Source organism: Nocardia sp. NPDC055321 (assembly GCF_053645575.1).
This window is the reverse complement of sequence record NZ_JBSHMS010000004.1, coordinates 1-222754: the sequence shown is the minus strand read 5'-3', so window position 1 is coordinate 222754 and position 222754 is coordinate 1. Positions and strand designations below refer to the sequence as shown.

At 69.6% G+C, this 222754-nt stretch carries 214 protein-coding genes, 4 tRNA genes and 1 pseudogene (1 of these 219 cut by a window edge); 88 read left to right on the top strand and 131 right to left on the bottom strand.

Annotated features, from left to right (window positions below):
- From ACWIGI_RS08185 to ACWIGI_RS08155, 7 genes are all read right to left on the bottom strand, one after another.
- Nucleotides 1-181, bottom strand: the 5' end (the start) of a protein-coding gene (locus ACWIGI_RS08185) for a nitrate ABC transporter substrate-binding protein (protein WP_454201644.1). It extends 983 nt beyond the left edge of the window; 181 of the gene's 1164 nt are visible here — the first part of the coding sequence; the start codon lies at nucleotides 179-181; its stop codon lies beyond the left edge, outside the window.
- Between the two features lie 58 nt (nucleotides 182-239).
- The gene (locus tag ACWIGI_RS08180) at nucleotides 240-1082 is read right to left on the bottom strand and encodes an ABC transporter permease (RefSeq protein ID WP_454201643.1); all 843 of its coding nucleotides are present in this window, start codon (nucleotides 1080-1082) and stop codon (nucleotides 240-242) included.
- Entirely contained in the window at nucleotides 1082-1864 is a 783-nt protein-coding gene (locus tag ACWIGI_RS08175; RefSeq protein ID WP_454201837.1) for an ABC transporter ATP-binding protein, read from the bottom strand. The genes ACWIGI_RS08180 and ACWIGI_RS08175 overlap by 1 nt, the downstream gene beginning before the upstream one ends.
- Before the next feature lie 120 nt (nucleotides 1865-1984).
- A complete protein-coding gene (locus ACWIGI_RS08170) occupies nucleotides 1985-3418 on the bottom strand; it encodes an amidohydrolase family protein (RefSeq protein WP_454201642.1) in 1434 nt (477 codons plus the stop codon).
- A gap of 280 nt (nucleotides 3419-3698) precedes the next feature.
- The gene (locus ACWIGI_RS08165) at nucleotides 3699-4811 is read right to left on the bottom strand and encodes a winged helix DNA-binding domain-containing protein (protein ID WP_454201641.1); all 1113 of its coding nucleotides are present in this window, start codon (nucleotides 4809-4811) and stop codon (nucleotides 3699-3701) included.
- 50 nt (nucleotides 4812-4861) lie between these two features.
- Nucleotides 4862-5836, bottom strand: a complete 975-nt coding sequence (locus tag ACWIGI_RS08160) for an NADPH:quinone oxidoreductase family protein (protein ID WP_454201640.1) — start codon at nucleotides 5834-5836, stop codon at nucleotides 4862-4864.
- Between the two features lie 464 nt (nucleotides 5837-6300).
- Nucleotides 6301-8196 (bottom strand): serine/threonine-protein kinase, encoded by a 1896-nt coding sequence (locus ACWIGI_RS08155; RefSeq protein ID WP_454201639.1) that lies wholly within the window; start codon nucleotides 8194-8196, stop codon nucleotides 6301-6303.
- Between the two features lie 160 nt (nucleotides 8197-8356).
- Between ACWIGI_RS08155 and ACWIGI_RS08150 the strand changes: the two genes are divergently transcribed.
- A complete protein-coding gene (locus ACWIGI_RS08150; protein WP_454201638.1) occupies nucleotides 8357-9130 on the top strand; it encodes an acyl-[acyl-carrier-protein] thioesterase in 774 nt (257 codons plus the stop codon).
- A 161-nt stretch (nucleotides 9131-9291) separates the two neighbouring features.
- Nucleotides 9292-9837: a hypothetical protein gene (locus ACWIGI_RS08145; RefSeq protein ID WP_454201637.1), complete on the top strand. Its 546-nt coding sequence runs from the start codon at nucleotides 9292-9294 to the stop codon at nucleotides 9835-9837.
- A gap of 332 nt (nucleotides 9838-10169) precedes the next feature.
- Here ACWIGI_RS08145 and ACWIGI_RS08140 read toward each other — a convergent pair whose 3' ends face one another.
- Entirely contained in the window at nucleotides 10170-11840 is a 1671-nt protein-coding gene (locus tag ACWIGI_RS08140; RefSeq protein ID WP_454201636.1) for an FAD-dependent oxidoreductase, read from the bottom strand.
- Between the two features lie 228 nt (nucleotides 11841-12068).
- On the opposite strand from ACWIGI_RS08140, the gene ACWIGI_RS08135 reads away from it, so the two are divergent.
- The gene (locus ACWIGI_RS08135) at nucleotides 12069-12560 is read left to right on the top strand and encodes a SixA phosphatase family protein (protein WP_454201635.1); all 492 of its coding nucleotides are present in this window, start codon (nucleotides 12069-12071) and stop codon (nucleotides 12558-12560) included.
- A 92-nt stretch (nucleotides 12561-12652) separates the two neighbouring features.
- Here the strand turns inward: ACWIGI_RS08135 and ACWIGI_RS08130 are convergent, their stop codons facing one another.
- Nucleotides 12653-12853 (bottom strand): hypothetical protein, encoded by a 201-nt coding sequence (locus ACWIGI_RS08130; protein WP_354987532.1) that lies wholly within the window; start codon nucleotides 12851-12853, stop codon nucleotides 12653-12655.
- Nucleotides 12854-13024: 171 nt separating this feature from the next.
- On the opposite strand from ACWIGI_RS08130, the gene ACWIGI_RS08125 reads away from it, so the two are divergent.
- Nucleotides 13025-13474 carry a MerR family transcriptional regulator gene (locus ACWIGI_RS08125; RefSeq protein WP_454201634.1) on the top strand — a complete coding sequence of 150 codons (450 nt, stop codon included), beginning with the start codon at nucleotides 13025-13027 and terminating at the stop codon, nucleotides 13472-13474.
- Complete coding sequence (locus tag ACWIGI_RS08120) at nucleotides 13471-14481, top strand: aldo/keto reductase (RefSeq protein ID WP_454201633.1); 1011 nt, start codon at nucleotides 13471-13473, stop codon at nucleotides 14479-14481. Before ACWIGI_RS08125 ends, ACWIGI_RS08120 begins: the two co-directional genes overlap by 4 nt.
- A 92-nt stretch (nucleotides 14482-14573) precedes the next feature.
- Here the strand turns inward: ACWIGI_RS08120 and ACWIGI_RS08115 are convergent, their stop codons facing one another.
- Nucleotides 14574-15194, bottom strand: coding sequence for a GTP cyclohydrolase II (locus ACWIGI_RS08115; RefSeq protein ID WP_454201632.1), 621 nt, complete (start codon nucleotides 15192-15194; stop codon nucleotides 14574-14576).
- 142 nt (nucleotides 15195-15336) lie between these two features.
- Between ACWIGI_RS08115 and ACWIGI_RS08110 the strand changes: the two genes are divergently transcribed.
- Genes ACWIGI_RS08110 through ACWIGI_RS08100 form a run of 3 tightly spaced genes read left to right on the top strand, consistent with a single transcriptional unit; the run spans nucleotide 15337 to nucleotide 17120 of the window.
- Nucleotides 15337-15807, top strand: coding sequence for a carboxymuconolactone decarboxylase family protein (locus tag ACWIGI_RS08110; RefSeq protein WP_454201836.1), 471 nt, complete (start codon nucleotides 15337-15339; stop codon nucleotides 15805-15807).
- 3 nt (nucleotides 15808-15810) lie between these two features.
- Nucleotides 15811-16122: a GNAT family N-acetyltransferase gene (locus ACWIGI_RS08105; protein ID WP_354987537.1), complete on the top strand. Its 312-nt coding sequence runs from the start codon at nucleotides 15811-15813 to the stop codon at nucleotides 16120-16122.
- Nucleotides 16119-17120, top strand: a complete 1002-nt coding sequence (locus tag ACWIGI_RS08100) for a pirin family protein (protein ID WP_454201631.1) — start codon at nucleotides 16119-16121, stop codon at nucleotides 17118-17120. The genes ACWIGI_RS08105 and ACWIGI_RS08100 overlap by 4 nt, the downstream gene beginning before the upstream one ends.
- Nucleotides 17121-17483: 363 nt before the next feature.
- Here ACWIGI_RS08100 and ACWIGI_RS08095 read toward each other — a convergent pair whose 3' ends face one another.
- Nucleotides 17484-18326, bottom strand: a complete 843-nt coding sequence (locus tag ACWIGI_RS08095) for a helix-turn-helix transcriptional regulator (RefSeq protein ID WP_454201630.1) — start codon at nucleotides 18324-18326, stop codon at nucleotides 17484-17486.
- 102 nt (nucleotides 18327-18428) lie between these two features.
- Between ACWIGI_RS08095 and ACWIGI_RS08090 the strand changes: the two genes are divergently transcribed.
- Nucleotides 18429-19436 carry an aldo/keto reductase gene (locus ACWIGI_RS08090; protein WP_454201629.1) on the top strand — a complete coding sequence of 336 codons (1008 nt, stop codon included), beginning with the start codon at nucleotides 18429-18431 and terminating at the stop codon, nucleotides 19434-19436.
- A gap of 61 nt (nucleotides 19437-19497) precedes the next feature.
- On the opposite strand, the gene ACWIGI_RS08085 is transcribed toward ACWIGI_RS08090, so the two are convergent.
- The 3 genes from ACWIGI_RS08085 to ACWIGI_RS08075 form a co-directional block, all read right to left on the bottom strand.
- A complete protein-coding gene (locus tag ACWIGI_RS08085; RefSeq protein ID WP_454201628.1) occupies nucleotides 19498-19968 on the bottom strand; it encodes a PaaI family thioesterase in 471 nt (156 codons plus the stop codon).
- Between the two features lie 109 nt (nucleotides 19969-20077).
- On the bottom strand, nucleotides 20078-21586 hold the full coding sequence (gene mqo / locus ACWIGI_RS08080; protein WP_454201627.1) for a malate dehydrogenase (quinone): 1509 nt from the start codon (nucleotides 21584-21586) through the stop codon (nucleotides 20078-20080).
- Between the two features lie 135 nt (nucleotides 21587-21721).
- Nucleotides 21722-22240 carry a hypothetical protein gene (locus ACWIGI_RS08075; protein WP_454201626.1) on the bottom strand — a complete coding sequence of 173 codons (519 nt, stop codon included), beginning with the start codon at nucleotides 22238-22240 and terminating at the stop codon, nucleotides 21722-21724.
- Between the two features lie 146 nt (nucleotides 22241-22386).
- On the opposite strand from ACWIGI_RS08075, the gene ACWIGI_RS08070 reads away from it, so the two are divergent.
- Nucleotides 22387-23073, top strand: coding sequence for a TetR/AcrR family transcriptional regulator (locus ACWIGI_RS08070; RefSeq protein ID WP_454201625.1), 687 nt, complete (start codon nucleotides 22387-22389; stop codon nucleotides 23071-23073).
- A gap of 37 nt (nucleotides 23074-23110) precedes the next feature.
- On the opposite strand, the gene ACWIGI_RS08065 is transcribed toward ACWIGI_RS08070, so the two are convergent.
- The gene (locus ACWIGI_RS08065) at nucleotides 23111-23641 is read right to left on the bottom strand and encodes a CGNR zinc finger domain-containing protein (protein WP_454201624.1); all 531 of its coding nucleotides are present in this window, start codon (nucleotides 23639-23641) and stop codon (nucleotides 23111-23113) included.
- A 38-nt stretch (nucleotides 23642-23679) separates the two neighbouring features.
- Here ACWIGI_RS08065 and ACWIGI_RS08060 point away from each other — a divergent pair, with 38 nt between their 5' ends.
- Entirely contained in the window at nucleotides 23680-24660 is a 981-nt protein-coding gene (locus tag ACWIGI_RS08060; protein ID WP_454201623.1) for an EamA family transporter, read from the top strand.
- 12 nt (nucleotides 24661-24672) lie between these two features.
- On the opposite strand, the gene ACWIGI_RS08055 is transcribed toward ACWIGI_RS08060, so the two are convergent.
- Complete coding sequence (locus ACWIGI_RS08055; RefSeq protein WP_454201622.1) at nucleotides 24673-25830, bottom strand: epoxide hydrolase family protein; 1158 nt, start codon at nucleotides 25828-25830, stop codon at nucleotides 24673-24675.
- A gap of 93 nt (nucleotides 25831-25923) precedes the next feature.
- Between ACWIGI_RS08055 and ACWIGI_RS08050 the strand changes: the two genes are divergently transcribed.
- Nucleotides 25924-26883 carry a helix-turn-helix transcriptional regulator gene (locus tag ACWIGI_RS08050; RefSeq protein ID WP_454201621.1) on the top strand — a complete coding sequence of 320 codons (960 nt, stop codon included), beginning with the start codon at nucleotides 25924-25926 and terminating at the stop codon, nucleotides 26881-26883.
- Nucleotides 26884-26993: 110 nt separating this feature from the next.
- The gene (locus ACWIGI_RS08045; protein WP_454201620.1) at nucleotides 26994-27674 is read left to right on the top strand and encodes a hypothetical protein; all 681 of its coding nucleotides are present in this window, start codon (nucleotides 26994-26996) and stop codon (nucleotides 27672-27674) included.
- Between the two features lie 15 nt (nucleotides 27675-27689).
- Here the strand turns inward: ACWIGI_RS08045 and ACWIGI_RS08040 are convergent, their stop codons facing one another.
- From ACWIGI_RS08040 to rplJ, 16 genes are all read right to left on the bottom strand, one after another.
- Entirely contained in the window at nucleotides 27690-28034 is a 345-nt protein-coding gene (locus ACWIGI_RS08040) for a hypothetical protein (RefSeq protein ID WP_454201619.1), read from the bottom strand.
- Nucleotides 28035-28514: 480 nt separating this feature from the next.
- Nucleotides 28515-32468 carry a DNA-directed RNA polymerase subunit beta' gene (locus ACWIGI_RS08035; RefSeq protein WP_454201618.1) on the bottom strand — a complete coding sequence of 1318 codons (3954 nt, stop codon included), beginning with the start codon at nucleotides 32466-32468 and terminating at the stop codon, nucleotides 28515-28517.
- Nucleotides 32469-32605: 137 nt separating this feature from the next.
- Entirely contained in the window at nucleotides 32606-36091 is a 3486-nt protein-coding gene (gene rpoB / locus ACWIGI_RS08030; RefSeq protein WP_454201617.1) for a DNA-directed RNA polymerase subunit beta, read from the bottom strand.
- 723 nt (nucleotides 36092-36814) lie between these two features.
- Entirely contained in the window at nucleotides 36815-37525 is a 711-nt protein-coding gene (locus tag ACWIGI_RS08025; protein WP_454201616.1) for a hypothetical protein, read from the bottom strand.
- An 11-nt stretch (nucleotides 37526-37536) separates the two neighbouring features.
- Complete coding sequence (locus ACWIGI_RS08020) at nucleotides 37537-38316, bottom strand: hypothetical protein (RefSeq protein ID WP_454201615.1); 780 nt, start codon at nucleotides 38314-38316, stop codon at nucleotides 37537-37539.
- Nucleotides 38317-38386: 70 nt separating this feature from the next.
- Nucleotides 38387-39628, bottom strand: a complete 1242-nt coding sequence (locus ACWIGI_RS08015; RefSeq protein WP_454201614.1) for an MCE family protein — start codon at nucleotides 39626-39628, stop codon at nucleotides 38387-38389.
- Nucleotides 39625-40896: an MCE family protein gene (locus ACWIGI_RS08010; RefSeq protein WP_454201613.1), complete on the bottom strand. Its 1272-nt coding sequence runs from the start codon at nucleotides 40894-40896 to the stop codon at nucleotides 39625-39627. The genes ACWIGI_RS08015 and ACWIGI_RS08010 overlap by 4 nt, the downstream gene beginning before the upstream one ends.
- Nucleotides 40893-42149, bottom strand: coding sequence for an MCE family protein (locus ACWIGI_RS08005; protein WP_454201612.1), 1257 nt, complete (start codon nucleotides 42147-42149; stop codon nucleotides 40893-40895). Before ACWIGI_RS08005 ends, ACWIGI_RS08010 begins: the two co-directional genes overlap by 4 nt.
- A gap of 2 nt (nucleotides 42150-42151) precedes the next feature.
- Nucleotides 42152-43159, bottom strand: a complete 1008-nt coding sequence (locus ACWIGI_RS08000) for an MCE family protein (RefSeq protein ID WP_454201611.1) — start codon at nucleotides 43157-43159, stop codon at nucleotides 42152-42154.
- Nucleotides 43159-44247 carry an MCE family protein gene (locus ACWIGI_RS07995; RefSeq protein ID WP_454201610.1) on the bottom strand — a complete coding sequence of 363 codons (1089 nt, stop codon included), beginning with the start codon at nucleotides 44245-44247 and terminating at the stop codon, nucleotides 43159-43161. The genes ACWIGI_RS08000 and ACWIGI_RS07995 overlap by 1 nt, the downstream gene beginning before the upstream one ends.
- Nucleotides 44244-45596, bottom strand: a complete 1353-nt coding sequence (locus ACWIGI_RS07990) for an MCE family protein (protein ID WP_454201609.1) — start codon at nucleotides 45594-45596, stop codon at nucleotides 44244-44246. The genes ACWIGI_RS07995 and ACWIGI_RS07990 overlap by 4 nt, the downstream gene beginning before the upstream one ends.
- Nucleotides 45593-46459, bottom strand: a complete 867-nt coding sequence (locus ACWIGI_RS07985) for an MlaE family ABC transporter permease (RefSeq protein ID WP_454201608.1) — start codon at nucleotides 46457-46459, stop codon at nucleotides 45593-45595. Before ACWIGI_RS07985 ends, ACWIGI_RS07990 begins: the two co-directional genes overlap by 4 nt.
- Before the next feature lie 3 nt (nucleotides 46460-46462).
- Complete coding sequence (locus ACWIGI_RS07980; protein WP_354987578.1) at nucleotides 46463-47170, bottom strand: MlaE family ABC transporter permease; 708 nt, start codon at nucleotides 47168-47170, stop codon at nucleotides 46463-46465.
- 97 nt (nucleotides 47171-47267) lie between these two features.
- Complete coding sequence (locus ACWIGI_RS07975; RefSeq protein WP_454201607.1) at nucleotides 47268-48326, bottom strand: ABC transporter ATP-binding protein; 1059 nt, start codon at nucleotides 48324-48326, stop codon at nucleotides 47268-47270.
- 230 nt (nucleotides 48327-48556) lie between these two features.
- Nucleotides 48557-48937 carry a 50S ribosomal protein L7/L12 gene (rplL, locus tag ACWIGI_RS07970; RefSeq protein WP_454201606.1) on the bottom strand — a complete coding sequence of 127 codons (381 nt, stop codon included), beginning with the start codon at nucleotides 48935-48937 and terminating at the stop codon, nucleotides 48557-48559.
- Between the two features lie 65 nt (nucleotides 48938-49002).
- Nucleotides 49003-49566, bottom strand: a complete 564-nt coding sequence (rplJ, locus tag ACWIGI_RS07965; protein WP_454201605.1) for a 50S ribosomal protein L10 — start codon at nucleotides 49564-49566, stop codon at nucleotides 49003-49005.
- Nucleotides 49567-50000: 434 nt separating this feature from the next.
- On the opposite strand from rplJ, the gene ACWIGI_RS07960 reads away from it, so the two are divergent.
- Nucleotides 50001-50282: a hypothetical protein gene (locus ACWIGI_RS07960; RefSeq protein WP_454201604.1), complete on the top strand. Its 282-nt coding sequence runs from the start codon at nucleotides 50001-50003 to the stop codon at nucleotides 50280-50282.
- A gap of 191 nt (nucleotides 50283-50473) precedes the next feature.
- Here ACWIGI_RS07960 and rplA read toward each other — a convergent pair whose 3' ends face one another.
- The 10 genes from rplA to ACWIGI_RS07910 form a co-directional block, all read right to left on the bottom strand.
- Nucleotides 50474-51184 carry a 50S ribosomal protein L1 gene (gene rplA / locus ACWIGI_RS07955; protein ID WP_454201603.1) on the bottom strand — a complete coding sequence of 237 codons (711 nt, stop codon included), beginning with the start codon at nucleotides 51182-51184 and terminating at the stop codon, nucleotides 50474-50476.
- A gap of 93 nt (nucleotides 51185-51277) precedes the next feature.
- Nucleotides 51278-51712, bottom strand: a complete 435-nt coding sequence (gene rplK, locus ACWIGI_RS07950; RefSeq protein WP_364642821.1) for a 50S ribosomal protein L11 — start codon at nucleotides 51710-51712, stop codon at nucleotides 51278-51280.
- Nucleotides 51713-51918: 206 nt separating this feature from the next.
- The gene (nusG, locus tag ACWIGI_RS07945) at nucleotides 51919-52698 is read right to left on the bottom strand and encodes a transcription termination/antitermination protein NusG (RefSeq protein WP_454201602.1); all 780 of its coding nucleotides are present in this window, start codon (nucleotides 52696-52698) and stop codon (nucleotides 51919-51921) included.
- A 130-nt stretch (nucleotides 52699-52828) separates the two neighbouring features.
- A complete protein-coding gene (secE, locus tag ACWIGI_RS07940) occupies nucleotides 52829-53203 on the bottom strand; it encodes a preprotein translocase subunit SecE (RefSeq protein WP_454201601.1) in 375 nt (124 codons plus the stop codon).
- A 32-nt stretch (nucleotides 53204-53235) separates the two neighbouring features.
- Nucleotides 53236-53308 (bottom strand) — tRNA-Trp (locus ACWIGI_RS07935).
- Nucleotides 53309-53500: 192 nt separating this feature from the next.
- On the bottom strand, nucleotides 53501-54547 hold the full coding sequence (locus ACWIGI_RS07930; protein WP_454201835.1) for a fused (3R)-hydroxyacyl-ACP dehydratase subunits HadA/HadB: 1047 nt from the start codon (nucleotides 54545-54547) through the stop codon (nucleotides 53501-53503).
- A 189-nt stretch (nucleotides 54548-54736) separates the two neighbouring features.
- A complete protein-coding gene (rpmG, locus tag ACWIGI_RS07925) occupies nucleotides 54737-54907 on the bottom strand; it encodes a 50S ribosomal protein L33 (protein ID WP_029925945.1) in 171 nt (56 codons plus the stop codon).
- Between the two features lie 31 nt (nucleotides 54908-54938).
- Nucleotides 54939-55011, bottom strand: a tRNA-Met gene (locus ACWIGI_RS07920).
- Nucleotides 55012-55089: 78 nt separating this feature from the next.
- Nucleotides 55090-55162, bottom strand: a tRNA-Thr gene (locus ACWIGI_RS07915).
- Between the two features lie 253 nt (nucleotides 55163-55415).
- Nucleotides 55416-55498 (bottom strand) — tRNA-Tyr (locus ACWIGI_RS07910).
- 141 nt (nucleotides 55499-55639) lie between these two features.
- On the opposite strand from ACWIGI_RS07910, the gene ACWIGI_RS07905 reads away from it, so the two are divergent.
- Complete coding sequence (locus ACWIGI_RS07905; protein WP_354987572.1) at nucleotides 55640-56131, top strand: YajQ family cyclic di-GMP-binding protein; 492 nt, start codon at nucleotides 55640-55642, stop codon at nucleotides 56129-56131.
- Nucleotides 56132-56190: 59 nt separating this feature from the next.
- Here the strand turns inward: ACWIGI_RS07905 and htpX are convergent, their stop codons facing one another.
- Entirely contained in the window at nucleotides 56191-57087 is an 897-nt protein-coding gene (gene htpX / locus ACWIGI_RS07900) for a zinc metalloprotease HtpX (protein ID WP_454201600.1), read from the bottom strand.
- 81 nt (nucleotides 57088-57168) lie between these two features.
- The gene (locus ACWIGI_RS07895; RefSeq protein ID WP_454201599.1) at nucleotides 57169-58191 is read right to left on the bottom strand and encodes a polyprenyl synthetase family protein; all 1023 of its coding nucleotides are present in this window, start codon (nucleotides 58189-58191) and stop codon (nucleotides 57169-57171) included.
- A 432-nt stretch (nucleotides 58192-58623) separates the two neighbouring features.
- On the opposite strand from ACWIGI_RS07895, the gene ACWIGI_RS07890 reads away from it, so the two are divergent.
- Nucleotides 58624-59898: a geranylgeranyl reductase family protein gene (locus tag ACWIGI_RS07890; RefSeq protein WP_454201598.1), complete on the top strand. Its 1275-nt coding sequence runs from the start codon at nucleotides 58624-58626 to the stop codon at nucleotides 59896-59898.
- Nucleotides 59899-59973: 75 nt separating this feature from the next.
- On the opposite strand, the gene ACWIGI_RS07885 is transcribed toward ACWIGI_RS07890, so the two are convergent.
- Nucleotides 59974-60477 carry a DUF2505 domain-containing protein gene (locus ACWIGI_RS07885; RefSeq protein ID WP_454201597.1) on the bottom strand — a complete coding sequence of 168 codons (504 nt, stop codon included), beginning with the start codon at nucleotides 60475-60477 and terminating at the stop codon, nucleotides 59974-59976.
- Nucleotides 60478-60516: 39 nt separating this feature from the next.
- Here ACWIGI_RS07885 and ACWIGI_RS07880 point away from each other — a divergent pair, with 39 nt between their 5' ends.
- From ACWIGI_RS07880 to ACWIGI_RS07870, 3 genes are all read left to right on the top strand, one after another.
- Nucleotides 60517-61011, top strand: a complete 495-nt coding sequence (locus tag ACWIGI_RS07880) for a DUF3592 domain-containing protein (RefSeq protein ID WP_454201596.1) — start codon at nucleotides 60517-60519, stop codon at nucleotides 61009-61011.
- Between the two features lie 91 nt (nucleotides 61012-61102).
- Entirely contained in the window at nucleotides 61103-61816 is a 714-nt protein-coding gene (locus tag ACWIGI_RS07875) for a demethylmenaquinone methyltransferase (RefSeq protein WP_354991700.1), read from the top strand.
- 186 nt (nucleotides 61817-62002) lie between these two features.
- A complete protein-coding gene (locus ACWIGI_RS07870; protein ID WP_454201595.1) occupies nucleotides 62003-66904 on the top strand; it encodes a molybdopterin-dependent oxidoreductase in 4902 nt (1633 codons plus the stop codon).
- Between the two features lie 137 nt (nucleotides 66905-67041).
- On the opposite strand, the gene ACWIGI_RS07865 is transcribed toward ACWIGI_RS07870, so the two are convergent.
- On the bottom strand, nucleotides 67042-68076 hold the full coding sequence (locus tag ACWIGI_RS07865) for an aldo/keto reductase (protein ID WP_454201594.1): 1035 nt from the start codon (nucleotides 68074-68076) through the stop codon (nucleotides 67042-67044).
- Nucleotides 68077-68159: 83 nt separating this feature from the next.
- Between ACWIGI_RS07865 and ACWIGI_RS07860 the strand changes: the two genes are divergently transcribed.
- The 3 genes from ACWIGI_RS07860 (at nucleotide 68160) to ACWIGI_RS07850 (ending at nucleotide 69784) form a co-directional block, all read left to right on the top strand.
- Complete coding sequence (locus ACWIGI_RS07860) at nucleotides 68160-68792, top strand: TetR/AcrR family transcriptional regulator C-terminal ligand-binding domain-containing protein (protein ID WP_454201593.1); 633 nt, start codon at nucleotides 68160-68162, stop codon at nucleotides 68790-68792.
- 197 nt (nucleotides 68793-68989) lie between these two features.
- Entirely contained in the window at nucleotides 68990-69223 is a 234-nt protein-coding gene (locus tag ACWIGI_RS07855; RefSeq protein ID WP_354990972.1) for a hypothetical protein, read from the top strand.
- Nucleotides 69224-69559: 336 nt separating this feature from the next.
- Nucleotides 69560-69784: a hypothetical protein gene (locus ACWIGI_RS07850; RefSeq protein ID WP_454201592.1), complete on the top strand. Its 225-nt coding sequence runs from the start codon at nucleotides 69560-69562 to the stop codon at nucleotides 69782-69784.
- Between the two features lie 270 nt (nucleotides 69785-70054).
- Here ACWIGI_RS07850 and menD read toward each other — a convergent pair whose 3' ends face one another.
- A complete protein-coding gene (menD, locus tag ACWIGI_RS07845) occupies nucleotides 70055-71755 on the bottom strand; it encodes a 2-succinyl-5-enolpyruvyl-6-hydroxy-3-cyclohexene-1-carboxylate synthase (RefSeq protein WP_454201591.1) in 1701 nt (566 codons plus the stop codon).
- Between the two features lie 89 nt (nucleotides 71756-71844).
- Here menD and ACWIGI_RS07840 point away from each other — a divergent pair, with 89 nt between their 5' ends.
- Nucleotides 71845-72672, top strand: a complete 828-nt coding sequence (locus tag ACWIGI_RS07840; RefSeq protein ID WP_454201590.1) for a siderophore-interacting protein — start codon at nucleotides 71845-71847, stop codon at nucleotides 72670-72672.
- A 173-nt stretch (nucleotides 72673-72845) separates the two neighbouring features.
- Here ACWIGI_RS07840 and ACWIGI_RS07835 read toward each other — a convergent pair whose 3' ends face one another.
- Nucleotides 72846-73292 (bottom strand): DUF6918 family protein, encoded by a 447-nt coding sequence (locus ACWIGI_RS07835; protein WP_454201589.1) that lies wholly within the window; start codon nucleotides 73290-73292, stop codon nucleotides 72846-72848.
- 354 nt (nucleotides 73293-73646) lie between these two features.
- Here ACWIGI_RS07835 and ACWIGI_RS07830 point away from each other — a divergent pair, with 354 nt between their 5' ends.
- From ACWIGI_RS07830 to ACWIGI_RS07795, 8 genes are all read left to right on the top strand, one after another.
- Nucleotides 73647-74540 (top strand): 1,4-dihydroxy-2-naphthoyl-CoA synthase, encoded by an 894-nt coding sequence (locus ACWIGI_RS07830; protein ID WP_454201588.1) that lies wholly within the window; start codon nucleotides 73647-73649, stop codon nucleotides 74538-74540.
- Between the two features lie 139 nt (nucleotides 74541-74679).
- Nucleotides 74680-75072 carry a VOC family protein gene (locus ACWIGI_RS07825; protein WP_454201587.1) on the top strand — a complete coding sequence of 131 codons (393 nt, stop codon included), beginning with the start codon at nucleotides 74680-74682 and terminating at the stop codon, nucleotides 75070-75072.
- Between the two features lie 107 nt (nucleotides 75073-75179).
- On the top strand, nucleotides 75180-76376 hold the full coding sequence (locus ACWIGI_RS07820; protein WP_454201586.1) for an anion permease: 1197 nt from the start codon (nucleotides 75180-75182) through the stop codon (nucleotides 76374-76376).
- A gap of 10 nt (nucleotides 76377-76386) precedes the next feature.
- A complete protein-coding gene (locus ACWIGI_RS07815) occupies nucleotides 76387-76656 on the top strand; it encodes a hypothetical protein (protein ID WP_454201585.1) in 270 nt (89 codons plus the stop codon).
- A 25-nt stretch (nucleotides 76657-76681) separates the two neighbouring features.
- Nucleotides 76682-77032: a DUF3349 domain-containing protein gene (locus ACWIGI_RS07810; RefSeq protein WP_454201584.1), complete on the top strand. Its 351-nt coding sequence runs from the start codon at nucleotides 76682-76684 to the stop codon at nucleotides 77030-77032.
- 105 nt (nucleotides 77033-77137) lie between these two features.
- The gene (gene menE / locus ACWIGI_RS07805) at nucleotides 77138-78274 is read left to right on the top strand and encodes an o-succinylbenzoate--CoA ligase (RefSeq protein WP_454201834.1); all 1137 of its coding nucleotides are present in this window, start codon (nucleotides 77138-77140) and stop codon (nucleotides 78272-78274) included.
- A gap of 189 nt (nucleotides 78275-78463) precedes the next feature.
- Nucleotides 78464-79480, top strand: coding sequence for an ATP-binding cassette domain-containing protein (locus ACWIGI_RS07800; RefSeq protein WP_454201583.1), 1017 nt, complete (start codon nucleotides 78464-78466; stop codon nucleotides 79478-79480).
- On the top strand, nucleotides 79477-80316 hold the full coding sequence (locus ACWIGI_RS07795; RefSeq protein ID WP_454201582.1) for an ABC transporter permease: 840 nt from the start codon (nucleotides 79477-79479) through the stop codon (nucleotides 80314-80316). The genes ACWIGI_RS07800 and ACWIGI_RS07795 overlap by 4 nt, the downstream gene beginning before the upstream one ends.
- 80 nt (nucleotides 80317-80396) lie before the next feature.
- Here ACWIGI_RS07795 and ACWIGI_RS07790 read toward each other — a convergent pair whose 3' ends face one another.
- Nucleotides 80397-84260 (bottom strand): AfsR/SARP family transcriptional regulator, encoded by a 3864-nt coding sequence (locus tag ACWIGI_RS07790; protein WP_454201581.1) that lies wholly within the window; start codon nucleotides 84258-84260, stop codon nucleotides 80397-80399.
- A gap of 660 nt (nucleotides 84261-84920) precedes the next feature.
- Here ACWIGI_RS07790 and ACWIGI_RS07785 point away from each other — a divergent pair.
- Complete coding sequence (locus ACWIGI_RS07785; protein WP_454201580.1) at nucleotides 84921-85376, top strand: SRPBCC family protein; 456 nt, start codon at nucleotides 84921-84923, stop codon at nucleotides 85374-85376.
- Between the two features lie 39 nt (nucleotides 85377-85415).
- Entirely contained in the window at nucleotides 85416-86285 is an 870-nt protein-coding gene (locus tag ACWIGI_RS07780) for a 1,4-dihydroxy-2-naphthoate polyprenyltransferase (protein ID WP_454201579.1), read from the top strand.
- Nucleotides 86286-86314: 29 nt separating this feature from the next.
- On the opposite strand, the gene ACWIGI_RS07775 is transcribed toward ACWIGI_RS07780, so the two are convergent.
- The 4 genes from ACWIGI_RS07775 to ACWIGI_RS07760 all read right to left on the bottom strand — a co-directional run bounded on the left by ACWIGI_RS07775 (nucleotide 86315) and on the right by ACWIGI_RS07760 (nucleotide 87970).
- Nucleotides 86315-86692, bottom strand: a complete 378-nt coding sequence (locus tag ACWIGI_RS07775; RefSeq protein WP_454201578.1) for a phage holin family protein — start codon at nucleotides 86690-86692, stop codon at nucleotides 86315-86317.
- Nucleotides 86693-86762: 70 nt separating this feature from the next.
- Complete coding sequence (locus ACWIGI_RS07770) at nucleotides 86763-87335, bottom strand: Clp protease N-terminal domain-containing protein (RefSeq protein ID WP_454201577.1); 573 nt, start codon at nucleotides 87333-87335, stop codon at nucleotides 86763-86765.
- Nucleotides 87335-87556 carry a helix-turn-helix domain-containing protein gene (locus ACWIGI_RS07765; protein WP_454201576.1) on the bottom strand — a complete coding sequence of 74 codons (222 nt, stop codon included), beginning with the start codon at nucleotides 87554-87556 and terminating at the stop codon, nucleotides 87335-87337. Before ACWIGI_RS07765 ends, ACWIGI_RS07770 begins: the two co-directional genes overlap by 1 nt.
- Before the next feature lie 78 nt (nucleotides 87557-87634).
- Nucleotides 87635-87970, bottom strand: coding sequence for a hypothetical protein (locus ACWIGI_RS07760; protein WP_454201575.1), 336 nt, complete (start codon nucleotides 87968-87970; stop codon nucleotides 87635-87637).
- Nucleotides 87971-88045: 75 nt separating this feature from the next.
- Here ACWIGI_RS07760 and ACWIGI_RS07755 point away from each other — a divergent pair, with 75 nt between their 5' ends.
- Nucleotides 88046-88894, top strand: a complete 849-nt coding sequence (locus ACWIGI_RS07755) for an MmyB family transcriptional regulator (protein ID WP_454201574.1) — start codon at nucleotides 88046-88048, stop codon at nucleotides 88892-88894.
- Nucleotides 88895-88967: 73 nt separating this feature from the next.
- Here the strand turns inward: ACWIGI_RS07755 and ACWIGI_RS07750 are convergent, their stop codons facing one another.
- Both ACWIGI_RS07750 and ACWIGI_RS07745 read right to left on the bottom strand, forming a co-directional pair.
- On the bottom strand, nucleotides 88968-90053 hold the full coding sequence (locus ACWIGI_RS07750; RefSeq protein WP_454201573.1) for a PLP-dependent cysteine synthase family protein: 1086 nt from the start codon (nucleotides 90051-90053) through the stop codon (nucleotides 88968-88970).
- 10 nt (nucleotides 90054-90063) lie between these two features.
- Nucleotides 90064-90372 carry a DUF4229 domain-containing protein gene (locus ACWIGI_RS07745; protein ID WP_454201572.1) on the bottom strand — a complete coding sequence of 103 codons (309 nt, stop codon included), beginning with the start codon at nucleotides 90370-90372 and terminating at the stop codon, nucleotides 90064-90066.
- Nucleotides 90373-90611: 239 nt separating this feature from the next.
- On the opposite strand from ACWIGI_RS07745, the gene ACWIGI_RS07740 reads away from it, so the two are divergent.
- Both ACWIGI_RS07740 and ACWIGI_RS07735 read left to right on the top strand, forming a co-directional pair.
- Entirely contained in the window at nucleotides 90612-90845 is a 234-nt protein-coding gene (locus ACWIGI_RS07740; RefSeq protein WP_354991415.1) for a BldC family transcriptional regulator, read from the top strand.
- Nucleotides 90846-90917: 72 nt separating this feature from the next.
- Nucleotides 90918-91118, top strand: a complete 201-nt coding sequence (locus ACWIGI_RS07735) for a hypothetical protein (protein ID WP_454201571.1) — start codon at nucleotides 90918-90920, stop codon at nucleotides 91116-91118.
- Nucleotides 91119-91296: 178 nt separating this feature from the next.
- On the opposite strand, the gene ACWIGI_RS07730 is transcribed toward ACWIGI_RS07735, so the two are convergent.
- Nucleotides 91297-92184, bottom strand: a complete 888-nt coding sequence (locus ACWIGI_RS07730) for an alpha/beta fold hydrolase (protein WP_454201570.1) — start codon at nucleotides 92182-92184, stop codon at nucleotides 91297-91299.
- 62 nt (nucleotides 92185-92246) lie between these two features.
- Between ACWIGI_RS07730 and ACWIGI_RS07725 the strand changes: the two genes are divergently transcribed.
- On the top strand, nucleotides 92247-92921 hold the full coding sequence (locus ACWIGI_RS07725; RefSeq protein WP_454201569.1) for a TetR/AcrR family transcriptional regulator: 675 nt from the start codon (nucleotides 92247-92249) through the stop codon (nucleotides 92919-92921).
- On the opposite strand, the gene ACWIGI_RS07720 is transcribed toward ACWIGI_RS07725, so the two are convergent.
- Nucleotides 92922-93785 (bottom strand): hypothetical protein, encoded by an 864-nt coding sequence (locus tag ACWIGI_RS07720; protein ID WP_454201568.1) that lies wholly within the window; start codon nucleotides 93783-93785, stop codon nucleotides 92922-92924.
- A 93-nt stretch (nucleotides 93786-93878) separates the two neighbouring features.
- Nucleotides 93879-94433: a hypothetical protein gene (locus tag ACWIGI_RS07715; protein ID WP_454201567.1), complete on the bottom strand. Its 555-nt coding sequence runs from the start codon at nucleotides 94431-94433 to the stop codon at nucleotides 93879-93881.
- A 224-nt stretch (nucleotides 94434-94657) separates the two neighbouring features.
- On the opposite strand from ACWIGI_RS07715, the gene ACWIGI_RS07710 reads away from it, so the two are divergent.
- Nucleotides 94658-94975: a hypothetical protein gene (locus ACWIGI_RS07710; RefSeq protein ID WP_454201566.1), complete on the top strand. Its 318-nt coding sequence runs from the start codon at nucleotides 94658-94660 to the stop codon at nucleotides 94973-94975.
- Nucleotides 94976-95094: 119 nt separating this feature from the next.
- A complete protein-coding gene (locus ACWIGI_RS07705; protein ID WP_454201565.1) occupies nucleotides 95095-95364 on the top strand; it encodes a DUF2277 domain-containing protein in 270 nt (89 codons plus the stop codon).
- 10 nt (nucleotides 95365-95374) lie between these two features.
- Here the strand turns inward: ACWIGI_RS07705 and ccsB are convergent, their stop codons facing one another.
- From ccsB to ACWIGI_RS07670, 7 genes are all read right to left on the bottom strand, one after another.
- A complete protein-coding gene (gene ccsB / locus ACWIGI_RS07700) occupies nucleotides 95375-96343 on the bottom strand; it encodes a c-type cytochrome biogenesis protein CcsB (protein WP_454201564.1) in 969 nt (322 codons plus the stop codon).
- The gene (resB, locus tag ACWIGI_RS07695) at nucleotides 96343-97968 is read right to left on the bottom strand and encodes a cytochrome c biogenesis protein ResB (RefSeq protein ID WP_454201563.1); all 1626 of its coding nucleotides are present in this window, start codon (nucleotides 97966-97968) and stop codon (nucleotides 96343-96345) included. Before resB ends, ccsB begins: the two co-directional genes overlap by 1 nt.
- A gap of 1 nt (nucleotide 97969) precedes the next feature.
- Nucleotides 97970-98803, bottom strand: a complete 834-nt coding sequence (locus ACWIGI_RS07690) for a cytochrome c biogenesis CcdA family protein (protein WP_454201833.1) — start codon at nucleotides 98801-98803, stop codon at nucleotides 97970-97972.
- Between the two features lie 5 nt (nucleotides 98804-98808).
- Nucleotides 98809-99444 (bottom strand): TlpA disulfide reductase family protein, encoded by a 636-nt coding sequence (locus ACWIGI_RS07685; protein ID WP_454201562.1) that lies wholly within the window; start codon nucleotides 99442-99444, stop codon nucleotides 98809-98811.
- Entirely contained in the window at nucleotides 99441-100046 is a 606-nt protein-coding gene (locus ACWIGI_RS07680) for a histidine phosphatase family protein (RefSeq protein WP_454201832.1), read from the bottom strand. Before ACWIGI_RS07680 ends, ACWIGI_RS07685 begins: the two co-directional genes overlap by 4 nt.
- 551 nt (nucleotides 100047-100597) lie before the next feature.
- On the bottom strand, nucleotides 100598-101935 hold the full coding sequence (gene hemL / locus ACWIGI_RS07675) for a glutamate-1-semialdehyde 2,1-aminomutase (RefSeq protein ID WP_454201561.1): 1338 nt from the start codon (nucleotides 101933-101935) through the stop codon (nucleotides 100598-100600).
- A 231-nt stretch (nucleotides 101936-102166) separates the two neighbouring features.
- A complete protein-coding gene (locus ACWIGI_RS07670; protein ID WP_454201560.1) occupies nucleotides 102167-102361 on the bottom strand; it encodes a hypothetical protein in 195 nt (64 codons plus the stop codon).
- A 323-nt stretch (nucleotides 102362-102684) separates the two neighbouring features.
- Here ACWIGI_RS07670 and ACWIGI_RS07665 point away from each other — a divergent pair, with 323 nt between their 5' ends.
- The gene (locus tag ACWIGI_RS07665; protein WP_454201559.1) at nucleotides 102685-103074 is read left to right on the top strand and encodes a hypothetical protein; all 390 of its coding nucleotides are present in this window, start codon (nucleotides 102685-102687) and stop codon (nucleotides 103072-103074) included.
- A gap of 19 nt (nucleotides 103075-103093) precedes the next feature.
- On the opposite strand, the gene ACWIGI_RS07660 is transcribed toward ACWIGI_RS07665, so the two are convergent.
- From ACWIGI_RS07660 to hemB, 4 genes and pseudogenes are all read right to left on the bottom strand, one after another.
- Nucleotides 103094-103549 (bottom strand): hypothetical protein, encoded by a 456-nt coding sequence (locus tag ACWIGI_RS07660; RefSeq protein ID WP_454201558.1) that lies wholly within the window; start codon nucleotides 103547-103549, stop codon nucleotides 103094-103096.
- A gap of 130 nt (nucleotides 103550-103679) precedes the next feature.
- Complete coding sequence (locus ACWIGI_RS07655; RefSeq protein WP_454201557.1) at nucleotides 103680-103925, bottom strand: hypothetical protein; 246 nt, start codon at nucleotides 103923-103925, stop codon at nucleotides 103680-103682.
- 170 nt (nucleotides 103926-104095) lie between these two features.
- Nucleotides 104096-104572, bottom strand: a pseudogene (locus ACWIGI_RS07650) (hypothetical protein); the annotation flags it as partial.
- Nucleotides 104573-105021: 449 nt separating this feature from the next.
- Nucleotides 105022-105999, bottom strand: coding sequence for a porphobilinogen synthase (gene hemB / locus ACWIGI_RS07645; protein ID WP_454201556.1), 978 nt, complete (start codon nucleotides 105997-105999; stop codon nucleotides 105022-105024).
- Nucleotides 106000-106240: 241 nt separating this feature from the next.
- Here hemB and ACWIGI_RS07640 point away from each other — a divergent pair, with 241 nt between their 5' ends.
- Nucleotides 106241-106549 carry a hypothetical protein gene (locus ACWIGI_RS07640; RefSeq protein ID WP_354990799.1) on the top strand — a complete coding sequence of 103 codons (309 nt, stop codon included), beginning with the start codon at nucleotides 106241-106243 and terminating at the stop codon, nucleotides 106547-106549.
- Nucleotides 106550-107061: 512 nt separating this feature from the next.
- Here ACWIGI_RS07640 and ACWIGI_RS07635 read toward each other — a convergent pair.
- From ACWIGI_RS07635 to ACWIGI_RS07615, 5 genes are all read right to left on the bottom strand, one after another.
- The gene (locus ACWIGI_RS07635; protein ID WP_454201555.1) at nucleotides 107062-108624 is read right to left on the bottom strand and encodes a uroporphyrinogen-III synthase; all 1563 of its coding nucleotides are present in this window, start codon (nucleotides 108622-108624) and stop codon (nucleotides 107062-107064) included.
- Nucleotides 108621-109670, bottom strand: coding sequence for a hydroxymethylbilane synthase (gene hemC / locus ACWIGI_RS07630; RefSeq protein ID WP_454201831.1), 1050 nt, complete (start codon nucleotides 109668-109670; stop codon nucleotides 108621-108623). Before hemC ends, ACWIGI_RS07635 begins: the two co-directional genes overlap by 4 nt.
- A gap of 8 nt (nucleotides 109671-109678) precedes the next feature.
- Nucleotides 109679-111064 (bottom strand): glutamyl-tRNA reductase, encoded by a 1386-nt coding sequence (locus tag ACWIGI_RS07625; protein ID WP_454201554.1) that lies wholly within the window; start codon nucleotides 111062-111064, stop codon nucleotides 109679-109681.
- Entirely contained in the window at nucleotides 111061-111876 is an 816-nt protein-coding gene (locus tag ACWIGI_RS07620) for a redox-sensing transcriptional repressor Rex (protein WP_454201553.1), read from the bottom strand. Before ACWIGI_RS07620 ends, ACWIGI_RS07625 begins: the two co-directional genes overlap by 4 nt.
- Before the next feature lie 353 nt (nucleotides 111877-112229).
- A complete protein-coding gene (locus tag ACWIGI_RS07615; protein WP_454201552.1) occupies nucleotides 112230-112490 on the bottom strand; it encodes a glutaredoxin family protein in 261 nt (86 codons plus the stop codon).
- A 146-nt stretch (nucleotides 112491-112636) separates the two neighbouring features.
- On the opposite strand from ACWIGI_RS07615, the gene ACWIGI_RS07610 reads away from it, so the two are divergent.
- Nucleotides 112637-113674, top strand: a complete 1038-nt coding sequence (locus tag ACWIGI_RS07610) for an HAD family hydrolase (protein WP_454201551.1) — start codon at nucleotides 112637-112639, stop codon at nucleotides 113672-113674.
- A 70-nt stretch (nucleotides 113675-113744) separates the two neighbouring features.
- On the opposite strand, the gene ACWIGI_RS07605 is transcribed toward ACWIGI_RS07610, so the two are convergent.
- From ACWIGI_RS07605 to proC, 5 genes are all read right to left on the bottom strand, one after another.
- On the bottom strand, nucleotides 113745-114758 hold the full coding sequence (locus tag ACWIGI_RS07605) for a lysophospholipid acyltransferase family protein (RefSeq protein ID WP_454201550.1): 1014 nt from the start codon (nucleotides 114756-114758) through the stop codon (nucleotides 113745-113747).
- A complete protein-coding gene (locus tag ACWIGI_RS07600; protein ID WP_454201549.1) occupies nucleotides 114755-115840 on the bottom strand; it encodes an NAD-dependent epimerase/dehydratase family protein in 1086 nt (361 codons plus the stop codon). The genes ACWIGI_RS07605 and ACWIGI_RS07600 overlap by 4 nt, the downstream gene beginning before the upstream one ends.
- A 160-nt stretch (nucleotides 115841-116000) precedes the next feature.
- Nucleotides 116001-116102, bottom strand: coding sequence for a 30S ribosomal protein bS22 (locus ACWIGI_RS07595; protein ID WP_003402602.1), 102 nt, complete (start codon nucleotides 116100-116102; stop codon nucleotides 116001-116003).
- 328 nt (nucleotides 116103-116430) lie between these two features.
- Nucleotides 116431-116676, bottom strand: a complete 246-nt coding sequence (locus ACWIGI_RS07590) for a helix-turn-helix domain-containing protein (protein ID WP_454201830.1) — start codon at nucleotides 116674-116676, stop codon at nucleotides 116431-116433.
- 175 nt (nucleotides 116677-116851) lie between these two features.
- Entirely contained in the window at nucleotides 116852-117673 is an 822-nt protein-coding gene (gene proC, locus ACWIGI_RS07585) for a pyrroline-5-carboxylate reductase (protein WP_454201548.1), read from the bottom strand.
- 218 nt (nucleotides 117674-117891) lie between these two features.
- On the opposite strand from proC, the gene ACWIGI_RS07580 reads away from it, so the two are divergent.
- On the top strand, nucleotides 117892-118305 hold the full coding sequence (locus ACWIGI_RS07580; protein ID WP_454201547.1) for a hypothetical protein: 414 nt from the start codon (nucleotides 117892-117894) through the stop codon (nucleotides 118303-118305).
- On the opposite strand, the gene ACWIGI_RS07575 is transcribed toward ACWIGI_RS07580, so the two are convergent.
- The 4 genes from ACWIGI_RS07575 to ACWIGI_RS07560 form a co-directional block, all read right to left on the bottom strand.
- Nucleotides 118302-119201, bottom strand: a complete 900-nt coding sequence (locus tag ACWIGI_RS07575) for a thioesterase family protein (RefSeq protein WP_454201546.1) — start codon at nucleotides 119199-119201, stop codon at nucleotides 118302-118304. The two genes, ACWIGI_RS07580 and ACWIGI_RS07575, sit on opposite strands and share 4 nt — an antisense overlap.
- A gap of 178 nt (nucleotides 119202-119379) precedes the next feature.
- Nucleotides 119380-120249, bottom strand: a complete 870-nt coding sequence (locus tag ACWIGI_RS07570) for a sugar phosphate isomerase/epimerase family protein (protein WP_454201829.1) — start codon at nucleotides 120247-120249, stop codon at nucleotides 119380-119382.
- Between the two features lie 73 nt (nucleotides 120250-120322).
- Nucleotides 120323-122326 carry a hypothetical protein gene (locus ACWIGI_RS07565; protein ID WP_454201545.1) on the bottom strand — a complete coding sequence of 668 codons (2004 nt, stop codon included), beginning with the start codon at nucleotides 122324-122326 and terminating at the stop codon, nucleotides 120323-120325.
- Nucleotides 122323-123315: a Ppx/GppA phosphatase family protein gene (locus tag ACWIGI_RS07560; RefSeq protein WP_454201544.1), complete on the bottom strand. Its 993-nt coding sequence runs from the start codon at nucleotides 123313-123315 to the stop codon at nucleotides 122323-122325. Before ACWIGI_RS07560 ends, ACWIGI_RS07565 begins: the two co-directional genes overlap by 4 nt.
- 65 nt (nucleotides 123316-123380) lie before the next feature.
- Between ACWIGI_RS07560 and ACWIGI_RS07555 the strand changes: the two genes are divergently transcribed.
- From ACWIGI_RS07555 to ACWIGI_RS07535, 5 genes are all read left to right on the top strand, one after another.
- The gene (locus ACWIGI_RS07555; protein ID WP_454201543.1) at nucleotides 123381-124340 is read left to right on the top strand and encodes a hypothetical protein; all 960 of its coding nucleotides are present in this window, start codon (nucleotides 123381-123383) and stop codon (nucleotides 124338-124340) included.
- 103 nt (nucleotides 124341-124443) lie between these two features.
- Entirely contained in the window at nucleotides 124444-125115 is a 672-nt protein-coding gene (locus ACWIGI_RS07550; protein WP_454201542.1) for a hypothetical protein, read from the top strand.
- 294 nt (nucleotides 125116-125409) lie between these two features.
- Nucleotides 125410-125865, top strand: coding sequence for a hypothetical protein (locus ACWIGI_RS07545; RefSeq protein ID WP_454201541.1), 456 nt, complete (start codon nucleotides 125410-125412; stop codon nucleotides 125863-125865).
- A 35-nt stretch (nucleotides 125866-125900) separates the two neighbouring features.
- The gene (locus ACWIGI_RS07540) at nucleotides 125901-126374 is read left to right on the top strand and encodes a hypothetical protein (protein ID WP_454201540.1); all 474 of its coding nucleotides are present in this window, start codon (nucleotides 125901-125903) and stop codon (nucleotides 126372-126374) included.
- A gap of 369 nt (nucleotides 126375-126743) precedes the next feature.
- Nucleotides 126744-127094 (top strand): hypothetical protein, encoded by a 351-nt coding sequence (locus ACWIGI_RS07535; protein ID WP_454201539.1) that lies wholly within the window; start codon nucleotides 126744-126746, stop codon nucleotides 127092-127094.
- 64 nt (nucleotides 127095-127158) lie between these two features.
- Here ACWIGI_RS07535 and ACWIGI_RS07530 read toward each other — a convergent pair whose 3' ends face one another.
- The 3 genes from ACWIGI_RS07530 to ACWIGI_RS07520 all read right to left on the bottom strand — a co-directional run bounded on the left by ACWIGI_RS07530 (nucleotide 127159) and on the right by ACWIGI_RS07520 (nucleotide 129895).
- Entirely contained in the window at nucleotides 127159-127848 is a 690-nt protein-coding gene (locus ACWIGI_RS07530; protein ID WP_454201538.1) for a winged helix-turn-helix domain-containing protein, read from the bottom strand.
- A complete protein-coding gene (locus ACWIGI_RS07525; protein WP_454201537.1) occupies nucleotides 127845-129092 on the bottom strand; it encodes a sensor histidine kinase in 1248 nt (415 codons plus the stop codon). The genes ACWIGI_RS07530 and ACWIGI_RS07525 overlap by 4 nt, the downstream gene beginning before the upstream one ends.
- Nucleotides 129093-129271: 179 nt before the next feature.
- Complete coding sequence (locus tag ACWIGI_RS07520; RefSeq protein ID WP_454201536.1) at nucleotides 129272-129895, bottom strand: winged helix-turn-helix transcriptional regulator; 624 nt, start codon at nucleotides 129893-129895, stop codon at nucleotides 129272-129274.
- Nucleotides 129896-130040: 145 nt separating this feature from the next.
- Between ACWIGI_RS07520 and ACWIGI_RS07515 the strand changes: the two genes are divergently transcribed.
- Entirely contained in the window at nucleotides 130041-130685 is a 645-nt protein-coding gene (locus tag ACWIGI_RS07515) for an NADPH-dependent F420 reductase (protein ID WP_454201535.1), read from the top strand.
- Nucleotides 130686-130829: 144 nt separating this feature from the next.
- Here ACWIGI_RS07515 and ACWIGI_RS07510 read toward each other — a convergent pair whose 3' ends face one another.
- The 8 genes from ACWIGI_RS07510 to ACWIGI_RS07475 form a co-directional block, all read right to left on the bottom strand.
- Entirely contained in the window at nucleotides 130830-132914 is a 2085-nt protein-coding gene (locus ACWIGI_RS07510; RefSeq protein WP_454201534.1) for a CocE/NonD family hydrolase, read from the bottom strand.
- Between the two features lie 161 nt (nucleotides 132915-133075).
- Entirely contained in the window at nucleotides 133076-135130 is a 2055-nt protein-coding gene (locus ACWIGI_RS07505) for a CocE/NonD family hydrolase (RefSeq protein WP_454201533.1), read from the bottom strand.
- A 295-nt stretch (nucleotides 135131-135425) separates the two neighbouring features.
- The gene (locus tag ACWIGI_RS07500) at nucleotides 135426-136163 is read right to left on the bottom strand and encodes a phosphoglyceromutase (RefSeq protein ID WP_354989830.1); all 738 of its coding nucleotides are present in this window, start codon (nucleotides 136161-136163) and stop codon (nucleotides 135426-135428) included.
- Nucleotides 136164-136218: 55 nt separating this feature from the next.
- Nucleotides 136219-136398, bottom strand: a complete 180-nt coding sequence (locus ACWIGI_RS07495) for a hypothetical protein (RefSeq protein ID WP_454201532.1) — start codon at nucleotides 136396-136398, stop codon at nucleotides 136219-136221.
- A 102-nt stretch (nucleotides 136399-136500) separates the two neighbouring features.
- Nucleotides 136501-137385, bottom strand: a complete 885-nt coding sequence (locus ACWIGI_RS07490) for an ROK family protein (protein WP_454201531.1) — start codon at nucleotides 137383-137385, stop codon at nucleotides 136501-136503.
- 74 nt (nucleotides 137386-137459) lie between these two features.
- Nucleotides 137460-137996 (bottom strand): YbjN domain-containing protein, encoded by a 537-nt coding sequence (locus tag ACWIGI_RS07485; protein WP_454201530.1) that lies wholly within the window; start codon nucleotides 137994-137996, stop codon nucleotides 137460-137462.
- Nucleotides 137993-139405 carry a D-inositol-3-phosphate glycosyltransferase gene (mshA, locus tag ACWIGI_RS07480; RefSeq protein WP_454201529.1) on the bottom strand — a complete coding sequence of 471 codons (1413 nt, stop codon included), beginning with the start codon at nucleotides 139403-139405 and terminating at the stop codon, nucleotides 137993-137995. Before mshA ends, ACWIGI_RS07485 begins: the two co-directional genes overlap by 4 nt.
- A gap of 170 nt (nucleotides 139406-139575) precedes the next feature.
- Nucleotides 139576-140400 (bottom strand): alpha/beta fold hydrolase, encoded by an 825-nt coding sequence (locus ACWIGI_RS07475; protein WP_454201528.1) that lies wholly within the window; start codon nucleotides 140398-140400, stop codon nucleotides 139576-139578.
- Between the two features lie 121 nt (nucleotides 140401-140521).
- Here ACWIGI_RS07475 and ACWIGI_RS07470 point away from each other — a divergent pair, with 121 nt between their 5' ends.
- Nucleotides 140522-141256, top strand: coding sequence for an SDR family NAD(P)-dependent oxidoreductase (locus ACWIGI_RS07470; RefSeq protein WP_454201527.1), 735 nt, complete (start codon nucleotides 140522-140524; stop codon nucleotides 141254-141256).
- A gap of 8 nt (nucleotides 141257-141264) precedes the next feature.
- Here ACWIGI_RS07470 and ACWIGI_RS07465 read toward each other — a convergent pair whose 3' ends face one another.
- On the bottom strand, nucleotides 141265-142488 hold the full coding sequence (locus ACWIGI_RS07465; RefSeq protein WP_454201526.1) for a cytochrome P450: 1224 nt from the start codon (nucleotides 142486-142488) through the stop codon (nucleotides 141265-141267).
- 192 nt (nucleotides 142489-142680) lie between these two features.
- Here ACWIGI_RS07465 and ACWIGI_RS07460 point away from each other — a divergent pair, with 192 nt between their 5' ends.
- From ACWIGI_RS07460 to ACWIGI_RS07445, 4 genes are all read left to right on the top strand, one after another.
- Nucleotides 142681-143739 (top strand): 3-oxoacyl-ACP synthase III family protein, encoded by a 1059-nt coding sequence (locus ACWIGI_RS07460; RefSeq protein WP_454201525.1) that lies wholly within the window; start codon nucleotides 142681-142683, stop codon nucleotides 143737-143739.
- Nucleotides 143736-144611, top strand: coding sequence for a hypothetical protein (locus tag ACWIGI_RS07455; RefSeq protein ID WP_454201524.1), 876 nt, complete (start codon nucleotides 143736-143738; stop codon nucleotides 144609-144611). The genes ACWIGI_RS07460 and ACWIGI_RS07455 overlap by 4 nt, the downstream gene beginning before the upstream one ends.
- Before the next feature lie 21 nt (nucleotides 144612-144632).
- Nucleotides 144633-145385: a glycosyltransferase family 2 protein gene (locus tag ACWIGI_RS07450; protein ID WP_454201523.1), complete on the top strand. Its 753-nt coding sequence runs from the start codon at nucleotides 144633-144635 to the stop codon at nucleotides 145383-145385.
- Between the two features lie 218 nt (nucleotides 145386-145603).
- Nucleotides 145604-147127 (top strand): class I adenylate-forming enzyme family protein, encoded by a 1524-nt coding sequence (locus tag ACWIGI_RS07445; RefSeq protein WP_454201522.1) that lies wholly within the window; start codon nucleotides 145604-145606, stop codon nucleotides 147125-147127.
- Nucleotides 147128-147347: 220 nt separating this feature from the next.
- Here the strand turns inward: ACWIGI_RS07445 and ACWIGI_RS07440 are convergent, their stop codons facing one another.
- The 3 genes from ACWIGI_RS07440 to ACWIGI_RS07430 all read right to left on the bottom strand — a co-directional run bounded on the left by ACWIGI_RS07440 (nucleotide 147348) and on the right by ACWIGI_RS07430 (nucleotide 151626).
- Nucleotides 147348-148847, bottom strand: a complete 1500-nt coding sequence (locus tag ACWIGI_RS07440; RefSeq protein WP_454201521.1) for a phthiocerol/phthiodiolone dimycocerosyl transferase family protein — start codon at nucleotides 148845-148847, stop codon at nucleotides 147348-147350.
- Nucleotides 148848-149283: 436 nt separating this feature from the next.
- Nucleotides 149284-150447 carry a L,D-transpeptidase gene (locus tag ACWIGI_RS07435; RefSeq protein ID WP_454201828.1) on the bottom strand — a complete coding sequence of 388 codons (1164 nt, stop codon included), beginning with the start codon at nucleotides 150445-150447 and terminating at the stop codon, nucleotides 149284-149286.
- Nucleotides 150448-150582: 135 nt separating this feature from the next.
- Entirely contained in the window at nucleotides 150583-151626 is a 1044-nt protein-coding gene (locus ACWIGI_RS07430; protein WP_454201827.1) for a UDP-N-acetylmuramate dehydrogenase, read from the bottom strand.
- 92 nt (nucleotides 151627-151718) lie between these two features.
- On the opposite strand from ACWIGI_RS07430, the gene ACWIGI_RS07425 reads away from it, so the two are divergent.
- The 3 genes from ACWIGI_RS07425 (at nucleotide 151719) to ACWIGI_RS07415 (ending at nucleotide 153518) form a co-directional block, all read left to right on the top strand.
- Complete coding sequence (locus ACWIGI_RS07425) at nucleotides 151719-152204, top strand: DUF2505 domain-containing protein (protein WP_454201520.1); 486 nt, start codon at nucleotides 151719-151721, stop codon at nucleotides 152202-152204.
- Between the two features lie 31 nt (nucleotides 152205-152235).
- Nucleotides 152236-152751 (top strand): DUF2505 domain-containing protein, encoded by a 516-nt coding sequence (locus tag ACWIGI_RS07420; protein WP_454201519.1) that lies wholly within the window; start codon nucleotides 152236-152238, stop codon nucleotides 152749-152751.
- Nucleotides 152752-152816: 65 nt separating this feature from the next.
- The gene (locus ACWIGI_RS07415; RefSeq protein ID WP_454201518.1) at nucleotides 152817-153518 is read left to right on the top strand and encodes a class I SAM-dependent methyltransferase; all 702 of its coding nucleotides are present in this window, start codon (nucleotides 152817-152819) and stop codon (nucleotides 153516-153518) included.
- Between the two features lie 206 nt (nucleotides 153519-153724).
- Here ACWIGI_RS07415 and ACWIGI_RS07410 read toward each other — a convergent pair whose 3' ends face one another.
- Both ACWIGI_RS07410 and ACWIGI_RS07405 read right to left on the bottom strand, forming a co-directional pair.
- A complete protein-coding gene (locus ACWIGI_RS07410) occupies nucleotides 153725-155215 on the bottom strand; it encodes a hypothetical protein (protein ID WP_454201517.1) in 1491 nt (496 codons plus the stop codon).
- A 64-nt stretch (nucleotides 155216-155279) separates the two neighbouring features.
- A complete protein-coding gene (locus tag ACWIGI_RS07405) occupies nucleotides 155280-155882 on the bottom strand; it encodes a type IV toxin-antitoxin system AbiEi family antitoxin domain-containing protein (RefSeq protein WP_454201516.1) in 603 nt (200 codons plus the stop codon).
- A 111-nt stretch (nucleotides 155883-155993) separates the two neighbouring features.
- On the opposite strand from ACWIGI_RS07405, the gene ACWIGI_RS07400 reads away from it, so the two are divergent.
- Nucleotides 155994-157295: an LmeA family phospholipid-binding protein gene (locus ACWIGI_RS07400; RefSeq protein WP_454201515.1), complete on the top strand. Its 1302-nt coding sequence runs from the start codon at nucleotides 155994-155996 to the stop codon at nucleotides 157293-157295.
- 88 nt (nucleotides 157296-157383) lie between these two features.
- Here ACWIGI_RS07400 and deoC read toward each other — a convergent pair whose 3' ends face one another.
- Complete coding sequence (gene deoC / locus ACWIGI_RS07395; protein WP_454201514.1) at nucleotides 157384-158043, bottom strand: deoxyribose-phosphate aldolase; 660 nt, start codon at nucleotides 158041-158043, stop codon at nucleotides 157384-157386.
- A 71-nt stretch (nucleotides 158044-158114) separates the two neighbouring features.
- Between deoC and ACWIGI_RS07390 the strand changes: the two genes are divergently transcribed.
- Nucleotides 158115-158660 carry a GNAT family N-acetyltransferase gene (locus tag ACWIGI_RS07390; RefSeq protein WP_454201513.1) on the top strand — a complete coding sequence of 182 codons (546 nt, stop codon included), beginning with the start codon at nucleotides 158115-158117 and terminating at the stop codon, nucleotides 158658-158660.
- A gap of 107 nt (nucleotides 158661-158767) precedes the next feature.
- Complete coding sequence (gene purU, locus ACWIGI_RS07385; protein ID WP_454201512.1) at nucleotides 158768-159658, top strand: formyltetrahydrofolate deformylase; 891 nt, start codon at nucleotides 158768-158770, stop codon at nucleotides 159656-159658.
- Between the two features lie 630 nt (nucleotides 159659-160288).
- On the opposite strand, the gene ACWIGI_RS07380 is transcribed toward purU, so the two are convergent.
- The 6 genes from ACWIGI_RS07380 to ACWIGI_RS07355 form a co-directional block, all read right to left on the bottom strand.
- A complete protein-coding gene (locus tag ACWIGI_RS07380; protein ID WP_454201511.1) occupies nucleotides 160289-161287 on the bottom strand; it encodes an alpha/beta fold hydrolase in 999 nt (332 codons plus the stop codon).
- A gap of 251 nt (nucleotides 161288-161538) precedes the next feature.
- Complete coding sequence (locus ACWIGI_RS07375; RefSeq protein ID WP_454201510.1) at nucleotides 161539-162564, bottom strand: alpha/beta fold hydrolase; 1026 nt, start codon at nucleotides 162562-162564, stop codon at nucleotides 161539-161541.
- Between the two features lie 142 nt (nucleotides 162565-162706).
- Complete coding sequence (locus ACWIGI_RS07370) at nucleotides 162707-163009, bottom strand: DUF2516 family protein (protein WP_454201509.1); 303 nt, start codon at nucleotides 163007-163009, stop codon at nucleotides 162707-162709.
- Between the two features lie 165 nt (nucleotides 163010-163174).
- Nucleotides 163175-163840: a heparin-binding hemagglutinin gene (locus ACWIGI_RS07365; protein WP_454201508.1), complete on the bottom strand. Its 666-nt coding sequence runs from the start codon at nucleotides 163838-163840 to the stop codon at nucleotides 163175-163177.
- Complete coding sequence (locus ACWIGI_RS07360; RefSeq protein ID WP_454201507.1) at nucleotides 163833-164390, bottom strand: helix-turn-helix domain-containing protein; 558 nt, start codon at nucleotides 164388-164390, stop codon at nucleotides 163833-163835. The genes ACWIGI_RS07365 and ACWIGI_RS07360 overlap by 8 nt, the downstream gene beginning before the upstream one ends.
- Before the next feature lie 102 nt (nucleotides 164391-164492).
- The gene (locus ACWIGI_RS07355; protein ID WP_454201506.1) at nucleotides 164493-165839 is read right to left on the bottom strand and encodes a DUF445 domain-containing protein; all 1347 of its coding nucleotides are present in this window, start codon (nucleotides 165837-165839) and stop codon (nucleotides 164493-164495) included.
- 126 nt (nucleotides 165840-165965) lie between these two features.
- On the opposite strand from ACWIGI_RS07355, the gene ACWIGI_RS07350 reads away from it, so the two are divergent.
- The 3 genes from ACWIGI_RS07350 to ACWIGI_RS07340 all read left to right on the top strand — a co-directional run bounded on the left by ACWIGI_RS07350 (nucleotide 165966) and on the right by ACWIGI_RS07340 (nucleotide 169623).
- Entirely contained in the window at nucleotides 165966-166718 is a 753-nt protein-coding gene (locus ACWIGI_RS07350) for a TetR/AcrR family transcriptional regulator (protein ID WP_454201826.1), read from the top strand.
- Nucleotides 166719-166925: 207 nt separating this feature from the next.
- Nucleotides 166926-168359, top strand: a complete 1434-nt coding sequence (locus tag ACWIGI_RS07345; protein WP_454201505.1) for an ABC1 kinase family protein — start codon at nucleotides 166926-166928, stop codon at nucleotides 168357-168359.
- 22 nt (nucleotides 168360-168381) lie between these two features.
- Complete coding sequence (locus ACWIGI_RS07340) at nucleotides 168382-169623, top strand: saccharopine dehydrogenase family protein (RefSeq protein WP_454201504.1); 1242 nt, start codon at nucleotides 168382-168384, stop codon at nucleotides 169621-169623.
- Between the two features lie 61 nt (nucleotides 169624-169684).
- Here the strand turns inward: ACWIGI_RS07340 and ACWIGI_RS07335 are convergent, their stop codons facing one another.
- Nucleotides 169685-171184 carry a hypothetical protein gene (locus ACWIGI_RS07335; RefSeq protein WP_454201503.1) on the bottom strand — a complete coding sequence of 500 codons (1500 nt, stop codon included), beginning with the start codon at nucleotides 171182-171184 and terminating at the stop codon, nucleotides 169685-169687.
- Between the two features lie 298 nt (nucleotides 171185-171482).
- On the opposite strand from ACWIGI_RS07335, the gene ACWIGI_RS07330 reads away from it, so the two are divergent.
- The 4 genes from ACWIGI_RS07330 to ACWIGI_RS07315 all read left to right on the top strand — a co-directional run bounded on the left by ACWIGI_RS07330 (nucleotide 171483) and on the right by ACWIGI_RS07315 (nucleotide 174519).
- Nucleotides 171483-172160 (top strand): ESX secretion-associated protein EspG, encoded by a 678-nt coding sequence (locus ACWIGI_RS07330; RefSeq protein ID WP_454201502.1) that lies wholly within the window; start codon nucleotides 171483-171485, stop codon nucleotides 172158-172160.
- 48 nt (nucleotides 172161-172208) lie between these two features.
- Nucleotides 172209-173060 (top strand): polyphosphate kinase 2 family protein, encoded by an 852-nt coding sequence (locus ACWIGI_RS07325; protein ID WP_454201501.1) that lies wholly within the window; start codon nucleotides 172209-172211, stop codon nucleotides 173058-173060.
- Nucleotides 173061-173197: 137 nt separating this feature from the next.
- Nucleotides 173198-173947, top strand: coding sequence for a DsbA family protein (locus tag ACWIGI_RS07320; protein WP_454201500.1), 750 nt, complete (start codon nucleotides 173198-173200; stop codon nucleotides 173945-173947).
- Nucleotides 173947-174519: a vitamin K epoxide reductase family protein gene (locus ACWIGI_RS07315; protein ID WP_454201499.1), complete on the top strand. Its 573-nt coding sequence runs from the start codon at nucleotides 173947-173949 to the stop codon at nucleotides 174517-174519. Before ACWIGI_RS07320 ends, ACWIGI_RS07315 begins: the two co-directional genes overlap by 1 nt.
- A 22-nt stretch (nucleotides 174520-174541) precedes the next feature.
- On the opposite strand, the gene ACWIGI_RS07310 is transcribed toward ACWIGI_RS07315, so the two are convergent.
- Nucleotides 174542-175663 (bottom strand): S1C family serine protease, encoded by a 1122-nt coding sequence (locus ACWIGI_RS07310; RefSeq protein WP_454201498.1) that lies wholly within the window; start codon nucleotides 175661-175663, stop codon nucleotides 174542-174544.
- A gap of 166 nt (nucleotides 175664-175829) precedes the next feature.
- Nucleotides 175830-176564: a ZIP family metal transporter gene (locus ACWIGI_RS07305; RefSeq protein ID WP_454201497.1), complete on the bottom strand. Its 735-nt coding sequence runs from the start codon at nucleotides 176562-176564 to the stop codon at nucleotides 175830-175832.
- Between the two features lie 107 nt (nucleotides 176565-176671).
- Here ACWIGI_RS07305 and ACWIGI_RS07300 point away from each other — a divergent pair, with 107 nt between their 5' ends.
- From ACWIGI_RS07300 to ACWIGI_RS07285, 4 genes are all read left to right on the top strand, one after another.
- Nucleotides 176672-177724 (top strand): NAD(P)-dependent alcohol dehydrogenase, encoded by a 1053-nt coding sequence (locus ACWIGI_RS07300; RefSeq protein ID WP_454201496.1) that lies wholly within the window; start codon nucleotides 176672-176674, stop codon nucleotides 177722-177724.
- Nucleotides 177725-177807: 83 nt separating this feature from the next.
- Nucleotides 177808-178992: an AI-2E family transporter gene (locus ACWIGI_RS07295; protein WP_454201495.1), complete on the top strand. Its 1185-nt coding sequence runs from the start codon at nucleotides 177808-177810 to the stop codon at nucleotides 178990-178992.
- Between the two features lie 132 nt (nucleotides 178993-179124).
- Nucleotides 179125-179412 (top strand): hypothetical protein, encoded by a 288-nt coding sequence (locus ACWIGI_RS07290; protein ID WP_454201494.1) that lies wholly within the window; start codon nucleotides 179125-179127, stop codon nucleotides 179410-179412.
- A gap of 247 nt (nucleotides 179413-179659) precedes the next feature.
- Nucleotides 179660-182203, top strand: coding sequence for a protein kinase domain-containing protein (locus tag ACWIGI_RS07285; protein WP_454201493.1), 2544 nt, complete (start codon nucleotides 179660-179662; stop codon nucleotides 182201-182203).
- A gap of 14 nt (nucleotides 182204-182217) precedes the next feature.
- Here ACWIGI_RS07285 and ACWIGI_RS07280 read toward each other — a convergent pair whose 3' ends face one another.
- The 4 genes from ACWIGI_RS07280 to aceA form a co-directional block, all read right to left on the bottom strand.
- Entirely contained in the window at nucleotides 182218-182409 is a 192-nt protein-coding gene (locus ACWIGI_RS07280) for an antitoxin (protein ID WP_454201492.1), read from the bottom strand.
- 502 nt (nucleotides 182410-182911) lie between these two features.
- Entirely contained in the window at nucleotides 182912-185227 is a 2316-nt protein-coding gene (gene metE / locus ACWIGI_RS07275; protein ID WP_454201491.1) for a 5-methyltetrahydropteroyltriglutamate--homocysteine S-methyltransferase, read from the bottom strand.
- A 317-nt stretch (nucleotides 185228-185544) separates the two neighbouring features.
- Nucleotides 185545-186429, bottom strand: a complete 885-nt coding sequence (locus tag ACWIGI_RS07270; RefSeq protein ID WP_454201490.1) for a 3-hydroxybutyryl-CoA dehydrogenase — start codon at nucleotides 186427-186429, stop codon at nucleotides 185545-185547.
- Nucleotides 186430-186717: 288 nt separating this feature from the next.
- Nucleotides 186718-188007 carry an isocitrate lyase gene (gene aceA, locus ACWIGI_RS07265; protein WP_454201489.1) on the bottom strand — a complete coding sequence of 430 codons (1290 nt, stop codon included), beginning with the start codon at nucleotides 188005-188007 and terminating at the stop codon, nucleotides 186718-186720.
- A gap of 473 nt (nucleotides 188008-188480) precedes the next feature.
- Here aceA and ACWIGI_RS07260 point away from each other — a divergent pair, with 473 nt between their 5' ends.
- Nucleotides 188481-189611 carry a lipase family protein gene (locus ACWIGI_RS07260; RefSeq protein WP_454201825.1) on the top strand — a complete coding sequence of 377 codons (1131 nt, stop codon included), beginning with the start codon at nucleotides 188481-188483 and terminating at the stop codon, nucleotides 189609-189611.
- A gap of 28 nt (nucleotides 189612-189639) precedes the next feature.
- On the opposite strand, the gene ACWIGI_RS07255 is transcribed toward ACWIGI_RS07260, so the two are convergent.
- From ACWIGI_RS07255 to ACWIGI_RS07240, 4 genes are all read right to left on the bottom strand, one after another.
- On the bottom strand, nucleotides 189640-192648 hold the full coding sequence (locus tag ACWIGI_RS07255) for a molybdopterin-dependent oxidoreductase (protein ID WP_454201488.1): 3009 nt from the start codon (nucleotides 192646-192648) through the stop codon (nucleotides 189640-189642).
- Nucleotides 192645-193463, bottom strand: a complete 819-nt coding sequence (locus tag ACWIGI_RS07250) for an FAD binding domain-containing protein (protein ID WP_454201487.1) — start codon at nucleotides 193461-193463, stop codon at nucleotides 192645-192647. Before ACWIGI_RS07250 ends, ACWIGI_RS07255 begins: the two co-directional genes overlap by 4 nt.
- A 174-nt stretch (nucleotides 193464-193637) precedes the next feature.
- Nucleotides 193638-193871, bottom strand: coding sequence for a hypothetical protein (locus ACWIGI_RS07245; protein WP_454201486.1), 234 nt, complete (start codon nucleotides 193869-193871; stop codon nucleotides 193638-193640).
- The gene (locus ACWIGI_RS07240) at nucleotides 193868-194245 is read right to left on the bottom strand and encodes a hypothetical protein (protein WP_454201485.1); all 378 of its coding nucleotides are present in this window, start codon (nucleotides 194243-194245) and stop codon (nucleotides 193868-193870) included. The genes ACWIGI_RS07245 and ACWIGI_RS07240 overlap by 4 nt, the downstream gene beginning before the upstream one ends.
- 223 nt (nucleotides 194246-194468) lie before the next feature.
- On the opposite strand from ACWIGI_RS07240, the gene ACWIGI_RS07235 reads away from it, so the two are divergent.
- Nucleotides 194469-197111, top strand: coding sequence for a tetratricopeptide repeat protein (locus ACWIGI_RS07235; RefSeq protein WP_454201484.1), 2643 nt, complete (start codon nucleotides 194469-194471; stop codon nucleotides 197109-197111).
- A 128-nt stretch (nucleotides 197112-197239) separates the two neighbouring features.
- On the opposite strand, the gene ACWIGI_RS07230 is transcribed toward ACWIGI_RS07235, so the two are convergent.
- From ACWIGI_RS07230 to uraD, 3 genes are read right to left on the bottom strand one after another with little or no spacing between them, the layout of a single operon-like run.
- Entirely contained in the window at nucleotides 197240-198601 is a 1362-nt protein-coding gene (locus ACWIGI_RS07230) for an 8-oxoguanine deaminase (RefSeq protein WP_454201483.1), read from the bottom strand.
- A gap of 3 nt (nucleotides 198602-198604) precedes the next feature.
- Nucleotides 198605-198925: a hydroxyisourate hydrolase gene (uraH, locus tag ACWIGI_RS07225; RefSeq protein ID WP_454201482.1), complete on the bottom strand. Its 321-nt coding sequence runs from the start codon at nucleotides 198923-198925 to the stop codon at nucleotides 198605-198607.
- Nucleotides 198922-199431: a 2-oxo-4-hydroxy-4-carboxy-5-ureidoimidazoline decarboxylase gene (gene uraD, locus ACWIGI_RS07220; RefSeq protein ID WP_454201481.1), complete on the bottom strand. Its 510-nt coding sequence runs from the start codon at nucleotides 199429-199431 to the stop codon at nucleotides 198922-198924. Before uraD ends, uraH begins: the two co-directional genes overlap by 4 nt.
- A 77-nt stretch (nucleotides 199432-199508) precedes the next feature.
- Between uraD and ACWIGI_RS07215 the strand changes: the two genes are divergently transcribed.
- On the top strand, nucleotides 199509-200186 hold the full coding sequence (locus ACWIGI_RS07215; RefSeq protein ID WP_454201480.1) for a nucleotidyltransferase family protein: 678 nt from the start codon (nucleotides 199509-199511) through the stop codon (nucleotides 200184-200186).
- A 14-nt stretch (nucleotides 200187-200200) separates the two neighbouring features.
- Complete coding sequence (locus ACWIGI_RS07210; protein WP_454201479.1) at nucleotides 200201-201223, top strand: XdhC family protein; 1023 nt, start codon at nucleotides 200201-200203, stop codon at nucleotides 201221-201223.
- A 7-nt stretch (nucleotides 201224-201230) separates the two neighbouring features.
- On the opposite strand, the gene ACWIGI_RS07205 is transcribed toward ACWIGI_RS07210, so the two are convergent.
- The 6 genes from ACWIGI_RS07205 to ACWIGI_RS07180 form a co-directional block, all read right to left on the bottom strand.
- Entirely contained in the window at nucleotides 201231-202328 is a 1098-nt protein-coding gene (locus tag ACWIGI_RS07205) for an ABC transporter substrate-binding protein (protein WP_454201478.1), read from the bottom strand.
- 66 nt (nucleotides 202329-202394) lie between these two features.
- A complete protein-coding gene (locus tag ACWIGI_RS07200; protein WP_454201477.1) occupies nucleotides 202395-203198 on the bottom strand; it encodes an ABC transporter permease in 804 nt (267 codons plus the stop codon).
- A 16-nt stretch (nucleotides 203199-203214) separates the two neighbouring features.
- The gene (locus ACWIGI_RS07195; RefSeq protein WP_454201476.1) at nucleotides 203215-204006 is read right to left on the bottom strand and encodes an ABC transporter permease; all 792 of its coding nucleotides are present in this window, start codon (nucleotides 204004-204006) and stop codon (nucleotides 203215-203217) included.
- Nucleotides 204006-204839: an ABC transporter ATP-binding protein gene (locus tag ACWIGI_RS07190; RefSeq protein WP_454201475.1), complete on the bottom strand. Its 834-nt coding sequence runs from the start codon at nucleotides 204837-204839 to the stop codon at nucleotides 204006-204008. The genes ACWIGI_RS07195 and ACWIGI_RS07190 overlap by 1 nt, the downstream gene beginning before the upstream one ends.
- Before the next feature lie 122 nt (nucleotides 204840-204961).
- Nucleotides 204962-205369, bottom strand: coding sequence for a hypothetical protein (locus ACWIGI_RS07185; RefSeq protein WP_454201474.1), 408 nt, complete (start codon nucleotides 205367-205369; stop codon nucleotides 204962-204964).
- Between the two features lie 51 nt (nucleotides 205370-205420).
- The gene (locus ACWIGI_RS07180) at nucleotides 205421-206365 is read right to left on the bottom strand and encodes a hexose kinase (protein WP_454201473.1); all 945 of its coding nucleotides are present in this window, start codon (nucleotides 206363-206365) and stop codon (nucleotides 205421-205423) included.
- A gap of 406 nt (nucleotides 206366-206771) precedes the next feature.
- Between ACWIGI_RS07180 and ACWIGI_RS07175 the strand changes: the two genes are divergently transcribed.
- On the top strand, nucleotides 206772-207167 hold the full coding sequence (locus ACWIGI_RS07175; protein WP_354990138.1) for a DUF4254 domain-containing protein: 396 nt from the start codon (nucleotides 206772-206774) through the stop codon (nucleotides 207165-207167).
- Nucleotides 207168-207626: 459 nt separating this feature from the next.
- Here the strand turns inward: ACWIGI_RS07175 and ACWIGI_RS07170 are convergent, their stop codons facing one another.
- The gene (locus tag ACWIGI_RS07170; protein WP_454201472.1) at nucleotides 207627-209171 is read right to left on the bottom strand and encodes an ATP-dependent DNA ligase; all 1545 of its coding nucleotides are present in this window, start codon (nucleotides 209169-209171) and stop codon (nucleotides 207627-207629) included.
- Between the two features lie 93 nt (nucleotides 209172-209264).
- Here ACWIGI_RS07170 and ramB point away from each other — a divergent pair, with 93 nt between their 5' ends.
- The 8 genes from ramB (at nucleotide 209265) to ACWIGI_RS07130 (ending at nucleotide 217590) form a co-directional block, all read left to right on the top strand.
- Entirely contained in the window at nucleotides 209265-210674 is a 1410-nt protein-coding gene (ramB, locus tag ACWIGI_RS07165; RefSeq protein WP_454201471.1) for an acetate metabolism transcriptional regulator RamB, read from the top strand.
- A gap of 383 nt (nucleotides 210675-211057) precedes the next feature.
- The gene (gene urtA, locus ACWIGI_RS07160; protein ID WP_454201470.1) at nucleotides 211058-212332 is read left to right on the top strand and encodes an urea ABC transporter substrate-binding protein; all 1275 of its coding nucleotides are present in this window, start codon (nucleotides 211058-211060) and stop codon (nucleotides 212330-212332) included.
- Nucleotides 212333-212491: 159 nt separating this feature from the next.
- Nucleotides 212492-213376 carry an urea ABC transporter permease subunit UrtB gene (urtB, locus tag ACWIGI_RS07155; protein ID WP_454201469.1) on the top strand — a complete coding sequence of 295 codons (885 nt, stop codon included), beginning with the start codon at nucleotides 212492-212494 and terminating at the stop codon, nucleotides 213374-213376.
- A complete protein-coding gene (gene urtC / locus ACWIGI_RS07150; RefSeq protein WP_454201468.1) occupies nucleotides 213373-214593 on the top strand; it encodes an urea ABC transporter permease subunit UrtC in 1221 nt (406 codons plus the stop codon). Before urtB ends, urtC begins: the two co-directional genes overlap by 4 nt.
- Entirely contained in the window at nucleotides 214590-215432 is an 843-nt protein-coding gene (gene urtD, locus ACWIGI_RS07145; RefSeq protein WP_454201467.1) for an urea ABC transporter ATP-binding protein UrtD, read from the top strand. The genes urtC and urtD overlap by 4 nt, the downstream gene beginning before the upstream one ends.
- Nucleotides 215416-216108, top strand: coding sequence for an urea ABC transporter ATP-binding subunit UrtE (gene urtE, locus ACWIGI_RS07140; RefSeq protein ID WP_354991461.1), 693 nt, complete (start codon nucleotides 215416-215418; stop codon nucleotides 216106-216108). Before urtD ends, urtE begins: the two co-directional genes overlap by 17 nt.
- A gap of 32 nt (nucleotides 216109-216140) precedes the next feature.
- A complete protein-coding gene (locus ACWIGI_RS07135) occupies nucleotides 216141-216809 on the top strand; it encodes a GntR family transcriptional regulator (protein ID WP_454201466.1) in 669 nt (222 codons plus the stop codon).
- A 241-nt stretch (nucleotides 216810-217050) separates the two neighbouring features.
- Complete coding sequence (locus tag ACWIGI_RS07130) at nucleotides 217051-217590, top strand: carboxymuconolactone decarboxylase family protein (RefSeq protein WP_454201465.1); 540 nt, start codon at nucleotides 217051-217053, stop codon at nucleotides 217588-217590.
- Between the two features lie 26 nt (nucleotides 217591-217616).
- Here ACWIGI_RS07130 and ACWIGI_RS07125 read toward each other — a convergent pair whose 3' ends face one another.
- Complete coding sequence (locus ACWIGI_RS07125) at nucleotides 217617-218237, bottom strand: GNAT family N-acetyltransferase (protein WP_454201464.1); 621 nt, start codon at nucleotides 218235-218237, stop codon at nucleotides 217617-217619.
- A gap of 313 nt (nucleotides 218238-218550) precedes the next feature.
- On the bottom strand, nucleotides 218551-219441 hold the full coding sequence (locus ACWIGI_RS07120; protein ID WP_454201463.1) for a TetR/AcrR family transcriptional regulator C-terminal domain-containing protein: 891 nt from the start codon (nucleotides 219439-219441) through the stop codon (nucleotides 218551-218553).
- A gap of 123 nt (nucleotides 219442-219564) precedes the next feature.
- Between ACWIGI_RS07120 and ACWIGI_RS07115 the strand changes: the two genes are divergently transcribed.
- Together ACWIGI_RS07115 and ACWIGI_RS07110 are read left to right on the top strand one after the other, a co-directional pair.
- Nucleotides 219565-219942, top strand: coding sequence for a VOC family protein (locus tag ACWIGI_RS07115; RefSeq protein WP_454201462.1), 378 nt, complete (start codon nucleotides 219565-219567; stop codon nucleotides 219940-219942).
- A 172-nt stretch (nucleotides 219943-220114) separates the two neighbouring features.
- Complete coding sequence (locus ACWIGI_RS07110; RefSeq protein WP_454201461.1) at nucleotides 220115-220627, top strand: aggregation-promoting factor C-terminal-like domain-containing protein; 513 nt, start codon at nucleotides 220115-220117, stop codon at nucleotides 220625-220627.
- Between the two features lie 57 nt (nucleotides 220628-220684).
- Here the strand turns inward: ACWIGI_RS07110 and ACWIGI_RS07105 are convergent, their stop codons facing one another.
- The gene (locus ACWIGI_RS07105) at nucleotides 220685-221533 is read right to left on the bottom strand and encodes an SDR family oxidoreductase (RefSeq protein ID WP_454201460.1); all 849 of its coding nucleotides are present in this window, start codon (nucleotides 221531-221533) and stop codon (nucleotides 220685-220687) included.
- A gap of 109 nt (nucleotides 221534-221642) precedes the next feature.
- Here ACWIGI_RS07105 and ACWIGI_RS07100 point away from each other — a divergent pair, with 109 nt between their 5' ends.
- Together ACWIGI_RS07100 and ACWIGI_RS07095 are read left to right on the top strand one after the other, a co-directional pair.
- Entirely contained in the window at nucleotides 221643-222032 is a 390-nt protein-coding gene (locus ACWIGI_RS07100; RefSeq protein WP_354991453.1) for a winged helix-turn-helix transcriptional regulator, read from the top strand.
- A 152-nt stretch (nucleotides 222033-222184) separates the two neighbouring features.
- Nucleotides 222185-222664: a nucleoside deaminase gene (locus ACWIGI_RS07095; RefSeq protein ID WP_454201459.1), complete on the top strand. Its 480-nt coding sequence runs from the start codon at nucleotides 222185-222187 to the stop codon at nucleotides 222662-222664.
- Nucleotides 222665-222754 lie beyond the last annotated feature (90 nt).

Here is a 222754-nt window from a genome sequence, read left to right as displayed (position 1 = left end):
GTTCCCATTGCAGCTGGACCGCGACGGTGGCGGGGCAGATGCCGGACAGCTGCTGTTCGGCGGGTGCGGGCGGGAGTTGGACGGCGGCGGTGTCGGATTCGCTGTCGGAGCAGGCGGCGCCGGTGGCCACCACGAGCAGTGCCAGCGCGGTTGTCCCCAGGCGGCGTAGACGGTTGGGCATTGGTTCTCCACGGGGGTGTCGAGATGTGGTTCGGAAAAGCGGTGCGAGGCGGGCTGATTCAGCGGCCCGAGGCGTGCCAGCGGCCGACGGTGAGGCGCTGCGCGGCGGTGAAGAGGGCGAAGACCAGCACGCCGAAGAGCGCGGCGAGCAGCAGGGCGGCGAGCAGATCCTCCGACTGGAGGCGGGAGCGGTAGTTGTCGAGCAGGGTGCCGATGCCGGGTTTGCCCTTGGCGAAGAACATGTCGCCGATGATCGCGCCGGTCACCGCGAGTCCGGCGGCGGTGCGCAGGCTCGTCATGATCGAGGGCAGGGCGGCGGGCAGTTCCAGGGAGACCAGGCGCCGCAGTCGGCTCGCGCGGCCGAGGGTGAACAGTTCGCGCAGGTTGCGGTCGACCGATTGGATGCCGAACAGGGTCATGGCGATGATGGGATGCACCGCGATCAGGACGCACACCATGGTGCGGGCGGTGAGGCCGTAGCCGAACCAGAGGCCGATGAGAGGGACCACGGCCAGCACCGGAACGGCCTGCAGGACAACGGCGTACGGGTACACCACGCGTTCGACGACCTTGGCCTGGCTCATCAGCACCCCGATCGCGATGCCGATCACCGCGGCGAAGAACAGGCCGGTAACCGCGACCCGGGCGGTGACCGCCAGGGCGCGCAGCATGACCTCCAATTTGGCCGGATCGCTGAGGGATTCGGCGAAGACGGCGTGCGGGGGCGGGAGCAGGAAGCGGCGGTCCGGGGCCAGCAGCACCAGGGAGACCAGGTACCAGGCGGACAGGGCCAGGCCGGCGGAGAGCAGCGGCGCCAGCAGGCGGCGGAGTACGCGCGGGACGGGGACGCGCCGCGGCAGCCGGGGGCGCGCCGGGGCGGCGGAAACGGCGAGACCGACCATCAGCAGGCTTCTTTCAGGGAACGGGACACGTGGGAGACCAGCTCGGTGTAGGCGGGTTCGAAGCGCAGGTCGCGCTCGCGCGGGTAGGGCAGGTCGATGTCGATGACCTCGTGCACGCGACCGGGGCGGGCGGACATGACCACCACGCGGCCGGCCAGGAAGACCGCCTCGGAGACCGAGTGCGTGATGAACAGGGCGCTGAAGGCGTTGTCGCGGTACAGGCGCAGCAGTTCCTCCTGCATGCTCAGCCGGGTGATCTCGTCGAGGGCGCCGAAGGGTTCGTCGAGCAGCATGACGCGGGGTTCCAGGGCGAGCGCGCGGGCCAGTGAGACCCGCATGCGCATGCCGCCGGAGAGCTGACCGGGGAGTTTGCCCGCGAAATCGGCCAGGCCGACCGCGGCGAGGGCGCGGGTGGCGCGCTCGCGGCGGGTGGCGCGGTCGATGCCGCCGAGCTCGGCGGCGAGTTCGACATTGCGCAGGACCCGGCGCCACGGCAGCAGGGTGGCCTCCTGGAAGATGAAGCCGACCGAATCGGACTGCACCGCAACGGTTCCCGCGCTGGGCTGTTCCAGGCCCGCGGCCAGCCGGAGCAGGGTGGACTTGCCGCAGCCGGAAGGCCCTACGACGGCGACGAATTCCCCGCGCCGGACCTCGAGGTCGATGTCGGTGAGTGCCACCACGTCACCCGAACCCGCTCCGGGATAGCGCTTTCCGATGCCCGCGAAGGAAATCTCCGCCTCCGGTCGCGTTCCGGCCGGAGCGCCGATCGGATTGCGCACCATGTCCCGCAAGACCATCGCACTCACCTTCTCTCACTTGTACTGCGTGCATCTTGTGCGTGAGATCAGTGTTGTCGATATGAATTACATGCAATCGTGTCGCTGTTTCGAATTGATTAACTGTTACTGCATGTCATTGAGGAGCTTGACGAGTTCCTGCTCGTCGACGCGGGTGCTGCGGCCGTCGCGGATCACGGCCTCCCCCGCCACCCAGACCGTGTCGACCACGCGCGGGGTCGCGGTGGTGAGCAGGGACGCGCCGGGGTCGCGAACGGGCAGGCAGGCGAAGTCGCGGTCGAAGCGCACGAGGGTGAGGTCGGCGGGGTCGCCCACGGCCACACCGGAATGCGTCGCCGGACCGCCGAGCGCGCGGGCCGCGCCGCGGGTGGCCATGCGCATCATGTCGTGGATGTCCAGCAGGTCGGCGCGGCGGTGCGCGACCCGTTGCAGGTACGCGCCCATGCGCAGGGCGAGCAGCATGTCCTGGGTGTCGTTGCTGGCCGCGCCGTCCACGCCCAGACCGACGCCGATACCGGCGGCGAGCAGGTCGGGGATCGGGGCCACGCCGCTGCCCAGGCGCATGTTGCTGAGCGGGTTGTAGGAGACCGAGACGCCGCGTTCGGCGAAGACCGCGCGGCCGTGCGCGTCCAGGCGGCAGCAGTGCACGGCGAGGGTGCGTTCGCCGAGCAGGCCGCCCGCGTCCAGGTAGTCCACCGCCGAGACGCCCGCGTGCAGCCGGCACATGTCCTCGTCGGTGTCGGTCTCGAGCAGGTGGATGGAGATGGTCTTGCCGGTGCGATCGGAGAAGTCGCGGACCGCCGCCATGCCGTCGGGGGTGAGGCAGCGGGGGTTCGGCACGGCCAGGGCGGTGGTGACGCGCCCGCCGCCCCAGCGCCGGTCGAGTTCGGCGATGTGGTCGAGCGCCTCCGGAAGTGGTTGCAGCAGGCGCGGATCCATGCCCCACTTGCGGGTGGCGTCGGCCCGGTCGGCGACGCCGCGCCCGAACACGACCCGGATGCCGAGTTCGTCCAGGGCGCGCAGGGCCGCGTCGTGCACGGCCTCGGAGCCGCTGGGCCACATGTGCTCGACCACGGTGGTGACGCCGCTCCGCAGCAGTTCCAGCCCGCCCGCCAGGGCCGCGAGGTAGGTCTGCTCGGGGGTGGCGGCGACCGTGAATTCGCCCACGCAGTGCAGCCATTCGAGCAGCGGCAGCCCCTCCCCCGCCCCGCGCAGGATCGACTGCTGCAGGTGCGTGTGGGTGTTGACGAACCCGGGCACGAGATACCCGCCGCCGCCGATACGGGGAATTGCCTCACTCGCACCGAAGGCCGCCGGCGCGGCGTGCTCGCCGCGGCCCCGGGACAAGTCGTCGGCCGGATCGACGCGCGGGGATGGTGTCTCATCACCGGCGGCGCGCCCCGCGCCGGGGCCGATGGCGATGATCCGCCCGTCGCGGATGACGACGTCCTGCCCCGAAACCCATTGCGGCCCCGCGGCGGTCGCGGCGTAGACGGTGACGTCCCCGATGACGGCGGACATGGAAAGACGGCTGCCCATGCGGCATTCCTCCAGGAAATGCGGCTGGTTAGCCCGCCGGTTGTCGACGGTGCGCGCGCGTCCGTTGCAGCCATGAACGCCGTGCCCGCGAGCCTAGCGAGGTCGTGTTTCGCCGGGGTTACCATGCCGATCCGGATCGGACGCGCCGAATCGGTCCGGGTGAACGCCGTCCAACTCCCCCTGCCGCGCATTGTGCACAGGCGTCCACAGTTGGGGAACGTTGTGCACAACGTGTGCGCTCGCGTTCCGGCGGCTGGACGGATCCGGGCGACCCCGGCCGTCAGGGCTTGAGTGTCGCGTCCGGGGTCAGGATCTCGACGCTGGGGGTGCGGTCGGGTTCGGCGAAGGCGAGCAGGGCGGCGGCCTCGGCCTCTACCTCGGCGCGTTGGGTGGGGGTCCAGGGTGAGCGGGGGACGACGCGCAGGCGGGCGACGCCGGAGGTGGTGAAGATCTTGTAGATGCCCTGGAGGAAGCCGTCTATCAGGACCGGGGAGACCTGGTTGGCGGCCTCGCGCAGGGGCGGGGGCGCGCCGTCGGGGATCACGCGGGAGCGATCCTGGTGGGAGAGCAGGAGATTGTCGTACCAGCCGAGCAGGCGGACGGGGGCCGGGGTGTCCGGGTCGGTGAGTTCGGCGTCGGCGGCGTCGTAGAGGGTGCGGCCGCGGTCGTCGGTGTAGGTGCGCACGCGGTCGCCCAGCCGGGTCACGGCGGGTGCGATGCCGGTGAGTTTGGACCAGGTCTGCATGTCCATGGTGGTGGCCGGGCCGAAGGCGCGCAGGTAGCGCAGCAGCAGTTCCTCGAGCGGGTAGTCCGGGTCCGGGGGCGCGCCGAGCCAGGGTTCGATGCGGGACCAGACGGGGCGGCTGCTGTCCTTCCAGCGGCCGCGCGGCGGGGTCTGCAGAACGGGCAGCTGGTAGAGCCAGGTTTGCAGCACCGCGCTCGCGTTGCGGTCCGGGTAGCGGGCCAGGGCCTCGGCGCGCATGTCGGCCGCCGACATGGGTTCCTGCCCGAGCACCTGTTCACCGTGCGCGCGCACCTCGTCGGGATCGAGGCCGACCATGGCGCCGAAGTTGAATCCCTTACGGAACGGGATCTTTTCGAGCTCGGGCTGGATGTGCGGTGCGATCCGCAGCGCGTCCGGCGGCGTGACCAGGTGAATGGTGCCGCGCATCAGGGTGATTCGGACCAGCGAGCGATCCTCGAGCCCGGCCGAGACCGTGGCCGGGTCGAAATCGGCCGTGCGCGACCACAGTGCGAGGAACGGCGGCAGCGTGTCCTGGGCCTGCAATCCGACGAGGTGATCGCACAGCTGCGGCGCGCCGAGCGGGGCGCGCTCGAGCAGATGCTGGCGCGCCAGCAGCGTGCGATTCAGAATCCGGTTGGACAGCTTCACAATTGCCGCACGTTACGGGACCGCGGCGCCGGTGTCGTGCCCACGCACCGTCAGCGGACGGTGATGACGACCTTGCCGGTGGCGGTGCGCTTGTCCAGGGCGGAGACGGCCTCGGCGGTGTGTGCCATGGTGTAGAGCGCGGGCTCCGGCGGCGCGATCTTGCCGTTGGCGAGCAGCGGCGCGACCTCGGCCCACTGCTCGCGCAGGTAGCCGGGATGGGTCATGACCCATTCGCCCCAGGCCGCGCCGACGACCTCGACGTTCTTGAGCAGCAGGCGGTTCACCTTGACCGTGGGGATGTCGCCCGCGGTGAAGCCGACCACGAGCACGCGTCCGCCCGAGGCCAGGGAGCGGATGCTGTCGGTGAAGCGGTCGCCGCCGACCGGATCGAGCACGATGTCGACGCCGCGCCCGCCGGTGATCTCCTTGACCGCCGCCAGCCACCCGTCGGTCAGCACCACGTCGGTGGCGCCGTTGGCCCGGGCGACCTCGGCCTTCTCCTCGGTGCTCACCACGGCGATCACGCGGCCCGCGCCCAGCGCCTGCGCCATCCGGAGCGTGGAGGTGCCGATGCCGCCGGCCGCGCCGTGCACGAGCACGGTCTCGCCCTCGGCGAGCCTGCCGCGCTTGGTGAGGCAGAAGTGCACGGTCAGGTCGTTGAACAGCACACCCGCCCCGGCCTCCAGGGAGACGTTGTCGGGCAGTTCGAACACCATGTCGACCGGTGCGACCGCGATCTCGGCGACGGCGTTGCCGAGCAGGGTCAGCGCCACCACCCGGTCGCCCGCCTTCACATGCGCGCCCTCGGGGGCCTCGCGCACGATGCCCGCCACCTCGCAGCCCACGATGTAGGGCAGCTGCGGCTTCATCTGGTACAGACCGCGGGTCATGAGCACGTCCGGGAAGGCGATGCCCGCGGCGTGCACGTCGATGACGACCCCGCCCGGATAGCCCGCGGGCTCGGGCATGTCGAGGACCTCGATGGTCTCCGGGCCTTCCAGCCTGCTCACCACGGCTGCGCGCATACCGATCAACTCCGATCAATCCCACTTGCGGGTACTCACCCGAACCTAACCGATATCGGGCCCGGCACAACAGCGGGCGAGCCGGGTTCGCTCGCCGCCCCGGTCCGGCCCCTGCCGCCGAGGGTCCGGGCCGGCCACACGAGAAGCCGGCCGACCCGTCTGCCGGCCGGGCCAGCAAAACTCGACCGACCCGACGAGCTCGCCGCGCGCACCGAGCAGGGTCCTGCCTACCGATACCCAGGTCGTTCGGAAACCCGCCGGGCGGGAACTGACCATTCCCACCTTCGAGCCCAACCCGCCCGAATGCACCGGCCGCTGGAACTTCGCCGTGCCGACGGGGGTTTCATACAGCCGCCATGTTCGCGCTTCGGCGCTCGCCGGGCCACGTAGGCCACCCCGGGACGGAATACCGCTCATATCGCCACTCGGCCCGGCGTGGCACGGACCCTCCGCGTGCCGGGCGCTCAGCCTCGGTAGGCGTATTCGACCATCGCCTCGTTCGCGAGGGACGCGCCGTCGCGGGTGATGGTCAGGGCCGTGGCGGTGACGCGGTAGCGGGTGCCGTCGACCTGGTTGACGACCGTGTAGCCGCCGGTGCCGTCGGGGACCGGGTCGTCGAGGGTGATGCCCGCGCCGTCGCTGATCCGGACGCCCTTGTAGTAGAAGCGGCCGGCGCCGGTGCGGCACACCACGACTCGGGACGACGCGGTGCGGCCGACCGCCATCGCGGGATCGTCGGCGTTGCAGCGGGCGCCGGCGGCGGTGAATCCCTGTGCGTCCGTACCGGATACGGAACCGTTGAAGGGGGCGAGCGTCGTGGTCGGGCGTCCGGGCGCGGTGCTCTGCCCGGGCTGGGCGATCTCCGACGTGCCGCCGGAACCACCGGGGCCATCTCCGTTGCCGGACAACAGGAGCCAGCCGACCGCCGCGAGCAGCAGCACGACCACCGCGGCCAGCATGCCCACCACCAGGGGCATCGAGCCGCGTTCGCGCGGCGGCAAAGGCAGTGGCGCGGAAGGATGTTCGGGCCGCGCGAGCGGGGTGGGCCCGGAGTATCCGGACGCCCGGTGCAGCGTGACGTCGTACTCCCCCGGCGTCCCGGCGGCCGGCGGATAACCCGCGGTCTGCGCCCGGGTACCGGAGAAATGTGCCGACCGGGTGTCGGTGCGCGGTGCGGGCGGCATCCGGGTTTCACCGGCCTGCCCCGCGTAATCGCCGGGCGGCGTGCGCGATTCACCTGGCAGCCCGGTTCGATCGCCGGGCGTGCGCGACGCTCCGAACTGCGCGGCGCCACCGGCCGCACCCGGTCGCGGGCCACGGCCGCCTGCCCCGGGAGCCGGCTCGATGCCGGGCCGGGCCGTGAAGCCGCGGGCCGCCGGAGTTCCGCCCTGGCCGGGGTAGGACGGGTGGCCCGGCGCGCCGGGGCCGGGGGGCCGCGGACCGGCCGGGGTGGCGAACGGACCGGACGGGTCCTGCACCCGGGTGGACCGCGGGCCGGGCGGGGTGGCACGGGTCGTATCGGCCGGGTCGGCGCGGAGCAGGGCCGCGCGGGCGGCGCGGGCCAGCTGACCGGCGGTGGCGTAGCGGTCGGGGACGTCCTTGGCCATGCCGGTGGCGATGACGCGGTCGAAGGAGGCGGGGACGCCGGGGCGGTGGCTGGGTCGCGGCGGCGGGGTCAGCATGTGGGCGCGGATCGTGGCCAGGTTGCTGTCGGTCGTGAACGGGATTTCGCCGGTGAGGCTTTCGTACAGCACGCAGGCCAGGGCGTAGACGTCGGCGGAGGTGGTCACCGCGGCGTCGTGTTCGAAGCGTTCGGGGGCCATGTAGGCGAAGGAGCCGATGGCGCTGCCGGTCACGGTGAGCTGGGCATCGGACTCGGTGTGCGCGATACCGAAATCGACCAGGTAGGCGAACAATTCACCGGTCAGCAGGATGTTGGCGGGTTTGATGTCCCGATGCACCAGCCCGCTCTCGTGGGCGGCGTCCAGGGCGGCGGCGATCTGCTCCACCACCGCGACGGCCTGCTCGGGGGTGAGCGGGCCCCGCTCGTGCAGATGCGCCTTGAGGTCGCGCCCGCGCACCAGGCGCATGTCGATGTACAGCACGCCGTCGACCTCGCCCCAGTCGTGCACGGGGATGACGTGCGGCTCCTGCAGGCGTGCGGCGGTGCGGGATTCGCGGCGGAAGCGTTCCACATAGGTGGGTGAACCGGCGAGCTCGACGGCGAGCAGTTTCAGGGCCACGACGCGGTCGCGGACGGTGTCGTAGGCCTCGTAGACCTCGCCCATTCCGCCCACACCGAGCAGCCGTCGCAACTCGTACTGTCCGAACCGCGTACCGGCCCTAGCGCCTGCGGGCACCGGCGTCGCCTCCCCTGCCGTGGATCTACACCAGCAAAGGCTACGGGGCCGCGCGCACACCTGCCATGCCCTGCGTAAAGTCATGTCTCAGCAAGCACCGCACGAAACGCGGCACGCCCGGGTTCACGGAATCCGCGGCGATGCAGCGCGAGGAGCACCAGTGTCACACGATCAGCCGCTCGCCCCGCTTCCCCAGGAGGGCATGGGCTTCGCCTCGGCGTGGCCCGTCCGGGCCGGCGACGTGGATCCCTACCAGCGCTTGCGGTACGACGCCGTGGCCCGCTATCTGCAGGACATCGCCTGGGAGGAAATGCATTCCGGGTTCTTCCACCGCACCGATCCGGCCTGGATCGTGCGGCGCACGGTGGTGGACGTGGTGCGCCCGATCCACTGGCCGGACCGGATCGAGCTGCGGCGCTGGTGTTCGGCCATGTCGACGCGCTGGACCAATATGCGTGTGCGGATCACCAGCGAGAACGGCGGTCTCATCGAGACCGAGGGCTTCTGGATCAACATCAACGAATTCACCAACATGCCCACCCGCATCAGCGACGAGGGCCTGGCCGAGCTGGCCCGCACGACCCAGGAGCACCGCCTGCGCTGGCGGCCGTGGCTGGTCGACCACACCCCGCCCGAGTCGGACACCGATATGCCGTTCCCGGTGCGCGCCACCGACATCGACCAGTACAACCACGTGAACAACGCCGCGTACTGGCAGGCCGTCGAGCAGTATCTGGTGGATTACCCGAAGCTGGTGGCAGGGCCGCATCGCGCGGTGATCGAGTACATCGCGCCGGTGCTGGCGCGCCAGCACATCAGCGTGCGCTCGCGGTACGAGCCGGGTGACCGGACCGGGCATCCGGTGCTGCGGCTGTGGTTCGTGGTGGGCGGGGTGACCACCACGACGGTGCGGATCGGCCCGCTGCCGAGCTGACGGCCCGGCGATCGTGGACCGGGCGGCGATCGGGGTGATCGGCCCGCGTCCCGCCCGGCATATTCGGGACATACCCACCGAAAGTCTCGGTAGCCAGAGGTTTGCCTGACACACTCTGCGGCGAGCCGATCGCATCCGGTGATCGGGAACAGGAGATCGCCATGCGCATCGCCCACCTGGCCCTGCTAGCGGCCGCCCCCGCACTCGTCGCCACGCTCGCCGCCTGCTCCTCGTCGGACGATTCCGCGGACGACCGAGCCACCGGCACCCCGACGACCATCATGACGACGACCACCGCGTCCGCGAGCGCGACCAAACTGGTCGGCCCGTCCGCCGCCCCGCTGCCGCCGCCGAGCCCCACCCATCCGCCCGTGACGACCGTCCCGCCGGTGACCACGACCGAGCCCGTACCCACCACGGCGCCGGTGACCACGACCTCCCCCGTGCCGAGCCCCGTGATCGACGACGTGAACTGCGGACCGGTCACCGACGCGGGCGGCGGCACCCGCCACGTGATCGCCGTGGGCACCGAGGCGGGCCGGGTCGGCTGCACCGAGGCGATCACCGTGGCGACCGAGTACGTCCAGACCATCAGCGACACCGACGTGGCCACGATCGACGGCTGGAGCTGCAACGCCCAGCCCGATCCCGCCGTCCCGTCGATGTGCGCCAAGGACGGCCTGGTCATCGCCCTGCGCGCGAACTAGAGAGTTCCGCTGCGGCGCAGCGGGTTCGGCCGACTCCCGGTTCGCTCGTGCCACTCGCGTCGTGCGCCGCACGGGTACGACCGAATCCCGCTGACCCGACCCGGTATCCGCGCCGATCTCTACGGTCCGGCCGAGCCCCTCGCGTCGTGCGCGCCCTGGGTCGAGCCGGAACCGCCGGTGCGGCAGGGTCTCCCGCGCCGCCCGCGGTCGCCGGGTGGCGGCCATTCCTCGTGGGTGGCCGCCGCACGGGCGCGATTCCCGAACACTCGCGACAGCACTGTGGCCCACCGAGAAACCGGTGGGCCACAGTCGTGTTCGTGCCTGGTCGGGCGTCAGCCCTTGGCGGCCTTGAGGAGATCCTCGAGGCTGGTGAACTTCACGCGGGGGCGGCCGGCGGCCTTGCCCGCGGTGCGCTCGGCCGCGTCGATGGCCTTCCAGCCGTCCCGGCCGATGGCCTCGGGCTGGCGTTCGGCCAGCAGCGCGTCCAGGGCGGCGCGATCCGCCTGGGGCGCGGCCAGTTTGCCCGCCGAGAAGTCCTCGATGAGCTGATCCACGGTTTCCTGCGAATCGACCCGGTTGGAGCCGATGACGCCGCGCGGGCCGCGCTTGATCCAGCCGGAGACGTAGATGCCCTGCAGCGGCTCACCGTCGGCGCCGACGACCCGGCCGTGGTCGTTGGGGACCACGCCGTTGCTCTCGTCGAACGGGATGTCGGCGATCGCCTTGCCCTTGTAGCCGATCGAGCGCAGCACCAGCGAGGCGTCCAGGCTGCCGGTGCGCTCGGACGCGTAGGCGACCGGGCGGCCGTTCTCCTCGACCAGCTCGTTGTGCACGTACTCGAGACCCTCGACCTTGCCGTCGCCGGTGACGGCGGTCGGCGAGACCAGGTACCGGAACACGATCCGCTTGCGGCCCGGGGTGGGCGCGAGGGCGGCGTACTCCTGCGCGAGGGTGTACTTGAGCTGCAGCGAGGGCTCGACCTCGGGATCGTCCAGCTCGGCCTGGCTCGACGGATCGAGTTCCAGCTCGGCCGGATCGACGATGATGTCGACGTTCTTCAGGTGCGCCAGCGCCAGGAACTCCGGCGAGGTGTACGCGGCCTGCAGCGGCCCGCGGCGGCCGAGCACGACCACCTCCTGGATGTTGCTGCGGCGCAGCGCGTCCAGGGCGTGATCGGCGATGTCGGTCTTGGCCAGCACGTCCGGATCGACGGTGAGCACGCGCGCCACGTCCAGGGCCACGTTGCCGTTGCCGACGATGACGGCCCGCTCGCCCGAGAGGTCGAATTCGCGATCCGCGAAATCCGGGTGCCCGTTGTACCAGGCCACGAACTCGGTGGCCGAGTGCGAACCGGGCAGGTCCTCGCCGGGCACGTTCAGGCGGCGGTCGGTGGACGCGCCGTGCGCGTAGATCACCGCGTGGTGATGGGCGACCAGCTCGTCGTGGCTGATGTGCTTGCCGATCTCCACGTTCAGCCGGTACTGCAGCGCGTCGCGCCGGAACGCCGACTCGAACAGGCCCGCTACCGATTTGGTGCCCGGATGGTCGGGCGCCACGCCCGCGCGCACCAGGCCGTACGGGGTGGGCAGCCGGTCGAACAGCTCCACCTCCACGTCGGCGCGGCGCAGCAGTTCCTCGGCCGCGTAGCAGGCGGCCGGGCCCGCGCCGACGATCGCGACGCGCAGGGTGCCGCGATCCTTCGGCGCGCGGGACGGCGGCACCAGGGGCTCGAAGTTCGACTCCAGCGGATGCCGGACGAAGTAGGAAGCGTTGATGTCACGGAACCGGGCCAGCGACGCGCTCAGATCGTCTTCCGAGAAGATCGCGTCGACCGGGCAGGCGTCCACACACGCACCACAGTCGATACAGGTATCGGGGTCGATATAGAGCTGTTCGGTCGAAGCGAACTCACGTTGCTCGGGAGTGGGACGAATGCAATCGACCGGACACTCGGGAACGCAGCTGGCGTCGTTGCAACAACGCTGCGTGATCACATAGGCCATATCTCGCAGATCCTCGAAACAGTCGCGTGGTGCTACTCCGCTCGGGGTTCGAGCAGGGCGGGTAGAACACGTTCTAATATATGCGGGGGTTGAGCGCCAGTCCGCACTAGGTGTGACGCCTCCCCTAGTGTGCCTCGAGTGTGAGTCCCGTCTCTCGCCGGGAGCGAGATCCGGTGTTCCGGGCCCGTCTCGACCGGTGTCGGCCCGGCTGGGCTTACCGTTGTGGCCATGGCACGGACCCTCATCCTGATGCGCCACGGCAAATCCGGCTACCCGGACGGCGTGGCGGACCATGATCGGCCGCTCGCGCCGCGCGGGCTGCGCGAGGCGGCGCTGGCCGGCGACTGGCTGCGCGAGACGCAGCCGCGCATCGACGCGGTGTTCTGTTCGACCGCGGTGCGCACGCGCGAGACCCTGACGGCCACCGGGATCGACGCGCCGGTGACGTTCGAGGAGTCCATCTACGAGGCGTCCCCGCACACGCTGATCGAGCTGGCGCAGCTCGCCGATCCGGGGATCGGGACGCTGCTGATCGTCGGGCACTCGCCCGGAATGCCGTGGACGGCATGGGAGTTGGCGAGCAATCGCGATTCCGCGGCCGCGGAGGAGCTGAGCCGGAAGTTCCCCACGTCCGCGCTGGCGGTGCTGGAATTCGACCGCGACTGGGCAGCCATCGACCCCGGCACGGGTGAGCTGGTGCGCTTCCACATCGCGCGCTGACGCACCGCGGGATCACGCGCCGGGCCGCACGCATCGGCCGTATGCCGCGACGGCACGGCCACCCGGCGGCGGCGACCGCCGTGTCGTGCGTGCTACTTCAGCAGCTTGCCGCGCACCACGACCACGCCGCCGAACACGAGTAGTAGCAGGAGCGCCGGGAAGAACCCCAGCAGCGCCCACACCACACCGAGGACCACCACCACCGGCAGCGCCGCGATGGCGGCGATGACCGGCTGCTCCTTGACGGTAGCCAGCGCCGATCGCGCGCGGACCCGATCAATCTCTTTGGACATGCTCCCCAGAGTAGGCGCGGAATCCATCCACAGCCGTGCACAGGAAAACCTCGCACCCCCGAGCGCGCCCGCGGGTCGCCGCCGAGCGGAAATCTCGGCAGAATCGGGCTTGCTTGGAGTGCACTCCAGGTGGCTAGCGTGATCGTTGTTCCTCAGTGAAAGGCGAGACCGGTGAACGCACCAGCGTGGGAGAGCCCCGACTACGAGCGACCGCGGTACTCCATCGGAGAGGTCTCCGAGCGGTGCGGTCTCACGCGGGACACCCTGCGCTGGTACGAGCGCATCGGCCTGATGGATTACGTGGGCCGCGACCACACCGGGCAGCGCCGCTTCAGCGCGCGCGACCTGGATTGGCTGGCCCTCATCGGGAAGCTGCGGCGCACCGGAATGCCGGTGGCGGACATGGTGTCCTACGCCGAGCTGGTGCGCGCCGGGGATCACACCTTCCCGCAGCGCCTGGACATGTTCCGGCGCACCCGGGCCGAGGTGCTCGACCGCATCGAGGAACTTCGACAGACCGTGGCCGTCCTCGACTGCAAGATCGCTCTCTACGAGGGCAATCCCGGAGCCGACTGGCGGACCGTGACGACAACGCGCGCTAGCGAAGGGAAACCGGCATGACCGACACACAGTTGCTGCCCACCACCGCCCTCGGCGATACCCGGGTCGGTGCGCAGGGCTACGGCGCGATGGGCATCAGCGAGTTCTACGGGCCCACCGACGCCGCCGAGGCGCGGGCCACCCTGGAACGCGCCCTAAAGCTCGGAGTGACGCTGTTCGACACCGCCGACATCTACGGCAGCGGGCACAACGAGGAATTCCTCAGCGAATTCGTCCGCGCCAACCGCGAGCGGATCACGCTGGCAACGAAATTCGGCATCGTCCGCAAGGCGGACGACCCTACCTATCGCGGTGTCGACAACTCCCCCGACTACATTCGCCGGGCAGTCGACGCGAGCCTGCGGCGACTCGGCATCGACGTGATCGATCTCTACTACATGCACCGCAAACAGGACGGCGTGCCGGTGGCGGACACCGTGGGCGTGCTGGCGGAATTGGTTGCGGCGGGCAAGGTCCGGCAGCTCGGGCTGTCCGAGGTGACCGGCGCCGAACTGCGCGAGGGGTATGCGGTGCACCCCATCGCCGCCGTGCAGTCGGAGTGGTCGCTGTTCTCCCGCGACGTGGAGAACACCGTGGTGCCCGCCGCCGCCGAACTCGGGGTCACGTTCGTGCCCTACTCGCCGCTCGGGCGCGGGTTCCTCACGGGCGGGGTGTCCACCAACGGCGCACTGCCGCAAGGGGATATCCGCCGGAACTTCCCGCGCCTGGCCGGCGAGAACGCCGAGCGCAACTTCGAGCTCCTGGCTCCGCTGCGGGCCATCGCCGAGGCGAAGGGCATCAGCCCCGCCCAGGTGGCGCTGGCCTGGGTACACGCCCGCGCGCAGGTGCACGGGCTCCCCGTCGTGCCGATCCCGGGCACCCGCAGCCGCGCCCGCGTAGCGGAGAACGTGGGCGCGGCGACCGTCGCGCTCACGGCCGACGAGCTCGCCGCGCTGGAGCCGATCGCCGGTCAGGTCGCGGGAGATCGCTACGCGGACATGAGCTTCACCTCCGCCGGTCGCGAATAGCACTGCGGCAGAGACCTCCCCGCCCCCTGCTGCTCCCAGCGGGGGCGGGCTCCAGGCGTTCTCGATCGATCACCGGGCGATAGGCCCGGGGTTCAGCCCGCCAGGCTGATGGTGTGGCCGGTGTGCTCCACCTTGGCGCGCAGGTAGCGCAGGTTGTCCGGGGTCTCGTGCACGCCGGTGGGGACCGTCTCACGCACCCGCGCGCCCAGGGCGCGCAGCTGGCGGGCCTTCTCGGGATTGTTGGTGAGCAGATCCATTTCGGTGACGCCGAGCGCGGCGAGCATCTGGGCGGCGGCGGTGTAGTCGCGGGCGTCCTCGGGCAGACCCAGGGCCGCGTTGGCCTCGTAGGTGTTCAGGCCCTGATCCTGCAGCGCGTAGGCGTCGAGCTTGTTGTACAGCCCGATGTCGCGCCCTTCCTGGCGCAGGTACAGCAGGATGCCGCCGTGCTCGGCGATCAACTGCACGGCCTCGCGCAATTGCGGGCCGCAGTCACAGCGGGCGGACCCGAACACGTCGCCGGTGAGGCATTCCGAATGCAGTCGCACCAGCGGGGTGCCGACGGGTTCGCCGAGGATGAGTGCCAGATGTTCGCGCTCGTCGTCCAGGCCCCGGAAGGTGACCGCCTCGGCGGTGGTGGCGTAGCCGTCGGCGAAGGTCAGCGGTATGCGCACACGCGTACGGACCTGCGCGTCGCCGGTCGAGAAGGGGCTCATATGCGCTCCGGGCTGAGAGTGATCATTCCGTTCGATGCGCAACCGCGCCGCGACCGGCGATATTCCACGCCACGCGCAATTACCGGACCGGAGGGCACGGTTCAGCTTCTCGGCTTACGATGCGTCCACTATGCAGTCCCCTGTGCTTCACGACCGCGTCTGGCTGGACAAGCAGACGCCCGAGGTCTATCACGCGTTGAACAGCGTCGCGGTGGCGGTCCGCAATGCCGCCACGGCGGTCGAATTGGGGCGGGCGGTGATGGAACTGGTGAATGTGCGTGTTTCTCAGCTCAACGGCTGCGCATACTGCCTCGACGTCCATTCCCGGGCCGCGCTCGACGCGGGGGTGACCCCGCAGCAATTGGCGGTGTTACCCGCGTGGCAGCGGAGTCCGCACCTCTACACCGAGCAGGAACGAGCCGCGCTCGCGATCGCCGAAACCGTGACTTCGCTACCGGCCGAGAAAATCGTCGACGATGAGTATGCTGCTGCGCGGCAACATTTGTCGGATGACCAGATGTCTGTCCTCATCTGGGCCGCGACCACGATCGGCGCGTTCAATCGCGTGTCGATTCTGAGCAAACATCCGGTGCGGGTGCGGAAGGAGAACTGAACAATGAGCGAACAGGCTGTGGCGGCCGCCGTCGTCCGTAATGAATCACAACACCGATACGAGGTGTGGTACGGGAGCTCGCTCGCCGGGTTCACCGAATATCGCGAGCGTGACGACGACACCGTCTTCATACACACCGAGATCGACCCCGCTTTCGGCGGGAAGGGGCTCGGCAGCGTGCTGGCCCACGACGCCATCGAGGATGTGATCGCGCGCGGGCGGGTCATCGTGCCGCGCTGCCCGTTCATCAAGGCGTGGCTGGACAAGCACCCGGAGTACGACGCGCACGTCGTCGGCAAGGGCATCAAGCGATGAGTGACCTGGAGCCGAATCCGGAGGCCGCGTTCTGCGAGGCCTCCGGACGGCCCGGTCCGCGCGCGGAATTGTTTCCCGCGCGCGAGGTGCCACTGGGCGGGGTGCGCGGGGTCACCGTGTTCCGGACGCTGCCGCAGCGGGACCTGCCCACCGTCGGCGCGTGGTGCTTCCTGGACAATTTCGGCTCCGGTTCCGCCGCCAATCCGGCGGGACACGATATCGACCCGCATCCGCACATCGGATTGCAAACGGTCACCTGGCCCTTGGACGGCCGCATCCGGCACCGGGATTCGGTGGGATCGGATGTGGAGATCCAGCCCGGCCAGTTGAACATCATGACCTCCGGGCGCGGCATCGCGCATTCGGAGTACCGGGTGCCCGGCCACGAGTCCGGCGCGGGACTGCAGCTGTGGATCGCGCTCCCGGACGAGAGCCGCTGGGTGGCACCGCATTTCGAGCAGCATCGGGATCTGCCCGAGTTCGAGCTGAGCAGCGGCGGCCGCCCCGGCGTGCTGGGTACGGTCCTGATCGGGACGCTCGGCGCGGTCACGTCGCCGGCCAAGGCGTACACCCCGATCGTGGGCGCGGACCTGCGCGTTCAGGACGGGGCCGAGGTGACCCTGCCCCTGAACCCCGCCTTCGAATACGCCGTCCTGGTGGTCGAGGGCGCGCTGACCGTCGAGGACGGCCGTGCCAAACCCGGCGGCCTGCTGTACCTGGGCAGTGATCGCACCGAACTGCGCCTGCACGAGACGACGGGCGCGCGACTGCTGCTCATCGGCGGCGAACCCCTCGACGAGAACCTCGTGATGTGGTGGAACTTCGTGGCGCGCAGTCACGACGAGATCGAGGCGGCCCGGAACGACTGGGAGAAGCACGATCTGGAGCGTTTCCCGGATATCGCGGGTCACACCCCGGATCAGCGCATCCCCGCCCCGCCGCTGCCCGGCGGGCGGCTGCAGCCACGCAAGCGGCACACCGGCGTGCGGCACGACTGAGCGTGTAGTCGCGCAAGGAATTTCGGCCTCAGGGCAGCTCTCCGGAGCCGAATACGTTTCTTTGCAAGAAGACTCGCCCGGCCTTCGACAGGCGGCACGCGAGTTCCGGCACAGGTCGCATGCGGGCGCGGCGCACCAAGGAAGCACGCGTTCTACGTGCGGATGCGACTCTGGCCGACATCGGACAGTGCCGCCGCGCGAGGTGCGGTCGGCCGCGCTCCGAGTCGGTCGATTCGGCGACAACTTGTACTCGGCCGGTTCCCGCAACCGACCTTCCAACCGGTTGCATCGCAATACCCGAATGCGCGGTGGGATTCGGCTCGCACGCCGAAGCGCCTTCGGTGACAGCGAGACCGGGTCGAATCAGGTTCGGGCGCTGAGGGTTTGGGTGCCGATCACGCGGAGCAGGTCGAGTTTCTGCTGGGTGTCGGTGCCCGGCTTCGGGTAGTAGACCAGGAGCTGGCGGGTGGAGCTCGGGGTGAGCAGGGGCTCGCAGACCAGTTCCAGGACACCGACTTCGGGGTGGCTCATGCGTTTCACGTAGCCGCCCGGATCGCGGATCTCGTGTTCGTGCCACAGGGCCTCGAACTCGGGGCTCGCGGCGCGCAGGCGGGCGACCAGGTCGGTGATGTCGGCGTCGCCGGAGCGGCGGGCGGCGGTCTCGCGGAGTCCCGCCACGTGGTGGCGGGCCATCGCTTCGTGATCCTCCGCCGGGAAGCGGTCGCGCTCGGCGAGCATGGTGAACCAGCGCCACGGCAGGCAGCGATCCGGGCCCCGGCGGTGCGAGAAATCCCCGGCGAGCAGGGTGTGCATCCGGTTCTGCACCAGGATCTCGCCGAGATCGGAGATCACGCAGGCCGGGGTGTCGTCGAGTTTCGCCAGGACGTGCAGGATGCCGGGACCGACGTGGGTGTCCCCGCCGCGCGCGGGCGGCTGCTGCCCGGCCAGGTGATAGAGGTGGTCGCGCTCGCTGTCGGTCAGGCGCAGGGCACGCGCCAGCGCGGACAGCACCTGGGTGGACGGCCGCGGGCCGCGAGCCTGTTCCAGACGCGTGTAGTAGTCGGTCGACATGCCCGCGAGCAGGGCCACCTCGTCGCGGCGCAACCCGGGGGTGCGGCGGCGCAGCCCCGGCGGCAGACCTACGGCGGCCGGTTGCAGGGCCTCGCGCCGGCGGCGCAGGAAGTCGGCGAGCTCTTCGCGATTCACCCTCACCACTGTCCTCCCGTCGCGCCCCCGCAGCCAGGGACCGGCTATCCCCCGATAGGCCGTCTCTGCCGGTCCCGGGTGTGACGGCGCAGAGTTCGTCCTATGACCAACCACATCGACACCGTCCGGCTCGGCAGCACCGGGCCCACCGTCTCCCGCCTCGGCCTCGGCGCCATGGGCATGTCCGGCATGTACGGGGCCAGCGACGACGCGATCTCCATCGCGACCGTGCACGCCGCCCTGGACTCGGGCGCGAATCTGATCGACACCGGCGACTTCTACGGCGCGGGCCACAACGAGCAGCTGTTGCGCACCGCGCTGGCGGACCGTAAGCGCGAGGACTACGCGCTCAGCGTGAAATTCGGCGCCCTGCGCGCACCGGACGGCGGCTTCGGCGGCGTGGACACCCGGCCCGAGGCTCTCCGCAACTTCCTCACGTACTCGCTGCAGCGCCTCGGCGTGGAGTACATCGACATCTACCGCCCCGCGCGGCTGGACCCGAACGTGCCCATCGAGGAGACCGTCGGAGCGATCGCGGAGCTGATCGAGGCCGGGTACGTGCGGCACATCGGACTGTCCGAGGTCGGCGCGCAGACGCTGCGCCGGGCCGCCGCCGTGCATCCCATCGCCGACCTGCAGATCGAGTACTCGCTCATCTCGCGCGGGATCGAGTCCGAGATCCTGCCCACCGCAAGGGAACTCGGCGTGGGCATCACCGCCTACGGCGTCCTCTCGCGCGGGCTTCTGAGCGATTCGCTGCGCACCGGCGCCCCGCTGGCCGCCGACGACTTCCGGGTGCACAGCCCGCGCTTCCAGGGCGAGAACTTGGACGCGAACCTGCGCCTGGTCGCCGAACTCGCCGCCGTCGCCGAACGGCACGGGGTGAGCGTCGCCCAGTTGGCCATCGCCTGGGTACTCGCGCAGGGCTCCGACATCGTGCCGGTGATCGGCGCGCGCCGGCCCGAGCGCTGGGCCGAAGCCCTGGGCGCACTGGACATTCGGCTCAGCGCCGCCGAGTTGTCCGCCATCGAGGACGCGGCGCCCGCCGATCAGGTCGCCGGAGACCGTTACGCCGCAGCGCAATTGGCCATGCTGGACAGCGAGCGCTGATGTCGTCCGCGCATCGGCCCGGCCGTGGCGGGCCGGACCGCTCCGGACAGCAGCGTGCGAACTACTTGCGGCGCGGGCGGATCACGGCGGTGAAAGCCGCCGAAGCCACCGCTTTTCCGGTCGCGTCGGTGATGGTCACCGGGACGACGAGTTCGATCTCCACGCCCGCGGCAATGTCGGCGCGGGTCTGCGCGATCGACTCCGCGCTCAGCTCCGACGTGGCCAGGAACGGACCGGCCTCACCCTTGGCGCGGGCCAGGTACTCGATCTTCCCGTCCCGGGCGACGATGAAGGTGTCGCCCATCAGATCCACGATGCCGGAGATGGACGCGCCCATCGCGGCGGTCTCGGCCATGCCGAACAGCAGCGCCGCGTGGATGTCGCCGTTGTGATTGAGGTGCTCGGGCTTGGGCGCCATGCTCACCACATTGCGGCCGGAGGCGAACTCCACCCCGTCGATGCCGGTGAACTGGATGAAACCCAGCTTCTTGAAGCCGGCCATCACCAGATCACCCATGGTGGCGCTGTCCATCGCATCTCCTGTCGACCGCGAAAAATGAAACGTGTTCCATTTTCATACCGCGCGCGGCGGAGCTTGTCCACGGTCGGGGCTTACGGTGGCCGGTTGCTGCCGGCCGGCGTCAGTCGCGCAGCGGGGCCGTCAGGCCCAGGATCTCGGCGGTGCGGGACGTCGTGTGCCGCGCCAGGCCCGGATCACCGGCCAAACTCGAGCCCAGCGTAGGAATGAGTTCGCGCAACCCCGGCGCCCAATACCGCTGGTACGACGGGAAACACCGGGCCAGCACCTCGAGCAGAATCGCCGGGGCGGTCGCGGCGCCGGGCTCGGCGCCCAGCACGGCGGCGATCGAACCATCGTGCGCGGCAACGACTTCGGTCCCGAACTCCAGCACGCCGCCGCGACCGGCAACCTGCTTGACGAGCTGCGCGCGCTGCCCGGCGGTGATCATGGTCCAGTCCTCCGGAGCCGCCTCGGGCGCGAAATCGCGCAGCGCGGCCAGCTTCTTCTTCCGGGTGCCGGCGAGCTGTTTGGTGAGCAGCCACAGCAGCGGCAGATTGCCCGCCACCGTCGAGGCCAGCGGCCCGATGTTGTCCGGGCGCAGCGCGGCCGGCGCGTCCAGGATCGAGCCGTTCGTCAGGAATCTGGGATTGGCCCCGGCGTAGGGACCGAACAGCAGGGCGCGTTCACCGTCGATGATCCGGGTGTCCAGGTGCGGGGTGGCCATCGGCGGCGCGCCGGCCGGGGCCCTGCCGTAGACCTTGGCGTCGTGCGCGGCGATGACCTCGGGGTTGTCGCAGCGCAGGAAACGCCCGCTCACCGGCAGCACGCCGTAGCCGCGCGCTTCGGGAATTCCGGCCTTGCGCAGTAGTTTCAGCGCCCAGCCGCCGCCACCGGCGAAGACGAAACGCGCGTCGACCTTGTGCGTGACGCGGTCGTTGTCGGTGTGCTGATGAATGCGCAGCTGCCAGGAACCATCGTTGTTCCGGCGCATGCCGCGCACTTCGCATCGCGGATTGATGGAAACGCCCACACTTTTCAGATAGGTGAAGAGCTGTCCGGCGAGGGCGCCGAAGTTCACGTCGCTGCCGGTCACGTCCCGGGTGGCGGCGATCGGCTCGCCCGGGTCCCGGGATCTCCCGAGCAGCGGGGCCCACTCGCCGATCACGGCGGGATCGTCGCTGAATCTCATCGAGCCGAAAAGCGCGTTCTCGGAAAGCGTTTCGAATCTGCGCCGGAGGAAATCGACATCCTGTTTGCCGTGCACCAGGGTCATGTGCGGCACCGGATTGATGAAAGTCTCCGGCTTGCCCAGGATTCCGGCCTCCACCAGCGCGGCCCACAGCTGCCTGCTCTGCTGGAACTGCTCATTGACCGTGAGCGCCGGGGTGATATCGATGGAGCCGTCCGGCCGTTCGGCGGTGTAATTCGACTCGCACAGCCCGGAGTGGCCGGTTCCCGCGTTGTGCCACGGGGCCGAGGCCTCGCCCGCCAATTCGGGTAGTCGCTCGTACACCGCGATGGTCCAGGTCGGTTCCAAATGCTTGAGCAGCAGTCCGAGCGTCGCGCTCATGATTCCGCCGCCGACCAGTACCACGTCGTAGGGCCGTAGCGACGCGTGCGTTGTCGTCATTACCCGCTGGACCCCCATAGGACTCGAAGAACGTAGGCACGCTAACACCGGATGCACATTCCCGCGCAGGGGCGGGAGGCGGATGACGCGCAATCCCCCGGGGCGCGCATCGAATTCGGTGGCCGCGATGGCCGTTCAGATCAGGGCGGTGAGGATCAGGCCGAGCGCGGCGCCGCCGAAGACGAGCACGTGGCGGACGTTCTGCAGGGTCCAGGTCCAGTCGGGGAAGCCGGCCTCGGCCTCCTTCAGCAGGGCGGGGACGTCGATCCGGGCCAGCATCGGATCGCCCTTCTTCGCGAAGGCCGCGCGCACCGACTGCACGGCGGTGAGGTTGCTGTAGAGGATCACGCCGTTGCCGAGCAGCACCAGCGTCAGCAGGATCCAGTTGAGCGGGCGGGCCAGGTCCGCGCCGGCGAAGTTGAGCCCGGCCAGACCGATCATGATCGCCGCGATGCTGATCGGCGCCGCGCTCTCGTGGCCGCTGGCGTCGAAGCGCATGCCGTTCTCCCGCAGCACGCTGGTGCGCACGCCCTGGCGGGCCAGTTCGGCCTCGGCGCGGGCCATGGCGGGCTTGCCGTAGCGGCTGCGCACGATCGGCATGCTCACGAAGGCGGCGGCGATGGCGAGGGCGCTGGTGGCGATGACGGCGTTCATGTTTCGGTCTCCTGCTTCGCGGCCCGCGGTCTCGGCGGGTCCGACTTGAACTAAGTACAGGAGAACCATAACCGGGTACTTGAACTAAGTGCAAGAGATTTCTTGAACTTTGTGAAAGTGCCTGGTGAGTGCCTAGAGTCGAGGGCATGCCGCGCGAAACGCTCACCCGCGAACAGATCATCGGGACCGCCATCGACCTGCTCGACGAACAGGGCCTGGACGGACTGAACATGCGCGAACTTGGCAAACGGCTCGACGCCGCCGCCACCGCCATGTACTGGCACGTCAAGAACAAGGACAACCTGGTGCGCCTGGCCACCGACGAGGTGTGGGCCGAGATCGACCTCCCCGACCTCGACGCGCTCGACTGGCGCACCGCCGCCGAGGCCCTGGCCACCGGCATGTACACGATGCTGAACCGGCACCCGTGGATCGTGCAGGCACAGGCCGGATATCTGCTCTACGGACCCGCCAAATCCCGCCACGACGAACACGTGCTCGCGGTGTACGAGCGCGCCGGCTTCGACGACGACGCGGCCGACCGCGCCGCGGCGACCGTGTTCATGTTCGTGCTCGGCAACACGGTCGGCGCGGCGGCGAACATCTCGATCGAACGGCGGCTCGGGCGCAACGGCGGCGACCCGGAAGCCAAACTGGGCGAAGCGCTTTCCGAGGCCACCGCGGTCGCGATGGAGTTCCCGCGGCTGCGCGCCCGCATCGAGCGCCAGGCCGCCACCGACTACAACGCCGCGCCGGACAGCAGCTTCGAATTCGGGCTGGCCGCGCTGCTACAGGGGTTGCAGGATCAGCTGGGCGAGCGCGAGACGCCGTAGCGCTGCACGATCCGATATCGATCGCTCGCCCGCGCGATCACTTCTTTCGAGCGCGATACGCCGCGACGGCGTTGCGGTTGCCGCAGGCCACGCTGCAGTAGCGACGAGACCTGTTGCGGGACAGGTCGAGAACGATGCCGTCGCAGGTGTCGTCGGCGCACAGGGACAGGCGGCTGAGCTCGTCGGCGCGAATCAGGTCGATCATCGCCATCGCGGTCTCCACGGCGATCCGCACATCCAGCGGCGCCTCGGGTGGGACCGCGTGCACGTGATAGTCCAGGGCGTCGTGGCGCACCAGGCGCGGCACCGCGCGGTGGCGAGCCAGGATCTCGTTCACCAGGGTCACCGCAGTGTCGCGGTCGGCGGTCAGCAGGGCGCGCATCGGGGCGCGCTGGGCCCGGACCGCGGCCAGTTCGCGCTCGTCGCCCGTGCGCACGCCGGTGTAGCCGTGCCGGTCGAAGAACTCCGCGAGCTGCTCGGTATCGGTCATGGTGTCCGGCGCCTCGGCCGAATTCACCAGCTCGACCGCGGCGGCCATGGACGCCACTGTGTCATGAGCAAAAGACATGTTGACACATTACCGCACGCCGCTTAGCGTCATTAGTCATGGCGACGTTGACTCATGACACCGCGGTATCGAGCCGGCTCCGGAACGGCCTGCTGCTCGCGGCGCTGTCCGCCGCCTCCTTCGGACTCTCGGGCAGCCTCGGCCGCGGCATGATGAACGCGGGGTGGAGCCCGGCCTCGACGGTGATCGTGCGCGTGCTGCTCGGCGCGCTGGTGCTGCTGCCGGTGGCGCTGGTGCAGTTGCGAGGACGCTGGGAACTGCTGCGGCAGAACGCCCCGCTGCTTTTCATGTACGGGCTGGCTGCCGTCGCCGGTGCGCAGCTGGCGTACTTCAACGCCGTCGCCCACATGGAGGTCGGTGTCGCCCTGCTCATCGAATACACCGCGCCCATCGCGGTGGTGCTGTGGCTGTGGGTGCGGCACCGCCAGCGGCCCGGGCGCGCAACGGTTCTCGGCGCGGGGATCGGCATCGCCGGGCTGCTGCTGGTGCTGGATCTGCGCTCCGGGGCCGACACCAGCTGGATCGGAATCCTCTGGGCCCTGGGCGCGATGGCCGGCGCGGCGGTGTATTTCGTGCTCTCGGGCCAGACCGGCGAGGCGCTGCCCGGCGCGGTGCTGGCCACCGGCGGGCTGCTCATCGGTGGCCTCGGCATCCTCGCCGCCGGGCTGCTAGGCATCGTCCCCCTGCGCACCACCACCAACCCCGTGGCCTTCGACGACTTCACCACCCCCTGGTGGACGCCCCTGCTCGCCCTCGGCGTGATCACGGCCGCCCTGGCCTACCTGTCCGGGATCGCGGCCACCCGCCTGCTCGGCTCCCGCCTGGCCTCCTTCGCCGCCCTCACCGAGGTCGTGGCCGCCATCGGCTTCGCCTGGCTGCTGCTCGGCGAAACCCCCGGCCCGATCCAGTTGCTCGGCGGCGCACTGATTCTCGCGGGCGTGGTGGTGGTCCGCCTCGGCGAGCCGGCCACCCGCCCCACGGTCGCCACCTCGGCCACGGCCTCGGCGACCACGGCCTGAGCCACCGGCCTGTCAGACCGGCTCGACCGCGCGGTCCGCCAGCAGCGTGAAGAAGGCGCGGATATCGGCGACGTGAGCGGCCGGGACCTCCATGGCCACGAAGTGGTTGCCCGGGTTGCCCTCGGGCCAGTGAACGATGTCGTTGTGCTCGTCGGCCAGGCGGCGCATCAGGGGCATGCCGCCGCCGTACTGGCCCGTCGGGACCAGGTTCTGGCCCTTGGGCATGGCGAAACCGCCGTCGACCAGGCCGTCGTACATCGGCCACGACGAGGTGGCCGCGGTGTTCGTGAACCAGTACAAGGCGGCGTTGGTCAGCAGGTGGTCGCGCTTCATGACGTCCTCGGGGTGATCGGCCATCGGGCTGAACTCGTGGAACTTCTGCATCAGCCAGCCGAGCAGGCCGGCCGGGGAGTCGGTCCACGCGTGCGCGAGGGACTGGGGCGCGGCGCGCAGCAGGGAGTGATGGTCGGTGCCGCCGGTCATCCAGCCCCGCATCATGTCCCACTCGGCCAGCTCGCTCGGCGACATGCCCGGCACGTCGGCCGCGGTGGGCATCCCGAGGCCACCGTCGACGTGCACGCCGATCACATGATCCGGTGCGACGAGGGCGATTTCGGGGGCGACGTACGCGCCCAGATCGCCGCCCTGGGTGCCGTAGCGGTCGTAACCGAGCCGGTCCATCAGGGTCGCGAACATCGTCGCCACCCGGCGCACCGTCATACCGGTCTCGGTGGGCGCCTGCGAGAACCCGAACCCGGGCACCGAGGGCACCACCACGTGGAAGGCCGGGGCCGGATCCAGGCCGTGCGCGCGGGGATCGGTCAGCGGGCCGATGACCTCGGTGAACTCCACGAACGAATTCGGCCAGCCGTGGGTGAGCAGCAGCGGGACCGCGTGCGGCTCCGGCGAGCGCACGTGCAGGAAGTGCACGTCCAGGCCGTCGATCTCGGTCAGGAACTGGGGGAAGGCGTTCAGCTCGGCTTCGATTGCCCGCCAATCGAATTCGGTGCGCCAGTACTCGGCCAGCTCGCGCAGGTAGGCGACCGGCACGCCGCGCTCCCAGTCCGCGCCCGGCACCTGCGGCGACCAGCGGGTGCGGGCGAGCCGGTCGCGCAGATCCTCCAGATCGGCCTGCGCGATGTCGATGCGGAAGGGGCGAATGGCGGTCATGAGAACTCCTCGGTGTCGTCTTTTCGAGCCGAGAACCACGTTAGGAAGCATCTAGGTCACGGTGCGGCCTAGTTCTGCGGGACCATGGGAACCATGAACGACACACCCGGACGACTGCTGCGCATGCTGTCACTGCTGCAGACCCCGCGCGAATGGCCGGGCAGCGAACTGGCCGAGCGGCTCGGCGTCAGCGACCGCACCGTGCGGCGCGATATCGATCGGCTGCGCGACCTCGGATACCCGGTCGAGGCCACGCTCGGGGTCACCGGCGGTTATCGGCTGGCCGCCGGGGCCGCGTTGCCGCCGCTGCTGCTCGAGGACGACGAGGCCGTGGCCATCGCCGTCGGGCTGCGGGCGGCCGCGGGCCAGGCGGTGACGGGCATCGAGGAATCCTCGGTCCGGGCGCTGGCCAAACTCGAACAGGTGCTGCCCGCGAAACTGCGCCGCCGCGTCCAGGTGCTCGGCACGGCCACCGCGGTGTTCACCGGCAACGGGCCCACCGCCGATCCCGAGGTGCTGACCCCGCTGGCCGCCACCATCACCAATCGCGAACGGGTCCGCTTCGCCTACCGCGACGCCGCCGGCACCGAATCCCGCCGCAACGTCGAACCCATCGGGCTGACCACCGTGCACCACCGCTGGTACCTGGTCGCCTACGACCTGGATCGCGACGCCTGGCGCAGTTTTCGCGTCGACCGCATCACCGCACCGCACCCCACCGCCGCCCGCTTCACCCCGCGCGAGCTGCCCGCCGAGGACGCGGCGGCCTACGTCGCCGGCGCGCGAACCGACTGGGGCACAACGCCGTTCCGGATCGACATCACCGTTCACGCTCCGGCGTATCGCGTTTCGGGACGGCTCGGCGACAACCCGGGCGAGGTGACCGCGATCGATGCCGAATCGTGCCGCCTCACCGGTGAGCGCGATGACGACCCCGAATGGCTGGCCTCCCGGCTCATCGCCCTGGGCTTCGAGTTCGAGGTGCGCGACTCACCGGAACTGGCAGCGCACTTGGACGCGGCCAAGCGGCGGATCACGCGGGCCCTGGGCTGACGGTCCAGCCCGTCACATATGCGACGACGGGGTTCCTATCCCCCGCGCCGCCCGGTACGGTCGTTGCGCAAGATCGCCACAACCCGTTTCGCAGCGCTAGGGGCACCACCATGGGCAAGACCGGATTCATCGCGCCGACATTGGTCTGCCTCGCGGCGACGGTACTCGCGAGCGCGCCCGCGACGGCCGATCCGGCGCCGGAGCCGGTGGGGCTCGGCGTGAGCGGCACCGATCACGGCGTCGACTACCGCGTGGAGTTGTCGCCGGACAAGCGCGCCGCCGTCGGCACCCTGGCCGCCGGCCGCTTCCTGGCCACCTGGGACGGGCAGGCGATCGTCGCCACCGACCCCGACGGGCTCGAATTGGCCACCGTCCCACTGACATACGAGATCTCCGGGAAGAACCTGGAGTTCGCGCCGGTCATCGACGAGGACGGCCGCCGCCTCACCCTGACGCCCAAACTCGCCTCCCCCGTGGCGCTGCGCGACATCAACGCCCAGCAGCACTTCTTCGACACCGTGCAGGCCCACCTGCCCGCCGTCGCCACCGGCGCGGCCATCGGCGGCGCGATCGGCTTCCTGATCGGATTCCCCGCCGGACTCTTCGTCTTCGACATCATCACCGTCCCGATCCTGACGGTGGTCGGCGCCCTGCTCGGTGGCGCGATCGGCCTCCAGCAGGCCGGTGGTCAGCCCGCCGTCGACGCGGCCCTGGCCTACGCCAACTCCCTGGTCCCCGGTGCAGGCCAGGCCCTGAGCCCGGCATTCGACGCCCTCCCCCCGCCGCGCTGACGGTTCCCGCACTCCTCAGCGCATGAAGGTCAGTGAATCGATCGGTGCGCTCCCGCTCAGGTAGTACCAGTCGCCGTTCTGGTTGCCCGCCAACTGAAATCGCAGAATATGACCGGCCGCCGGACCGTCCACAATCGTCCACAGGGTGTTGGGCAGTCCGGTCGCGGTGCTGACGCTCCCGTCGGACCACGTGAACCGCGCCTGCGACCGCGCCCCGAACCCGACCCACGGCAGGTCCGCGTCGAACCGCCCCGACACGACCCCCGGCAACAGCGGACTGACACAGTCCCACACCTCGGCCGTCCGCCGCACCCCCTGCCCCGCACTCCCGCTCCCCGGCACCAACTGCCCCGTCAACATGCTCCCCCGGTAGCACCCGCCCAGCCCCTCCGCGACCGGCGCCGCACCCCCGGCCCCCGCCGCCCCCACCACCAGCCCGGCGGCACACAGCATTACGGGAAATACACGACGACCACGGACCATCGGAAACCCCTTCGCGCAGCACCGACCCAGAGCCTCACGCTATCACTCGAGATCAGGTACGGTCCCCCGTTGCCGAACCGATCCCGGACCACCGCGGCACGCGGCGAACCGGATCCGAGAAACAGCCGCATCAAGGCCTCATCGCGACGGATCGGAAACAGCGACATCGGCCTGAGACCAAGGACAGCGACAGCGGCCTGAGACAGCAGACGGAACTCACTTCGAGGCCGACGGCAACCCGTCCGGGATGCACCGCAACCATGCACAGCGCAGCCGCCGCCCCGAACGGCGAGTGAGCCCAAGCAAACGGCCCCCGCTCCGAAGAGCGGGGGCCGAATGTCGTTCCTGGACTAGAGCTTAGCGGTAATCGCTGAAGCCGTAGTCGTCCAGCGGAACCGCGGCACCGGTCGTGGTGCCGAAGCCGTCCGGGGTGTAGTAGGTGTCGTCGTAGGACGGCACCGCGTACGCGGCCTGACGGGCCTCCTCGGTGGGCTGGACCTGGATGTTGCGGTAGCGGTTGATGCCGGTACCGGCCGGGATCAGCTTGCCGATGATCACGTTCTCCTTCAAGCCGATCAGCTTGTCGGAGCGGCAGTTGATGGCGGCGTCCGTCAGCACGCGGGTGGTCTCCTGGAAGGAGGCCGCCGAGAGCCACGAATCGGTCGCCAGCGACGCCTTGGTGATACCCATCAGGACCGGGCGGCCCGACGCCGGCTCGCCGCCTTCGGCGACGACGCGACGGTTCGAGGACTCGAACTCGGCACGCTCGACGAGCGAACCGGGCAGGAACTCGGTCGCACCCGAATCGATGATGGTCACGCGGCGCAGCATCTGCCGCACGATGACCTCGATGTGCTTGTCGTGGATCGACACACCCTGCGAGCGGTAGACCTCCTGGACCTCGTGGACCAGGTGGATCTGCACCTGACGGGGGCCCATCACGCGCAGCACCTCGTGCGGATCCGCCGAACCCTCCAGCAGCTGCTGGCCGACCTCGACATGATCGCCGTCGGCGAGCAGGCGCTCCGAGCCGTCCTCGTGCTTGAACACGCGCAGACGCTGACGCTTCGACAGCTTGTCGTACAGGACCTCGTCCGACCCGTCGTCCGGGATGATCGTGATCTTGTAGAAGCGGTCGTCGTCCTCGAGCCGCACGCGACCCGAGACCTCCGCGATCGGCGCCTTGCCCTTGGGCACACGAGCCTCGAAGAGCTCCTGCACACGGGGCAGACCGCCGGTGATGTCATCGCCTGCGACACCACCCTGGTGGAAGGTACGCATGGTCAGCTGGGTACCGGGCTCACCGATGGACTGCGCGGCGACGATACCGACGGCCTCACCGATGTCGACCAGCTTGCCGGTCGCCATCGAACGGCCGTAGCAGGTCGCGCACACGCCGGTGCCGGTGGTGCAGGTCAGCACGGAGCGAACCTTCACCTCGGTGATGCCGGCCTCGAGCAGCGCGTCCAGCGCCGGGTCACCGAGATCGTGACCCTTCTCGATGACGACGTTGCCGTTGGCGTCCAGCGCGTCGGTCGCGAGGGTACGAGCGTAGGTGCTCGTCTCCACGTGCGCGTCCCGGATGAGCGAGCCGTCGGCCTGCTTCTCCGCGATCGGCACCACGATGCCGCGCTCGGTGCCACAGTCGGTCTCGCGCACGATGACGTCCTGCGACACGTCGACCAGACGACGGGTCAGGTAGCCCGAGTCCGCGGTACGAAGCGCGGTGTCGGCCAGACCCTTTCGAGCGCCGTGCGTGTTGATGAAGTACTCCAGAACCGTCAGGCCCTCACGGAAGGAGGACTTGATCGGCTGCGGGATGAACTCACCCTTCGGGTTCGTCACCAGGCCCTTCATACCCGCGAGGGTACGGGTCTGGGTGAAGTTACCCGTCGCGCCCGAGTCGACGATCGTGATGATCGGGTTGTCGGCCGGGTAGTGCTCACGCAGCGCGCGACCGACCTCTTCGGTCGCTTCCTGCCAGATCTTGACCAGGGCGTTGTTGCGCTCCTGGTGGTCGAGAGCACCGCGCTGGTACTTCTTCTCGATCTGGTTGGCCTGCTCGTCGTAGCGCGCCATGATGTCCGCCTTGTTCGGCGGCACGAGCACGTCCGACATCGAGACGGTGACGCCGGAACGCGTGGCCCAGTAGAAGCCCGCGTCCTTCAGCTTGTCGACCGTCTGCGCGACCACGATCATCGGGTAGCGCTCGGCGAGATCGTTGATGATCGCCGCCTGACGCTTCTTCGGCATCGGCTCGTCGATGAACGCGTAGTCCGCCGGGAGCAGATCGTTGAAGATGACGCGGCCCAGCGTGGTCTTGACCGTCCACGCGTCGCCCCGCTGCCAGCCGTTCGGGAACAGCTCGGCCTCGGTGTCCTTCGGCGGACGCTGCTCGGTCAGGCGCACCTTGATCAGCGAACGCACGGTGAGCTCACCGCGGTCCACCGCCATCTGCGCCTCGGCCGGCGAGGAGTACACGCCGAACTCGGCGGAATCCTTTGTCGCGGCCTGGTATTCGCCCTTGCCACCCTCTTCGAGGCGGGTCAGGTAGAACAGGCCGGTGACCATGTCCAGACGCGGCATGGCGAGCGGACGACCCGAGGCGGGCGACAGGATGTTGTTCGAGGACAGCATCAGGATGCGGGCCTCGGCCTGCGCCTCCGCGGACAGCGGCAGGTGCACGGCCATCTGGTCACCGTCGAAGTCGGCGTTGAACGCCTCACACACGAGCGGGTGCAGCTGGATGGCCTTGCCCTCGACCAGCAGCGGCTCGAAGGCCTGGATACCCAGGCGGTGCAGGGTGGGCGCGCGGTTCAGCAGCACCGGGTGCTCGGAGATGACCTCTTCGAGGACGTCCCACACCTGGGCACGCTGACGCTCGACCATCCGCTTGGCGGACTTGATGTTCTGCGCGTGGTTGAGATCGACCAGACGCTTCATGACGAACGGCTTGAACAGCTCGAGCGCCATCAGCTTCGGCAGACCGCACTGGTGCAGCTTGAGCTGCGGACCGACCACGATGACCGAACGGCCCGAGTAGTCCACGCGCTTACCGAGCAGGTTCTGACGGAAACGACCCTGCTTGCCCTTGAGCAGATCGCTCAGGGACTTCAGCGGGCGGTTACCCGGACCGGTGACCGGACGGCCGCGACGGCCGTTGTCGAACAGCGCGTCGACCGACTCCTGCAGCATGCGCTTCTCGTTGTTCACGATGATCTCGGGCGCACCCAGATCGATCAGTCGCTTCAAACGGTTGTTGCGGTTGATCACGCGGCGGTACAGGTCGTTCAGGTCGGAGGTCGCGAAGCGGCCACCGTCGAGCTGAACCATCGGGCGCAGCTCCGGCGGGATCACCGGGACAGCGTCCAGCACCATGCCCATGGGCGAGTTGCCGTTCATCTGGAACGCGGCGACGACCTTGAGACGCTTCAGCGCGCGAAGCTTCTTCTGGCCCTTGCCCGTCCGGATGATCTCACGCAGGTTCTCGGCCTCGGCCGGGATGTCGAACTGCTCCATGAGCTTCTGGATCGCCTCGGCGCCCATGTGGCCCGTGAAGTACTCGCCGTACTCGTCCTGCAGCTCGCGGTACAGCATCTCGTCCACGATGAGCTGCTTGACCGACAGCTTGGTGAACGTGGTCCAGACCTCGTCGAGCCGGTCCAGCTCGCGCTGGGCGCGGTCGCGCAGCTGACGCATCTCGCGCTCGCCGCCGTCCTTGACCTTGCGGCGCACATCGGACTTGGCGCCCTCGGCCTCGAGCTCGGCCAGGTCGGCCTCGAGCTTCTGGGCGCGGGCCTCCAGGTCGACGTCGCGCTGATCGGCGACAACCTTCTTGCGGCTGTCCATCTCCGCTTCGAGCGTGGAGAGCTCGTTGTGGCGAGCCTCCTCGTTCACCTCGGTGATGACGTAGGCGGCGAAGTAGATGATCTTCTCGAGATCCTTCGGCGCCAGGTCGAGCAGGTAACCCAGGCGCGAAGGCACGCCCTTGAAGTACCAGATGTGGGTGACCGGCGCGGCCAGCTCGATGTGGCCCATCCGCTCGCGGCGCACCTTGGCGCGAGTGACCTCGACGCCACAGCGCTCACAGATGATGCCCTTGAAGCGGACGCGCTTGTACTTACCGCAGTAGCACTCCCAGTCCCGGGTGGGACCGAAGATCTTCTCGCAGAAGAGGCCGTCCTTCTCGGGCTTCAGCGTGCGGTAGTTGATGGTCTCCGGCTTCTTCACCTCGCCGAACGACCACTGACGAATGTCTTCGGCGGAAGCCAGGCCGATCCGGAGTTCATCGAAGAAGTTGACGTCTAGCACGTAACTTCCTTTCCCCTGTACGGGTTGAGTATGAGCAAAAGTCGCTATATCCATCTCGTGGCGACCGTGTGCGGGTCGCTCGAAAAGGTCCGCCCGGGTGGGTGATTCAACGAATTACCCACCCGGACCGATCGCTCTTACTGCGCCAGGTCGTCGACCGTCGCAGCCTCGTTGCGGGACAGGTTGATACCCAGGTTCGCCGCGGCGCGCTCCAGGTCCTCATCATCGCCGTCGCGCATCTCGATCGCGGCGCCGTCCGAGGACAGCACCTCGACGTTCAGGCACAGCGACTGCAGTTCCTTGAGCAGAACCTTGAACGACTCCGGGATACCCGGCTCCGGGATGTTCTCGCCCTTGACGATCGCCTCGTACACCTTCACGCGGCCGACCACGTCGTCCGACTTGATGGTGAGCAGTTCCTGCAGCGTGTAGGCGGCGCCGTAAGCCTGCATGGCCCAGCACTCCATCTCACCGAAGCGCTGACCACCGAACTGGGCCTTACCACCGAGGGGCTGCTGCGTGATCATCGAGTACGGACCCGTCGAACGCGCGTGGATCTTGTCGTCCACCAGGTGGTGCAGCTTCAGGATGTACATGTAGCCGACCGAGACCGGGTACGGGAACGGCTCGCCGGAGCGGCCGTCGAGCAGCACCGCCTTGCCGTTGTCGTCGATCATCTTCTCGCCGTCGCGGTTCGGCAGCGTCGAGGCCAGCAGACCCGTCAGCTCCTCCTCGCGCGCACCGTCGAACACGGGCGTGGCGATATTGGTGTCGGCTTCCTGACCCAGCATCTCCTCGGGCAGACGGCGGGCCCAGTCGGGCTCACCCTCGACCTGCCAGCCGGTCTTGGCGATGTAACCCAGATGGGTCTCCAGCACCTGGCCGATGTTCATACGACGCGGCACACCGTGGGTGTTCAGGATGATGTCGACCGGCGTGCCGTCCGGCAGGAAGGGCATATCCTCCTGCGGCAGGATCTTGCCGATGACGCCCTTGTTGCCGTGCCGGCCGGCGAGCTTGTCGCCGTCCTGGATCTTGCGCTTCTGCGCCACGTACACGCGGACCAGCTCGTTGACGCCCGGGGGCAGATCGTCGTCGTCGTCACGCGAGAACACGCGCACGCCGATGACCTTGCCGGACTCACCGTGGGGCACCTTCAGCGAGGTGTCGCGAACCTCACGAGCCTTCTCACCGAAGATGGCGCGCAGCAGGCGCTCCTCGGGGGTCAGCTCGGTCTCGCCCTTCGGGGTGACCTTGCCGACCAGGATGTCGCCGTCGCGCACCTCGGCGCCGATGCGGACGATGCCGCGCTCGTCGAGATCGGCCAGGACCTCGTCGGAGACGTTCGGGATGTCCCGGGTGATCTCCTCGGCGCCCAGCTTGGTGTCGCGCGCGTCGATCTCGTGCTCCTCGATGTGGATCGAGGTGAGCACGTCATCCTCCACGAGGCGCTGCGACAGGATGATCGCGTCCTCGTAGTTGTGGCCCTCCCACGGCATGATCGCCACGAGCAGGTTCTTGCCCAGGGCCATCTCACCGTTCTGGGTGCAGGGGCCGTCGGCGAGCACGTGCCCGGCCTCGACCCGCAGCCCCTCGTCCACGATCGGACGCTGGTTGGCACAGGTGCCCTGGTTCGAACGCTCGAACTTGCGCATGCGGTACGAGCGGCGGGTGCCGTCGTCGTGCATGACGGTGATGAAGTCGGCCGAAACCTCTTCCACCACACCGGCCTTCTGGTTCACGACCACGTCGCCGGCGTCGACCGCGGCGCGCAGCTCCATACCGGTGCCGACCAGCGGCGACTCGGAACGGACCAGCGGCACGGCCTGACGCTGCATGTTCGCGCCCATGAGGGCACGGTTGGCGTCGTCGTGCTCGAGGAACGGAATCATGGCCGTCGCGACCGACACCATCTGGCGCGGCGAGACATCCATGAAGTCGACCGCGGACGCGTCGACGTATTCCATCTCCTCGTTGCCGTGGCGAGCGAGCACGCGCTCCTCGAGGAAGCGGCCGTCCGCGTCGACCGGCGAGTTCGCCTGGGCGCGGATGTGGCGGTCTTCCTCGTCGGCGGTGAGGTACTTGACCTCATCGGTGACGCGGCCGTCGACGACCCGGCGGTACGGGGTCTCGATGAAGCCGAACGGGTTGACCCGCGCGTACACCGAGAGCGAACCGATCAGGCCGATGTTCGGGCCTTCCGGGGTCTCGATCGGGCACATGCGGCCATAGTGCGACGGGTGGACGTCACGAACTTCCAGGCCGGCGCGCTCACGGGACAGACCACCCGGGCCCAGCGCCGACAGGCGGCGCTTGTGGGTCAGACCCGACAGCGGGTTGTTCTGGTCCATGAACTGCGACAGCTGGGAGGTTCCGAAGAACTCCTTGATCGCGGCCACGACGGGACGGATGTTGATCAGGGTCTGCGGCGTGATGGCCTCGACGTCCTGGGTGGTCATGCGCTCACGCACGACACGCTCCATACGCGAGAGGCCGACCCGGATCTGGTTCTGGATCAGCTCGCCCACGGTGCGCAGACGACGGTTGCCGAAGTGATCGATGTCATCGACCTCGACCGGAACCTCGCGGCCCTCCGGCGCGGTCATCATGCGATCGCCCTGGTGCAGACGGACCAGGTACTCGATCGTCGCGACGATGTCTTCCTTGGTCAGCACCGAACCCGTGACCGGCTTGTCCAGGTTCAGGCCCAGCTTCTTGTTGACCTTGTAGCGGCCGACGCGGGCCAGGTCGTAGCGCTTCTCCTTGAAGAACAGGTTCTCCAGCAGGGTCTGCGCGGACTCCTTGGTCGGCGGCTCGCCCGGACGCAGCTTGCGGTAGATGTCGAGGAGGGCCTCGTCCTGACCGGGGGTGCTGTCCTTCTCGAGCGTGGACATCATGATCTCGGAGAAGCCGAAGCGCTCGACGATCTCCTCGGCGGTCAGACCCAGCGCCTTGAGCAGCACGGTGACCGGCTGCCGGCGCTTGCGGTCGATACGCACACCGACGGTGTCGCGCTTGTCGACGTCGAACTCGAGCCACGCGCCACGCGACGGGATCACCCGGACGCTGTGCAGCGTCTTCTCGGTGCTCTTGTCGATGGTGTCGTCGAAGTACACGCCCGGCGAACGAACCAGCTGCGACACGACGACGCGCTCGGTGCCGTTGATGATGAACGTGCCCTTGTCGGTCATCATCGGGAAGTCACCCATGAAGACCGTCTGAGACTTGATCTCACCGGTGTTGTTGTTGATGAACTCCGCGGTGACGAACAACGGCGCCGCGTAGGTCATGTCCTTGTCCTTGCACTCTTCGATGGAGGCCTTGACCTCTTCGAAGCGCGGGTCGGAGAACGACAGGGACATGGAACCGGAGAAGTCCTCGATCGGCGAGAGCTCCTCGAGCACCTCCTCGAGCCCACCGAACGGGTTGACGTCGCCACGGGCGATCGCCTTTTCCCGCCACACCGGTGAACCGATCAGCCAGGCGAACGAGTCGGTTTGTAGATCGAGAAGACCCGGAACCTCGAGGGGCTCACGAATCTTCGCGAAAGACACCCGCTTCGGGGCTCCGGGAATACCGGCCTTGGTCTGGGTGGAGACTGCCAAGATGCGTCCTTCCAGCACCTCACGCGCGTCGCGTGGTGGTCCGCGACCGTCGCTTGTCTGCTACGAATTCCGCTGGTGACTACCCGAACGAAACCCGAACAGCAAGCAGCGGAAGTAACACCGGAAGGTGGAACTTTCGACGATGCGATCGAGGTATGGACAGGAGGCAGCCAGCGCAACGTCCAAAACTACACCCAAACCTACGGGGGTGTCAAAGTACCACCCGTGGTGAAGCCCGGAGGGCTAACGCGCCGAAGCGTGTCGTGGCGGTGACCACACCGCATCCCTGCGACGGTTACACCGCATCTCCGCGATGGTCGAACCGCATTCCTGCGATCTTCGGCACCGCGTCCGCGCGGCGGGTGAGGCCGCGTTATGGAACAACAACTCCGTCACACCGTCGGCCGACTGGGCTCCGTTGTCCGCTGGCTGCGATCGCTCGAGCTCCACGTCGGCGTCTGATCCCCTGTGACAGCCGCCGCTGTTGTGAATAGCGTGACGGGTCGGACGAAACTCGTCAAGTGGCGCCAAAAGTTGACAAAACCCGAGTTCGCCTGCCCCAGTAGAAGATCGCCTCGTCAGGCGGCGACCCGGGTCGCGGATACCGCAGGTGGGGCGGGAAATTCCGAATTCGGCGACGCGCGGGTGGCGCGGGCGCCGGTACCGTCCGGCGGGCCGGAATCCGCCCCCGATCAGCGCAGATCCCGCGCACGAGCACGCGGGAAAGCGGGTGGGAACCGATCAGCTGTCGGCGATTTCCGAGGCCAGCCAGCGGCCGTCGACCTTCTGCATGCGCAGCACGATCGGGCCCGAGGCCAGCGGGGCCGGGACGCCGTCCTTGGTGGCGACGATGGCCAGGTTGACCAGCAGTTCGGCGCGATCGCCGGTCAGTAGCGTGACCCCGATGGGGTCGGGGGTGGCCTTGGTGTCGGTCCCGGTCTGCTTGATGGCGTCGATGCCGGTGTCGAGCAATTTGTCTTTGTCGAACTCCGCGAGCATGGTGCCGGTCATCACGGCCCGGGCGTTGTCGCGGAACTTGTCGATGTCCTTGGCGTTGTAGCCGTAGATCGTGGACAGCGCGTGCTGGGCGGCGGCCTTGACCTCGTCGGTGGCGGTGTTGTCCACGTACGCCAGGTTGGCGTCGTCCACGCCGGGGCGCAGCGCGCCCACGACGGCGAAGGCGGCGAGCAGCACGGCCGCGCCGCCGCACAGCAGTGCGGTACGCCAGCTCCGCACGCCGCCGCCGGAGCGGGGCGCACGGGTCCGCGCGGGCCGTTCCGGGGCCGGAGCGCGACGCTCGGCGGCGGCCGAGCGCGCGGCGGCCTTGCGGGCGGCGATACCGCCCGTGGTGCCGTGCCGCAGATCCTCGGCGGTGGTGCGGGCGCCCGCGGCGCGCTGGGCGGGCGGGCGGCGCTTGGGGCCGACGCGATTGACGGGGCGTTTGTTGGCCATGATCGCGTCTCCTAGTTGCCCGGCGGGGCGGGCTCGGTGGTGGGCGTCGTCTCCCCCGGGGCGGCGGGCTGCTGCGCGCCCCCGCCGAGCGAGACGGGATCGGAGACGACCTGGACCTGATCGGCCTTCCACACGCCGTCGTCGAGCACCACGTCCACCGACCAGGTGTAGCGCAGCTTGGCGGCGGGTTTGCCCGGGCCGTTCTCGGTCACCTCGAGCACGACCAGGGCCGCGGCCCGGTCCCGCTCGGAGTTGAGTTCGGTGAGCGAACCGCCGACCACCTTCGAGGTCATGTTCACATTCGATTCCAGGACCTGTTTCTTGATCTGGTCCTGGTTCGCGGTGGAGGCGTCGAGCAGTTCGCCCGTCATGGACGAACGGGCCAGCGACAGCGAACCGTCGACGTCGGCCAGGTTCATCGAAGTGATATTGATCGCCGCCTGCTGGGCGGCGTCGAGCGCGTTGTCGCGGGCCTCGGCCCGCGGGCGGTCCTGCATCAGCCCGCCGACGATCCAGGTGCCGCCGAACCAGGCGGCGGCCACCGCGGCCACGGCCAGCAGGGCGATCGACGCGAGCGTGACGACCCGGTGGGCGTCGAGGGAACGGGTCCCGGCGGGCGGCGCCGTTTCCTCGGGCTCGGTCCGGGGCCCGGCCTTCGGCTCGGCCTCGGCGTCGGATGCGGGCGCCGGCTTCGCGAGGACGGGCGCCGGATCCGGGGTGGACTCGGCGACCGGCTCCGCGGCCGGCTCGCCTAGCTCCGCGTCCTGGTTGCTGTCCTTTTGCTGGCTCACGCCGACACCATACTTTCCACTGTGCGCGACGCGGCCCCGGCTGTGCGCGAACACGCGCCTCGGCGGTGCGTCACCGCTTCGGGGTGACGCCCATGAGCGTGGCCAGCTGGGTCGCGACGGGGTTCAGATTGAGCTTCTCGGGGTCGTACTTGGGCTTGTCGTCCCACGGCTGCGGGACACTGGGATCGGCCAGTTCGGCACGCTCGCCTCCGCGAACCGCGGTCTCACTGCCTTGCGGCACAAGGCATTTCGCGTTCGTGTTGAACGGGAAGTCGTCCCGGCTGTCGTCGAAGTCCGGATTCTGGGCCTTCATCTGGCGGATGATGTCCTGCGTGCCCTCGTACCCGACCGTGCAGGCGGGCGGGTTGTTCGTCTCGAGCACCAGGCCGAAGTGGGTGGTGCCGTCGCCGGGCGCGGTGGCCGAGGCGCCGATCGAGAGCAGCGGCAGCATCTGCAGCAGCGGCCCGAGCGCGTAGAACTTGGGCGATACGGCCAGCAGCATGACCCGCAGGTTCGTCAGGCTCGTGGTCAGCGCCGGGCCGCTCTCGGCCACCAGGCGCTGGATCTGATCACCCGCGTCGGTACCGGTGCCGATCAGCCTGCGGATGTCGGGATCACTCGAACGCAGTTGCGCGGCGAGCAGATCCAGGCCGTTGCTGAACTGGCGAATGCTGCCGGACTGCTCGGCCTGCGTGCCCAGCGCGATCCGGGCGTCCCGGAGCAGGGCCAGGGTCTGCGGCAGCGCCTCGACACCGGTCTCGGTGAACTTGCCGAGCGAGTCGACCAGGATCTCCAGGTCGTCGCCCTTGCCGTCGAACGCCTTGCCGAGTTCGGTGACCGCCGTGCTCAGCGCCGCCAGATCGGTGGTCTGTACGAAATGATCGACGCTGCCCAGCAATTCCTCGACCCGGATCGGCACCTGGGCGCCGTCGATGACCGAACCGTCCTCCAGGAACGGGCCGGCGGTGCTGCTGGGCATCAGGTCCACGTACTGCTCGCCGATGGCGGATCGATTGGCCACCACGGCTTTCGCGTTCACCGGGATCCGGGGCTTGCCCGAATCCATGTCCAGGACGACCTCGACGCCGTCCGGGGTGATGTCGAGCGTGCCGACCCGGCCGACGGGCACGCCGCGGTAGGTGACCTCGGCGCCCTTGGACAGGTTGCCGGTCTCGGGCATCTTCACCGTGACGTGGTAGAGCCCGAAGCCGAGCATGTTGTCCAGGCGCACGTACTTCGCGCCGACGAAGGCGACGCCGAGGACCGCGATCACGGCGAAGGCGATGAGCTGAAAACGCACCAGACGGGTCATCGCGGACCACCCACTCCCAGCTGATCGAGCAAGGCGCCGAGCGGCTCGGGCAGGGCGGGCAGCCCCGGCGGCACCACCGTCGGCGGCAACGGCACCAGCGAGATGGTGGGCCAGCCGTCACGCGGGCCGTTGCCGTTGTAGTACGGGTTGCTCGGATCCACGTTGACCTGCCGGCCTTTCGGCGGGATGTACACCGGATCCGGTTTGCCCACACCGAGATTCGACAGCAGCGTGCCGATCTCCAGGTCCACCGACAGCCAGGTGTTGACCTGACCGCCGAACGCGGACTTGATGGCCTCGTCCGGGAAGGGGTAGGTCGGGATGAGCGGGAAGGCGGTCACCAGGTCACCGGCGGATTTGCCGAGTTCCTGCAGCGTGGGCCGCAGCGAGTTCAGGTCCCGGATCAGATCGTCCTTGGAGTTGTCCAGGACGTCGAATCCGGCCTGGCCCAGCCGATCCAGCTGGGTGAGCAACTGAATCAGTTGCGGCCGTTGCTCGTTCAGGATCTGGATGCCCTCGGGCAGTTCGTCCAGGATCTTGGCGATCTGCGCGGTCTGCTGCCCGACCCGGCTGGAGAGTACGTCCAGCCCGTCCAGCGCGCGCGTGATGTCCTCGACCTGGTCGTTCAATCCGCCGATGAGCTTGTTCGCCTGTTCCAGCAGCGATCTCGTCTTGGCGTCGCGGCCGTCCAGGGCCTTGTTCAGCTCGACCACGATGGGCTGCAACTGCGCGACACCGCCGCCGTTGAGCAGCAGTGACAGCGCGCCGAGCACCTGCTCCACCTCGGTGGCGGTGCGGGTCTGGGCGACGTCGATGACCGCGTTGTCGGTCAGCCGCGCGGACGCGGGATCGTGTGTGGGCGCGGACAGTTCGATGAACTTCTCGCCGAGCAGGTTGGACTGGCGCACCTCGGCCCGGGCATTGGCGGGCAGGTCGACGTCGTTGTTCACGACCGCGCGCACGCTGGCGGTCCAGCCGTCGGGGGCGAGTTCGATGCGGTCGACCCGGCCCACCGCGACGCCGTCCACCTTCACGGTGGACTGCGGCACCAGGTCCAGCACGTCGGCGAAGCGGATGTCGATGTGCAGCGGGTTGTCCCCGACGTTCGGGCCGCCGGGCAGCGGGATGCTGTACGCGCCGTTGCCGCAGCCCGCCGCGACGACGGTGACAGTGCCGAGGGCGAGCGCCAGCGCGGCGGTGCGGCCGTGCCGGGCGATGCCGTCGCGGCCGTGCCCGACGCCGGTGCGCGCGTTCCGGATTCGTCTCATCGCTGTCCACCTCCCTGCGAGGGCGGCAGCTGGTCGGACGGCACGCCGGGCACGCTGCCGGGCACCGGATTGCGCTGCACGTTGTCGCCGCTGAGAATTCCGAACGGCAGCACCAGCGACGGCGTCTTCACTCCCGCGGTGAGCTGGTCGGTGATGATGCCGCAGTTGTCCAGGATCGGCCGCAGCTGCCGCGAGATCGCGTCGAACTGGGGATCGCCCGGCCGCAGCTTGCCCAGATCGAGCATCTTGCACAGCACGCCGAACGGGTTCTGCAGATCGTCGAAATTGGGGCGCATGTCGAGGGTTCCGGTCTCACCGTTGTGCACGTTGATGAGGTTGGAGAGCGCGGTCGGGATCAGCGGCAGCGCGGTCGCCAGGTTGTCGCGCTGATCGGCGAGGGTCTGGGTGAGGGTCGTCAGCGCCTGCGCGTTGGACTGCACCAGTTCCCGGTTGTCGTCGATGAACCGGGCCACGTCGCCGAGCGCGACCGACAGCAGGCTCAGGGCGTCGCCCAGGCTCTGGCGCTCGTCGGCCAGGAAGCCCGCGAGCGAGCCGAGCTGGACGTTGAACTCGCGCACCTGCGCGTCGTTCTCGGCCAGCATGCGCACGAATTCCTGCAGGTTCTTCACCGTGTCGAAGATGTCGGTGCGCGAATCGGAGAGCGTCTTGGCGGCCTTGGACAGCTGGGTGAAGCTGTTGCCGAGCGCCTCGCCGTTGCCGGAGAGGTTCTGCGCGGCGGAGCGCACGAGGTCGTTCACCGCGCCGTCCTTGTTGGCGCCGTTGGGACCCAGGGCCTCGGACAGTTCGGTGATGCTCTTGTACAGCCGGTCGACCTCGACGGGGGTGGCGGTGCGGTCCTTGGGGATGGTGGCCTCGCGGCCCATCTTGGGTCCGCCCTTGTAGGCGGGCGCGAGCTGGATGTAGCGGTCCGAGACCACCGACGGGGTGATCTGGGCGGCCTTGGCGTCGGCGGGCACGTCGTACTTCCGGTCGACCGCCATGACGACCTTCACCTGCTCGCCCTGCGGGGTCACCTCCGTCACGGACCCCACCGGCACGCCGAGGATCCGCACGTCCGAGCCCACGTAGATGCCGACGGACTTGTCGAAGTACGCGGTGATCACGGTGGTGTTGAGCTTGCCGAAGCCCCACCACGCCACCGCCGCGAGCGCCACGGCGACCGCGGCCACGAGGGCGATCAGTTTGGTCCTGGGGCTGCTGTCGCGCACCGCGGTCAGCGGATTGTTCGCCATCCTCAGCCTCCCATCTTGCGGATCGGCGCGCGATCGCCCGGAATCTCGGGCAGGGCGGGCGGAATCAGGTTGGTGATGACCGCGTCGAACCAGCGCCCGGTGCCGAGCACGTTGGCGTACAGACCGTAGAAGGGCGCGGCCAGCTGCAGCGTCTTGGAGATGTTGGCCTGGTTGTCGTTGAGCAGGGTGATGGTCTGCTCGAGGTTGGTCAGCGCCGGGCCGATCTGCGCCTCGTTGTCCGCGACCAGCGCGCTCAGTTCGGCGGCGATGGTCTTTGCGCCGGCGAGCAGCTGCGAGATCGCCTGCTGGCGCACGTTCAGCTCGGCGAGCAGCTGCCCGCCGTTGCCGAGCAGCCGCTCGAACTCGGCGTTGCGGTCCGCCAGCAGCCGCGAGGTCTGCTTGGTGGCGCCGAACAGCTTGCGCAACTGGTCATCTCGCTTGGCCAGCGATTCCGAGAGCCGGGCGACGCCGTCGATGGAAGAGCGGATCTCGGCGGGGGTTCCGGAGAACGCCTCCGAGAGCACCCGCATGCTCTGGGCGAGCTGGGCGGTGTCGGTCTCCTCGAGGTCGGTGGCCGCGTCGCTGAAGGCGTCCACCACGTCGTACGGGGATACCGTGCGCGAGAGCGGGATCGCGTCGTCGGGGTCCGCGGTCTCGCTGCCCTTGGGCTCGACCGCGAGGTACTTCTGCCCGAGCAGGGTCTTGATCTGGATCGAGGCGGTGCTCTCGTTGCCGATCCAGGCGTCCTGGGTGCGGAAGTCGACCAGGACCCGGTCGCCGTCCAGGCGCACGTCCTGCACCTGGCCGACCTTGACGCCGGCGATGCGGACCTCGTTGCCCTTCTTGAGCCCGGCCGCCTCGGAGAACTCGGCGGTGTACTTGGTGCCGGCTCCGATGAGGGGCAGCTTGTCGAGGCTGAAGGCGGACACGGTCACCAGCAGCACCATGGCCAGGCCGAGGCCGCCCATGAAAACGGGGCTGCGCTTTCCGAGTACGACGCGGTCGTCCATCAGCGGCCTCCCTTTCCGTGGCAGCGCGGGGCCGGGTTGGTGTAGACCGGCTGATTGATCGTCGGCATGTGCTGGATCGCCTCGGGGAGGTTCAGCTGCGGCGCGTCCGCGGTGCCCGGACCGGCGACGATGTCGATGCCGCACAGGTAGAACTGGAACCACGAGCCGTAGGAGGCGGCCCGGCCCAGCTTCTCCATCTTGATCGGCAGGTTGGCCAGGCCCTCGTTGACCTCGTCGGACCGGCTGTTGAGGGTGCCGGTCAGTTCGTTCAGGCCCGCGATGGCGCCCTGCAGGTTAGGCCGCACCGGCACGAGCAGGTCGGCGGTGGCCGAGGTCAGGTTGCCGAGCGAGGTCAGCGCCGAGCCGATGACGCCGCGTTCGGCGTTGAGCCCGGTGATGAGCGCCTCGGTGTTGATGATCAGCTGGTTCAGCTGGTCGTCGCGGTTGTTGACCACCTCGAGCACGGCGTTGAGGTTGCGGACGACCTCGCCGATGACCGCGTCCTTGTCGGCGATCTTGTTGGTCAGCGCCGCGGTGTTGCCGACCAGTTCGGTGATGGTGCCGGACTCGCCCTGGAACACCTGAATGATGTTGTAGGACAGCTTGTTCACGTCGTCCGCGGTGAGCGTCTGGAACAGCGGCCGGAAACCGTTGAACAGTTCGGTCAGGTTCAGCGCGGGCCGGGTGCGCTCCAGCGGGATGGTGGCGCCCTTGTTGATCTTGCGACCCTGTTCGCCCGCACCCTGTTCCAGGGCGATGTAGCGCTGCCCCACCAGGTTCCGGTACTTGATCGTGGCGATGGTCGAGGCGGGCAGCGACGAGCGGTCCGACACCTCGAATTCGACGTTGGCCAGGGTCTTGTCGACGATCGACACCTTCGTCACCTTGCCGACCCGGACACCGGCGATACGCACCTCGTCGCCCTTGTTCAGCGACGTCACGTCGGTGAAGCGGGCGTTGAACCTGGTACCGCCGCCGCTGTAGTTGGCGATCGTCAGCGCCAGCACGCCGGTGGCCAGCACGGTCACCACGATGAAGGCGATGAGTTTGGCCAGCGTCGGGCCGAGGCCGCGCAGCAGGTCCTTCATCGAATGCTCACCTCACTGCCGCGGAAGGCCGGGGCCGCGATCCGGGTGATCCAGCCGGGCACCTCGTCCGGCGAGACCCCGTGGGCCGCACCGTAGATCGCGCCCAGGGTCTGCTGCTCGGCCGGCGAACCGGCGATGCTCGGCGCGGCCGGGCCGTACACGCGGTACTGCGGCGAGGCCATCCGGCCGATGTTCTGGTCACCGGGATTGCGGCTGGGCGGCTGATAGGAGCCGTCGTTGGCCGACCCGTTGGTGTACTGGCCCGGGTCCACGGTGAGCGGATACTCCGGGATGCACATCGCGCCGCGCGGATCGAACCAGCGCGGCTCGTCCTGGTTCGGGACGTAGCGCCCGCGCGGGTTGACGATCTCGACGGTCACCCGCGAACCCGGCAGGTCGGTGCCCTTGCCGAACAGCTCGTCGATGCGCGGCTTCATCTGCGCGAAGTTCGCCAGCGCGCAGGTGAACCCGGGCGAGTACTTCGCGAGATCCTCCAGCGCGGGCCGCGCGTCGGCGGCCACGTCGATGATGTTGTCCCGATTGGTGATCAGGAAGTCGGCCAGATCGGACGAGCTCGGCGTCAGCACCGCGAGCATGGTGTCGATCTGCGAACGCTGCTGCACGATCGTGGCATTGGTGGTGCGCAGATTGTCCAGCGCGGACACCAGCTGCGGGGCCGCGTCGGAGTACGTGGCGGCCACCTCGGCGAAGCTGCGCAGATCCTCCTGCAGCGTGGGCAATTCGGTGTTCACCTCGGTGAAGATCTTGTCGAGCCGGTCGATCGTGCGGCCCAGCTCCTCGCCCCGGCCCTGCAGGCCCTGCGAGATCGCGCCGAGGGTGGAGGCCAGGTACTGCGGCGGAATGGCCTGCAGCAGCGGCAGTACGTGATCGAGCAGCTGGCTCACCTCGACGGCGTGGCCGCTGGTGTCCTGGTGCAGGGTCATGCCCTCGGTGAGGTGTCCGCTGGGATCCTCGGGCCACACCAGCTCGACGTAGCGCTCGCCGAAGAGCGTCTTGGGGAGCAGGCGGGCGGTCACGTTGGCCGGAATCTTCTCGGCCATCCCCGGATCGATGGCCAGGTCGAGGGTGACCTGCTTGCCGTCGTAGTCGCTGGAGCGGACCTCGCCGACGTTGACCCCGCGCACCTTCACGTCCGCGTTGCGGGTCAGGGCGTTGCCGACGGTGTCGGTCAGCAGGTCCACGCGGACGGTGTCCACGAACTTCTTGGAGTAGATGGCGGTGGTGGTCCACAGGAACAGCGCGCAGAGCACGAAGAACAGCACACCGAGCGTGCGGGCGCGCAGCTTCGCCGTCGACCGCCAGAACCGCACTCTGTCGGGATTACTCATCCGGCCACCCGCACCGTCGTCGTCGTTCCCCAAATAGCAAGGCTCAAGAAGAAGTCCAGAATATTGATGAGAACGATCGCGGCCCGGACGGCGCGCCCAACGGCCACACCGACTCCCGCCGGACCGCCGGTCGCGTTGAAGCCGTAGTAGCAGTGCACCAGGATGATGACGAAGGCGAAGACGAGCACCTTCAGGAACGAATAGACCACGTCTTCGGGTGGCAGGAACAGGCTGAAGTAGTGGTCGTAGGACCCGCTCGATTGCCCGTTGAAGTAGATCGATATCAGCCGGGACGCGACGTAGGTGCCGAGCAGGCCGACGATGTACAGCGGGATGACCGCCAGGAAGCCGGCGATCACGCGGGTGGTCACCAGGAACGGCACGCCCGGCACGGCCATGACCTCGAGCGCGTCGATCTCCTCGGAGATGCGCATGGCGCCGAGTTGCGCGGTGAAGCCGCAACCGACGGTTGCCGACAGCGCGAGCGCCGCGACCAGCGGCGCCAGTTCACGGGTGTTGATGTAGCCGGTCAGGAAGCCGGTGAGCACGCCGGAGCCGAGCGAATCGAGGGCCTTGAAACCCTGCAGGCCCACTACCACGCCGACCGAGGCCGACATGAAGACGATGACGCCGATGGTGCCGCCGATGATCGCCAGCGCGCCCGAGCCGAAGGTCACCTCGGCCAGCAGCCGCATGACCTCCTTGCGGTAGTGCACGGCGGTCCGCGGGATCCAGGCGATGGCGCGGGCGTAGAAGGACATCTGGTCCCCGGCCCGATCGACCACGGCCACCGGGGCTCTGAGCGCACCGGATACCCGGCGCGCCGACCGGGTGAGAACGGTGGAGCGCTGCGAAACGACCATGGGTCACGCGCCCTTTGCGGGGACGACCTGAAGATAGATCAGGGTGAGGATGAGGTTCAGGAAGAACAACACCAGGAACGTGATCACCACGGACTGGTTCACGGCGTCTCCTACTCCTTTCGGTCCCCCTTTGGGATGCAGACCCTTGTAGGCGGCGATGACGCCCGCCACGAGTCCGAAGATCAACGCCTTGATCTCGCCGATCCAGAGGTCGGGCAGCTGGGCCAGGGCCGAGAACGAGGCGAGGTAGGCGCCGGGCGTGCCGCCCTGCAGACCCACGTTGAAGAAGTAGCCGCCGCAGATGCCGACGACCGCGACCAGGCCGTTCATCAGCAGCGCGACCAGCATCATGCCGAGCACGCGCGGAACCACCAGGCGCTGAATGGGATCGATGCCCAGGACCTCCATGGCGTCGATCTCCTCGCGAATGGTTCGCGAGCCGAGATCGGCCGCCACGGCCGAGCCCGCGGCGCCGGCGATGATCAGCGCGGTCACCACGGGCGCCGCTTGCTGGACCGTCGCCAGCACGCTCGTCGCGCCGGTGAAGGCTTCCGCACCGAGCTGCTTGATGAGCGAGCCGGTTTGCAGAGCCACCACCGCGCCGAACGGGATTGCTACCAGAGCGGCGGGCAGGATCGAGACACTCGCGATGAACCACGACTGCTCGATGAACTCACGCCATTGAAAAGGCCGGCGAAACGTCTTGCGCATGACATCCAGAAGGAGTGCGAAGATGTTGCCGGCCTGGGCGAGACCTGACTCGACGGGGGTGCGTAGTCGCGTCAGGTTTCGGTTCACGCGCCGTATGTTACCCGTTGGTCAGGTTGTGTCGAACCGTAGAGTCGTAGGAGCCCTGGTAGGCGGGAATCACCTGCGTGTCGTGATCGCCGTTCTCCTCCAGGGAGTTGCGGATCGCCTCCTGCGCGGCGGGCGGCAGGGTGTGCAGGATCTGGCGCACGCGCTCGCGGCGACGGCCCACGGCCTGACGCACCGGCATACCCGGCTGCGCCCGCATCTGCGGGATGATGCCCTCGACCTCTTCGGCGCCACCGGCGTGGTGACCGGCGTCGACCATGGCCTGCTCGCGGGCCATCTGCGACTCGTCCTTCTCCTCGGACATGCCGATCGGGCCGATCATGCGGCCGTTGAGGAACTGCTTCACCACCGGCTCGTCCGAGGTCAGCAGCACCTCGCGCGGGCCGAACATGACCAGCTGGCGGCGGAAGAGCATGCCGATGTTGTCCGGCACGATGCGGGCCAGGTTGATGTTGTGCGTGACGATGAGGATCGTCGCGTCGATCTGCGCGTTGATGTCGATCAGCAGCTGCGACAGATAGGTGGTGCGGACCGGGTCCAGACCGGAGTCCGGCTCGTCGACCAGGATGATCTGCGGGTCGAGCACCAGGGCGCGGGCCAGGCCGGCGCGCTTGCGCATACCGCCGGAGATCTCGCCCGGGAGCTTGCCCTCCGCGCCCAGCAGACCGGTGAGCTCGAGCTTCTCCATGACGATCTTCTTGATCTCGGATTCGCTCTTCTTGGTGTGCTCCCGCAGCGGGAAGGCCACGTTGTCGAAGAGGTTCATCGAGCCGAAGAGCGCGCCGTCCTGGAAGAGGACGCCGAAGAGCTTGCGGATCTCGTAGAGCTCCTTGTTGGAGCAGGTGGTGATATCGACGCCATCGATGTAGATGGAGCCGCGCTCGGGGCGCAGCAGGCCGATCAAAGACTTCAGGAAGACGGACTTACCGGTACCGGAGGGGCCGAGCAGCGCGCTGACTTCCCCCGACGGCAGTGTCAGACTGACATCCTGCCAAATTCGCTGGGAACCGAACGACTTGGTGATGCCTTCGGTCCTGACCTCGACGCCCACGCCAACCTCCACAATTTCTCCGACGAGCGCCCTACTGCGGCGCACACGAAATTCTTTGCGCGGTGTGGCGCATCACAGTAGGTCCGGTCACTGTATCGCATACCGCCCGTCCCGGACAGCAGGACCTGACTCGCCGGTAAACCCCATCACGACTCAATCACAACCGCTGTGAGACACGAAAAGAGCGGCATCCCCGCAGGGATACCGCTCTTTCGAAGTACCGGCAAGAATTACTTGACGGAAACCTTGGCGCCGGCCTCTTCGAGCTTGGCCTTGGCGGCCTCGGCGGCCTCCTTGTTGACCTTCTCCAGCAGCGCCTTCGGGGCAGCCTCGACCAGGTCCTTGGCTTCCTTCAGGCCCAGGCCGGAGACGATCTCGCGAACGACCTTGATGACCTGGATCTTCTTGTCGCCGGCGGACTCGATGACGACGTCGAACTCGTCCTGCTCCTCGGCGGCGTCGGCCGGGGCACCGGCAACACCGGCGGCGGCGACGGCGACGGGGGCAGCCGCGGTGACCTCGAACTTGTCCTCGAACGCCTTGACGAACTCGGAGAGCTCGAGCAGGGTCATGGAACCGAAGGTTTCGAGCAGCTCTTCAACGTTGGCCATTGAATTCTTCCTTTCGATGGTTTCGGCAGCGCGTCAGCGACGCCGAAAAGGTTTGTGGGTGAGACTTATTCGGCAGCGGCCGGAGCTTCGGCGGCGGGAGCGGCAGCGCCACCCTCGTTCGCCTTCTTCTCCTCGAGCGCCGCGAACAGGCGAGCAAGCTGGTTGCCGGGCGCGGCGAACAGACCCGCGGCCTTGGACAGGTTGCCCTTCATGGCGCCGGCCAGCTTGGCCAGCAGGACCTCGCGGGACTCCAGGTCGGCGATCCGCTCAACTTCGGCCACGGACAGCGCGACGCCGTCCATGTAGCCGCCCTTGATGATCAGCGCCTTGTTGTCCTTGGCGAAAGCCTTGAGCGCCTTCGCGGCTTCGACCGGCTCACCCTTGATGAAGGTGATGGCGGTCGGACCGACGAACAAGTCATCCAGGCCTTCGACGCCCGCCTCGGCGGCCGCACGCTTGACCAGGGTGTTCTTGGCGACGGAGTAGGTGGCGTCCGCGCCCAGTGCCCGACGCAGCTGCGTGATCTTGCTGACCGACAGTCCACGGTATTCCGTGACAACGGTGGCAGTGGAGCTCTTGAACTGCTCCGCGATCTCCGCGACCGCGGTGACCTTCTCGGTGGTTGCCATACTTCGCCTCCTCTCTGGATGGTCGGTTCGTAGTTGCACTACCGACACCGCCAGGGGCCAGCGATAAAGCAAACGCCCCGCGGACGCAGAGGTCCCGGGGCGTGAAAGAAACTCGTGGCGGGCGAACCCGTACGGCTTCCCAACCTCGGCTCTCCCTGCGTGGGCCGCCAGCAGTAACGCTGGACCTTCGACTGCCCGGGGGCAGCAACCAACGGTCTTCGGTAGAACGATTGGGTGATCACCGAACTGGCCGGTGACCGTGGACCAGAATAGCGGATGTCTATCCATCCACCAAAACGGGGTCCGGACGGGGCGCGCGGCCGGCGCGACGGGTCACCATCGCGGCCATGCGCGCAAGCCGGTGAAAGTGACGTGCTTCACTTTCGATCGGCAACCAATATCATCGGCGAATCATCTTCACGGAGGTTTTCCCGATGACGACAATAATCACCAAAACCCTTGCCGCAGCGTCCATTTCCGCCGCCCTGTGCGGTGTCGCCGCCGTTCCCGCACTGGCCGCCCCCGCCGTCTCCCCCGCCCCGATCGCCGACTCCGGTTCGCTGGGCTCCGGGTCGAGCACCGAGTCCGCCCGCGGCATCGCAGCCTGGCCGGTCGGCCTGCTCTTCACCGTGCTGTGCGGCGCCGACGAGACCAAAGGCCCACTGTGCCAGGTCCTCTACGCGATCGGCACCGGCATCACCGGCAGCGGCGACTGAGCCAACAGCATGAAAGCCAAAGGGCCGGTACAGGTTTCCCTGTACCGGCCCTTCGCTACGTAATGCGGTATTTCGCGAGAGTCGGGGTAACTCCTGGGGCACGCCCAGAATGGTTTACCCACCTGACCGCTGCCACGCGTCCGCGACCGGCGACGGCTCTCAGCCGTGCGCTGAAGTCGCGGGGAGGCGGGCTAGTCTTCTTCGGCGAAGTTGCGGGTGCGGTTCGGATCCACCGGGATGCCCGGTCCGGTGTTCGTCGAGAACGTCACCTTCTTGACGTAGCGGCCCTTCGCGGTGGAGGGCTTGACGCGCAGGATCTCATCGAAAGCGGCGCCGTAGTTCTCGGCCAGCTTCTTCTCGTCGAAGGACGCCTTGCCGATGACGAAGTGCAGGTTGGCCTGCTTGTCGACGCGGAAGTTGATCTTGCCGCCCTTGATGTCCTGAACAGCCTTGGTCACATCGGGGGTGACGGTGCCGGTCTTGGGGTTCGGCATCAGGCCACGGGGGCCCAGCACGCGCGCGATACGACCGACCTTGGCCATCTGGTCCGGGGTCGCGATGGCGGCGTCGAACTCCAGCCAGCCACCCTGGATGCGCTCGATCAGATCCTCGGCGCCCACGGCGTCGGCGCCGGCGGCCTCGGCCTCGGCGGCCTTGTCGCCGACGGCGAAGACGATGACGCGAGCGGTCTTACCGGTGCCGTGCGGCAGGTTGACGGTGCCGCGGACCATCTGGTCGGCCTTGCGGGGATCGACACCCAGGCGGACGGCGACCTCGACGGTGGCGTCGGTCTTGGTGGTGGCGGTCTCCTTCGCCAGACGCACCGCGGCCAGCGGGGCGTACAGCGACGACTTGTCGACCTTGGCGGCCTGCTCGAGATAAGCCTTGCTTCGTTTTGCCATGTTGTTCTGTCCTGTTCGTAAGTTCAGACGTGGTTGTCGGGCCTGGCCGGCCCTCCCACGGGAAAGTGCTGCCGCGCGCCGGAGCGCGAGCGCCTACTCCGCGACGGTGATACCCATCGAGCGAGCGGTGCCGGCGATGATCTTGGCGGCCTGATCGATGTCGTTGGCGTTCAGATCCTCGGCCTTGGTCTTGGCGATCTCACGGATCTGGTCCATGGTGACCTGGGCGACCTTGTTGCGGTGCGGCTCGGCCGAACCCTTCTGCACGCCGGCGGCCTTGAGCAGCAGCTGCGAAGCAGGCGGGGTCTTCAGCTTGAAGTCGAACGAGCGGTCCTCGTAGACCGTGATCTCGACCGGGATGATGTTGCCGCGCTGCGACTCGGTCGCCGCGTTGTAGGCCTTGCAGAACTCCATGATGTTGACGCCGTGCTGACCCAGCGCGGGGCCGACGGGCGGAGCCGGGTTGGCAGCACCGGCCTTGATCTGGAGCTTGATGAGCCCAGATACCTTCTTCTTCTTCGGGGGCATCTCGTATTCCTTGGTTTAGGGGCAGGTGGACACCCTGGGGTATTCCTCTGCCCTCGCACATGGTCATGCCTTACGGGAAAACCCGTAAGCCTGCTCCGGGATCGCGCCCGGGCATGCCTGACCGTGGAAAGACAGCCAGACCCCAGACGCAACCCGGAAAGTCTAGTCGCAGGTGTTATCGGGGGCCGAACCGGCCCCCGAGCCAACTAGATCTTGGCGACCTGAGTGAACGCCAGCTCGACCGGGGTCTCGCGACCGAAGATCGACACCAGCACCTTGAGCTTCTGCTGCTCGGCGTTGATCTCGGAGATGCTGGCGGGCAGCGTGGCGAACGGGCCGTCCATGACGGTGACGGACTCGCCGACCTCGAAGTCGACGTCGATCGTCGGCTTGATGACCGGGGTCTCGCCGGACTCGCCCGCGGTGGCGGCGGCGGTGGTGGCCGCGGCCTTCTTCTGCTGCGCGGCCGGGACCAGGAACTTCACCACGTCGTCGATGGACAGCGGCGACGGGCGCGAGGTCGCGCCGACGAAACCGGTGACGCCGGGGGTGTTGCGGACCGCGCCCCAGGACTCGTCGTTCAGTTCCATGCGGACCAGGATGTAGCCCGGCAGCACCTTGCGGTTGACGTTCTTGCGCTGGCCGTTCTTGATCTCGGTGACCTCTTCGGTCGGCACCTCGACCTGGAAGATGTAGTCCTCGAGACCGAGGTTCTGCACGCGGGTCTCGAGATTGGTCTTCACCTTGTTCTCGTAGCCGGCGTAGGAGTGGATGACGTACCAGTCACCGGGGGCGCGGCGCAGCGCGGCCTTCATCTCGGCGACGGGATCGGCGGGCTCGGCATCGATGGGAGCGGCGAGTTCTTCGGCGGTCGGCGCAGTGGTTTCCTCCGCGTCGGCGGGGTCGTCGAACTCCTCGACGTCGGTGGCCTCGACCACTTCGTCGACCTGGAATTCGTCGGTTGTGCCGTTCTCCGGGGTGCTCACTGGGGCACTCGCTTCCTTATCGTCACGTAATCCTGTGCGCGCCGGGGGTAACCCGGCGGATGGGTTCCCGCCCCCGCCTCTGCTCGGGGGCCGGTCACCCGGCGCCGACGGCCAACGCGGAAGGGTGCCGCTAGCCGAACAGCCAGTCGACGCCCTTGATGAACGCGATATCCATCCCGTAGATGAACGCGACCATGAAAACCACGAACACCAGAACAACGGTCGTATAGGTGACCATCTGCTTGCGGTTCGGCCAAATGACCTTGCGCAGTTCCGAGATGACTTCCTTCAGGAACTTCACCAGGCGCTTGAACGGATTGCCCGCCCCGCCACCGGCTTTGCCGGAATCCTTGGTGGCCTTGGCCGAAGGCCGATCGATAGTCGCGACCGATGCCGTTGACGACGTCGCGGTCCGAGTCCGCCGGGCGGAACGCTTTCCGCTCGGACGAGCCACCGCGGCGGTGTCATCGCCATCTTCGTGGCGAGTGTCCCGCTCGTCGCTCACGTCGATCCTCTCTCGTCAGCTTGGCAATAGGGCAGGGGCGACAGGACTTGAACCTGCAACCTGCGGTTTTGGAGACCGCTGCTCTGCCAATTGAGCTACGCCCCTTCGGTGGAACGCAGGGCAGTCCGCTGCCGGACTCCGCTTGTTCCTCCACAGTACTTATTCAATTGTCATTTCCGGGCCTTCACACAACATACGCGCCGCTCCTCGGAGCGGCGCGCATCGGCTGGTGACCCCAGATTCCCGAGTCTACGTTACCTCACGCAGCAATCGCCAATCGGGGGTCGACGCCCTTCCTCAGCCGAGCTGCACCGTTGCGGTGGCGCGGCCGAAGATCTTGCGGCCCTCGGACTTGGCGACGATGGCCACCACGGCGGTGCGGGTTTCCGGATCCACCGACTTGACCTTGCCGGTGTATTCGATCTCCGCGGCGCGGTCGGCGGGCACGTACACCGGGCTGGTGAAGCGCACGTTGTATTCCTTGACCGCGCCCGGGTCGCGCAGCCACGAGGTGACGAAGCCGCCACCCAGGCCCATGGTCAGCATGCCGTGTGCGACAACGTTTTCCAGGCCGACCATCTTCACGACGTCGTCGCTCCAGTGGATCGGGTTGGCATCACCGGAGACGCCGGCGTAGTTCACCAGATCGCCGCGGGTCAGGCGGACCACGCGGGTCGGCAGCAGATCTCCGGCGGCGACGTCCTCGAAACGCAGGGCGTGCTTGCCCGCGACCACGGCGCCGGTGGCGACGAACGGCTCGGGCTGGGCGCTGATCTCGGCCGAGGCGCGCACGCCCGCCGGACCGTCGTCCGGGCCGACGCCGTGCATGAGCACGTTGCGCACGGCGTCACCGATATTGGGATCGATGTCACCGCCGCTGCGGCCGATGAGGGTGGTGTAGGTGGTGAGCACCAGTTCGTCGTTCTGCGCGACGACGTCGTTCTTGGTGACGATGATGTCGCCGCCGAAGGCCTGCCGGAACGAGTGCAGGTAGACGATGCAGGTCAACTGGTCGCCGGCCTTGATGGGCCGGTGGAACTCCAGGATCTGATCGGTCTGCATGATCTGGCTCAGGTCGTAGCCGGTGACGATCTGCTCGAAGAGCTTGCGCTGGGCCAGGATTCCGACCAGGGAGATGAAGCTGAGCGGGGCGACCAGGCCGTCGTAGCCGTGCTCCCGGGCGGCGTCCTCGTCCCAGTGCACCGGGTGGTAGTCCTGCACGGCGCGGGCGTACTCACGCACCTTCTCGCGGCCGACCTCGTAGTAGTCCTCCACGCGGTAGTGGTGGCCGACCATGGAGGCGGCGTGCGTAGCGGGGTCGAAGGCCTCGCTGAGTTCGGTCATGTCGACCTCGGTGTCAATCGTCACGGCAGGAAGTCCCTATCTGATCCCGTCGGGGATCGGGCGGAGCGCTGAACCACCGGTATATACACCAAGTGCCGGACGGTGTGCCACTGTCCCTTTGTATGGGGGACGAAGCAGCGACGCCGATCCGGCACTTCTTCCACGCGGTAGAACGCGCGCGGGGTTGAGTTAGCGAGACTCGCGGTGAGCCCGGTGGGTACCGCAGTTCGGGCAGAACTTCTTGAGTTCCAGACGATCCGGGTCGTTACGCCGGTTTTTCTTGGTGATGTAGTTGCGGTGCTTGCACTGCTCACAGGCCAAGGTGATCTTCGGCCGGATATCAGTGGACTTCGCGGCCACGATGCGCCCTCTTTCCGTTTATCAGTATGGGTAGCGATGGCCGGACTTGAACCGGCGACACAACGATTATGAGTCGTTTGCTCTACCAACTGAGCTACACCGCCATGCGAGGATTCGCGGCGGAAGACTCAGCCCGGTCCATCGAACTGGATGCCGAGTCGGTCACCACCGGCAATCCGGCGAGCCCCCTAACGGAATCGAACCGTTGACCTTTTCCTTACCATGGAAACGCTCTGCCGACTGAGCTAAGGGGGCATGTCTGCTCGGCTCCGGCTTTTCGCCGGGGCGCTGAAGACTTGAACGAGATTACACAACACTTCGGGTAGACCACAAACCGTGTGGTCAGAGCGGGTTTTCGCGCGGTTTTCGGTGGATGTCCGCGGTGCGGATCCGGGTGCGGCCGGGATGGGTGCCCGGGCCCAGTCTCCCGGCGCCGGAACCGGCCGGCGCGGCCGTCCCCGAACGCACGAAACCCCCCGTGACTCGGAAGTCGCGGGGGGTTCCTGTGTGGCAGATGTAGGATTCGAACCTACGTAGGCTTTCGCCGACGGATTTACAGTCCGCTCCCATTGGCCGCTCGGGCAATCTGCCTTGGGTTACGCCTTGCAGCGCGGTGACGAGAATACATCGAACCCCCGCCTCGAATGCAAACCGGCTGGCTAACGCGGTGTCGGACGGACTACCTTCGGCGAGCAAGTCCCCAAACTTCCGATCTCGGACAGGAGCACAGGCGTGGCCGATTCGTCGTTCGATGTTGTCAGCAAGATCGACCGTCAGGAGGTGGACAACGCGTTGAACATCGCGGCCAAGGAGCTGGCCACGCGGTACGACTTCCGCGGAGTCAACGCGAGCATCGAATGGTCGGGTGAGGAGAAGATCATCCTCACCGCGGACTCCGAGGACCGCGTCAAGGCGGCGCTGGATGTGTTCAAGGAGAAGCTGATTCGCCGCGACATCTCCATGAAGGCGTTCGACGCCGGCGATCCGCAGGCCTCGGGCAAGGTGTACAAAATCACAGGCACCCTGGTGCAGGGCATCAGCACCGAGAACGCCAAGAAGATCGCGAAGAAGATTCGCGACGAGGGCCCCAAGGGCGCCAAGGCGCAGATTCAGGGCGAGGAACTGCGCGTCAGCAGCAAGAGCCGCGACGATCTGCAGGCGATCATCTCGCTGTTGAAGAACAGCGATTTCGAGGTCGCGCTGCAATTCGTGAATTACCGGTAAAGCGTCGACCGGGGTTTACCTGGGTCCGCGGGCAGTCGCCCGCGGACCCTTTTCGCGTGTCAGTACTCGCGGGGGCCGCGCGCGGCGTCCGGGCCGCCCGCCATGTCCTCCAGCCGCTCGATGCGCTCGGCCATCGGCGGGTGGGTGGAGAACCAGCGCGCCATGCGGTCGCCGGCGCGGAAAGGATTGGCGATCATCAGGTGCGACTGGGCGGTGAGCTGCGGCTCGGCGGGCAGCGGGGCGGCTTCCACCCCGCGTTCGAGCTTGCGCAGCGCCGACGCCAGCGCCAGCGGATCACCGGTGAGGGCCGCGCCGTCGGCGTCGGCCTGATATTCGCGCGATCGCGACACGGCGAGTTTGATCAGCGTCGCCGCGATCGGCCCGAGTAGCGAAACCAGCAGTACGCCAATGACATTCGAACCGCCGTTGCGATTGCCGCCGAACGCGCTCGCGAAGAACGCGAGATTGGCCAGACCCGAGATGACCGCGGCCAGGGTGCCCGCCACCGACGAGATCAGAATGTCGCGGTTGTACACGTGCGAGAGTTCGTGGCCCAGGACCGCGCGCAATTCGCGTTCGTCCAGGATCTGCAGAATGCCGGTGGTGCAGCACACCGCGGCGTGCCGGGGATTGCGGCCGGTGGCGAACGCGTTGGGGGCATTGGTGGGGCTGATGTACAGCCGCGGCATGGGTTGCCTTGCCGTCGTGGCCAATTCGCGCACGATCCGATACATGACCGGCGCTTCGAGTTCGCTCACCGGTTGCGCGTGCATGGCCTTGAGCGCCAGTTTGTCGCTGTTGAAATAGGCGTAGGCGTTCATAGCGACCGCCAGCGCCACCGACAGCCACAGAATCGTCGGATTACGGAACATCGCGCCCGCGAAGACGATCAGGGCGGACATGCCCACCAGCAGGCCGAACGTCTTCACGCCATTAGCAACACCGTGACCGTGCATAGCCGCCTCTCCGCGCGTCCGGACCCCCGTTTCGCCGTATTACACCAGGTCAACGATACAAGCAGGGGCGGAGTTCCCCGCTCAGCCGACCCGCTCGATCGTGTAACGGACCAGGCGCTCGAGGGCCTCGTTCGCCGGGCCGCCGGGCAGCGCCGACAGTTCGGCGTGCGCGATGTCGGCGTAGCCCTGCAGCTTCTCCTTGGCCAGCACCATGCCGCGCGACCGGGACAGCAGGTCCAGGGCCTCCTCCACCTCGCCGTCGGTCTCCAGCGGGCGTGCCAGCAGTTTGCGCAGGCGATCGCCCTCGCTGCCCTCGTCACGCAGGGCGTAGAGCACGGGCAGGGTGTGCACGCCCTCGCGCAGGTCGGTGCCCGGGGTCTTGCCCGACTGCTCGGACACCGAGGAGATGTCGATGATGTCGTCGGAGATCTGGAAGGCGGTGCCGACCGCGTCGCCGAGCCGCGCCAGGCGCTCGACGTGATCGAGGTCCGCGCCGGAGAAGGTGCCGCCGAAACGACCGGAGGCGGCGATCAGCGACCCGGTCTTCTCCCACACCACGCGCAGGTAGTGCTCGACCGGATCCTGAGACTGCTTGGCGCCGATGGTTTCCCGCATCTGGCCGGTGACCAGTTCGGCGAAGGTCTCGGCGATGATGCGCACCGCGTCCGGGCCGAGCGTGGAGACCAGGCGCGAGGCGTGCGCGAACAGGTAGTCCCCGGCCAGGATGGCGACGCTGTTGCCCCAGCGGGAGTTGACGCTGGGCGCCCCGCGCCGCATGGGGGCCTCGTCCATGACGTCGTCGTGGTAGAGGGTGGCCAGGTGCACGAGTTCGACGACCGTGCCCGCGGTGATCAGGTCCGGGCTGGTGGGGTTGGGTCCCAGCTGGCCGGTGAGGATGGTGAACAGCGGCCGGAAACGCTTGCCGCCGGCCTTGGCCAGGTGCAGCGCGGCCTCCTGCAGGAAGTCCTCGCCGTCGGACAGCTCGGTGATCAGCAGGTCCTCGACTTCTTCGAGGCCCTTCTTCACCGTCGCCGCGAGCTCGGGATCGACGAGATCCACCCCCGCCACCACCGTGCTCTCATCGCTCACAGCCGATGCGCTCATTTCATCTCCCAGTGCCGCGTCCGACCCCACGCCAAAGAACCTAGCGTGTGGCCACCAACCCCCCAATGAACACCACCGTAGTGGGACGGAACCAACAGTGTTTTCGGCGTCCGCTCCGCCCCGGCGTTTCGCGGTGTTTATTTGCCTCCGCTTCGCTCCGGCTGTTCGCGGCCCTCGTAACCCGGTTCTTCCCTCCAGTGTCTGATTTGCCTCCGCTTCGCTCCGGCTGTTCGCGGCCCTCGTAACCCGGTTCTTCCCTCCCTCCGCTCCTCCGCTTCGCTCCCCCGCTCCACTCAGTCCAGAACCGGGCGGGCCGCGAACCACCGGGCGGGGTCTATGGGCGGGGGTCTATGGGCGGGGGTCTATGGGCGGGTGGCCTGTGACGGATATCCGCGTCGACAGCGCTCGGCGGGTGCTGCGAGTATGGGCGGCATGGGTTCACCGGATGCCGCCCCCGTGCCGGGGCATGACTCGGATTTGCTGCCCGCGCACGCGGATGTGCTGGTCGTGGGGGCAGGGCCGGCGGGATCGGCGGCCGCGGCGTGGGCCGCGCGGGCCGGACGCGATGTGCTGCTGACGGATTCGGCGGTGTTCCCGCGTGACAAGACGTGCGGGGACGGGCTGACGCCGCGGGCCACCGCCGAGCTCGAGCATCTGGGGCTCGGGGACTGGGTGCGCACGCACACGGTCAACCGCGGACTGCGCATGGCGGGCTTCGGGCGCGAGGCGCTCCTGCCGTGGCCGGACGGCTCCTTCCCGCGGTACGGAAGCGCGGTTCCGCGAACGGAACTCGACGACAAGCTGCGCGAGACCGCCGTGAAGTCCGGCGCCCGCATGGTCGACGGGGCCAAGGTCGTGGAGGTCGCGCGGGACGGCGACCGTGTCACCGGGGTGAGCATCAAGACCGACGCGGGGCTGCGGGCGGTGTCCTGCCGGGTGCTGGTGGTGGCCGACGGCGTGCGCTCGCCGGTCGGAAAGCTGCTGGGGCGCACCTGGCATCGCGAGTACGCGTACGGCACCGCGGCGCGCGCCTACATCAAATCCGAGCGCAGCGACGATCCCTGGATCACCTCGCATCTGGAACTGCGCGACGCCGACGGCGCGCTGGTGCCGGGCTACGGCTGGGTCTTCCCGCTCGGCAACGGCGAGGTCAACATCGGTGTCGGGTCGCTGGCGACCGAACGCCGGCCCTCGCACATCGCCCTGAAACCGCTGCTGCAGCACTATGTTTCCGAACGCCGCGCGGAGTGGGGCTTCGAAGGCGAAGCGCGCGCGGTGGCTTCGGCGCTGCTGCCCATGGGCGGCGCGGTATCCCATGTCGCCGGGCGCAACTGGGCCCTGGTCGGCGATGCCGCGGGCTGTGTGAATCCGCTGAACGGCGAGGGTATCGATTACGGCCTCGAGGGCGGGCACATGCTGGCCGACCTGCTCGACGAGCCCGATCTCACCACGATCTGGCCGGAGCTGTTGCGCGCCAGGTACGGCCGCACCTATTCGGTGGCGCGGCGGCTGGCCGCTTTGGCCACGCACCCGCGCACGGTGCCGCTCGGCGGTCCCCCGATGATGCGGTCGAAGCTCTTGCAGCGCACCGCGGTTCGCGTCATGGGCAACCTCGTCACCGACGAGGATCTGGATCTGACGGCCAAGCTGTGGCGGGGCGCGGGCCGCGCGTCCATGCGCCTGGACAAGCTCGCGCCGTTCTCCTGAGTCTTAATCGTCCCGTGGACGTGGGTGACCACGTCCACGGGATGCGGGCGGTTATCGATCAATCAGGGAAAGGGCTCACGCGTTCTGCGACGCGAACCATTCCTCGACGGACTTGCGCTCACTGTTCATGACGCGCTCGAGCAGGCTCTCCACCAGCGGTTCGATGGCGCCGCCGACCAGCGGGACCTTGACGTCGATGGTGCCCGCCGCCTCGATCTCGGAACCTTCGGCGGTGGGGCGCAATTCGAACGTGCCCGCCATTTCGGTGGTGATGCCGCCGGAGGCCCCGGCGAAGGTGCCCTTGGCGACGTCGCCCTCCAGCGGGCCCCAGGTGTCGGTGCGCTCGAGCACCAGGTCGCTCTTGAGCACCTTCTTGACCAGGCCGGGGATCTTGTCCTCGGGCGCCTTCTCGGTCATGCGGATGGTGATGGTGCCGGGGCCGTCCGGGTGGGTCAGCTCCAGGGTGGCGGTGGCGGCGCCGGCGAATCGCGAGTGCCACATCTCGTCGTTGGTCAGTGCCCGGTGAAGCTCTTCTACCGGAACGCTGTACTGCACGGTGAAGCTGAATTTACGGGACATGGCGGCAAGGGTAGCCCGGCCATGGAATAGCCTGGTGAAGTGTCGGAAACCAGCCAGTCTGATAGCCGCGCTACCCGGCTGCGACGTGCCCGCAAGGTGGTGGTGATCCTCGCGATCGCCGTGAGCGTGCTGTCGGCGCTGCTGGTGCTGGCGGCCTGGCGCAACGATCACCTCATCGGCTCCGACAGGGGCGTGACCAGCGGCGAAGTCATCGAGGCCGGACGCCTGCGGTCGGCGATCAGCTTCGTCACACCCGATGGGGTGACGCACAATCCGAAGCTGGGCGTGCTCTACCCGACCAAGCTCACCAAGGGCGAACGCATCAATGTGGAGTATCAGCGCAGTGATCCGGACCTGGTCCGGGTGGCGGGTCGCGACGCGCGTGTCGCGGTCATCCCGGCGCTGTCGGTGATCGTGGTGACGTGGGCGCTGGCGCTGCCGCTGCTGTGGGCGCTGGGATCGCCGCCCGCGCAGTGGATCGCGACCATCGGCGGGCGCTATCGCCGGCTCACCCGCCGCCGCGCCGACGCCTGAACCGGCCCCGGAACACACCCGCCACCGCCCGGACGCCGCCACCGCGCGGACGGCTGCCGCGCGCCGCCACCGCGACGGCTAGGGTGCGAGGGTGGCGAAAACAGAGCGGCGGGAATCGGTTCGGGCCTCGTTGGACAAGCAGCCGCACGAGGTCGCGTCGATGTTCGACGGGGTCGCGAAGCGGTACGACCTCACCAACACGGTGATCTCCGGCGGTCAGGACCGCTACTGGCGATGGGCGACGCGCAAGGCGCTGGCGCTGCGCCCGGGCGAGCGCCTGCTGGATCTGGCGGCGGGCACCGGTGTTTCGACCCTCGAGCTCAGCAAGTCCGGCGCCTGGTGCGTGGCCGCCGACTTCTCCCAGGGCATGCTCGCGGCGGGCCGCTTCCGCAATGTGCCGATGGTCGCCGGGGACGCCATGGCGCTGCCGTTCGCGGACGAGTCCTTCGACGCCGTCACCATCTCGTACGGCCTGCGCAATGTCGCGGATCCCGATCTGGCGCTGCGCGAGATGCTGCGCGTGACCAAGCCCGGCGGGCGGCTGGTGGTGGCCGAGTTCTCGACCCCGACCTTCGGGCCGTTCCGGACGATCTACATGGAATACCTGATGAAGGCGCTGCCCGCGGTCGCCAAGCGGGTCTCCAGCAATCCCGACGCGTACGTGTACCTGGCCGAGTCGATCCGGGCCTGGCCGACGCAGTCGCAGCTCGCGCTGCGCATCGCCGACGCGGGCTGGTCCCAGGTGAAATGGCGCAATCTCAGCGGCGGCGCGGTGGCGCTGCACCGCGGGTACAAACTCGGCTGAGCCGCCCCGGCTACCGCCCGGCGGCTACCGGGTAGCAGCAACCGGCCCGCGTGACGCCGGCGGAGACGCATGTCACAGCGGGTTTCCAGCTCCTCACCGCCGTGTCGGAGCGCTGTGAGGAAATTTGTGATCTGCCGATAACGTCCGGTAAATCCACCGCAATCGGGGCTCGCGACACTCGAAGGCATGCCCGAGCCCACGACGCCGCCCGCCACGAGCACCCGGACCGCGTGCTCGTACTGCGGCGTCGGCTGCGGCATCACCGTGCAGACCCGGCCCGACGCCGCGGGCGCGCCGGTCATCGCCAAGGTCAGCGGGGACAAACTGCACCCGGTCAACGCCGGGCGGCTGTGCACCAAAGGCTCGACGCACGCCGAGCTGATGCGGGCCGACGGCCGGATGACCACCGCCCACCTGCGGCCCGAGCGCGGCGGCGCGCCGGTGCCGGTCGAGGTCGACGCGGCCGTGCGCGAGGCCGCCGATCGGCTGCGCGTGATCCTGGACACGCACGGCCCGGACGCGGTGTCGTTCTACGTCTCCGGGCAGATGTCCCTGGAAGCCCAGTACCTGGCGACCAAGCTCGCCAAGGGGCACGTGCGCACCGTGCACATGGAGGCCAATTCGCGGCTCTGCATGGCCAGCGCCGCCACCGGCTACAAACAGTCCCTGGGCGCGGACGGCCCGCCCGGCTCCTACGACGATCTCGACCACGCGGACCTGTTCTTCGTCATCGGCGCGAACATGGCCGACTGCCACCCGATTCTGTTCCTGCGCATGGCCGATCGACTCAAGGCCGGCGCCAAGCTCATCGTGGTGGATCCGCGGCGCACCGACACCGCCGCCCGTGCCGACCTGTTCCTGCAGGTCAAGCCCGGAACGGATCTGGCGCTGCTGAACGGGCTGCTGCACCTGCTCGTCGAGAACGGCGACATCGACCGCGAATTCATCGCCGCGCACACCGAGGGCTGGGAGGCGATGCCGGAGTTCCTGGCCGGGTACGCCCCCGACCTGGTCGCGACCATCACCGGGGTGCCCGAGGCCGATATCCGTACCGCCGCCGCCATGATCGGCGCCGCGGGCGAGTGGATGTCGTTGTGGACCATGGGAATCAACCAGTCCACGCACGGCACCTGGGCCACCAACGCCATCTGCAATCTGCACCTGGCCACCGGCGCCATCGCGCGCACCGGCAGCGGGCCGTTCTCGCTCACCGGGCAGCCGAACGCCATGGGCGGGCGCGAAATGGGGTACATGGGACCGGGATTGCCGGGTCAGCGCAGCGTGCTGGCGGCGGCGGACCGGGCCTTCGTGGAGAACGCCTGGGACCTCGAACCCGGCGCCCTGCGCGACACCGGCGGACCCGGAACCATCGAGATGTTCCGCGGGCTGGCCGACGGCGACATCAAGGCGTGCTGGATCATCTGCTCCAATCCCGTTGCCACGGTGGCCAATCGAAAGAACGTGATCGCGGGCCTGGAGGCGGCCGAACTCGTCATCGCGCAGGACGTGTACACCGACACCGCGACCAACGCCTACGCGGACGTGCTGCTGCCGGCCACGCTGTGGGCGGAATCCGATGCGGTCATGGTGAATTCGGAACGCAGCCTCACGCTGCTGCGGCAGTCGGTGCCGCCGGCGGGCGCGGCGCGCCCGGACTGGCAGCTCATCGCCCAGGTCGCCACCGCCATGGGCTTCCCCGGATTCGACTACGCCTCCAGCGCCGAGATCTTCGAGGAGATCCGGCGGTTCGCCAACCCGGCGACCGGCTACGACCTGCGCGGCATCAGCTACGAGGCGCTGGCCGAGGGGCCCATGCAGTGGCCGTGCCCCGATCCGGCGCAGCGCCGCAACCCCGTTCGCTATCGCAACGACGGCGTCAGCCAGACCCTGTTCACCGACGCGGACGGGAACACCCCGGACCTGGCCTTCGCGACCCCGTCCCGCCGGGCCGTGTTCTGGCCGCGCCCGCACCTGCTGCCCGCCGAGATGCCCGACGCCGACCACCCGTTCGTGCTCAATACCGGTCGCCTGCAACATCAGTGGCACACGATGACCAAGACCGGGAAGGTCGGCAAGCTGCTCAAGCTCAACGGCGCGCCGTTCGTGGAGGTGCATCCCGAGGATGCCGCCGCACTGGACGTGCGCGCCGGGGATCAGCTCGAGATCACCTCGCGCCGGGGCCGCGCGGTGCTGCCGGTGCGGGTGAGTGACCGCGTCCTGCCCGGCTCGTGCTTCGCGCCGTTCCACTGGAACGACGAGCACGGGGAGTACCTGACCATCAACGCCGTCACCAACGACGCCGTCGACCCGGCCTCGCTCCAGCCGGAGTTCAAGGCGTGCGCGGTGCGCCTGCGCAAGGTCGCGGCGATGTCGGCCGCGACGCCGCAGGCGCCGGACAGCGCGGCGGGGCCGAACGGAACCGACTCCCGTGCACGCGGCGTCGCGGGAGATTCCACCGGCGGCGCGCGAGAGTTCCACACCACCGCGCAGGGTGCCGATGGAGGTCCGAACGGAGTCTTCAACGGGCCGAACGGAGTTCCAGGAGGTCCGGAAGGAACTTCCGGCGGTCCAGGCGGATTCGCGCATGGCCACGATGCCGCACAGGTTTCCGGCAACGCCGGGGGCAGTCCGAACGGAGTGGCAGGTGGTCCGAACGGAGCCTCCAGCGGTCCGAACGGGATAGCCGGCGGCCCCGGAGGCTTCGCGGGCAATTCGTCCGGCGCCGTGGGTGGTTCGTTCGGGGCGGTCGCGGGACAGGAGGGCGGGATGCATCCTTTGTCGATCATGCTCGGGCTGGAGGGAGCCACCGCGCCGATGTTGAGCGAGGTCGAGCGCATCTACGTGGGCGGATACCTGGCGGCGCTGCAGACGCTGCCGGTGGCCGGGGTGCCGGTGCTGCCCGAGACCGCGCCGGTCTCGCGGGGCAGCCGCGCCTGGATCGACGGACTGCTCGCAGGAATGTACTCCCGTGGCGCGCAGGGTGTTTCGGGTGTCGCACTGTCCGACTCGGGTAGCGATTACTCAGCGCAGGCGAGCGGGACGGAGCACGGCGGGTCGGGCCAGGGGGACGCGGGCTTCGGGGCGGCCGCACCCGTGCGCACGGTGACCATCCTCTGGGCCTCGCAGACCGGAACGGCCGAGGAACTGGCCGCGACCGTCGCCACCCGGCTCGCGGACAGCGGGCTCGCGCCCCGGCTCCTGGACATGGACTCGGCCGAACTGAGCGACCTGACCGGAGACGTGCTCGTGGTCAGCAGCACCTTCGGCGACGGCGGGCCGCCGGACAACGGCACCGACTTCTGGGAGCGGCTCAGCGACAGCGCGATTCGGCTGACCGGCGTGCGCTACGCGGTCTTCGCGCTCGGCGACTCCTCCTACGACGACTTCTGCGGACACGGCCGCAAGCTCGACGAACTGCTCGACCGGCGCGGCGCGACACGGCTGCTCCCCCGCGTCGACAGCGAGCCCGACCACGACGATGCTTCCGAGGGATGGATCGCGGAGATCACCGCTGTGCTGCTGGCGAGCGCGTCGGGCGGGAACGCGCACGGCGACGGCGGGTCCCAGCCGGGCGCCGAGGGCGGTCCCGGCACGGCGGGCGGTCCCGGTGACGCGGGTGCGACGGGGTTCGCGACCGGCGATCCCGACCGCGCGGGCGGGGCCGGGTTCGGAGCGAACCGCTCGCCGATGGGCGGTGCGGATTACTCCGGTGCGGGCGGCGGGCGGTCCGGCGGTGCCGGCCCGGCGGGCATCGGCCCGAGCGGCCCGGGTCCGAGCGGCGCCTTCGGCGGCGGCCGCTACGGACGGATGCCGCATCCGACCGGACCGCTCGGTACCGGATCCAGCAGCGGCACAAATTATGTTCCCGCACAGGGCAATTCACCCACTGGCCAGGCGATCGGCGGCTCCGGCGTGACTACCCGCGGCGCCCGCGGCTCGGTGTCGACCCTGGCGCCCGCGCAGTTCACCCGTAACTCGCCCGTGCTGAGCAAGCTGGTGCGCAACGAGGTGCTGTCGCGGCCGGGCTCCGGAAAAGAGGTGCGGCAGTTCGGGTTCGACCTGAGCGGGCTGGGCGCGAGCTACGAGGTCGGTGACTCGCTGGGTATCCGGCCCGCCAATTGCGATGCGCTGGTGGCGGAATGGCTCGAGGTCACCGGGCTGGACGGGCGGCGGGCCGTCGAGCTCGACGACGGGGAATCCACGCTCGCCGAGGCGCTGCGCACGCGGTACGACATCACCAAGGTCAGCAACGACCTGCTCTCCTTCGTGGCCGAACGCAATTCGAGCCACCGGCTGGCCAAGCTGCTGCGCCGCGACAACCGCAACGAACTCGACGGGTACCTGTGGGATCGGCAGGCGGTCGACGTCCTGCGCGACTTCCCGGTCCGCGCCGACCTGGTGGAGTGGCTCGGAACGTTGAAAAAGCTGCAGCCCCGGCAGTATTCGATCTCCTCCAGCCCCCTGGTGAGTCCCGAGGAGGTGCAGCTCACGGTCGGCGTCGTGCGCTACGGCGATCCGCTCGCGATCGGGTCGGCGGCCCGGCGCGGTGGGGTGTGCTCGAGCTTCCTGGCCGATCGCGCGGACGCGGGCGTGCCGATCTTCCTGCAGCGCGCACCGCATTTCCGGCCGCCGCTGGACCCGAACGCACCCATGATCATGGTCGGGCCGGGCACCGGTATCGCGCCGTTCCGCGGCTTCCTGCAGGAGCGCATGGCACTGGGGTGCAAGGGCCGCAACTGGCTGTTCTTCGGCGATCAGCACGCCAAGGACAACTTCTACTACCGCGCCGAGCTCGAGGACATGTTCCGCTCGGGCTTCCTGACCCGCCTGGACCTGGCCTTCTCCCGGGATCAGCGCGAGCGGGTCTACGTGCAGCACCGCATGGTCGAACACGGCGCCGAGCTCTGGGCGTGGCTGCGCGAGGGCGGGCACTTCTACGTCTGCGGCGATGCCGCCCGCATGGCCAAGGACGTGGACGACACGCTGCTGCGCATCGCCCGTATCCACGGAAAGCTCAGCGAGGAGGGTGCGTTGGCCTTCAAGAAGCAGCTGGTGGCCGAGAAGCGCTACGTCCGCGACGTGTACTGAACCGCGCCGTCTCGATCGCCGCGCCCGCGACGGGCCATGATCCGCTAGTCACGGCGAGCACCGCTCGGCCGGACACCGCTCGGCCGGACACGCGCTGCGGTCCGGCCGGATAAGCATCAGCGTCCCGACGAATCTGCTTACACGGCAGGCGGATTCAGGCGGGTGAAGTCGCCGAGGCGGTAGTAGGGGTAGTACGGGTACGGCGGGGTGACCGCGCTCGCCTTGTCCAGGCGGGCGATCTGGTCGGCGTCCAGGGTCCAGCCGACCGCGCCGAGGTTCTGGCGCAACTGCTCCTCGTTGCGCGCGCCGATCATGACGGTGGCCACGGTGGGGCGGGTGAGCAGCCAGTTCAGCGCGATCTGCGGGACCGTGCGGCCGGTTTCCGCGGCGATGTCGTCGAGCACGTCGACCACGTCGTAGAGCACCTCGTCGTCGACCGGCGGACCCGCCGCGGCGGTCTGGTGCAGGCGACTGCCCGCCGGAAGCGGTTGCCCGCGCCGGATCTTGCCGGTCAGCCGCCCCCAGCCGAGCGGGCTCCACACCACCGCGCCGACGCCCTGGTCCAGGCCGAGCGGCATGAGCTCCCACTCGTAGTCGCGGCCGACCAGCGAGTAGTAGACCTGGTGCGCGACGTACCGGGTGAGCCCGTTCCGGTCCGCCGCGGCAAGGGATTTCATGAGCTGCCAGCCCGCGAAGTTGGAGGCGCCGACGTAGCGGATCTTGCCCGCGCGCACCAGATCGTCCAGTGCGGCAAGGGTTTCCTCGACCGGGGTGCCCGCGTCGAAGGCGTGCAGCTGGAACAGGTCGATGTGATCGATGCCGAGCCGGCGCAGCGACCCCTCGACCGCGCCGACGAGGCGGGCGCGCCCGGAACCGGCGTCGTTGGGGCCGGGCCCGGTGGGCAGGGATGCCTTGGTGGAGATCAGCACCTGATCGCGGCGGCCGCGAATCGCCTCGCCCAGTACCTCTTCCGACGCGCCGTCGGAGTAGACGTCCGCGGTGTCGAAGAGCGTGACGCCCGCTTCCAGGCTGATATCCACCAGGCGGCGGGCCTGCCGGGCGTCGGTGTCACCCCAGGCGCTGAAGAGCTCCCCGCGCCCGCCGAACGTGCCGGCGCCGAAGCTCAGAGCCGGAACCCGCAAACCTGACGCGCCGAGCCGACGGTACTCCATGACAAACTCCTAACGGAACTACAGTTTCATTAACATCGGCAACGCTACACTCACTTCGCCGCAAATGGAACTGGAGAACCGTTATGACGCAGGACACCACCGCCCCCGGCTCGATTCGCCCCGGCGGGCGCACCGCCCGGGTCCGCGACGCCGTGCTGCGCGCCGCCGGGGACGCCCTCGCCGAACACGGCTTCGCCCGCCTGGACCTGGCCGAGGTGGCAGCGACCGCCGAGGTCGGCAAGACCACCGTCTACCGGCGCTGGCGCACGCCCGCCGGGCTGGTCGCCGACCTCCTCGCCGAGATGGCGGAATCCTCGCTCCCCCATGCCGATACGGGTTCGCTGCACGGCGACCTGCACGCCAACGCCGCCCTGGTGGCGCGGACCCTCGCCGACCCCCGCCAGGGCCGCCTGTTCCGCGCCGTCATCGCCGCCGCGACCACCGACGAGGCCACCGCCCTTGCCCTGCAACGCTTCTACGACACCCGCCTGACCGAGTGGACCCCCTGCGTCACCGCCGCGGTCGCCCGCGGCGAGTGCCCCGCGAACACCGACCCCCGCGCGGTCCTGTCCGCGGTCTCCGCGCCCCTCTACTACCGCCTCCTGGCCAGCGGCGATCCGATCGACTCCGCCGCCGCGCGGGCCGCCGCCGACGCCGCCCTGGCCGCCACCCGCGCGGGAGTGTTCGCGGCCGCCGCCACCGATTCCGGCAGCTGATCCGCGGCGGCACGAGCGCGCCGGGGACACCTGGCCGGGGCCTCGCGCCCAGGTTCACGCATCCCGCGAAAAGTGCTGAGCGCAAGCGATTTCGCCCGTTTTCCGAGCACGATTTCGCTCCCCGGCGGTACCGAGTCGTTAGCGGTTCGGAACCTGAGTTTCTGCCCAAAACCGCTGGTGGGGAGGAGAATTGATAGATGAAAGGTGATCGAGTAGAGATCGTCGTGGACACCGGTGACGGTTCCCGCAATTACGAAGTGACAGCCACCCGCGCGGGCCGCCGGGTCGAGGTGCGCATAGCGCGCGGCATAGTCGAAGTCAGCGAAACGACCCGCACCGGAACCCAGGTGCGCACCGCCCGGTTCATGGCCGGGCGCGTCCTCGCCCTGGTGGAACACCCCACCGACAAGGGCCCGCTCCCCGGCGAATGAGCCGTCCCCCAGCCCGGCCCGCCGCTCGGATCCCACCCCGCGGCTTCCGCGCCGGGTCTCACTAACCGGGCCGCACCTCCGCCGTGGCCCTGTTCCGCACAGTGACAGCCATCCCCGGGGGCGGTGCCCAGGTTTCCGCCTAACAGGGGCAGCTGTCGCGCGACACGGAATCGGTAGCCAGACTCTCCCAGCCGTGATCCAACCGACCCACCGGCCGTGACCTGCGCACACCCGCCGATCACACCCCGCCCCGGTTGCCGACTCCTACTCCGGGGCGCAAGCTGGGAGATGCCCGACTTCACCCGGCCCAGCCGACACGGCGGAGAGGAGCATCCGATGAACGAGCGCGTCGACGAGGTGTCCGAAGCCGACTACCTCGAACAGCACACCCCGGCCTACCCCGACGCCGACAACCCCGCGACCGGCGACCCGGCCCCGGATTCCGACACCGACATCCCCCCGGGCGACAGCGGCTGGACCGCCGACGAGGGCGATCTGGTCGAACAGTCGATCCCGGTACCCCTGGACGACGACTACCAGGACGCCGAACCCGAGTACTGACCCTCGCCCGTCTCGAAGGGGAACGCTCCGAGCGCGCGCACCCCGGTGGAGGCATGCCACCGCGCCGGCACGATCACACATCCCGCCCGCGACGACCGCAGCCCGAACCCGAAATCTGCGGAACTGGGCCGGATGGGGCGTGCGGCTCGCGCAGGCAGGTCCGCACGGCCACGAGCACCCCGCCGCGCCGGACCCTGCGGCTCGGTGAGATCCGCTCGGGCATAGCGGAACCGGCAGCGAGTCCCCGGGAACCGCTATCGAGCGGGTCGGTCAGCCGGTGATTCCGGCGCGGACCGTCGCGTGCAATTCGCGGAGGCTCGAGCGTTCGGTCGCCACCTCCAGGACCCGGACGCCGTGGGCGGGGCGGGTCAGCTCCACCGCCAACTCGGCGGGATCCACCTGGCGATGGGGCACCCGGTAGGCCGCGCACAGGGCCGCGAGATCCATGCCGTGCGGGGTGCCGAAGACGCGTTCGAAGACGCCCGCGTACTGCGGATCGCCCTGTTCGAGGAGTTCGAAGATGCCGCCGCCGTCGTCGTTCGCGACCACGATCGTGAGGTCCTCCGGGCGCGGTTCGCCGGGGCCGATCAGCAGGCCGGACGCGTCGTGCAGGAACGTCAGGTCGCCCATCAGCGCGACCGTGCGGCCGGCATGGGTCAGGGCCGCGCCGACCGCGGCGGACACCGTGCCGTCGATCCCGGCCACGCCGCGGTTGGACAGCACCCGCACTCCCGGCCGCGGCTCGGACACCAGCGCGGCGTCGCGCACCGGGTTCGACGCGCCCAACAGCAGCTGATCACCCTCGCGCAGCGCGGCCATGACCACGGCCGCCACGTGCAATCCGGTGGGCTTGGGATGGGCGGCCAGCTCGGCGCGCACCACGGCCACGGCCCGCTCGTTCAGGTCCCGGCACTGGTCGAGCCACTCGGCGCGCGGTGTGCCGGAGGTGACCGCGCGCGTGCCGGTCCCGACCACGTTGCCGGACACATCGGGCCAGCGCGGGCCGGTGGTCAGCGCGAACACCGTCACCTCGGGATCGGCCAGCACCTTCGCGACCTGCCGGTGCAGGGTGGGCCGGCCGGTGATGATCGCCTGCTTCGGCCGCACCAGCGACAGCGCCAGCGGATGCAGCGGCGGCCCGTGCATGGGCGCGGTGGGCTCGGCGACGGTCGGCAGCGCCGCGAGCTCGGGCCGATGGCCCGCACCGTGGCCGGAGATGACCACGGTGTCCGGGCTCAGATCGATGTCGAGCGGCACATCGAGGGTGGCGTATTGCGTTGCGGTCCAGGGCCGGTCGTCGCTGCGCCCCAGCGGCAGCGGATCGCCCGACGCCATGTCCGGCACCAGCGGCTCGCGCAGCGGGATGTCGAAATGCACCGGCCCGGCGTTGCCGGAGCGGGTGCCGCGCGCGGCGGCCAGCACCCGGCACACCGCCGAGCGCCAGACGCTGTTCTGCTTGGGGTAGACCTCGCCGGACTCGCCCGCGGCCGGCCCGAGGCCATCGCTCCGCAGCTGCCCGGGGATCTCCCCCGCCGGCTCGAGGCTCTCACTTTCGGCCAGCCCGAGGCTGATGGTCGCGCGCACCTGACTGCCGAACAGCCCCAACTGCTCGACGGTCTGGTTCGCGCCGGTGCCCAGCATCTCGTAGGGCCGGTTCGCGCTGATCACGATGAGCGGCACCCGCGCGTAGTTGGCTTCGAGCACCGCGGGCCCCAGATTGGCGACGGCGGTGCCGGAGGTCATGACCACCGGAACGGGCCGGCCGCTCGACAGGGCGAGGCCGATGGCCAGGAATCCGGCGGCGCGCTCGTCGATCCGCATGTGCAGGCGCAGCCGCCCGGCCGCGTCGGCGGCCTGTAAGGCGAAGGCCAGGGGCGCGTTTCGCGATCCCGGGCACAGGACCACGTCTCGGACTCCGCCGCGCGCGAGTTCGTCGACGACGACGTGCGCCTGTGCTGTCGAGGGGTTCACAATCCCAGCCTCTCAGACAGTCGATCTCCGCGCTGCGTCGGCCCGATCACACCCGGCGTGTTCTAGTTAGGGTGCGCTAACCTAAGCCCATGGCCAAGCGCACCAAACATCTCAAGCCCGAACACCGGGAAATCCTCACCGCCGAAGTACTCGCGAGCAAGCGCGTCAGCCCGAATTTCGTGCGCGTGACCCTCGGCGGCGACGGCCTCGCGGGATTCACCGCGATGGGCTACGACCAGTGGTTCCGGCTCTTCATGCCCGGCCGCGACGGCACCCTCACCCTGCCCACCTCGGCGAGCACCCTGGGCTGGTACGCGCAGTACCTGATGATGGGCAAAGAGCACCGCCCGCTGGTGCGCAACTACACCGTGCGGGACTACCGCGCTGCCGGTTTCGGGGAGTTCGGCAGCACGGCGGAACTGGACATCGACTTCTTCTCGCACGGCGACGACAGCCCGGCCTCCACCTGGGCCAACGGCGCGGCCCCCGGCGACCGGGTCGGCCTGCTGGACGAGGGCGCGACCTTCCAGCTCACCGAGGGCGCGAATTTCGCCCTGCTGGCGGGTGACGAGAGCGCGCTGCCCGGTATCGCCGGCTCCCTGCGCTCGGCCCCGCGCGAGCTGAAGGGCGCGGCGTTCATCGAGCTGCCCGATCTCGCCGATGCCCAGGACTTGGGCGAGCCCGAGGGCGTGCAGGTGCACTGGATCATCCGCACCGACGCGAACGCCGAGATCGGCGCGACCGTGGCCGCGGCCGTGCGCGCGGCGGAACTGCCGGCCGCGGGCGTCTACGCGTTCCTCGCGGGCGAGCAGAAGCTGGTATCGGGGTTGCGGCGATTCCTGGTCCAGGAACGCGAAATCCCCAAGGCCGATATCACTTTCACCGGCTACTGGCGAGTCGGTAAGGCCGCGGGCTGATTTCGGCCGCCGGGTACGCATTCACCGGCGCGTTCGAGCCGGGATCCCCTGACAGCGAAAAGGGGATCCGCGCACTGCCTCGAATTCGGGTATTTTCCACCCGAATTGGGTGACACAGACTTTATGCAGTCCGTGTTCGCGGCCCGGCTCCGGGCCGCGAACCGGTCATTTGATTAACCAGCGTGACGCTGGATCAGGGCGCCGACGCGCGGAAGCGCCTCGGCGACATGCTTCTTCGCCGAGGACCGCATCGAGCCGTAGACCTTGGTCAGCGCGGGCCGCGAGGACGACTCGGCGCGCTCGTCGGTGACCGAGAGCAGCGCCTCGGAAACCTCGTCCTGCTTGGCGACCAGCAGATCGGCGAACGAACCGGCGCCCGAGGCCTGGTACTCGGACCAGTACGGCTCGAGCTGGGCGACGAATCGCGGAATGAAGGACTCCAGCGCGTCGCCGACGATGGTCGGGCTGACCTTCTTCACCGCCGCGTAGCCGCCCTTGACAGCCAGACCCGACGCGCCGCCCTTGTCCGACACCTCAGCATCCAGAACCTCTTTGGCGTCGGCCAGGAAGGCCGGACGCTTGGCATCATCGAGCAGGGATTCAGACAGTGCTGCAACCACTTTCAGGTTCCTCCGGATAGTTTTTCGATGAACGAGCGCATGGAACTATACGCACCGGTGCCCCCGCGCACACGACGCCGACGCGCTAGCGCCGCATGGTGCGGCGATGGCCGCCGCTCCCAGACAGCAACTGCACTGTAAAGCCTCCGCAATCGGTTGGCAGCGTTTCAGATTCGCCGTGTCAACTGGTCACGCGCTCGGATCCAGCGGAGATGAATCGCGTTCCGCGACAATCAGGCTCCTTGTCCAATGTCCGAAATCCGCTATCGCAAATCTCCGGCACCCCGCCCGGGGTGGCCCGAATCGCACGGTCGGGGTGCCCCACGCGGGGCCTCAACCACTAAGTTCGTGCCCGTGACCTTCAATTCAGCGCTGTGGCGGGCAGTACCCGGGTTCGAGAACCTCACCGACATCACCTATCACCGGCATATCGAGCAGGGCACGGTGCGCATCGCCTTCAACCGGCCCGAAGTGCGCAACGCGTTCCGCCCGCACACCGTGGACGAGCTCTACCGTGCGCTCGATCACGCCCGGATGACCTCCGATGTCGGCGCGGTGCTGCTCACCGGCAACGGCCCCAGCCCCAAGGACGGCGGCTGGGCCTTCTGCTCCGGCGGCGATCAGCGCATCCGCGGGCGCAGCGGCTACCAGTACGCCGACGGCGAGACCGCGGACACCGTGGATCAGGCGCGCGCGGGCCGGCTGCACATCCTCGAGGTCCAGCGCCTCATCCGCTTCATGCCCAAGGTGGTCATCTGCCTGGTGAACGGCTGGGCCGCCGGCGGCGGGCACAGCCTGCACGTGGTCTGCGACCTCACCCTGGCCAGCCGCGAGCACGCGCGCTTCAAGCAGACCGACGCCGACGTCGGCAGCTTCGACGGCGGCTACGGCAGCGCCTACCTGGCGAAGATGGTGGGCCAGAAGGCCGCCCGCGAGATCTTCTTCCTGGGCCGGCCGTACACCGCCGAGGAGATGCACCGGATGGGCGCGGTGAACGCGGTCGTCGACCACGCCGAACTCGAGGACGTGGCGCTCGAGTGGTCCGCCGACATCCTCGGCAAATCGCCCCAGGCGATCCGCATGCTCAAGTACGCGTTCAACCTCACCGACGACGGCCTGGTCGGCCAGCAGCTCTTCGCGGGCGAGGCCACCCGCCTGGCCTACATGACCGACGAGGCCGTCGAGGGCCGCGATTCGTTCCTGCAGAAGCGCGCACCGGACTGGTCGGCCTACCCCTGGTACTTCTGAAAACCGGACGGCTCGCCACCCGAGCCGGGCACGATGGGATGTGCGCGGCCCGGCGAGCCGCCGCGGCGCGATGGGAGCATCGCGCCGGGACCGAAACACGCACGGGGCATCTCACCGGAGAGAAGCGGAGGCACAGCGCATGGAGATTCTGAGCAGTCGGCTGATTCTGCGACCCGCGGACTACGCGACGACGCTGGCCTTCTATCGGGACACGCTGGGCCTGGCCATCGCCCGGGAGTACCCGGGCGGCACGGTGTTCTTCGCCGGGCAGGGGCTGATCGAGGTGGCCGGGCACGGCGGCGGGGAGCCGGCCGGATTCGCGGGGGCGATCTGGCTGCAGGTGCGCGACTGCGAGGACGCGGCGGCCGAACTCGCCCTCGCCGGGGTGCGGATCGACAGGGGCCCGACCAAGGAACCCTGGGGACTGATCGAGATGTGGATCCGGGATCCCGACGGCGTACCGCTGGTGCTCGTCCAGATCCCGGCCGACCACCCGATCCGCCGGGACAGCCGCCCGCCGAGCACCGACTGACGTCCCCGGTCACGCGCCCGCGAAACGCCTACCACGCCGTACCACACCCGGCGTGTCCGGGGGCACCGGTTAACGGATCGTTAATGGCGTAGCGCAAACTGGTCGGCGTGTCTGCCGAACTGCTCGTTCTGCTGATCGTTGTTCTCACAGCCTTGGCGTTCGACTTCACCAACGGATTCCACGACACCGCGAACGCGATGGCCACTTCGATCGCAACCGGTGCGCTCCCGCCGCGTACCGCCGTACTCCTGTCCGGTTTCCTGAATCTGGTCGGCGCCTTCCTGAGCGTCGCCGTCGCCGCCACCGTGGCGGCGGGCATCGTGGACCTGTCGGAAGTCAGCGGAAAAGCCCTGCTCGACATCGTCTTCGCGGGCCTCGTCGGCGGCATTCTCTGGAATCTGTTCACCTGGTTGCTCGGACTGCCGTCCTCCTCCTCGCACGCCCTGTTCGGCGGCCTGATCGGCGCGACCATCGCGGCGCTCGGCTGGGACGGGGTGATCTGGACCTCGGGTCACACCGGCGTCATCGCGAAGATCATCATTCCGGCGCTGCTCGCCCCGGTGGTCGCCGCGCTGGTGGCCTCCATCGGCTCGTGGCTCGTCTACCGCATCACGCGCGGCAGCAACGAGAAGACCGTGGAGAGCGGATTCCGGTGGGGGCAGATCGGATCCGCCTCACTGGTCTCGCTCGCGCACGGCACCAACGACGCGCAGAAGACCATGGGCATCATCTTCCTGGCCCTGATCGCGCACGGCTCGGCCTCGGCCGGGGATCCGCTGCCGCTGTGGGTCATCGTGTCCTGCGCGGTCGCCATCGCCGCCGGCACCTGCCTGGGCGGCTGGCGGATCATCCGCACGCTCGGCAAGGGCCTGGTCGACATCGCGCCGCCGCAGGGCTTCGCGGCCGAATCCACCAGCGCCGCGATCATTCTCACCTCGGCCCACTTCGGCCTGCCGCTGTCCACCACGCAGACCGTCACCGGCTCGATCCTGGGCTCCGGCCTCGGCCGCCCCGGCGCCGAGGTGCGCTGGGCGGTCCTCGGTCGTATGGTCGTGGCCTGGGTGCTCACGCTCCCGATGGCGGGCCTCGTCGGCGCGGTCTGCTGGGCGATTCTGGACGGCATCGGCGGCACCGCGGGCACCCTCGTGGTCTTCGCGCTGCTCATCGCCGCGGCCACGCTGATCTGGCTGCGCTCGCGGCGCACCGCGGTCAATTCGCACAACGTCAACGACGACTGGCAGCAGCCGGAGGGGCCCGGCGCCGCAGTGCGCAGCCAGGATTCCGTCGGCAACGAGATCGCCTAGGAGCGCGGGGATGCAGACCCTTCTGTCCAATCTGAGCGAGCTCTGGGAAGTCGTGCTGGCCGCCCTGGTGTTCGGCGCGGGCCTGCCCGCCGTCTTCGCCTACGGCGTGCGCTGCCGCGCCATCGTGGACAGCGGGGCGACCGGGGCCGCACGCCAACTCCACCAGGCGCTCTCGGCCCTGTGCTTCGCCGTGGTCATGATCGCGGCCGTGGTCGGTGTGGTCTTCATCGCACGCGGCTTCCTGGCCGACCGTTTGGGAATCCATCTGCTCGGCGCGTGACACCGACCGATCGAAAGGCACGCTCGTGAGCACTCCGGAACAGCCGAATTCCGAACCGGCGCGGACCCCCGCGCTGACCAACGTCCTGACGAAGGTCCTGGACTGGCTCAAAGCCGGGTACCCGCAGGGCATTCCGCAGTCGGACTACGTGGCCCTGCTCGCGGTGCTGCACCGCAGGCTCACCGATTACGAGGTGCACCTGGTGGTGGAGGAACTCATCACCGAACGGGTGGCCAGCAACGAGATCGCGCGCGCCGACATCGAAGCGGCCATCGCCCGAGTTGCCAAGGAGCAACCCGGCGAGGACGATATCGCTCGGGTGGCATCCCGGCTGGCAGCCGGTGGCTGGCCGCTGGCGACACCGACGTCCGACTGACCGAACCATCACCATCGACCCCCGGCCGCGAACCCCCGCAGGTGCGCCGCCACCCCTTCCCATGACACGATCGCGAACGTGAGCAATACCCTCCGCACACTTCCCATGCCCACCGGTGCATCTGTGGGTGACGTATTGCCGCATCTGCGGGAAGCCTTGGACGGCAACGGTCCTGCGTGGCTGCCCATCCCCACCGCCGATCGCCGCGAGGCCCAGCGGCTCAGCTCGAGCCTGCGGCCCGGCGAGGAGATCGACGACGATGTGGCGCTGGTGGTGACCACCTCCGGCACCACCGGGCTGCCCAAGGGCGCGCTGCTGTCCGCCGCCGCCCTGCGCGCCAGCGGCGACGCCACCCACGAACGCCTCGGCGGGCCGGGCCAGTGGCTGCTGGCCCTGCCCACCCATCACATCGCGGGCATCCAGGTGCTGCTGCGCAGCATTCTGTCCGGCACCGAACCGGCCGCCCTGGACGTCTCGGGCGGCTTCCTGCCCGAGGCGCTGGCGGGCGCGGTGGCGGGCATGACCGGACCGCGCCGCTACACCTCGCTGGTGCCCACCCAGCTCATCAAGGCCCTGGACGAGCCGACCGCGGCCGCCGCGCTGGCGCAGCTGGACGCGGTGCTCATCGGCGGCGCGGCCACCCCCGCGCCGGTGCTGGCCCGGGCGCGCGCCGCGGGCATCAACATCTTCCGCACCTACGGCATGAGCGAGACCTGCGGCGGTTGCGTCTACGAGGGTGTGCCGCTGTCCGGCACCGAGATTCGCATTCAGGACGGGCGCGTCATGCTCGGCGGCGCCATGCTCGCCAAGGGCTACCGCAACCAGCCCGACCATCCGGCGTTCGCCGAGCCGGGCTGGTTCCGCACCGAGGACGCCGGCAGCTACGAGGACGGCGTGCTGACCGTCACCGGCCGCCTGGACGAGGCCATCATGACCGGCGGCCTGCTGGTCATTCCGCAGGTGGTCGAGGCCGTGCTCATCACGCACCCGGGCATCTCCGAATGCGTGGTGCTCGGGCTGCCCGATGATCGGCTGGGCCAGCGCGTGGTCACCGTCATCGTGCCCGCGGCGGGCGCGACGCCGCCGACCCTGGACGAGCTACGCGAGCACGTGGTGGCCGAACTCGACGCCATCGCCGCGCCGCGCGAGCTGGCGGTCATGGACGAGCTGCCGCTGCGCGGGCCGGGCAAGCCCGACCGGACGCGACTGCGCGAACTGCTGGCCGCCGCGTCGCCGAACTGAGCGGCGCGACGATGCCGTCGCGAGCCGGGACAGGGCCGCGCGGCCGCGGCGTGTCGAGCCTCACATTACCGCTGTGACCTGCCGATACTCTCTCGCGTAAGAGGTACGGACCGGCTGCGGGACCGGCTTGCACCGGCACGCAACAGCCGTGCAAGTCGCGTGTAAGTCCCGGGGCACACAGTGGGTGCCATGACTTCTTACACACCTGCTGAGGCGCTCGCCATCGAGGCGAACGACCTGGTCAAGCTCTTCGGGGAGCAGCGGGCTGTCGACGGCGTGAGTCTCGCGGTACCGCGGGGGGCCGTATACGGCGTACTGGGACCCAACGGAGCCGGTAAGACCACCACCATCCGCATGCTCGCCACGCTGCTGCGGCCCGACGGCGGCAGCGCCCGCATCTTCGGCCGCGACGTGGTGGCCGAGCCCACCGCGGTGCGCTCGCTCATCGGCGTCACCGGGCAGTACGCTTCGGTCGACGAAAAGCTCACCGCCACCGAGAATCTCGTCATCTTCTCGCGGCTGCTCGGACTGTCCCGGGCCGACGCGCGCCGCAAGGCGAACGAGCTGCTCGAGGAGTTCGGCCTGACCGAGGCCGCGGACAAGGCCCTGGAGAACTTCTCCGGCGGTATGCGCCGGCGCCTGGACCTGGCCGCGAGCCTGATCTCCGCCCCGCCGCTGCTGTTCCTGGACGAGCCCACCACCGGTCTGGACCCGCGCACCCGCGCCCAGATGTGGGAGACCATCCGCCGCCTGGTGCGCGAGGGCTCCACGGTGCTGCTCACCACCCAGTACCTGGACGAGGCCGACCAGCTGGCCGACAAGATCGCGGTCATCGACCGCGGCAAGGTCATCGCCGACGGCACCTCCGACGAACTCAAGAGCTCGGTCGGCATGTCCGCACTGCAGCTCACCCTCGGCGACCGATCCCGCATCGAGGAGGCGCGAACCCTGGTGGGCGAGTACCTCTCCCGTGCCGCGGGCAAGACCGTCGAGGCCGCCATCAGCCCCGAGGCCGGCCGCGTCACCGCACCGCTGCCCGATCCCAGCGTCACCACCGACATCCTGATCCGCCTGCGCGAGCACGACATTCGCGTCGAGGAGATCAACGTCAGCAAGCCCAGCCTGGACGAGGTGTTCTTCGCGCTCACCGGTCACGGCGCGGACGACAGCGACGACACCACCGATGCAGAGAAGAGCGCGGCATGACCACGACACTCACCGCCCCCGGCCGCCACGCGGCCACCGCCCCGGCCCCGATTCCGGTGGTCAGCAACCACATTCCGCTGAAGCAGACCCTGGCCAACACCATGACCATGGCCTACCGCGGCATCCTCAAGATCAAGCACAACCCGGAACAACTCTTCGATGTCACCGTGCAGCCGATTCTGTTCACCGCCCTGTTCGCCTTCATCTTCGGCGGGCAGATCGGCGGCAGCGTCACCGCGTACCTGCCGATCCTGATTCCCGGCATCCTGGTGCAGACCGTGGTACTGACCTCGGTCGCCACCGGCGTGCAGCTGCGCGAGGACATGGACAAGGGCGTCTTCGATCGCTTCAAATCCCTGCCCATCGCCCGCATTTCGGCCCTGTCCGGCGCGCTGGTCGCCGACATGGTGCGGTACGGGCTGGCCACCACCCTGACCGTGGTCGTCGGCATCGCACTGGGCTACCGCCCGGACGGCGGCGTCCTCGGCGTCGTGGCGGCCGGCCTGGTCACCGTGTTCTGCTCGTTCGCGGTCAGCTGGGTGTGGGCGCTGGTCGGCGTGACCGGCAAGAGCGCCTCCGCGGTGCAGGGCATCTCCATGATGATCATGTTCCCGCTGACCTTCATGTCCGGCGCGTTCGTGCTGGTCGACACCATGCCCGGCTGGCTGCAGGGCATCAACAAGGTCAACCCGATCTACTACATGGTCAACGCCGCCCGCGAACTCATGAACGGCACCGGCGCCACCGCGAACGTGGTGTGGTCGCTGCTCGGCTCGGTCGTGGTGATCGCGATCTTCGCGCCGCTCACGGTGCGGGCGTACATGCGCCGCGCGTGAGCCACCACCCCGGCGATCCAACCGGCCCGCGCACCGAATCCCGGTGCGCGGGCCGGTTGTTCGCGTGCGGGGTGCGCGCCTCAGCGTCGCTCGGCGATCTCCCCCAGCCGGGCCATGATGCGCTGGGCCGCCACCCGGCGGCCCACCCCGGCCACCGCGCGCTCGGCCGCGGCCATGGCGTCCGCACCGACCGCGGGCCGGTGCAGTTCCACGTGCCGTTCCCACAGCATGGACGGGTAGTCCTGCCGGGCAAGCACTTTCGGACCGAGCATCAGCAGCTCCAGCGCCGCCTCGGTGTCCCCGCCGGTGGCCAGCAGATACGAGCCGATCGCGATCGCGACCGCACCGGTCTGCGGCAGATCCCAGAACTGCGGCAGCCGCACCAGGGCGACGTCCACCAGATCCGCCGCCAGACCCCGGTTTCGGTCCGCGGCCCCGTACAGCACGTGCGCGTCCAGCACCGCGGCGGCGATCATGATGTCCCCGGGGCCCGGGGTGATGGTGCCGTGCGGCCACGCCAGCAGGGGCAGCACCTGCTGGAACCGGCGCAGGCCGGTCTCGACATCGCCCGCGGCCAGCGCGATCTCGGCCAGCCCGGCGGTGACCGAGGCGCGGCGATGGTTCGGCTGGATGCGCGCGAGCTCCTCCGCAGGCTCCACGCCGACGCCCGCCAGCGCCGGTTCCAGCTCCCGTCGCGCCTGCTCCAGATCCCCGATGCCGGCCAGCGACGCCGCGAGCGCGCTGCGAATCTCCACGCTCTCCTCGAAGGCCCGCAACCGGGTCAGCAGCTCGACGGCCTCGCGGTAGTAGCCGACCGATTCCGGGTAGCGCGCGGACTGCCCGTACATGCTGCCCAGGTGCTGCGACACCATGGCCTGACCCCAGATATCGTTCCCGGCCCCGGAATCCAAGGCGTACAACGCGTCTCGGATCGAGCCGTTCACATCCCCGGCGTTCTCGCGAATGTTCGCCCGGAACAGCAGCGCCGAGGTCCGGGTCCACGGGTCCGCCGAGCGCACGCCCGTGACCAGCACCCGGCCCAGCGCGTAGGGATCGGCCCGCACGGTCGCCAGCTCACCCAGGAACGCGAACATCGGCGAGAGATTCCCGGCCACCCGCAACCGCCGGACGCGGCTCCGGAACAGCGCGAACTCCCGTGGGCCGCTGTCGGCGTACATCAGGTGCAGGCCGAGTACCAGCTGACCGAACATCTGCAGATCCGCCTCGGCGACCGTGAGCGGGCCGGTGCGCAACGGCAGCCGCAGCATGCGCGGACCCCAGCCGATCAATTCCATGTGCGCGCCCCGCATGACCCACAGCAGCGACAGCACCGGGAACACCGTGTGCGCGGTGGCGGTGTCGACGCGGTCGAGCGCGTAGCGCAGCACCGCCACCAGATTGTCGGTCTCGGCGGCCCCGGACAGCACGACCCGCACCTGATCGCCGGTGGCGTAGCGATGCACCGAATCGACCGCGAACGTCCTTGCCCAGCACGACATCCGGTCCATGACCAGATGTTCTTCGGCGGCCGTCGCCAACTGCTCCTCGCCGAACTCCCGGACCGTCTCCAGCATGCGGTAGCGCAGCGTGTCGGTCTCGTCGTCGGGTTCGAGCACGGTGAGCAGCGACTGGCTCACCAGGCCGTCCACCGCCGCGGCCACATCCGGGACATCGGGTCCGGCGACGACCGCCTCGGCGGCGGCCAGGGTGAACCCGGCCGGGAAGCGGCACAACCGGCGCAGCGCCACCCGTTGCTCGCCGTCCAGCAAATTCCAGCTCCAGTCGATGACCGCGTGCAGGGTGCGATGGCGTTCGGGGGAACTGCGATCGCCGCTGCGCAGCAACGCGAATCGGTGTTCGAGCCGGGATTCGATCTCCTCCACGCTCATCGTCCGCGTGCGCGCGGCGGCCAGTTCGATAGCCAGCGGCAGCCCGTCCAGGGTGCGGCACAGCCGCGCCACCACCTCCGGATCCAGTCGCACCGACGGCCGCACCGCGCGGGCGCGGGCGTTGAACAGATCGGTGGCGGGTGAGCCGTCCGCGTCGATCATCAAGGGCGGCAGCGGATACACGGCCTCGGCGGTGATCTCCAGCGGCGCGCGGCTGGTGGTCAGCACGGTCAAATGCTCACTGGCCCCGACCAGGTCGGCCACCACCTCGGCCACCACCGCGATCAGATGTTCGCAGTTGTCCAGGATCAGCAGCATCGGCCGGGAGGTCAGCGCGTCGCGCAGGCGCCGGCCGACGTCACGCGCGAGCGTGCCGCGCAGCACGCTGCTGTCGCGGCTCAGCTCGCCGATGCCGAGCGTGGTGGCGATGGCCGCCTCGATCTCGGCCCGGGTGCCCTCGTCCCCGCCGGGATCGGCTCGTATCGAGGCCAATTCGACCAGGGCCACCGTCCGCTCGTGCGCCACCCGCGCCCCGAGTTCGTTGGCGACCCGCGTCTTTCCGGTGCCGCCGGGCCCGAGCACCGTGGTCACCCGCGACGTGGTCAGCAGTCGCTGCAACGCGTCCAGGTCCGCGGCCCGCCCCAGCAGTGGGTTCGGCGCGGCCCGCAACCCGATCGCCGAGGGCGCCGCGTCGGCCTGCTCCCGCGCGGCCGCCGCGAGCCGTTCCGCCGGTGCCCGCACCGCGCCGTAACCCGGGGCCGAATCGGCCCGCCCGCCTGATATCGCGCGCAATGCGGGGGAATCAGCCTGTCCCCCTCGATTTTCCGTCCGCCGCTGACCGCCCGGATCACGCGCGCTCACGCGCGCGTCCGCGGCGTCATCAGTGCCCGCAGCATCCGACGCGTGCTCGGACCACAGTGTGCTGCCGCGACCCGTGACACCGCCGGTCGAGCGCGATCCTCCGGCTTCGGTGTCCCACGCGCCATCCGGCTCCTCGCCGGACCACCGCGCGTCCCCACTCGCCGCGGCGCTACCCGCACGACGCGAACTTCCGGCATTCCCATCGCGCTCTTCATCGGCTGCGCCGCGCATCCGCCCGCCGATATCCCGGAGGCGTTCCATCGCACCCGTACCGGTGTCCGACACCACCGGATAGCCCTGTCCCCCAGCTTGATTCGGACCGATAGCGGTTCCAGCGATCGTGCCCGGCAGCTCGTCGCCGCGCAGGATCGCGGTGTTGAGCGCGGTGACCGCGGGACCGGGCCCGACGCCGAGCTGATCGGCGAGCCTGCCGCGCAGGGCGGCGAAGACCTCGAGGGCCTCGTTCCCGCGCCCGGCCGCGGCGAGCAGGCGCATCAGCGTCGCGTGCGCGGGTTCGCCGAAGGGATCCGCCGCGGCCGCGCGGCGGGCCAGTTCGAGCGCGCCGTCCACATCGCCGATCCCGGAGCGGGCGGCCAGTTCGAGCGCGTCCAGAGCCTTGGCCCGGGTTCCGGCCAGCGTCACCAGTTCCTCGGCGACCGGGCCCGGCGGCAGGTCGGCGCCCGGCTCACCGCGCCACAGCGTGCGCGCGGCAGCGATCCATTCCAGGCAGGCCGCCTCGTCGCCGGCGTCGTGCGCGCGGCGGGCTCGCGTCTCGTACTGTTCGGCGCGCGCGAGGTCGACCTGGTCGGGCGCGATGACCAGGCGATATCCGGCGGGACCGATCTCCAGTACGCCCTCGGGCAGCAGCGCCCGCAGCCGGGAGACCTGGGTGTGCAGGGCGTTCGTCGGCGCGCGCGGCGGCTCCTCACCCCACACCTCGTCGATGAGCGCGTGCGCGCTGCGGCTCCGCCCCGGATGCGTGGCCAGCGCCGCGACCAGCAGCCGCGCCCGCGCCCCCGGCACCGCCGCGAGCACCCCGCCCCGCCGCAACGCCACTTCCCCGAGCAGTCCGACGAGCACCGGCTCCGCGTCCCCCGCCCGGCCGGTATGCGAAGGAACCGCCGGGGCGGTAGCGCCCGCGGCGGCGAGCCGGACGACCCCGGCGCCGTCAGAACCGCTTGTTTCCGAAGACATTCCTCGCCAATCGTAGGTGAGCAGCCGGACGCCCGTCCGGTTCACCGCCCCCGCCCCGCGCGCCAGCCCACCGGACATCATCCCGCCGGACACGTCCCTCCGCGCACGATGACCGCACCTCCGCCACCCGCGAATCCGCCCGCATAGCGCCGAACCGGGAATCGACAGCTTCGCCGCGCGATGGCCCGCTCCTCCTCGGCCTCCCGACGACACCATGCCCACATGCCGGTCCGCGCCAGCCTCCTTGCGATGCCCTGTCCACGTGGCGGTCCGCGTCAGCGTCCTTACGATGCCCTGTCCACGTGGCGGTCTCCCCGGCCTCCCTGCGATGCCGGGTCCGCATGACGGTCCTCCTCGACCTCCCCGCGTCGCCATGTCCGCGCGGCGATCCTCCTCGACCACCCGGCGACGCCGTGTCCACGTGGCGATCCCCCTCGGCTACCAGGCGACGCCGTATCCGCGTGACGGTCCTCTTCGACCCGGCGACGCCATGTTCGCATGACAGTCCACCTCGGCCAGCCAGCAACGCCATGTCCGCGCGGCGCTCCTCCTCGCTCGCGCACCGGCCCCGGCGCGTCACGCGCCCGGCACGCCGGAATCGCCGGTGCGGGCCGCGTCGATTCGCGGGTTCCGGGCCGGTGGTCGCCTAAGCTGCTGGTCATGGCGGACTTCGACGTTCATCGGGAGGCGGTCATCGCGGCCGCGCCCGCTCAGGTCCAGGCGCTCATCGACGACTTCCACCGCTGGCGCGAGTGGTCGCCGTGGGAGGACATCGACCCGGCGATGGACCGTGTCTACAGCGGCGCGGACCGCGGCATCGGCGCCCGCTACGCCTGGAGCGGCAACCGCAAGGCCGGGCGCGGCGACATGGAGATCACCTCCGCGACCGCCGACGCCATCGGCATCCGCCTGCACTTCGAGAAGCCGTTCAAGGCGACCAACACCATCGGCTTCGAATTCACCCCGCGGGGCGCCGGCACCCTGGTGACCTGGCGCATGACCGGGCAGCAGACCGGCATCATGGCGCTGTTCGGCAAGCTGATGCCGATGGACAAGATGGTGGGCAAGGACTTCGAGAAGGGGCTGGCCCAGCTCAAGGCCGCCGCCGAATCCTGAGCGCGCCCCGCTCCCGGCCCGCGCACTAGGCTGCGGAGCATGGCTACAGCAGCACAGTGGATCGAGGGAGCGCGGCCGCGCACTCTGCCGAACGCGATCGCCCCGGTCCTGGTCGGAACGGGAGCCGCCGCCTCGATCGACGGCGCGGTGGGCTGGAAAGCGGTGCTGTGCCTGCTGCTTTCGTGCGCCCTCATCATCGGGGTGAACTACGCCAACGACTACTCCGACGGCATCCGCGGCACCGACGACGACCGGGTCGGCCCGCTGCGGCTGGTCGGCTCGAAACTGGCCACCCCCGCCGCGGTGCGCAATGCCGCCCTCGGCTGCCTCGGTCTCGGCGCGGTCCTGGGCCTGATCCTCGTCGCCACCAGCAGCTGGTGGCTGCTGCTGGTCGGCGCGGGCTGCCTGGCCGGCGCCTGGTTCTACACCGGCGGCCGGAACCCCTACGGCTACAGCGGTTTCGGTGAGATCGCGGTGTTCGTGTTCTTCGGCCTGGTCGCGGTGCTCGGCACCCAGTTCGTCCAGGCCGGGCGGGTCGACTGGGTGGGAGTGGCCGGCGCGGTGGCGGTCGGCTCGTTCTCCAGCGCCGTGCTGGTGACGAACAACCTCCGCGACATCCCGACCGACGCGGTCTCGGGCAAGACCACCCTCGCCGTCCGGCTGGGCGACACCCGCACCCGCACACTGCATATCGTGCTGCTCGCCATCCCGTTCGCCGCGACCCTGCTCCTGGCCGCCCGCACCCCGTGGGCGCTGGTCGCGCTGATCGCGCTCCCCCTGGCGATCAAGGCCAACGAACCGGTGCGCGGCAACAAGAACGGGCCCGACCTGATCCCCGCGCTGGCGGGAACCGGCCTGGCCCTGCTGGTCTGGTCGCTGGCGATCGAGTTCGCGCTGTCCTTCGGCTGAAGCCCGGCGCGAACCCGTCGCACGGGCCCTCAGTTGTCGGGAACGAGCACCCCGAGCACCCAGTTCACCAGCGTGATGATGATGGCGCCCAGCACCGCCGCCCAGAACCCGCTGACCGTGATGCCGTAGCTGATGGTGTTGGTGATCGCCGCGGTCAGCCACAGCATGAGCGCGTTGATCACCAGCAGGAACAGCCCGAGGGTCAGGATCACGAAGGGCAGGGACAGCAGACTGACGAGCGGTTTCACCAGGGTGTTCACCAGCGCGAAGACGATGGTGACCGCCAGGATGGCGAGCAGCTTGCTCTGCGTGGTGTCCTCGGGACTCTTGATGTCGATGCCGTCGACCCATTCGGCCGCGAGCCAGATGGCGACACCGTTGATGAGCAGACGTAGCAGGAGCGTCATGCCCCGATCGTAGGGGCGAACCGCGCGCCGCGGTGGTCATACCTCACCGGTTCATGATCACCTGTGACAATCACGCGGCCCGATCGAGATGGGCGGCCACGTCCGCGCGCAGCGGCTCGAGGTCCGCGCCCAGCAGGTCCCGGGTCGCCGGGTTCGGGGCGCGCAGGATCGCGAGCAGGATGTGCCCGGCCTCGATGCGATCGTCCTTGCGGGCCACCGCCTCGCGCAGCGCGAGTTCGAGAATCTTCTTGGCCTCGCGGGTGAACGGGATGTGCCCGAAGCCCCTGCCGCGGAACAGACCGCGACGCGGTTCGTCGGCGGGCACCGCGCGTTCCAGGGCATCCGCGCCGAAGGTCTCGGCCAGGCTGTCGCGCACCGCGTCCAGGTCGATGCCGATCGAGCGCAGCGCCTCGGCGTCCTGTTCGCCCAGCGGTTCGCCGGCCCGGGTGCGGGTCAGCGCCGCGCGCACGGAGTCGGCGGTGTGCCCGTGCGCGGCGAGCAGTTCGTGCAGTCCGGCATCGGGTGCGGCGAGCAGGCCGAGGAACAGGTGCTGGACGTCGATGACCGGCGACCGCAGCTCCCGGGCGTCCTCCTGCGCCCCGACCACCGTGAATTTGGCTGCCCTGGCGAATTTTTCGAACATCAGCGGAGACCGCCTTTCCGGTTGTACTTCTGGTGGACCGCCTGCCGGCTGACCTCGAGCGCGTCCGCGATGGCCTGCCAGGACCAGCCCTGCGTGCGGGCGTTGGCTACCTGGATGGACTCGAGGCGTTCGAGCAGTCGGCGCAAAGCCAGCACCGCGCGCAACCCCACCTGGGGGTCCGGGCTGCCGGCCGCGGCCGCCAGAGTCGTCGCTTCACTCATGTATGTCAATTTAAATTGACATCCGGGCGGTGTCAACAAAAATTGACAATCCTGGGAAAAAGCGACGTCAGCGCCGTGTCACGAACACGGCTCGAAGGGCGCATAGTCGCAGACGTGCCCGTCGTCCCAGTCCCACACCTCGTCCGACTCCACCGGCACCCCCGCCTGCGAGCGCAACAGCCACCCGCGCGGCTCCTTCTCCCATATATCGCCGTCCCGATCGCGATACCGCCCGTAGGCCACGGGCTCGCGCGCACCCGGCAGGGCATCGCGATCCGAGACACCCGTCCGATTGCGATCCCCCGTGATGCTCACCCGCCGTTCGGCCACCACCGGCCGTGTCCACGAGGGCGCCGGAACCCACGGCCCGACCGTGACGCCGGTGCTCGCGACCGACCGCGGATACTGACCCAACTCGACTCCCGATGCGTTGTTGTTTCACACTGTTGAACCAGAACGGGCGGCAAGATCAGTAAGGGCACGTGGGCGATGACTGTGGTTCCAACCTTCGGCGAGTACATCCGCCGGCTGCGCACCAGAGCCAATCGCACCCGTCCGCAACTCGCCTGGCTCGCCAACCTGTCGGTCCCCTATCTGACCAAGATCGAGGGCGGCGCCACTCCCTCCCGTCGCGTCATCGAATCCCTCGCCACCGCACTCGAACTCGCCCCGGCGGAGTTCGAATACGCGCTCACCCTGGCCGAGGAGCCACTGCCGCGCACCGAGCCCGATCACCCCGGCCCGGTCGATCTCGAATATCTGGAACTGCTCAACCCCAAGATCGCCGCCTTCATCTCCGGCGCCATGGACATTCTGGCCGTCAACGCCGCGCACGCGGAGGCTTTCCCCGAGCTCGATCCCGGCTGCAACTATCTGGAATGGATACTGCTCAATCCGGTGTCGCGGACCGTGCTGGTGGATTGGGACGGCGAGGCGCAGCGGGCGGTGAGCTCGTTCCGGATGCTGCTGGCCCGGTGCGGACACGACGATAGGACGCGGGCGATCCTCGAACGCTGCATGGCGAGCCCGGAATTCGCGACGCTGTGGCACAACGACGCGGTCGCCGGCGAGCGGCGCGATCGGACCAAGCTGGTGCGGGATCCGCAGACCCTGGCCATCACCGAATTGCGGATGAACATGTGGCGGACGTCCACGAGCCTGCAGTCGTGGATGCTCGTGCTCGGTTCGGGGGTCGATCAGCCCACCGCGGTCACTCGTCCAGTAGTCCGCGAAAGGCCCCGGACGTCAAGGCCCATTAACGCCCTCGGAGACAGTGAAACAACAGCTCCTCACCTGCGGAGTACGTCGGCCGCAGGCGAATCACCGCTAACCCAGTGAATTCAGCAACTCGATAGCAAACCAATCGAGGGGTGATCAACCCTTCTGAACCGACCGCCGTGCCGTGGGAAAACTAGCCGGACCAAGAACCGGTGGCCATGAATTCGGCCAGGACCGCGGTGGGCTCCACCAGACTCAGCCCCTGACCGGCAACCCAGTCGTCGTTGAAATAGGTTCCGGCATACCGGTCTCCGCCGTCACAGAGCAGGGTGACCACACTGCCCGACCGACCGGCGGCGATCATGTCGGCAATCAGGGCGAATGCCCCCCACAGGTTGGTGCCCGTCGAACCGCCGACCCGGCGGCCGAGCACCTGGCTCGCGTGCCTGGCCGCGGCGATCGAACCGGCGTCCGGGACCTCGATCATGGTGTCCACGACCTGACCGACGAACGAGGGCTCCACCCGCGGCCGGCCGATGCCCTCGATACGCGACGGCATACCGGTCTGATAGCCCGAGTCCGCGGTCTCGTAACCGCCGTAGAAGGCCGAGTTCTCCGGATCAACCACGGCCAGCCGGGTCGCGTGGCGCCGGTACCGGATATAGCGGCCGATGGTGGCGCTGGTGCCGCCGGTGCCCGCCCCGACCACGATCCAGTCCGGCACCGGGTGCGCCTCCAGCGCCAGCTGATGGAAGATCGACTCGGCGATGTTGTTGTTGCCTCGCCAGTCCGTCGCGCGCTCGGCGTGCGTGAACTGATCCATGTAGTGACCGTTGGTTTCGCGCGCCAGCCGGGCCGCCTCGGCATAGATGTCGGGCGACTTCGCGACCAGGTGGCAGCGCCCGCCCTGCGCCTCGATGAGCGCGATCTTCTCCGGCGAGGTGGACGCGGGCATGACGGCGACGAACTGCAGACCCAGCAACTTCGCGAAGTAGGCCTCGCTGATGGCGGTCGACCCGGAGGATGCTTCCACCACGGTGGTGCCCTCGGTGATCCAGCCGTTGCAGATGGCGTAGAGGAACAGCGAGCGCGCGAGGCGATGCTTGAGACTGCCCGTGATGTGGGTGGATTCGTCCTTGAGATACAGCTGCACCCGCCAGGCCGCGGGCAGCGGATAGCGCAGCAGATGCGTATCGGCGCTGCGCTGGGCGTCGGCGTCGATCAGCCGGACGGCGTTGTCGACCCACTCGCGCGGTGCGTAGCGATCGACGCGCTTCATCGGCCGGCCGTCACTTCTCGTCTCCGCGCAGGCGGGTCATGAGCTGGTCACGGTCGCTGCGGCGCTTGGCGTCCACGGCGGCGATGTCCTGATTCACGCGGGTGCGCAGGGTCTTGAACAGCACCATCGACAGCGGCAGGGCGATGAGCACCGCGAACAGCGCCGCGACGATGAGGGGCACCTCGACGTTCACCAGGGCCGCGGCGCCGAGGATGAGCGCCACGAGCGCGACGACCAGGCCGAGCCGGGCCACCGTGTACAGGGCCAGATCGCGGGCCAGTTTGCGGCCCGCACCTTCGGATGGGGTTGCCTCACTCACGAGCCTCAGCCTAGGTGACGACCAATCGGACATATGCGGTGGCCCGCGACCGGCGGCCCGCGCCCGAATTCGCTGGATATTCGCTACTCGCGAGTCAAACGTGACCGCGAACACAGTACGGATATCCGTTTTGTCTATTACTTCCCCTTTACCAAAACGAGACTGTTCGAACACACAGGGGGTGCGGTGCAACGATGTCGCTACTGATGAGGGATCTGACAAAACGGAAAGGTTTGCGAATGACTGCGTTCACCGCGGCGAGCCGCGTAATGGGTTCCGTCAACAGCCAGGAAAGCCTGCTCACCCCCGGCCAGGTGGCGGCCCTGTTCCATGTCGATCCGAAGACCGTTACGCGGTGGGCTCACGCGGGGCGGCTCGGCTCACTCCGGACTCCGGGCGGTCACCGCCGGTTCCGCGAATCCGAAGTTCTGCAACTTCTCAGGTCCCTCACCACCGAGGCGACGCGCGTCTAACCCCTATTTGAAAGTTCCGCGGTGCCGCGGGTACGGACACTGGATTACCCTCGTTGGCAGGAGGTGAACGACGTGACGTACCTGTTGGCACTCATCGCGTTGGTGACCATCGCGATGCTGTGCTGGAAAGCTTTCGGCCCGCAGCGACCGGCCCGCACCGGCCCGGCATCCACCACCCGCAAACGCGTGCTCGGCCCGGATGACGATCCGGAGTTCCTGTGGCGGCTCTCGCGCCAGCACCGGGACGGCGAACCCGGTTCTCCCGATAGCTGACCCCTTCGCCGGGCGACCCGTCCGCTCCATCTGGGCGATCGTCTAGCAAACCGAATGCCCCGTTTACTTCAAGCGCTCGCCGCCCGCGGGATTTCCGCGATCGGCAGGCGCCACGGGTAGCAGACAGCTCCCCGTGCGACCGGATTCGGCCGCACGGGGAGCTGTCGTTTCGCCGTATTCAGGCCTGGACGGCGGCGCGGTCGTGCCGGCGGACGAAGTCCATGATTCGCGCGCCCACCACACCCGGTATCTCCATCAGCACACCGTGGCCGCGGCCCGGATAGATCTCGACCTCCGCGTCCGGCATGTTCGCCTCGATGCGCGTGCGCGCCGCGGCCGGGTCCGCGACGATCGTCGCGCCGCCGAAGATGATCAAGGCGGGCGTCGTGATCGACCGCAGTTCAACGTCTTTCAGCAGCCGGGCCCATCCGATCGCCATGGGGAACCCTAGCGCCAGCTTCACCAGCCGCCATTGCGCCGGGGAGAGGGTGACGCCGGGCGAGAGCCACTCGGACATCCTGCGCAGGTTCTCGTCGGACTTGCCGCGCAGGCCGAACCACAGCATGGTCAGCAGCACCCTGATCCTGGGTTTCGTGAAGACCCCGCCCGGCTCGACGAGGGTCACGCTCGCCAGTCGATCCGGCAGGTGCAGGGCCGCCAGCGCGGCGTGCCACGCGCCGTGCGAGTACCCGACCAGGTGCACGCGATCCAGCCCGAGTGCGTCCAGCACCTCGGCCAGCCAGTCGGTGATGCCGGTGTCGCCCGGCACCGGCGCGGTCTGCACGGTCCGGCCCGCGGTGCCGATGGTGTCGGGCGCGTGGATCACCCGGTCGGCGGCGAATTCCTCGGCCACCACGCTCCAGGCGAGACCGTTGGCGCCGACCGGGTGCAGCAGGACGAAGGGAATCGCGGCGCCGGAACCGGACAGGCGCACGTGCGTGCGACCGAAGGAGGTCTCGACGCCCCGGGTGGTCGCGGGCAGCGGCCATTCGGCCTCCAGCTCGTCGTAGGCCGCCAGGAACGCGCGCCGCGTGTCCTCGTCCTTGAACCGCCCGATCTTGGCCATGGGCACCCCTTCGAATCTCCGTTGATGATATCAACGTACCACTTAAGTGATATGGGCGTACCATGACGGATCTGTCCATCGCCGATCCGGGGAAGAGGTACCGCTCCATGCCGCGTCTAGCCGATCACGATCAGCGGCGAGCCCAGATCACCACGGCCGCACGCACTGTCATCGCCCGCGGTGGCCTCACGGCGGCCACGTTCCAGAACGTCGCGGCCGAGGCCGGGATCTCGGTCCGCCTCGTGCAGTACTACTTCGGAACCAAACAGGACGTCCTGACCGCCACCCACCTGTCGGTCGTGGTCGCCGCGGGCGAACGCTTCGCCCGCAACGTCGCGACCCTCGGCGAGTCCGCCCCGCCCCGCGAGATTCTGACCGCCGTCTTCACCGAGCTCCTCCCCCTGGACGAGGTCCGCCGCGAGGAGGCGATCATCCTGATCGCTTTCCACACCGCCGCCCTCACGACCGACGAGGTGCAGCCCAAGGACACCGCCGGCCCCGGCCTCTGGCTGATCAACGCGGTGGCCGAACAGCTCCGCCGCGCCCGCCCCGACGCCGACTCCCCCACCGCCACACAGCAACTCGACCTCGACGCACAGCTCCTGGTGGCCGCGGTGGGCGGCATGACCCAGGGCATGCTGACCATCCCCCAGTCCGCGGCGGCCGCGCCGGAGCTCATCGACCATCTGCTCGACCGGTTCCTGAACCCCCTGCAGCTCAATGGAACTCGGCAGTGATCAGTTTCCGCGCGGGACCCTGGTCACGGGCAGCCCCGATACCGCTACCGCGGTCTCGGCAACAGCATCGATGGACGTGTCGATCAGGCCATCGAGCAGGACCAGCGGCGACAGGTACGCCTTGGTGTTCACGCTGACGAGCAGGGCTTCCCAGCGCGGAAGTTGGCGCAGATACTCCTGATTGTCGCGCAGGATGAAGGTCAGCACCTGGCGTGTGTCCCGGGCGGAAGCACGCAGCGGCAAGACTCTGAGCTCCGTAACGGCGTCCCAGCCGAGCCGCAGTCCTTGGTCGGGAGAGGTGAAACCGTCCGCGTCGATCACGAACGCGTGGCGGCCCAGCGACCAGTACAACCAGTAGGCCGCATAGGCGAGAACCGGGATGGCGAGGACCACCCCGATCCCGATCAACCACGCATTCGACAGCATCGCTCCCCCGACCAGGAACGAGGCGACGATCAGCAGCAACGGAGCCAGCATCCGCAGCACGCCCAGCACTGGGACTCTGATTTCGAGCCGCTCGGCCCCGCCCGCCGCCACCGCCGCCCGCGGCGCGCCACTGACATTCACCAGTCGCACCAATGCGATTCGGCGACGCGCCTCCACAAAGATGTAGCCGAATGACAGCACAGCGAACACCCCGGCGAGCACCGCCGGCGACATATCGGCCCGCGCCTGCAGCAGCCCCAGCGCCACGCCGATTGCCCCTGCGAACGGCAGCACCACCAGCACCCGCCGAAAACTGGAGCGCCCCAACGCCTGCTCCGCGTGCTCCCGCGCGATCCGGTCGATCTCGGGATCGGCCGCAGGCTCTCCCCTCAGCAACGCCTTGCGAACGTCGGCGTGCAGGTCTTTCCAGTTGTTCATGCTCTCCCTCGATCAGCCGCGCGACTCTCCCTCACGCAGCGGACCGAACCTTAACCGACCACTCGGTTTTCTGCGGAGGTCGCGGACGGCGGGTCAGGGGACGACGGTGAAGAAGAGCCAGGAGTCGTCGATCAGGCAGTCGAAGGGGTGGTCGGCGCGCAGGGGTGCGCCGGACGTGCGGTGGATGAAGCCGGTCTGGTAGCCCATGGGGCGTTCCTGACGGAACACGCAGGCGTCGGTGGTCCGGTCCACGCTGGTGAAGACGTACGTCCCCACGCGGGTGCGGTCTTCGGTCTCCACACAGGCGATCGCCGCGCGTTCCATGGCGGGGCCGGAGAAGATCCAGCCGACGCGGCCGGGGACGTGGAACCCGAGCAGGACGGCCGACACGGCGACGATCGCCGGGAGCAGCAGGGTCAAGCGTCCGGTGCCGGATGCGAACCTGCCGGCGACCGCGTAGATCAGCCAGGGGACGAGCAGGATCGCGAGCAGGGCGAGGGCCGGCGGGTAGAGCTCGACGTCGTCGAAGCTGATCACGTGCTGCCACAGCACCCACAGGCACACGCAGCCCGCCGCCGCGGTCACGACCGCCATGCCGGTCCGCCAGGCTCTCGAAACCTGTACCGGCGGAGTCTGATTCACGGTCATGAGTACGGATCCTGCCCGAACCGGACCGGGGTGTGAGCGCCGCTCGCCGATTCGTCCACAACCCTCCACACGCTCTCCACAGCCGGGGCGGAGGCCGGCCGATCGTGACGTTGAACTCACGGGGGCGGGCGGAAAGTGGGCGCGGGCGGGGGCACGTATACGGTGTGCCATCGAGAGGTCGCTCACACGCGGGCGGGATCTCCCGTTGAAACACAGTAAGGGACATGATGATCAAGCTTTTCTCCGCCGCCGCGCTGACCGCGACCGCCGCCACCGTGCTGCTGCTGCCGGCCGCCCCCGCGCAGGCCCGCTCCCTCACCTGCGACCGCGCGATCGAGTTCATCAACGCCGCCATCGACGCCAGCGGCGGGACCTACGACGACGCGACCGCCCTGGCCCTCGCCGACCGTCTCCGCACCGTGGCCCTGGTCTCCGGCGGCGAGGAGCAGGCCGCGATCTACGCCTACGCCGACGCCCTCGTCGACGACAACATCACCGACCTGACCCCCTTCACCGACGAACTCAACCGCACCTGCGCCTGAGTCCGGCCGCTCGAAGCCGCTGCCCGATCTCGCGAGAGACCCCGGTCAGCGGCTTTTTCGCGTCCCGGGCCTCGATGACCACGGCCGGGATGTCACCTGTGCGGCGTACCCTCGCCCGCATGTGCCGCAATATCAAAACCCTGCACAACTTCGAGCCGCCGGCCACTTCGGACGAGGTACAGGCCGCGGCGGTGCAGTACGTCCGCAAGATCAGTGGGTCGACCAAGCCGTCGCACGCCAATCAGGAGGCGTTCGACCTGGCCGTCGCCGAGGTGGCCGCGGCCACCGACAAACTCCTGGCGAGCCTGACCACCCATGCCCCGCCCAAGGACCGCGAGGTCGAGGCGGCCAAGGCCAAGGCCCGCTCGGAGCTACGCTTCGCCCGCTGACCGGCGTGGTTCAGTTCAGGCCGGCGTACGAGTGCAGGCCGCTGACCACGATGTTGATGATGAACAGGTTGAACAGCATCGCGACGAAACCGGCGATGTTGATCCAGGCCGCTTTCGTGTCACGCCAGCCGCTGGTCGCGCGGGCGTGCAGGTACGCCGCGTAGAGCACCCACGCGATGAAGGACACGGTCTCCTTCGGATCCCAGCCCCAGAACCGGCCCCAGGCGGCCTCGGCCCAGATCGCGCCCAGGATCACACCGGCGCCGAAGATCGGGAAGCCGATGATGGTCGTGCGGTAGGCCAGGCGGTCCAGGGACTCCGCGTCCGGGAGGCGGCGGGCCAGGGCGCCCCAGATGCTCGACGACTCCGAGCCCGCGGGCTGGCGCAGGCGGTACAGGAACAGCACGCTGGCCACACCGGAGACCAGGAAGACACCCGAGCCGATCGACACGACGGTCACGTGCACCGGCAGCCAGTACGACTTCAGCGCCGGGACGACAGGCGCCGCGTCCGCGTGCAGCACCGTGCCCGCGAGGAACATCAGGATCAGCACCGGGGTCAGCAGGAACGCCCACATGCCCCGGTAGCGCTCGTCGCGCAGGAGCACCAGGCCGATGAGAACCGCTGCGGCACAGGACATGCTGGTGAACTCGTACATGTTGCCGAGCGGGAAGCGGTGGGTCGCGAAGCCGCGCAACACGATCGAGAGCACGTGCAGCGCGACCGCGACGAACAGCACCGAGAAGCCCATGGACCCCAGGCGTTCGGCGAACGGCCGCTTCGGGGTCTCGATGACGCGGCCCGGCGTGGCCGACTCCGAGTCCACCCCGCCACCGCCGGCGGTGACCAGCTGCCGCGGCGGCGCGGTCCGGGCGACCGCGAACTGCCACACCAGCATGATCCAGACCAGCGCGTACACCACGATGGCCGATTTGAAGGCGAGATCGCTGTAGGAGGCGATGGTCTCGTCGATCGGCATTACTTGTCTCCCGTGCTCTCGGTCAGCAGCCGCTCACGCAGTCGGTCGAATTCGCCACCCCAGCCGGCCTGGTCGGTGCGGGCCAATCCACCCATTTCTACTACGGTACGTCGTTTTGCCTCGGGGTCACTCGCGGGGTACACCCGCAGCCAGATGCGGCGCCGCTTGACCAGCAGCGAGACCAGCAGTCCGGCCATCATGGTGAGCGCGGAGATCAGCACCCACTGCTGCGCCGGATCGTGCGAGACCTGCAGGTTCACGAATTCCTGCGCGCCGTCGAAGGTCACCTTGGTGCCGTCGGCCAGCGTCACCGACTCGCCCGCGAAGAGATTCGCGCGCTGCTCCTTGGTGAGCCGCCCCTGCTTGATCATCTCCGGATCGAGCGCGAACAGCGACTGCGCCCGCCCGGTGTCCAGCCCGGTGTCGCCGACGTAGATGTCCACGGCGACCGCCGGATCCTGCATGGACGGGAACGCCGAGGTCAGCAGCGACCCGTGCAGCATCGCGGTCGGCGCGAACAGGCCCTGGATCGCGATCTGGTGCTTACGCCGTTCGGTCTCGTTCGGGTACATGCCGCCCGGCGGATCGATGCGCAGCACACCGGAGGACAGGAACGTGGTGGCGTCGTCCGGCCGCCACTGAATGGTCTCGGTGCGGGTCTGGCCGTTGGGGAAGGTCACCGTGAAGGTCGGCGCGAAACCGTGTCCCTGCAGGTAGATCCGGTCCCCGCCGACGCGCAGCGGGTGATTCACCTGAATCGTGGTGTCCCGCCAGGTGTTCGAATCCAGGTCGGCCCCGGACTGGTACGCGATGTCGGAGGTGAACATCTCGGCCTGCCCGTTCGGCAGGTAGTCGGCCTTGAAGTTCTTGACCCGCACGCACAGCGGCGTCAGCCCGGTGCCGTCCACGACGTTGCCCGCGCGGAAGGAGTCGAAGACCGCCGGCGAGGTGGTGCAGAAGCCCGGGCCGTCGTTGGCGATGACCACCACGTTGCCCTCGTAGCCGAGCAGTTTGCCCAGCGCGATGGACGCGAGCAGCCCGACCAGCGCCAGGTGGAAGACCAGGTTGCCGGCCTCGCGGGTGTAGCCCTTCTCCGCCGAGAGCGTGATCTCGCCCGCGCGCGATCCCGGCGTCACCACGGTCCGCCAGCCGCGCAACTGCTCGCGCGCCTGCGCGATCACCGCGTCGGCATCGGAATCCGCTCCCCCCGCATAGTGATGCGGCAGCCGCGACAGGTTGCGCGGCGCTTTGACCGGCGGCGTCCGCAGCGCCCGGTAGTGGTCGAACACCCGCGGCAGGATGCAGCCCACCAGCGACACGAACAGCAGCACGTAGACGGCCGTGAACCAGAAGCTGGAGAACACGTCGAACAGCTGGAAGCGATCCATCCACGGGCCCAGCGTCGGCCGGTCCGCGATGTACTGCTCGGTCTTCTGCTGATTCAGGCTGCGCTGCGGCAGCAGCGCGCCCGGTATGGCGGCCAGCGCCAGCAGGAACAGCAGCATGAGCGCGGTGCGCATGCTCGTGAGCCCGCGCCAGGTGTTGCGCGCGATCGCGAGAACGCGGCGCGGCACGGACTGACGCGGCGGGCGAGCGGGGGCGGGGGATTCGATGGTCGTTGTCATGTCAGATCGGCAGGGTCACATTCGAGACGAAGGCGTCCCGGACCCAGGAGACGAATTGACCCCAGGCCCCGGTCACCAGGGCGATACCGACGGCGACCAGGAGCAGGCCGCCGATCACCTGAATGGTGCGGGAATTGCGGCGCAGCCAGCCGACGCCGCGCAGCGCGGTCGCCGAACCGAAGGCCAGAATGATGAAGGGCAGGCCGAGCCCGAGGCAGTAGGCCACGGTCAGGGCGACGCCGCGGGCGGCGGTGCTGCCCTCGGTGCCCGCGGAGACGGAGATGACCCCGGACAGGGTGGGGCCCAGGCACGGCGTCCAGCCGAGCGCGAACACGCCGCCGAGCAGCGGCGCGCCGACCAGGCCGCTGATCCGGCGCGGTTCCATGCGGGTGTCGCGCTGCAGCGCGGGGATCATGCCGATGAAGGCCAGGCCCATGATGATGGTGACGACGCCGCCGATGCGTTGCAGCAGTTCGTTGTTCACGTTCAGCATCTGGATGGCGCCGAACACCGAGGCCGAGGCGAGAACGAACACCACGGTGAAGCCGGCGACGAACAGCCCGGCCGCGCCCGCGACGCGCAGGCGGCCGCGGGAGCGTTCGACGGTCGCCGTGCGCTGGGCCGCATCGCGTTTCGCGGATTCGACGGTCACCGGCGGGGTTTCCGCGCCGACGACCCCGGCCAGGTAGGACAGGTAGCCCGGGACCAGCGGCACCACGCACGGGGAGGCGAAGGACACCAGCCCGGCCAGCACGCACGCGCCGAGCGCGAGCAGCAGCGGGCCGCTCGCCGCGGTCTCCTGGAACGAATCGCCCACGCTCGCCAGCACACTCACCGAGTTCACGACTTCGGCTCCCGCGCGATCTCCTCGACCACCGGCTGCAGGTCCTCCTGCAGCAGCGATCGCAGGAACACCGCCGCCACCCGATGCTCGCGGTCGAGCACGATGGTGGTGGGGATGACGCTGGTGGGGAACTTGCCGCCGAGCGCGAGCAGGGTGCGCATGGACGGGTCGTAGATGGAGGGGTAGCCGACCTTGTTGTCGGTGACGAAGTCCTGTGCCTTGTCCTGCTGGTTGTCGCGGACGTTGATGCCGAGGAAGGCCACGCCCTGGTCCCGGGTGGCCTCGTAGACCCGTTCCAGCGCGGGCGCTTCGGCCCGGCAGGGGCCGCACCACTGGCCCCACAGGTTGATCACGACGACCTGGCCCGGGAAGTCGCTCACCGACACGGTTTTGCCGTCGGTCATCAGATCCGGGCCGGACAGCGTGCCGATGGTGCCGCGTGAGCTCGGCGGGTCGTAGCGGATGTCGGTCTTGCCGCCGGGTGAGACGAAGTCGAAGGTGCCGCCCTGCGCCACCGCGTCCTTGCCGGCTGTCGAGCATCCGGCCAGCGCCGCCCCCAGGGTGACGCTCGCCAGCAGGATCGACACCGTGCGCCGGAGTGCTCCGGGCCGGGACGCGATGGTGCGGGTCATGCTCCCGTCGCCTTGGGATCCGAGGCCCCCGCCGGTTCGGAATAGACGATGTCGATCAGCGTATCGCCCTGGTAGACCAGGGAAGTCAGCGATGCGAGCGAGCACTGCCGGTTGCGCGGGTCGTGCCACAGCCGCTGGCCCTGCAGGAAACGGCGCAGCGTCCACACGGGCAGCTGGTGCGAGACCAGCACGGCCTCGCGCCCGGCCGCCTCGACCCGAGCCTTGTTGGCCGCGGCCAGCATGCGGTGCGCGATCTGCAGGTACGGCTCGCCCCAGGACGGGGTGAAGGGGTCGCGCATCTTCCACCAGTGCCGGGGCTTGCGCAGCGCGCCGTCGCCGATGGAGACCCGCAGGCCCTCGAAGGTGTTGCCCGCCTCGATGAGGTTGTCGTCGGTGCGGATGGTCAGCCCGTGCTGGGTGGCGATGGGTTCCGCGGTCTCCTGCGCGCGCTGCAGCGGCGAGGCCACGACCAGCGCGATGTCGTGCGGGGCCAGGGTGCGGGCGACGGTCTGCGCCTGCGCGCGCCCGGTCGTGGAGAGCTGGAAGCCCGGGAGCCGGCCGTACAGGATGCCCTTGGGGTTGTGCACCTCACCGTGCCGCATGACGTGGACGATGGTCTCGACGTCGTCGGCCACCGATCCGGGCAGGATGAGCCCGCTGGTCGAGGGGGCGGCGGGTGCGACCGTGTTCGCTTCGGGGGCGTCGTCTTCGGTCGCGATGTCGGCGGGCTCCCCCGCCCCGTTCGCGGACTCCGTTGCTGCGATGGGCGATTCGGTCGCGGCGGCGGAGTCGGAATCGGTTGCGGCGGTGACGGATTCGTCGGATTCTTCGGACCGGTCGGTGGTCGCTTCGGGTCCGGCAGCGGAAGTCTCGGACCCGGCAGCGGCGTCGCCGGCGGGAGAAGCGTCCGAAGCGACTGCTGCGGAGGGCTTTTCGGGGGCGGGCTCGGTGTCGGGGGCCAGGGCTGCGGCCACCGCGAGCAGCACGTCCACCGGCGGCTGGGCCTGGGACTCGGACGGGGCGACCGCGGCGGCGTCGCCGGTCTCGGCCAGTTCGGTCTCGGTCTGGCGGATGGAGTCGAGCAGGCGGGCGGCCTCGTCGGGCGAGAGCGGCACGGGCGCGGGGGCGGGCAGTCCGGTCTCGGGGTGGGAACTCACGCGGCGGATCCTTCGGGAGTGGCGGCGGCCGCGGCACGCGCGGCGGCGGGGAGGGCGGCGGCGATGCGATCGAAAGCGTCCTCGTCGAGTGCCGCGGAGACGAACCACGCTTCGAACGCGCTCGGGGGCGCGTAGACGCCCGCGTCCAGCAGCGCGTGGAAGAAGGCGGGGAAACGCCAGGTCTCGGCCGCCTTGGCGGCGGCATAGTCGGTGACCGGGGTGTCGGCGAAGAACACGCTCACCATATTGCCCGCGAATTGCACCTGATGCCGGACGCCTTCGGCGGTGAGCGCGCCGGTGAGCAGTCCGCCGAGCCGTTCGGCGTTCTTGTTCAGCGTCGCGTAGACCTCCGCGTCGGCGGTGCGCAGCGTGGCCAGGCCCGCCGCGACCGCGACCGGGTTACCCGAGAGCGTGCCCGCCTGATAGACCGGGCCCAGCGGCGCCAGCTTGTTCATGATCTCGGCGCGGCCGCCGAACGCCGCCGCGGGCAGGCCGCCGGACATGACCTTGCCGAAGGTGTAGAGGTCACCCGCCACGCCCTCGATGCCGTACCAGCCGGCCGCGCTGACCCGGAAGCCGGTCATGACCTCGTCCATGATCAGCAGCGCGCCGTGTTCGGAGGTGAGCGCGCGCAGGCCCGCGTTGAACCCGGGCAGCGGCGCGACCGCGCCCATGTTGCCCGCCGCGGCCTCGGTGATGACGCACGCGATCTGGTCCGGATGCGCGGCGAACGCGGCGGCCACGGCCTCGAGATCGTTGTAGGGCAGCACGATGGTGTCGGCCGCCTGCGCGCCGGTCACGCCGGGCGAGGTGGGCAGGCCCAGGGTCGCGACGCCGGACCCGGCGTCGGCCAGCAGCGCGTCCACGTGACCGTGGTAGCAGCCGCTGAACTTGATGATCTTGGTGCGGCCGGTGAAGCCGCGGGCCAGCCGGACCGCGCTCATGGTGGCCTCGGTGCCGGAGTTGACCAGGCGCACCCGCTCCACGGGATCGACCCGCGCGGCGATGGCCTCGGCCAGTTCGATCTCCGCGGCCGTCGGCGCGCCGAAGGACAGCCCGCCGACCGCGGCGCGCTGCACGGCCTCCACGACCGCCGGGTGCGCGTGCCCGAGGATCATCGGACCCCACGAGCACACCAGGTCGACGTACTCGTTGCCGTCGGCGTCGGTGAGCGTGCACCCGATGGCGGACGCGATGAAACGCGGGGTGCCGCCCACCGAGTGGAAGGCCCGAACCGGTGAATTCACGCCACCCGGAATGACCGCCGCGGCGCGTTCGAAGAGCTGGGCTGACACCGGCACCGACGCCCGGGTCACACGCGGAGAAGAACTCACGGCACCCAGTCTCTCAGCCCCCCGCAACCCCGTCGACGACAGGGTGTAGGAGAGTGCGCCGCCCCACACCCGAACCCGATCCGTCCCCACCCCTCCGCAGCCCCTCCCCACACCCGAACCGATCCGTCCCCGCCCCTCCACGGCCCTCCCCCACCCGCCCCGAGCCGATCACTCGGCCGCGACGACGCCGACACCCGATCGAAGGACATGCCCACCGGAACCACGGCCGGCTCAGCCGCCAATGGGTTCGGCCTGATCACCGCAGCGATCAACCGCACCGAGGCAACTCGCCCGACACGCACCGGCCACCGTCGCGAAAGTCCGCACTGTCGACAACGCGCGTCCATCGCCGAACGCGGACACGCGGCGGTCCGGGTCAACCGCGATCACATACTCATCACCCGCCGGGTCGACGACGTCGCTCATTCGCAGGGCCGGCCGAATCGGTCGCACCGAATCCTCCAACTCCCGCAGGGCTCGCGCGGCTCGTCCACGGTCGGCAACTCCTCGCACCGCCGGCTAGATGAACTCGATCGGCTCACGCCCGAAGGGTGAGCGCGGCACAGGGGTACCGGGTCGATGTGCGCCGTCGGCAGTACCGGCCGGGCCGCTGGGGCCCCGCCGCACGGCAGGGCGGGCGGGCGCGGGCAACACGCGGGGGCGGGAACAGTCGAGTTGAGTCGCTGAGAGGTTGCTGGTGCGTAATCTCGCGGAGCAGGAGCGAACTCGGTCGAGAAGGGCGGAACGGTATGCGGGGCATTGGTTTCGGAGCGGCGATCGTGGCGGCGGCGGCCGGGGGTGCGCTGTGCTGCGGCGCCGGAACGGCCGCGGCCGGGACGCCGATCGCCCAGCCGGAGCAGGGGCGGATCGGCGTGCAGCTGTCGCACGAGGAGACCGTGGGCATGGCGTCAGGGCCGGTCCCGGCGGTGTTCAGCATGGTCGTACCGCTGAGCCGGATGGGCGCGGGCCTGCACCCCGAGACCACGCTCCACAAGGACAAGGACGGTGGCGTGCACGCCTCGCTGCGCCAGGTGGTGACCGAGGCCGCCGACCATCCCGACGGCACCGTCACCATCTACCTGAACGCGCCCGGCACCCGCAACGGCCGCGTGCTGGATGTTTACCAGAACTGGAAGTAGTCGCCGCGGGCGGCGCGGATCAGATCCGGGGCAACCCCAGGCAGAACGCCGCCCAACCAGTGCTGAGCAGGCAGTTCAATTGCACCGGTAGGAGATCCAGGAGAGACGACGCGACGGACCGGATAGCAGGATCCCGCGGGGCCGGGCGCGCGCCGTCGACCGGAACCGGCTCCGACGAGATCGGCTGTGCCCGATCCGCCGTGACCGCCCGAGCCGGGTCGGCGACCGCGTGCACGTCCCGATGCGGCACGGCCACCGGAATGATTCGCGCATCGTTCGCGCGGTCACCGCGCGCAACGGCGGCGAGAGCGACGCCGCCGGGCTCCGCGACAGCGGGTGCGACGGCAGCGGGTGCGACTACGGCGGGCTCGGCGAGTGCGGGTGCGACCACGGCGGGGCCGGCCACCACACCGCCGGCGAGGCCCGCCGCCAGCACGCCCAGGATGACGCGTTGCAGAGAATCCGTACGCTTCATGTGTCCCATGGTCGGGCGATACCACCGGCCCTCACCAGCGAAACAGTAACTTCGCGCGCCCTTCGCGGCGTGTCGGCGAGGCCGGGCCAACGAAAAAATCAGCCCCGGAACCGACGTGCGCGAGCGAACCTCAGCGCGCGAATCGGGTGACCCGGACGACCCGGGCGACCAGATCGATGAACACCAGCCCGGCGACCGTCATGACGACGGCGGCCAGCGCCAGCCACGGCCCGGAGTAGCGCGTCGCCTCGAAACCCGGCGACTCCCCGACCGGCTGGAACCATCCGGTGTGAATGCCGTTGCGCCAGCACCAGATCGCGAGGACCGCGAGGACCGGTGCGAGCACGAACTCGGCGAGCACGGCGAGCCACCGCATCACCTCGCCTCCTTCTCCTCGTCACCCCGATCCGCCGCGGGCTTGTCCAGCGCCACGGCGGTGTCGGTCGCGGCCTCCGCCGCCGAACCCCGATCCGCCGAACCCTCGTCCGCCGCGCCCGGTTCGGGCACGGCCTCGTCCACCGCAACGGTCTTGTCCACCACAGCCGTTGTACCCGAAGTCTGCTCGACCAGCGCGGTCAGCTCGGCCCGCAACACGCGATGATCGCGCGCCCAGGCCTGCACCAGCTGACCGGATCGCAGCTTCAGGCCGATCCCCTTGCGCCGCCGCGGCACCCCGGTCAGTTCGCCCAGGGCACGCGCGGATTCCCAGTCCTCATCATCCCAGGAGTCCTCGTCGATCTCCGGGAGCACCGCCGCGATGTCGGACACAGCGAGGGATTCGGTGCCCTCGCGCAGGGTCTCGGCGGTGAGTTCGACACTGATGTGGCGCTTGCCCGCAATCACCTGCAACCAGACGAATCCCGCCAGCAGCAGGGAGCAGAAGGCCAGCCCGAACCAGTGCAGGTCGCCGCCGCGCACGATCTCCAGAATCAGGATGATCCCGCACAGCACCGGCCCGTAGGCGATGGTGCGATACCGCGCGCCGGGCTCGGAGAACAGCACGGCGGGGGTTTTCTCGCTCATAACGAGAACCTAGCGGGGGCCGCGGACCGCCCGCGCGATAGGTGCACGGTTGCTAGCCGAGCAGACCTGGAATCAACAGCACGGCGAGGGTGAGCAGGCCGAACAGAAAAAGTAGGCCGAATGCCAGCACGTCTCGCCGAAGGCTGTGCGGCTGCTGAATCACCACTCGCATCGTTGCCTCCGCCTCTCCGGAGTCAAACCCGCCATGGCACAACGCATGACGACCGACTTCCGGTTCCCGAACTCTCTGTGACTACCCTCACCATACCCGTTGGTAAGCTTGTAACAAACTTCGCACCCCGGATTGTGCGGGGAGCCGGGTGCCGGGACGGAATCCACAGGGCAGCACCGCGATACCCCGGAGCCCGTGCGACGGCACGGCCGCCGCGCATCGGGCCGGACGGCGAAATCCGTGGCGGCCGTGCGCGGTACGTCGCGCACGAGCGGCGTCAGTCGAGCCAGTGCGCGGCTTCGGTGGCCCAGTAGGTGAGCACCATGTCCGCGCCCGCGCGCCGAATTCCCAGCAGGGACTCCAGAATCGCGCCCCGGCGGTCGATCCAGCCGTTCTGCGCGGCGGCGGTGATCATCGCGTACTCACCGGAGATCTGATACGCCGCGACCGGCACCGTGGCCTGATCCGCGACATCGCGCAGGATGTCCAGGTACGACATGGCGGGCTTGACCATCACGATGTCGGCGCCCTCGGCCAGATCCAGGTGCAGTTCGCGAATCGCCTCGCGCCGGTTGGCCGGATCCTGCTGGTACGTCCGGCGATCGCCCTCGAGCGAGGAGCCCACCGCCTCGCGGAACGGGCCGTAGAACGCCGAGGCGTACTTGGCCGCGTAGGCCAGGATGCCGGTGTCGGTGTGCCCGGCCGCGTCCAGTCCGGCCCGGATCGCGCCCACCTGGCCGTCCATCATGCCGCTGGTGCCCAGCAGATCCGCACCGGTTTCGGCCTGTGCCAGCGCCATATCCACGTACCGGCGCAGGGTGGCGTCGTTGTCGACGCCGCCGGCGTCGTTCAGCACGCCGCAGTGCCCGTGGTCGGTGAATTCGTCGAGGCAGGTGTCGGCCATGACCACCGTGGAGCCGCCGACCTCGTGGACCAGCGCGCGCAGCCCCCGGTTGAGGATGCCGTCCGGATCACTGGCCGCGCTGCCGAGCGCGTCCTTGTCCTGCGCGCGCGGCACGCCGAACAGCATGAGCCCGCCGACGCCGGCCGCGACGGCTTCCACGGCGGCCTTGCGCAGCGAATCCATCGAATGCTGGTAAACGCCGGGCATGGAAGAGATTTCGCGTGGTTCGCCGATGCCGTCGGCGACGAACATGGGGAGAATCAGCTGCCGCGGCCGCAGGGTGGTCTCGGCCACCAGACGGCGCATCGCGGGGGTACGGCGCAACCGCCGCGGGCGGTCCATTCCGGTCATAGTCGCATGATATGCCCGTCCGATCGGCGGGTTCGCGCGGCCCGTGTCCCGGCCGCCGAACGCTCCCCCGCGGCGTGCGGGCCGCTCACCCCGGACTCGAGTTCTGCCAGGTAGCCCCCGGTCGGCACCGGATTTTGTCGGTGCCCCCGGGTAGAATCGAAGATGTGTTCGACGGGTTGGCGCGGGGGTTTCGAACGCTGGAGCCCCGCGCCACACCCGGTACGCGATGGGAGGATCGGCAATGCTGGCAGCCGTAACGAATATGTCCGACAAGACCTCGGTGCCCAAGAAGGGCGAGGCGATCGATCACACGTGGCGGCCGCTGTACAAGCAGCCGCTGCCTGCGGGGCGGCCGCGCACCTGGTACGTCCAGCACAATCGGCGGCTCAAGGCGATGCGCCTGGCCATCGCGATGCTCGATTCCGGCGTCTTCGCCGCCGATCTGGCGACCAACGACAAGATCCGCGACACCGCCGAATCCGTTGGCGTGCACTGGCCTTCGGATGCCACCTGCCGCATGGTGCGGCGCATGATGCAGGCTCAGCGCTGAGTCGGTGCGGGTCCGGCCGCCGGAGGGGCGGCGGCCGGACCCGTACATCCGACCCGAAACAGACACCGCGGCAAAGATATTCACTACTATTCGCCTCACCCCGCGCCGCGCCGTCCACGGCCGCGCGCAGCGACACCCGCTCCGCCGCCAGAAAGTGAACCGCCGCAACCACCATGGGACCGCATCTCCGCCGCCTCGAGGCCACCGGCCGGGGCCACCACGGCACCCGCGCCGTGCCCGGCGGACAGGCGGCGCCCGCACGCGGCGTCACGCCAATGCCGAACGACGCTGTGATACCGCATATCTCCGCCGCGATCCCGCGCACCCTCGCTCGTGACCTGTCGGCACTCGTCCCCGCCGCACGGCCGGTGCACCGCCTGGCCCCAGGCAGCGATCGCCGTCCTACGCTGGCGCCTGCATCGCGGCCTTCCGCGACACGACAGCCCCGAAACGGCAACGGGCCCCGCATCATCGGATGCGGGGCCCGGGAGCCGGAAAGCGGTGCCGGCGGCCTAGCGGCTGCGGCGGCTCTTCTTGCGCGGCGGGGGCAGCAGGCCCTCGGCGCGCAGGTGGGCGGCGTGCTCGGCGAGCGCCTCGACGAGCGGGCCGACCTGGGCGGTCTCGGGCTGCACATCCACGCGCAGGCCGAACTCGATCGCCGTCTCGGCCGTCTTGGGGCCGATGCAGGCGACGATGGTGCGCGCGTGCGGCTTACCGGCGATGCCGACCAGGTTCCGCACGGTCGAGGACGAGGTGAACAGCACCGCGTCGAAACCGCCGGTCTTGATCATCTCGCGGGTCTCGGCCGGCGGCGGCGACGCACGCACGGTGCGGTACGCGGTGACGTCGTCGATCTCCCAGCCGCGATCGCGCAGGCCCTCGGCGAGGGTCTCGGTGGCGATGTCGGCGCGCGGCAGCAGCACCCGGTTCACCGGATCGAAAACGTCGTCGTAGGGCGGGAAATCGGCCAGCAGGCCCTCGGACGACTGCTCGCCGGACGGAATCAGCTCGGGATTGATGCCGAAGGACCGCACCTTCTCCGCGGTCGCCTCACCGACGCAGGCGATCTTCACGCCGGAGAACGCGCGGGCGTCCAGCCCGAACTCCCCGAACTTCTCCCACACGGCCCGAACGGCATTGGTGGAGGTGAACACGACCCACTGGTAGCGCCCGTCGACCAGACCCTTGACCGCGCGCTCCATCTGCGCGGGGCTGCGCGGCGGCTCGACCGCGATGGTCGGGACCTCCATGGGGATGGCGCCGTGCATGACGAGCTTCTCGCTCATCTCCCCGGCCTGCTCCTTGGTGCGCGGCACCAGCACGGTCCAGCCGTACAGGGCCCGCGATTCCCACCACGAGGTCTTGGAGCGCTTCTCGACCTCCTTGCCGACCGTCACGATCAGCGGGCCGACCAGCTCGGACGCCGCGTTGTTCAGCGTCGCCAGGGTGGTGTCGATGGTGCGCTGCTGGCGGGTGGTGCCGCGCACGGTCACCGCGACCGGGGTCTGCGGGGCCATGCCGTGCTCGACCAGCGCGCTGGCGGTCTCGGCCAGGTGCCCGGAGGTCGCGTGCAGCACCAGCGGGCCGGGCGCGGCCGCGACGGCCGCCCAGTCCACCTCGCCGCGCACGTCGACCTCGGTGTGGCTCGAACCCAGTTCGATGCCCGCGTAGGCCGGCACGGTGGTCCCCGCGGACAGGCCCGGCAGCACCTCGAACATCATGTGCGACCGGGTGATCGCGTTGACTTCCTGGATCACCGAATCGGTGGTCAGCGGGTCGCCCGAGACCAGCCGGACCACGTCGAAACCGTTGCGGGCCTCGGTGATCAGGGTCTTGGCGACCTCGGCGGCATCGCCCAGGGCCGGGCGCACGTCGACCGGGCGCTCCCCGTCGGCGGCGGGCTCGACCGCGGCGCCGATCAGGGCGAGCACGCCCTTGTCGACATCGGGATCGGTGAAGGCCAGCGTGGCGCGCGTGAGCACCTCGCGGGCACGCACAGTGAGCAGCGCCGGATCGCCGGGCCCGGATCCTACGAAGAGGATCCGACCGGGATGCTTCTTGGTGGCTCGACTCATCGAATGTTCTCCATTGGGCTGGGAGTGGTGCTGCTGTCGTTGGATTGCGCTGCCGCCGGGTTGCCATCCCCGGGGTCGCTGAGCAGGTCGCGCGCCCCCAGCTCCAAGAGCTCACGCGCCAGTGCACGGCCCAGTTCCGCGGCGTCCGCGGGTGAGCCGACTACGGATGCCCGGATCGTGTCCGAGCCGTCGATCGCCGCCACACAACCCCGCAGCGACAGTTCGTCGAACACCCGCCCGTCGTCGTCGATCGATTCGACGACCTCGGCCAGCGCGCCGATCGGCGCGGTGCAACCGGCCTCCAGTTCGGCCAGCAGTTCCCGCTCGGCGGTGATGGCGGCACGGGTGGCCGCGTCGTCGAGCGCGGACAGGATGGTCACGAGTTCGGTGTCCTCGCTGCGGCATTCGACCGCGAGCGCGCCCTGCGCGGGAGCGGGCAGCATCTGCACCGGCTCCAGCGATTCGGTGATGACGTCGAGCCGGTCGATGCGGGCCAGCCCGGCTCGCGCGACCACGACGGCATCGAGTTCACCGTTGGCCACCTTGGAGATGCGGGTGTCGAGATTGCCGCGCAGCGGCACGATCTCCACGCCCAGCCCCAGGGCCTTGAGCTGTGCGGACCGCCGCGGCGCGGAGGTGCCGATGACCGAGCCCGGCGGCAGTTCGCCCAGCACCATGCCGTCGCGCGCCACCAGGGCGTCACGCGGATCCTGGCGGGGCGGGACCGCGGCGATATTGAAGCGCGGGTCCTGCGCGGTGGGCAGATCCTTGTACGAGTGCACGGCGATGTCGACCGTCCCCGCGCCCAGTTCGTCGCGCAGCGCGGCGGTGAACACGCCGACGCCGATCTCCTGGACGGGTGCGGCGGACTGATCACCGGCGGTCTTCACGATCACCAGTTCGGCCTGCTGCCCGGCGGCGATCAGAGCGTCGCGCACGTGCCCGGCCTGGGTCAGGGCCAGCAGGCTGCCGCGGGTACCGATCCGCCACGGGGCGTCGTGCGTTCCACGCAATGTCTCGAGCCCTGTCTGTGTTTCCTGCACCATCGCTCCGGTCATGCGGTCAGCCCCTGTTCGTCCCCCGAGTGGGCGGCGGTGAAATCGTCGGCCAGATCGCCGCGCGCGGCGATCTCCATCGGCGCCGCAACCGCTTGCGCCGCACCGGGTTTGAGCTCGAACAGCTCACGCAGCGCTTCGGCGTAGCTGTCGCCGCCCGGTGTGGAGGCCAATTGCTTGACCCGCACCGTCGGCGCGTGCAGCAGTTTGTCGACGACGCGGCGCACGGTGCGCGCGACCTCTTCGCGGTGCGCGGCGTCCAGCCCGGGTAGTCGGGAATCCAGGCGTAGCATTTCGGCCTCGACCACGTCGGCGGCCATCTGCCGCAGCGCCGCCACCGTCGGCGTCACCTCGGCCATGCGCTGTCCGGCAAGGTATTTGGCGAGTTCGTCGGCCACGATGCCGCGTGCGGCGGCGGTGTCGTCGGCGGCGGCGCCCGCCGACGGATCGCGCTGCAGCGTCTCCATGTCGATGACGGTCACCCCGGGCAGCCCGGCGACGGCGTGCTCCACGTCGCGGGGCAGGCCCAGATCGCAGATGACCAGTTGATCGCTCGCGCGGTCGGCGGAGAGCGCCCGATGCACATCGGCGATGCTCACGACGGTGCCGACCGCGCCGGTACATGTCACGACCACCTCGGCCGCGGCCATCGCCTCGGCCAGCCTGTCCATCTCCATCGCCTCGGCGGCCACGCCGTGCATGGTGGTGGCCGTATTGGCAAGGCGCTCAGCGCGTTCGAGAGTGCGGTTCACCACGATGATCCGCTCGACCCCGGCCCGCGCCAGCTGCGCGACCGCGAGCCCGCCCATGGCCCCGGCGCCCAGCACGAGCGCGGTGCGCCCGGCCAGCGGGCCCAGCACCATTCGCGCCCGATCCAGCGCCACCGACACGACCGAGGCGCCCGCGCGATCGATGCCGGTCTCCGAATGCACCCGCTTGCCCACCCGCAGCGAATGCTGCGCGAGCTCGTGCAGGGTGCGCCCGGACGCCTGCTGCGCGTCGGAGGCGGCGTAGGCGGCGCGGATCTGGCTCAGAATCTGCTGCTCGCCGATCACCATGGAGTCCAGGCCGCTGGCGACCGCGAACAGGTGTTCGGCGGCGGCCTCGGCGTAGCGCACGTAGGCGTGCTTGGTCAGTTCCGGCAGCGGCAGCCCGGAGTGCCGGGTGAGCAGTTCGCTGACCTCGCCCAGCGCCGGGTGGAAGGCGTCGACCACCGCGTAGATCTCCACCCGGTTGCAGGTGGACACGATCATGGCCTCGGAGACGTGGCTCGAGGCCAGCATCTTGTCGGTCAGCTTGGGCCGGTCGTGCTCGGTGATCGCGACCTTCTCGAGCACCGCCACCGGGGCGCTTCGATGCGAGATCCCGACGAGAAGCACACTCATGGCTGGACCACCGCTCCCTTGCTGGTTGTCTCCGTGCCGCCCGACGGGCGCGCTGCCGACGCGTGAGAAGTCTGAATCGGCGTGTAGATCACGCCCACGGCGTCGCCCGCGGCCACGCCCACCGTCTCCCCGGCGGCCTCGGCGTTGCGAGCCAGCTCGAAGGACAGCAGTTGCATCTCCACCGCGAGATCGACGCGGCGCACCTCGACGTGCGCGGGCGCGTCCAGCGCGACCGGGGAGAAGCTGAGAATGCAGAGCACACCGGCGGCGACCAGCCGATCGCACACGCCCTGGGCGGCCGAATCCGGGGTGGTGATGACCGCGATGGTCGGCTCCAACAGCCGCACCGAGTCGGTCAGTTCGGCCACATCGCGCACGGTCAGCCCGCAGACCTGGGTGCCGATCAGGGCCGGATCGTTGTCGAAGATGCCGACCATGGCGAACCCGCGGCGGCGGAACCCGCCGTAGCCGACCAGGGCCCGGCCCAGATTGCCCGCGCCGACCAGCACCACGCGGTGCCCTTCGGACAGCCCGAGCACGTCCTCGACGCGGTCGCGAAGCTTGACGACGTCGTAGCCGACACCGCGCACGCCGTTGGGTCCGAGGAAGGAGAGATCCTTGCGCAACTTGGCGGAACCGACACCCGCCGCGACAGCCAGTTCCTCACTAGATACGATGGCAACACCGTCATCGGCGAGTACGGCGAGGACCCGGAGGTAGGTGGCCAGTCGGGCCACCGTGGCCTGCGGGATGTCCTTCTGCAGAGCCCTGCCGGAGACGCCACTCTGCGGCGTCTCATGCTGCTCTGTCACGTCGCTTGCGCTCCTCGTCCGGCCGGGGATTGGGTGTCCGGCGTTCTTTTGTCACCCGACGCCGGTGACCGTCGCAGGGCGGTCTATGGTCGGGGGTTCGGGGTCGCTTCCACTGCCTTCGAAGGCAGGTTGCGTGCCACCACCGTAACCGCTTGTGAAGCCCTGCACAAAGTCGGTGAATTCAGTCACTTTGCGGCGGGCTGCTGCCCCGCGATTCATTCAACCCCCCTCGACCCGAACCCGCTACGCAACGCGCCGGAAATCGCCCGCCCGGACACGCCGTAGGGGGTTGGCCGGGGGCGGCGGCGACATTCCGCCGCCCCAGCGGGCCGCACCCGGAGAACCACCCGGTTTCAGCGACTCAGATCCGCGCGCAAACGCACCTCGTCGACGTCGAAATAACTGTGCTCACGACCGTCGAGCAGCACCACCGGCAGCCGGTCGCCGTACTCGGCGCGCAGCCCCGGATCGCGCTCGGCGGCCACGTCGACATCCACCACCGCGACCTCGATTCCGAACTCGGCGCAGACGGGTCGCAATTGTTCCAGCGCCACCGTGCAGAGGCCGCAACCATTGCGGGTCAGGAGGGTGACCGTACGTGTGGGATCGCTCATAACTCCATTCAACTACCCGTTATGTCGTTCAGCGTCTACGTCCCGGTCACCGGTGAGCGTTACTGTGGACTGTGCCGGTTCATGCGCGACCCGTATTGGTCTCGGGCTCCCTGGTGTACCGGCCAAAAACACAGGCGGAGGTACTGGTGCCGGAACGATCGAAAGAGGCCGGAACGGGTTCGAAGGACTCGCGGCCGGGATTGATCGCGGGGCGATTCGGGGAATTCCCGGCCCGCTGGGGACAGGGTCTGCAGGACCAGTTCACGCGGATGGCCCGCAGTCCGTTCGGACCCAGCGAGGAAGAGGTCAGAGCGAACCTGGCCGGCGAGGCCAGCGCCGACGCCGCCATCGCGCTGCACGACGCCGAACTCGCGCTGCACGACGAGCCGACGCGCGCGGTCCCCCGCGACCTGACCGCCGCCGCGTTCTTCGACGTGGACAACACCATGGTGCAGGGCGCGTCGATCGTGCACTTCGCGCGCGGGCTGGCCGCGCGCAAGTACTTCAAGACCTCCGACCTGGTCGACATGGCCTGGAAGCAGGTCAAGTTCCGGGTCACCGGCAAGGAGAACATCGCCGACGTGGCCAGCGGCAAGGAGCGGGCGCTGGAGTTCATCGCCGGCCGCCCGACCGCCGAACTGGCCGCCCTCGGCGAGGAGATCTACGACGAGATCATCGCCGACAAGATCTGGCCCGGCACCCGCGCGCTCGCGCAGATGCACCTCGACGCCGGGCAGCAGGTCTGGCTGGTGACGGCGACCCCGGTCGAACTCGCGCAGGTCATCGCCAAGCGGCTCGGCCTGACCGGCGCGCTGGGCACCGTCGCCGAGTCCGAGGACGGCGTGTTCACCGGCCGCCTGGTCGGGGACATCCTGCACGGGCTCGGCAAGGCGCACGCGGTGCGCACCCTCGCCATTCGCGAGGGCCTGAACCTCAAGCGCTGCGCCGCGTACTCCGACAGCCACAACGACGTGCCCATGCTCTCGCTGGTCGGCACGGCCGTGGCCATCAATCCGGACGCGGACCTGCGCGAGGTGGCCAAGAACCGGGGCTGGGAGATCCGCGACTTCCGCACCGGCCGCAAGGCCGCCAAGGTCGGCGTGCCCACCGCGCTCGCGCTGGGCGCGGCGGGCGGCGCGGCCGCGGCGGTGCTGAGCCGCAAGCGCGAAGCCCGGGTCGGCTGACAGATCGTAGAGAAACGTTGTGGCCCGGTCCTTTTCGGACCGGGCCACACCATCGCGCTACCGCCGCAACCTATCCCGTGAAGGGATTGCGGCGCTTGGTCAGATTCCGGTACAGCGTGCCCTGGATCGTCTCCCGGACCTGATCGGTGATCTCGAACATGGTCATCGGGTCGTCGGCGGCCTCGGGCTCGTAGCCGCTGGTCGAGATCGGCTCACCGAACTCGATGTGCCACTTGGACGGCAGCGGGATCGCGCCCAGCGGGCCCAGGTGCGGGAAGGTCGGCGTCACCGGGAAATACGGGAGACCGAGCAGCCGGGCCAGCGGCTTGAGATCGGCCAGCTTGGGATAGATCTCCTCGGAGCCGACGATCGAGCACGGAATGATCGGCACGCCGGTGCGCACCGCCGCCGACACGAAGCCGCCGCGGCCGAACCGCTGCAGCTTGTAGCGATCACCGAACGGCTTGCCGATGCCCTTGTACCCCTCGGGGAACACCCCGGCGACCTCGCCCGCGCGCAGCAGCCGCTCGGCGTCGGCGGAGCAGGCCAGCGTATGGCCCGCCTTGCGCGCCAAGCCGCCGACCAGCGGCGTCTCGAAGATCAGGTCCGCGGCCAGCAGGCGCAGCGCCCGCTGTTCGGCGTGCCGGTCGTGGATCGCCAGCTGCAGCATCAGCCCGTCGATCGGCACGGTGCCCGCGTGATTGGCGACCACCAGCGCGCCGCCCACCGCTGGAATGTTCTCGATGCCGCTGGTCTCGACCCGGAACCACAGGTCGGAGATCGGGCGCAGGATCGGCAGGATCACCGACTCCAGCAGGTGCTCGTCCAGCCCGAACTCGTCGACCTGATAGTCGCCGGTCAGGCGGCGGCGCGCGAAGTCCGCGGTGCGGCCGACGCCCTCGGCCACCGCGCCGCGCAGCAGCTCGCCCAGCGACTTCGGCTGCCGCGACTCGACTTCGGCGAGCCGATCGGTCAGCGAGGTCACCGGCTTCAGCGCCGGTTCGCCGGGCCAGACGCGCGACGGCCGATGCCGCGCCTCGATATCCACGTCGTGAAGACGGATCACCTTCGCTACGTCACTCATTGGTGCGCTCCCGTCCCGGCCCCGATCAGGCCGAGAAGTTTGTTCTCTGCGGCATCGATCCAGCGGGGATCGATCACGGGCCGCAACGCTGCGCCCCCTATGAAGTCGTCGAATGCCTGCACCGTGGTCCAGCGGGGTGCGAAGCCGAGCTCGGTGCGCATCCTGGTGGTGTCCAGGCCGCAGCCGAAATGGAAATAGTCGATCTGTTCGGCGGTGAACTCACGCATAACCGGTCCCATCAGGGTACGGCCAACAGTACGGAAAAGGCTGTACGGAACCGGCATTTCGATGCGACCCGCGCGCCGGATCGCCTGCGACAACGCCATCGCGCCGTCACCCGCCACATTGAAAGTGCCGCCCGGCGCGCCCAGCGCGGCATGGGTGAGCGCGGCGATCGCGTCTTCCTCGTGCAGGAGTTGCATTCTCGGATCGCGGCCCAGGATGGTGGGCGTCACCGGCGAATGAAAATACTGCACACCGCGATCGGCCAACCGCGGGCCGACAATCGGCGGAAAACGCAGAATGGCGGTCGAAATATCGGGACGGCGGCGGGCCAGCCCGCGCACGAAACTCTCCACCTCGACCATATCGCGGGCGAACCAGCCCCGCGGCGGCGTGCGCGCACTCATTTCCTCGGTGAATTTCACCGGATCCTTCGCACTGCAGCCGTATACCGCCGAGGACGAACGCACCACCACGCGCCGCACGCCGGCCGCTTTGCGGCACACCGCGAACAACTGCATGGCCCCCATGACGTTCATATCCTTCATCGCGGGCCTGCCGCCACCGGCCGGTGGCCGGGACAACGCCGCGGGATGGACGACGGTGTCGACAGCATTACCGTCGATCACCTTACGTATCAAAGGATTACGAATATCGGCGCGAACGAATTCGGCGCGCCCCATGCGCCGCAACAGTTCCCGGCTCGGCTGTTTGGCATCGACCGCGATCACGCGCTCGATACTCGGATCGGCCGCGAGCCGCGCGACCACATTGCCGCCGAAGAACCGGCTGGCGCCGGTCACCATCACGATCTTCGGCGCCGAACCGTCCCTGGTGCCGCCCACCGCACCGGATCCCATTGTCGAGCCCCCATTTCCTGTTTTCCCGCGTCCCCAGGGTAACCGCCGGACCTGGGCTCCCCGAAGGGTATTAACCAGGATCTAACGATGAGTTCTGTCACCCGTGATAAACGGAAAGCCCGCCACCGACGGTGACGGGCTTCCAGCTACGACGCAGCGCTTACTTGCCGAGTTTCCTGCGCTGCACGCGCGTACGACGAAGCAGCTTGCGGTGCTTCTTCTTCGACATGCGCTTACGGCGCTTCTTGATCACAGAACCCATAGGGTTGTTCCTCGCGTTCTCTCGGGTCACCCCCACCTTCGCGGGGAGCACACTTTCAACCCTGCACAGTCCTACCCGTAACGGACCGACATGGGCCCGACGGCACCACCGGCACGTACAGGATGCCGGTCCATGCTACCGGGCCACTCTCCGGCGAACGAAACGGGTAGGCACAGTGCCGCCACCGGGCCCGAAGTGCCGGGCTCGGCGCGCCGACCGTACTGTGCGCGACCGCGCGGAGGGGATGGGACGACGATTCCGGCGGTACCCGGCACACGGCCGGGACCACCCGAAATCGATCGTCACCGCTGGAGTTCGGCCGGGGTGCTCACCCCGCGTCGAAGTAGGACGTCTCCAGGTAATCGTGCACCGCTTTCGCGTGCACCCGGAAGGATCGACCCACCCGCACCGCGGGCAGCTCTCCCGAATGCACCAGCCGGTACACCGTCATCTTGGATACCCGCATCAGATTCGCCACCTCGGCGACGGTGAGGAACTGGGTTCCTCCGCCGAGGACATTCGCGGCACTGATCGGTGTGTTTGCGGACCTCGCTTGACTGTTTCCAGACATCATTGCGCCACTGACCTCCGGCACGTCCGCGCCGCCGGCTTCCCCACCGGCGGAACAGACACGCACGTGCTCCTTGAAGCTTAGCGGGACCAGTGGTGTTGCTGCGACGGGTGTGAGAAATCAGCCTTTGCTGTGGCGAGTCGGGGCCCGGCAGCAAACGAGCTACTGGCCAGTCAGGCTAGTCGGAACTGGCGCCCTGTTCGGCGGAACGACGCTTCGCGGCATGCAGCGCCTCATGAAACGCCGACCGCACCCCGCCGCGCTCGAGTTCCCGCAGGGCCGCCGCGGTGGTCCCCGCGGGCGAGGTGACGGCCGCGCGCAACTCCACCGCACTCTGCCCCGACTCCTCGAGCAGCGCCGCCGAACCGAGCATGGTCTGCACCACCAGCTGGGTGGCCACATCGCGGGTCAGGCCGAGCCCGACCGAGGCGTCGATCATGGCCTCCACGACCAGGAAGAAGTAGGCCGGGCCCGAGCCCGACACCGCGGTGACCGCGTCCATCTGCGCTTCGGCGACCGTCACCACCTTGCCGACGGACTCCAGCATCTCCGAGACCAGCGCCAGCTGTTCCTTGCGCGCGTACCGGCCGGGCGCGATCGCGCTCATGCCCTGCCCGACCAGCATCGGGGTGTTCGGCATGACCCGCACGACCGGGAAACCGGCGGGCAGCTTGTTCTCGAAACGCAGGGTCGGCACCCCGGCCGCGAGCGACACCACGACCGCCTCGCGCTCGGACTCGCCCAGCTCGGCCTTGGCCAGCTCGGTCAGCACACCGTCCACGTCCTGCGGCTTCACCGCGATCACGATGAGATCCGCGCCGATCACCGCGTCACCGACCGAATCGGTAACCCGCGTCCCGAACCGCTGCGCCAGCAACTCCGCCCGCGGCTTCACCGGTTCGACAACCACCAGATCCTTGCTCGCCCGTCCGGATTCGAGCAGACCGGCGACCAACGCCTCGCCGATCCGGCCGCCGCCGATCACCGCAATCCTCGTCATGGTTTCCAAGGCTAGTCGCCGCACCACCCCGAGGTCTAAGCGCACAACCGATAGCGGCGGGGATGTTCGCGACGCGAGCGGAGGCCAGGTGTCGACCACCCCGGAATTGGGGGCGTTCCATGGTCATCTCGTTTACGAATCAGCCTGCGGTTCCGGATATTTGGTCACTAGCGTTCGCCGCACGCGCCATTCACGGCGCGGGAACGAAGGAGATCGACATGAGGCGCGTCCAACGAATCGGCAGCGGAGCGGCGGCGCTCGCCGTCCTGATCATGCCCGCGGTCCTGGCGCCGAGCGCCACCGCGGACATCACCTCGGTGGAAGCCGTCGGCGAACACATCCTGTCCGGCCCCGCGTGCAACGAGGTCGGCTGCGACTACAACCTCATCGCCTTCACGGCACCCAATGCCAACGACCCCGTCAGCTTCTACATCAACGGGGTATTCGTGCAGACCGTTCAGCGCGACGCCGGCCCGTACGGTGGGACCGTGGTCGCGCGGTGGGTGCCCGACCACGCCGGGGTCTACACCCTCACCGCGACCCAGGGAGAGTCGACGAAATCGAAGACTTTCCGGGTCGTCGACGGGGACGGGGAGCCCAACCCGCAGCCCGAGCAGACCGGTTCGTTCTAGCGAGCCTGGGGGATCAAGGCCAGCTGACGGCTCTGGGCGACGATCGCGCCCGTCGAGTCGATGACCAGCTGGTCCTCGTCGAACATGCGGCCGCCGACCTCGCGGGCGTGCGCGATGACGCGGAGCCAGCCGGGGGCCGGGCGGCGGCGCAGATATGTGGTCATCTGAACCGTTGGGGCCCAGCCGAAGTGGCCGAGGTTCATCGGAACCGGGGGGCTCATGTCGGCGGCCATCATGGCGAAGAAGGCGGCTACGTCGGGGAGCTGCTCGTCACCCTCGCGGGGGCGAATCCACAGGCGCAGACGGGGTTCGGCGGTTTCGCCGGCCAGGAACCGGGCCCACTTCGTGTCGATGGCGACCGAAGAGCCCTGTGCCACATGGACGATCTTGCCCATCGGGCTGTCGCCGTCGTAGCCCATCGCGCCGGCGTCGGGCTCGGCGGGCATGTCGCCCGCGTGGTCGGCGGTGAAGGCGGGCGCGGCGTCGTCGTCCAGGTGACTGAAGGTGAACGCGGTGTGCACCAGGGTGCGGCCGTTCTGGATCAGGCTCGCGTCGATCAGGCAGATCTGCCGGCCGATCTTGCGGGTGCGGACCTCGTACTCGACCTCGCCCGGATCGGGCGCGCCGAGGAAGTCGGTGCTGGCGGAGATGGGGAACATCGCGGCCTGCTCGGGCGCGGTGCGGCGCAGCCACGCGGTGGCGGCGGCCGCGCTGCCCGCGACCATGGTGCCGCCGTGCAGCTTCTTGCCGATGGTCCAGATGTCCTCGATGACCCCGGCGTAGCGGCCGATGCCCGGATCGTCCGACGCCAGCTCGGTCACCGCGCAGACGCGACCGAAGGGCGCGGTCCGGTCGGTGAGGGCCTGTTCGAGGTCGACGGTCAACTCCGTTGTCATCCGCTGCTTCCTTCCGCTGATCGGTTTGTACAGCGTACAAGCGCCGGGTACACCAATCGGTATTCCCGTGGCGGGAATCACTGGCGGGGCAGGACCGACCGGGCGCTCGCGCGCGGGCCGAGCGCGACAACACGACCACCCGGCCCGCAGCGCCCCCGCGCGGCCGATTCCCGGGCCCTCAGTGGCGGCTGGCGCCCGTCGGCTCGGGTTCCGGGGCCGGAGTGGGGGTGACGCCGTTCAGGTGCTTGCGCGCGAACGTGAGCGCCCGATTGAGCATCGCCGCCCGATCCATCGTCGTGCGGGCCATCTGGGTGTTGACCTCGATCACGGCCTGGCCGCCGAAACCACCCGCGGTCAGCATCGCGCACAGCTCGGCCACCGGCTGGGTGCCCTCACCCGGAATCAGATGCTCGTCGGTGGCCGCGCCACGGCCATCCGCCAGGTGCAGATGCGCCAGGCCGGCGCCCATGCGGCGCGCGAGCGCCAGCGGATCGACCCCGGCGGTCGCGGTGTGCGAGGTGTCCAGCGTGTAGTGCCGGTACCCGGTGTCGGTCGGATCGTAGGACGGGCTGAAGGTGGTCAGCGACGGCCCCGGACCGCCGCGGCGCTCGAGCCTGCGCACCGAGCTGCCCCGGAACAGCGTGTCCGCGCGCATAGGGAACATGTTCTCCACCGCCACCGCGATCGGACTCTCGTTCTCCAGCTCGGCCACCTGCTGCGCGAAGCCCTCGGCGTAGCGGCGCTGCCAGCGGAACGGCGGATGCACCACCACCGTCGCCGCGCCGAGCGCCTCGGCCGTGTGCACGCTGCGCCGCAGCTTCGCCACCGGGTCCGACCCCCAGACCCGTTGCGAGATGAGCAGACACGGCGCGTGCACGGCCAGCACGGGCACGTCGTACTTGTGCATGAACGACTGCACGGTCGAGATGCTCTGGCTGGCCGGTTCCGCCCACACCATGAGTTCGACTCCGTCGTAACCCAATTCGGCCGCGTAGCGGAAAGCGGCCTCGGTGTTCTCCGGATACACCGACGCGGTGGAAAGCCCGATCCGGACTTCCCCCCGCACCGCTCGGTCTTCGATGTTCGCCCCCTGCACGATATTCCCCACTGCTGCTCCCTGCTCAGTTCGTACTGAGTAGAAAGGCTAGCGGTCCCAGCGTCACGAAGACGCCTACGACGACCGCAATCACAGTGCTGAAAATATCGTCGGTCCGGCGCAGCACCCGCACGAGTGCGACCAAACCGAGGATGACGATCATCGACAGGGCCAGGGCAACCCACGGGAGCATTTCCCACAGACGCTCGAAACCCTTGAACAGCAACATGCCCGCGACCGCCGCGCCCGTGCTCTGGCCCGCCAGCACCAGCCACTGCCTGCGATGCTCCTCGTCCTCGGACAGGTCGGTCCGCGCCCGCGACGGCGCCGGACGCGCGCGCCGCGCGGCGCGGGCGGCAACCGCCGACAGTCGCCCGACCACCGAGGTGCCGGGCTCGTCGTCGTAGTCGTCGTCCTCGTCGTCGTCGAGCGGCTCGTAGACGTCGGTCAGATGCTCGTCGAGATCGCGCTCCCGGACCGCCGCGCCGCCGCGCCGCCGCCCGCCCGGACCGCGACGTTTGCCGCCGCGGCGCGAATCATGTTCGGCGCGTTGCTCATCGCGTTCGAGCCGATCGCGGAGCATCTCACCGGCAACCGTCTCGCCGGACATGAGCATCTGGTCCTGGTCCGCGGCGGACCAGCTCGGCTGCGGCTCGGCCCGGTCCCGCGGGCCGTCGGCCCGGTTGCGCGGCAGCAGCTCGGTGCGATCGTGTCCGGCGGCCTCGGGCGGGGCCCCGGCTCCGGGACGTCTTCGCGCCGACCAGGACGGCAGCCCGGATCGCTCCTCGTGCTCGACGCGGGCATTGTGCTCGGCGCGACCGTCGCGCAGCTGCTCGTCGTGCCGCCGCCCGCCGGGTAGCCGCTGGATGTCCGGCTGCCGCGGGGGTTCGGGCTCCCGGTCGGCGTCCTGCTGCCAGGGCGGCACCTCGGCCTGCCGCTCCCCCTGCCACGGTTGTTCCGCCTGACCCGGCCACGGCTGTTCGGCCTGGCCCGGCCACGGCTGTTCCGCCTGCCCCGGCCACGGTTGCTCGGCCTGGCCCGGCCACGGCTGCTCGGATTGCCACTGCCGCGGCGGTTCCGGCTGTCGCGGCGGTTCGGGCCGGTGCTGCGGTTCGGGCTGCCAGTGCGGCTCGGCCGGGCGCTCGGGGGCGTTCTGGCGCTGCGCCTCCGCGTGCCTGCGCGCCGAGCGCGACATGGGCGGGGCGGAGATGGGCGGGGCCGGAGCGGCGGCCTGCGGCGGTTCGGCGCCGCGGCTCGGCGGGCTCGATAGCGGGTCGGGCGACCAGGCGGCCGCGTCCCAGCTGCGCGCGGCGCCGTCGGCCCGGCTGAGCGAGCCGTTCAGGCCGCCCATCGCGCTGTCCGCGCGGGATGGGTCGTGCCCCCGGAAGGGCTGCACGTCCTCGGTGTTCTCGTCGTCGGGATCGAAGCGCCGCCGGCGGCCGCCGCTCTCGGCGGGCGCGGGCGGGACGCTGCCGTCCAGTTGGTTCAGCGGCACCTCGGCCGACAGCGGATCGGGCTTGCGCCTGCGGCCGCTGCGCGGCGCCTCCGCGGCGGGCCCGGGTAGGGGCGGCGGGGACGCGTTCGGGGCGAGCGGATCGTAGAACGAGATCGGTCCCGACAGCGGGGAGTACTCCGGGGCCGGATCGGGTACCGAGTAGGAGGAGTAGTCCGCCTGCGGTGCGGCCGAATACGACGAACCGCCCCCGAAATCACCGGAACTTCCGGCGTAGTTCGGGTAATCCGCATTGTTTGTGTTCGAATAGTCCGAATAATTCGAAAAGTTTGAATAGTCCGATTCGCCCGAATCAGCCGGGGGTGCGGGCTCGGCCGCGCCCTGTTCCGGCGCGTCGTCCGGCGCGGCGTGCGAAGAGGATCCGTTGCGCACCGTCGGTATATCGCCGGTCAGATCGGCGACCGATAGGCCGCGCCCACTCCTACGCCTGCGCCCGCCGCCCGCGGCGGGCGGCGCACCCTGTCCGTTTCGCGCCAAAAGTTCGGCAACGGACAGTTGACTAATATCCTCGGTCATCGAGACACCGTTTCGATCGTGCCCGGCTGGCCGCCGTTGGGACCACCAGTTATCGGCTCATTATCCAGGTCGGTATCAAGTTTTCGCAGGATCAAACCTTCCCGCAGTGCCCAAGGGCAAATTTCTAGCGTATCCAATGACAATGCCCGCATACTCGCCTCCGCGACCAGCGCGCCGGCCACCAATTGCTGTGACCGATCGGAACTTACGCCTTCCAATTCTGCCCGGTCCGCGGCTGTCATTCTCGATATGAACGCAATCAGCTGCCGCAGGCTGGAACTCGTGAGGGTACGCCGCACCCGCGGCCCCGCCGAAGAGGGGGCCGAACCGGTCAAACGGGCCAGCGAGCGGAACGTCTTGGACGTGCCCACCGCCAGATCCGGGCGGCCGGCCTCGAGCAGCTGCTTGGACGGCACGACCAGTTCCGCGTCGAGCCAATCCCGCAGCACCGCCACCCGGCGCTTGCCCGGCGGGTCGTGATGCAGCCAGTCGCGGGTGAGCCGCCCCGCGCCCAGCTGCAGCGACAACGCCGTGTCGGGCACCTCGTCCGCGCCGTTGCTCAGCTCGAGCGACCCGCCGCCGATGTCGAGGTTCAGGATCCGCCCCGCGCTCCAGCCATACCAGCGGCGCACCGCGAGGAACGTGTGCCGGGCCTCGTCGGCTCCGCTGAGCACTTCGAGTTTCACCCCGGTCTCGGCGCGCACCCGCGCCAGCACCTCGTCGGAGTTGGTCGCCTCGCGCACCGCCGAGGTCGCGAAGGCCATCAGCTCCACGCAACCGGAAGTCTTTGCGATACTGGCGAATTCGGCGACCGTGGCGATCAGCCGCGCCGATCCGCCGGGCGTGATCCGCCCCTGGTCGTCCATGCTCTCCGACAGGCGCAGGGTCGCCTTCGTAGAGCTCATAGGCATCGGGTGGCCACCGCGATGCGCGTCCACCACGAGCAGGTGGACGGTATTGCTTCCCACATCCAGTACACCGAGCCGCACATGAACACGGTACTGGGTGCGTCACGGCTTCAGGCCAGGCGACTGAGCTGTTAGCGTTCCGCGGTGTGACGGCAGGTGCATCCGCGAGTGGCCCGACCGGGCTGCGACCAGCGGCGAAGATCGACCCGGCTCCCGAAGTAGAGCTCGACTTCCCGCGCGAGTGGATCGAGTTCGTCGACCCAGCAAATGACGAGCATTTGATCGCGGCGGACATGACCTGGCTGTTGTCGCGCTGGACGTGCGTTTTCGGCACTCCGGCATGCCAGGGCATCATCGCCGGGCGCGAGGACGACGGGTGCTGTTCGCACGGCGCCTTCCTCTCCGACGAGGAGGACGGCAAGAAGCTGCACCGGGCTGTGAAAATGCTCACACCCGACGATTGGCAGCTCATGGGCGAGGCGGTCGACGACAAGGGCCGCGTCCGCAAGAAGCTCTATCTCGAAGAGGACGATCTCGACGACGAACCCGCGTTGCGCACCCGGCGTTTCGACGGCGCGTGCATCTTCCTGAACCGCGCGGGCTTCGACAAGGGCCTGGGCTGCGCGCTGCACACCATGGCCCTGCGCGAGGGCCTGGAACCGCTCACGGTGAAGCCCGAGGTGTGCTGGCAGCTGCCGATCCGGCGCACCCAGGACTGGGTGGAACGGCCCGACGGGGTGGAGATCCTCAAGACCGTCATCGGCGAATACGACCGGCGCGGCTGGGGTTCGGGCGGGCTCGACCTGAACTGGTACTGCACCGGGTCGCCGGACGCGCACGTGGGCACCCGGCCGGTCTGGGAGGCGTACGCGCCGGAATTGATCGAACTGCTCGGGCAGGTCGCCTACGACGAACTCGCAGCACACTGCCGGCGACGCCAGGGATTGGGCATCGTCGCGGTGCATCCCGCGACGGCTATCGCCGAGCAGAAGGCCGCCGACGAGCGCGCCGCGGCCAAGCAGGAAGCGGCGCATTCCAAGAAGTCGGCCGCCGCCGCGGCCAAGATTCCCGGGGTCAAGAAGGCCGCGGGCGCCAAGCGCGGTTGACGACCGGCCGGTAACTTTCTGAAAGTACGTATTTTCACTTCACTGCTCACCTACTGTGCGAGCGACCCCTCCCCCTCACGGGGTCGCAGTACAGGAGAGATACATGAGCAACACCTCAGCCTTCCGGCGCCCGCTCGGTCTGGGCCTGGCCGGGCTGGCCGTGGCCACCGGCGTCGCCGTCGTGCTGGCGAACCCCTCGGCTCCCGAGGCCACCGCCGCCGTGGACAACATCACCATCTCCGGCTCGGATCACAAGGTCGGCCAGACCTACACCCTGCACGCCGACCTCAGCGGCGCGTCCTTCGGCCTGCTGGTCTACTGGAAGGCCAACGGCCAGGCCATCACCAGCCCGGCCGCGCAGGTGCCCTGGCCCGCGTACAACACCAGCGCCGACTGGACCCCGCGCACGGCCGGCGCGCACACCATCACCCTCACCCAGGGCAGCAGCACCAAGTCGCTCGTGGTGAACGTGACCGACGGTTCGGTGCCGACCACCACGCCGCCGACCACCACGGTCCCGCCGACGACGACCGAACCGCCGGTCACCACCACCCCGCCGGTCACCACGACCGAGCCGCCCGTCACCACCACCCCGCCCGTCACCACGGAACCGCCGGTCACCACGACCCCGCCCGTCACGACCGAGCCCCCGGTGACGACGACCCCGCCGGTAACCACCACGCCGCCGACGACCACCGAACCGCCGGTAACCACCACCCCGCCGACCACCACCAAGCCCGCCGGCAGCGGCAGCTCCGATCTGCTGCCGTTCTGATTCCGGTTCCGGCCGGTCACCCGGTGGCCCGATAGCTCCTGGTTCATCGGCAGCAAGCTCGCGGGCAGTGCGGGATTGCCGAGGATGAACGCCCGTCCGGGTTCGTCTTCGAGCGCCGAACGGTAGGAGAAGTGGTGGATATGACGAGAAACCCCTGGTGAAGTCATATCCACCACAACCAAGCGGACGCTTGTTTGATAGATTTCGCGAAACGTCCACATTTCACACGGCACGTCCCTTAGGGTGCACAGGCCCGCACACCCCCGCGGGCAGCAACATCCCAGGAGACGACACATGCGCATCACACCCTCGAGGACCGCGCGCCGGGCGGGTGCGGGATTCACCGGTCTCGCCGCCCTCGCCGCGGCGGCCGTGCTCTCGGCCCCGCAGGCCCTGGCCGCGGTCGACAGCGTGACCGTCGACGGCTCGGACTTCCGCGTCGGCACGGAGTACACGATCTCGGCCACGCACAGCGGCGCCGCGGCCGGACTGCTCGTGTACTTCAGCGACAACGGCGAGTTCATCGGCAGCCCGAAGGTGCCGTGGCCGGTCGGGCAGTCCAGCATCGCCTGGACGCCCTCGACCGCGGGCAAGCACATCATCACCGTCGAACAGGGCGGGCACACCCGCTCGACCGTCGTCGAGGTGCAGGACGCGCCGCTGGGATCGGGCAGCTCCACCTCCGGCAGCGGCTTCGGGCCCGCCGGACCGCTCGGCAGCGGCTCCAGCGGCACCACCGGCAACAAGTAGCCGCCGACCGGCATCACCGAGAACAGGACCAACCCATGAGCATTCTTTCCCGCCGCCTCGGCGCGGGCGTGGCGAGCGTCGCGGCCGCCGCGTCCATCGCGGTCTTCGCCGCGCCCAACGCCGCCGCCACGGTGGACAGCATCACCATCTCGGGCTCCAACCACGAGATCAACAAGCAGTACACGCTCAGCGCCGAACTCAGCGGGGCCGGCATCGGCCTGCTGGTCTACTGGAGCGTCGACGGCGAGGACCTCAGCGGGCCCAAGGTGCCGATGCCGATCGGCAAGTCCAGCTACCCCTGGACCCCGACCAAGGCCGGCAAGCACCTGATCACCTGCTCGCAGGGCGGCAGCACCAAGACCATCGAGGTCACTGTCATCGACCCGTCGAACCCCGGACCCGGCAACCCGGGCGAACCGGGCACCCCCGGCGGCGAGAACGGCGGCACCGGCAGCGCGGGCGGTCTCGGCGGACTGCTCGGCAGCCTCACCGGAAGCGCCGGGAAATAACGCGTTCCGCGTCCCGGATCCGAGCCCGCCGCGCCGATCGCGGCGGGCTCGGCGCGTTCGCGGACCCGACCGGGACCGTCGCGACAGCGCGGCTCCGGCACCGTGATCGACCGGCCGGCTCACCGGCGACCGCGGGGAGACCCGGCCCACAGTGCGCGTCGATCCATAGCCGGAGGGTGTGATTCATTCGACAGTGGTGAACGCTCGATGAACAGCGCGCCGCAACCACCCCGACATTCGAATCAAGCTGCGCGCAAACCTGTTTCGCGCACCTATCCGAGCGGTGACCTCGCCTCGAGAGGCGCCGGAAGCGCGCCCGACATCAGCAGGCCATTGCGCATTCACCGGGACGTGTTAGACATTCGCCTCATGATCAAGAAGTCGTTCGCCGTCGCCGCGCTGGCCGCCGGTGCTGTTCTCGCCCTCGCGCCGATCGCCGGCGCCGACAACGTCGATCCCAGCCGGTTCTCCGACCGCACCGCGGATTTCGTGCCCTACAACGATCTGAATGTGCTCAGCGCCAAGGACAACGGCAAGCTGATCATCGTCAGCCCGTACGGCACCAGCAACACCATCGCCTGCCGCGGCAACGGCCAGGACGTGGCCTGGTACGACTGCAAGCAGCAGGACGCGCTCGGCTGGATCAACCTGCAGCAGCAGGAGCTCCCGGTCCTGGGCACCGCCTGGGTCTACACCCTGCAGGCCGACCCCAACGCGTAGGGCCGATCGGCCCGAAGAACAGCGCCCGCTTCCGAATTCGGAAGCGGGCGCTGTTTCCTGTCGATCAGGCCTCGAGCTTGTACCCCAGCCCGCGCACGGTCACCAGGTGCTCCGGCTTGGCCGGGTCGGCTTCGATCTTCGAGCGCAGGCGCTTGACGTGCACGTCGAGGGTCTTGGTGTCACCGACGTAGTCGGCGCCCCACACGCGGTCGATGAGCTGCCCGCGGGTCAGGACGCGACCGGAGTTGCGGAGCAGGTATTCGAGGAGGTCGAACTCCTTGAGCGGGAGGGTGACCGAACGGCCGTTGACCTGCACGGTGTGGCGGTCCACATCCATGCGGACCGGGCCCGCCTCCAGCACGCTGGTCTCGCTGCCGCCCTCGGGCTCGTCGCCGACGCCGCGGCGCAGCACCGCGCGGATGCGGGCGATGAGTTCGCGCGAGGAGTACGGCTTGGTGACGTAGTCGTCGGCGCCCAGTTCCAGGCCGACGACCTTGTCGATCTCGCTGTCGCGCGCGGTCACCATGATGACGGGCACGCTGCTGCGCACCCGCAGCTGCTTGCACACGTCGGTGCCGCTCATGCCGGGCAGCATGAGGTCGAGCAGGACGATGTCCGCCCCGGACCGGTCGAACTCCGAGAGCGCGGACGGGCCGTCACCGACGACGGTGACCTCGAACCCCTCCTTGCGCAGGAGGAACGCGAGCGGATCGGCCAGCGACTCCTCGTCCTCGACGATCAGGACACTCGTCATCGGGTTGCCTCCACACCGTTGGTTCTGGCCCGCCCGAGAGAGCGCGGGCCGGTTTCCTTCTTCACCGCCGGAAGCCCGGCGGCAAGTTTGTCGTCCACACCGTGCTCGTCCTCGGCGTGGGCCGGGATGCGCAGGGTGAACGTCGACCCCGTGCCCAGCTTGCTCCACAGCGTGATCTCGCCGTTGTGGTTGGCGGCCACGTGCTTGACGATAGCCAGCCCGAGTCCGGTACCGCCGGTGGCGCGCGAGCGCGCCTTGTCGGCCCGGAAGAATCGTTCGAAGACCCGTTCCTGGTCTTCCTTGGCGATGCCGATGCCGCGGTCGGTGACCGCGATGTTGACGTAGCCGCCGCGCAGCGCCCGGCTCACCGACACGTGCGCGCCGCGCGAGGAGTACGCGATGGCGTTCTCCACCAGGTTGGACAGCGCGGTCACCAGCAGGGTCTGATCGCCGAGCACCTCGAGGCCGCTGTTGGCGTCGGTGCTGACGGTGATGCCCGCGACCTCGGCGGTGTTCTTGGACCGTTCGAGGGCCTGCAGCACGACCGAGTCCACGTCGACGGCGTCGAGTTCCGGGAGCTTCTCCGCGCCCTGCAGGCGGGACAGCGCGATCAGTTCGGTCACCATCTTGCCCATGCGCCGGGCCTCGCCGTGCAGGCGTTCGCCGAAGTGCCGGACCGAATCCGGGTCGTCCGCGGACTCCAGCAGCGCCTCGGCCAGCAGCGACATGGCTCCGACCGGGGTCTTGAGCTCGTGGCTGACGTTGGCGACGAAGTCGCGCCGGGTGGCCTCCATGCGGGCCTGTTCGGAGTCGTCGTCGGCGAAGAGCACGACGAAGTTGGGGTTCTCCTGGGACAGCGGGCGGGCCACGCCGCGCACCGCCAGCCGGGCCCGGCCGGGCATGGGGATCTTGGCGGTGAGTTCGAAGTCGACGTCCGAGCCACCCGCCAGCACCTGCTGCACCGCGGCCCACGCGCGTTCGTCCAGCAGCCGGTCGTGGACCACGCCGAGTTCTTCCGCGCGCGGGTTGACCAGGACGACGTCGCGGTACTTGTCGACGACGGCGATGCCGCTCTCGGAGGCGAGCACGATGAGATCGAGTACCTGCGACATCGTCAGCCCCGAATCCGAGGCGACGCGCCGCTGCTCCTGACGAGCGGTGACATAGGGAATGAGCAATCCACCGACGGCCAGTCCAACGACGGCCGCCAGGACTGCCAACAGCACGGCCTGTGGAACGCTCACAGTGAGAATCGTACGGTCGCCGACCGGGGGGCAAACCCCGGGTGGGGCAAGTTTCACGCAGGTCACAGGGGCTTACGCGGGCGTTGGCCGGGCGTTCACGCAATGTTCGAATTCCGCGGGGTCTGTTTCTGGCGGATTCTCGGCAAACTCGATCGAGCTGTTCCGCGCGCCCGGCACGCTCAGTCCGGTTCGTCCTGGTAGAGCGAATTGCGCACCTTGTCGCCGTGCTCGTCCACCCACTCCCCCAGCGCGAAAATAGGGACGAGCAGGTCTATTCCGGCGCGCGTGAGCCCGTACTCCACCCGCGGCGGCGCCTCGGCGTACCGCCGCCGCTCGACCAGTCCCATGGCTTCCATCCGCCGCAGGGTCTGCGTCAGCATCTTCTGGCTGATCCCCCCGATCCCCCGCCGCAGGTCGACCGGCCGCATGGGCCCGTCCCGCAGCGTGTAGACGATGACCGTCAGCCACGAGTTGCCGAACAGGTCGACCGCCAGCCGCGCCGGGCAGTCCGCCTCGCGCCCCCCGTATTCCGCGAACTCGACCCGAATCGGCTCGCCCTCCCCCGGTCCTGATTCATCGGCCTCCGCCCGCGTCGGCACGGTACTGCCCGGCATCTCGACCCGACTTCCGGATGACTCGCCGCTCGGTTCCGCCACCGCACCCCCGGTCTCGTCGCTCTCGAGCTTTCTCGCCGGACGCTCCGCGACAGCTGCGCGCCCGGGTGCCCGCATCGCGAGGGGGATCGGCTGCGAGTCGGGTTGCGCGTAGTCCACGACGGTGTGCGCCCCCGGCTCGACCGTCATCGTCCGCGGCTCGGATGCGGGTACGGGCTGCGGTGACGAATTCGGTGCGGCGGTCACGGGTTTCAGCGTGCCACCTCGATGCGCACCCCGGGGTGCCCATCGCGGTTTCTACCGTCGAATTCGCAAGGACGAGTGAGGAGTTCACATGCGAATCGGAATCATCGGGGCGGGCGCCATGGCCCGCGCGCTCGGCGGCGGCTGGGCCGCGGCCGGGCACGAGATCGTGGTCGGGGCACGCGACGCCGAGCGGGCGGCCGCGGCCGCGGCGGAGATCGGGGGCGGCGCGCGGGGCGGGACCGTCGCGGACGCGGCGCGATTCGGGGACGCGGTGCTGCTCGCGGTGCCGGTCTCCGCGCTGAGCGAGGTGCTCGCGGCGGGTGACTACGCCGGGCGGACGATCGTCGACTGCACCAACGCCTTCGCCCCGGACAGCGGGAAGTTCGTGCTCACCGAGGACGCCGTGGCCGAGCGGATCGCGGCGACGGCCGCCGGGGCGCACGTGGTGAAGGCGTTCAACCTGTGCGCCGCGGAGGTGTGGGCCGGTTCAGCGCGCGAGTTCGACGGGCAGCCGCTGCTGGTCCCGCTGTGCGGGGACGACTCGGCCGCCGTGGCCCGGGTGGCGGCGCTCGCACGGGATCTGAAGCTCGAGCCCTTCCACGCCGGCGGCCTGGCCCAGGCGCGCTACATCGAAGCCACCTCCGCCTTCGTGGTGGGGCAGTGGTTCGGCGGCCACGACGCCCGGTCGATGTTCCCGCCGCTGGCGGCCAGTTTCGCCGAGGTCGACGGGTAGGCAGTCGGCGGACGGACCACCGCCACGCCGCCGGCGTCGAGCCGGAGGCCGCACGCCGCGGGACCCGGGGAACGATGCGCCCCCGATCGAGCCGCGACCGGGGGCGCGTCGTCCGGCGCGGCGCACCGTGGCCACCGACGCCGATCACCAGCCGGGGTTGCCCCGGACCGGGATGTTCACGAAGCTCGGCGCGGCCGGGTCCAGCAGCAGGTGCTGGGGGCGCAGGCCGGAGTCGACCATCATGGCGGTGATGGGCAGGCCCTTGGGGAAGTTGCCCGCGTAGACGTCGACGCGCAGGCGGTGACCCGGTTGCAGGACCGCGTCGATGCCCGCGACCGAGATGTCCAGGGGCACCGGCACTCCCGGTTCGGTGCGCTGTCGGGTGTCGAGGGACAGGTCGGGTACCGGGTCGATGTAGTCGCCGTTCGGCAGGCGGGTGCTGAGTGCCTCGTCGATGGTGCGCAGCGAGGCGACCAGCTGACCGGTGGACAACGTGACCGAGCGGCCGTCGGGTGCGACGTCGTTGACGGTGACGGACCAGTAGCCGTCGGCGGCGTCGTGAACGGTGTTGAGGCGCACCGCGATCGGACCGGAGATCACGGTGGATTCGGCCACCGGCGCGCTGGTGAAGGTGAGCCCGTTGGACTCGTGGATCCGCGAATCCTTCCCGCAGGCGTCGATGATCGAGATGATGCCGATGGTCTCCTGCGCCGCGTCCCGCGAGCACAGTCCGGTCAATCCCGGTGCGACGGTGAGCAGGTCGGGGCCGGTCGGCTCGGTGAGCAGTGACCCGTCGTGCACGCTGTGCCCGCCGGTGCCGCTCGGCGCGGCGGCCAGGTACATGCGCCGGTACTCCGAGCTCGACTCGGGGACAGTGGAGTCGGCGGCCGAATCCGCGGCGGGTTCCCCGAAGCCCGGCGCGGTGATCCACCCACCGCCCTGCTGCTTCATGGTGACCGGCCCGAATCCGTCGATGCCGTTGTCGATTCCCTTGAGCCACCGGTCGAACCACGCGCGCTGGAGCACGTCCATGCGCGGCGGCAGCCCCGGCCGCCCGGATTCGTTGCCGTTCGAGATGTGGTATCCGTCGCCGACGAGCATCTGTTTCTGCCCGGCGGGCAACGGGATTCGGCGGTACACGTCGGCCTGCGAGGCGACGAACACGTCGTGCCAGCCGCCGGTGATGAAGGCCGGCACGGTGATGCGCTCGGGCGCGGTCTCCCAGGACAGCCGCGCGGGACTGTCCGAGTCGAGCAGTTGGCGCACCTTCGGACCCAACGCGTTGATGTCCGGCTGCAGGAACACCTCGAGGAACGCGTCCACGAACGTGAACGGATCCCGCATGCGGCTTGCCAGCCAGTTCATGTCGAAGCGCCCCTGTACCAGCGAGGCGACGTCGGGCACCAGCTTGCCGCCGTTCACCGCCGCCAGCCACATGGGCATGAACGTCACGCCGATGGCCCCGCCGGGCGCGACGAGATCGCGAAAGGGGTTGCGGCTGGGCACGACCGGGAAGATGGCCTTCAGCGCCGGCGGATTCTTCGCCGCCGCCTGCAACTGGTTGAGCCCCGAATAGGAGATGCCCGCCATGCCCACGTCGCCGGTGGACCAGTGCTGCCGCGCCGCCCAGTCGATCACCTCGAGGGTGTCCTGCTGTTCGCGCGCGCCGAGCAGATCCCAGATGCCCTGGGAGAAGCCGGTTCCCCGCACATCCACCACGACCTGGGTGTACCCGGACCTGATGAGCTGCCGGTCCACGGTGAAGGTGCGCAGCAGTCCACCGCCCAGCGCCCTGGTCAGGTCGGTGATGCCGGAGAGCGGCGTCCCGGTCAGGTCCAGGTCCCGGAAGACCCGCACCAGGGCGTCCGACAGCCCCGGCACCGACAGCGCCGAATCCGCGATCATGGAGCCGAGTTTCGTGTACGGCGTCATGTTCACGATGGTGGGCGTCGGGGTGTCGATCGGCCGCCCGGAGGCGTCGGCGGGCCGGTAGACGTTCGCCTTCAGCACGGTGCCGTCACCCATGGTGATCGGCACGTCCCATTCGATATTCACCTGTGGGTAAACCTGTGGATCATCGTGCGTCGCAGCCCATTGCGCGCCCGCCGCGCCACCGTCCGGTCCGACCGGCGTGAGAGCCGCGGCCGGCGTGAGGAATTGCGCGGTGGCCGTGACCGCGGTCGCCACGACCACGGCCTTCGCCACCAGGGATCTGAATCGGAATCGCACTGTGCCCCAACCACTTCTTCGTCCGACGAGTGATCGTGACACTAGGTCGCGCACCGGCTGTCTGGGCCAGTTCGGCCGAAGTCTGTCAGGGTGCACAAAAGAAAAGACCCCGGTTGTGCACGCCGTTGTGCACAACCGGGGAGCTCATTCCCGAGCGGCGATCACCAACCGGTGTTGCCGCGCACCGGGATGTTCACGAAGCTCGGACGATTCGGGTCGAGCTGCACGTGCTGCGGCCGCAGTCCGGTGTCCAGGAGCATCGGGAGGATGGGCAGCCCCTTGGGGAAGTTGCCCGCGAACACGTCCACCCGCAGGCGATGTCCCGGCTGCAGCACGGCTTCGGTGCCGCTGAGCGGAATATCGAGGGTGGTCGCCTCACCCGGCACGACCGGCAGCTGCTTGTCGAGCGAGGTGAACAGGCGCGGATCGGTGTAGTCGCCGTTCTCGGACCGGGCGCTGTTGGCGTCGTCGACCTCGCGCAGCGAGGCCATGACCTGCCCCGAGGTCAGCACCGTGGAGGTGCCGTCCGGCGCGACGTCGTTGACCGTGACGGTCCAGTACCCGTCCTCGGCGTCCTGAACGGTGTTGAGCCGCACCGCGATCGGACCCGAGACGGTGGTGGCCTCCAGCACCGGGGCGCTGGTGAAGGTCAGGGCGTTGGTCTCGGAGATGCGAGAGTCCTTGGCGCACATGTCGATCAGCGAGAGCACTCCCGCGGTGGCCTGCGCGGCGTCGTTGGAGCACAGGGTGCTGAGCCCCGGGGCGACGCTCAGGCGCGCGACGTCGCCGTTGGCCTCGGCGGTCAGCGAGCCGTCGTACAGCCCGTTGGAGGTGCCGCTGGCCTGCGCCGAGAGGTACATGCGCCGGTAGCGGGCCGCCTCGGAAACCGGTGCGGAGGAACCGAATCCGTTCTGGGTGATCCAGCCGCCGCCCTGCTGGCGCAGCGTGACCGGGCCGTAGGAGTCGATGCCGTTGTCGATGCCCTTGAGGTGCCTGTCGAACCAGGCGCGCTGGAGCACGTCCAGGCGCGGCGGCAGGCCGGGCCGGCCGGCTTCGGCGCCCGAGGTGGCGTGGTAGCCGTTGCCCATGAGCAACTGCTTCTGCGTGCCCGGGGCGAGCGGCAGGTCGTTGTAGATCTTGGTTTCGGAGTAGGTGAACAGGTCGTGCCAGCCGCCGACGACGAAGGTCGCGGCCTCGATCTGCGACGGATCGCCCAGCCAGCCCTCGCGGGCGACCGAGAGATCGTTGAGCATGTCCCGCACCCGCGGATCGAGGTTGGCCATCTCGGTGGTGGTGTACGCCGACATGAGCACGTCGAGGTAGGTGTACGGGTCCGCGGCGCGGTCCTGCAGCCACTTGTAGTCGAACTTGCCCTGGGCGATGGCGGCCAGGTCCGGCAGCCACTTGAGCCCGTTGATGGCGCTGAGCCACAGCGGGATGAAGTTGAAGCCGAAGCCGCCGCCGGGCGCGAGCACGTCGTTGACGAGGTCGCTGCCGGGCACCACCGGGAAGATGGCCTTCAGCGCCGCGGGCCGCTTCTCCGCCGCCTGCACCTGGTTGATGGCCGAGTAGGACAGCCCGCTCATGCCGACGTCGCCCGTGGACCAGGGCTGCGCGGCGGCCCAGTCGATGACCTCGACGGTGTCCTGCTGTTCGCGCTGGCGCAGCATGTCCCACGCGCCCTGCGAGAAGCCGGTGCCGCGCACATCGACGACGATCTGCGTGTACCCGGACTTGATGAGCGAGCGGTCCACGCTGAAGTTGCGCAGCTGGCCGTTGCCGACGGAGTTGAGCAGTTCACCGAAGCCGGTGATGGGGGTTCCGGTCAGGTTGATCGACCGGAAGAGGTTGACCAGTGCGTCGCCGAGGCCCGGGATCGCGAAGGCGCTGTCGGCGACGTTCGAGACCAGCTTGGTGTACGGCGTCATGTTGACGACGGTCGGCGTCGGGACGTCGACGGCCCGGCCGGACGCGTCCGCGGGGCGGTACACGTTGCCCTTGAGGACGGTGCCGTCGCTCATCGTGATGGGGACGTCCCATTCGATGGCGACATTCGGGAACTGCTGCGCCCCATCGTGCGCCGCCGTCCAGGCCGTGCCGGCGGCGCCGCCGTCGGGGCCGTCGGACCGCGGGCTGGCATCGGCTGTGATGCCGGTCAAGGGAACGAGTAGAGCTGCCGCGGCAGCCGCCACAGTGGCCCGTAGCGCGTGCTTCATCGAACGTGATCTACCTCTCGCATCTGGTCGAACGACCGGAAGCTTAACTACCGAGAAGTAAGTTGCAAAGTACGGTTACAGGTATTCATTTTTAATGGGCAATATTGCGGCAAATTGCTTCGCAGGTCAGCGCGAATAGCCTAGGGAGCCGTAACGAGATCTGTATCACAAATCCCTGATAGCCGCTGGTAGATCCGCCGCTCACAGCGCTATTCAACCCGCCGGACCACCCGGAAACACAAAAACGCGCCGTGCCCGAATTTCTCGGTCACAGCGCGTTCGCGTGAACTACGGCTTACTTAGCGCCCTGGTTCGCGACGGCGGCGGCGCCGGCGGCCGCGGCCTCCGGATCCAGGTACACGCCCGGGCCCAGCGGGCGCAGGTTCTCGTCGAGCTCGTACTTGAGCGGAATGCCGGTGGGGATGTTCAGCCCGGCGATGTCGTCGTCCGAGATGCCCTCCAGGTGCTTCACCAGCGCGCGCAGCGAATTGCCGTGCGCGGCAATGAGAACCGTCTTGCCGGCGGTCACGTCCTGGGCGATGGTGTCCTCCCAGTACGGCACCATGCGGGCGACGACGTCCTTGAGGCACTCGGTCTGCGGCACGTCGATGCCGGCGTACCGCGGGTCGTCGTTCTGGCTGTATTCGTTGTCGGCCTCGATGACCGGCGGCGGGGTGTCGTAGCTGCGGCGCCACAGCATGAACTGCTCGTCGCCGTACTTCTCCTTGACCTGCGCCTTGTCCTTGCCCTGCAGCGCGCCGTAGTGGCGCTCGTTCAGCCGCCAATCGCGCACGACCGGAATCCAATGGCGATCGCACGCGTCGAGCGCGTTGTTCGCGGTGCTGATGGCGCGGCGCAGCAGCGAGGTGTAGACGATATCGGGCAGAATCCCGGCCTCGGCCAGCAATTCACCGGCACGCTTGCCTTCGGCGACACCCTTGTCCGTGAGCCGGACGTCCACCCAGCCGGTGAACAGGTTGAGGGCATTCCATTCGCTCTCGCCGTGGCGCAGCAGCACGAGGGTGTACGTCATGGGGTCATCCTCCCATGTGCCGCATCCCCCGCGGTGAGTCACCCTCGCCGGTGGTCTAGGCCCACTCCACCTCGTCGAACCGCACGGTCAACCCGTGCCTGTGCTCGCTGAACGCGACCTCGACCCGGAGTTCGGAGCGCGCCACGTTCACTTCCCGGACCACCCCGCAGACTCCGCTGAACGGCCCCTGCGGCACATAGATGACATCACCCGGCGCGAATTCGGTTGTCCCCACACCGCCACCGTAGTGGGCGCGCGACCGGCTTTCGAGGAAGAGATTCCCCGACACGCCCGACCGCAACGGCAGCCCGACGCGCCGTGCGACGCCGCCGGGGCGCTATCCCCCGAGCGCGAGCAGCCCGGCCCCCGCGAGGGTCGCCTGATCGGTCAATTCGGAAGGCACGACCCGCAACTCGTCGAGGAACCGCAGGCGCGCGTGCACGGCGACCGTGGCCCGCAGCGGCTCCCACAGCGCCTCGCCCGATTGCGCGAAACCACCGCCGATCACCACCAGGTCGGTGTCGAGCAGCGCGGCGGCCGAGGCCACCGCCGTGCCGAGCGCGGTACCCGCCCGGTGCAGGGCGGCCAGCGCGAGCGGGTTCCCGGCCCGGGCGGCGTCGGCGAGTTCGACCCCGCTCGCCCCCGTCCAGCCCTGCCGCCGCGCCCAGCGCACCGACGACGGCCCGCTCGCCACCGCTTCCACACAGCCGAATCCGCCACAGGCGCAGGGCTCGTCGTTGCCCGGTACGACGATGTGGCCGAGGTGCCCGGCGTTCCCGGTGCGGCCCACGACGACTCGCCCGTCGGCGACGATGCCGCCGCCGATCCCGGAGGAGACGGTCAGCGCCAGGAAGTCCCGCACCCCGCGCGCCGCGCCCCAGCGCTGCTCCGCCAGCGCGAGACAGTCCCCGTCGATGGTGAAACGAATCATGGCCCCCGGGAACAACTCTCCGACCGCGGACACCACGTCGAACCCGCCGGCCCACTCCGGAATGTTGATCGGCCCGGTGATCCCGGTGCGCACGTCGACCGGCCCCGCCGACCCGATGCCCACGGCCGTGACCTCCGCCCCCGCCGCGACCGCCACCAGCAGTTCCCGGCAGGCGTCCCACACCCCGCGCGCGGGCACGGTGATCCGCCGCGCACCCGTCACCGCGCCGTCCGAATCAACGGTCCCCGCCGCGAATTTCGTCGCGCCGATATCCAGCGCCACTGCCACCATCGCCGTTACCCCTTCCGCAGCCCGGCGCCGCACCACGGCCGCCCGCGGCGATTGTGCCAGGCGCGAGTGCCGGCCTACGGCTTGTCGGCCGCGTCCACCAGGTGCTCGAAGGCGCGCAGGTTCTTCAGCGACTCCCCGCGCGAGACGCGCCATTTCCATTCCCGCCGAATGGATTCCGCGAAGCCGAGTTCGAGGATGGTGTTGAAGTCCGCGTCGACGGCCTCGAGGATCTGGCCCAGCCAGCGGTCGAGTTCGTCGGGGGTGACCGCGTGTGTCGCCAGCCGCCCGACCAGGTAGATGTCGCCGACGTTGTCCAGGGTGTAGGCCACGCCGTAGAGGCGGCGATTGCGGCGCAGCAGGAACTTGTAGACGCCCTCGAAGTTCTCGTCCGGCTTGCGGCACACGAACGATTCCATCCGAACGCCGTGCTTGCCGACCTTGACGCCGATCGCCGTCTTGAGTTTGCGCTCACCGGGCAGGATGACGACGAACGTGCCGTCCGATTCCCGCGAGAACTCGATCTCGCGGTCTCGTAGCGTGTCGGCTATGAGCGCAGTGGTCACCTCGATCGATCCCGCGTCGTTCGCGGCAGCGCCGGTGTGCTCGCTCATCGGCGTAGGGCTCCCATCCGGCGCCGCCAGGCCGGCTCGTCCGGGCGCGTCGCCCGCGGACCACCGACCAGCAGCGCCCTCGATCTGGCTTGATAGCTGTCACCGTGCACGCTACCGCTGCGCACCCGCCCGGTCCGGGACTGGGACAGGGCCGCGCTGTAGCTGGCCAGCAGGCCGTCCGCGGTGTGCGCCCACGAGAAGTTCGCCGCGTGGTCGACCGCGGCCGCGCCCATCCGGTCCAGGCGGGCGGGATCGCGCAGCAGTGAGCGCAGCGCGTCGGCCCAGTCCGGAGTGTGATGGTTGGGGACCAGCAGACCCGAGACACCGTCGCGCACAGCGGTTCCGAGCCCGCCCACGTCGGCGGCCAGCACCGGCGTGCCACTGGCCTGCGCCTCGATGGCGACCAGTCCGAACGATTCGTTGTAGCTGGGTACGGCCACCAGGTCCGCGGCCCGGTACACCTGCACCAGCCGGTGCGGCGGTTGCGGCGGCAGGAAGGTGACGCGATCGGAAATGCCCAGTGCGGCAGCGAGTTCGATGAGCGCGCCCGGCTTCTCGAGACCGGATCCGGACGGTCCGCCGACGATCAGCACGCGCAGCGGGCGCTCGTGGCTCTCGCCGCGCGCGGCCTCGTCGGCGAGCATCCGCGCCGCCGCGCGGACCAGGACGTCGGGCGCCTTGAGCGGCTGGATGCGGCCGATGAAGGCCACGATGCGATCGCCCGCGGGCAGGCCGAGTTCGGCGCGGGCCGCGGCCTTGTCACCCGGGTTGTACCGGGACAGATCCGCGCCGGGCAGCACGACGTCGATGCGGTCGGGGTCCGCGCCGTACAGCTCGACGAGCTGGCGGGCTTCCTCGCCGGTGTTGGCGACCAGGCGGTCGGCCTCGGCCACGATCTGCTTCTCGCCGATGACGCGGGCGGCCGGTTCCGGGGTGTCCCCCTCGGCCAGGTAGGCGTTCTTCACCGCGGCCAGAGTGTGCGCGGTGTGCACCATGGGCGTGCGCCAGCGGTCCCGGGCGAGCCACCCGACCTGGCCGGAGAGCCAGTAGTGCGAGTGGATGAGGTCGTAGTGGCCGGGCAGGTTGCGGGCCTCGGTCCGCAGCACCTCGGCCGAGAACGGGCACAGCTGCGTGGGCAGATCGTGTTTGTCCAAGCCCTCGAACGGGCCGGCGACCACGTTGCGCACCAGCACCCCGGGCGCGGCCTCGACGATGGGCTCGTCCTTGGAGGAGGTGGCGCGGGTGAAGATCTCGACCTGGGTGCCGCGCTTGGCCAGCTCGATGGCGGTCTGCAGGACGTAGACGTTCATGCCGCCGGCGTCACCGGTGCCCGGCTGCGCGAGTGGGGAAGTGTGAACCGAGAGGACGGCGATGCGATGGGGCCGTAGCTCGGTGCGTTGACTCACCACTCCAGTGTGCACGTGTCCCGCTACCGCACCTACGTGGGTTACCTAACCAAGTGACCTGGCTCACAACGCGTTTCGCAGTATACGCCGCTTTCCGAACCGCTGCCGTTCCAAAGCGCCAGGTCCGGGCCGCGCGACGGGGATTCCACGCCGCGATCGACCCGGGCGGCGGTTCAGCGCAGCGTGTCCGCGAAGCCGGTGACCTCGGCCACGAACCGGGCGGGGTCCTCGATGAACAGCCCGTGCAGCGAGTCCTCCCAGTACGAGGTGCGGGCGTCGGGCACGGTGCCGGCGATATGGCGACCACTCTCGATCGGCACCACCGGATCCGCGGTCCCGTGCAGCACCAGGACCGGGACGTCGAGGGTCCGCAGTGTCTCGGTGTTGTCGACGGTCCGGTAGAACAGCGCCTTGCGCACGCGCGGCGGGGTGGCGATGCTCCCGCCGAAGAGCCGCTGGGCGTCGAGCCCCCTGTCGGTGCCCCGTCCGGTGTTGGCGTTGCCGAACGCGGCGAATCCGCGCATCGCCCGGGCCGCGGTGTCGGCGAACACGTCGGGGATGGCCTTGACCATGACGGGCCCCGGGTCCGCGCCCGCGATGCCCCGGCCGATACTCGCCTGCGCACCGGTGTAGATCACGCCCGCGACCGCGCCGGTGCCGTGCGCGGCGAGGTAGTCGGTGAGCACGATGCCGCCGTAGGACCAGCCCAGCAGCAGCGCGCCGGCGGTGACACCCTCGGCCGCGAGGACCGCCGCGACGTCGGCGGCCCAGTTCTTCGGATCGTCGTAGCCGTCCGCGGGCGCGTCGGAGTAGCCGTGCCCGCGCAGATCGACCGCGATCACCCGGAAACGCTCGGCGAGCAGGTCACCGGCGGTTCCCCAGCAGTTCAGGTTCCCGGCCCAGCCGTGCAGCAGCACCAGCGGGCGCGCCGATTCCGGCCCGTGCACCCGGTAGACGATGGTGGTCCCGTCCGCGCTGACTGCTTCCAGAATGGCCATACCGGCCAGGCTAACCCGCAGAGACACGCCGACTTCCGCTCGGGATGATTCGTGGCGGGTGACCACTCGCCCGCCGCACCTCGGCGCGCCGCGGCCGACATACCGTGCCTAAGCTCTGGCCATGACCACTCGCACCGCTGTCGTGACCGGAGCCAGTTCGGGAATCGGGGAGGCCACCGCCCGCGAACTCGCCAAGCAGGGCTACCACGTCATCGTGGGCGCGCGGCGGGTCGACCGCCTGGAGCGGCTGGCGGCGGAGATCGGCGGCACCGCGCTGGCGCTGGACGTGACCGACGAGGAGTCGGTGAACGCGTTCGCCGCCGCCGTCGACTCGGCCGAGGTGCTGGTCAACAACGCCGGTGGCGCAAAGGGTTTGGCGACGGTGGCCGACGCCGACCTGGACGACTGGCGGTGGATGTGGGAGACCAACGTCCTGGGCACGCTGCGGGTCACCAAGGCCCTGCTGCCCAAGCTGATCGCCTCCGGTGACGGCCTGATCGTCACCATCACCTCGGTCGCGGCCTTCCACGCCTACGACAACGGCTCGGGCTACACCACGGCCAAGCACGCGCAGGCGGTGCTGCACCGCACGCTGCGCGGGGAGCTGCTCGGGCAGCCGGTGCGGCTCACCGAGATCGCCCCGGGCGCGGTCGAAACCGAGTTCTCGCTGGTGCGTTTCAACGGCGACGCCGAGCGCGCGGCCAAGGTGTACGACGGCATCGACCCGCTGGTCGCCCAGGACATCGCCGAGATCGTGGGCTTCGTGGCCTCGCGCCCGCCGCACGTCAATCTCGACACGATCGTCGTCAAGCCGCGCGATCAGGCCGACCCGGGCCGATTCGCCCGGCGCTCTTGACTTTTCGTCTACCCCACCAGACGGATTTTCAGCGTCGAGTAGGTCGGGATGAAGACGTTGCGCTTGTATTTGCGCTCGACGATCTCCCACGGGCGGCCGTCGGCCGTGATCGCCTCCAGCAGCGCGCCCAGTTCCGAATGGACCAGCTGGGCGCCGAGGCACAGGTGGCGGCCGCCGCCGAACCACAGCTGCCGGGTCTCGGGCACGTAGTCCCGCGCGACCCGGAAGTCCCCCACGGCGTTGTTGATGGACCAGGTCAGGATCTTCACGTGCTCGCCGGCCCGCAACTGCCGCCCGGCGACCTCCACGTCCGCGGTCACCGACCGGCCGACCAGGTACGCCGGGCTGGTGACGCGCAGTGTTTCGCGCACCGCGTCCGGCGTGCGCTCGGGCGCGGCCAGCAGCGCCCGCTGTTCGCCGCTGTCGTGCAGTAGCGCGACCATCCGGGTCATGGCGCTGGCCAGGGTGTCGGTGCCCGCGACGGCCATGAGAATGGCCAGGCCGGAGGCGTGTTCGAGTTCGAGGCCGAGGTCGCGGCAGCGGCCCAGGGTGGTGGCGCCGTCGGCGCGTTCGTAGGCGGCGGGCACCGAGGTCGCGAGCTTGCCCGCCAGGGTCCGGGCGCGGGCCACGGCCACCGGGTCCAGCGTGGTGGAGGCCATGGTGCCCATGGCCAGGTTCACCAGTTCCTCGACGTGGGTGAACAGCACGCGGAACGGCTCGTCGGGGTCGTCGAACGCCCGCGGGTCCGCGGAATCGGCGAAGATCGCCGCGATATCGCCGGGTTCCATGCCGACCAGATCGGAGACGCTGCGCCCGACCAGCACGCGCGAGCGTTCGGCGATGTCGACGGTGCGGCCGGCGGCCAGGTCGATCGAGATCTGTTTCAGCGCGGGCCCGATGGTGTCTGCCACCAGGGCGTCGGTGTGCGCGGCGGTGAACAGATCGCGCACCTTGTTGCGCAGGGCGGTGTGCCCGGGGCCTTCGAACAGGTCCTCGACCCACTCCCCGACGACCTGCGCCCACCAGTGCCCGGCCGCGCCCTCGGACACGATGCTGAAGTGCGCGGAGTCGTTGTAGATCTGCCGCGCGATCAGCGGGTCGGCGACGAACCAGCCGAGCCCGGGCACCTTGCGCATCGGCTTGACCAGCCTGCCCGCGAGCAACAGCGCGGGCAGCCACGGTTGTCCGGCGGCCAGCAGGGTGAGTTCGTGGCGGGTGGCTGTCTTCAACATGGCACTCCAGACTCTCGCCGGTGACGTCTCCCGGCCTCCCCCGGCACGGGCGCTCGTTCAGCCTGCCTACGCGTATGCGGGGTTGCACGGCAATGTAGCCCACCTCACAATATGTGAATCAGAGATTCTTCATAATGGAAATGTGCGCGCTGCTAGCGTCCCCCGCATCTGTGGCTGTTTGGAGTGGATCGCATGGTGAGAGCACGAATCGAGGCGGTGGGCTCCTACGTCCCCGCGCAGGAGGTATCGACCGCGGAGTTGCTCGCGCAGCTATCGGTCGAATCTCCCATCGACCTGGAAAAAGTCAGCGGGGTCCGACACCGGCGCAGGTGCGGCGTCGATCAGGACGGGCAGCGCGAGGACTCCTACACCGTCGCCCTGGCCGCCGCCCGGGAGGCGCTGGCCAACTCCGGTTACGCCGCAGGCGATTTGGACGTGATCATCTCCTGCTCCATCACCCGCATCCACGGGGACGACTTCTGGGTGGAGCCCTCCTTCGCCCTGCTGCTGCGCAACGAACTCGGCGCCACCGGGGCCATCCACTTCGACGTCTCCAACGCCTGCGCCGGCATGATGACCGGGGTTCTGGTGCTGGAGCGCATGATTCGCACCGGCATGGTCAAGCGCGGACTCGTGGTCTCCGGCGAATTCATCACCCCGATCTCCGATACAGCGGTGCGGGAGATGTCGGAGAAATACGATCCGCAATTCGCCTCGCTCACCGTCGGGGATGGCGCGGCCGCCGTGGTGCTCGACGATCGCGGCACCGCGGACGAGGGCATCGACTACATCGAACTCAACACCAGCGCCGCTTTCGCGCAACTGTGCCTCGGCATGCCGAGCAACCGCAGCGCGGGCATCGCCCTCTATACCGATAATCGCGCCATGCACAACGAGTCCCGCTATCTGCTGTGGACCAATCGGCAGCGCGATTTCCTCGACGAGCGGAACAGCACGTTCGAATCCGAGGGCTACGACCACGTGATTCACCACCAATTCAGCGGTCCCGCGGTCGAATTGATCAACAAGATCGCCGAACGGGAATTCGACGCCGCCGTCCCGCCCGGGCTCGCCGTGCTCGATCGCTACGGAAACACCGCGTCCACATCGCATTTCGTGGTGCTGCACGACGCGCTGAAACAGCAGCGGATAGCACCCGGGGCCAAGGTGCTGATGGTCCCCGCTGCCTCCGGCGTCGTCGCCGGATTCCTCTCGGTCACCCTCGGCGAACTGCAGGTGCGCGGCGCATGAACATCGTAATCTCTTCGGTCGCAGTGGAAATCGGCGGCGGCAGCTCCATCGAACAGGCCGCGTCGGCGGCGCGCCGGGCGGTGGCCGAGGCGGGGGCGACCCCCGAATCGATCGACGCGCTGATCAACACCGGCGTCTACCGCGACTCGAACATGGTGGAACCGGCCATGTCCGCGCTCATCCAGCAGCAGGCGGGCATCGGGCTGGAATACCAGCGCGGCGACGTGCCCTGCCTGTCCTTCGACCTCATGAACGGGGCGACCGGCGTCCTCAACGCCGTCCAGGTGAGCCAGGCGCTGCTGGCGTCGCCGACCGTGCACCGGGTGCTGGTGGTGTCCGGGGACGCGCATCCCGCGAAGTCGCCCGCCCCGCAGCCCGGCTTCCCGATCAAGCCCGTCGGCGCGGCCATGGTGCTGGAGAAGGCTACGGGTACAGGCGGATTCGGGCAGCTGCACATCAGCGCCACCGACGCGCGTCCGGAGCCCGTCGGCTACGTGCGACTCCCGGACATGGGCACGACCGGGCGCGGCACCATCACCGTCGACCGCACCGTGAACTCGGTGGAAGATCTACTGCACCACGCGGTCTCGGCCGCGACCGAAGCGCTGGAGGTGGCCGGCGTGGACCCCGCGCGGGTCCTGCTGATCAGCAATCGGCCCACGGCCGAGTTCCCGGAGCTGCTCGCCGAACGGCTCGGGCTCGCCGCCGTGCACGCGGGCGACACCCAGGGCGACGCCCACACCTCGGCCCTGCCCGCGGCCTACCTGAGCGCACGCGCGGACGGCCTGTTGGCCGGGCGTGACGTAGCGTTGTTCGTGGCAGCGGGCGCGGGACCGTCCGCGGCGGCCATCGCCTACCGGCTGCCCGCCTAGCGTCCCCGGGAGGAGGTCCCCGTGACCAAACTGTGGGTGATAGTGCCCGCCTACAACGAGGAACGCGGCATCACCGCCACGCTGGAAGCGCTCGCCGCCCAGCGCGACGGGGACTTCACCCTGGTCGTGGTGGACAACAACTCCACCGACGGCACCGCCGGGGTGGTGCGCGGCTTCGTGGCCGCGCATCCGGAGATGCGGATTCACCTCATCGACGAGCCGCAGAAGGGCACGGGCGCGGCCTCGGACACCGGGATGCGCTACGCGATCGCGGCCGGCGCCCTGCGGCTGGCGCGCACCGACGCCGACTGCCTGCCCGCCCGCGACTGGATCGAGCGGGTCAACGCCGGGTTCGACTCGGGGCTGCAGCTGGTCAGCGGGCAGCTGGTCCCGCGCACGGACGAGGACGTGCGCTGGATCGACCGCACCATCATCCGGGTGGTGCTGGAGGTGGCGTCCACCTTCGGCAAGTTCCGGCCCGGCAATCAGGATCCGCGCTACCTGGGGCCGTACGTCATGACGCCCGGCTGCAACATGGCCATCACCGCGGAGTTGTACGAGGCGGCGGGCGGGTTCCCGCGCACCGCCATCGAGGATCTGCACGAGGATCGCGCCCTGGTGAACGCGGTCCGCATGCTCACCACCGACTACGGCCTGCGCCGCGACGTGCGGGTGTTCGCCTCCAACCGCCGCGTCCGCGCCTGGGGCGTGCGCAGGACGCTGGCCTGGTACGCCGATCACCGGTACAAGCCGGAGCTGGTGGATATTCGGTGAGCCGGGAGGACGCGCCCCATACCGGGCGGGGCGAGTCGCTCGGTGCCCGGCAGGACCGGGCGGGCGGCGCCGGGTCCGACGATGCGACGGGCACAGCGCAGGACGACGTGCCCGCCACCGCGAACAGCACCACACGCGACAGCTCTCGCTGCGGCGCGCGGCGGCGAGATGAAGCGGCCGTTTCCGACCCGGGCGCGGGCGGGCGCACGGACGATGACATGCCGGCCGACTTCTTGGCGCTGCTCGCGGACCAGGTGCGGCTGCGTCCCGATTCCCCCGCGCTGGGGATGGTCGGCGCGCGGCCGCTGACCTTCGCGGAGCTGGAGGACCGGACCGCCGGGGTGGCGCGGCGGCTGCGGGACAACGGTTTCCGGCGCGGGGACCGGATGTTGTTCTCCATCCGGCCGTGCGTGGACGCGGTCGTGCTGATCTTCGGGACCATGGCCGCGGGGGGAACCATCGTGTTCGTCGACCCGGGTGTCGGGCCCGAGCTGTTCGCCCGGCGGATCGCCCTGGTCGAACCCGCCTGGGCGGCAACGGAATCGCTGCTGTACCTGCTGAGCGGGCCGCTGCACCGGCTGGGGCGGGCGCGCGGGCTGTCGCTGCCCGCGTTCGGCGCGCTGCCGGTCCGGCACATTCACAGCGGGCCGCGGCTGCCGGGGACGCCCGCCCGGTCGCTTCCGCTGCGGCGGCTGCTGGGATCCGGCGCGCCCGCCGCCCTCGACGCCGCCGATCCGGGCGCCGAGGCGCTGATCGTCTTCACCTCCGGTACCACCGCGGCCCCGAAAGCCGTTGTGCACACGCGGGGTTCGCTCGGCGCGGGCCTGGCGGCCATGGCCGGGCGCAGCAGCCTGGGCCCGGGCGCGCATCTGCACACCGAGCAGTTGATGATGGGCCTGCCCGCCCTGCTGGCGGGTGCGCGCTGGTCGATGCCGCGCTATCCGCGCTTCGGAACCCACATCGAGCCCGTGGGTTTCGCGCGCGGGTTCGACGGCGCGACGCACGCGTTCTTCACCCCCGCCGATCTCGCGGTCGTGCTCACCGAGATCGAGGGCGGCGCGCTCGCCGCACCCCGCGCCCTGCGCGAGATCTCGCTGGGCGGCGCGCCGGTCACCACCGCGCTGCTGCGCCGGGCGCGGAAGTCCCTGCCGGACTGCGAGTTTCTCGCGATCTACGGCATGACCGAGATCCTGCCCGTCGCGATCACCACGGGCACTGCCAAACTCGATTTCGACGGCGCCGGTGATCCGCTCGGCGCGCCGGTGCGCGGGGTGACCGCCCGCATCGCCGCGGACGGCGAACTCGTGCTGTCCGGCCCCAATCTCTGCCGCGGCTACCTGGGCGAACCCCCGCTGCGCGAGATACCGACCGGCGACCTCGCCCGTCTCGACGGCGACACGCTGGTGCTCATGGGCCGCAAGAAGGACATGATGATCCGCGGCAAGACCAACATCTACCCCGGACTCTACGAGCCCGCCATCGCGACCGTCGAGGGCGTCCGCCAGGCGATCATGGTCGGGGTGCCCGACGAGGTCGGCGACGAGCGGATCGTGCTGGCGGTCGTCCCCGATCCCGGCGCGACCGATCTGGTGGCCCGCCTCCGCCGCGAATTGCCCGCCCTCATGGACACCTCCGCCCTCCCCGACGACATCGTGGTGGTCGACGAGATCCCCGTCAGCGGCCGCACCAGCAAGCCGGACCGCGCTGCCCTGCGCACCCGCCTGGCAGACCTGCTCGACTGATCTGCTGTCCGGCGGATCCGCGTGGCATCGGCCTGCACACCCCGCGCCGACGGGAACGAACCGGCCCGCAGGTGGGCAGGCATGTCGAGCGGCCCCCGAGAGCCCGGCTGTCGGCAGGAAGCCCGCGGGGGCGACCCACGGGCGGCCCACGGGGGGCGACCCACGGGGGCAGCGAGGCCGCGACCGCACTACCGGTTGGGGCGAGATGAACAGTGCCGCGCTAAACCGGCGCCGCGCGGCCGGTCAGCTCCGCCACGACCCGATCGGCGAAGGCTTCCGCGGAGGCGGCGTCGAGAATGCCCGTGACGTAACAGAATCCGAGCCGCATGTGACCGTGTGTGCTGATGATCGACACGGTGAGCGCGCTGACGCACGAGTTCGAGCCCGCCAGTGTCACGTCGGAGATGCGCCGGTCCCCGACCCTCTCCGGGAAGTCGGCCCGCCCGACGTTGGTCACCGACACGTTCCACGGCGCGCGCCGGTCCACCATCTCGACCACGCGCCGGCCCGTCGCCACGGTGCGCGGGGTCCCGAACCGCATGCCCGCCACCACCGACAGGTGCTTGCGCCGTCGAATTCCCCGTTCCAGTTGCCGATTCACCGCGCGCGCCGCCGCCCACAGCGATTCTCCCGGCCCGAACCGCACGAAATGCGCCAGCACCGGCGCGTAGATCCCCAGTTCCTCCGCGTCGGGCGCGGGTTCGAGCAGCTCCCGGAAGTCCACCGGCGACCCGATGCCCGCGACCCCCTTCGCCCCCGGCCGCACCGTCTCCCCCACCACCCGCGCCACAGCGGCCGCCAGCACCCCGTGCACGGTGACCCCCGCCCGCCGGCAGTCCGCGGTCAACGCCGCCAGCCCCGCCGCGTCGATCGTGCGGTACACCGCCCGCGTCCGCCGCTCCCCCATCCCGACCGCGACCGGCGCCACCAGCTTCCGCGGCCGCAGCGCGACCGCCGCCACCTGATCCGACAGCGTGGTGTAGCAGTACCGCCAAAACCCCCTGGAACCAACGGGAATCAGGTCGTCCGCGACCGGCGTGGCCACCCGCCCGACCCGGCCGCCACGGTCGGCCTCGGTGTATCGAATCAGCTTGCGCAACAGGGTGAGCAGCGACCGCCCGTCCATGATGACGTGCGAAACCACCAGCACCACATCGTGATACTCGTCCGCCGAGCCCGCCCCGTGCACGATGTCGACGATCCGGGCGAGCCCCCGGTCGGTCACGAACGACGTCGCGAGCTCGACGTCGACCTCCCGCCGCCACACCGTGTCCGACGGCTCGCCCCCCGCTCTGCTCCGGGCAGCGAACCCCGCGTCGGATACGGCGCCGGTATCGACTCGCGTTCCCGCCCTTCGCATCACACCGGTTGCGACGAGCCCGGCGCGCACGGTCACACTTCTCGCCGTATCGGTCGGTGAAGCGGTCGCGCCACCGCCCTCCACCTCCACCTGCCGGACCGGAATCTCCGGCTCGGCGAGCGGGAACAGCCGTGGATCGCCGTGCCCCGCGTCCCGCACCCCCACCCGCAGCAGCGGGTACTCCGCGACCAGCGCGGCCGCCGCCCCGGCCAGTTCCCCGGCGGCGAGCCGCCCGTGCACCCGCACCCGTGCGACACAGTTGGCCGGGGAGATCCGGTCGATGATCCAGAACCACCGCTCCGAGGGCCCGAGCGCGCGCACGAAGTCCGTTGCCGCCGTTGCCGATGCGCTAGCAACCACGCCGAGCCTCTTCCGCCGAACCAGTTCGGCGCAGAATAGTCCCCCGCCCCCGCCCCCGCATCCGGAACGAGCCGGCTCCTCTCACCGCGCGGGCCCACCACAGCCACCCGAGCCCGGTCGGAGCCCGCCGGTCCCGCCCCGATTCCTCGCACCGGTCCCCACTTCACTCCGGCGGATGCACCTATCGCTGAACCACGCCGGCTCAGGGCAGACCTTGCGGCTGCACCGAGAACTCGTGCCGCCTGCAAACCATCCCGGAGGGCAGCACAACAGCCATGACAACGCCGAGCAGCTTTCATAGCCGTGCGGAGCCGCCGCGGCGCGAGGATGAGCATCGATCCGAGCGGCTACCCATACGCGGAACGGCGGCGCGAGCGTGGTGCCCGCGCCGCCGTTCGGTCTGCGCTGCCGGCGGCGGAGCCGCAGGGCTACGGGGTCAGCGACCGCCCGCGGACGGGGCGCCGGACGCCGCGGCGGAGCCGGAGCCGTCCGGCAGGGCGGACATGCCCTGCCAGGTGGTCCAGTCCAGGGCCCAGTCGTAGATGTCGCCGTCGGCGGCGGAGAGGTCGATCCGGGTGCCGGTCACCTCCACCGGGTCGCCGTAGAGGGCGGTCGGGAAGTAGGACTGGGCGTCGGCGGGGCTGAGGTTGATGCAGCCGTTGGTGACGTTCGTATTGCCCTGCGCGGACAGCGATTCGGGGTTCGCGTGGATGAACTCGCCGTTGTTGGAGATCCGCACGGCCCAGCGTTCGCGCACGTTCGTGTAGTACGGCGGGTTGGACATCATGAAGTCCTCGTACTTCTCGGTCACCACGTGCACGCCGGAGCGGGTGACGTTGCGATCCTCGTTGCCCTCGCCGTAGCTGACCGCGAAGTCGAACACGATCTGCCCGTCGCGAACCACCTCCATGCGGTGGCTCGGGGCGTTGGCGCGCACGATCTGCGCGCGGCCGATGGTGAAGTCCGAGGTCAGGTCGGTGACGCCGTAGTTGCCGCCGCCGAAGTCCAGCCCGTAGAGCTTGGCCGCGACCTTCACGGTGGTGCCGGGCTGCCAGTACTCGCGCGGCCGCCAGTGCACCCGCGAGCCCACGTCGGAGTCGGGCAGCCACGCCCACGACCCCTCGGTCACGGGGTTGGTGGTGACGGTCAGCGCCTTCTGCACGGCCGCCTTGTCGGTGACGTGCCCGGTGAACTGGAGGATGATCGGCGCCGCGATGCCGACCTCCTGCCCGTCGCCGATGTTGATCGTCGCCGGGACCTCGTTCTTGGGTTCGAGGGTGGTGAACTTCGATTCGATCGGCACCGGTTTGCCGTCGGTGCCGACCGCGGTGCCGGACCAGGTGTAGGTGATGCCGTAGCCGAGTGGTTCGGTGATGGTGTATTTGGTTCCGTCCGAACTCAATTCACCGCTGACCTGCTTGCCGTTCGGGTTGCTCAGCGCCACCTGGTCGATGCGGCCGCCGGTCACCGAGACCGAGATCGGCGCGGTCGGGCTGATATCGGTCGCACCGTCGTCGGGTTCGATCGACACCTTGGCCGCGGGTGCGGCGGGCTCGTCCTTGCCGCCGCCGCCCTTGTCCGATGAACATCCGGCCACCATGGCGATGATCGCGAGCAGCGCCGCCAGCACCGTAATAGCCCGTCGCGCGGGCACTCGTCCTCGACTGTTCACCGTTCCGACGTTACCCCCGCAAATCCGGTCCCCCGGCCACGGCCACGGTGGCGCCGACCACGCCTACAGGGTCAGACCCACCGTCACGGGCTCCGGCTCCAGGTGCACCCGGAAACGCTCAGCAACTCCCTCGCGAACTTCGCGCGCCAACGCGGCGATGTCGGCGGCGGTCGCCGCGCCCCGATTGGTCAGGGCGAGAGTGTGTTTGGTGGACAGTCGCGCGGGCGCGTCCGCTCCCGGGAAGCCCTTGGCGAATCCGGCGCGTTCGATCAGCCACCCGGCGGAGAACTTCACCCCGCCGGCAACGGCCCAGGTGGGCACCGCCACATCGGCACCGACATGTGTGGCGATCGCCGCATGCACCTCCTCGACCCGACTGTCCGGAATGACCGGATTGGTGAAGAACGAGCCCGCACTCCAGGTGTCGTGATCGGCCGGATCGAGCACCATGCCCTTGCCCGCGCGCAACCGCAGCACCTCCGCCCGCACCAGCGCGGCCGGCCGCGACTCGCCCTCGGCCGCCCCCAGCGCGGCCGCCAGCTCGCGATACCCCAGCGGCGCACTGGAACCGTCGGCGCGCAAGGCGAATTCGACCTCCAGCACCATCGCCGCGTCACTGTGCTTGAGCACCGAGGTGCGGTACCCGAACCCCAGCGCACCGGGCTCCACCCAGCGAATCTCCCCGCTCGCCCGATCCAGCAGCCGCACCCGGCGCAGCAGCGACGCCACCTCGACCCCGTACGCGCCGACGTTCTGCACCGGCGTCGCACCCGCCGAACCCGGGATACCGGACAGGCATTCGAGCCCGCCGAACCCGGCCTCGACCGTCGCCGCCACCACCGCGTCCCAGTTCGCGCCCGCCTCCGCGATCACCGAATCCGCGCCGATCCGCACCCCGGTGGTCGCGATCCGCACCGCCACCCCGGCGAACCCGGAATCGGCGATGAGCAGATTCGACCCGCCCGCGATGAGCAGCACCGGAATTCCGGCCGCGTCCAGCGCGCGCACGGTCGCCACCAGCGACTCGGTGCTCGCGCAGTCGGCCAGCACCGCGGGCCCGCCCACCCGCAGGGTCGTCAGCTCCGCCAGCGGAACCGCGTCGCGCAGCACCGCGCCGGTCTCGGCGAGCCGGTCCCGCAGGTCGTCGAAGGACACCACCCCAGAAGTACGCACAGGCACAGACGGTAGCCTGTCCGACCATGGCGACACCTCTGGCCTTCACTGCGCACTCCCCGCATTCCACCGCCGCCGTGCGCGCTGCCTTCTCCAGCGAGCAGTACTGGAAGGACCGCATCGAGAACGTCGGCGGCCCGAACGCCCGCATCGACGCCATCTCGATCAACGGCGATCACGTGCGCGTGGACATGGTGCAGGCCATCCCCGCCGAGGAGCTCCCCACCCAGATCACCGCGGTCCGCCCCGGCGACCTGATCATCCCGCGCACCGAGACCTGGGACGGCAGCGGCGGTACCGTCGAGGCCCGCGTCGAGGGCGCGCCCGCGACCGTGCAGGGCACCCTGTCGGTCACCGACGACGGCACCGGCTCGGTCTTCGTCGTGGACGCCAGCATCGAGGTCAAGATCCCGCTCTTCGGCAAGAAGATCGAGGCCGCCGTGCAGCAGCACCTGACCGAACTGCTCGAACGCGAAGCCGAGTTCACTGCCAATTGGCTGAGTTCACACTGACGGGGCACATCCCGCAGTAACCTGACCGATCGTGCCTCGCCGACTCGACTACTCCGCACGCTATTCGCTGCACACCACGAAAGAGGTGTACGCGGCCCTCGCGAACCGTGACCTGTGGGACGCGCGCATCGAGGAGATGCGGAAACACTCACCCAACGACCTGGTGAGTCTGGACGCCGGTGACAACGGCATCGAGGTCGAGATGCGGCACGTGCTGCCGCGCGAGTCGCTGCCGGACATGGCGCGCTCGTTCTGGCGCGACGACATGGTCATCACCCGCCGCGAGCGCTGGAGCGCGTTCGGACCCGAGTCGACCGGCGCGTACACCACCGACCTGCCCGGCGCGCCCGGCACCCTGGGCGGCGACATGCGCCTGTTCCCGACCGACACCGGCTGCACGCTGCGCACGACTTCGCGTGCGACCGTGCAGATTCCATTCTTCGGACGCAGACTCGAACAGCTCATGCTCGTGAATCTGGTCGACCTGTTCCGAGCCGAGGCAGAGGTGACGCAGCGCTGGCTGGATCAGCAGCACCCCGTCGGCTGAAACCGATCGGCACGATCACCCGCGGCACCACCGGCATCAACCGGCTCCGCCGCGGTGATCGATGGATGGCGCACGACGCCCTGATCACCAGCAGGTTGCTGGCGGCGCCGGATCCGCTCGTGGTCGACCTCGGGTACGGCGCCAGCCCGGTCACCACCCTGGAGCTGGCGGCCCGGCTCCGCGCGGTGCGCCCGGATCTGCGCGTGGTCGGCCTCGAGATCGATCCCGAGCGCGTGGTCCCGGGCCGCGACGGCGTCGTGTTCGCCCGGGGCGGCTTCGAATTGGCGGGTCTGCGCCCGAATCTGGTGCGCGCCTTCAACGTCCTGCGCCAGTACCCCGAATCCGCCGTCCCCGGCGCCTGGTCCACCATCGTGGGTGGCCTCGCACCCGGCGGCCTGCTGCTGGACGGCACCTGCGACGAGCTCGGCCGCCGCTGCGCCTGGATCCTGCTGGACCGCGAGGGCCCGCTCTCGCTCACCCTGGCCTGGGACCCCTTCACCGTCGACCAGCCCTCCGACATAGCCGAACGTCTCCCGAAGGCGCTCATCCACCGCAACGTCCCCGGCGAGCCCGTCCACACCCTGCTCACCGCCGCCGACCGCGCCTGGGCGGTGGCCGCTCCCCTGGCGCCCTACGGCCCGCGCGCCCGCTGGCGGCACGCCGCGAATCTCCTACGCGAACAAGGCTTCCCGCTGCGCCCCCAGCGCCGCCGCCTGCGCGACAACCAGCTCACCATCCCCTGGTCCGCGGTCGCCCCGCTCCCCTGACTCCCGATCTACCGACGCCACAACCGCTTCCCCGAGCCGGGCGTGAACGACGCTCGGGACACGCCGTCCGAAGAACCTGCGGTGCGCATCGACGACCGCCGCCATCGCTGTCACGGATCCAGCCGGATCCGGCGACCACCTGCCTGGTCGCGGCCGGATCCGCCGGACCGGTCAGAACGCTCGCGGCGACGGTGAACCCGCGAGGCTCAGGCCGGCCGGATCCGGTCGCGCAGGGTCTGGATCGAACCGGTGAGGGCGGCGGGCGCTACCAACGAGCGGGGCGTGAAGGGCTGGCGCCACAGGCCGCCGTGCGCGGCGCCGACGGTGAAGAGCGACTCGGGATTCGGGGCGGGCGGGGCCGGGGCGAACAGGTCCGCGACGAGTTTGGCGGCCAGCAGGACCCGGGCGGTCGCGGGGTCGAAGACCTCGATCCCGAACTGCGCGGCCGCCCGGTGCGCGGCGCTGCGCCACAGCGGCTGCTGGGCGGTCGCGGTCCAGATGGGCGGGGTGACCGTGTAGGAGACGGTGTGCCCGGACTCCCGGGCCAGGGTGGCGCGCCAGCGCGGAAGGCGCTGGGCCAGCGCGTAATCGGGGCCCGCGAGGTAGGGCAGGTTGTCGAACAGGCCCCAGGGCGCGCCCTCGGCGTCGAAGGTGGGGCGGGTGTAGTTGAGGTGATAGAGCGACCGCGGGGCCAGCCGGTGCAGCAGATCCCGGGCCGACCCGCGAATCCCGCTGTCGGCCAGATGCTCCCGCGCGCCGAGCACCACCGACTCCGGCACGGCGTAGCAGTCGGCGGGCGAACCGTGCAGGGCCAGAACGGCATCGGGATGCCGGCCCAGCACCGCCTCGGCCAGCACGTCCGCGGCCGCGGCGATCCGCAACCCGGCCGCCCCGGCCCGCCCCGCGTACGCGCCGAGCACCGGCCGCGCGTCGGAGTGCGCGCTGATCCACTGCGCCAGCGCCGGAAAGCCGTTGCCGATATCGACGCCCGGCCCCCGGTCGGTGACCGGGTACCGCATGACGCCCGCACTCGCTCGTGCTCGCGCGCGCAGCCGATCCCAGCGCCCGCGCCCGGGCAGCTCCACCGCCAGCACCTGCGCGCCCCAGGACAGCAGCGGCCGCAGCGGGCTCAGCGTGGCCGCCGCCCCGGTGATGGTCATGCGGAAACCCGGCAGCGACAACCACTCCGGATGTTCGGCGACGGCGCGGACGGCATCCGCGAAACCGGGTTCGACGATGCCCCGCCGCTGCCAGTCGGTGAGCTGCCGCAGCAGCTCCTCCTCCGCCAGCGTCTTTCCCTGCCAGGGGATTTCGAGCCGCCGGCGAGGTTCGGCGGCCCCCTCGACGCTCGCGACGCCGAGTTCGGCGCCTGCTGCGGCCGCCGCCAGATCCGCACCCCCCAGCGAGGTCACGGTGTGCCCGGCCGCGAAGCGCAGCATGGTCCGCACCGCGTGCAGCCCGTCGCGCGCGGTGCCGTGCGAGACCCGGGGCGCGCTCACCGCCAGCGCGGTCAGCGCGCGGAAGACCGGGTGGTAGCCGTGCCGCCAGTCCCGCATCGTCTCGACCGACTGCGCCAGGTCCGCGTCATAGCGGCGCACCGCGTCGGCGACGACCGCGGCCGAGAACATCTCCGCCATCCGCTCGGGCGGCCCGGGCGGAAAGGCCAGATCCCAGACACCGGTGCGGAGGATCCCCATACTCGATCACCCTGCCACGAAACCCGGCCGGGCAACACTCGAGAAACGGACATTCACCGCGGCGTCACGCCCCGGTGAGCGCCCGGTGCAACCGCGCCGCGGTGGACGGCGGCAAACCCGCACTGGCGGAGCGGATTTCGGCGGTGTCGCAGCGGTGGATGGCCACCGCGTCGGCGACCACCTCGTCCAGGGCGGACTGCCCGATCCCCGCCTCGGCCAGATCCAGCACCGTGCGCAGCGGCGTGGTCACCAGGAACGTGCCCGCCGATTCCACGTCCTTGCGCGCGAAGGTCCGCCGCAGCACCACCAGCCGGGGCGAGAGCGGGAACCGCCCGACCCGCGCCGACATGTGCACGAAGCGCGGCCGCAATCGGCCCAGTCCGTGCAGTTCGGCGGCACTGTGATGGGAAACCGCGGCCGCGCCGTCGAACCACGCCGACCACATGGCGTACTCGTCCAGCGGCCCGTCGGGCCACGCGGCCAGCCGCAGCAATCCCACCCCGGCCCGGACCACCGAGCCGTCCCGGAGACCGTCGCGGATGCGGGCCTCGCTCCCGGTCTGCAACACCTGCCGGGTCGTGAAATACCCGGCGTGCCGACCGGCCAACTCCTGCAACGCCAGCCACCCGTTTTCCGGATCGGGCTCCGGTGCCGCACTCCCAGCCATGGATTCAGGCTACGCGCTCACCTGTGCGTTAGGTCACAATCCGCCGGGAGTGAGCCGACACCTCACCGGAAGCACAGAGCACGCACAGAAAGCTCGTGAACAATCGGCCACATGTCTTCGAACCCACACTCGGACGACACCGACCGGCCCGCCTCGGAGCACGACGCGGGCGCCGCCGGCGCCGCCGCACCCGCTGAGCAGGCTCAGCCGACCGAAGTAATCCATTCGGGCACAAAGAAACCCGACAATTCGGGCGGCCCGGGCGAACTATCCGACGCGGACGCCGCCACCGTCGTCGCGAAACCCGGCGCGGACGCGGACAAGACCCAGGTCATTCCCGGCCAGGGCACCGCGCAGCCCGCGGAATGGTGGCACGAAACCGAGCGGTTCGGCGCCGACGAGGGCTCCCGAGCACCCGAAACCGAATGCTACGAACAGGCGACCGTCGCCTTCGGCACGCCCTCCGAGCCCGCCGCCGGGAGCACCGAGGTACTGCCGGAGCCCGCCGCCGGACACACCGAAGTACTGCCCGCACCCGAGCCGGGCGATACCGGCGACCATCCCACCCGCGCACTGCATCCCGGCGACGCGGCCTATGCCGCCGCGGCCGGTGCGCCCCCGGTCGCCGCCGGGTCGCGGATACCGCCCGGCACGCCCCCGCCGACCGCGAATACCACCGGCGGGCAGGGCGGTTCGCCCGGCGGGAAACGCAAGCGCCGGACCGCGTTGATCGTCGCCGTCGTCGTGGCGATGGTGCTCGTCGGCGGTCTGGCCTTCGGTGAGGCGTACGCCCGCCGCAGCGTGGAGAACTGCATCGCTTCGCAATTCGAGCAGCAGATGGGCTCCAAGATCGACGTCTCGTTCGGCGCCAAGCCCATGCTCATCACCATGCTCGACAAGAAGGTCGGCTCGGTCACCGTGGACAGCGACGACACCAAATTCGGCCCGGCGGTGGGCATGAAGGTGCACGCGGTCTTCAACGACCTCGAGATGCAGGACGACGGCAAGAGCGGCAGCGTCGGCAGCTCCGAGGCCGAGGTCAGCTGGAGCAACGAGGGCATCGCGAAAACGATGGGCGGCTTGATATCCAGCTCCACCTCCGATCCCAAATCCGGCACCCTGACCTTCGCGGTGCTGGGCGGGCTGGCCGAACTGCAGATCAAGCCCCAGGTGGTCGGTGACAAGATCGAGGTCGAGACCATGTCGGCCGCCCTGCTCGGCATCGGCCTGCCCACCGATCTGGTCTCGGGCATCGTGGAACTGATGACCGAGAGCCTGCAGAGCTACCCGATGGGCCTGCAGCCCACCAAGATCGAGGTCACCTCGGACGGCCTGCACGTGTCCCTGCGCGGCGGGCCGACCAAGCTCGAACCGGTCGAGGGACAGCAGCAGACCGCCGAACTGCGCTGCTGATCACGAACTCCCGTGCCCGCGCCGGAATCCCGGCGCGGGCACGGGAGCAGCAAGCGAATTCGCCGCTCCGGCACCGCACGTCGCCCGATCAGGCCGGAAAGCCCGCCAGCACTTCACGAGAACGCGACAGCCCCAGCCTGGTCGCCCCGGCCGCGATCAACTCCGCCGCCGCGGCCGACGTGCGAATTCCGCCGCTGGCCTTCACACCCAGCCGCCCGCCCACCGTCTCGGCCATCAGCCGCACCGCGTGCACGCTCGCCCCGCCCGCCGGATGGAATCCGGTCGAGGTCTTCACGAAATCCGCGCCCGCCTTTTCCGCCACCCGGCACACCTCGACGATCGCCGCGTCGCTCAACGCCGCGGACTCGATGATCACCTTCAGCAGCGCGCGCTGACCGACGGCCTCGCGCACGGTGATGATGTCCCCCAGCACCGCGTTGTAGTCGCCGGCGACGGCCGCGCCGACGTCGATGACCATGTCCACCTCCGCCGCGCCCTGGTCCACGGACAGGCGCGCCTCGGCGCCCTTGATCAGCGAATGATGTTTGCCGGACGGAAAACCCGCGACCGTGGCCACCGCCAGTCCCGGCGCCCGCACCGGCAGCATCGCCGGTGAGACACAGATGGCGAAGACGCCCAGCTCACGGGCCTCTTCGATGAGCGCCTCGACATCCGGAACGGTCGCTTCCGGTGCGAGCAGCGTGTGATCGATCATCGCCGCCACGTCACGGCGGGAAAGCTCAGCCATGAGCGTTGAGTTTGGCATATCGATAGCGAATTTCGTTGCGTCCCGGCGATGCCGTCACGCACACTCGTAGGGTGTTGATCCGTCGTGAACGTCCCGGCGACGCCGCCGCGATCGACGCGGTACACCGCAGCGCATTCGCGAGTCAGTACGCGAACGCCCCCGGCAGCGGCCTCGCCACCACCCGCACCGACCCACCCGAGGTGGGGCTGGTGCGCCACCTGCGCGACCATTCGGCCTGGATCCCGACCCTGTCGATGGTCGCCGAGATCCACCAGGGCGTCGTGGGGCACGTCTGCCTCACCCGGGCGGGCATCGGCCCGTTCCCGGTCCTCGCGCTGGGCCCGATCGGCGTCCTGTCCGAGGCGCAGGCGCACGGGGCCGGCTCGGCCCTCATGCACGCCGCCCTGGGCGCCGCCGAGGCCCTGGACGAGACGCTGGTCGGGCTGCTCGGCAGCCTGGACTGGTACCCGCGGTTCGGCTTCGTCCCCGGCGCCCGGCTCGGCATCGCCCCGGATCAGCCCGACTGGGCCGCCCACTTCCAGGTCCGGCCGCTCGCCGCCTACGACGGCGAGATCATCGGCGACTTCCGCTACCCGGACCCGTTCTACGAACTCTGACCCGCCGCGCACCCGGATCCGGCCGATCCGCCGGTCGCACCGGCCACCCGCGCCCGCCGCCACGGCCGGACGCCGACGGCCCGGGGCGGCCGCATAGGGTGACCAGCATGAGTTCCACCCCCGGCAATCCGGACGACCGTCGCTTCGTGCTGACCCTGGGCTGCCCCGACCGTCCCGGCATCATCGCCCGCATCACCTCGTTCATCGCCGACTTCGGCGGGTCGATCGTCGAGGCCGGATACCACTCCGACCTGGACACCGGCTGGTTCTTCACCCGCCAGGCCATCAAGGCGGCGACCGTCCCGTTCGAGCTGGACGAGCTGCGCGACCGGTTCGCCGCGATCGCCGCCGAACTGGGCCCGGAGACCGACTGGCAGCTGCACGACACCGGGGAACGCCGCCGCGCGGTACTGCTGGTCAGCAAGGACGGGCACTGCCTGCACGACCTGCTCGGCCGCGCGGGCAGCGGCGAGCTGCCCGCCACGATCGAGGCCGTCATCGGCAACCACCCCGACCTCGCGGGCATGACCGAGGCGCACGGCGTGAAGTTCCACCACGTGCCCTTCCCGAAGGATCCCGCCGAGCGCGGCCCCGCCTTCGAACAGGTCCGGGAACTGGTCGACGCGCACGACCCGCACGCGGTGGTGCTGGCCCGCTTCATGCAGGTGCTGCCCCCGGAGCTGTGCGAGCACTGGGCGGGCCGCGCGCTCAACATCCACCACAGCTTCCTGCCGTCCTTCGTCGGTGCCCGCCCCTACCACCAGGCGTTCGCCCGCGGCGTGAAGCTGATCGGCGCGACCTGCCACTACGTGACCGCCGAACTGGACGCGGGCCCGATCCTGGAACAGGACGTGACCCGCATCGACCACGCGGACACCATCCACGACATGGTCCGCCAGGGCCGCGACATCGAACGCGTGGTCCTGGCCCGCGGCCTCCGCTGGCACCTCGAGGGCCGCGTCCTGGTCCACGGCCGCCGCACGGTGGTCTTCAACTAGCAGGTTCCGGTCGCCCTGCCCCGCGAGTTCGCGCGGCAGGGCGGGTCTCGTCACTTGCGCTCGCATCAACCGAGACAACGTGCCGGCGAACCGCCGACCACGATCCCCTGCTGGCCGAGGCTTCCACGAAACCCGGTGAGCCCGGCAGTCATTCCCGAAGCATCGGATGCGAACGCGCCGCGACGACGGACCGGCTCCTCACCCTGATCGGCACACGGACTCCCATCGAAGATGGTCACTCCCCCAGGGATGGGCGAACCTGCCCACCGCGATCAGGCCGATGGCCGACGCAACCACGAAACCACCAGACCCGGGCGATGTTTCGTGGCCGGAGACGACGCACCCCTGCCACACGCCGTTGTGTGACAGGGGCTTACTCGTCGCCAGAGGCGACAACTGATCTCGGCCGGGGCACCGGATAGCCCGGCCGACAGTCGATCCCGAATCAGGCGCTCGATCCCTGAGCCGGAAGGCGATCAGGAGTCAGGCGGCAGCCGCACTCTCGGCCAGGGCATCTCGTTGCCCGAGTCGGCACCGGATCTCGTTCCGGTCGGGGTAACTCCCCGGGTACGGGCGAACTTTCCCACCACGATCCCGCCGGCGGCCGACGCGACCGTGAACCCACCTGAGTCAGGCTGTAATTCGCGGAGAGGCGGAAGAGCCCATCCGGATCAGGCGGTGCAGCTCGTTGTTGAACGCCGACTGGGCCTCGATGTTCACCAGGTGCCCGGTGGGCAGGATGACGTAGCGGTCGAGATAGCCGACGTCGGCGAGGGTGTCGGCGATCTCGCGCGAGTGCACCTCGGGCAGCAGGCGGTCGTGCGACCCCGCGATGACCGTCGTGGGCACCGTCAGGTTCGCGGCCGCGCCGTGCAGGTCGAGATCGAGCAGCCCGCGGGCGACGGCGGCGCGCACCGACGGCCGGCACGAACGCACCACGGACAGACCGAAACTCGCCTCGTCGTCGGTGGCGGCGGCGGTCATCAACCGGCTCTTGGCGACCACGTTCATGGCCCGCCCGCCCGGCAGCGGCACCGGGGTACCGAAGAGCACCAGGGTCAGCCAGTCCGGCGCGGGGACAAGGGTGTTGAAGACCGGGAGCACGGTGGCCCGGGTGCTGATCCGGCGCGCGGCGGTGGTGGCCAGCAGCACCGCGGAGGCGCGCTGGGCGACCTGCTCGGGATACCGCTGGGCCCAGGCCTGAATGGTCATGCCGCCCATGCTGTGTCCGACCAGCGTGGCGCGCTGTCCGGGCCGCAGGACGGCCGCGAGGATCTCGGCGAAGTCGTCGGCGAGCTGGTCGGGCCCGAAAGCGATGCTCCCGCTGTCGCTTTCCCCGTGTCCGCGCTGATCGAAGGCGATCACCCGGTACTCGCCGGCGAAGGCGTTGATCTGCGGGTTCCAGTAGTCGAGGGCGCAGGACCAGCCGTGCGCCAGCACGATGGTCTCACCGTCGGCGGGCCCGTAGGCGTGTACGCGCAGGGTGGCGCCGTCCCGGGTGGTGACCGGAATGACTTCGGCGGGCCGCGGCGTGTTGAAGGACTCGGTCGCGTAGGTCCGGTTCCGCAGTGCGGTGCGGAAGGGTGCGGTCAGGAAATCCGCGCCCGTCTCAGGCAGTTTCACCAGCATGAGCACTCCTTTGTGTTCCCGGCCACAGTACCGCGCTAGCTATGGTGCTTGCTAGAGCAAGCGGCGAACTTTTTCGAATTCACCGTTCGCGACCCTTGTCACCGAATACCCGTTCCACCGCAACGGCATTCACCGCGCGCGCGACGATCACAGGCCGGCGCTGTTATCTACGACACATACTGCTGCGGTTCACGCCCGCAGATAAGGGACCCCGGGGGTGGAAATCCCCACCCCGAAAACCCCGGCGCCGCTCAGGCTCCGACGACCCGAGCGGGAATCCCGAACGCGGCCTTGGCAACCCGGGCGAGTTCGCCGTTGAACTCGCGGTAGGCCTCCACGTTGCCCAGATGACCGGTCGGCAGGATGCGGTACCCGTCGAGAGTGCCCGCCTCGGTGAGCATTTCGGCGATCTGATCGGCGTGCACGACCGGGGTCATATCGTCGGCCGAGCCGGCGACGATGCTCGTCGGCACGGTCAGATTCACCGCGCCGCGGCCAACGTCCATGTGCGAGAGCAACTCGCCGAAGCGCCCGCGCACCTTGGCCGGGCAGGACCGCACAATGTTCTGCGCGAACTCGGCGATGTCGCCCACCGAGTTCAGGCTCATGATCTGACGGCGGAACAACCAGCTCACCGGCGCGATCGGCGGGAAGAGCATGGGCAGGCTCAGCCCGAGCAGGCCGACGGCGAACGGCAGCTTCAGAATTCCGCCGCGGTTGCAGAACGGGACCACGGTGGTGTGGTTGATGAGCTCACTCGCGGCGGTATTGCACAGCAGCACCGCTCGTGCCCGCTGCTGAACATGGTCGGGATACCGCCCGGCCCAGCCCTGAATGGTCATGCCGCCCAGGCTGTGTCCCACCAGCACCGCGCGCTGGCCCGGCCGCAGGGTGGCATCGAGCACCGCGTCCAGGTCGTCGGCCAGCTGATCGACGGTGAGCGGGGCGGTGCCCTCTTCGCTCTCCCCGTGCCCGCGCACGTCGTAGGCGATGACACGGTAGTCGCCGGCGAAGGCGTTGATCTGTGGGTTCCAGTATTCGAGCGCGCAGGTCCAGCCGTGCACCAGCACGATGGCCTCGGCATCGGCCGGTCCGTAGGCGTGCACCCGCAGGTGCGCGCCGTCGGTCGTGGTCACCGGAACGACCTCGTAGGGTCCGGCGGGCGGATTCAGATCCGCGTTGGCATAGGTGCGAGTGCGCAGGTCGGCGCGGTGCTGACGCAGCAGCTCGCTGATTCTGACGCCCAGGTCGGCCCGGGAGGGCAGCATTGCCCGCATAGGACACTCCTTTGTGTTACTGACAATTACAGTAACTCCGCGAGAGCGTGCTAGCTAGTGCAAGCACCCAAAAATTTCGCGATCGGCCGACTACCTGGGACTTATCCCTCCGATCGCTTCGAACCGGGCCGCGACCCGGCGATCACCAGCGCGGACCCCGCTGGATTTCGTCGACCTTGGGCCGCACGTCGGCCAGATACACGCCGGTGGCCACGATCGCCGCGATACCGAGCAGCCCGACCACGGTCCCCCCGAGCAGCAGCCCACCCAGCGACGCCGCCAGAATCGCCAGCCACGCCGGCTTGGTCAGCTTGTCCACGGCCGTGAACGCGTCCGAGCGCTGCCGGATGGCGTGCACCAGCGCGAAGACCGTCATACCGAAGGCGAGGTACCACAGCACCTGCAGAATCAACTGCGGAATATTGCCCATCACCCCGCCCATCATACGAGCGTGACATCACCGGCCGCGGGTTCCGGCCGCCGACACTCGACGCGACGGCCCAACGCAGGTCACCGGGCGAAACGCGAACCACACACCGGACCCGGAAACGACCGCGGCCCCCGCACAGTGACTGTGCGAGGGCCGCGGTCCGATCGAACCCGGAACCGCTTACTTCTTGGCGGCGGGCGCGGCCTTCTTGGCCGGAGCCTTCTTCGCGGGGGCCTTCTTGGCCGGAGCCGGAGCCGGGGTCTCGACGACCGGGGCGGGCTCGGTCACGGTCTCGACCTGGACGACCTCGGCCTCGACGGCCTCCTCGGCCACCGGCGCGGTCTTGGCGCCCAGCAGCGGCGACACCTGGTCGGACACCTTGCCGACCACGCCCTGCGCCTGCGCGACGATGTCGGAGTACAGGGTCTCGACCTGCGCGAAGCGCTCCTCGAAGGTCGGGTTGGTGCGCAGCTTCTCGACGGTCTCCTCGCCGCGGGCGGCGAAGTCGGCGTAGAGGTCCAGCAGCTGGTGGTAGTACTGGTCGACGAGCTTGCGCAGCTCCTCGGCGGTGGCCTTCTCGCGCAGCTCGGCGAGGTCCTCGGGCAGCTCGGACGGCAGCGCGGAGATGCGCTGACGCAGGACGTCGACCTGGCCCTTGGCGTCGGCGGGCAGGTTCGCGAAGCGCTCGCGCGCCTCTTCCACCCGGCCGGACACGTCGGCGGAGGCCGCCTTGCCGCGGAGCTTCTCGATGGTGTCGAGCACGGACGCGTAGATCGCGTCGCCGGCGCCGACGGTGGCGTAGATGGGCTTGGTCACGGTCGCGGTGCGCGTGCTGGTCTCAGTCATGTGTCTCGTTCTCCTGGCGTGACGGAACTTCGGTTGTGCGGTTCGGAACCTCGTTGTCCCTGAGGGCGTTTCGGCCCTCGTTTCCCCCGGGAGCGCCCCCCAATTGGTTCGTCGCGTCCCCTCTGTCCTCGCTCGCCGCGTTTTCCCGGCGGAACGATTCGTAGATGTCCAACAGCACCTGCTTCTGCCGTTCGGAGATTTCCGTGTCGGCGAGCAGGGCATCGCGGACGGGACCGTGCGGCCTCTGCTCGAGGTACCCGGCCCGCATGTACAAGACCTCCGAGGACACCCGCAGACCCTTCGCGATCTGCGCGAGCACCTCGGCGGACGGGTTGCGCAGTCCGCGCTCGATCTGGCTGAGATACGGGTTGCTCACCCCCGCCAGCAGTGCGAGCTGACGCAGCGAGACCTGCGCGGCCTCACGCTGTGCTCGGATGAAGCCCCCGATGTCGTGAGCCGCGTTGGCTACGCGACCCGTCCGATCGTCGGCGGCGGACGTCTCCGCGGTGTCGCCCTCGATCGGTTCGGAAACCTCGGGATCGTTCGTCATCACGCACCTTCTGGTGGTTGTACGGCCAATTCTAAAACCAGGTGCTAGCTCTTGCAAGCGCTCTGCTAGCAGTGTTTCGGCTAACGCCCGGCGCCGAGCGGGTCAGCCATTGAACAGCAAATGTGAAACGGAATAGATTACGAGTCCGGCGAGCGAGCCGACGACCGTGCCGTTGATGCGGATGAATTGCAGATCCTTGCCCGCCGCCAATTCGATCTTGCGGCTGGCTTCCTCCGCGTCCCAGCGTGCCACGGTATCGCTCACCAGCGTGGCAACCTCGTCGCCGTAGTTGGAAATGAGATAGCGCACACCGCGTTCGAGCCAGTTGTCGACCTTGGCGCGCATCTCCGGATCGGCCGAGAGCCGCTCGCCGAGCTGCTGCACGTTCTCCGACACCTTGCGCCGCAGGGTCGAGTTCGGATCGTCCACGGACTCCAGAATCATCCGCTTGGCGGCCCGCCACGTGGCGTGCGCCATACCGGTGATCTCCTGCCGGCCCATGAGCTCGGTCTTGATCTTCTCCGCCTTGGCGATCATGGCGTCGTCGAATTGCAGATCGTGCGCGAACTCCTCCAGGAAGCGGTTGGCCGCCAGGCGCACCTCGTGATCGGGCTGCGTCCGTACCTTCCAGGTGAACTCCACCAGCTCGCGATAGATCTTCTCGGCGAGCATGGAATTGACGAACTTGGGGGCCCAGCCGGGCGCGTCCCGGTTGATGATCTTGTCGATGGTGTCCTGGGAATCCAGCGCCCACTGATGCGCGCGCTCGGCCAGCAGATCCAGCAGCGGACCCTGGCGATTGTCGGCGATGAGCTCGTTGAGCACCTTGCCGATGGGCGGCCCCCACTGCGGCTCGGCGATCCGCTTGACGATGGTCTGGTCGATGATCTGCTCGACGTCCTCGTCGCGCAGCACCCCGACCACCGCGCGCAGAATGGTCGCGCTCTCCTCGGCCACCCGGGCCGCGTGCTCGGGGTCGGCCATCCAGCGGCCGAGCCGGAACGAGACCTGCGCCGAATTCACCTTCGCCGCGACCACGTCGGGCGAGAGGAAATTGGTGCGCACGAAATCACCGAGCCCCGCGCCCAATTGGTCCTTCTTCTTGCGAATGATGGCCGTGTGCGGGATCGGCAGGCCGAGCGGATGCCGGAAGAGCGCGGTCACCGCGAACCAGTCCGCGAGCGCGCCGACCATGCCCGCCTCGGACGCGGCCTTCACGTAGCCGATCCACTCGCCGCCCTGACCGCGCGACTGAAACCAGGCGCAGAACACGAAGATCAGGGTCGCGGCCCCGAGGAAGCCGGTGGCGATGGCCTTCATCCGCCACAGTTCCTTCTTCTTGCCCTCCTCGTCCAGGAGGTCGGCGAACGCGCCGCCCGGCGGGGCGGCCGCCTTGCTCGCGCGGCCGCTCGATTCGAGTACCCCGGTGCTGCCGGCAGGTTGCTCCATGAGTCCATTCTGCTGCTTCCCGGAAGTTGGTCCGGGCCACCGGGCCGGTCCCGAACATCGGCGATCCGCCGCATGGGAGGCTTAAGCTGAATAGGCCCAGCACACACCGCGAACCAGGGAGTCACGCTGTCCACCCAAAGAGCAGTCGACGCCGGTACCCGAACCGACGCCGCCTCCCCTCGGCCGGGGCGCGAGGACGGCCGCAAAAGGCGCTGGCAGCAACACAAGATCGACCGCCGGGAAGAACTCGTCGACGGCACGCTCGCGGCCATCCGCAAACGCGGCGGCGACGCGGGCATGGACGAGATCGCCGCCGAGATAGGCGTCTCCAAGACCGTCCTGTACCGGTACTTCTCCGACAAACAGGATCTGACCCGCGCCACCATGGAACGGTTCATCGAGACCACGCTCATGCCGCGCATCTACGGCGCGATCAGCGACGACCTCGACGAGTACCAGCTGGTGCGCAACACCCTCGCCGCCTACGTGCACACGGTCGACGAGGACACCGACGTCTACCGCTTCATCATGGGCAACGGGTCCTCCACCGACACCTCGACCCTGGCCGACTTCGAGAAGCTGTTCGCGCAGGTCGTCTCCGCGGTCATCATCGACAAGGCGTTCGACCGCGGCGTCCAGACCGAAGGCGCCATGCTGTGGGCCTACGTCCTGGTCGGCGGCGTGCAGCTGGCCACCGACTGGTGGATCACCAACCGCACGATGTCGAGCGAGGAGATGCTGGACTACCTGACCATGATGGCGTGGAGCGCCGTCGAGGGCATGGTGCGGTCGGGCGGCGATCGGCAGTGGTTCAACTCCCGCCAGCACGTCTTGCCAGATCCGGAGAACAAGAGTGAGATCGAGGGCGCCGAGAACTGAGGTCGTCGCGATGGAACCAGCGACAGAAGGCCCAGGTAACGGCTGATCTCGTAAGGTGGGGGTAACTCCCGGGGTACCCCCGAAATCGGTGCGGCGCCAGACCGCAGGCACGCGTTCCGACCGTGTACGGCACCCGAACCGGGCGCTAAAGTCGCGGAGAGGCGGGCCGGTCGCCAATGGGGGCGCCGGGGCAATGGAGGGTCACTGATGGCGAAAGAGCTGCCCACATCCAGGCTTGCGCGGGGGACGAAGCTGGGTATGGCCGTCGCCGGTAATGCCATACGCAACCAGCGGACCCGCAGGTCGATGCGCGGGCGCTCGGAGGCCGTGCGCGAGCGCATGGCCGAGGAGTCCATGATCCGGGCCACCGAGCAGATGGTCATGGTGCTGGGCACCATGAAGGGCGTGGCCATGAAGCTCGGGCAGATGCTGTCCGTGCTCGATCTGGATCTGGTGCCGCCGGAGCATCGCGAACGTTTCCAGCGCCGGCTGGCGGTGCTGCGCGACAGCGCGCCCACGGTGTCCTTCGAGGTGATGCGCGCGGTCATCGAGGAGGATTTCGGCAAAACCCTGGAGGAGGCGTTCGCCGAGTTCGAGCCCGAGCCGATCGCCGCCGCCTCGATCGGCCAGGTGTACCGGGCGAAGCTGCACGACGGCCGCACGGTCGCGGTGAAGGTGCAGTACCCGGGGATCGACGCCGCGGTGCGCGCGGACCTGAAGAACCTGGCCATGTTCCGGCGCATCCTGCAGTCGGCGATGCCGTGGGTGACCCCGGCCGTGCTGGATGAGCTGCGCCTGAATCTGGAGAGCGAACTCGACTACGTGGCCGAGGCGACGACCCAGCAGCAGATCGCCGCCCTGTACGCCGGGCACCCGTTCATCGTGGTGCCGGACACCATGCCGGAGCTGTCCACGCAGCGGGTGCTGGTGAGCGAGTACTTCGCCGGGCGCGGGTTCGAGGAGATCCGGGCGCTGCCGGACGCCGAGCGCGATCGGATCGGCGAGATCATCTACCGCTTCTACGTCGGATCGCTGTTCACCTTCAACGAGTTCTGCGGTGACCCGCATCCGGGCAATCTGCTGCTCGGCGCGGACGGCCGGGTCGCGTTCCTGGATTTCGGGCTCTACAACCGGATGGATCCCGAACACGTGGAGTTCGAGGCCACCTGTATTCGCGCCGCGGCCGAGGATCGCGCGGAAGACCTGCGCGAGTTGATGATTCAGCGGGGCGTCATCGATTCCCCGGAGGAGATCACCGCGGAGGAATGCCTGGAGTACGTGCTGGCGGCGTGCGAGTGGGGCCTGGTGGACGAGGACATCACCATCACCCCCGAGCTGGCGTCGGGCGCGTTCGTGCTCGCGGTGGATCCGCGGGCCAGCGAGTTCTCCGGGATGAAGCAGCAGAATCTGCCGCCGGAGCACCTGTTCTCGCGCCGCGCGGACTTCCTGACCTTCGGCATGCTGGGCCAGCTGGGCGCCACGGGCAATTGGCATCGTGTGTCCTGCGAGTGGATCTACGGCGAGGAGCCGGTGACCGAACTCGGTAAGGCACACCGGCAATGGCTCGCGAACCGCCCCGCGCCCGAACCCACCACCGCACCCAAGAAGAAGACCACCCGCAAACGCGCCGCCAAGGCGTGAACCCTCCAGGACGGCAGACATCATGGCAGACAGAGAATTCGACCTGGTCCTGTTCGGCGCGACCGGTTTCGTCGGCAAGCTGACCGCGGAGTACCTGATCGGCGCCGCGCCCGCCGGGGCGCGCATCGCGCTGGCCGGGCGCTCGACCGCCAAGCTCGAGGCGGTGCGGGCCGAGCTCGGGCCGCTGGCGGCGAATTGGCCGCTGGTGCAGGCGGATTCGACCGATCAGGCCAGCCTGGACGCGCTCGCGGCGCGGACGAAGGTCGTGGTGACCACGGTCGGCCCGTACCTGCGCTACGGGCTGCCGCTGGTGCGGGCGTGCGCGGAGAACGGTACGCACTACGCCGATCTCACCGGTGAGCCGCTATTCATCCGCGAGTGCATCGACGCCTACGGCGAGCGGGCCGCCGAGACCGGCGCCAAGATCGTGAATTCCTGTGGCTACGACTCGATTCCGTCGGATCTGAGCGTGTACCAGCTGTACAAGCGCAGCGTCGCGGACACCACCGGCGAGCTCACCGACGTCACCCTGGTCGCCTGGCTCAAGGGCGGAATGAGCGGCGGCACCGTGGATTCGGGCCGCGCCATGATGGAGGCCATCGCCGCGGATCCGAAGAAGGGCGCGATCATGTCGCACCCGTATTCGCTGAGCCCGGACAAGGCGATGGAGCCCGATGTGGGCCGCCAGAGCGATCAGGCGCTCGAGCGCGCGGCCAATATCGATCCGAGCCTGAGCGGCTGGGTGGCCACCTTCATCATGGGCGCGCACAACACCAAGGTGGTGCGGCGCAGCAACGGCCTGCTGGGCTGGCCGTACGGCAAGAACTTCCGGTACCGCGAGGTCATGAGCGCGGGCTCGTCCGCGACCGCCCCGCTGGTGGCGGCCGGTATGGCGGGCGGCATCGTGGCCACGATGGCGGCGGGCGCGCTGCTGTCGCGGGTCGCGGTGGGCCGCAAGGTGATCGACCGCCTGGTGCCCAAGCCCGGCACCGGTCCGAGCGAGCAGGCCCGTCGCAACGGGTGGTTCACCATGCGCACCTTCGCCAACACCACCTCCGGCGCGAAGTACGTGTGCACCTTCGCGGGCAAGGGTGATCCCGGCTATCAGGCCACCGCGGTCATGCTGGGCCAGTCCGGTTTGGCACTGGCCTTCGACACGCTGCCGGAGATCGCGGGCATCCTCACCCCCGCCTCGGCGATGGGCGACGCCCTGACCGATCGCCTGCGCAAGGCCGACATCACGATCGACGTCCAGCCCGCCTGACACACGATCGCATGCGGCCGGGGGCGGATGTCCGCGCCCGGCCGATTCGTGTCGCGGCGGCTCAGTTGCCGTCGCGCAGGGAGATCAGGCCGCCGAGGGTGCCGAGATAGGCCGCGCCGTCGGGGCCGATCGCCAGCCCGGCGTAGTTGTTGTTGTAGAGCGGCCCCGAGCCGGAGTGCCGCTGCCACACCAGGTTTCCGGTGTGGAAGTCCAGGGTGGTCCAGTACCACGGGTCGGTGGGTTCGGAGCCCTTGGTGTAGGTGTAGATCAGGCCGTTGGCCAGGGACAGTTTCGGCACCACGCTGGGGGCGGCGACGGTGGTGTTGGTCCACACCTTCGCGCAGCCCGACCCGTCGGGGGCGATGTCGATACGGGCGAAGCCGGGCGTAGTGGTGCGCCCGCCGAGGGTGGCCTCCGGCCCGGTGTAGCCGTAGTTGTTCTCCACGATCAGCGAATTGCCCGCGCCGATCAGCGAATTCTCGGTGTTGCCCGCGCCGGTCTCGAACACCGGCACCGAGCACACCTCGCGCCGCGCGGCGTCGCGCGCGGTGCGGTACACCACCACGTTCATGGGGTCGGCGTTGTCGGTGATGGCCACGTATCCGCCGGGCAGGATGGTCGGCGTGGTGCCGGTGCCGTCGTCGATCTGGCCGGGCTTGTGCTGTCCGCTGTTGGCGTAGGTGACCCGCCAGGTGACCTCGGGCGCGCCGCCGGGTCCGGCGTCCAGGCGCAGCATTTCGCGATTGGTGGCGATGTACACGTCGCCGTCGGAGCCGACGGCGAAGGAGTTCTGGATCTGCCCCTCGGCGCCGTCGCCCAGCCGGATCACCTGTATCGCACCGGTTTCCGGGTCGATGGTGCCGACCACGCCGTTGCTCTTGGCGACGAACCACAGCCTGCCCGCGGAGTCCGGCAGCACCGAGTTCAGTTGCTCGCCGGGCCGCAGCACGCCGGTGAGGTCGTAGTCGTGTTCGAGAACGAAGCCGTCGGCGGTGGCGTTCTGGGCCAGCACCAGGACGTGCCCGGTGGCCGCGCCGACGATGGCGCGGTCCCGATCGTCGAGGTAGAAGTAGGCCCCGCCACCGAAGTTGGTGAAGGCGCCCGGGCGCAGCAGGGCCCCGGGTTCGCGCCCGGGCAGGGGGTACCGGCCCAGGACCCGCATGCCGGCGGGATCGATCAGGTAGACACCGGGATTCAGGCCCGGGCAGGTGGCGACGATGCGGCCGGCGCGGTCGAAGGCGAGCGATCCGCATTCGCTGCCGAGCAGGAGCGAGTCCACCCGGGTGTCGTGCCCGAGCGGGCCGGAACGGGTGTAGGTGTCGCTCATCCAGCCGTCGTTGTGGATGCCGGAGTCGCCGGTGGCCGCGAGCCCGGGGTGGCGCGGCACCGGCGGCACCCCGTCGACCGGGCGGGGCGTGGCGGGTGCGCCCAGGAATTCCGGTGCGCCGCCGGGCACGCTGGGAATCGGTGCGGCCGTGCCGATTCCGGGGACGCCGAGCGGTCCGATCAGCGCCGCGCCGCAGGCGAGCGCGATCGCCGCCATGTTCCTGGCTCCGAGCATCGGTCCGTACCTCCGGGGTTGCGCCTGCGGCGCGCCGCACCTCAGGGGTGCGTTCGCGCGAACTGATCGATCGACCGGTATCGGATGATCGCACACCGCGGGGCCGGGCCCTACCGTGCCGTACGTCACAGTAAGCCCCCTTACACGAGGGCTCACACCCACCCTGACCCTCCGGTAAGGTCGCCAACGGGACGGAGGGTCGGACCGCAGAAAGGGGGACGCCCGATATGTCCGCTCAGGACATCGGGTCAGACTCGCTCGGCCTCGCCGCCACCGGGGGCAGGCCACGGTGAAATGGATGCTGACCCCGGACGAATTCGCGCTGGTCTGGACCCGTGAAACCCATCTGGAGCGCCGCCCGTACCCGCTCGACACCCTGCCCGCCCGTGCCGAGAATCCCACCGCCGCACCGCGTTTGCGACACCAGTACCTGCACCGCACCGATCCGGAGCTGACCGCCGCGCTCATGCTCTGCGCGCGCACCGACCACACCACCGTCACCCTGTACGGCGAACGCACCGGCGGCCCCGACCCGCGCCGCATACTCGCCTTCGCCGCGGTCGCACAGCAGCGCGCGGGCATCCTGGTCGCCCTGCCGGACGCGGTGTCGGTGCAGATCTGCCCGGCCGATCAACTGGGCCGGGAGCTGGTGGAGATCATCGGCTCGGCCCCGCCCGGCACCCTGGCCACGATGCGCGAACCGCAGAACGCGGTGCTGCGCCCCGACGGGTCGGCCCCGAGCGACGTGGGCGGCGACGACTTCCGCCGCAAACTCCGGGAGCCGGTGGACGGGCGCGGGTTCATCACCGTCTCGGTGGAACCCGCGAATCCGTTCTCCCCGCCCACCAAACATCGCACCTGGCTCGACTTCTCCGGCGACGGCCGCTATCTGCTGACCACCGCCACCGATCTGACGCTGACCCCCATCTCGGATGAAGAACTCGCCGAGCACCTGGGACGGCTGGCCCGGGTTTGATTCGGCGCGTTGCCGACACGAACCCGCGTCGCGTGTTACGCATGAGGGATGGCGAAGGCGACATCCTGGGCTAAACCGGTCAGCAAGGCGCTGCGCGCGGCCGGTGTGCGAGTCAGCGAGATTCAGACGGCCGCGACACCGGGCTTCAAGGGCGACAAGAAGGCCGGGGAGCAGCTGCTCGCCGAGCGCACCGCGGTGCTGTCCGACCTGCAGGAACGCCTGTACGCCAACGGCAGGCACGGCGAGACGCGCAGCGTGCTGCTGGTGCTGCAGGGCATGGACACCGCGGGCAAGGGCGGCATCGTTCGGCACGTGATCGGCTCGGTCGATCCGCAGGGCGTGCAGCTGGCCGCCTTCGGGGTGCCGACGCCCGAGGAGAAGAAGCATCACTTCCTGTGGCGGATCCGCAAGCAGCTGCCCCGCGGCGGCCGCATCGGCGTCTTCGATCGCTCGCACTACGAGGACGTGCTGGTGGTGCGGGTGCACGATCTGGTGCCGCCGGACGTGTGGGGCAAGCGCTACGACGAGATCAACAAGTTCGAGCGCAAGCTCGTCGACGACGGCACCGTCATCGTCAAGGTCGCCATGTTCGTCTCGCTGGACGAGCAGAAGAAGCGGCTCATGCAGCGGCTCGAACGGCCCGACAAGTACTGGAAGTACAGCGTCAACGACGTCACCGAGCGCGGCTACTGGCCGCAGTACCAGGAGGCGTACCAGGCGATGCTGGATCGCACCGACACCGATTACGCGCCGTGGCACGTACTTCCGTGTGATCACAAGTGGTACGCCCGGCTCGCGGTCACCGAGTTGCTCATCGACGCGCTGCAGGGCCTGAAGCTGGAGTGGCCGCCGGCGACCTTCGACATCGAGGAGCAGAAGCGCCTGCTCGCGAAGGCGTGAGCGCCCGCCCCGAGTGATTTTTCTCCCGCGGAACGGCCCTTTTCCGAGGCCCGCCCGGCTTCACCAGGAATCTCTCAGGTTTGCGGGCGAAGATGGGCCCGCAGAGTCGTGACTATGGAAGGCGTGTGAGGGCACAGGTGAGCAAGAAACCGGCTGATCGTAAGAATCCGCTCGCCGATGCGCAGCGGTCCGAGCGCAATCGCAAGATCATGATCCAGGTCGGCGTCGCCGCGGTGCTGGTCGGCCTGGTCGCCGCCATCGGCATCGGCCTGGCCATGCGCGATTCCAAGGACGGCTCGGATTTCAATCCCGTGGTCACCCACGACGCCGCCGCGGGCGCGGTGCCGCCGAATGTCACCGAGGGCGGCGCGATCCGGATCGGAAACCCCGATGCCAAGGCGAAGATCCAGATCGTGGCCGATCTGCAGTGCCCCGCCTGCAAGGGTTTCGAGCAGGCCAACGGGAGCGTGCTCGACGACGCGCTGGCCGGCGGTGACGCCCGGATCGAGTACAGCATCATCTCGTTCCTGGATCGCGCCTCGCAGGGCAACCAGTACTCCACCCGCGCCGCGAACGCCGCCTACGTGGTCGCCGCCTCCGATACGGCCAAGTTCCAGAAGTGGCTCGAGCTCATGTTCGCCAAGCAGCCCGCGGAGGGCGCGAACGGCATGACCGACGACCAGCTCATCGCCATCGCGACCGAGGCCGGATACACCGATCCCGCTGTGGCGCAGGGCATCAAGGACGGCAAGTACATCTCGTACGTCAAGGACGAGACCAAGGCCGTCTTCGACACCGGCCTGGAATCCACCCCGACCGTGTACGTGAACGGCAAGAAGGTGAATCCGCAGTCGCTGAAGTCGGAGATAGAGGCCGCGGCCAAGTGATGATCACGGCTCCACCCCGGTCCGCCTGGCCGCTGCTGCTGGGCGGGCTGATCGGCTGGGGTGCGTCGGTGACGCTGCTGGTCGAGAAGTTCAAGCTGTTCACCGATTCGACCTACGTCCCCTCCTGCAACATCGATCAGGTGGTGGCCTGCACCGCGGTCATGCAGTCGGAGCAGGCCGCGGCGTTCGGTTTCCCGAATCCGATCATCGGCGTCGTCGGCTTCTCGGTGGTGGTCACCCTGGGCGTGCTGGCGGTGGCCGGCATCGGCTTCCCGCGCTGGATCTGGGGCGGGCTGTGGACCGGGCTGCTGGCCGGCATGGGCTTCATCTGCTGGCTCATCTATTCGGCGGTGTTCGAGATTCGCGCGCTGTGCCCGTGGTGCATGGTCGTGTGGGCGGTGACGCCGATGCTGCTGGTCATCGTGACCGGGCAGATCTGGGGTAAGGCCCGCGGTGTGCTGCAGGTCGTGGTCGAGTGGCGTTGGACCGTGGCTGCCATCTACTACGCGGTGGTGATCCTCATCGTGTACATCCAATTCCAGGACCACTGGCGGGATCTGTTCTCCAGCTAGCCCGATCCTGTTCCAGTCCTGCTCAATTCGGCGGTCCGGCGGTGAGTTTCACGCTCACCGTCCGGGTTCCGCCCCCGGGTGCGACGAGGTCGAGCCGGACGGTGTCCTCGGGTTTGCGCAGGTTCAGCGCGGCCTTGAGGTCCCGGGTACCACCCACCGGCTGCCCGTCGACGGCGGTGATGATCTCCCCCTCGGTGAGTCCGGCCGCGTAGGCGGGCAGACCGTAGACGGCGACGTCGATCTGCGCCCCGGCCGTCCCGCGGGCATCGGAGGTGATGATCCCGAGGGTCGCGGTGGGCCCGATGTGCACGGTGTCCGTCGGTGTGCCGGAACGGATCTGGCGCACGATCGCCATGGCCGCGTCGATCGGGACCGCGTAGCCGTTGGCCTGCCCGAGCGCCTTGCGTACCTCCCCGGAGGCGGCGGTGACCACCCCGACCACCGCGCCGTGCCGGTCCACGAGCGCGCCGCCGGACTGCCCGGCACTGACCTCGGCGGCCACTTCGATCAAGCCGTGCAACGACTTCCGGGACAGATCCGCCGAATTGCGGGCCACGATGGCACTGTCCAGACCGGTGACGGGACCGCCGACCGCGGTGGGCGAGCCGGTGCCGCCCGCGTTGCCGATGGCGAGCAGTTCGTCCCCGACGCGCACCCCGGCCGAACTGCCGACCCGGGCCACGGGAAGCCCGCTCGCACCGGACAATTCGAGGAGCGCGATATCGGACCCGGAGTCGTAGCCGAGCACCACGGCCGGGTACACGGCGCCGTTGCCGATGTCGGCGACGGTCACCGTGTCGGCGCCCTTGATGACGTGGTGGCTGGTGAGCACCTGTCCCTCGGCGGTGAGCACGATGCCGGATCCGGCCGCGCCGAGCCCGTACGGGCGCAGGCCGGCGGTGATGTTCACCAGGGCCGGTTCGACGATGTTCGAGACGTGTTCGGCGTCCAGGGGCGGCAGCGGCGGGCCGAGCAGGGTGGCCGTGACGGAGTCCGCGCGCAGCGGCCAGTGCGTGAATCCGCCGTTGTAGCCGAGGAACGCGGTGAAGCCCAGGATGGCCGCCAGCAGCAGCGCGAGGGCGCGGCCGCCGCCTTCGCCGGGGCCCCGGGCGGGATGGGGGCCCGGCGCGCCGGTTCGAGACATGTCGTCGTACATTCCCGCTCCCGACTGCCTTGGGCACCCGGCCCCGCGGCCGTGGGCTTTTCATGCACCTTCTGGTGTACCAGTTCCGGGGTCGGAGCGCGTTGCAATGATCGTTCCGCGGCGCCGTTCCGGTCCGCCGTCGCAGGTCCGGGACCCGGGTGCCGCGCTAGCCGTGGCCGACGGCCGCCACCGCGAGCATGAACCCCACCCCGGCCAGGGTGCACAGCAGCGGGGCCTTGGACGGCTTGCCCGCGTGCGCCTCCGGCAGGATGTCGGCGGTGGCGAGGTAGAGCAGGAAGCCCGCGAAGTAGCCCAGGTACATGCCCACGAACTCGGCCGGGACGCGCACGAAGGTGCCGACGATCGCGCCCAGCACGGGGGCGATCGCGTCGGCGGCGAGCATGTAGTAGCCGCGCCGGCGGGCATTGCCGTACAGCGTGGTGAGGGTGAAGGTGTTGAAGCCGTCGGCGAAGTCGTGGCAGATGACCGCGAGCGCGACGGCCGCGCCCACCGCGGCGCCGGCCTGGAATCCGATGCCGATGCTGAAGCCGTCGAGGAAGCTGTGGAACACCAGCCCGCCGGCGGCGACCAGGCCGACCGAGGCGAAATCGTGGTGGTGCGCGCCGAATTCGTCCTCGTGCCCGGTGTGCAGCGCGACGGCCTGTTCCAGGATGTGCACGGTGAAGAAGCCGACCACCGCGGCCAGCAGCGGCACCGGGATGCCGAGGGCCTCGCGGGTGTCCTGTTCCAGGGCTTCGGGCAGCAGGTCGAAGGCGACGACGCCGAGCATGACCCCGGCGGCCAGGCCGAGGACGAGGCGTTTGCGCTCCCCGATGCGGTCGGCCGCGAGCCCGCCGAGGAAGGTCGAGAGCATCGACACCAGGGACAGCAGAATCGCCATTCGCCCAGCATGGGCGATAGCCGTCGGCTCTCGGTCCGCGCCGCGCCGGATAGGACATTCCGGACGAATCCTGGTGATTGACGGCGTGCACAGGTAGGCATGTATCCATGAGCACCGCTGCCGCCTACGCCGTCTCCGCCCCCGATGGCCGATTCGAGAAGCTGACCATCGAACGCCGCGAGCTCGGACCCCACGATGTCCTGATCGACGTGAAGTTCGCGGGCATCTGCCACTCCGACATCCACACCGCCCGTGACGAATGGGGTGGTGCGCGGTACCCGTGCGTGCCCGGTCACGAGATCGCCGGGCTGGTCGCCGGGGTCGGGTCGGCGGTCACCAAATATCAGGTGGGCGATCGGGTCGGCGTGGGTTGCATGGTCGATTCCTGCGGGAAGTGCGAACCGTGCCTGGCCGGTGAGGAGCAGTACTGCATCCCCGGCGCGACCATGACCTACAACACCGGGGTCGCGCCCGAGATCCAGCCCGGCGGCTACACCATGGGCGGGTATTCCACGCAGATCGTGGTGACCGAGAGCTTCGTCGTCGGCATCCCGGAGGGCATCGGGCTCGATGTCGCCGCGCCGCTGCTGTGCGCGGGCGTCACGCTGTTCTCGCCGCTGCGGCACTGGAACGCGGGCCCGGGCAAGCGGGTCGCCATCATCGGGATGGGCGGGCTCGGGCACGTGGGTGTGAAGATCGCCGCGGCCATGGGCGCGGAGGTGACCGTGCTCTCGCACTCGCTGAGCAAGCAGGAGGACGGCAAGAAGTTCGGTGCGCATCACTACTACGCGACGAGTGAACGCGAGACCTTCCGCGGGCTGCGCGGGCGCTTCGACCTGATCCTGAACACGGTGTCGGCCGATCTGCCCATCGACAACTACCTCAAGCTGCTGGCGCTGGACGGCACGCTGGTGATCCTGGGCCTGCCCGAGAACCCGCTGGCGGTCAAGCCTTTCACCATCGCCGGGTACCGGCGGTCGCTGGCCGGATCCATGATCGGCGGCATCGCGCAGACCCAGGAGATGCTGAACTTCTGCGCCGAGCACGGCATCGGCGCGGAGATCGAGGTCATCTCGGCCGATCGCATCGACGAGGCGTACGAGCGGGTCGTGGCCAGTGACGTGCGGTACCGCTTCGTGATCGACGCGGCGACCATGTAGCGAACACCGGGTACGCGCGGCCGGGGCGCGCGAGAACACGCCGCTCCCACCGCGATCCGCCCGGCGCGGTTACCTTTGCGGGTGTGTCCGAGGAACAGGATGACCGGCCGGACGACACATCGGACCGGCGTGATGTCTCGACCATGATCCCGCCGTGGCTGCCGCGGGCGTATCTGCTGGCGGCGGCCATCGTGGCCGGGGTCGTGGTCAGCTTCTGGGCGCTGCAGAAGTTGCAGGGCCTGATCACGGTGCTGGTGGTGTCGCTGTTCCTGGCGTTCGCCATCGAGCCGGCGGTGAATTGGCTGGCCGCGCGCGGCTGGAAGCGGGCGCCGGCCACGGGGCTGGTCTTCGTGTCGGTGCTGGTGGTGCTGGTCGGATTCGTCTGGACCATGGGCGAACTCGTGGTCGATCAGGTCAGCGCGCTGGTGGAGAACGCGCCGCAGTACGCCCAGAATCTGGTGGATTGGGTGAATTCCACCTTCAATCAGGATCTTTCGGGCGACGACATCACCCGGTGGGCCACCGAGGCGAGTTCCTCGCTGGAGTCGTATTTCCTCGGGCTGGCCGGTGACGTGTGGGGCATCGGCACCACGGCCCTCGGGGTGCTGTTCCAATCCCTGGGCGTGCTGCTGTTCACCTACTACTTCGCCGCCGACGGGCCGCGGTTCCGGAACGCGGTGTGTTCGGTGCTCACCCCGAATCGGCAGAAGCACGTGCTGCGGGCCTGGGACATCGCGGTCGAGAAAACCGGTGGCTACCTGTATTCGCGGGCGCTGCTCGCGCTGTGCTCGACGCTGGCGCACTACGCGGCCATGCGGGTGCTCGGCATTCCGTCGGCGTTCGCGCTGGCGCTGTGGGTCGGGGTCGTCTCGCAGTTCATTCCGACCGTGGGCACCTATCTCGCGGGTGCGCTGCCGGTGATCGTGGCGCTGGCGCAGGAACCGCGCACCGCGCTGTGGATTCTCGGGTTCATCGTGCTCTACCAGCAGTTCGAGAACTATGTGCTGCAGCCGCGCATCACCGCGACCACCCTCGACATGCACCCGGCGGTGGCCTTCGGGGCGGTGCTGGGCGGGGCGGCGCTGTTCGGGGCGACGGGGGCGCTGCTGGCCATACCCGTGACGGCGACCGGGCAGGCGTTCATCGGCGCGTATATCCGGCGGTACGACGTCGAGGCGCCGGCGGAGCCGAAAAAGCCGCGGCGGAAACGGAAGTCGCTGCGGGAGCGCATCGCTCCGGCCAAACCCGAACCCACGCCCGAGGAGTGACGCCGGGCCGGCGAGTGTCGGCGCGGACACACTTCCAGTGTCTATCCGCGGACAGAGATTATCGCCGCCGATCCGCACCATTGCTGTCAACGGGAAACACCTCCCGGGACACCGCAACAGGAGCAGATCCCCATGAACCTCATCGCCAAGCGCATCGCCTCCGCGGCGGCCGCGGCCCTGTTCATCCTTCCGGTCGGCGCGGGCGTCGCCACCGCCGCGCCCGATCGGCCGGGCGGCATCGCGAGCGCGAGCAACGACCGCGGCTACGAGTGGTACTGCGACCGCAACAGCCGCGGCTGGGACTGGGACTACTGCTGGAGCCACTACAAGGATCGCTGGCAGCGCGAGCACAACGGTGGCGGGCACGACAATCGCGGGGGCGGAAATGGCAACGGCGGCAACGGCGGTCGCGGCTGGTAGATCGCACACGCAGCGGCCGCACCGTTCCTTTCGGCACCCCGTCGAACCGACGGCGGCGTTCCCTCGTAACACCTTTCGAGCCGACGGTGCGCCGCCGCGCGGCACCCCGCGAAACCGGGTCGCGAGCGCGTCGTGGTCCCGCTCGGACGCCCGGCGTCACCCGTCACGAACCGCGTGACCTGGACGCGAACCGCGGCGTACTGTTGCCTCACGGTGCCGCGCGGGAGTACGGGGAGGTGGGTGCCGGATGCGATTGCGACCCGGTGCGATGTTCGCGGGCTACACCATCGAAAGGCCGTTGGGGGCGGGCGGAATGGGCGTGGTCTACCTGGCCCGCCATCCGCGCCTGCAACGGTCGGTGGCGCTCAAGGTGCTCAACGACGCCTTCGCGCACGACGCGAAGGCCCGTGCGCGCTTCGAGCGCGAGGCGGCGCTCATCACCGCCCTGGATCACCCCAACATCGTCCCCATCTACGATCGCAATTCGCCCGAGGACGACGTCCTCTGGATCTCCATGAAGTTCGTCGAGGGCGGCGACGCGGCGGCGGTGCTCGCCCACGCGGGCGGCCGCGTCACCCCCGAGCGCGCCGTGCGCATGATCGGCGACGCGGGCCGCGCGCTGGATCACGCGCACCGGCACGGCGTCCTGCACCGCGATGTGAAACCGGCCAACCTGCTGGTGGAACGCGATTCGGGCGCGTTCGAGCGCACCATGGTCACCGACTTCGGAATCGCCCGCAGCGTGGAGGATTCCGAGACGGGGTCCCGCGTGAGCGCCACCCTGGCGTACACCGCGCCCGAACGTTTCGGCGGCGGCCCCGTCGACCATCGGGCCGACCTCTACTCGCTCGGTTGCACCCTCTTCAAACTCCTGACCGGCGAACCCCCGTTTCCCCGTTCGGACGACGCCGCGGTGATAGCCGCGCACCTGCACGCACCGCTCCCCCGCCCCACTGCCGCCGACCCCGGGCTGCCCGCCGGCCTGGATCTCGTGCTGGCCCGGGCCCTGGCGAAGGACCCCCGCGACCGCTACCCCGACTGCGAGTCCTTCGCCGCCGCGGCCCGCGAGGCTGTGGACCGCTCCGGCGAGACGGTGGTCGGCCGCTACCTCCCCGACCACACCCCCGCCACACCCCACCGGGTCTGGCTCGGCGAGGATGCCGAGACCGCCGCCGCGCCGGGCACGCCCACGAGTTCCGCCGCCGCCGCGGGCACACTCACGAGTTCTGCAGCGGCCGAGGACTTCTCGCGACAGCAGCCGGACCACACCACCCACAACACGGGCGGCGTCACGCGCCCCTACGTCGGAGAAGATTCGGGAATCACCGACAATCCGACGAATTTCGCTGCGGGAGAAAATGAATCGACCACCGGATACAACCGGCGAGAAAACTCCCCCACCGGAACGGCCTCCGAATTACACCCGCATCCCGATCACACCGAGGGCGACACCGCCCGCGATACCGGGCAACGGCGCCTGTCGGGCCGTGCCACCGACGCGGCCCCACATGTCTCGCGCGCCTCGACACCGAGCGGCCACACGCACTTCGGAGACTCGCCCCGGAATTTCACCTCCGGAGTAGGCGAAGGCGCCGCCGACAAGGCGGGCGCGTTGCCGGGAGCCGGCCCCGCGGACGGCGGCGCGCATTCCGGCGCTAATCCCGGCGGGGACGCGGTTCGGGGCGACCAGGCACCGGGAGACCGCGGACACGGTGGTGGCGGACCGGATGGTGCGGCGGCAGGTCCCCGCGGAGTGCTCACCCGGAGGCAGGCCCTGTTGGGCGGGGTGGGTGTAGCGGTCGGCGCGGCCGCCGTGGCGGCGGGGTACACCGTATTCGGTTCGCGGAGTTCGGATCCCGTGCCGACCGGGGCCAACCCGGTCGGGGTGGGTGAGCCGGAGCGGCTCGCGCTGCCGTCGCAGGTGCTGGCGCTGGCCTTCAACCCGAACGGGTCGACGCTCGCGGTGGGGTGCAAGGACAACTCGACCCGGCTGCTGGACGTCGCGACGCGGCAGCAGAGCGTCAATCCGCTGACCGGGCACAGCAATTCGATTCGCGGGGTGGCGTTCAGTCCCGACGGCTCACAGCTGCTCACCGGCAGCGAGGACGGCTCGGCGCGACTGTGGAACGCGAACACCCGTCAGCCGATCGGCGGCGCGCTGACCGGTCACACGAACGCCCTGCGTGGCGTGGCCTTCCACCCCGGCGGCACCCTCATGGCCACCGGCGGCGACGACGGCACCGCCCAGATCTGGGCGGTCAACACCCGCCAGCCGGTAGGAGCCCCCCTCACCGGCCACACCGGATCCGTTCGCGCCCTGGCCTTCCACCCCGCGGGCCGCCTGATCGCGACCGGCAGCGCCGACGGCACCGCCCGCTTCTGGACGATAGGCACCGGCGCCCTCTCCCGAGATCCCCTGACCGGCCACAACGGTTCGATCCGAACCCTGGCCTGCTCCCCCGACGGCGCCCTCCTGGCCACCGCGGGCGACGACGTGGCGATCCGCCTGTGGGACTTCACCTCCCGCCAACTGGCCGGCGACCCCCTGAGCGGCCACGCCGAACCGGTCCTGGCGATAGCCTTCGCCCCCGACGGCACCCTCCTGGCGAGCGGCAGCCGAGACGGCACGATCCGCCTCTGGGACCTGAAGTCCCGCCGCCCCCTGGGCAATCCCCTGACCGGCCACACCGCCTCGGTCCACGCCCTGACCTTCACCCCCGACGGCGCCCTCCTGGCGACCGGCAGCGCCGACAGCACGGTCCTCCTCTGGCGGGTAGCCGACCACCGCTGACGCCGGCACCCGCCTCAGCGCTTGTCGCGCAACGCCTTCTTCGCGGCGGCCTGGGCGGCGTTCACCTGGCTGACGTACTTCCCCTTGGTCTGCTTGTCGACCGCGTCCCCGACCTTGTCGACCAGCGGCTCCAGCTTGTCCGCGTGCTGCCCGGCGAGCTTGGCCGCCTTGGTCGCGGCACCCTTCAGATTGTCGAACAACGCCACGTCCCACTCCCGTCTCGAAACCGATTCCGCCCCAGGTTATCCGCGGAAATCCGGCTCCGGACCGAAGAGTGGCGACCGCCACCGTCACCCGAAGCAACCGCCGACCGCCGGTGATTTCCGGTCGGCGTCGCACCGGCGCACAGGTGCAAGCGCGAGCCGTCGATCCGGGAGGGATATGGCTGTGGGACCTTCATCTGCTCGCGGCGAAATCGGCCGTCGCGTCCGACAGCCGCCAGCGGTCCCGCCCGCCGGCCGAGCGCTACCGGCGGCCCGGCCCCTGCGGTCGCGTACCTGCCTACAGCACACGACAGGCGCGTGGGACCCGGCCGTTGTGTCCTCGGTCGGCGCACTCGACACAGGACTCGCCCCCGCGCCTGCTGGTCTCGGCAGGGCGGGCACACCGGCTTCACGGCATCCGGGGCAACCTGACCAGTCCGCCGAAATGCTAACGGCGGCAAAGTCTTCGAAGACCTTGCCGCCGTTCTACGGGTTCGCGCCGGTTCTACTCCCCGGCCGCTTCGGCCGCCTCCGCCCGGCGGCGCACGCGCCGCGCCGCGGCGACCATGTTCCGCAGGGACGGATCCAGCTGCCAGTGGTGGCGGGTCTTCAAGCCGCCGTCGGGGTTGGCCCAGAGGCGTTGGGGGGTAACCGCTTCCGCGGCGGCGGTCAGGGCCTCGTCGAGCTCGTCGATGTCCGGGATCCGGGCCGAGCGGCTCTCGTAGACGCCGGGGCCGACGCCGTGGGTCAGGCCGTGGCCCTCGGCGCAGTCCTCCTTGAGGGAGTTCAGCACCCATTCGATGGAGCGGGTGGCCACGATCGCGGTCACGTCGGCGTCGAGCTCGTCGATCGCCTGCACCACGTCCTCGCGGCTGGAATAGCCGATGTGCGTGTGGATCTGGGTTTCGGCCTTGACCCCGGAGGTGGCGAGGCGGAACGCGGCCACCGCCCAGCGCAGGTACTCCGCCCGGCCCCGCGCGCGCAGCGGCAACAGCTCGCGGATCGACGGCTCGTCGACCTGGATGATGGCGATGCCCGCCCGTTCCAGATCCACGACCTCGTCCCGGATGGCCAGGGCCACCTGGTCCGCGGTGTCGAACAGCGGCTGGTCCTGGCGCACGAACGAGCGCGCGAGCATGGTGACCGGCCCGGTGACCATGCCCTTGACCGGCTTGTCGGTCAGCGACTGCGCGTAGGTCGACCATTCGACCGACATCGGCGCGGGCCGCGACACGTCCCCGTACACGATCGGCGGGCGCACACACCGTGATCCGTACACCTGCACCCAGCCGAAGTGGGTGGTGGCGAAGCCGTCGAGCAGCTCCGCGAAGTACTGGATCATGTCGTTGCGCTCGTGCTCACCGTGCACGAACACGTCGAGCCCGATGTCCTCCTGCAACCGGATGGTGCCCTCGATCTCGGCCTCGATCCGCTTGCGGTACTCGTCGTAGGACAGCCGCCCCTGACCGAGTTCGTAGCGCGCCTGCCGGCCCGCGTTGGTCTGCGGGAAGGAACCGAGGGTGGTAGCGGGCACCAGCGGCAGGTTCAGCTTGGCCTGCTGGGCGGCGCGCCGCACCTCGTACGGTTCGCGCTCGCGCATCTGCGGCGTCACGTTGTACACCCGCTGCCGCACCGCGTGCTTCTGCTTGAAGTGCACCGAGGTCGGCCGCTTGCGCCACTTCTCCGAGGGGCCCTCGGTGAGCGCCTTCGCGAGCGAAACCACTTCCAGCACCTTCTGTTTCGCGAAGGCGAGGCGGTCGGCCACATGCTCTTCCAGCTCGTATTCCACGAGCAGGTCGTAGGGCACGTGCAGCAGGGTCGCGCCGGTGGAGACCACCATGTCCGGGCACACCTTGGCGAGCTCGTTCAGGTATTCCAGGGTCACGCGCCGGTCCGCGCGCCACACATTGGTGCCGCTGATGACGCCCGCGTACAGCCGCTTGCGCCCGATGCCCGGGATCTTGGCCAGGTCCTCGGGCCGGATGCGGTAGTTGGCCAGGTCGAGCCCGACGGCCTCGACCTTGGTGCGCGCCAGCGCTTCCAGCGCCTCGCCGAAGTCGCCGTACTGCCCGGTGACCAGCAGCCGGGGCCGCAGCGGCGCCTTGGACAGCCGGTTGTACGCCTTCTCGAACACCTCGATGGTGGAGGGCGACCGGTCGCTGGTGAAGCACGGCTCGTCCAGCTGCACGCAGGTCGCGCCGCGCTTGGCGAGCAGTTCGAAGAGCTCCTCGTACACCGGTAGCAGCTTGTCCAGCAGCACCAGTTTGTCGAACTCGGTCTCGCCCGGCACGTGCCCGGTCTTGGACAGCAGCAGCAGCGACAGCGGCCCGAGCACGACCGGCCGCAGTTCGATGCCGGCGGCCTTGGCCCGGTCGAATTCGTCGAGCAGCGCCTCGGGGTGCAGCGAGAATTCGGTATCGGTGTCGAGTTCGGGCTGGCGGTAGTGGTACGGCGTGTTGAACAGTCGCACCAGTTCCAGCGGCGGCACGTCGGGGTTGCCGCGCGCCATCAGGAAGTAGAAGTCGAGCGGGTGCAGCCCCTCGCGGTAGGGCTCGAAGCGCTTGGGCACCGCGCCGAACAGCAGGGCGTTGTCGAGGATGTGGTCGTAGAAGGAGAAGGTGTTGCCGGGCACCTGGGTGAGTCCGGTCGCAGCCAGTTCGAGGTACTGACTCTCCTGGATCTCACGTCCTACGGCGAGCAGCTCATCGCGTTCCGACGTTCCGTGCCAATAGGATTCGAGGGCACGCTTGAGTTCGCGATGCGGTCCGATACGGGGATAGCCCAGGATGCTCGATCCGAAGCCGTCGGTGACGTTGGCCATGAGCGCGCCACTCCTCCTTTAAGTCACCTGCGCGGCGCCCACCAGGAGGGGTGGACGCCGCACAGTTGCGCCCTGATGTCGGATCGACTCGCGTCGACCCGGGTGGGCCGGCCGGTGTTACCGGCCCGTATTTGCAGCCTATGCCCCTGATGGGTTCGGAAGACCCGTACCCGCGTGCCATTCAGGAGCTGTCGTTCTGATAGAACGCGAGAACCGCTCTCGCAAGTTCCGGGCAACCGCCCGGACACCGCGGAGACGGGTGTCGCTCCCGATCGCCGGTCCGCGTGCACGACGCGGGCCGGCGCTCGGCCGGGCGGCTACTTCTTGGCCGCGGCGGGCGCGTTGTACTGGTAGAAGCCGGTGCCGGCCTTCTTGCCGAGCAGGCCGGCCTCGACCATGCGCATGAGCAGCGGCGGCGCGGAGTACAGCGGCTCCTTGAATTCGGCGTACATGGAGTCGGCGATGGACTTCACGGTGTCGAGCCCGACCAGGTCGGTGAGGGCGAGCGGGCCCATCGGGTGGGCGCAGCCCAGCACCATGGCCTTGTCGACGTCTTCCTTGGTGGCGAAACCGGATTCGACCATGCGGATGGCCGAGAGCAGGTACGGCACCAGCAGCGCGTTGACCACGAAGCCCGAGCGGTCGGCCGAGCGCACGACCTGCTTGCCGAGCACGTCGGAGGCGAACTGCTCGGCGCGCGAGGTGACGGCCTCGGCGGTCTTGAGCGTGGTGATCAGCTCGACCAGCGGCAGCACCGGCACCGGGTTGAAGAAGTGCATGCCCACGACCCGCTCGGGGTTGTTGGTGGCCACGGCGATCTTCATGATCGGGATGGAGGAGGTGTTGGAGGCGAGCACGGCGTTGGGGTCGGTGACGACCTTGTCGAGCTCGGCGAAGATGGCGGTCTTCACGTCCTCGTTCTCGAGCACGGCTTCCACGACCAGCTGACGGTCGGCGAAGTCGGCGAGGTCGGAGGTGAAGCGCAGCCGCCAGGCGGTCTGCTCCCGCTCCCGTTCGGTGATCTTGCCACTCGAGACGGCGCGATCGAGCGACCGCAGGATGCGGGCGCGACCGGCGGCGGCGAGCTCACGGGTCTGCTCGTAGACGAGGACGTCGACGTGCGCCCGGGCACACACCTCCGCGATACCCGCGCCCATCTGACCGGCACCGATAATGCCGACTCGCTGAATCTTCTCGCTCACGTCGCGCTCCGTTCCGCCTCCCCGCAACTCTTGCGGGCGGGCTATGTGCCATTGCCGGTCAGACGCCCGGACTCGCCGGGCTCTCTGTTCCTGCTGGGTGAAGGCGTCGGAATGATCCTGACCCTGCGCCTTCTTAAGGTCTTTCGTTTAGGACAAAACCCTCCCCGCCGGGGCTGTCGACGGGAAGGGTCTGAGCCTCGGGGCGGCGTATTCGCCGCCCCGAGGATTGTCTTCGAAATCAGTTGTCGCGCAAGGCGACAACCGAGTTCGTAAGGGCTGGCTCCAACCTCAGTGGAACTGGCCCTCTTCGGTGGAGCCCTTCAGCGCAGCGGTGCTGGTGTTGGGGTCGACCGTGGTGGCGATGGTGTCGAAGTAGCCGGCGCCGACCTCGCGCTGGTGCTTGACGGCGGTGAAGCCACGCTCGGCGGCGGCCTTGAACTCGCGCTCCTGCAGGTCGACGAACGCGGTCATGCCCTCGCGGGCGTAGCCGTGCGCCAGGTCGAACATGCCGTAGTTCAGCGAGTGGAAGCCGGCCAGGGTGATGAACTGGAACTTGAAGCCCATCGCGCCGAGCTCACGCTGGAACTTCGCGATGGTCGCGTCGTCCAGGTGCGCCTTCCAGTTGAACGAAGGCGAGCAGTTGTAGGCCAGCAGCTGGTCCGGGAATTCGCCGCGGACGGCCTCGGCGAACTTGCGCGCGACCTCGAGGTCCGGCACGCCGGTCTCCATCCAGATGAGGTCGGAGTACGGGGCGTAGGCCTTGGCACGCGCGATGCAGGGCTCGATGCCGTTCTTCACGCCGAAGAAGCCCTCGGCGGTACGGGTGCCATCGAGGAACTCGCGGTCGCGCTCGTCCACATCGGAGGTGATGAGGGTGGCGGCCTCGGCGTCGGTACGCGCGATGATGACCGAGGGGACACCGGCGACGTCGGCCGCGAGGCGAGCCGAGGTCAGGGTGCGGATGTGCTGCTGGGTGGGGATCAGCACCTTGCCACCGAGGTGGCCACACTTCTTCTCGGAGGCCAGCTGGTCCTCCCAGTGCACGCCCGCGGCGCCGGCCGCGATCATGGCCTTCTGCAGCTCGTAGGCGTTCAGCGCGCCACCGAAGCCGGCCTCGGCGTCGGCGACGATCGGGGCGAGCCAGTTGGCGACGGACTTGTCGTCCTCGACCTTGGCGATCTCGTCGGCACGCAGCAGCGCGTTGTTGATGCGACGCACGACGGACGGCACCGAGTTGGCCGGGTACAGCGACTGGTCCGGGTAGGTGTGGCCGGACAGGTTCGCGTCACCGGCGACCTGCCAACCGGACAGGTAGATGGCCTTGAGGCCGGCGCGGACCTGCTGGACCGCCTGGTTGCCGGTGAGGGCGCCCAGGGAGTTGATGTAGTCCTCGTTGTTGACCAGATCCCAGAGGATCTCGGCACCACGACGGGCGAGGGTGTGCTCCTCGACAACGGTGCCCTGCAGCTTCACAACCTGCTCGGCGGTGTAGCTGCGGGTGATGCCCTTCCAGCGCGGGTTGGTGTCCCAATCCTGCTGGATTTCCGCAGCGGTCTTCGGGGTGCCGACAGTCGACATCTCTGACTCCACTTCTTCGTTCGGTCTCGGTTGCCCCGCCGGTCGAACCCTCTCGCGATGATTCGGACACTGCTGGAGCGGCAATTTGCAGGCTTGCTATGCCCGCGAGGTGTACTTCCACACGATGGCACAGGAAAAAATGTGCGTCTACCTGTTGCAAGTGTGAATCCAGGCTAGCTTTCATCACGACTTTGCTAAGCCTGCGAAATTTGCTTGTTAATTGCAGCCGTGGAATCTACTTGCGAGTAGGCCTGACGTGCAGTTTTGCATAACGCCCGTACTGTTAGCGTGATTGCCGCCACCGGAACCCGACGCGCCGGGTTCCGGCGAGCTGTGAGCACCTTCACAATCGATTGTGATCTTGATGGGTGTGGGGCAAACCACCCGGGGTACCGAATAGGACCTAAACTGGTCGCGCGCTCAGCAAGGTGCGGCACGTCGGAACACTAGGAGAGCCCGTGCGGAAACGCTGGATGTCCACTGCGGCCGTGGCCGTCACTTCGATCGCGGCGCTGGTGGGAGGCCCGCAGGCGGCCGCCGAGCCCGGCGCGGACACCGGGGTGATCAGCTCGATCGAGCCGCTGCGCGCGTCCGCGACCCCGCCCGGTTCGGTGAACTCGGAGCGCTTCCTCTACAGCAGCACCACCGCGCGTGGCGCGGAGACAACAACGAGCGCGGCCATCTATTTCCCGCCCGGCGATGCGCCCGAGGGCGGCTGGCCGGTCATAGCCTGGGCGCACGGCACGCTCGGCCTGGGCGACGAGTGCGCCTTCTCCATCGCCGGACCCGGTGCGCGCGAACGCGACTGGGCCTACCTGGGTAGCTGGCTGAAGCAGGGTTACGCGATCGTCGCCGCCGATTACGCCGGGCTCGGCACCCCCGGCGATCATCCGTACCTCAACGGCCGGGTCGAGGCGCACAACGTCGTCGACGCGGTGAAGGCCGCCACCCGCCACTACGGGTCGCTGTCCCGGAAATGGGTGGTGGTCGGGCAGTCGCAGGGCGGCGGCGCGGCCCTCACGACCGCGCGCTACGCCACCGAGCTGGGCGGTCCCGAACTGGATTACCGCGGGGCGGTGGGCACGGGTGTCCCGGCGTTCATCGAGGACGTGCTGCTGCCCGTCGGCCCGGGCGTGCCGCCGATCAAGCTGGGCGCGCACACCACGGCCTACGTGCTCTACATCCTCAACGGCCTGCGCACGACCTATCCCGAGCTGAACATCGAGTCGTTCCTGACCGATTCGGGCCGGCACTGGCTGGAGCGGTCGAGCCAGTCCTGCCTCACCCCCATCGGCGACGAGCTGGTCGCGAACAACGTGATCATCGGTGACCTGTTCGCCCGCCCGCTGCTGGAGATCCCCGGCCTGCTCGACCTGCTCAGCGAGTACATGGGCATCCCCAACACCGGGTACGACCGGCCCTTCTTCATCGGCCAGGGCCTGTACGACACCGACATCATCACCCCCGCGACCCTGGCGTTCGCGGCCCGGCTGCAGGCCGGCGGCGAGCCGGTGACGCTGCGGACCTATCCCACCGATCACGACGGCACGGTCAACGCCTCGCTGGTCGACTCGGTGCCGTTCGTGCGGGGACTGTTCGCCTGAGCCGACGGATTCCGAGGTCCCGGCGACGTCAGAGCACCCGGTGCCGCGCGGTCTCGGTGACCGCGCCGGACCGGCCCATCAGTTCCCAGATCCGGTCCGCCGTCATCGGAAGCCGGTGCGGGCGTTGGCCGATGGCGGCGCGCACGGCGTTGGCGAGTGCGGGCGCGACCGGGTTGTAGGGCGATTCGCTCATCGGTTTGGCGCCGAGCGGGCCCAGCGGATCACTGGTTTCGGCGAAGTACACCTCGGTGTACGGCACATCCCCGAACTGCGGAATGTGGTAGTGGCGCAGGGTTTCGGTGGTGACGACGCCGTCCGCTGTGCGCACGTGCTCGTACAGCGCGGTGCCGATGGCCTGTGCGACACCGCCTTCCACCTGGCCGCGGCACTGCACCGGATTGAGGACCGTGCCCGCGTCGGCGGCGTGCACCGACTGGAGAATGCGGATCTGCCCGGTGCCGGGATGCACGGCGACCCGGAACGCGTGCACGTTGAACGAGACCGAGCGCGGGGTGCCGTCGTGGGTGGCGGTGCCGTCGAGCGGCCCGTCGGCGAGGAGCTCGGCCGGGCCGAGCACCCGGTCCGCGGCGCGCACACCGGCGGGTTCGAGGACGTGCTGTTCGGCGGGGAGTCCGGTGAGCGCGGCGGCGCGCCGCAGGATTCGCGCGCGCAGCGCTGTGCAGGCGGCGTGCGCCGCGCGGCCCGCGACGGTGATTCCGGTGGAGCCGAAGGCCCCGGTGTCGTGACCGGCGACGTCGGTGTCGGACTGCCGCAAGCGCACCCGGCCGGGGTCGGTGCCGAGCGCCGTGGCGGCGAGCTGGGCGAGCACGGTGGTGGTGCCGTTGCCGAATTCGGCGGTGCCGATGCGCAGTTCGTACCCGCCGTCGGCGAGTAGCTCCACGTGCGCGGTCGAGTAGTGCCCGCGCGGCGGGACGGTGGCGATCATCGCGGGGGCCATGCCCTCGCCGACCAGCCAGTCCGGGCCGGGCGCGGGGACCCCGTTGCCCCGGCGCAGCGCGCGCTCGGCGAGGTCCAGGCACTGATCCAGGCCGTAGCTCACGATCTCCAGATCGGGTTCGGGGTGGCAGGCCCCGCCGATCAGCGGATCGCCGAGGCGCACGACGTTGCGGCGGCGGAACTCGAAGGGGTCCAGCCCGATTCGGCGGGCGAGTTCGTCGAGCGCGGATTCCACACCGAACATGACCTGCCCGAGGCCGTAGCCGCGGAACGCGCCGGAGGGCACGTTGTTGGTGTAGACCGCGCGGCCGTCGACGCGCTTGTTGGCGCAGGAGTAGAGCGCGACCGATTCGCTGAGCCCGTGGAAAAGCACTCCGGCGCTGTGGTTTCCGTAGGCTCCGGCGTCGGCGATCACGTCCACCGCGAGGGCGGTGAGCACGCCGTCGGGGTCCGCGCCCGCGGTCACCTCCACCCGCATGGGGTGGCGGCAGGTGGTGTGGAATTCGTCGCTGCGGGTGAGTTCGTACTGCACCGGGCGACCGGTGCGCAGGACTGCCAGGGCCACCAGGTCCTCGGTGAACATCTCCTGTTTGGCGCCGAACCCGCCGCCGACCCGGGCCGCGAACACCCGCACCGCGTCGCGGTCGAGGCCGAGGATCCGGCACAGTTCGTCGCGGACCAGGAAGGGCACCTGGGTGCTGGTGCGCAGGACCAGCCGCCCGTCGGCGTCGAGCCAGCCGATGCTGCCGTGCGTCTCCAGGTGCACGTGCTGCACCCGCTGGGTCTCCCAGACCCCCTGCACCACTTCGGCGGCCGCGCTCAGGCCGGCCGTCACGTCCCCGGCGCGCCCGTGCACCTCGGCGACGATGTTGCGGCCCGGATCGGCGATGCGGGATTCGGGTCCGCGCTCCGCGTGCAGCACCGGCGCGCCCTCGGCCAGGGCGTCGACCGCGCGCAGGACGGCGGGCAGTTCCTCGTAGTCGACCCGCAGTGCCCGGCACCCGGCCCGCGCCGCGCGCAGCGTGTCGGCGACCACGGCCGCCACCCGCTGCCCGGCGAACCGCACGGTGCGATCCAGCAGCACGGTGTCGTCGGGGTCGTCCTCCCGAATCTGGTGCCGCGCGGTCGAATACGCCGCGCCGGGCGCGTCGGCGTAGGTCAGCACGGCCCGCACCCCCGGCACCGCTTCGGCCGCCGCGGTGTCGATCCGCACGATCCGCGCGTGCGCGTGCGGGCTCCGCAGCACCTCGAGGTGCAACACCGCCTCCGGCGGCACCCGCCCCGAGTCCGCCTCCTCCGCCGCGATGTCCATCGTGAACGGCTCCGCCCCGCGCACGATCCGCGGCCCGGCGGGCGCGCCGGCCGCGACACCTGCGCTGGTTCCGGCCCCGGCTCCCGTCGTGCTCGACGCGGCGGCGGAATGCACACCGGCGCACCGCGGCTCGGAGTTCGAGCGGGTGGCGGTCGCAGCGGACGCGGCCGGACCTGCGCCGCGAGGTCCGGCGGGTCGGCCCATCATGTCCGCCGTCGACGGACCGTCGACCGTCCACGGCTCGGCGTCCGCGCATCCGGTCTGACAGCCCGGGTTCACGGCGGTCCGGGCCGCGTAGCCACCGCGTGCCTCCGGGCTCGATTCGCAGGTCGCGGGCGGCGGGGTGAGCGCGTCGGCGATCGAGCGGTAGCCGGTGCAGCGGCAGAGGTTGCCCTTCATGGCCTCGGGGAGGGTGGCGGGGTCGAGGCCGTCGGCGGCGGCCAACTCGGTGGCGGTGACGAGCATGCCAGCGGTGCAGAAGCCGCATTGGAACGCCGCGTTCTCCAGGAAACGGCGCTGGAGCGCGGTGGGTTGAGGACTTGCGGAAAGACCTGCGGCCGTGGTGATCTCGCGCCCCTCGGCGCGGTGTGCCGGATAGACGCAGGAGTGCACCGCCGCGCCGTCGACCAGGACCGTGCACGCGCCGCAGTCGCCGGCGTCGCAGCCCTTCTTCGGAGCGGTGTGCCCGTGGTCGCGCAGCAGGGTGCGCAGGCATTGGCCGGGGCGTGCGGCGGCGTCCACGGGCGTGCCGTCGACCTGGAATCTCACGACGGGTCCCCGCTCAGCTCGGCGACGACCTCGACGGCCAGCAGGGTGCTGACGTGCCTGCGCCAGCGGGGTGCGCCGTGCGGGTCGTCGTACCAGAGCCCGGGGTGGATCTCGGCGAATATTGCCGCCAGTTCGCGGGCGTCCGGGAGCGCGGCGAATTCGAGGACGACGGGCCGGGTGGTCGCGGCGCTGACCGTGAGCACGCACGCGCCGGTGGCGTCGAGCCTGCCCATCACCACGGCGCCGGACCGGCCCAGCGGTGACAGCGCGACCTTGCGAAACGCGATGCGGGAGCGCATGTTCGACTCCGAGATCCGGATCGCGCGCACCACCTCTCCGGGCGCCAGGGTGGTCTCACCGGGCCCGAGTATCAAGTGCGACAGGGGAATCCACTGGTCCTCGCCCGGCCCCCACAGCAGCGCGGCGCCCCCGAGGGCAGTGAGCGCGGCGAGCACCGCACCGGCGGGCAGGGCCAGGCAGACGTTGCCGCCGACGGTCGCGGTGCGCTGAATCTTGTGCGAGGCGACCAGCGCCGAGCAGGCCCGCGCGAACAGTGGCGCGGCGGTGTACCGCGCCGGGTACGCGGCCCCCGCGAGTTCGGCGAGCGTACAGGTCGCGGCGATTTCCAGCCCCGCGTCGTCGATCGTGATCGGCTCCCAGCCGAGGGCGGTGATGTCGACGAGCCGCTCGAGCCCGGGCTGCGGTTCGGAGTAGAGCCAGGTGCCCCCGGCCAGGACGGCCGAGCCCGCACCCAGCCCCGCCAGGTCGGCGCGCCCGCGCGCCACGCGTATCTCGCGGATCGTGTCCAGATCCATCGGTATCACCCGCTCTCGGCCGCGGGACCGCCGCCCGGGTGCCCGGGCGGGGCCTCGACTCCACAGTAGGAGAAACGGGTTGCACGTAGATTGCGGAACGGTCCGTGTCTGTTTCACATTCGTTACTGTTTTCCGCGCCGGCGGCCGCGGGCCACCGGCGCGGAAAACCCCATATCAGCCGGTGCGCCCGTGCCCGCAGAACGGCTCGCAACTCCCCGGCCCGGCCGTGGCCGGTATGCCGGTCGAGCTCGGCCCGTTCACCGCCTCGGCCCCGCCACACGAGGTGGCGACCACCAGCATCACCAGCACCCCGAACCCCAGCACCGCGGTGAACACCCCGAGGAACCAGCCGGGATGCACCCGCGGCATCGATACGACGATCAGGAACGGCCCGGCGTCGAACATCATCGCCCGACCTCCTCGACCCCGCGCCGCCGTCGGCTGGCCGGGCGGGACACGCAGCGCCCCTCCGGTTTTCGCGGCTGCGCCCCCGGCATACGCAGGGCGAGCAGGCACATGGCGTCGGTCACGCTCAGGCCGAGCACCTCCGCGTGCAGCGCCGCCATCTCCGTCTCGAATTCCCCTCCCGGACGCAACAATCCGACGAGGATCAGCTCCGCGAGCACGATGCCGGCCAGCGCCTGCTCCCTGGTCACCCGGAACGAGCTGGGCAGATACGACAGCACCCACCTGCCTCGCCCCGGTTCGGGAACGTCGATCCGAAACGCGACCTCGTGCGCCGCGTCGCTGGTGATCAGCCAGTCGGTGGTGATGATTGCCATTGATCCGATCCTTTACTGCCGCCCGGACCCTGCCCCGATTACGGTCCCGGTGATGTATCGATGATCGCCGGGAATCATCCGGCGAACGATCCCAGCGCCACCGAAGATTTCTTGGCCTGTCCTATGTCCTTGACCAGCCGAAATCCGCGCGGTACCAAGGAAATATTCGCAGCAGCGACGGCCGGATCTCGGGCGGTCGCCGAGCTCGGGGGAGGCACGCGCGGTGGCGACGGACCAGGACAACGGCGAACCACACGATCCCGGCGATGTCGGCGCCGAGGCCCGCAAGGAACTGCGCGGGTTCCTGCTCGGGCTCGGGCTGCGCGAACACGAACTGCTCGAGCCGCTCGCGGACGAACTGCGGCATCGCGGGTGCCGTCCGCGCAAGGCGTGGCGGCTGGCGAACGAGCTGACCCAGCAGGAGGTGGCCGGGGAGTTCAACCGGCTCACCGGGAAACCCTCCGCGCCGATGAAGGCCGCGCGGATCTCCGAGTACGAATCGTGGCCGGGTCCGCGCGGGGCGGGCCGCAATCGCCCGCGTCCCACCGTGGACGTGCTGAAGAACCTGGCCGCCATCTATCGCACCACCTGGGACAAACTCGTGGATCCGGTCGATCTGCGCGCCATGCCGAGCGCCGACCGGGCCGCGTTCCGGGACGCGGTGGCGCGCCGCTGCACCGCGCGCCCGGTGGGCCGGGGCCTGCCCGCGGAGATCATGCCGTTCTTCGGGCGCGCGGAGCAGCGCGCCGAGCTGTACCGGCGCATTCGCGCGCAGCTGGCCGCCAATCGGCCCGCGGTGCACGTGATCAACGGGCTCGCGGGGGTGGGTAAGACCGCGCTGGCCCGCGCGGTGGTCAAGGAGCATTCGGACCGGTACCCGGACGGCTGGATCTGGGAGGACCTGCGCGGGCACACCGAGGGCCGCGAACCGCGCACCCCGGCGGGCGTGCTCGAACAGCTGCTGCTGCGCATCGGGGTGCCGCCGGAGACGATCGAGCCCGATCAGTCCCGGCGCGCCGAGCGGTGGCGCTACGAGACGCGGGATCGCCGGATGCTCATCGTGTTCGACAATGTGCTGAGCAGCAAGCAGGTTCGCGATCTGCTGCCGCACGCGCCGGGCTGTTTCGTGCTGATCACCAGCCGGCACAAGCTGACCGGGCTGGCCGGTTCGGTGCCGCTGCAGCTGGACGCGCTGACCCGCCCCGAGGCGGAGGAACTCCTGGTCACCCTGAGTCACCTGCCCCCGGACTACGACGTGGGCGCGGTGCATCGGATTCTGGAGACGGCGGGCAGGCTGCCGCTGGCGCTGCGGCTCATCGCCGGGCAGCTCGCGCACGGCGGCCCGGACATGCTGGCCGCCGCCGATCGCGAATTCCTGCAGCTGACAGAACGACTCAAGCACGCGCCCGCGACCGAGGAATCACCGGCGGCCGACATCCTGGCGCGCTTCTCCGCCGAGGGCGAGACCCTGCAGGCCGCGTTCGAGCTGTCCTACCGGCGATTACCCGAGCCTGGGCTGCGCCGGGCGGTGCGCCTGCTCGGCTGGTTCCCGGGTTCGGAGATCACCGCCGAAACCCTGGCCGCCATGGCCGATCTGACTTCGGAGGCGGCGAATGCGTTGATACGCCGCATCTTCGAGGTGGGACTGCTCGACTCCGCCGAGGGCGGGCCGATCGGGCAGCGCTATCGGATCCACGACGTCACCCGCCTGTTCGCCCGGGCGCAGGCCGCGATCGAGGACGTGCCGAGCGAGCACACGGTCGCGGTGGGCCGGTTGATTCGCTACAGCGTGCGCATGGCCGGCCTCGTCGGTGCGCCCCGGCCGTTCGACCTGGCCGGCACCTTCCCGAATCCGCCGCCGACCGCGCCCGGTACCGAGCCCGCCGACGCCGCACAGGCGCGGGCCTGGCTCACCCGCGAGCGGGAGATGCTGCTCGGTTGTATTCGCGCGTCCGGTTCGGGCGCCGAGACCGGTGAGCTGGCTCGGCTGCTCGCCTCGCATCTTTCCGGTCTGGGGCACTGGTCGGACGCGCGGTGGCTGTTCGTGCGCGCGCTGGATATCGCGCGCGGCGTCGGTGACCGGATAGCCGAATGCGATGTGCTGTACGGCCTGGGCACGGTGCACCGGATGGCGTGCGACTACGACATCGCCTCCACGTGCTTCCGGGAGGCCCACACGATCGCCACCGCGGTCGATGATCCGCTGCGCATGGCCTCCGCACTCTGGGGTTTCGCCGAGGTGACCCGGCACATCGGGGAGTACCACCGCGCCCGGGACGCGTACGTGGACGTGCTCGGCATCGCCCGGAAGCTGGAGAACCTGAAGTTCGAGGGCGATTCCCTGCGCGGACTCGGCCATATCGAGCGCATGGGCGGCGACCCGGTGGTGGCGGGCGGCTACTACCGGGCGGCGCTGGCGATCGCCGATCAGATCGGCGACCGATACAGCCGCGGCTGGTCGCTGTGGGGCCTGGGCAACGTCGAACGCGCCCGCGGCGAATTCGATTTGGCGCGTGCGCAATTCGACGAGGCGCGCGCCATCGGCGGCGAGATCGGCGACAGTCTGCTGCGCGTGGACGCGCTGCGCGGTCTCGGCCATCTCGAACTCGATCTCGGCGATCTGGACGCGGCCCAGGGCTTCTATTCCGAGTCGCTGGACATCGCCCGTCGCCATGGCGATCCGCACGGGGAGGCCGACGCCTGGCGCGCCCTGGGAACCATCGCCGCCATGGCCGGTCCCCGCCACCACCCTCGGGCCTGCGAGTTCCTCCGCAAGGCCCTGACCCTCTACACGGACCTGGGCGTCAAACTCGCCGCCCAGGTCCGCGTGGATCTGGCGGCTTTGAACTGCCCGCCCAGCGAATGACGGGCGGCCGCCCCGCGCCCCTTGCCGGGCCGCACCACTATGCGCGTCGCCGAGCAGGTGAACAGCCGCGCGCACGCACTGCTCGCGCCCCGGCGATCGAGACGCCGCACGGACCGTAGCGGATCGCGTCAGCCGGCCTTCGCCACCAGCTTCGACTGGGCGGCGGCCACGTCGCGTCCCACCGATTCCTCGTCGACCGTGCGAATCTCCCCCTCCCGCACCACGATCCGGCCGTTGACCACCAGTGCCGCCAGCGGGGGCGCGGAGCCGAGGACCAGGGCGGTCACCGGATCGTCGATGCCCGCGTGAGCGGGGCCGTCCAGGCGCCACAGGGCCAGGTCGGCGAGTTTGCCGGGTTCGAGGGAGCCGATCTCGTTCTCGCGACCCAGGACGCGGGCGCCGCCGCGGGTCGCCAGTTCCAGGGCGGTGCGGACCGAGATCGCGCTCGGGCCGCCGCGCAGGCGGGCGTAGAGCAGGGCGTTGCGGGGCTCCTCGATGAGCGAGCCCGCCTCGTTGCTGGCGGCGCCGTCCACGCCGAGGCCCACGGGGACACCGGCGGTGAGCAGGTCGGCGGTGCGGGCGATGCCGGCGCCGAGGCGGCCGTTCGACGTGGGGCAGTGCGCCACGCCGGTGCCGGTGCGGGCCAGGGTGGCGATCGCACTGTCGTCGAGGTGGATGGCGTGGGCGTACCAGACGTCGGGCCCGACCCAGCCGAGCCGTTCCAGGTACTGCGCGGGGGTGCAGCCGTGGGTCGCGAGGCAGTAGTCGGCCTCGTCCAGGGTCTCGGCGACGTGCGTGTGCAGGCGGACGCCGAGTTCGCGTGCGAGAGCGGCGGATTCGCGCAGCAACTCGGCGGAGACCGAGAACGGCGAACACGGCGCGAGCCCGATGCGCAGCATGGAGTCGAACGACGGGTCGTGGTGCCGGGCCACGGCGTCCTGGCTCGCGCGCAGGATGTCGTCGAGGGTCTCCACCACCGAGTCCGGCGGCAGTCCGCCCGCGCTGCGGCCCAGATCCATGGAGCCGCGGCAGGGGTGGAAGCGCAGCCCGACGGCCGCGGCCGCGTCGATCTCGGCGGCGAGCAGATCACCGGCGTCGCGGGGGAACACGTAGTGGTGGTCGGTGGTCGTGGTGCAGCCGGTGCGCGCCAGCGCCGCGAGCGCGCCGGTGGCCGCGACGCGGGTGGCGTCCGCGTCGATGCCCGCCCACACCGGGTAGAGCGTGTTCAGCCATTCGAACAGGGTCGAGTCGGCGGCGAGCCCGCGTGAAATCCACTGGTACAGATGATGATGCGTGTTCACCAGGCCCGGGGTGAGCAGGCACCCGCGCCCGTCGACCCGTTCGGCGCCCGCGATCGCGGGCGCGGGTCCGGCCCCCACGGCCTCGATCCGGGTACCGCGCACGACCACGTGCCCGTCGCGGTATTCGTTCCCCACCCCGTCCACCGTGGCGACGGCGCAGCCTTCGATCACGAGCACGGATTCGGTCACGGGTCAGCTCCCCCGGTAGGTCGAGTAGGCGAACGGCGACAGCAGCAGCGGCACGTGATGGTGCCGCCATTCGGCGATGGTGAACGCGATGCTCACCTCGGGATAGAACGCCGCGACGCCCTGACCGGCGAAGTACTCCCCCGTCGCGAAGCGCAGCCGGTAGTTGCCGATGGCGAGGTCGTCGGCGAGATTCGCGATCCGCCCGTCGCGGTCGGTGACGCCCGCGCCCAATTCCTTACCGTCCCAGTCGAACAGCGTCGCCGCGACGCCCGACGCGGGCAGTCCGCTCACCGCGTCCAGCACGTGCGTGCTCAGTGAGCTCATGCCGCCGCCCCCGGGGTGATGAGCCGCCGCAGCCGGATCCGATTGATCTCCGCCAATTCCGTGCGCACGATCCGCCTTTCGACCGCTGGTTCGTGGCCGAGCCGCTCGCGCAGGATCGCGAGGAGCTCGGCCGGTGTCCGCCCGGTGGCGCACACCAGATACACGTGCCCGAATCTTGCCTCGTACGCGCGATTTCCCTCGGCAATCGCGGCCCGCACGGCGGTGTCGGCGCCGCTCATGGCCGCCTGCTCGCGCGCGGAGTTGGCGTTGTCCGGGCGATCCCCGATGCGCGGGTGCCCGGCGAGCGCACGATCGATCTCGTCCTCGTCCAGCGCGTCGAGTGCCCGGTCCGCCGCGGCCTGCAGGTCCGCGAACGCGCCGTACGGTCGCCCGTTCGCCACCGCCCGGGCCCAGGCGGGCGAGGAGCAGCAGCTCAGCAGGAGGTTCTCCGCCGCGGTGTCCGGCAGCGCGTCGAAGGCGTCGAGGCCTATCCCGGTGTCCGTCATCGTGTCCAGCATCGGCCATGGCAATCGGGTCCGCCACTCGAGGGGCGAAGCGCGGCATCCGGCGCTACCCTGCCCGCATGACACCCGAACACTGCGATGGCATCGTGCTGGCCGCGGGTTCCGGTTCGCGCTTCGGTATGCCGAAAGCGCTGGCCGAGGACGGCGCGTGGCTGGCGTCCGCGGTGCGCGCGCTGCGCGCGGGCGGCTGCGAGCGGGTGTTCGTGGTGCTGGGCGCGACGGGTCCGGCGCGATACGACGACGAATCCGGCCCCGGCGCGGCGCCGCTGGTCTCGCAAACCCCCCGCATCCCGGTGCCGCCGGGCGCCTGCCCGGTGTGGGCCGCGGACTGGGCCGTCGGCGTGAGCGCCTCGTTCCGTGCGGGCCTGGCCGCCGTCGCCGCGGCCGATCACCTCGGCTCGGCCGCACCGGAACACGGTGCGCCGCGGCCACGGCTCGGCACGGCGGCGTACGCCGCGATCATGCCCGTCGACACCCCCGATGTGGGCGGTGCGGTCGTGGCCCGGGTGCTGGCGGCCGCGCGCGCGAGCACGAGCGGGCTCGCGCGTGCGCTGTTCGATAGCCGGCCCGGGCACCCGGTGATCCTGGGTCGCGCGCACTGGGCGGGGGCGCTGGCGGCGGCCACGGGAAATTCCGGGGCGGCCACTTATTTGGACGGCCGAGCGGATATGGTGTGCGTCACGTGTGATGATCTCGCGTCGGGGATCGATCGGGACTACCCGTGCGGCACACGGTGATCGGGAGCTGAGACATGCGCGATATCGTCGACGACCTACTACGGGTATGGCACAGCGGACGCACGGGTGGATTGGCCACGCTGGTGCGCACGGTCGGCTCGACCCCGCTGCCGATCGGGGCCGCGATGGTGGTCGACGCCGAGGGCCGGGCCTTCGGTTCGATTTCGGCGGGCTGCGCCGAGGCGGCGGCCTACGAGGCCGCCATGGAGTCGGCGCGCACGGGTCACCGCGGCCTGCATCGCTTCGGCCCGGGCAGTGGTTTGGACGCGGGCTCGGACTGCGTGGGCACGCTCGATGTCTTCACCGAGCCGTTCTCGCGTCGGCACTTTCCCGAATTCCCCGATGTGGCAGCCGATATCGCCGCCCAGCGGCAGGTGACCGTCTTCACCGTGGTGTGGCATTCGGATCCGGACGTGATCGGCCAGCATCTCATCACCGATCGCAAGCACGGCACCGAGTTGGTCTCGCTCCCCGACTCCGATGTGTTCGTCTCCTCCTTCATCCGCCCGCAACGCCTGATCATCATGGGCGCCAACGCTATTGCCGGTGCGCTGGCGGTGCAGGCCCGCATGCTCGGCTATCGGGTGACGGTCTGCGACGCGCGCCCCACCTTCGTCTCGGCCGAGGCGTATCCGGGCTGCGAGGTCGTGGTGGACTGGCCGCACCGCTATCTGAACACCCTGGCCGCCGCGGGCGAGATCGACAGGTCGACCGCGGTGGTGCTGGTCTCCAACGACGCCAAGTTCGAGATTCCGCTGCTGACCATCGCGCTGCGCCTGCCCGACCTGGGCTTCCTGGCCGCGCTGGGCGGCGGCGCCGCGCACGAACGCCGGCTGGAGGCGTTGCAGGCGGGCGGTTTCGACGACGACACCCTGGCCCGGCTGCACGCGCCCGCCGGGCTGGATCTGGGCGCGCGCACCCCGGCCGAGACGGCGGTCGCGATCGCCGCGGAGATGCTGGCCGCCCGCAACGGCACGACCGCCGAACCGCTCTCGGCCGCGGGTGGCTCGCGCCGGCACGCCACCCTGGTCACCTAGGCCCCGGCTACTTCAGCGCGGGGTCCTCCGCGTAGACCTCCTTCAGCACGGACAGATCGAACAGTTTGTCGGCCGCGATGGTGATTCCGGCCTTGGCGAGCGCGGCGATGTTGGCCTCGATCAGCTGGTCCGTCATGGTGAAAAGCCCGTTGGCCGTGGTGTCGGGCGAGACGAGCAATCCGTTCTGCGCCTGCGCTTCCCGCGTCTGAATCGCTAGATCCAGCTGCTGATCCTTGCCGTACACCTCCACCGCGAGCCGGGCGGATTCGGCCGGGTCGGCGATGGCGTCCCGCCAGCCCCGGATGTCGGCGCGCAGCCACGCCTTCAGCTTGTCGCGCTCGTTGTCGACGGTGTTCTGGTGCACGGTCAGCGTTTCCGCGACCAGCGGCAGCCCGTAGTCGGCGAACAGGAAGTTGGCGTTCTGGAAACCTTTGGCGGCCAGCGTGATCGGCTCGTTCGTGACGTAGCTGACCCAGCCGTCCACCTCGCCGTTGGCGAGCGGGGTCGGATCGAACTGGGCGGGCACGATGGTGACGTCGCCGGGGGTCATGCCGTTGGCGGTGAGCAGGGCGTTGAAGATGAGCTGGTTGGTGTCCTGGACGCCGATCCGGCGGCCCTTCATGTCCTGGGGCGTCCGAATGGCCTTGGCCGCGGAACTGACGATGCAGAACGGGTTCTTCTGATAGGTCGCCCCGACGATCTTGGCGTTCAACCCCTCCAGGACGGCGGGCGCGGTGGTCTGCGGCGCGGACATGCCGATCCAGATCTTGCCGGTGCTCAGCCCCGCCTCGACCGAGGTACTGGCCGCGCCGCCCGCGATGAGATTGGTGGCCCCGAACCCGGCTTCCTTGTAATAGCCCTTGGAATCGGCGAAGTACTCACCGGCGAATTCGATGTTCTTCAGCCAGGACAGCTGCACCGCGACGCTGCCGTATTTCGATCCGTCGTCGACGGTGCCGTTGCCCGGACCGGCGGAATCGCCGCCGCAGCCCGCGAGCAGGCTCGTACCGCCGAGAGCCAGACCCGCCAGTCCGGTGTAGCGCAGGAAGGATCGCCGATCCACGGCCGGGAGAGCGGCCGAGAACGGCCGGGAATTACGACTCATGAAAAGAATCTAGGGCGTTTCGATTTCGAATATTTTGCTTTCCCGCGCCTATTTGTGTGCGGCAGGTTAACTCGCGCGCTGCGGCGCGAATCGCGCCAGCACCAGCTTCTCCAGCACCCCGACGATCGCGTAGAGCACCACCGAGACGACGGTCACCAGCGCGATGGACGCCCAGAGCCGGTTGTACTGGAAGGTGGGTATGGCGCGGATCAATCCCGCGCCCAATCCCGTTCCGCTGCCCAGCCATTCGCCCAGCAGCGCCCCGATGAGCGCGCCGGGCACCGAGATTCGGGCGGCGGCGAAGACCGACGGCAGCGCGGCGGGCACCGCGACCAGGCGCAGCGCGGTCCACCGCGAGCCGCCGTAGGCGCTCACCAGTTCCATGGCCTGCCGGGGCGCCGCCCGCAGCGCGGACATGATCATGACCAGCGCCGGGAAGAACACCACGATGGCCGCCATCGCGGCCACGCCGAGCAGGCCGCGACCGCAGATCAGCACGATGATCGGGGTCAGCGCCACCAGCGGCACCGAGCGCAGCAGCATGGCCACCGGCATGAAGACCTGGGCCAGCGCCGGCACCCCGACGAACAGCGCGGCCACCGTCAGCGCACCGCCCATCCCGGCCAGGAAGCCGATTCCGGCGTCGCGCAGCGTGATTCGCATTTCCTCGAAGATCACTTCGCGGGCGCCCGCGGAGTTGGGACCGGTCATCAGATACGCCCAGACCTCCCCCGGGCTCTTGCCCACCAGTCCCACCTGGGGGTACAGCTCCAGGAAGCCGTACCAGAGCCCGATCAACAGCAGCAGCGAAACTAGCAGGGGCACAAGGAATGCCCCGATGGATCGCACGACGTTCCGGGTTCTGCTCATGCCGTGATCGCCCCTCTCACCACTGATCGACCCGGGTCCACGGCACCACGAAGCGCGCCACCAGCGCCACCGCGGCGTAGCCGAGTCCGGCCAGCGCCGCCGCGGCGAGCGCCATGCCCCAGACCCGGGGCACCTCGTACTGGTTCTGCGCGGCGGTCAGCGCCATGCCGATGCCGCTGTCCACCCCGCCCAGGTACTCCCCGATGATCGCGCCGAGCACCGCCGATGGCGCGGCGATCTTCAAGGCCGCCAGCGTGTTCGGGAGTGCGGCGAGCAGGCGCACGCGGCGCAGTTCCTGCCAGCGCCCGCCGCCGTAGGCACGGATCAGGTCCAGGCTCGTGGCGTCGGCGGAGCGCAGCCCCGCGACCGTGCCGACCATGGTGGTGAAGAAGCAGTACATCGCGGCCAGGAACACCGAGGGCGTGCGCCCGCCGAACACCACCAGGATGAGCGGGCCCAGGGCCAGCAGCGGGGTGCAGTAGCTGAGGATCGCCAGCTGGGTGACCAGCATTTCGATCGGCGGTATCAGCAGCACGAGCACGGCCAGCGCGATGGCGAGCAGGTTGCCCCACAGGAAGCCCTGCAGCGCGACCCAGGCCGTCACCCGGAAGTTGGGCCCGTACAGCGCCCAGCCGTCGGTGTACATCGTGTGCACCACCTGCCACGGACTCGGCACGGTGCCGCCGGCGACGCGCAGCGCCGCCAGCAGCCACCACGTCCCGATCAGGGCGAGCAGGCCCGCCGGGCCGCCCCAGCGGCCGGCGGCCCAGCCCCCGGCGGCCGCGGTGATACGGCGCGCGGCGCTCATCAGGTCACCACCCCGCCGTGCCCGCCGCGACCGAAGAGCAGTTCGGACAGATAGTCGCAGAGTTTGTGAAACTCCGCGGTGCGCATCATGTCCGGGGTGCGCGGGCGGGGCAGATCGATCTCCACGAGTTCGACCACCCGGCCCGGCCGCGGGCTCATGACCGCGACGACGTCGGACAGGAACACCGCCTCGGCGATGCCGTGGGTGACCATGAGCGTGGTGGCGGGGCGCTCGGTCCAGATGCGCAGCAGTTCGAGGTTCAGCCGCTGGCGCGTCATGTCGTCGAGCGCGCCGAAGGGTTCGTCCAGCAGCAGCACGCGAGGTTTGACCACCAGCGCACGGGCGATCGAAACCCGTTGCCGCATACCGCCGGAGAGCTGGGCGGGCTTGGCCTTCTCGAATCCTTCGAGCCCGACCAGCCGGATCAGTTCGGCCACCAGTCCGGGGTCGGCGGGCAGGCCCGTCACCTGCAGCGGCAGTTTGATGTTGGATTCGACCGTGCGCCAGGGCAGCAGCGCCGAATCCTGGAAGGCGATCCCGAAATCATGACCCCGGCGCAGCTCCGCCGGGGTCTTGCCGTCGATGAGCGCGGTGCCCGCGGTGGGGGTGTCCAGGCCCGCGAGAATGCGCAGGATCGTGGACTTTCCACAGCCGGAGGGCCCGAGCAGGGACAGGAACGCGCCCTGATCGGTGCGCAGCTCCACCGCGTCCAGGGCGGTGACGGCGCGTTTCCCGGATCCGAAGACCCGGCTCAACCCGGTGATGTGAATACCCGTGCCCGGTCCGTCCGGGGCCCGCGGGCCCGTGGGCGCCGGATCGGCGTCCGCGCTCATGCGGCGACAGCTTCCGAACTCATAGGCCAACAGTAGGAGTCGGCAATTGCGCGCAGATTGCGAATCGGCACAGGAGATTTCGCGATTGTTACCCGCGAGCGGCCGATCCGGTTACCGGGCGCTCACCACCCGGCGGGTTCGAACCAGTCGCGGGCCTCGCGGCGGAAGAGCAGCACGATGACAGCGAGCGAGACCAGCGGTCCGAGCGGACCGGGCGGGCGGCCCTCGGTGATCGAGGGCACCGTCCAGAGCATGTTGAGCGCGGCCAGCAGAATGCCGCCGATGCGCACCGATTGGCCGATCGAGTTGAAGGTCAGGGCCACCAGGCCCAGCAGCCAGGCGGGAATGAAGGGCACGGCGGTGTCGATCGCGGCGGGGGTGCCGAGCAGCCAGCCGGAGGTCGCCGTGCAGACCACGCCGATCACCGCCAGGAGCACGGCGATCACCTGTGCCGCGCGTACGACCCGCGGCATTCGATAGGCATCGGCCATTTCCAACCCGGGATCGGGCGGCATTCCCAGATCCGACATCCCGCCGAATTTACCCCGCCGACCGGCCGGATTGTTGTCACCACGCCGCCCCTAGGGGCGGGCGGCCACCGGTTCGAGTTCGCGGACGCGGACGGTGGGCGCGAGCCGATCGCGCAGCACCCGGTCGATTTCCCCGGCGACGGGGATGACGACGGCCGCGGCGGAGGTGGCGACGGCGTCGGTGAGCAGGGTCGGCCAGTGCGGCGTCGACGTGGCCGAGAGCCCGGCGATGACGGCGGCCACCGCGGCGTCGCCCGCGCCGGTGGGATTGCCCGCCAGGGGTTGCGGCAGCGCCGCGGACCAGGCGCGGCTGCCGGTGACCGCGACCATGCCGTCACCGCCGCGGGTCACGATGACCGCGCCCGCGCCGCCCGCGATGAGCGGGTCCACCGCGGCGAGCAGCTCCGGGACCGTGCCCGCCGGCTTGCCGGTGAGCCGTTCCAGTTCCTCGGTGTTGGGCATGAGCACCACACCCGGCACCCGCGCCGACAGTTCCAGCGCCGGGCCGTCCAGGTCGCAGATGGTCGGCACCCCCGCCCGCACCGCGGTCCGCGCCAGCTCGGCGGGCAGGCCCGGGTCGACGCCCAGCGGCAGCGAGCCGGCGATCACCATGCCGCTCATGTCCGACAGCATCCCGGACACCCGCACCCGCAGCTGATCCACCGCGTGCGGTTCGGAGATGCGCGGCCCCGGCTCCCACAGCGCGGTCGCGGTGCCGTCGTCGGATTCACTGATCACCACGGTTCTGCGCACCCACGGCAGCGCGTGCACGAAATCCACCGACATCTCGAGTTCGGCTGCGGCGGAGAACGAATGGTCCGAGAACCCCGTGGCCCGCGCGTACTTCCCCAGCTGGTTCAGCACCCGATTCACATTGATCCCGCGCCCCCCGATGCGCTGGTCGACCGAGGCCACCCGATGCGCCCGCCCCCGCTCGAAATGCTCGACCCGATACGTCATGTCGTACGCGGGGTTCATGGTCACGGTGAGAATCACCCCACTAGCTAGTCCATGTCCGCCCGCCCGGCGCAACCCCCTGTTCTCCGCGTCGGGCATCGCGCGCGCCGGTGACCCCGGGACCGGCCGCGCGGCTCGGCGGGGAGACTCGGGTCCGCACCCCTCGCGAGAGAACCCGAGACCACCGCGCCGCGGAACGACGGAGCGGATCGCCGGTGCGTGGACGCGGCCGGCGTGCCGTGCCCCGGTCGATCGACTCCGCTCCAGGCTCCCACACACCGGCCGCGCCGCCCCCGGAATTCGCAGATCACGCGGCGGTCGGTGACACTGAGTGCCGAATATGGTGGGAATGAATGCCGTTGCCATTCGGAGACATTCGCGGGGCAAACTGGCCGCCGTGCCTTTGCTTCCGCCGAAACAATTGTTGCTTCAAGCCTGTCGCGGTTTGCCCCCCGAAGATCATCCGGTACTGCGCTGCGCCGGGTTATTGGCGGATCTGCACGAGCGACGACTGACGGCGGCGGCGGGGGCGACCGGGAGAATCGATCACGACCGGGCGTGCATGGTGCTCGACATCGATCGGTGGGTGGCGATCGAAATGCCCAAGGCGGCACGGGATGCGCACCTACACACCGAAACCGTCGGGACCGTGGTGGACCGGCTCGCGCAGTTCTCGGCGCTGGCCTACCTGACCCTGGCCAACGCACCGGAGGACACGGTGAACGACGCGGCGCTGCGCCTGACCGAACTCGCCACCGCCTACGAACATCTCGCCGGGGATCTGGCGGCGGGACGGCGGCGACTGCCCAATCTGACGGGCAATCGCGAATACGAATACTGATACCGATCGAATCGTGTTGCCGGGGGCGCCCGGCGAGGAAGTGGGCGCCCCGGCAACACCGGTGGAGCAGCGCGTTCCACCATCGCAGCCCGGATGCGGCGGGACCGGGGCGGTTCCGCGAAAAGCGGTGGCAGCGTGCCCGCTCCGGCCACCTGACCACCGATCCGAACGTCGACATCGCCAATCCTGCGCGCGAATCCTCCGAATCAGCGCTGTCCCGGCTGGGAATCGGCTGGGAATCGGATCCGCCACGGCAATCGCGGGCGGCCGAGTGGAACGACGACGGTCGTGCCGGGCGCTGTCGTGCGGGCCGGCGCGGACCACTGGCAGTGGGGGCACGGTCGGTTTTCGGCAGCGTCTCCCGGGCGGCGCCGGTCCATCGCGGACCGCCACGCCGACCGGTGCCGAGCGGCCCGGTCGCGCGGGCGGCGGGAGAACGTCGCCTGGATCAGCAGCGAATCAGTCCCGCGCGGATTCCGCTGCCGCGAGCGGGGTTTCGGGGAGAAGGACGCGGATCGCGTCGATCGTGTCGGCGTCGCCCGGTTCCTTGTCGGGGCGGTAGCGGACCACCCGGGCGAAGCGCAGCGCCACCCCGCCGGGATAGCGCGGGCTCACCTGCACGCCGTCGATCGCCACCTCGACCACCAGTTCCGGGCGCAGGTACACCGCGTGGTCGTCGCGCTCGCGCTCGTGGCGCGGGAACTCCGCGGTCTGCCACTGCAGCAGCGCGTCGGTCAGGCCCTTGAAGGTCTTGCCGACCATGATCGGCTCGCCGCCCTCGGGATCGCGCGCGCCCAGGTGCAGATTCGACAGGTAGCCGGTGCGGCGGCCGTACCCCCACTCCGCGCCGAGCACCACCAGATCCAGGGTGTGCGTGGGCTTGATCTTCTGCCAGGCCCGGCCCCGACGGCCCGCGGCGTACGGGGAGTCCAGGGCCTTGATCATGATGCCCTCGTGTCCCGCGGCCAGGGCGCCGTCGAAGTACTCGGCCGCGGCCTCGGCGTCGGGGGCGATGAGCGCCGGAATGCTCAGTCCGCCCGCGACTTTCGTGAGCTCGGCCCGGCGTTCGCGCAGGGGTGCGTCGAGCAGATCCACGCCGTCCAGGTGCAGGCAGTCGAAGAAGTACGGGTGCAGCAGCAGTTCCTGGGCGGTGGCCGCCCCGAACCGGCTCATGGTCTCCTGGAACGGGCGCGGGCGGCCCGCGTCGTTCAGCGCCAGGGTCTCCCCGTCCAGCACCACGCTCGTACAGTCCAATCCCCGTACCAGCTCGACCAATTCGGGTACCGCGGCGGTGATGTCGCGCAGCGTGCGGGTGAACACCCACACCCGATCCCCGTCGCGATGGACCTGGATCCGCGCGCCGTCCATCTTGTGCTCGACGCTCACCGCGCCGTCGAACTCGGCGAGCACCGCGTCCAGGGCCGGGCCGGGGGCGGCCAGCATGGGCTGGATCGGGCGGCCGACCTCGAGCCGGAACGCCGCCAGGGCCGCGGCGCCGCCGGTGGCCGCGGCGAGGGCGGTGACGGGCAGCCGGCCGGACAGCATGTGTGCCCGGCGCACGTCGGCGATGGGCACCTCGAACGCGGCCGCCACCGCCTCGGCGACCACGGCCGTGAGCGCGCCCTGGCGCATCTCCCCGGTCAGCAGGCGCAGCAGGAAATCGTGCTCCGCCGCGGTGGCGGCGGTGAACAGTGCGGTGAGCAGGTCGCGGCGGTCGTTCGCCGAGCCTTTGCCGGTGAGTGCGCCCAGGTCGGTGAACGCGCGGTCCACCGCGTCCACGGTCAGGGTCGCGGTGGTGGCCGGCTCGACCTCCATCGCGGTGAGGGTCCGCCACCCGGTGCCGATGCGGCCCTGGATCAGCTCACCGGAAATCCACGCGACGACCTGCGCCAACTCCGCGGGATCGGCCTCGGCGAGCAGCTCGGCGAAGGCGGCTGTCTTCTTCTTCCGGGAGGACGTGGCGCGGGCGGACCCCGACGCTTGAACTACTCGGGACAGGAGCACCGTTCGACGGTAACCCCGCGGTGTGACAGATTGCGCAGATGTGCTGCTAATTCCGGGTTGGCAACGTTGCTAATTCGCCCATAAACTGGGCACATGGCCAAGACTTTTGTCGGCGCACGGCTGCGGCAGTTGCGCACCGAGCGTGGGCTGAGTCAGGTCTCACTGGCCAAGAAGCTCGAGATTTCGGCCAGCTATCTCAACCAGATCGAACACGACGTCCGCCCGCTCACCGTACCGGTGCTGCTGCGCATCAGTGAAGTATTCGGCGTCGACGCCGGATTCTTCTCCTCCCAGGACGACACGCGGCTCATCGCCGAACTGCAGGAAGTGGTGATGGACCAGGAGCTCGGCATCGAGGCCGACGCCCAGGAGATCGCCGAAATGGTTTCCGCGCACCCGGGTTTGGCGCGCGCGATGGTGAATATGCACCGGCGCTATCGCAATACGACCGCGCAGCTGGCCGCAGCCACCGAGGATCGCTTCGCCGACGGCAGCGGCTCGGGCGCGATCTCCAAACCGCACGAGGAAGTGCGCGACTACTTCTATCAGCGGCAGAACTACATTCACGAATTGGATACCGCGGCAGAGGAACTCGCGAACCGCATGCGCTTCCACGGCGGTGACCTCAAACGCGAGATCGCCCGCAGACTCACCAGCGCGCACGGGGTGCAGATCGTCGAACGCATCGACCTCGGTGACGGGGTGCTGCACAGATACGATCCCGAGCAGCGCCGCCTGGAGATCGCGCCGCACCTGTCCGGCGGTCAGCGGGTGTTCAAACTCGCCGCCGAACTCGCCTACCTCGAATGCGGCGAGCTCATCGAGAAGCTGGTGGACGAGGGCAATTTCTCCAGTACCGAGTCCAGAATCCTGGCCAAACTCGGCCTCGCCAATTACTTCGCGGCGGCGACGGTGCTGCCGTACACGCACTTCCACGAAATGGCCGAGGACTACCGCTACGACATCGAACGCCTCTCGGCCTTCTTCACCCAGTCCTACGAGACCATCTGCCACCGCCTGTCCACCCTGCAGCGTCCGCGCCTGCGCGGGGTCCCGTTCTCCTTCGTCCGCGTCGATCGCGCCGGCAATATGTCCAAGCGCCAGTCCGCGACCGGTTTCCACTTCTCCTCCAGCGGCGGCACGTGCCCGCTGTGGAATGTGTACGAGACCTTCGCCTACCCCGCGAAAATCATGACCCAGATCGCCCAGATGCCCGACGGCCGTAAATACCTCTGGGTGGCCAGAACCGTCGAACGCCGCGCCACCCGCTACGGCGAACCGTCCAAGGTCTTCGCGATCGGCCTCGGCTGCGAGCTCCGCCACGCCGGCCGCGTCGTCTACGCCGACGGCCTGGACCTGAACGAGCCGAAGGCGACCCCGATCGGCGCCGGCTGCCGCGTCTGCGAACGCTCGAATTGCCCCCAGCGCGCGTTCCCCCCACTCGGCAAGTCCCTCGACATCAGCGAACACCGCAGTTCGATCTCCCCCTACGTCATTCACTGACCGCACCCCGAAGCCCGGTCGCGGCGGTTACCGCGGCCGGGCTTCGTGTTACCTCCGGGTAAGGCTTCTCACCGCGGCGGAAATTCGGCCGTCAGGTCGGCGAATCGTCGATTCGATCTCGTAAAAGCATCGTTACCTGCGGTGATAGCCGAATCTCCAGACGCGGAACACGCTGCGGTGAGGTCAAATTCACGCCGCTGAAACATCGGCAATCGGACTGTCACCGAGAGTCATTCCGGCGCAACACTTCCCGTTTACCGTTCGCACCACGAATACAGCCGTTGTATACGCGGCGGTATTCGCAACGAAGGTTGGCGGCGCACGCGGCGTCGCCGGGCAGGTTCGGTCAGGGCCGAACACCGTGAAGTGAGAAGGGTCCGCCCATGCAAGATTCCATCCGCCGAGATCGCTCGCGGCGCCTGATCAAGGCGATCACCATCCCGACGGCGCTGGCACTTTCCGCGGTGCTGATCACCGGCTGTGGGTCGCGCGACAGCGACACCGCGTCTGGGTCGAACGCCAAGTCGTGCGTGGACACTTCCAAGGACACGATCAAGATCGGGTCGCTGCACTCGCTCACCGGCACCATGGCCATCAGCGAGGTGACCGTCGCCAACTCCACCAAGCTGGCGGTGGACCAGATCAACGCGGCCGGCGGCGTGCTGGGCAAGAAGATCGACCTCGTGCTCGAGGACGGCGCCTCGGACCCGAAGACGTTCGCGGAGAAGGCCGAGAAGCTCATCTCCTCCGACTGCGTGGCCGCGGTGTTCGGCGGCTGGACCTCCTCCAGCCGCAAGGCCATGAAGCCCAAGTTCGAGAACCTGAACAACCTGCTCTACTACCCCGTCCAGTACGAGGGCCTGGAAGACAGCAAGAACATCTTCTACACCGGCGCCACCACCAACCAGCAGATCGTCCCGGCCCTGGACTACCTCAAGCAGAAGGGCGTCACCTCCCTCTACCTGGTCGGTTCGGACTACGTCTTCCCGCAGACCGCCAACCGCGAGATCAAGGCCTACGCCAAGGCCAACGGCATCGAGATCAAGGGCGAGGACTACGCCCCGCTCGGCTCGACCGACTTCTCCACCATCGTCAACAAGGTCCGCAGCGCCAAGGCCGGAGCGGTGTTCAACACCCTGAACGGCGACTCCAACGTGGCGTTCTTCCGCGAGTACTCCAACGCCGGCCTCAAGGCCGCCGAGATGCCGGTCGTGTCGGTCTCCATCGCCGAGGAGGAGGTCGCGGGCATCGGTGCGCAGAACATCGTCGGCCAGCTGACCGCCTGGAACTACTACCAGACCGTCGACAGCCCGGCGAACAAGAAGTTCGTCGCCGACTACAAGGCCGCCTTCGGCGCCGACAAGCCCACCTCGGACCCGATGGAAGCCGCCTACGCCTCGGTCTACCTGTGGAAGAACACCGTCGAGAAGGCGAAGTCCTTCGCCGTGGCCGACATTCAGGCCGCCGCCGACGGCGTGAGCTTCGACGCCCCCGAGGGCACCGTCACCATCGACGGCTCCAACCACCACATCACCAAGACCGCGCGCATCGGTGAAATCCGTGCCGACGGCCTCATCTACACCGTCTGGGACTCGGGCAAGGCCATCGTGCCGGACCCGTACCTGAAGTCCTACGACTGGGCCAAGGGCCTGAAGTAGTCACGATGCGCCGGTAAGCGCTTCGGTACCGCCTATGAGGGGCGGTCGGTGCGGGACTCGCCTCCCGCACCGCCCGTTACGGCGGTACCGGAGCGCCGACGGCGTTCGCGGCACCCGATCCCCGCACCCCGAGCGCGCGAGAACACAGAGGTATTCACAATGGAAGTCGCTGTCGGACAGCTGTTCACGGGCCTGAGCCTCGGCTCTATCCTGCTACTCGCCGCGCTCGGCCTGTCATTGACATTCGGCCAAATGGGCGTGATCAACATGGCCCACGGCGAGTTCATCATGGCCGGTTGCTACACCACATTCGTTGTGCAGCAGGTCATCTCGTCGACCGGCGTCGCACTGATCGTGTCCCTGTTCGTCGGCTTCCTGGTCGGCGGCCTGCTGGGCGCGGCCCTGGAAATGGGCCTGATCCGCTGGATGTACGACCGCCCGCTGGACACCCTGCTGGTCACCTTCGGCGTCGGCCTGGTGCTGCAGCAGATCGCCCGCGACGTCTTCGGCGCCCCCGCCAAGAACGTCGTGGCCCCGGACTGGCTCACCGGCGGCATCGAGATCTTCGGCACCGTGGTCCCCAAGACCCGCATCTTCATCATGATCCTGGCGGTGAGCGCGGTGATCGCACTGGCCGCCGCCCTCAAGGCCACCCCGCTCGGCCGTCGCATCCGGGCCGTCGTGCAGAACCGCAGCCTCGCCGAAACATCCGGTATCTCTTCGCGTTTCACCGACATCAGCACGTTCTTCATCGGCTCCGGCCTGGCCGCGGTCGCGGGCGTCGCGCTCACCCTGATCGGCTCCACCAGCCCCACCATCGGACAGTCCTACCTGGTCGACGCCTTCCTGGTGGTGGTCATCGGCGGCCTCGGGCAGATCAAGGGCACCGTCATCGCGGCCTTCGGCATGGGCCTGCTCAATTCCTTCGTCGAATACTCGACCACCGCGTCGGTCGCCAAGGTGATCGTCTTCGTGGTGATCGTGATCTTCCTGCAGGTTCGCCCGCAGGGCCTGTTCACCGTCCGTACGAGGAGCCTGGCATGAGTGTCTTGCAGCGCCTGGGCGCACTGTCTCCGTTCAAGGCCGCGGGCGGTTTCGCCCTGGCCGCCATCATTCTCTTCGGTATCGCCCCCGCGGTGCTGAGCGATTTCCGGCTCAGCCTGCTCGCGAAATTCCTGTGCTTCGCCATCGTCGCGGTCGGCATCGGCCTGGCCTGGGGCCGCGGCGGCATGCTCACCCTCGGGCAGGGCGTGTTCTTCGGCATCGGCGCGTACATCATGGCCATGTACATGCAGATGGCCGACGCCGCCAGCGCCGGCGAGGACGTCCCGGAGTTCATGGTGATCTCGGGCATCTCCGAATTGCCCTCGTACTGGCAGCCTTTCGCCTCCGCACCGGTGGCCATCCTCGGCATCCTGGTGCTGCCCGCCGCGGTGGCCGCGGTGCTCGGCTACGGGGTGTTCAAGCGCCGGGTCAAGGGCGCGTACTTCGCGATTCTGAGCCAGGCGCTGGCCGCCGCGCTCGCGATCCTGCTCACCGGTCAGCAGACCATCGGCGGCTTCACCGGCCTGAGCGACTTCCGCACGTTCTTCGGTTTCCGCCTGGACGATCCGGTCAACCGCCGCATGCTGTTCTTCATCGCCGCGGGCGCGCTGCTGGTGGTCGTTGCCATCGCGCGCCAGCTCATGAACAGCCGCTACGGCGAACTGCTGGTCGCGGTGCGCGATCAGGAGGAGCGCGTGCGGTTCCTGGGCTACGACCCGGCCAATATCAAGATCGTCGCGTACGTCGTTGCCGCGTTCTTCGCCGGTATCGCGGGCGCCCTGTTCACCCCGATCGTCGGCATCATCTCCCCCGCCGACATCGGCGTGGTGCCGTCCATCGCGTTCCTGATCGGCGTCGCCATCGGCGGCCGCACCACCCTGCTCGGCCCGGTGCTGGGCGCGATCGGCGTGGCCTGGGCGCAGACCGCGCTGTCCGAGGAGTTCCCCTCGGGCTGGACCTACCTGCAGGGCCTGCTGTTCATCGTGGTCGTCGGCTTCCTGCCCGCCGGCCTGGCCGGGTTCGGGCCGCTGGCAAAGCATCTGGCGGGCCGCGTACGACCGTTCAAGGGCGGCGCCACCGCGGGTGAATCGATCACCGCCTCGGTGCTGTCCACGGGCGCGCCGGTGGAATCGGCCGACGGCAAGACCGGCAAGGTCGCCGAAACCGATGCCGCGGCATCGGAAACCCCCGCGGACGAGGAGAAGGTGAAGGCATGACCACCGCCGTGCACGAACCCAAATTCGGCGGCAACGCCGGCATGGACAGCGAATACCTCGAAATCCGCGGCCTGTCCGTGAGTTTCGACGGCTTCAAGGCCGTGCAGGACGTGGATCTCACCGTGCTGCAGGGTGATCTGCGCTTCCTGATCGGACCCAACGGCGCGGGCAAGACCACCCTGATCGACGCCATTACCGGCCTGGCCCCGGCCACCGGTTCCGCGCGCAAGTCCGGGAACGAGCTCGTCGGCCGCAAGGTGCATCAGATCGCCCGCCTGGGCGTCGGCCGCACCTTCCAGACCGCGAGCGTGTTCGAGCAGCTCACCGTGCTGCAGAACCTCGACATCGCCGCCGGCGCCGGGCGTTCGGCGCTCACCCTGCTGCGCAGGCGCAAGGGCGTGCTGCCCGCGATCGAGGAGGCCCTGGAGATCACCGGCCTGACCGCGTTGCGCGACAAGCCAGCCGGGGTGCTCGCGCACGGGCAGAAGCAGTGGCTGGAGATCGGCATGCTGCTGGTGCAGAACTGCTCGGTCCTGCTGCTCGACGAACCCGTCGCGGGCATGAGCGCCGAGGAACGCGAGGAGACCGGAAACCTGTTGCGCCGCATCGGCGGTGACCGCATCGTCATCGTGGTCGAGCACGACATGGACTTCATGCGCGCCTTCGCCACCTCGGTGACGGTCCTCGCGGGCGGGAAGGTCCTGAGCGAGGGCACCGTCGAACAGGTGCAGGCCGATCCGAAGGTGCAGGAGGTCTACCTCGGCACCGCCGCGGCCGGGCAGCTGCCCGCCGCCGACAGCTCCGACGCCGAGGAGGCAGCGCATGCTGGAGATCACTGACATTCACACCGCCTACGGGCGCACCGAGGTGATTCACGGTGTGACGCTGACGGTTCCGGACGACGGCGTGGTGGCGATCATGGGCCACAACGGCGCGGGCAAGACCTCGCTGCTGCGCGCCGCGGTCGGGCTGCTGCCCGCCAAGGCCGGCAAGATCCGCTTCGACGGCAAGGACATCACCAAGCTGTCGCCGTCGCGGCGGGTCAAGCAGGGCATCGCGTACGTGCCACAGGGTCAGCAGTCCTTCGGGCAGCTGACCACCATGGAGAACCTGCAGGTGGTGGCCGACGGCCGCAAACGCGGGAAAGAGCTCATCGCCGAATCGCTGGATCTGTTCCCGGCGCTGCGGGAACTGCTGTCCCGCAAGGCCGGACTGCTCTCGGGCGGTCAGCGTCAGCAGCTCGCCATCGCGCGCGCGCTCATCACCGAGCCGAAGCTGCTCATCCTCGACGAGCCCACCGAGGGCATCCAGCCCTCGGTGGTGGCCGAGATCGAGCGCACCATCATCGATCTCACCAACCGCGGCGGGCTGAGCGTGCTGCTGGTGGAACAGCACATCGGGTTCGCGCTGCAGGCCGCGCAGCAGTACTACGTCCTGCAATCGGGACGCATCACCTCCCAGGGAGCGGGCGGCGCGGGCGCGGAATCCGACGTCCGTCTGGCCATGGCGATCTGACCGGGCGCACCGACATGACGCGCAGGGGGCGTATGCCATTGTCCGAGCGGGTCTACCTGGACCTGCGACGGGATCTGGCCGGCGGGGTGCTGGTCCCGAACGAGCGACTCGGCGAGGAAAGGCTCGCCGAGATCTACGGGGTGTCCCGCACCCCGGTGCGCGAGGCGCTGGCGCGGCTGTACGCCGACGGACTGCTGGAACGGCACGCGGACGGGCTGTACCCGTACCGCCCGCGGGTGGAAGAACTCGGCGACCTGTACGAATTGCGGATCGTGCTGGAGGTCAGGGGAATTCAACGCCTGCACGGCGGCGCGGCCGACACCGCGGCGCTCGCGGCCGAGCTGGAGACCTGGCAGCGCCTGCGCGCGGATCCGCCCGCGCCCGGGGCCGAGCTCATCGCCGCCGACGAGCGGTTCCACACCACCCTGCTCGCCGCGGCGGGCAACGGCGCGCTGGCCGACATGCTCGAGACCGTGCACGCCCGGGTGCGCCCGGTCCGCGCCATCGACATGCCGACCCCGGAGCGGGTGGCGACCATGACCGAGCAGCACATCGCCATCGCCGAACACGTGCTCGCCGGTGACCTCGATCAGGCCCTGGCCGCCCTGCTGGCCCACCTGACCAGCTCGCGCTCCCACGTCCTGGATCGCGCCCGGCGCGCACTGGAGCTCACGAAACTCGCACAGGCCGTGCGGGAGTGAGTTCGCCGGGCGACGGCGAATTCATCCACGGTCGTGCACAGCCGCTGTGCACGACCGGTGGATGACCGCGGGTTTCCGGCACCCACGCCGAGATTCTCCACAGGTCCGCACAGGTGGTTGTGGATCGATGTGTACACGGCTTCGAAGGCGACTCCGCGGGCCCGCGACAACATCGACCGCGGGCAGCACGCTGGCGACCCGGGACATGGTGGGCCGCTCGCGCCGGCTGTTAGCGTGAGGCATGGTGTCGAAGCAGCCACGTATCGCGCCCGGCCGTCTCCGGGAGCTGGGACCGATCAATTGGACTGTCTGGCAGGTGCTCTCCCGTGCGGCGGGCACCGACGACGCGCATCTGTTCAGCACCCTGGGCCGCACCGGCGGACTGTTCCGCGGCTGGCTGCACTACTCCGGCAAGCTCATGCCCGGCGGGCGGCTGCGGCGCTACGAGTCCGAGATGGTGATTCTGCGCGTGGCGCACCTGCGCGAATGCGAGTACGAGACGGACCATCACATCCGCCTCGGCAAACGCGCGGGCATCACCCCCGATATCCTGGACCGCATCCGCGTCGGCCCCGGCGCGCCCGGCTGGACCGCGCAGGAGCAGGCCCTGCTCACCGCGGTCGACCAGCTCGTGGCCACCCGGGACCTGACCGACGAGGCGTGGCAACTGCTGGCCGCACACTACGACGAGCGCCGCCTCATCGAGATCGTGCTGCTGACGAACCAGTACGAGGGTCTGGCCAGCACCATCACCGCCCTGCGCATCCAGACCGACCACTGACCGCGGCGCTCGCGCGTCCCCGCGCCTCAGTCGGGGCGCGCGTGCCGCCCGCCCGCCACCGTGGGCGGATCCCCCCGCACCCGGGCGTGCAGGTGCATGTCGTGCCAGCCGTCCGCGTGCAGTCCCGCACTTCGATTCACGCCCTCCAGCGTGAAACCGGCCTTGCCCGCGACCCGGCACGACTGCGCGTTGTGGACCGAGTGCTGTAGCTCGAGACGGTGGAATCCGGCTGTCTCGAAGGCCCATTCGGCCAGGGCCGTCACCGCGCGCGGCGCGATGCCCTGCCCGCGCGCGGCGGGCGCGACCCAGTAGGCGACCCCGGCGGTTCCGTGCGCGGCCCGCATCACCTGCAGCGACGCGCGACCGGCGATCCGGCCCGTACTACTGTCCGCCACCGCCCAATTCGCGTAGATGCCCCCGCGCCAGGTACGGGCCCAGTCCGCGACCCATTCCTCGGCCTCGTCCTCGGATTCGGCGGTGCGCACGTGCCAGCGCTGGATCGCCGGGTCCTGGAAGGCCGCGTAGACCTCGGGCGCGTCCCGGCGCAGCCACGGCCGCAGTACCAGTCCGTCGCCCATCGGTATCACCGGTTGTGCGGCCTTGGTGAACAGGTCGGCGGCAACGACTGCCGGAATCGATTGCGGCATAGCTGAAATTCTGCTCCTCGGACTCGCGCACCGGGTGCTGTCGGCTCGAACCGCCGTGATCGGACGACCGCACCCCACGCGGACCGCCCGGCAAACACCCCCGACGACATTCGACTCCCCACACGCCACCACGCTACCGCCGCGCCGGACCGGCCGCGCGAATCCGCCGCTACCGCATGACGACCGCCCTCGGGACCGCACGCGCGGGCATACGACATGTGCGCCGCGTCCGCGCCGCTGTGACCGCGCACCCGCCGGGCGACACTCACCGGGCATCCGTGGACGGTGGGTCCTCACCGCAGACGGTGGGCGCTCACCGCCCCGGACGATCGCCGATCAGCACCGCCAAACCGTCCAGCACCCGGGCCAGGCCGAACTCGTAGGCGAACTCCGCGCTGTACGCGCCGTCGTGGGCCTGGCCGGCGGCCGCGCCCACCCGCGCGGCCAGCGGGAAGCGCTCCGGCGTGAGCACCCGTTCGAGCAGCGGCGCGGCGCGCTCCCACCAGTCGTGGTCGTTCACCCCGCTGTCGGCGGCGGCCCGCGCGGTGTCGATGGCGATGCGCGCGACCGAGTTCACGAAACCGAGCACCTGGGTGAGCGCGGCGTCCATGGTCACGTCGTCGAGGCCCAGCCCCTCGAAGGCCCCGAGCTCGTGGTCGTATTTCGCGGTGACGCCGGGACCGAGCGGGGGCCGCGTGGTGGGCAGGTACGCCACCCACGGGTGCGCGGCGAGCATGGCCCGGTTCGCCGCGGCGATCGCGGAAACCTTGTCGCGCCAGGGTTTTCCGGTGAGGGCGGGGCGCGGCATGAGCCGGTAGACCTGATCGAGCATGAGGTCGAGCAACTCGGCCTTGCCCGGCACGTAGGTGTAGGTGGCCATGGGCGTGATCCCGAGCGCGGCGGCCACCGAACGCATGGTGAGCGCGCCCAGCCCGTCGGCGTCGGCGATCGCGATCGCCTTCGCCACCAGTTCGTCGACGCTGATCCGCTGCTTCGGCCCGCGCGTCGCGCCGCGCTCGCCCGGCTCGCGCCACAGCAGTTCGAGCGTCCGCACCGGATCGCCGGCGCTGCTGCGCTCACCCCCGGCGCGCTGCTTGCGCGCGCCCCGGCGCACCGGACCGGCCCCGGCCGCCGCGGACGGGCCGCCGCCCGCCGCGCCCGGCCCGTCCTCGATCTGCCCGCCTCGACCTGCGTCGACACTCATCGCGCACCCACCTCCGCGTCGATCGTATCGATGTGACGCCCATCACCTGGCAACCGCTCGGGAATTTCCGTACAAAGTACAGCGTACTTAGTACAGCAATGTTCGGCACCCCAGGAGGCCCCCATGAAGATCACCTCGTCCGCCATTTCCCTGAACGTCGCCGATCCCACCGCGTCGGCGAAGTTCCTCATCGACCACTTCGGCTTCACGCAGGAGATGGCCGCCGAGGGCTTCGTCTCCCTGACCCGGCCGGACGCCGGCTTCAACGTCATCTACCTGAAGACCGGCCTGTCGACCTTCAAGCCCGCGCGGATCGCGGCCGACGCGGGACAGGGCCTGCTGGTGGTCTTCGTGGTCGAGGACATCGACGGCGAGTACGAGCGCGTGCGCGCGGAGGGCGTCACCATCGAGACGCCCATCGAAACCGAGCCGTGGGGTGAGCGCTACTTCCAGATGACCGATCCCAACGGCGTTGTCATCCAGCTGGTGCAGTGGGTCTGAGCAGCGACGATAACGAGCGCGGCGCGTCGTCCCGGATCGGGCGACGCGCCGCGCGGGTCCACCGCGCGCCCGGCGAAATGCAGTAGCGTCGCAGCGAACCGAACTGAGCAGTCCATTCTCCATGGCCCTCGGGACGCGTGATTCCCGCCGGGCCGACCCGGAAGGACACGCCGTGGATACCGCCGTCAGTTCCCGATCTCCCCGCTCGCATCGCCGGTCGATCCGCACCATCACCTTCATGACCCTGCTGGCCGCCGCCGTTCCGCTGGCCACCGCGCAGGGCACCGCCGCGCCGGATCCCGTCGCCGCGCCCAGCCTCGTCGATCAGGGCGCCGAACTGCTCCCGAAGGCGACCTCGACGCTGCCGCGCATCGTCAACACCGCCTCGCTCGCCTCGACCATGGCACTGAAGGGGCTGGCGCTCAGCGTCGTTCCGCTGAACCAGTTCTGGGCCTTCGATCAGATCATCACCATGGAGAGCAGTTGGCAGATCTTCGCGGTCAATCCCAGCTCCGGCGCCTACGGCCTGCCCCAGGCGCTGCCCGCGGACAAGATGGCGACCGAGGGTCCCGACTGGCTCTTCAATCCCCTGACCCAGCTGCGATGGGCCTACCGCTACATGAACGCCCGCTACGGCAGCCCGACAGCGGCCTGGGAGTTCTGGCAGGCCAACCACTGGTACTGAATCCGATGCGCCGCAACGACTCTCCCATCGATACAGCGCCCTTCGGTTCGGCGCGGTTCAGCTCAGCGCCGCGCGAAACACCTCCACCGCCGGGGTCGCCGGGCGGCCCAGCAGCCGCTGCAGATCACCGTTGTCGAGGTCGAGCACGCCTGCCGCGATTCCCGCGTCGGCGTCCGCGAGGACCTGGGCGTAGCCCTCGGGAAGTCCGCCCGCGACCAGGGCCGCCGCGTATTCGGACTGCGGAATGTTCTGGTAGACAACCGTTTTGCCCGACGCCTCGGAAATGGCGGCGGCCAGCTCGTCATACGTGAGGCGATCGCCGCCGAGTTCGTAGACCTGCCCGGCGTGGCCGTCGGTGCTGAGGACCTTGGCCGCCGCCTCGGCGTAGTCGGCCCGCGACGCGCCCGCCACCCGGCCGGTCCCGGCCGCGCCGTGCAGTACGCCCGTCTCGACCGCGTGCGCGAGCCCGCCCAGGTAGTTCTCCCAGTACCAGTCGTTACGCAGCAGCACGTGCGGCACGGTGGCCTCGGCCAGCACGGCCTCGGTGCCCGCGTGCTCCTGCGCCAGGATGAGCGGATTCGTCGGCGCGCCCGGAATGCTGGTGTAGGCCAGCAGTTCCACGCCCGCGCGCTCGGCGGCCCGAATGACGTTGGTGTGCTGGGCTACTCGCGCGCCGAATTCGTTGCCCGAGACCAGCAGGACGCGGTCGACGCCGGCGAACGCGCTGTCCAGCGCGGCGGGATCGTCGTATCCGGCGACGCGCACCTGCACGCCCCGCTCGCTCAGATCGGCGACCTTGGCCGGATCGCGCACGACGGCGATCGGGGTCGCGCCCTCCTTCAGCAGGGCTTCGACAACCAGGCGGCCCAGCTGGCCACTCGCTCCGGTGACGGCGACAACGGTCATGACTTCCTCCAGGTGACGGGAATGAACTGCCTTATCGGGTTGTACTAACTAATAGTAAGCACATGCTATTCCCCCATCGCAACCCGAGCGGTTAGGTAATCTCGAACCCATGAACGACCCGGCCGACCCCTCCTTCGACCCGACGCTGGAAGCCGACGTCTTCGCACGCCACTGCGCTTCCCGCCCGGTCCTGCAGGACGTCGCCAGCCGCTGGGGCGTCCTGGCCATGGCCGCGCTGCGCGAGGGTCCCTACCGTTTCAGCGCCCTGCGCCGGCGGGTCGACGGCATCAGCGAGCGCATGCTGTCGCAGACCCTGCAGAACCTCGAACGCGACGGGATGATCCACCGCGAGGTCCAGCAGTCCATCCCGCCGGTGGTCGAGTACACCCTGACCCCGCTGGGCGCGCGGGTCGCCGAACACCTGGCCGGTCTCATCGACCTGCTGGAAAGCAATATCGGAGAAATCCGCGAGGCCCAGGATTCGTACCATCGCGAATGACCCCGGGACTGCGTGCCGGGCCCACCGCGAGCGACCCACCGCACCACGCGGAGCGCGACCCTGGCCGGTTCCGACGCGAATCACCGTGCGCCGAAAGGCTTTCCCCACATCAGTCCCACGCTCGAATGCCCACCACGACGATCGGAGCACCGATGCGCGAGCACCTCGACTATCTCGAACGCTGCGTCGAATTGGCAGAGCAGGCTTTGGAAGCCGGTGACCAGCCCTTCGGCTCGATCCTGGTGGCCGCCGACGGCACCGTTCTGGCCGAAGACCGCAATCGCATCGCGGGCGGCGATCAGACGCAACACCCCGAATTCGCGCTGGCCCGCTGGGCCGCGGACAACCTCTCCCCCGCCGACCGCGCCACCGCCACGGTCTACACCTCCGGCGAGCACTGCCCGATGTGCTCGGCCGCCCACGCCTGGGTCGGCCTCGGCCCGATCGTCTACGCCGCATCGACCAAGCAGTTCACCGCCTGGCTGACCGAGTTCGGCGTCCCGCCCGCCCCGGTCCTGCCGCTGCCGATCCCCCGCGTGGCCCCCGGCATCCCGGTCACCGGCCCGTTCCCCGAGTTCGCCGACCGCGTACGCGAACTGCACCGTCGCTACTTCGAGCGCGCCGCGGGCTGACACGCCACAGGCCGAGGCGGAGAGGCCGATAGCCCGCGGACCGCGCTGCCACACGACGTGAAAAAGGCCCGGCCGCAGTCGATTCGACTG

What these genes read in the sequence shown, in the direction of transcription:
- ACWIGI_RS08040 (WP_454201619.1), bottom strand. Translation starts at nt 28,034, where the DNA reads ATGTTGACGGGGCAGTTGGTGCCGGGGAGCGGGAGTGCGGGGCAGGGG.
- ACWIGI_RS07785 (WP_454201580.1), top strand. Translation starts at nt 84,921, where the DNA reads ATGGCGGACTTCGACGTTCATCGGGAGGCGGTCATCGCGGCCGCGCCC.
- ACWIGI_RS07125 (WP_454201464.1), bottom strand. Translation starts at nt 218,237, where the DNA reads ATGCCGCAATCGATTCCGGCAGTCGTTGCCGCCGACCTGTTCACCAAG.
- ACWIGI_RS07330 (WP_454201502.1), top strand. Translation starts at nt 171,483, where the DNA reads ATGCTGACCCCGGACGAATTCGCGCTGGTCTGGACCCGTGAAACCCAT.
- menE (WP_454201834.1), top strand. Translation starts at nt 77,138, where the DNA reads ATGCCCACCGGTGCATCTGTGGGTGACGTATTGCCGCATCTGCGGGAA.
- ACWIGI_RS07770 (WP_454201577.1), bottom strand. Translation starts at nt 87,335, where the DNA reads ATGTTCGAAAAATTCGCCAGGGCAGCCAAATTCACGGTGGTCGGGGCG.
- ACWIGI_RS07680 (WP_454201832.1), bottom strand. Translation starts at nt 100,046, where the DNA reads ATGCGGCACGGTGAGGTGCACAACCCCAAGGGCATCCTGTACGGCCGG.
- ACWIGI_RS07725 (WP_454201569.1), top strand. Translation starts at nt 92,247, where the DNA reads ATGACGGATCTGTCCATCGCCGATCCGGGGAAGAGGTACCGCTCCATG.
- ACWIGI_RS07505 (WP_454201533.1), bottom strand. Translation starts at nt 135,130, where the DNA reads ATGAAGCACGCGCTACGGGCCACTGTGGCGGCTGCCGCGGCAGCTCTA.
- htpX (WP_454201600.1), bottom strand. Translation starts at nt 57,087, where the DNA reads ATGCACGGTCACGGTGTTGCTAATGGCGTGAAGACGTTCGGCCTGCTG.
- ACWIGI_RS07655 (WP_454201557.1), bottom strand. Translation starts at nt 103,925, where the DNA reads ATGCGGTGGCTCGCCGTGCTCGCCGAGTTCGTGCTCGCACCGGTCCTC.
- ACWIGI_RS07990 (WP_454201609.1), bottom strand. Translation starts at nt 45,596, where the DNA reads ATGAGTAATCCCGACAGAGTGCGGTTCTGGCGGTCGACGGCGAAGCTG.
- ACWIGI_RS08010 (WP_454201613.1), bottom strand. Translation starts at nt 40,896, where the DNA reads ATGAGACGAATCCGGAACGCGCGCACCGGCGTCGGGCACGGCCGCGAC.
- ACWIGI_RS07540 (WP_454201540.1), top strand. Translation starts at nt 125,901, where the DNA reads ATGAGCATTCTTTCCCGCCGCCTCGGCGCGGGCGTGGCGAGCGTCGCG.
- ACWIGI_RS07565 (WP_454201545.1), bottom strand. Translation starts at nt 122,326, where the DNA reads ATGACCGAGGATATTAGTCAACTGTCCGTTGCCGAACTTTTGGCGCGA.
- ACWIGI_RS07490 (WP_454201531.1), bottom strand. Translation starts at nt 137,385, where the DNA reads ATGGTGGCAGTGGCGCTGGATATCGGCGCGACGAAATTCGCGGCGGGG.
- ACWIGI_RS07605 (WP_454201550.1), bottom strand. Translation starts at nt 114,758, where the DNA reads ATGAGTGACGTAGCGAAGGTGATCCGTCTTCACGACGTGGATATCGAG.
- ACWIGI_RS08025 (WP_454201616.1), bottom strand. Translation starts at nt 37,525, where the DNA reads ATGGCCAACAAACGCCCCGTCAATCGCGTCGGCCCCAAGCGCCGCCCG.
- ACWIGI_RS07260 (WP_454201825.1), top strand. Translation starts at nt 188,481, where the DNA reads ATGTCCACTGCGGCCGTGGCCGTCACTTCGATCGCGGCGCTGGTGGGA.
- ACWIGI_RS08170 (WP_454201642.1), bottom strand. Translation starts at nt 3,418, where the DNA reads ATGGGCAGCCGTCTTTCCATGTCCGCCGTCATCGGGGACGTCACCGTC.
- ACWIGI_RS07530 (WP_454201538.1), bottom strand. Translation starts at nt 127,848, where the DNA reads ATGACGAGTGTCCTGATCGTCGAGGACGAGGAGTCGCTGGCCGATCCG.
- ACWIGI_RS07340 (WP_454201504.1), top strand. Translation starts at nt 168,382, where the DNA reads ATGGCAGACAGAGAATTCGACCTGGTCCTGTTCGGCGCGACCGGTTTC.
- ACWIGI_RS08160 (WP_454201640.1), bottom strand. Translation starts at nt 5,836, where the DNA reads ATGCGCGCAGCCGTGGTGAGCAGGCTGGAAGGCCCGGAGACCATCGAG.
- ACWIGI_RS07335 (WP_454201503.1), bottom strand. Translation starts at nt 171,184, where the DNA reads ATGCTCGGAGCCAGGAACATGGCGGCGATCGCGCTCGCCTGCGGCGCG.
- ACWIGI_RS07740 (WP_354991415.1), top strand. Translation starts at nt 90,612, where the DNA reads ATGACTGCGTTCACCGCGGCGAGCCGCGTAATGGGTTCCGTCAACAGC.
- ACWIGI_RS08075 (WP_454201626.1), bottom strand. Translation starts at nt 22,240, where the DNA reads ATGAACGCCGTCATCGCCACCAGCGCCCTCGCCATCGCCGCCGCCTTC.
- ACWIGI_RS08145 (WP_454201637.1), top strand. Translation starts at nt 9,292, where the DNA reads ATGCGCATCGCCCACCTGGCCCTGCTAGCGGCCGCCCCCGCACTCGTC.
- ACWIGI_RS07635 (WP_454201555.1), bottom strand. Translation starts at nt 108,624, where the DNA reads ATGAGTCGAGCCACCAAGAAGCATCCCGGTCGGATCCTCTTCGTAGGA.
- ACWIGI_RS07485 (WP_454201530.1), bottom strand. Translation starts at nt 137,996, where the DNA reads ATGAGCGAGCACACCGGCGCTGCCGCGAACGACGCGGGATCGATCGAG.
- uraH (WP_454201482.1), bottom strand. Translation starts at nt 198,925, where the DNA reads ATGAGCTCACTGAGCACGCACGTGCTGGACGCGGTGAGCGGACTGCCC.
- ACWIGI_RS07345 (WP_454201505.1), top strand. Translation starts at nt 166,926, where the DNA reads ATGGCGAAAGAGCTGCCCACATCCAGGCTTGCGCGGGGGACGAAGCTG.
- ACWIGI_RS07415 (WP_454201518.1), top strand. Translation starts at nt 152,817, where the DNA reads ATGGCGCACGACGCCCTGATCACCAGCAGGTTGCTGGCGGCGCCGGAT.
- ACWIGI_RS07720 (WP_454201568.1), bottom strand. Translation starts at nt 93,785, where the DNA reads ATGAACAACTGGAAAGACCTGCACGCCGACGTTCGCAAGGCGTTGCTG.
- ACWIGI_RS07470 (WP_454201527.1), top strand. Translation starts at nt 140,522, where the DNA reads ATGACCACTCGCACCGCTGTCGTGACCGGAGCCAGTTCGGGAATCGGG.
- ACWIGI_RS07855 (WP_354990972.1), top strand. Translation starts at nt 68,990, where the DNA reads ATGAAAGGTGATCGAGTAGAGATCGTCGTGGACACCGGTGACGGTTCC.
- ACWIGI_RS07515 (WP_454201535.1), top strand. Translation starts at nt 130,041, where the DNA reads ATGCGAATCGGAATCATCGGGGCGGGCGCCATGGCCCGCGCGCTCGGC.
- ACWIGI_RS07205 (WP_454201478.1), bottom strand. Translation starts at nt 202,328, where the DNA reads ATGAGTCGTAATTCCCGGCCGTTCTCGGCCGCTCTCCCGGCCGTGGAT.
- purU (WP_454201512.1), top strand. Translation starts at nt 158,768, where the DNA reads ATGAGTTCCACCCCCGGCAATCCGGACGACCGTCGCTTCGTGCTGACC.
- ACWIGI_RS08130 (WP_354987532.1), bottom strand. Translation starts at nt 12,853, where the DNA reads ATGTCCAAAGAGATTGATCGGGTCCGCGCGCGATCGGCGCTGGCTACC.
- ACWIGI_RS07455 (WP_454201524.1), top strand. Translation starts at nt 143,736, where the DNA reads ATGAACATCGTAATCTCTTCGGTCGCAGTGGAAATCGGCGGCGGCAGC.
- ACWIGI_RS07790 (WP_454201581.1), bottom strand. Translation starts at nt 84,260, where the DNA reads ATGTCTTCGGAAACAAGCGGTTCTGACGGCGCCGGGGTCGTCCGGCTC.
- urtE (WP_354991461.1), top strand. Translation starts at nt 215,416, where the DNA reads ATGCTGGAGATCACTGACATTCACACCGCCTACGGGCGCACCGAGGTG.
- ACWIGI_RS07365 (WP_454201508.1), bottom strand. Translation starts at nt 163,840, where the DNA reads ATGACTGAGACCAGCACGCGCACCGCGACCGTGACCAAGCCCATCTAC.
- ACWIGI_RS07475 (WP_454201528.1), bottom strand. Translation starts at nt 140,400, where the DNA reads ATGGCCATTCTGGAAGCAGTCAGCGCGGACGGGACCACCATCGTCTAC.
- proC (WP_454201548.1), bottom strand. Translation starts at nt 117,673, where the DNA reads ATGACGAGGATTGCGGTGATCGGCGGCGGCCGGATCGGCGAGGCGTTG.
- ACWIGI_RS07120 (WP_454201463.1), bottom strand. Translation starts at nt 219,441, where the DNA reads ATGAGTGTCGACGCAGGTCGAGGCGGGCAGATCGAGGACGGGCCGGGC.
- ACWIGI_RS07410 (WP_454201517.1), bottom strand. Translation starts at nt 155,215, where the DNA reads ATGGGGATCCTCCGCACCGGTGTCTGGGATCTGGCCTTTCCGCCCGGG.
- ACWIGI_RS07980 (WP_354987578.1), bottom strand. Translation starts at nt 47,170, where the DNA reads ATGCGCAAGACGTTTCGCCGGCCTTTTCAATGGCGTGAGTTCATCGAG.
- ACWIGI_RS07750 (WP_454201573.1), bottom strand. Translation starts at nt 90,053, where the DNA reads ATGAAGCGCGTCGATCGCTACGCACCGCGCGAGTGGGTCGACAACGCC.
- ACWIGI_RS07400 (WP_454201515.1), top strand. Translation starts at nt 155,994, where the DNA reads ATGTCTTCGAACCCACACTCGGACGACACCGACCGGCCCGCCTCGGAG.
- ACWIGI_RS07715 (WP_454201567.1), bottom strand. Translation starts at nt 94,433, where the DNA reads ATGACCGTGAATCAGACTCCGCCGGTACAGGTTTCGAGAGCCTGGCGG.
- ACWIGI_RS08140 (WP_454201636.1), bottom strand. Translation starts at nt 11,840, where the DNA reads ATGGCCTATGTGATCACGCAGCGTTGTTGCAACGACGCCAGCTGCGTT.
- ACWIGI_RS07550 (WP_454201542.1), top strand. Translation starts at nt 124,444, where the DNA reads ATGAGCAACACCTCAGCCTTCCGGCGCCCGCTCGGTCTGGGCCTGGCC.
- urtB (WP_454201469.1), top strand. Translation starts at nt 212,492, where the DNA reads ATGGAAGTCGCTGTCGGACAGCTGTTCACGGGCCTGAGCCTCGGCTCT.
- ACWIGI_RS07290 (WP_454201494.1), top strand. Translation starts at nt 179,125, where the DNA reads ATGAACCTCATCGCCAAGCGCATCGCCTCCGCGGCGGCCGCGGCCCTG.
- ACWIGI_RS08000 (WP_454201611.1), bottom strand. Translation starts at nt 43,159, where the DNA reads ATGGACGACCGCGTCGTACTCGGAAAGCGCAGCCCCGTTTTCATGGGC.
- ACWIGI_RS07800 (WP_454201583.1), top strand. Translation starts at nt 78,464, where the DNA reads ATGACTTCTTACACACCTGCTGAGGCGCTCGCCATCGAGGCGAACGAC.
- ACWIGI_RS08005 (WP_454201612.1), bottom strand. Translation starts at nt 42,149, where the DNA reads ATGGCGAACAATCCGCTGACCGCGGTGCGCGACAGCAGCCCCAGGACC.
- ACWIGI_RS07465 (WP_454201526.1), bottom strand. Translation starts at nt 142,488, where the DNA reads ATGTTGAAGACAGCCACCCGCCACGAACTCACCCTGCTGGCCGCCGGA.
- rplL (WP_454201606.1), bottom strand. Translation starts at nt 48,937, where the DNA reads ATGGCCAACGTTGAAGAGCTGCTCGAAACCTTCGGTTCCATGACCCTG.
- urtA (WP_454201470.1), top strand. Translation starts at nt 211,058, where the DNA reads ATGCAAGATTCCATCCGCCGAGATCGCTCGCGGCGCCTGATCAAGGCG.
- ACWIGI_RS08015 (WP_454201614.1), bottom strand. Translation starts at nt 39,628, where the DNA reads ATGACCCGTCTGGTGCGTTTTCAGCTCATCGCCTTCGCCGTGATCGCG.
- ACWIGI_RS07985 (WP_454201608.1), bottom strand. Translation starts at nt 46,459, where the DNA reads ATGGTCGTTTCGCAGCGCTCCACCGTTCTCACCCGGTCGGCGCGCCGG.
- ACWIGI_RS07105 (WP_454201460.1), bottom strand. Translation starts at nt 221,533, where the DNA reads ATGACCGTTGTCGCCGTCACCGGAGCGAGTGGCCAGCTGGGCCGCCTG.
- ACWIGI_RS07435 (WP_454201828.1), bottom strand. Translation starts at nt 150,447, where the DNA reads ATGGTGGCCGGATGTTCATCGGACAAGGGCGGCGGCGGCAAGGACGAG.
- ACWIGI_RS07500 (WP_354989830.1), bottom strand. Translation starts at nt 136,163, where the DNA reads ATGACGTACACCCTCGTGCTGCTGCGCCACGGCGAGAGCGAATGGAAT.
- ACWIGI_RS07895 (WP_454201599.1), bottom strand. Translation starts at nt 58,191, where the DNA reads ATGAGCGCATCGGCTGTGAGCGATGAGAGCACGGTGGTGGCGGGGGTG.
- ACWIGI_RS07930 (WP_454201835.1), bottom strand. Translation starts at nt 54,547, where the DNA reads ATGACCGAACTCAGCGAGGCCTTCGACCCCGCTACGCACGCCGCCTCC.
- ACWIGI_RS07315 (WP_454201499.1), top strand. Translation starts at nt 173,947, where the DNA reads ATGATCACGGCTCCACCCCGGTCCGCCTGGCCGCTGCTGCTGGGCGGG.
- ACWIGI_RS08060 (WP_454201623.1), top strand. Translation starts at nt 23,680, where the DNA reads ATGGCGACGTTGACTCATGACACCGCGGTATCGAGCCGGCTCCGGAAC.
- ACWIGI_RS07615 (WP_454201552.1), bottom strand. Translation starts at nt 112,490, where the DNA reads ATGAGCGATCCCACACGTACGGTCACCCTCCTGACCCGCAATGGTTGC.
- ACWIGI_RS07185 (WP_454201474.1), bottom strand. Translation starts at nt 205,369, where the DNA reads ATGTCGGATCTGGGAATGCCGCCCGATCCCGGGTTGGAAATGGCCGAT.
- ACWIGI_RS07250 (WP_454201487.1), bottom strand. Translation starts at nt 193,463, where the DNA reads ATGGATCTGGACACGATCCGCGAGATACGCGTGGCGCGCGGGCGCGCC.
- aceA (WP_454201489.1), bottom strand. Translation starts at nt 188,007, where the DNA reads ATGTCGACTGTCGGCACCCCGAAGACCGCTGCGGAAATCCAGCAGGAT.
- ACWIGI_RS07520 (WP_454201536.1), bottom strand. Translation starts at nt 129,895, where the DNA reads ATGACGGTCGAGCCGGGGGCGCACACCGTCGTGGACTACGCGCAACCC.
- ACWIGI_RS07590 (WP_454201830.1), bottom strand. Translation starts at nt 116,676, where the DNA reads ATGATGTCTGGAAACAGTCAAGCGAGGTCCGCAAACACACCGATCAGT.
- ACWIGI_RS07095 (WP_454201459.1), top strand. Translation starts at nt 222,185, where the DNA reads ATGCGCGAGCACCTCGACTATCTCGAACGCTGCGTCGAATTGGCAGAG.
- ACWIGI_RS07460 (WP_454201525.1), top strand. Translation starts at nt 142,681, where the DNA reads ATGGTGAGAGCACGAATCGAGGCGGTGGGCTCCTACGTCCCCGCGCAG.
- ACWIGI_RS07850 (WP_454201592.1), top strand. Translation starts at nt 69,560, where the DNA reads ATGAACGAGCGCGTCGACGAGGTGTCCGAAGCCGACTACCTCGAACAG.
- ACWIGI_RS07375 (WP_454201510.1), bottom strand. Translation starts at nt 162,564, where the DNA reads ATGCGGGCAATGCTGCCCTCCCGGGCCGACCTGGGCGTCAGAATCAGC.
- ACWIGI_RS07355 (WP_454201506.1), bottom strand. Translation starts at nt 165,839, where the DNA reads ATGGAGCAACCTGCCGGCAGCACCGGGGTACTCGAATCGAGCGGCCGC.
- ACWIGI_RS07865 (WP_454201594.1), bottom strand. Translation starts at nt 68,076, where the DNA reads ATGGAGTACCGTCGGCTCGGCGCGTCAGGTTTGCGGGTTCCGGCTCTG.
- ACWIGI_RS08085 (WP_454201628.1), bottom strand. Translation starts at nt 19,968, where the DNA reads ATGGACAGCGCCACCATGGGTGATCTGGTGATGGCCGGCTTCAAGAAG.
- ACWIGI_RS08135 (WP_454201635.1), top strand. Translation starts at nt 12,069, where the DNA reads ATGGCACGGACCCTCATCCTGATGCGCCACGGCAAATCCGGCTACCCG.
- ACWIGI_RS07545 (WP_454201541.1), top strand. Translation starts at nt 125,410, where the DNA reads ATGCGCATCACACCCTCGAGGACCGCGCGCCGGGCGGGTGCGGGATTC.
- metE (WP_454201491.1), bottom strand. Translation starts at nt 185,227, where the DNA reads ATGGCCAACGTCACCGACGGCTTCGGATCGAGCATCCTGGGCTATCCC.
- ACWIGI_RS08120 (WP_454201633.1), top strand. Translation starts at nt 13,471, where the DNA reads ATGACCGACACACAGTTGCTGCCCACCACCGCCCTCGGCGATACCCGG.
- ACWIGI_RS07825 (WP_454201587.1), top strand. Translation starts at nt 74,680, where the DNA reads ATGGAGATTCTGAGCAGTCGGCTGATTCTGCGACCCGCGGACTACGCG.
- ACWIGI_RS07325 (WP_454201501.1), top strand. Translation starts at nt 172,209, where the DNA reads ATGGCGAAGGCGACATCCTGGGCTAAACCGGTCAGCAAGGCGCTGCGC.
- ACWIGI_RS07100 (WP_354991453.1), top strand. Translation starts at nt 221,643, where the DNA reads ATGAACGACCCGGCCGACCCCTCCTTCGACCCGACGCTGGAAGCCGAC.
- ACWIGI_RS07405 (WP_454201516.1), bottom strand. Translation starts at nt 155,882, where the DNA reads ATGGCTGGGAGTGCGGCACCGGAGCCCGATCCGGAAAACGGGTGGCTG.
- ACWIGI_RS07580 (WP_454201547.1), top strand. Translation starts at nt 117,892, where the DNA reads ATGAGGCGCGTCCAACGAATCGGCAGCGGAGCGGCGGCGCTCGCCGTC.
- ACWIGI_RS07425 (WP_454201520.1), top strand. Translation starts at nt 151,719, where the DNA reads ATGGCGACACCTCTGGCCTTCACTGCGCACTCCCCGCATTCCACCGCC.
- ACWIGI_RS08180 (WP_454201643.1), bottom strand. Translation starts at nt 1,082, where the DNA reads ATGGTCGGTCTCGCCGTTTCCGCCGCCCCGGCGCGCCCCCGGCTGCCG.
- ACWIGI_RS07600 (WP_454201549.1), bottom strand. Translation starts at nt 115,840, where the DNA reads ATGGGATCCGGTGCGGTGGGCGGCACCAGGGACGGTTCGGCGCCGAAG.
- ACWIGI_RS07625 (WP_454201554.1), bottom strand. Translation starts at nt 111,064, where the DNA reads ATGAGTGTGCTTCTCGTCGGGATCTCGCATCGAAGCGCCCCGGTGGCG.
- ACWIGI_RS08055 (WP_454201622.1), bottom strand. Translation starts at nt 25,830, where the DNA reads ATGACCGCCATTCGCCCCTTCCGCATCGACATCGCGCAGGCCGATCTG.
- ACWIGI_RS07995 (WP_454201610.1), bottom strand. Translation starts at nt 44,247, where the DNA reads ATGAAGGACCTGCTGCGCGGCCTCGGCCCGACGCTGGCCAAACTCATC.
- ACWIGI_RS07860 (WP_454201593.1), top strand. Translation starts at nt 68,160, where the DNA reads ATGACGCAGGACACCACCGCCCCCGGCTCGATTCGCCCCGGCGGGCGC.
- ACWIGI_RS08045 (WP_454201620.1), top strand. Translation starts at nt 26,994, where the DNA reads ATGGGCAAGACCGGATTCATCGCGCCGACATTGGTCTGCCTCGCGGCG.
- ACWIGI_RS07960 (WP_454201604.1), top strand. Translation starts at nt 50,001, where the DNA reads ATGACGACAATAATCACCAAAACCCTTGCCGCAGCGTCCATTTCCGCC.
- ACWIGI_RS07215 (WP_454201480.1), top strand. Translation starts at nt 199,509, where the DNA reads ATGACACCCGAACACTGCGATGGCATCGTGCTGGCCGCGGGTTCCGGT.
- ACWIGI_RS07870 (WP_454201595.1), top strand. Translation starts at nt 62,003, where the DNA reads ATGCCCGAGCCCACGACGCCGCCCGCCACGAGCACCCGGACCGCGTGC.
- ACWIGI_RS07710 (WP_454201566.1), top strand. Translation starts at nt 94,658, where the DNA reads ATGATGATCAAGCTTTTCTCCGCCGCCGCGCTGACCGCGACCGCCGCC.
- ACWIGI_RS07775 (WP_454201578.1), bottom strand. Translation starts at nt 86,692, where the DNA reads ATGACGCTCCTGCTACGTCTGCTCATCAACGGTGTCGCCATCTGGCTC.
- ACWIGI_RS08175 (WP_454201837.1), bottom strand. Translation starts at nt 1,864, where the DNA reads ATGGTGCGCAATCCGATCGGCGCTCCGGCCGGAACGCGACCGGAGGCG.
- ACWIGI_RS07310 (WP_454201498.1), bottom strand. Translation starts at nt 175,663, where the DNA reads ATGTCTCGAACCGGCGCGCCGGGCCCCCATCCCGCCCGGGGCCCCGGC.
- ACWIGI_RS07665 (WP_454201559.1), top strand. Translation starts at nt 102,685, where the DNA reads ATGCGGGGCATTGGTTTCGGAGCGGCGATCGTGGCGGCGGCGGCCGGG.
- ACWIGI_RS07135 (WP_454201466.1), top strand. Translation starts at nt 216,141, where the DNA reads ATGCCATTGTCCGAGCGGGTCTACCTGGACCTGCGACGGGATCTGGCC.
- ACWIGI_RS08100 (WP_454201631.1), top strand. Translation starts at nt 16,119, where the DNA reads ATGAGTGACCTGGAGCCGAATCCGGAGGCCGCGTTCTGCGAGGCCTCC.
- ACWIGI_RS07815 (WP_454201585.1), top strand. Translation starts at nt 76,387, where the DNA reads ATGCAGACCCTTCTGTCCAATCTGAGCGAGCTCTGGGAAGTCGTGCTG.
- ACWIGI_RS08090 (WP_454201629.1), top strand. Translation starts at nt 18,429, where the DNA reads ATGACCAACCACATCGACACCGTCCGGCTCGGCAGCACCGGGCCCACC.
- ACWIGI_RS07765 (WP_454201576.1), bottom strand. Translation starts at nt 87,556, where the DNA reads ATGAGTGAAGCGACGACTCTGGCGGCCGCGGCCGGCAGCCCGGACCCC.
- ACWIGI_RS07640 (WP_354990799.1), top strand. Translation starts at nt 106,241, where the DNA reads ATGCTGGCAGCCGTAACGAATATGTCCGACAAGACCTCGGTGCCCAAG.
- ACWIGI_RS07380 (WP_454201511.1), bottom strand. Translation starts at nt 161,287, where the DNA reads ATGCTGGTGAAACTGCCTGAGACGGGCGCGGATTTCCTGACCGCACCC.
- ACWIGI_RS07245 (WP_454201486.1), bottom strand. Translation starts at nt 193,871, where the DNA reads ATGATGTTCGACGCCGGGCCGTTCCTGATCGTCGTATCGATGCCGCGG.
- ACWIGI_RS07730 (WP_454201570.1), bottom strand. Translation starts at nt 92,184, where the DNA reads ATGGCCAAGATCGGGCGGTTCAAGGACGAGGACACGCGGCGCGCGTTC.
- ramB (WP_454201471.1), top strand. Translation starts at nt 209,265, where the DNA reads ATGGCCAAGACTTTTGTCGGCGCACGGCTGCGGCAGTTGCGCACCGAG.
- ACWIGI_RS07200 (WP_454201477.1), bottom strand. Translation starts at nt 203,198, where the DNA reads ATGAGCAGAACCCGGAACGTCGTGCGATCCATCGGGGCATTCCTTGTG.
- ACWIGI_RS07575 (WP_454201546.1), bottom strand. Translation starts at nt 119,201, where the DNA reads ATGACAACGGAGTTGACCGTCGACCTCGAACAGGCCCTCACCGACCGG.
- ccsB (WP_454201564.1), bottom strand. Translation starts at nt 96,343, where the DNA reads ATGCCGATCGACGAGACCATCGCCTCCTACAGCGATCTCGCCTTCAAA.
- hemB (WP_454201556.1), bottom strand. Translation starts at nt 105,999, where the DNA reads ATGACCGGAATGGACCGCCCGCGGCGGTTGCGCCGTACCCCCGCGATG.
- ACWIGI_RS07595 (WP_003402602.1), bottom strand. Translation starts at nt 116,102, where the DNA reads ATGGGTTCTGTGATCAAGAAGCGCCGTAAGCGCATGTCGAAGAAGAAG.
- ACWIGI_RS07240 (WP_454201485.1), bottom strand. Translation starts at nt 194,245, where the DNA reads ATGGCAATCATCACCACCGACTGGCTGATCACCAGCGACGCGGCGCAC.
- ACWIGI_RS07780 (WP_454201579.1), top strand. Translation starts at nt 85,416, where the DNA reads ATGGCTACAGCAGCACAGTGGATCGAGGGAGCGCGGCCGCGCACTCTG.
- urtC (WP_454201468.1), top strand. Translation starts at nt 213,373, where the DNA reads ATGAGTGTCTTGCAGCGCCTGGGCGCACTGTCTCCGTTCAAGGCCGCG.
- ACWIGI_RS07195 (WP_454201476.1), bottom strand. Translation starts at nt 204,006, where the DNA reads ATGAGCGCCGCGCGCCGTATCACCGCGGCCGCCGGGGGCTGGGCCGCC.
- ACWIGI_RS07285 (WP_454201493.1), top strand. Translation starts at nt 179,660, where the DNA reads ATGCGATTGCGACCCGGTGCGATGTTCGCGGGCTACACCATCGAAAGG.
- ACWIGI_RS07670 (WP_454201560.1), bottom strand. Translation starts at nt 102,361, where the DNA reads ATGAGCGACGTCGTCGACCCGGCGGGTGATGAGTATGTGATCGCGGTT.
- hemC (WP_454201831.1), bottom strand. Translation starts at nt 109,670, where the DNA reads ATGGTGCAGGAAACACAGACAGGGCTCGAGACATTGCGTGGAACGCAC.
- rplA (WP_454201603.1), bottom strand. Translation starts at nt 51,184, where the DNA reads ATGGCAAAACGAAGCAAGGCTTATCTCGAGCAGGCCGCCAAGGTCGAC.
- ACWIGI_RS07535 (WP_454201539.1), top strand. Translation starts at nt 126,744, where the DNA reads ATGATCAAGAAGTCGTTCGCCGTCGCCGCGCTGGCCGCCGGTGCTGTT.
- ACWIGI_RS07885 (WP_454201597.1), bottom strand. Translation starts at nt 60,477, where the DNA reads ATGTCCCGTAAATTCAGCTTCACCGTGCAGTACAGCGTTCCGGTAGAA.
- ACWIGI_RS07755 (WP_454201574.1), top strand. Translation starts at nt 88,046, where the DNA reads ATGACTGTGGTTCCAACCTTCGGCGAGTACATCCGCCGGCTGCGCACC.
- ACWIGI_RS07305 (WP_454201497.1), bottom strand. Translation starts at nt 176,564, where the DNA reads ATGGCGATTCTGCTGTCCCTGGTGTCGATGCTCTCGACCTTCCTCGGC.
- mqo (WP_454201627.1), bottom strand. Translation starts at nt 21,586, where the DNA reads ATGACGACAACGCACGCGTCGCTACGGCCCTACGACGTGGTACTGGTC.
- rplK (WP_364642821.1), bottom strand. Translation starts at nt 51,712, where the DNA reads ATGCCCCCGAAGAAGAAGAAGGTATCTGGGCTCATCAAGCTCCAGATC.
- ACWIGI_RS08115 (WP_454201632.1), bottom strand. Translation starts at nt 15,194, where the DNA reads ATGAGCCCCTTCTCGACCGGCGACGCGCAGGTCCGTACGCGTGTGCGC.
- ACWIGI_RS07705 (WP_454201565.1), top strand. Translation starts at nt 95,095, where the DNA reads ATGTGCCGCAATATCAAAACCCTGCACAACTTCGAGCCGCCGGCCACT.
- ACWIGI_RS07300 (WP_454201496.1), top strand. Translation starts at nt 176,672, where the DNA reads ATGAGCACCGCTGCCGCCTACGCCGTCTCCGCCCCCGATGGCCGATTC.
- ACWIGI_RS07660 (WP_454201558.1), bottom strand. Translation starts at nt 103,549, where the DNA reads ATGAAGCGTACGGATTCTCTGCAACGCGTCATCCTGGGCGTGCTGGCG.
- ACWIGI_RS08070 (WP_454201625.1), top strand. Translation starts at nt 22,387, where the DNA reads ATGCCGCGCGAAACGCTCACCCGCGAACAGATCATCGGGACCGCCATC.
- ACWIGI_RS08105 (WP_354987537.1), top strand. Translation starts at nt 15,811, where the DNA reads ATGAGCGAACAGGCTGTGGCGGCCGCCGTCGTCCGTAATGAATCACAA.
- uraD (WP_454201481.1), bottom strand. Translation starts at nt 199,431, where the DNA reads ATGACGGACACCGGGATAGGCCTCGACGCCTTCGACGCGCTGCCGGAC.
- ACWIGI_RS07890 (WP_454201598.1), top strand. Translation starts at nt 58,624, where the DNA reads ATGGGTTCACCGGATGCCGCCCCCGTGCCGGGGCATGACTCGGATTTG.
- ACWIGI_RS08065 (WP_454201624.1), bottom strand. Translation starts at nt 23,641, where the DNA reads ATGTCTTTTGCTCATGACACAGTGGCGTCCATGGCCGCCGCGGTCGAG.
- ACWIGI_RS07190 (WP_454201475.1), bottom strand. Translation starts at nt 204,839, where the DNA reads ATGAGCGCGGACGCCGATCCGGCGCCCACGGGCCCGCGGGCCCCGGAC.
- ACWIGI_RS08050 (WP_454201621.1), top strand. Translation starts at nt 25,924, where the DNA reads ATGAACGACACACCCGGACGACTGCTGCGCATGCTGTCACTGCTGCAG.
- rplJ (WP_454201605.1), bottom strand. Translation starts at nt 49,566, where the DNA reads ATGGCAACCACCGAGAAGGTCACCGCGGTCGCGGAGATCGCGGAGCAG.
- resB (WP_454201563.1), bottom strand. Translation starts at nt 97,968, where the DNA reads ATGACAACGACCATCGAATCCCCCGCCCCCGCTCGCCCGCCGCGTCAG.
- ACWIGI_RS07210 (WP_454201479.1), top strand. Translation starts at nt 200,201, where the DNA reads ATGCGCGATATCGTCGACGACCTACTACGGGTATGGCACAGCGGACGC.
- ACWIGI_RS07370 (WP_454201509.1), bottom strand. Translation starts at nt 163,009, where the DNA reads ATGATGGGCGGGGTGATGGGCAATATTCCGCAGTTGATTCTGCAGGTG.
- ACWIGI_RS07130 (WP_454201465.1), top strand. Translation starts at nt 217,051, where the DNA reads ATGGTGTCGAAGCAGCCACGTATCGCGCCCGGCCGTCTCCGGGAGCTG.
- ACWIGI_RS07445 (WP_454201522.1), top strand. Translation starts at nt 145,604, where the DNA reads ATGCCGGCCGACTTCTTGGCGCTGCTCGCGGACCAGGTGCGGCTGCGT.
- ACWIGI_RS07840 (WP_454201590.1), top strand. Translation starts at nt 71,845, where the DNA reads ATGGCCAAGCGCACCAAACATCTCAAGCCCGAACACCGGGAAATCCTC.
- ACWIGI_RS07360 (WP_454201507.1), bottom strand. Translation starts at nt 164,390, where the DNA reads ATGACGAACGATCCCGAGGTTTCCGAACCGATCGAGGGCGACACCGCG.
- ACWIGI_RS07685 (WP_454201562.1), bottom strand. Translation starts at nt 99,444, where the DNA reads ATGACCCGCACCATCGCGTCCCGGCCCGGAGCACTCCGGCGCACGGTG.
- deoC (WP_454201514.1), bottom strand. Translation starts at nt 158,043, where the DNA reads ATGGCTGAGCTTTCCCGCCGTGACGTGGCGGCGATGATCGATCACACG.
- ACWIGI_RS07795 (WP_454201582.1), top strand. Translation starts at nt 79,477, where the DNA reads ATGACCACGACACTCACCGCCCCCGGCCGCCACGCGGCCACCGCCCCG.
- urtD (WP_454201467.1), top strand. Translation starts at nt 214,590, where the DNA reads ATGACCACCGCCGTGCACGAACCCAAATTCGGCGGCAACGCCGGCATG.
- ACWIGI_RS07115 (WP_454201462.1), top strand. Translation starts at nt 219,565, where the DNA reads ATGAAGATCACCTCGTCCGCCATTTCCCTGAACGTCGCCGATCCCACC.